The 230,686-nt window shown below is 45.9% G+C and carries 188 protein-coding genes, 2 tRNA genes, 1 other RNA gene and 2 pseudogenes (2 of these 193 running past the window's edge); 116 read left to right on the top strand and 77 right to left on the bottom strand.

Going from position 1 to position 230,686, the window contains the following annotated elements; genetic code table 11:
• Positions 1-214, bottom strand: the 5' end (the start) of a protein-coding gene (gene pcnB / locus ABK01_RS08555) for a polynucleotide adenylyltransferase PcnB (protein WP_253675333.1). The gene continues 956 nt to the left of window position 1, outside the view; the window shows 214 of its 1,170 coding nt (coding positions 1-214); it begins with the start codon at positions 212-214; the stop codon falls past the left edge of the window.
• Between the two features lie 140 nt (positions 215-354).
• Between pcnB and trxB the strand changes: the two genes are divergently transcribed.
• The 7 genes from trxB to ABK01_RS08520 all read left to right on the top strand — a co-directional run bounded on the left by trxB (position 355) and on the right by ABK01_RS08520 (position 7,272).
• On the top strand, positions 355-1,308 hold the full coding sequence (gene trxB, locus ABK01_RS08550) for a thioredoxin-disulfide reductase (RefSeq protein WP_253675332.1): 954 nt from the start codon (positions 355-357) through the stop codon (positions 1,306-1,308).
• A 59-nt stretch (positions 1,309-1,367) separates the two neighbouring features.
• A complete protein-coding gene (locus ABK01_RS08545; RefSeq protein WP_016524044.1) occupies positions 1,368-1,685 on the top strand; it encodes a thioredoxin TrxA in 318 nt (105 codons plus the stop codon).
• A gap of 119 nt (positions 1,686-1,804) precedes the next feature.
• Positions 1,805-2,278, top strand: coding sequence for a glycine/sarcosine/betaine reductase complex selenoprotein A (gene grdA, locus ABK01_RS08540; protein ID WP_253675331.1), 474 nt, complete (start codon positions 1,805-1,807; stop codon positions 2,276-2,278).
• Positions 2,279-2,411: 133 nt separating this feature from the next.
• Positions 2,412-4,832, top strand: a complete 2,421-nt coding sequence (locus ABK01_RS08535; protein WP_253675330.1) for a chemotaxis protein CheW — start codon at positions 2,412-2,414, stop codon at positions 4,830-4,832.
• Between the two features lie 17 nt (positions 4,833-4,849).
• The gene (locus ABK01_RS08530) at positions 4,850-6,187 is read left to right on the top strand and encodes a CheR family methyltransferase (RefSeq protein WP_253675329.1); all 1,338 of its coding nucleotides are present in this window, start codon (positions 4,850-4,852) and stop codon (positions 6,185-6,187) included.
• A 168-nt stretch (positions 6,188-6,355) separates the two neighbouring features.
• Positions 6,356-6,820, top strand: coding sequence for a chemotaxis protein CheX (locus ABK01_RS08525; protein WP_006188200.1), 465 nt, complete (start codon positions 6,356-6,358; stop codon positions 6,818-6,820).
• A 14-nt stretch (positions 6,821-6,834) separates the two neighbouring features.
• Positions 6,835-7,272 (top strand): response regulator, encoded by a 438-nt coding sequence (locus tag ABK01_RS08520; RefSeq protein ID WP_016524040.1) that lies wholly within the window; start codon positions 6,835-6,837, stop codon positions 7,270-7,272.
• A 98-nt stretch (positions 7,273-7,370) separates the two neighbouring features.
• Here the strand turns inward: ABK01_RS08520 and ABK01_RS08515 are convergent, their stop codons facing one another.
• On the bottom strand, positions 7,371-8,051 hold the full coding sequence (locus ABK01_RS08515; RefSeq protein ID WP_253675328.1) for a helix-turn-helix domain-containing protein: 681 nt from the start codon (positions 8,049-8,051) through the stop codon (positions 7,371-7,373).
• Between the two features lie 119 nt (positions 8,052-8,170).
• On the opposite strand from ABK01_RS08515, the gene ABK01_RS08510 reads away from it, so the two are divergent.
• From ABK01_RS08510 to ABK01_RS08430, 17 genes are all read left to right on the top strand, one after another.
• Complete coding sequence (locus ABK01_RS08510; protein ID WP_253675327.1) at positions 8,171-9,181, top strand: GerMN domain-containing protein; 1,011 nt, start codon at positions 8,171-8,173, stop codon at positions 9,179-9,181.
• Between the two features lie 87 nt (positions 9,182-9,268).
• Complete coding sequence (locus ABK01_RS08505; RefSeq protein ID WP_230974371.1) at positions 9,269-10,846, top strand: spiro-SPASM protein; 1,578 nt, start codon at positions 9,269-9,271, stop codon at positions 10,844-10,846.
• The gene (locus ABK01_RS08500; RefSeq protein WP_253675326.1) at positions 10,809-11,783 is read left to right on the top strand and encodes a glycosyltransferase family protein; all 975 of its coding nucleotides are present in this window, start codon (positions 10,809-10,811) and stop codon (positions 11,781-11,783) included. Before ABK01_RS08505 ends, ABK01_RS08500 begins: the two co-directional genes overlap by 38 nt.
• The gene (locus ABK01_RS08495; protein ID WP_253675325.1) at positions 11,780-14,515 is read left to right on the top strand and encodes a cytidylyltransferase domain-containing protein; all 2,736 of its coding nucleotides are present in this window, start codon (positions 11,780-11,782) and stop codon (positions 14,513-14,515) included. Before ABK01_RS08500 ends, ABK01_RS08495 begins: the two co-directional genes overlap by 4 nt.
• Positions 14,508-16,454 (top strand): ATP-grasp domain-containing protein, encoded by a 1,947-nt coding sequence (locus tag ABK01_RS08490; protein ID WP_253675324.1) that lies wholly within the window; start codon positions 14,508-14,510, stop codon positions 16,452-16,454. Before ABK01_RS08495 ends, ABK01_RS08490 begins: the two co-directional genes overlap by 8 nt.
• Complete coding sequence (locus tag ABK01_RS08485) at positions 16,435-17,466, top strand: N-acetylmuramoyl-L-alanine amidase (RefSeq protein WP_212565069.1); 1,032 nt, start codon at positions 16,435-16,437, stop codon at positions 17,464-17,466. The genes ABK01_RS08490 and ABK01_RS08485 overlap by 20 nt, the downstream gene beginning before the upstream one ends.
• Positions 17,467-17,720: 254 nt before the next feature.
• Complete coding sequence (locus ABK01_RS08480) at positions 17,721-18,203, top strand: GerMN domain-containing protein (RefSeq protein WP_253675323.1); 483 nt, start codon at positions 17,721-17,723, stop codon at positions 18,201-18,203.
• 67 nt (positions 18,204-18,270) lie between these two features.
• Positions 18,271-19,338, top strand: a complete 1,068-nt coding sequence (locus tag ABK01_RS08475; protein WP_253675322.1) for a flagellar filament outer layer protein FlaA — start codon at positions 18,271-18,273, stop codon at positions 19,336-19,338.
• Between the two features lie 67 nt (positions 19,339-19,405).
• Positions 19,406-20,638, top strand: a complete 1,233-nt coding sequence (locus ABK01_RS08470; protein ID WP_371922042.1) for a (p)ppGpp synthetase — start codon at positions 19,406-19,408, stop codon at positions 20,636-20,638.
• A 48-nt stretch (positions 20,639-20,686) separates the two neighbouring features.
• Positions 20,687-20,959 carry a 30S ribosomal protein S20 gene (gene rpsT / locus ABK01_RS08465; RefSeq protein WP_016524029.1) on the top strand — a complete coding sequence of 91 codons (273 nt, stop codon included), beginning with the start codon at positions 20,687-20,689 and terminating at the stop codon, positions 20,957-20,959.
• 268 nt (positions 20,960-21,227) lie between these two features.
• Positions 21,228-21,566 carry an HU family DNA-binding protein gene (locus tag ABK01_RS08460; protein ID WP_253675320.1) on the top strand — a complete coding sequence of 113 codons (339 nt, stop codon included), beginning with the start codon at positions 21,228-21,230 and terminating at the stop codon, positions 21,564-21,566.
• Positions 21,553-23,190, top strand: coding sequence for an apolipoprotein N-acyltransferase (gene lnt / locus ABK01_RS08455; RefSeq protein WP_212565064.1), 1,638 nt, complete (start codon positions 21,553-21,555; stop codon positions 23,188-23,190). The genes ABK01_RS08460 and lnt overlap by 14 nt, the downstream gene beginning before the upstream one ends.
• On the top strand, positions 23,187-23,594 hold the full coding sequence (locus ABK01_RS08450; protein WP_212565063.1) for a bactofilin family protein: 408 nt from the start codon (positions 23,187-23,189) through the stop codon (positions 23,592-23,594). Before lnt ends, ABK01_RS08450 begins: the two co-directional genes overlap by 4 nt.
• Positions 23,594-24,106, top strand: coding sequence for a CinA family protein (locus ABK01_RS08445; RefSeq protein WP_212565062.1), 513 nt, complete (start codon positions 23,594-23,596; stop codon positions 24,104-24,106). Before ABK01_RS08450 ends, ABK01_RS08445 begins: the two co-directional genes overlap by 1 nt.
• Positions 24,107-24,399: 293 nt before the next feature.
• Positions 24,400-26,031 carry a transcription termination factor Rho gene (gene rho / locus ABK01_RS08440; RefSeq protein ID WP_212565061.1) on the top strand — a complete coding sequence of 544 codons (1,632 nt, stop codon included), beginning with the start codon at positions 24,400-24,402 and terminating at the stop codon, positions 26,029-26,031.
• Between the two features lie 72 nt (positions 26,032-26,103).
• Positions 26,104-26,307 carry a 50S ribosomal protein L31 gene (gene rpmE / locus ABK01_RS08435; RefSeq protein WP_016524023.1) on the top strand — a complete coding sequence of 68 codons (204 nt, stop codon included), beginning with the start codon at positions 26,104-26,106 and terminating at the stop codon, positions 26,305-26,307.
• A 73-nt stretch (positions 26,308-26,380) separates the two neighbouring features.
• Positions 26,381-27,031: a PAQR family membrane homeostasis protein TrhA gene (locus ABK01_RS08430; RefSeq protein ID WP_212565060.1), complete on the top strand. Its 651-nt coding sequence runs from the start codon at positions 26,381-26,383 to the stop codon at positions 27,029-27,031.
• 253 nt (positions 27,032-27,284) lie between these two features.
• On the opposite strand, the gene ABK01_RS08425 is transcribed toward ABK01_RS08430, so the two are convergent.
• The 3 genes from ABK01_RS08425 to ABK01_RS08415 form a co-directional block, all read right to left on the bottom strand.
• Positions 27,285-28,358, bottom strand: a complete 1,074-nt coding sequence (locus tag ABK01_RS08425) for an NAD(P)H-dependent glycerol-3-phosphate dehydrogenase (RefSeq protein ID WP_253675319.1) — start codon at positions 28,356-28,358, stop codon at positions 27,285-27,287.
• Positions 28,359-28,450: 92 nt separating this feature from the next.
• Positions 28,451-28,966 (bottom strand): nitroreductase family protein, encoded by a 516-nt coding sequence (locus tag ABK01_RS08420; protein WP_212565058.1) that lies wholly within the window; start codon positions 28,964-28,966, stop codon positions 28,451-28,453.
• A gap of 76 nt (positions 28,967-29,042) precedes the next feature.
• On the bottom strand, positions 29,043-29,981 hold the full coding sequence (locus ABK01_RS08415) for a phosphodiester glycosidase family protein (protein ID WP_253675318.1): 939 nt from the start codon (positions 29,979-29,981) through the stop codon (positions 29,043-29,045).
• Positions 29,982-30,098: 117 nt separating this feature from the next.
• Here ABK01_RS08415 and ABK01_RS08410 point away from each other — a divergent pair, with 117 nt between their 5' ends.
• From ABK01_RS08410 to ABK01_RS08395, 4 genes are all read left to right on the top strand, one after another.
• Positions 30,099-30,269: a hypothetical protein gene (locus ABK01_RS08410; protein ID WP_006188141.1), complete on the top strand. Its 171-nt coding sequence runs from the start codon at positions 30,099-30,101 to the stop codon at positions 30,267-30,269.
• Positions 30,270-30,559: 290 nt separating this feature from the next.
• Entirely contained in the window at positions 30,560-31,162 is a 603-nt protein-coding gene (locus tag ABK01_RS08405; protein WP_212565056.1) for a phosphoribosyltransferase, read from the top strand.
• 7 nt (positions 31,163-31,169) lie between these two features.
• Positions 31,170-32,060 (top strand): hypothetical protein, encoded by an 891-nt coding sequence (locus ABK01_RS08400; protein ID WP_253675317.1) that lies wholly within the window; start codon positions 31,170-31,172, stop codon positions 32,058-32,060.
• A gap of 68 nt (positions 32,061-32,128) precedes the next feature.
• Complete coding sequence (locus ABK01_RS08395; RefSeq protein WP_253676606.1) at positions 32,129-32,755, top strand: ribonuclease HII; 627 nt, start codon at positions 32,129-32,131, stop codon at positions 32,753-32,755.
• A 63-nt stretch (positions 32,756-32,818) separates the two neighbouring features.
• Here the strand turns inward: ABK01_RS08395 and ABK01_RS08390 are convergent, their stop codons facing one another.
• Complete coding sequence (locus ABK01_RS08390) at positions 32,819-33,040, bottom strand: hypothetical protein (RefSeq protein WP_253675316.1); 222 nt, start codon at positions 33,038-33,040, stop codon at positions 32,819-32,821.
• Between the two features lie 180 nt (positions 33,041-33,220).
• Here ABK01_RS08390 and ABK01_RS08385 point away from each other — a divergent pair, with 180 nt between their 5' ends.
• Genes ABK01_RS08385 through ABK01_RS08375 form a run of 3 tightly spaced genes read left to right on the top strand, consistent with a single transcriptional unit; the run spans position 33,221 to position 35,027 of the window.
• Positions 33,221-33,697: a pyridoxamine 5'-phosphate oxidase family protein gene (locus ABK01_RS08385; RefSeq protein WP_253675315.1), complete on the top strand. Its 477-nt coding sequence runs from the start codon at positions 33,221-33,223 to the stop codon at positions 33,695-33,697.
• Positions 33,698-33,711: 14 nt separating this feature from the next.
• Positions 33,712-34,179 carry a hypothetical protein gene (locus ABK01_RS08380; RefSeq protein WP_253675314.1) on the top strand — a complete coding sequence of 156 codons (468 nt, stop codon included), beginning with the start codon at positions 33,712-33,714 and terminating at the stop codon, positions 34,177-34,179.
• Positions 34,180-34,199: 20 nt separating this feature from the next.
• Positions 34,200-35,027 carry a CPBP family intramembrane glutamic endopeptidase gene (locus tag ABK01_RS08375; RefSeq protein WP_253675313.1) on the top strand — a complete coding sequence of 276 codons (828 nt, stop codon included), beginning with the start codon at positions 34,200-34,202 and terminating at the stop codon, positions 35,025-35,027.
• Between the two features lie 812 nt (positions 35,028-35,839).
• Here ABK01_RS08375 and ABK01_RS08370 read toward each other — a convergent pair.
• The 9 genes from ABK01_RS08370 to ABK01_RS08330 form a co-directional block, all read right to left on the bottom strand.
• Entirely contained in the window at positions 35,840-36,619 is a 780-nt protein-coding gene (locus tag ABK01_RS08370; RefSeq protein ID WP_044016367.1) for an outer membrane lipoprotein-sorting protein, read from the bottom strand.
• A gap of 77 nt (positions 36,620-36,696) precedes the next feature.
• Positions 36,697-38,031, bottom strand: a complete 1,335-nt coding sequence (locus ABK01_RS08365) for an ABC transporter permease (RefSeq protein WP_253675312.1) — start codon at positions 38,029-38,031, stop codon at positions 36,697-36,699.
• A 34-nt stretch (positions 38,032-38,065) separates the two neighbouring features.
• On the bottom strand, positions 38,066-39,598 hold the full coding sequence (locus ABK01_RS08360; RefSeq protein WP_253675311.1) for an ABC transporter permease: 1,533 nt from the start codon (positions 39,596-39,598) through the stop codon (positions 38,066-38,068).
• 15 nt (positions 39,599-39,613) lie between these two features.
• Complete coding sequence (locus ABK01_RS08355; protein ID WP_253675310.1) at positions 39,614-40,072, bottom strand: hypothetical protein; 459 nt, start codon at positions 40,070-40,072, stop codon at positions 39,614-39,616.
• Positions 40,073-40,097: 25 nt separating this feature from the next.
• On the bottom strand, positions 40,098-40,337 hold the full coding sequence (locus ABK01_RS08350) for a DUF2442 domain-containing protein (RefSeq protein ID WP_253675309.1): 240 nt from the start codon (positions 40,335-40,337) through the stop codon (positions 40,098-40,100).
• Positions 40,338-40,347: 10 nt separating this feature from the next.
• On the bottom strand, positions 40,348-40,605 hold the full coding sequence (locus ABK01_RS08345; protein WP_253675308.1) for a DUF4160 domain-containing protein: 258 nt from the start codon (positions 40,603-40,605) through the stop codon (positions 40,348-40,350).
• Positions 40,606-40,616: 11 nt separating this feature from the next.
• Entirely contained in the window at positions 40,617-40,808 is a 192-nt protein-coding gene (locus ABK01_RS08340; RefSeq protein WP_253675307.1) for a hypothetical protein, read from the bottom strand.
• Positions 40,809-40,851: 43 nt separating this feature from the next.
• Entirely contained in the window at positions 40,852-41,604 is a 753-nt protein-coding gene (locus ABK01_RS08335; protein ID WP_253675306.1) for an ABC transporter ATP-binding protein, read from the bottom strand.
• A gap of 91 nt (positions 41,605-41,695) precedes the next feature.
• Positions 41,696-42,187, bottom strand: coding sequence for a hypothetical protein (locus tag ABK01_RS08330; protein ID WP_253675305.1), 492 nt, complete (start codon positions 42,185-42,187; stop codon positions 41,696-41,698).
• Between the two features lie 290 nt (positions 42,188-42,477).
• Between ABK01_RS08330 and ABK01_RS08325 the strand changes: the two genes are divergently transcribed.
• The 5 genes from ABK01_RS08325 to ABK01_RS08305 all read left to right on the top strand — a co-directional run bounded on the left by ABK01_RS08325 (position 42,478) and on the right by ABK01_RS08305 (position 51,024).
• The gene (locus ABK01_RS08325; RefSeq protein ID WP_253675304.1) at positions 42,478-43,539 is read left to right on the top strand and encodes a flagellar motor switch protein FliG; all 1,062 of its coding nucleotides are present in this window, start codon (positions 42,478-42,480) and stop codon (positions 43,537-43,539) included.
• Positions 43,527-46,583: an insulinase family protein gene (locus ABK01_RS08320; RefSeq protein ID WP_253675303.1), complete on the top strand. Its 3,057-nt coding sequence runs from the start codon at positions 43,527-43,529 to the stop codon at positions 46,581-46,583. The genes ABK01_RS08325 and ABK01_RS08320 overlap by 13 nt, the downstream gene beginning before the upstream one ends.
• Positions 46,584-46,744: 161 nt before the next feature.
• Positions 46,745-48,559 (top strand): DNA topoisomerase IV subunit B, encoded by a 1,815-nt coding sequence (locus tag ABK01_RS08315; RefSeq protein WP_253675302.1) that lies wholly within the window; start codon positions 46,745-46,747, stop codon positions 48,557-48,559.
• A gap of 163 nt (positions 48,560-48,722) precedes the next feature.
• Positions 48,723-49,958 (top strand): M20 family metallo-hydrolase, encoded by a 1,236-nt coding sequence (locus tag ABK01_RS08310; protein ID WP_016524002.1) that lies wholly within the window; start codon positions 48,723-48,725, stop codon positions 49,956-49,958.
• A gap of 13 nt (positions 49,959-49,971) precedes the next feature.
• Positions 49,972-51,024 carry a KamA family radical SAM protein gene (locus tag ABK01_RS08305; protein WP_253675301.1) on the top strand — a complete coding sequence of 351 codons (1,053 nt, stop codon included), beginning with the start codon at positions 49,972-49,974 and terminating at the stop codon, positions 51,022-51,024.
• A gap of 174 nt (positions 51,025-51,198) precedes the next feature.
• On the opposite strand, the gene ABK01_RS08300 is transcribed toward ABK01_RS08305, so the two are convergent.
• The gene (locus ABK01_RS08300; protein ID WP_212565047.1) at positions 51,199-51,783 is read right to left on the bottom strand and encodes a hypothetical protein; all 585 of its coding nucleotides are present in this window, start codon (positions 51,781-51,783) and stop codon (positions 51,199-51,201) included.
• Positions 51,784-52,053: 270 nt separating this feature from the next.
• Here ABK01_RS08300 and ABK01_RS08295 point away from each other — a divergent pair, with 270 nt between their 5' ends.
• The 8 genes and pseudogenes from ABK01_RS08295 to ABK01_RS08260 all read left to right on the top strand — a co-directional run bounded on the left by ABK01_RS08295 (position 52,054) and on the right by ABK01_RS08260 (position 62,313).
• Positions 52,054-53,073 carry a thiamine ABC transporter substrate-binding protein gene (locus tag ABK01_RS08295; protein ID WP_253675300.1) on the top strand — a complete coding sequence of 340 codons (1,020 nt, stop codon included), beginning with the start codon at positions 52,054-52,056 and terminating at the stop codon, positions 53,071-53,073.
• Positions 53,074-53,104: 31 nt separating this feature from the next.
• The gene (locus tag ABK01_RS08290) at positions 53,105-54,742 is read left to right on the top strand and encodes an ABC transporter permease (protein WP_253675299.1); all 1,638 of its coding nucleotides are present in this window, start codon (positions 53,105-53,107) and stop codon (positions 54,740-54,742) included.
• Between the two features lie 234 nt (positions 54,743-54,976).
• A complete protein-coding gene (locus ABK01_RS08285) occupies positions 54,977-55,654 on the top strand; it encodes an ABC transporter ATP-binding protein (RefSeq protein ID WP_253675298.1) in 678 nt (225 codons plus the stop codon).
• A 432-nt stretch (positions 55,655-56,086) separates the two neighbouring features.
• On the top strand, positions 56,087-57,616 hold the full coding sequence (locus ABK01_RS08280; protein ID WP_253675297.1) for an NFACT RNA binding domain-containing protein: 1,530 nt from the start codon (positions 56,087-56,089) through the stop codon (positions 57,614-57,616).
• Positions 57,617-58,239: 623 nt separating this feature from the next.
• Positions 58,240-59,046: pseudogene (locus tag ABK01_RS08275) on the top strand (Ig domain-containing protein); the annotation flags it as partial.
• Between the two features lie 153 nt (positions 59,047-59,199).
• Positions 59,200-60,357: pseudogene (locus ABK01_RS08270) on the top strand (formylglycine-generating enzyme family protein); the annotation flags it as partial.
• Between the two features lie 501 nt (positions 60,358-60,858).
• Positions 60,859-61,197 (top strand): hypothetical protein, encoded by a 339-nt coding sequence (locus ABK01_RS08265; RefSeq protein ID WP_253675296.1) that lies wholly within the window; start codon positions 60,859-60,861, stop codon positions 61,195-61,197.
• Between the two features lie 201 nt (positions 61,198-61,398).
• The gene (locus ABK01_RS08260) at positions 61,399-62,313 is read left to right on the top strand and encodes an Rpn family recombination-promoting nuclease/putative transposase (protein WP_253675295.1); all 915 of its coding nucleotides are present in this window, start codon (positions 61,399-61,401) and stop codon (positions 62,311-62,313) included.
• Between the two features lie 112 nt (positions 62,314-62,425).
• On the opposite strand, the gene polA is transcribed toward ABK01_RS08260, so the two are convergent.
• The 4 genes from polA to ABK01_RS08240 form a co-directional block, all read right to left on the bottom strand.
• Positions 62,426-65,371: a DNA polymerase I gene (gene polA, locus ABK01_RS08255; protein ID WP_253675294.1), complete on the bottom strand. Its 2,946-nt coding sequence runs from the start codon at positions 65,369-65,371 to the stop codon at positions 62,426-62,428.
• Between the two features lie 168 nt (positions 65,372-65,539).
• Positions 65,540-66,853, bottom strand: coding sequence for a sodium-dependent transporter (locus ABK01_RS08250; protein ID WP_253675293.1), 1,314 nt, complete (start codon positions 66,851-66,853; stop codon positions 65,540-65,542).
• Positions 66,854-67,055: 202 nt separating this feature from the next.
• Positions 67,056-68,516, bottom strand: coding sequence for a 3-phosphoshikimate 1-carboxyvinyltransferase (gene aroA, locus ABK01_RS08245; protein WP_253675292.1), 1,461 nt, complete (start codon positions 68,514-68,516; stop codon positions 67,056-67,058).
• 19 nt (positions 68,517-68,535) lie between these two features.
• Complete coding sequence (locus ABK01_RS08240) at positions 68,536-71,439, bottom strand: tetratricopeptide repeat protein (RefSeq protein WP_253675291.1); 2,904 nt, start codon at positions 71,437-71,439, stop codon at positions 68,536-68,538.
• Between the two features lie 98 nt (positions 71,440-71,537).
• Here ABK01_RS08240 and ABK01_RS08235 point away from each other — a divergent pair, with 98 nt between their 5' ends.
• Entirely contained in the window at positions 71,538-72,908 is a 1,371-nt protein-coding gene (locus tag ABK01_RS08235) for a PALP domain-containing protein (RefSeq protein ID WP_253675290.1), read from the top strand.
• Between the two features lie 275 nt (positions 72,909-73,183).
• On the opposite strand, the gene ABK01_RS08230 is transcribed toward ABK01_RS08235, so the two are convergent.
• Positions 73,184-73,348 (bottom strand): hypothetical protein, encoded by a 165-nt coding sequence (locus tag ABK01_RS08230; RefSeq protein WP_253675289.1) that lies wholly within the window; start codon positions 73,346-73,348, stop codon positions 73,184-73,186.
• A 201-nt stretch (positions 73,349-73,549) separates the two neighbouring features.
• On the opposite strand from ABK01_RS08230, the gene ABK01_RS08225 reads away from it, so the two are divergent.
• Positions 73,550-75,967, top strand: coding sequence for an InlB B-repeat-containing protein (locus ABK01_RS08225; protein ID WP_253675288.1), 2,418 nt, complete (start codon positions 73,550-73,552; stop codon positions 75,965-75,967).
• Between the two features lie 124 nt (positions 75,968-76,091).
• On the opposite strand, the gene ABK01_RS08220 is transcribed toward ABK01_RS08225, so the two are convergent.
• From ABK01_RS08220 to ABK01_RS08210, 3 genes are all read right to left on the bottom strand, one after another.
• Entirely contained in the window at positions 76,092-76,991 is a 900-nt protein-coding gene (locus tag ABK01_RS08220) for a TPM domain-containing protein (RefSeq protein ID WP_253675287.1), read from the bottom strand.
• Positions 76,985-78,100 (bottom strand): TFIIB-type zinc ribbon-containing protein, encoded by a 1,116-nt coding sequence (locus ABK01_RS08215; RefSeq protein WP_253675286.1) that lies wholly within the window; start codon positions 78,098-78,100, stop codon positions 76,985-76,987. The genes ABK01_RS08220 and ABK01_RS08215 overlap by 7 nt, the downstream gene beginning before the upstream one ends.
• A 338-nt stretch (positions 78,101-78,438) precedes the next feature.
• Positions 78,439-79,659: an SPFH domain-containing protein gene (locus ABK01_RS08210; RefSeq protein ID WP_253675285.1), complete on the bottom strand. Its 1,221-nt coding sequence runs from the start codon at positions 79,657-79,659 to the stop codon at positions 78,439-78,441.
• 311 nt (positions 79,660-79,970) lie between these two features.
• Here ABK01_RS08210 and glsA point away from each other — a divergent pair, with 311 nt between their 5' ends.
• Positions 79,971-80,900 carry a glutaminase A gene (gene glsA / locus ABK01_RS08205; protein WP_253675284.1) on the top strand — a complete coding sequence of 310 codons (930 nt, stop codon included), beginning with the start codon at positions 79,971-79,973 and terminating at the stop codon, positions 80,898-80,900.
• Between the two features lie 48 nt (positions 80,901-80,948).
• A complete protein-coding gene (locus tag ABK01_RS08200) occupies positions 80,949-82,361 on the top strand; it encodes an alanine/glycine:cation symporter family protein (RefSeq protein WP_212565035.1) in 1,413 nt (470 codons plus the stop codon).
• Between the two features lie 187 nt (positions 82,362-82,548).
• Here ABK01_RS08200 and ABK01_RS08195 read toward each other — a convergent pair whose 3' ends face one another.
• Together ABK01_RS08195 and ABK01_RS08190 are read right to left on the bottom strand one after the other, a co-directional pair.
• Complete coding sequence (locus tag ABK01_RS08195; RefSeq protein ID WP_253675283.1) at positions 82,549-83,040, bottom strand: hypothetical protein; 492 nt, start codon at positions 83,038-83,040, stop codon at positions 82,549-82,551.
• 124 nt (positions 83,041-83,164) lie between these two features.
• The gene (locus ABK01_RS08190) at positions 83,165-85,471 is read right to left on the bottom strand and encodes a leucine-rich repeat protein (RefSeq protein ID WP_253675282.1); all 2,307 of its coding nucleotides are present in this window, start codon (positions 85,469-85,471) and stop codon (positions 83,165-83,167) included.
• 1,112 nt (positions 85,472-86,583) lie between these two features.
• Here ABK01_RS08190 and ABK01_RS08185 point away from each other — a divergent pair.
• Positions 86,584-88,002: an ATP-binding protein gene (locus ABK01_RS08185; protein WP_253675281.1), complete on the top strand. Its 1,419-nt coding sequence runs from the start codon at positions 86,584-86,586 to the stop codon at positions 88,000-88,002.
• 58 nt (positions 88,003-88,060) lie between these two features.
• On the opposite strand, the gene ABK01_RS08180 is transcribed toward ABK01_RS08185, so the two are convergent.
• The 5 genes from ABK01_RS08180 to ABK01_RS08160 all read right to left on the bottom strand — a co-directional run bounded on the left by ABK01_RS08180 (position 88,061) and on the right by ABK01_RS08160 (position 95,110).
• On the bottom strand, positions 88,061-90,088 hold the full coding sequence (locus ABK01_RS08180; protein ID WP_253675280.1) for a hypothetical protein: 2,028 nt from the start codon (positions 90,086-90,088) through the stop codon (positions 88,061-88,063).
• Positions 90,089-90,226: 138 nt separating this feature from the next.
• Positions 90,227-90,670, bottom strand: a complete 444-nt coding sequence (locus ABK01_RS08175; protein ID WP_212564635.1) for a hypothetical protein — start codon at positions 90,668-90,670, stop codon at positions 90,227-90,229.
• On the bottom strand, positions 90,667-91,500 hold the full coding sequence (locus tag ABK01_RS08170; RefSeq protein ID WP_253675279.1) for a spore coat CotO family protein: 834 nt from the start codon (positions 91,498-91,500) through the stop codon (positions 90,667-90,669). The genes ABK01_RS08175 and ABK01_RS08170 overlap by 4 nt, the downstream gene beginning before the upstream one ends.
• Before the next feature lie 158 nt (positions 91,501-91,658).
• Entirely contained in the window at positions 91,659-92,372 is a 714-nt protein-coding gene (locus ABK01_RS08165) for a WD40 repeat domain-containing protein (protein ID WP_253675278.1), read from the bottom strand.
• A gap of 653 nt (positions 92,373-93,025) precedes the next feature.
• Positions 93,026-95,110, bottom strand: a complete 2,085-nt coding sequence (locus ABK01_RS08160; RefSeq protein ID WP_253675277.1) for a methyl-accepting chemotaxis protein — start codon at positions 95,108-95,110, stop codon at positions 93,026-93,028.
• A 735-nt stretch (positions 95,111-95,845) separates the two neighbouring features.
• Between ABK01_RS08160 and ssnA the strand changes: the two genes are divergently transcribed.
• Together ssnA and ygfK are read left to right on the top strand one after the other, a co-directional pair.
• Positions 95,846-97,171 (top strand): putative aminohydrolase SsnA, encoded by a 1,326-nt coding sequence (ssnA, locus tag ABK01_RS08155; RefSeq protein WP_212564638.1) that lies wholly within the window; start codon positions 95,846-95,848, stop codon positions 97,169-97,171.
• Positions 97,172-97,334: 163 nt separating this feature from the next.
• A complete protein-coding gene (gene ygfK / locus ABK01_RS08150) occupies positions 97,335-100,364 on the top strand; it encodes a putative selenate reductase subunit YgfK (protein ID WP_253675276.1) in 3,030 nt (1,009 codons plus the stop codon).
• Between the two features lie 108 nt (positions 100,365-100,472).
• On the opposite strand, the gene ABK01_RS08145 is transcribed toward ygfK, so the two are convergent.
• Positions 100,473-101,024, bottom strand: a complete 552-nt coding sequence (locus ABK01_RS08145) for a hypothetical protein (protein ID WP_212566557.1) — start codon at positions 101,022-101,024, stop codon at positions 100,473-100,475.
• Between the two features lie 180 nt (positions 101,025-101,204).
• Here ABK01_RS08145 and ABK01_RS08140 point away from each other — a divergent pair, with 180 nt between their 5' ends.
• Genes ABK01_RS08140 through ABK01_RS08125 form a run of 4 tightly spaced genes read left to right on the top strand, consistent with a single transcriptional unit; the run spans position 101,205 to position 105,880 of the window.
• Positions 101,205-103,910 carry a heavy metal translocating P-type ATPase gene (locus ABK01_RS08140; protein ID WP_253675275.1) on the top strand — a complete coding sequence of 902 codons (2,706 nt, stop codon included), beginning with the start codon at positions 101,205-101,207 and terminating at the stop codon, positions 103,908-103,910.
• A gap of 57 nt (positions 103,911-103,967) precedes the next feature.
• Positions 103,968-104,696, top strand: a complete 729-nt coding sequence (locus ABK01_RS08135; protein WP_253675274.1) for an LptA/OstA family protein — start codon at positions 103,968-103,970, stop codon at positions 104,694-104,696.
• Entirely contained in the window at positions 104,693-105,457 is a 765-nt protein-coding gene (lptB, locus tag ABK01_RS08130; RefSeq protein WP_212564642.1) for an LPS export ABC transporter ATP-binding protein, read from the top strand. The genes ABK01_RS08135 and lptB overlap by 4 nt, the downstream gene beginning before the upstream one ends.
• 9 nt (positions 105,458-105,466) lie before the next feature.
• Positions 105,467-105,880, top strand: coding sequence for a YbaN family protein (locus ABK01_RS08125; RefSeq protein WP_253675273.1), 414 nt, complete (start codon positions 105,467-105,469; stop codon positions 105,878-105,880).
• Here the strand turns inward: ABK01_RS08125 and ABK01_RS08120 are convergent.
• Both ABK01_RS08120 and ABK01_RS08115 read right to left on the bottom strand, forming a co-directional pair.
• Positions 105,864-106,415, bottom strand: coding sequence for a hypothetical protein (locus ABK01_RS08120; RefSeq protein ID WP_253675272.1), 552 nt, complete (start codon positions 106,413-106,415; stop codon positions 105,864-105,866). The two genes, ABK01_RS08125 and ABK01_RS08120, sit on opposite strands and share 17 nt — an antisense overlap.
• An 84-nt stretch (positions 106,416-106,499) precedes the next feature.
• Positions 106,500-107,276, bottom strand: a complete 777-nt coding sequence (locus ABK01_RS08115) for an exodeoxyribonuclease III (RefSeq protein ID WP_253676604.1) — start codon at positions 107,274-107,276, stop codon at positions 106,500-106,502.
• Positions 107,277-107,408: 132 nt separating this feature from the next.
• On the opposite strand from ABK01_RS08115, the gene ABK01_RS08110 reads away from it, so the two are divergent.
• Positions 107,409-108,398 carry a hypothetical protein gene (locus ABK01_RS08110; protein WP_253675271.1) on the top strand — a complete coding sequence of 330 codons (990 nt, stop codon included), beginning with the start codon at positions 107,409-107,411 and terminating at the stop codon, positions 108,396-108,398.
• Positions 108,399-108,470: 72 nt separating this feature from the next.
• Here ABK01_RS08110 and ABK01_RS08105 read toward each other — a convergent pair whose 3' ends face one another.
• From ABK01_RS08105 to ABK01_RS08075, 7 genes are all read right to left on the bottom strand, one after another.
• Complete coding sequence (locus tag ABK01_RS08105) at positions 108,471-108,959, bottom strand: DNA-deoxyinosine glycosylase (RefSeq protein ID WP_253675270.1); 489 nt, start codon at positions 108,957-108,959, stop codon at positions 108,471-108,473.
• A 104-nt stretch (positions 108,960-109,063) separates the two neighbouring features.
• Positions 109,064-111,313: a vWA domain-containing protein gene (locus ABK01_RS08100; protein WP_253675269.1), complete on the bottom strand. Its 2,250-nt coding sequence runs from the start codon at positions 111,311-111,313 to the stop codon at positions 109,064-109,066.
• A 167-nt stretch (positions 111,314-111,480) separates the two neighbouring features.
• The gene (gene greA / locus ABK01_RS08095; protein ID WP_212564646.1) at positions 111,481-114,159 is read right to left on the bottom strand and encodes a transcription elongation factor GreA; all 2,679 of its coding nucleotides are present in this window, start codon (positions 114,157-114,159) and stop codon (positions 111,481-111,483) included.
• A gap of 18 nt (positions 114,160-114,177) precedes the next feature.
• Positions 114,178-115,119 carry a tetratricopeptide repeat protein gene (locus ABK01_RS08090; protein WP_212564647.1) on the bottom strand — a complete coding sequence of 314 codons (942 nt, stop codon included), beginning with the start codon at positions 115,117-115,119 and terminating at the stop codon, positions 114,178-114,180.
• A gap of 88 nt (positions 115,120-115,207) precedes the next feature.
• The gene (miaA, locus tag ABK01_RS08085) at positions 115,208-116,152 is read right to left on the bottom strand and encodes a tRNA (adenosine(37)-N6)-dimethylallyltransferase MiaA (RefSeq protein WP_371922006.1); all 945 of its coding nucleotides are present in this window, start codon (positions 116,150-116,152) and stop codon (positions 115,208-115,210) included.
• Positions 116,145-117,083: a nucleoside triphosphate pyrophosphohydrolase gene (mazG, locus tag ABK01_RS08080; protein ID WP_253675268.1), complete on the bottom strand. Its 939-nt coding sequence runs from the start codon at positions 117,081-117,083 to the stop codon at positions 116,145-116,147. The genes miaA and mazG overlap by 8 nt, the downstream gene beginning before the upstream one ends.
• Positions 117,080-118,330 carry a class I SAM-dependent methyltransferase gene (locus ABK01_RS08075; RefSeq protein WP_253675267.1) on the bottom strand — a complete coding sequence of 417 codons (1,251 nt, stop codon included), beginning with the start codon at positions 118,328-118,330 and terminating at the stop codon, positions 117,080-117,082. The genes mazG and ABK01_RS08075 overlap by 4 nt, the downstream gene beginning before the upstream one ends.
• Before the next feature lie 128 nt (positions 118,331-118,458).
• Between ABK01_RS08075 and folP the strand changes: the two genes are divergently transcribed.
• From folP to ABK01_RS08030, 9 genes are all read left to right on the top strand, one after another.
• Complete coding sequence (folP, locus tag ABK01_RS08070) at positions 118,459-119,313, top strand: dihydropteroate synthase (protein WP_253675266.1); 855 nt, start codon at positions 118,459-118,461, stop codon at positions 119,311-119,313.
• Complete coding sequence (gene cdaA, locus ABK01_RS08065) at positions 119,300-120,112, top strand: diadenylate cyclase CdaA (protein WP_212564651.1); 813 nt, start codon at positions 119,300-119,302, stop codon at positions 120,110-120,112. Before folP ends, cdaA begins: the two co-directional genes overlap by 14 nt.
• Positions 120,109-121,089, top strand: a complete 981-nt coding sequence (locus ABK01_RS08060; RefSeq protein WP_253675265.1) for a CdaR family protein — start codon at positions 120,109-120,111, stop codon at positions 121,087-121,089. The genes cdaA and ABK01_RS08060 overlap by 4 nt, the downstream gene beginning before the upstream one ends.
• Complete coding sequence (acpS, locus tag ABK01_RS08055; protein WP_212564653.1) at positions 121,086-121,457, top strand: holo-ACP synthase; 372 nt, start codon at positions 121,086-121,088, stop codon at positions 121,455-121,457. The genes ABK01_RS08060 and acpS overlap by 4 nt, the downstream gene beginning before the upstream one ends.
• 62 nt (positions 121,458-121,519) lie before the next feature.
• A complete protein-coding gene (locus tag ABK01_RS08050; protein ID WP_212564654.1) occupies positions 121,520-122,401 on the top strand; it encodes a DUF2225 domain-containing protein in 882 nt (293 codons plus the stop codon).
• On the top strand, positions 122,388-123,218 hold the full coding sequence (gene truA, locus ABK01_RS08045; protein ID WP_253675264.1) for a tRNA pseudouridine(38-40) synthase TruA: 831 nt from the start codon (positions 122,388-122,390) through the stop codon (positions 123,216-123,218). The genes ABK01_RS08050 and truA overlap by 14 nt, the downstream gene beginning before the upstream one ends.
• 540 nt (positions 123,219-123,758) lie before the next feature.
• Positions 123,759-125,057, top strand: a complete 1,299-nt coding sequence (locus ABK01_RS08040; RefSeq protein WP_253675263.1) for a CobW family GTP-binding protein — start codon at positions 123,759-123,761, stop codon at positions 125,055-125,057.
• Between the two features lie 88 nt (positions 125,058-125,145).
• Complete coding sequence (locus ABK01_RS08035) at positions 125,146-126,525, top strand: MATE family efflux transporter (RefSeq protein WP_253675262.1); 1,380 nt, start codon at positions 125,146-125,148, stop codon at positions 126,523-126,525.
• A gap of 114 nt (positions 126,526-126,639) precedes the next feature.
• A complete protein-coding gene (locus ABK01_RS08030) occupies positions 126,640-130,446 on the top strand; it encodes a DEAD/DEAH box helicase (protein WP_253675261.1) in 3,807 nt (1,268 codons plus the stop codon).
• A 22-nt stretch (positions 130,447-130,468) separates the two neighbouring features.
• On the opposite strand, the gene ABK01_RS08025 is transcribed toward ABK01_RS08030, so the two are convergent.
• From ABK01_RS08025 to ABK01_RS07995, 7 genes are all read right to left on the bottom strand, one after another.
• Positions 130,469-130,948 carry a GNAT family N-acetyltransferase gene (locus ABK01_RS08025; protein ID WP_253675260.1) on the bottom strand — a complete coding sequence of 160 codons (480 nt, stop codon included), beginning with the start codon at positions 130,946-130,948 and terminating at the stop codon, positions 130,469-130,471.
• Between the two features lie 16 nt (positions 130,949-130,964).
• On the bottom strand, positions 130,965-132,530 hold the full coding sequence (locus ABK01_RS08020; RefSeq protein ID WP_212564660.1) for a glycoside hydrolase family 3 protein: 1,566 nt from the start codon (positions 132,528-132,530) through the stop codon (positions 130,965-130,967).
• A 12-nt stretch (positions 132,531-132,542) separates the two neighbouring features.
• Positions 132,543-133,700, bottom strand: a complete 1,158-nt coding sequence (locus tag ABK01_RS08015) for an exo-beta-N-acetylmuramidase NamZ family protein (protein WP_212564661.1) — start codon at positions 133,698-133,700, stop codon at positions 132,543-132,545.
• 33 nt (positions 133,701-133,733) lie between these two features.
• Complete coding sequence (locus ABK01_RS08010; RefSeq protein ID WP_212564662.1) at positions 133,734-134,147, bottom strand: tetratricopeptide repeat protein; 414 nt, start codon at positions 134,145-134,147, stop codon at positions 133,734-133,736.
• Positions 134,148-134,219: 72 nt separating this feature from the next.
• Complete coding sequence (locus ABK01_RS08005; RefSeq protein WP_253675259.1) at positions 134,220-135,530, bottom strand: OmpA family protein; 1,311 nt, start codon at positions 135,528-135,530, stop codon at positions 134,220-134,222.
• A 13-nt stretch (positions 135,531-135,543) separates the two neighbouring features.
• The gene (locus tag ABK01_RS08000; protein WP_212564664.1) at positions 135,544-136,857 is read right to left on the bottom strand and encodes a LysM peptidoglycan-binding domain-containing protein; all 1,314 of its coding nucleotides are present in this window, start codon (positions 136,855-136,857) and stop codon (positions 135,544-135,546) included.
• Between the two features lie 2 nt (positions 136,858-136,859).
• Positions 136,860-137,927, bottom strand: coding sequence for a tetratricopeptide repeat protein (locus tag ABK01_RS07995; protein WP_253675258.1), 1,068 nt, complete (start codon positions 137,925-137,927; stop codon positions 136,860-136,862).
• 77 nt (positions 137,928-138,004) lie between these two features.
• On the opposite strand from ABK01_RS07995, the gene ABK01_RS07990 reads away from it, so the two are divergent.
• Positions 138,005-138,268: a Txe/YoeB family addiction module toxin gene (locus tag ABK01_RS07990; protein WP_253675257.1), complete on the top strand. Its 264-nt coding sequence runs from the start codon at positions 138,005-138,007 to the stop codon at positions 138,266-138,268.
• 328 nt (positions 138,269-138,596) lie between these two features.
• Here the strand turns inward: ABK01_RS07990 and yihA are convergent, their stop codons facing one another.
• From yihA to ABK01_RS07970, 4 genes are all read right to left on the bottom strand, one after another.
• A complete protein-coding gene (gene yihA / locus ABK01_RS07985) occupies positions 138,597-139,211 on the bottom strand; it encodes a ribosome biogenesis GTP-binding protein YihA/YsxC (RefSeq protein ID WP_253675256.1) in 615 nt (204 codons plus the stop codon).
• 24 nt (positions 139,212-139,235) lie between these two features.
• On the bottom strand, positions 139,236-140,810 hold the full coding sequence (locus ABK01_RS07980; RefSeq protein WP_371922005.1) for a glucose-6-phosphate isomerase: 1,575 nt from the start codon (positions 140,808-140,810) through the stop codon (positions 139,236-139,238).
• A gap of 123 nt (positions 140,811-140,933) precedes the next feature.
• Positions 140,934-142,037: an MraY family glycosyltransferase gene (locus tag ABK01_RS07975; protein ID WP_253675255.1), complete on the bottom strand. Its 1,104-nt coding sequence runs from the start codon at positions 142,035-142,037 to the stop codon at positions 140,934-140,936.
• Between the two features lie 228 nt (positions 142,038-142,265).
• On the bottom strand, positions 142,266-143,018 hold the full coding sequence (locus ABK01_RS07970) for a HEAT repeat domain-containing protein (RefSeq protein WP_253675254.1): 753 nt from the start codon (positions 143,016-143,018) through the stop codon (positions 142,266-142,268).
• A gap of 189 nt (positions 143,019-143,207) precedes the next feature.
• Between ABK01_RS07970 and ABK01_RS07965 the strand changes: the two genes are divergently transcribed.
• Positions 143,208-144,278, top strand: coding sequence for a pseudouridine synthase (locus ABK01_RS07965; RefSeq protein WP_253675253.1), 1,071 nt, complete (start codon positions 143,208-143,210; stop codon positions 144,276-144,278).
• On the opposite strand, the gene ABK01_RS07960 is transcribed toward ABK01_RS07965, so the two are convergent.
• The 6 genes from ABK01_RS07960 to ABK01_RS07935 form a co-directional block, all read right to left on the bottom strand.
• Positions 144,196-145,785 carry a bifunctional folylpolyglutamate synthase/dihydrofolate synthase gene (locus tag ABK01_RS07960; RefSeq protein ID WP_253675252.1) on the bottom strand — a complete coding sequence of 530 codons (1,590 nt, stop codon included), beginning with the start codon at positions 145,783-145,785 and terminating at the stop codon, positions 144,196-144,198. The two genes, ABK01_RS07965 and ABK01_RS07960, sit on opposite strands and share 83 nt — an antisense overlap.
• On the bottom strand, positions 145,785-147,455 hold the full coding sequence (locus tag ABK01_RS07955) for a diphosphate--fructose-6-phosphate 1-phosphotransferase (protein ID WP_253675251.1): 1,671 nt from the start codon (positions 147,453-147,455) through the stop codon (positions 145,785-145,787). The genes ABK01_RS07960 and ABK01_RS07955 overlap by 1 nt, the downstream gene beginning before the upstream one ends.
• A 16-nt stretch (positions 147,456-147,471) precedes the next feature.
• Entirely contained in the window at positions 147,472-147,990 is a 519-nt protein-coding gene (locus tag ABK01_RS07950; RefSeq protein ID WP_212564669.1) for an O-acetyl-ADP-ribose deacetylase, read from the bottom strand.
• A gap of 139 nt (positions 147,991-148,129) precedes the next feature.
• Positions 148,130-148,882 (bottom strand): FecR family protein, encoded by a 753-nt coding sequence (locus ABK01_RS07945; RefSeq protein ID WP_253675250.1) that lies wholly within the window; start codon positions 148,880-148,882, stop codon positions 148,130-148,132.
• A gap of 25 nt (positions 148,883-148,907) precedes the next feature.
• A complete protein-coding gene (locus tag ABK01_RS07940) occupies positions 148,908-150,107 on the bottom strand; it encodes a hypothetical protein (protein ID WP_253675249.1) in 1,200 nt (399 codons plus the stop codon).
• Positions 150,107-150,562 (bottom strand): hypothetical protein, encoded by a 456-nt coding sequence (locus tag ABK01_RS07935; RefSeq protein ID WP_212564672.1) that lies wholly within the window; start codon positions 150,560-150,562, stop codon positions 150,107-150,109. Before ABK01_RS07935 ends, ABK01_RS07940 begins: the two co-directional genes overlap by 1 nt.
• Positions 150,563-150,657: 95 nt before the next feature.
• Between ABK01_RS07935 and ABK01_RS07930 the strand changes: the two genes are divergently transcribed.
• Complete coding sequence (locus tag ABK01_RS07930) at positions 150,658-153,366, top strand: CHASE2 domain-containing protein (RefSeq protein ID WP_253675248.1); 2,709 nt, start codon at positions 150,658-150,660, stop codon at positions 153,364-153,366.
• 62 nt (positions 153,367-153,428) lie between these two features.
• On the opposite strand, the gene ABK01_RS07925 is transcribed toward ABK01_RS07930, so the two are convergent.
• From ABK01_RS07925 to ABK01_RS07915, 3 genes are all read right to left on the bottom strand, one after another.
• Positions 153,429-155,126, bottom strand: coding sequence for an amino acid ABC transporter ATP-binding/permease protein (locus ABK01_RS07925; RefSeq protein WP_253675247.1), 1,698 nt, complete (start codon positions 155,124-155,126; stop codon positions 153,429-153,431).
• Positions 155,127-156,881: an ABC transporter ATP-binding protein/permease gene (locus ABK01_RS07920; RefSeq protein WP_253675246.1), complete on the bottom strand. Its 1,755-nt coding sequence runs from the start codon at positions 156,879-156,881 to the stop codon at positions 155,127-155,129. It abuts the gene before it with no gap.
• 181 nt (positions 156,882-157,062) lie between these two features.
• On the bottom strand, positions 157,063-158,178 hold the full coding sequence (locus tag ABK01_RS07915; RefSeq protein WP_212564676.1) for an ABC transporter ATP-binding protein: 1,116 nt from the start codon (positions 158,176-158,178) through the stop codon (positions 157,063-157,065).
• A gap of 150 nt (positions 158,179-158,328) precedes the next feature.
• On the opposite strand from ABK01_RS07915, the gene ABK01_RS07910 reads away from it, so the two are divergent.
• The 7 genes from ABK01_RS07910 to ABK01_RS07880 all read left to right on the top strand — a co-directional run bounded on the left by ABK01_RS07910 (position 158,329) and on the right by ABK01_RS07880 (position 164,525).
• Positions 158,329-158,784, top strand: coding sequence for a hypothetical protein (locus ABK01_RS07910; RefSeq protein WP_253676601.1), 456 nt, complete (start codon positions 158,329-158,331; stop codon positions 158,782-158,784).
• Positions 158,785-158,787: 3 nt separating this feature from the next.
• Positions 158,788-159,735 carry a DMT family transporter gene (locus ABK01_RS07905; protein WP_253675245.1) on the top strand — a complete coding sequence of 316 codons (948 nt, stop codon included), beginning with the start codon at positions 158,788-158,790 and terminating at the stop codon, positions 159,733-159,735.
• Between the two features lie 4 nt (positions 159,736-159,739).
• Positions 159,740-160,534 carry a hypothetical protein gene (locus ABK01_RS07900; protein ID WP_253675244.1) on the top strand — a complete coding sequence of 265 codons (795 nt, stop codon included), beginning with the start codon at positions 159,740-159,742 and terminating at the stop codon, positions 160,532-160,534.
• Between the two features lie 2 nt (positions 160,535-160,536).
• Positions 160,537-161,070: a GNAT family N-acetyltransferase gene (locus ABK01_RS07895; protein ID WP_253675243.1), complete on the top strand. Its 534-nt coding sequence runs from the start codon at positions 160,537-160,539 to the stop codon at positions 161,068-161,070.
• Between the two features lie 119 nt (positions 161,071-161,189).
• Positions 161,190-161,876 (top strand): LolA family protein, encoded by a 687-nt coding sequence (locus tag ABK01_RS07890; RefSeq protein ID WP_212564679.1) that lies wholly within the window; start codon positions 161,190-161,192, stop codon positions 161,874-161,876.
• A 17-nt stretch (positions 161,877-161,893) separates the two neighbouring features.
• The gene (locus tag ABK01_RS07885; RefSeq protein WP_253675242.1) at positions 161,894-163,012 is read left to right on the top strand and encodes a helix-turn-helix domain-containing protein; all 1,119 of its coding nucleotides are present in this window, start codon (positions 161,894-161,896) and stop codon (positions 163,010-163,012) included.
• Positions 163,005-164,525 (top strand): MiaB/RimO family radical SAM methylthiotransferase, encoded by a 1,521-nt coding sequence (locus ABK01_RS07880; RefSeq protein WP_253675241.1) that lies wholly within the window; start codon positions 163,005-163,007, stop codon positions 164,523-164,525. The genes ABK01_RS07885 and ABK01_RS07880 overlap by 8 nt, the downstream gene beginning before the upstream one ends.
• Positions 164,526-164,652: 127 nt before the next feature.
• On the opposite strand, the gene ABK01_RS07875 is transcribed toward ABK01_RS07880, so the two are convergent.
• A tRNA-Pro gene (locus tag ABK01_RS07875) sits at positions 164,653-164,725 on the bottom strand.
• 284 nt (positions 164,726-165,009) lie between these two features.
• Between ABK01_RS07875 and ABK01_RS07870 the strand changes: the two genes are divergently transcribed.
• Entirely contained in the window at positions 165,010-167,184 is a 2,175-nt protein-coding gene (locus ABK01_RS07870; protein WP_253675240.1) for a hypothetical protein, read from the top strand.
• A gap of 453 nt (positions 167,185-167,637) precedes the next feature.
• Entirely contained in the window at positions 167,638-168,945 is a 1,308-nt protein-coding gene (locus ABK01_RS07865) for an OmpA family protein (protein ID WP_212564682.1), read from the top strand.
• Positions 168,946-169,017: 72 nt separating this feature from the next.
• Here the strand turns inward: ABK01_RS07865 and ABK01_RS07860 are convergent, their stop codons facing one another.
• The 5 genes from ABK01_RS07860 to ABK01_RS07840 form a co-directional block, all read right to left on the bottom strand.
• Complete coding sequence (locus tag ABK01_RS07860) at positions 169,018-169,734, bottom strand: tRNA threonylcarbamoyladenosine dehydratase (RefSeq protein ID WP_371922041.1); 717 nt, start codon at positions 169,732-169,734, stop codon at positions 169,018-169,020.
• Positions 169,735-169,793: 59 nt separating this feature from the next.
• Positions 169,794-170,852, bottom strand: a complete 1,059-nt coding sequence (locus ABK01_RS07855; protein WP_212564683.1) for a phospho-N-acetylmuramoyl-pentapeptide-transferase — start codon at positions 170,850-170,852, stop codon at positions 169,794-169,796.
• Between the two features lie 288 nt (positions 170,853-171,140).
• Positions 171,141-171,213, bottom strand: a tRNA-Met gene (locus ABK01_RS07850).
• Between the two features lie 90 nt (positions 171,214-171,303).
• A complete protein-coding gene (locus ABK01_RS07845) occupies positions 171,304-173,574 on the bottom strand; it encodes a glycoside hydrolase family 2 protein (protein WP_253675238.1) in 2,271 nt (756 codons plus the stop codon).
• A gap of 1 nt (position 173,575) precedes the next feature.
• Complete coding sequence (locus ABK01_RS07840) at positions 173,576-174,454, bottom strand: hypothetical protein (protein ID WP_253675237.1); 879 nt, start codon at positions 174,452-174,454, stop codon at positions 173,576-173,578.
• Positions 174,455-174,614: 160 nt separating this feature from the next.
• Here ABK01_RS07840 and ABK01_RS07835 point away from each other — a divergent pair, with 160 nt between their 5' ends.
• The 14 genes from ABK01_RS07835 (at position 174,615) to rodA (ending at position 188,658) form a co-directional block, all read left to right on the top strand.
• Positions 174,615-175,091, top strand: a complete 477-nt coding sequence (locus ABK01_RS07835; RefSeq protein ID WP_253675236.1) for a YkgJ family cysteine cluster protein — start codon at positions 174,615-174,617, stop codon at positions 175,089-175,091.
• An 8-nt stretch (positions 175,092-175,099) separates the two neighbouring features.
• Positions 175,100-176,065, top strand: a complete 966-nt coding sequence (locus tag ABK01_RS07830; protein ID WP_253675235.1) for an MBL fold metallo-hydrolase — start codon at positions 175,100-175,102, stop codon at positions 176,063-176,065.
• A complete protein-coding gene (locus tag ABK01_RS07825; RefSeq protein WP_016524111.1) occupies positions 176,062-176,241 on the top strand; it encodes a hypothetical protein in 180 nt (59 codons plus the stop codon). The genes ABK01_RS07830 and ABK01_RS07825 overlap by 4 nt, the downstream gene beginning before the upstream one ends.
• A gap of 14 nt (positions 176,242-176,255) precedes the next feature.
• Complete coding sequence (gene mltG, locus ABK01_RS07820; protein ID WP_253675234.1) at positions 176,256-177,275, top strand: endolytic transglycosylase MltG; 1,020 nt, start codon at positions 176,256-176,258, stop codon at positions 177,273-177,275.
• A gap of 5 nt (positions 177,276-177,280) precedes the next feature.
• Positions 177,281-179,068 (top strand): DNA primase, encoded by a 1,788-nt coding sequence (gene dnaG, locus ABK01_RS07815; RefSeq protein ID WP_212564688.1) that lies wholly within the window; start codon positions 177,281-177,283, stop codon positions 179,066-179,068.
• The gene (gene rpoD, locus ABK01_RS07810; protein WP_212564689.1) at positions 179,069-180,892 is read left to right on the top strand and encodes an RNA polymerase sigma factor RpoD; all 1,824 of its coding nucleotides are present in this window, start codon (positions 179,069-179,071) and stop codon (positions 180,890-180,892) included.
• A gap of 26 nt (positions 180,893-180,918) precedes the next feature.
• Positions 180,919-181,743 carry a zinc ribbon domain-containing protein gene (locus ABK01_RS07805; RefSeq protein WP_212564690.1) on the top strand — a complete coding sequence of 275 codons (825 nt, stop codon included), beginning with the start codon at positions 180,919-180,921 and terminating at the stop codon, positions 181,741-181,743.
• A gap of 11 nt (positions 181,744-181,754) precedes the next feature.
• An RNA gene (rnpB, locus tag ABK01_RS07800) (RNase P RNA component class A) lies at positions 181,755-182,102 on the top strand.
• 45 nt (positions 182,103-182,147) lie between these two features.
• Positions 182,148-183,080, top strand: coding sequence for a tetratricopeptide repeat protein (locus ABK01_RS07795; RefSeq protein ID WP_253675233.1), 933 nt, complete (start codon positions 182,148-182,150; stop codon positions 183,078-183,080).
• A gap of 21 nt (positions 183,081-183,101) precedes the next feature.
• A complete protein-coding gene (locus ABK01_RS07790) occupies positions 183,102-184,136 on the top strand; it encodes a rod shape-determining protein (protein ID WP_016524105.1) in 1,035 nt (344 codons plus the stop codon).
• A gap of 4 nt (positions 184,137-184,140) precedes the next feature.
• A complete protein-coding gene (mreC, locus tag ABK01_RS07785) occupies positions 184,141-185,004 on the top strand; it encodes a rod shape-determining protein MreC (RefSeq protein ID WP_253675232.1) in 864 nt (287 codons plus the stop codon).
• A complete protein-coding gene (gene mreD / locus ABK01_RS07780) occupies positions 185,001-185,501 on the top strand; it encodes a rod shape-determining protein MreD (protein WP_253675231.1) in 501 nt (166 codons plus the stop codon). The genes mreC and mreD overlap by 4 nt, the downstream gene beginning before the upstream one ends.
• A 5-nt stretch (positions 185,502-185,506) precedes the next feature.
• Positions 185,507-187,360, top strand: a complete 1,854-nt coding sequence (gene mrdA / locus ABK01_RS07775; RefSeq protein ID WP_253675230.1) for a penicillin-binding protein 2 — start codon at positions 185,507-185,509, stop codon at positions 187,358-187,360.
• On the top strand, positions 187,357-188,658 hold the full coding sequence (gene rodA / locus ABK01_RS07770; protein ID WP_212564694.1) for a rod shape-determining protein RodA: 1,302 nt from the start codon (positions 187,357-187,359) through the stop codon (positions 188,656-188,658). The genes mrdA and rodA overlap by 4 nt, the downstream gene beginning before the upstream one ends.
• Positions 188,659-188,762: 104 nt before the next feature.
• Here rodA and ABK01_RS07765 read toward each other — a convergent pair whose 3' ends face one another.
• Positions 188,763-190,415: a nucleoside kinase gene (locus tag ABK01_RS07765; RefSeq protein WP_253675229.1), complete on the bottom strand. Its 1,653-nt coding sequence runs from the start codon at positions 190,413-190,415 to the stop codon at positions 188,763-188,765.
• Between the two features lie 520 nt (positions 190,416-190,935).
• Here ABK01_RS07765 and ABK01_RS07760 point away from each other — a divergent pair.
• The 3 genes from ABK01_RS07760 (at position 190,936) to hydA (ending at position 194,917) form a co-directional block, all read left to right on the top strand.
• Positions 190,936-192,123: a dicarboxylate/amino acid:cation symporter gene (locus ABK01_RS07760; RefSeq protein ID WP_212564695.1), complete on the top strand. Its 1,188-nt coding sequence runs from the start codon at positions 190,936-190,938 to the stop codon at positions 192,121-192,123.
• A 3-nt stretch (positions 192,124-192,126) separates the two neighbouring features.
• Entirely contained in the window at positions 192,127-193,419 is a 1,293-nt protein-coding gene (locus ABK01_RS07755) for an L-cysteine desulfidase family protein (protein WP_253675228.1), read from the top strand.
• Positions 193,420-193,513: 94 nt separating this feature from the next.
• Complete coding sequence (hydA, locus tag ABK01_RS07750; protein ID WP_253675227.1) at positions 193,514-194,917, top strand: dihydropyrimidinase; 1,404 nt, start codon at positions 193,514-193,516, stop codon at positions 194,915-194,917.
• Between the two features lie 386 nt (positions 194,918-195,303).
• Here hydA and ABK01_RS07745 read toward each other — a convergent pair whose 3' ends face one another.
• Positions 195,304-195,996 carry a TPM domain-containing protein gene (locus ABK01_RS07745; protein WP_253675226.1) on the bottom strand — a complete coding sequence of 231 codons (693 nt, stop codon included), beginning with the start codon at positions 195,994-195,996 and terminating at the stop codon, positions 195,304-195,306.
• A 27-nt stretch (positions 195,997-196,023) separates the two neighbouring features.
• A complete protein-coding gene (locus tag ABK01_RS07740; protein ID WP_253675225.1) occupies positions 196,024-196,632 on the bottom strand; it encodes a LemA family protein in 609 nt (202 codons plus the stop codon).
• A 724-nt stretch (positions 196,633-197,356) separates the two neighbouring features.
• Here ABK01_RS07740 and ABK01_RS07735 point away from each other — a divergent pair.
• From ABK01_RS07735 to ABK01_RS07705, 7 genes are all read left to right on the top strand, one after another.
• Complete coding sequence (locus ABK01_RS07735) at positions 197,357-198,010, top strand: TetR/AcrR family transcriptional regulator (RefSeq protein ID WP_371922040.1); 654 nt, start codon at positions 197,357-197,359, stop codon at positions 198,008-198,010.
• 395 nt (positions 198,011-198,405) lie between these two features.
• On the top strand, positions 198,406-200,142 hold the full coding sequence (locus ABK01_RS07730; protein WP_253675223.1) for an ABC transporter ATP-binding protein: 1,737 nt from the start codon (positions 198,406-198,408) through the stop codon (positions 200,140-200,142).
• Positions 200,143-200,306: 164 nt separating this feature from the next.
• Positions 200,307-202,025, top strand: coding sequence for an ABC transporter ATP-binding protein (locus ABK01_RS07725; RefSeq protein WP_253675222.1), 1,719 nt, complete (start codon positions 200,307-200,309; stop codon positions 202,023-202,025).
• Positions 202,026-202,313: 288 nt separating this feature from the next.
• Positions 202,314-204,053, top strand: coding sequence for a leucine-rich repeat protein (locus ABK01_RS07720; protein WP_253675221.1), 1,740 nt, complete (start codon positions 202,314-202,316; stop codon positions 204,051-204,053).
• 140 nt (positions 204,054-204,193) lie between these two features.
• Positions 204,194-204,970 (top strand): segregation and condensation protein A, encoded by a 777-nt coding sequence (locus ABK01_RS07715; protein WP_253675220.1) that lies wholly within the window; start codon positions 204,194-204,196, stop codon positions 204,968-204,970.
• Position 204,971: 1 nt separating this feature from the next.
• Entirely contained in the window at positions 204,972-205,505 is a 534-nt protein-coding gene (gene scpB, locus ABK01_RS07710; RefSeq protein WP_016523464.1) for an SMC-Scp complex subunit ScpB, read from the top strand.
• A gap of 160 nt (positions 205,506-205,665) precedes the next feature.
• Positions 205,666-206,421 (top strand): pseudouridine synthase, encoded by a 756-nt coding sequence (locus tag ABK01_RS07705; RefSeq protein WP_253676600.1) that lies wholly within the window; start codon positions 205,666-205,668, stop codon positions 206,419-206,421.
• A gap of 29 nt (positions 206,422-206,450) precedes the next feature.
• On the opposite strand, the gene ABK01_RS07700 is transcribed toward ABK01_RS07705, so the two are convergent.
• The 7 genes from ABK01_RS07700 to ABK01_RS07670 are packed head-to-tail and all read right to left on the bottom strand — an operon-like array spanning position 206,451 to position 212,923.
• Positions 206,451-206,777, bottom strand: a complete 327-nt coding sequence (locus ABK01_RS07700) for a DsrE family protein (protein ID WP_253675219.1) — start codon at positions 206,775-206,777, stop codon at positions 206,451-206,453.
• Between the two features lie 57 nt (positions 206,778-206,834).
• On the bottom strand, positions 206,835-208,028 hold the full coding sequence (locus ABK01_RS07695; protein WP_253675218.1) for an HD domain-containing protein: 1,194 nt from the start codon (positions 208,026-208,028) through the stop codon (positions 206,835-206,837).
• Between the two features lie 16 nt (positions 208,029-208,044).
• Positions 208,045-208,845 carry a hypothetical protein gene (locus ABK01_RS07690; protein WP_212564704.1) on the bottom strand — a complete coding sequence of 267 codons (801 nt, stop codon included), beginning with the start codon at positions 208,843-208,845 and terminating at the stop codon, positions 208,045-208,047.
• A gap of 6 nt (positions 208,846-208,851) precedes the next feature.
• Positions 208,852-210,543 carry a DNA repair protein RecN gene (recN, locus tag ABK01_RS07685; RefSeq protein WP_253675217.1) on the bottom strand — a complete coding sequence of 564 codons (1,692 nt, stop codon included), beginning with the start codon at positions 210,541-210,543 and terminating at the stop codon, positions 208,852-208,854.
• 21 nt (positions 210,544-210,564) lie between these two features.
• Positions 210,565-211,416, bottom strand: a complete 852-nt coding sequence (locus ABK01_RS07680; protein WP_212564706.1) for an NAD(+)/NADH kinase — start codon at positions 211,414-211,416, stop codon at positions 210,565-210,567.
• A 9-nt stretch (positions 211,417-211,425) separates the two neighbouring features.
• On the bottom strand, positions 211,426-212,448 hold the full coding sequence (locus ABK01_RS07675) for a DegT/DnrJ/EryC1/StrS family aminotransferase (protein ID WP_253675216.1): 1,023 nt from the start codon (positions 212,446-212,448) through the stop codon (positions 211,426-211,428).
• 1 nt (position 212,449) lies between these two features.
• Entirely contained in the window at positions 212,450-212,923 is a 474-nt protein-coding gene (locus tag ABK01_RS07670) for a chemotaxis protein CheW (protein WP_212564708.1), read from the bottom strand.
• A 139-nt stretch (positions 212,924-213,062) separates the two neighbouring features.
• On the opposite strand from ABK01_RS07670, the gene ABK01_RS07665 reads away from it, so the two are divergent.
• The 15 genes from ABK01_RS07665 to ABK01_RS07595 all read left to right on the top strand — a co-directional run.
• Positions 213,063-213,968, top strand: a complete 906-nt coding sequence (locus ABK01_RS07665; protein WP_212564709.1) for a patatin-like phospholipase family protein — start codon at positions 213,063-213,065, stop codon at positions 213,966-213,968.
• Complete coding sequence (locus tag ABK01_RS07660; protein WP_212564710.1) at positions 213,965-214,345, top strand: NusG domain II-containing protein; 381 nt, start codon at positions 213,965-213,967, stop codon at positions 214,343-214,345. The genes ABK01_RS07665 and ABK01_RS07660 overlap by 4 nt, the downstream gene beginning before the upstream one ends.
• 409 nt (positions 214,346-214,754) lie before the next feature.
• Positions 214,755-216,482 (top strand): proline--tRNA ligase, encoded by a 1,728-nt coding sequence (locus tag ABK01_RS07655; RefSeq protein ID WP_212564711.1) that lies wholly within the window; start codon positions 214,755-214,757, stop codon positions 216,480-216,482.
• A 291-nt stretch (positions 216,483-216,773) separates the two neighbouring features.
• On the top strand, positions 216,774-217,301 hold the full coding sequence (locus tag ABK01_RS07650) for a Maf family protein (RefSeq protein ID WP_253675215.1): 528 nt from the start codon (positions 216,774-216,776) through the stop codon (positions 217,299-217,301).
• 137 nt (positions 217,302-217,438) lie between these two features.
• A complete protein-coding gene (gene rpsB / locus ABK01_RS07645; RefSeq protein WP_212564713.1) occupies positions 217,439-218,323 on the top strand; it encodes a 30S ribosomal protein S2 in 885 nt (294 codons plus the stop codon).
• Between the two features lie 122 nt (positions 218,324-218,445).
• Entirely contained in the window at positions 218,446-219,282 is an 837-nt protein-coding gene (gene tsf, locus ABK01_RS07640) for a translation elongation factor Ts (RefSeq protein ID WP_212564714.1), read from the top strand.
• Between the two features lie 9 nt (positions 219,283-219,291).
• Positions 219,292-219,846, top strand: a complete 555-nt coding sequence (gene frr / locus ABK01_RS07635; protein ID WP_212564715.1) for a ribosome recycling factor — start codon at positions 219,292-219,294, stop codon at positions 219,844-219,846.
• Positions 219,846-220,526: a polyprenyl diphosphate synthase gene (gene uppS / locus ABK01_RS07630; protein ID WP_253675214.1), complete on the top strand. Its 681-nt coding sequence runs from the start codon at positions 219,846-219,848 to the stop codon at positions 220,524-220,526. Before frr ends, uppS begins: the two co-directional genes overlap by 1 nt.
• A complete protein-coding gene (locus ABK01_RS07625) occupies positions 220,523-221,371 on the top strand; it encodes a phosphatidate cytidylyltransferase (RefSeq protein WP_212564717.1) in 849 nt (282 codons plus the stop codon). The genes uppS and ABK01_RS07625 overlap by 4 nt, the downstream gene beginning before the upstream one ends.
• Positions 221,372-221,563: 192 nt before the next feature.
• A complete protein-coding gene (gene dxr, locus ABK01_RS07620) occupies positions 221,564-222,688 on the top strand; it encodes a 1-deoxy-D-xylulose-5-phosphate reductoisomerase (RefSeq protein WP_253675213.1) in 1,125 nt (374 codons plus the stop codon).
• A 412-nt stretch (positions 222,689-223,100) separates the two neighbouring features.
• Positions 223,101-224,732, top strand: a complete 1,632-nt coding sequence (locus ABK01_RS07615; protein ID WP_253676599.1) for a DUF262 domain-containing protein — start codon at positions 223,101-223,103, stop codon at positions 224,730-224,732.
• A complete protein-coding gene (locus ABK01_RS07610; RefSeq protein WP_212564720.1) occupies positions 224,716-227,022 on the top strand; it encodes a DUF262 domain-containing protein in 2,307 nt (768 codons plus the stop codon). Before ABK01_RS07615 ends, ABK01_RS07610 begins: the two co-directional genes overlap by 17 nt.
• A gap of 457 nt (positions 227,023-227,479) precedes the next feature.
• On the top strand, positions 227,480-228,832 hold the full coding sequence (locus ABK01_RS07605) for a site-2 protease family protein (RefSeq protein ID WP_253675212.1): 1,353 nt from the start codon (positions 227,480-227,482) through the stop codon (positions 228,830-228,832).
• Positions 228,833-228,890: 58 nt separating this feature from the next.
• Complete coding sequence (locus ABK01_RS07600) at positions 228,891-229,562, top strand: CpXC domain-containing protein (protein WP_253675211.1); 672 nt, start codon at positions 228,891-228,893, stop codon at positions 229,560-229,562.
• Positions 229,546-230,686, top strand: partial view of a hypothetical protein gene (locus tag ABK01_RS07595; RefSeq protein ID WP_253675210.1) — the beginning only. It continues 1,172 nt past the right edge of the window; 1,141 of the gene's 2,313 nt are visible here — the first part of the coding sequence; it begins with the start codon at positions 229,546-229,548; the stop codon falls past the right edge of the window. Before ABK01_RS07600 ends, ABK01_RS07595 begins: the two co-directional genes overlap by 17 nt.

The following is a 230,686-nucleotide window of genomic DNA, read 5'->3' as shown; positions in this document are numbered from 1 at the left end:
CAATATCGAAGTCTTTCGGTATTTTTCCGATCAGCAAATCCCTGACAGCGCCGCCTACAATGTAAGCCTCATAGCCTGCATTGTGCAACCCGTTGATGATGCGGATTGCCTCGCCGTCCACCTTACGGGGATCGATAGAGTGTTCCGTTGCCGTATATATAAGCGCTTTTGATAGCTTTTTATCCGTACTATTTCGAGTATACCTTACTAACATTACGAACAAATATTTTGCCGTGAATTTTCAATTCTGTCAATCTGACACATTGCACTGATTATTCCGCATTCGAATTAATCAGTGTTTCTCTAGCCAAAAGATATTTTTTGTGGTAAATTACAAAAATTATGGGGGAACCAATGAGCGAAACTTATGATTTGATAATTGTCGGCGGCGGTCCTGCGGGGATGGCTGCCGGAATTTATGCTGCGCGTTCAAAATTAAAAACTGTTATTCTGGAACAAAAACGGAATACGGGTGGGCAGTGCTATATTACCGAAGAAATTGAAAACTATCCCGGCTTTCCGGAGGCAACAGGGCCGTCTCTTAGCGAGGCTTTCCATAAGCATGCCGAAAAGTTCGGTGCCGTGTTTGTGAATACGGGGGCTGAAAAGCTTGAAAAAAGCAGCGATGGCTTTCATTATATCGTGCATGGAACCAACGGTACCGATTATGAAGGTCTCGCTGTTTTAATTGCAACCGGCGCCGGCGCTCGTACCCTTGGGTGTAAAGGCGAAAAAGAATTCAGCGGAAAAGGCGTTTCATACTGTGCTACTTGCGACGGAGCTTTCTTTGAAGAATGCGAAATTGCCGTTGTCGGCGGCGGTGATTCAGCCGTTGAGGAAGCCATGTATTTGACAAAGTTTGCCGATAAAGTAACCATTATTCACCGCCGTGATGAGCTGCGGGCTGCGAAGTCTATTCAGGAAAAAGCCTTTGCCAATCCTAAAATGGCCTTTAAATGGAATGCCGTTGTAGATGAAGTATGCGGCGACGGTCTTGTGTCTCACTTGAAACTTCGGGATACGAAAACCGGAGAAATTTCCGATTTTACAACCGAGGGGCTCTTCATATTTATAGGGCATGACCCCGAGACGGAACTGGTAAAAGATCTGGTAAAACTTGACGAGGCGGGGTATATTATTACAAACGGTCGAATGGAAACCAATGTACCGGGGATTTATGCTGCCGGTGATGTTATCCGAAAAGAGTCCCGTCAAGTTGTTACTGCAGCGGCTGACGGCGCGTTGGCAGGCATTTGGGCAGGTAACTACATCGACGATATAAAAGCGCGTCAGAAGCTTTCAAAGTAGTATAAGGAACCCCCGCTTGTTGCCATGGAGCTTGAGCGGCGGCGTATAGGAGGACTAAAATGGTTGAATTAACAAAAGATTCATTTGAACAAGAAGTACACGGATCGAAAGGTGTTACGTTGGTTGATTTCTGGTCTCAATCTTGTGTACCGTGCAAACAGCTGATGCCTGACGTTCACGCAATGGCAGAGCGCTATACGGGAAAGGTAAAGTTCTGCTCATTCGATATCGGTCTCGGACGCAGAGTTGCAATGAAAGAACAGGTGCTCGGTCTGCCCTCAATTCTTATCTATGTTGACGGCGAAAAAAAGGAGCATCTGACCGGTGAAGGTCTTAACGCCAAACAGATTGAAGATACGCTTCAAAAGTATCTGTAAAGGGTTTAGACCGATTAAATAGTGAAATATCGGGGAGAATATCTCCCTTGATAGAGGGATGTCTCTAAAGATCCGATGCGGTTTTTAGAGATTTCTATAATTTCCTTGGAGGGTATGCTATGGAATTAAAAGGCAAAAAGGTCATCATTATCGGTGATCGCGACGGCATTCCCGGGGAAGCCATAAAGCTTTGTGCTGAGTCGGCGGGCGGTGAAGTTGTTTATGCGGCAACCGAATGCTTCGTCTGAACAAGCGCAGGCGCAATGGACTTGGAAAACCAAAAGCGGGTTAAAGATTTAGCTGAAAAGTACGGCTGCGAGAACACAGTAGTGCTTCTCGGCGGTGCCGAAGCCGAATCGTCAGGTCTTGCCTGTGAAACCGTTACAAACGGTGATCCTACTTTTGCAGGTCCGTTGGCAGGAGTCTCGTTGGGACTTTTGTGTTATCATGTGGTTGAACCGGAAATCAAAAATCAAATAGATCCTAAGATCTATGAAGAACAAATCAGTATGATGGAGATGGTTCTTGATGTTCCTGCAATTATTGCAGAAGTCAAAGAATATCGTGAGAAATACTGTAAGTTTTTAAAGTAAAAAATAACATGATAAAAGCGTATCGGTTGCGATTCGGTAATCGGTACGCTTTTGCAACCTTTCCTCAATCTTAAATTGAATAAAATTCGTGTGAGACCTTGACTAATCTTGAAAAGCAATTAGAATTATTGATATGAGTGATTATCTGGATATCAATAATGAAGAGTTATTGAAAGACTTTTTTAGTGAAGCAGAGCAGCAAGTAGAGCAGTTGGAGAGTAATATCCTTGTTATCGAACAGGATCCTACCAATAAAGAAGCTATTGATGAAATTTTCCGCGCGGCTCATACTTTGAAAGGTGGTTCTGCGACCGTTGAAATGAGTGAATTATCCGGTTTCACTCATGCCGTAGAAGATTTGCTTGATGCTATCCGGTCGAATCAAGTTACAGTTACAGAAGAAACCATTGATCTATTGTTGCATTCTTTGGATATAATCAAGGATATGCTTGCGGCAAGATCTAATGGTGAGGTATATAGCCAAGATGTGTCTGAAACGGTAACGAAGTTGCGGTCGTATATCCCTGATAAGAAAGATACTAAAAAAGCTGCTGCAAAAGCTTCGCCGTCAAAGCCTGCCGCCTCTAAACCGGCAGCACAGCCGCAAGCAAAAACTGTAGCTTCCGGCGACGAAAATGCCGTCGATCCGGCGTCTTTACTTTCCGAATATGAAATCCTTGAATTACGTGAAGCGGTGCCCGCTGATAGTAAAGTGTACGCTATCCGTGTTCAATTTGATGAAGCAAGTTTAATGAACACCGTCGGCGGTATTCAAGTATTCGCAGCCTTAAAACAATCTGCGATGGTGCTTAAAACCATCCCCGATTTTGATGCGCTCTATGAAGATGAATTCCATCCTGAAGTTCTATACTATGTCGCATCGACGGCAAGTGAAAGCAGTTTGTTATCGATCGCAAATATTCCCGATGTAACGCTTAATGCAGCAATCGATGAGCTCACCTTCAGTGCCGAAGGGAGCGCCTCGAAAACAAAAGCGGCAAAACCGGAAGAACCTGCTCCGGTTGCAGAAGCACAGCCCGCTGCTGATACAGGAGCGAAAGCTGAAACATCTCAGCCCGAAGCATCCGCTCCGGCCACGCAAGGAGATGCAGGACATCCGAAAAAAGCTCCTGCTGCAGCCGCAAATGCCGCTCACTCATCGGGATCGGTACTGCGTGTTGATGCAAAACGTATTGACTACTTGCTGAACTTAGTCAGCGAGACGGTTATTACCAAAGCCTCGCTTAACCAAAGTGCGATGGAATTTAATGAGCTTTATGCGCTTTTCCAAAATGCGAACAGTGAATATAAAGACCGGATTCGTAAACTTTTGGATAAATTTCCGTCTTATCTTGAGAAACTTCAGCAAGGGGCAGATTTAAATACGATTAAGAAAGAACTTGCGGCGGATTATGCCGGAATGTTTGATCTTTTTAGCCAGTTCGAAACATCCATGAAATATTCGGTGACCAAGTTCCGTTCTTCCGCACAAAACTTGGGACGTATTTCAGGTGAGTTGCAGGAAGGGGTTATGAAAATCCGTATGGTTCCCATCAGTCAGATTTTCAGCCGTTTCCCCCGCGTTGTTCGTGATCTTTCCAAAACGTTAAATAAGAATATCCAGCTTGTAATCGAAGGTGAAGATACCGAATTGGATAAATCGGTAGTCGAAGATCTTCTTGACCCCATTATGCACTGTGTGCGTAATTCGATGGATCATGGGATTGAAACCCCTGAAGAGCGGAAAGCACTCGGAAAATCCGAACAAGGGACACTTTTACTTAAAGCGAGCAATGAAGGTAACATGATCGTTATTGAAGTTGTCGATGACGGTAAGGGTATTGATGTTGACGCTGTCAAGGCAAAGGCTGTAGAACGGGGGCTTTTGCATCCGGGTAAAAATCTCACCGATGTTGAAGCGTATCAGCTGATCTTTGCACCGGGCTTTTCAACTTCAAAAACGATTTCCAGTGTATCGGGGCGAGGCGTTGGTTTGGATGTCGTTAAGACACATATTGAAAAACTCAACGGAACCGTTACGGTTGTTTCGGAGAAAAACAGGGGGACCCGTTTTACCATCAAATTGCCGTTGACGCTTGCAATTATCCAAGGGTTGCTGATACGTGTCGGGGAAGAAGTGTACTCTATTCCGATTACTTCCGTTATCGAAAGTCATCGTGTGCGCAGTGAAGAGATTAACCGTATTGACAGCTATGAAGTATTTAATGTGCGTAATGAAGTTATCAGTTTGCTGCGCCTGAATAGGCTGTTCGGTGTTCCTTCAGCGGAAAAAGGCGATGATGGTCATCATTATATCGTTATTGTCGGAACAGCTGAAAAGAAAGTCGGATTGATGGTCGATAGCCTTATCGGTGAAGAAGACGTCGTTATTAAGCCTTTGAAAGATCAGTTTACCAATTCTCCGGGAATTGCCGGCGCTTCAATTTTAGGAGACGGTTCCGTTTCATTGATTATCGATGTTGGGCAATTACTTGATTTGGGCTTAAAACAGGAAATGCATGCCCGTGAACGGCGTGAGGCTTCCATCTGGTAAAAGGGGACTGAATAACTATGGAAAAAACCGAGTTGAATACAGTAGTGAATGAAGAACTGCAAGAAGATTATGCCGGTGAGCACGTTTCTGTTATCGATTTTAAGATGATAACCTTTTCTCTTGCAGAGAAAGATTATGCAATCGATATTATGAAAGTAAAAGAGATCGCAAAAGCGAATAATTTTACTTATGTACCGAATACGGCGCCTTTTGTACTTGGAGTATATAACCTGCGCGGTGATATTATTCCGATTATTGACTTACGTATTTTTTTCAATATTCCGATTAAACAGCGCGCAAAAGATACCATTGAAAGTATGGTTATCATTAATGTAGATGATCAGATTTTCGGTATTGTCGTTGACCGAATCGATAAAGTAGTCGGCGTTTCAAAAAATACTATTCAACCGCCGCATCCTATTTTTGGCGATATCAATATTAAATATATTTACGGTGTTGTAGAGAATTCCGGACAGCTCTACATTTTATTGGATGTCGATCGTATTTTTGCTTCCCGTACCATAACGGAAACAAAAGCGACAGTTGTTGAAGGTGAAGCGCTGACGGTTGACAATTCTGCAAAGACCGGTGTAGCTGATGTTACGCAGTCAAATGATGCGCTTGATATCCGTTTTATCGGTGATACACTTGCTGCTCTCGGTCAGTTCTATCCTTCCGCTGTCAATGCTGCATGGCTGGAAAAGCGATACTATGAATGGCGGGATATGCGCGTCGCTTCGAGCATTCAAATACAATCCGAAGATCAAGCGCGGGAGTTTTTGAGCAATTTCCTTTCACCCGATACGCACCGGTTTTGGTCCGACTCATATATGAATACGGTGTTGGCTGCCTTGCCCGATAATGATGCGAGAATTATTACCGTTTGGAATGTCGGCTGCGATGCGGGATATGAAACATACAGTCTCGCAGTGCTGTTGAAGCAAAAATATCCTCGTGCCGCAATCAGGATTTACGCCAATGATGCCGATTTATTAGCTATTTCCAATGCGCCGATGCTGACCGTTCCTGAAGATCAGGTGATCAATAGATTTAAACCGTATTTGGTCAAAGGAGTGAATGATTCATATAGCTTCAATCAAGAAATAAAAGATATGATTTTGTTTGAATACCATGATTGTGTGCATCAAAATACGGTTCCGGATGTTGATATTATCCTTGCTCGTGATGTATTATCATTTATGAAAGCAGAAAAGCAAAGTATCTTATTGGAAGAATTTAGGGATAAACTAAAAACAACCGGTATCGTTATCTTAGGTGCGAATGAAATGATGCCTAAACAGAGCGGATGGATGCGGCAAGTAATGGGGGATATAACTACTTTCTCACGAGAGTAGCTTGTAGCGGATAACTGAAAATCGACAAAGATTTTCAGTTATTGATAAAGAGAGGGCTGGTAGCCGTTTTATAACGGCTGTCATGCACAGTTTGTATAAAACTGAAAACGGACCTCGTACCGTAACGGATGTTATTGTTCGTTTAATTTTTTTCGGAAGGAGATTTTGATGCGTGTAGAGTATATCAATCCGTTTAGCGAAGCTGCCTATAATATCTTAGTGCAAGTGCTCGGCGGTGAAGTTAAACGCGGTGACTTGTATTTGAAATCTACTTGTATGCCTGTAATGGGTGTTGCGGCAATTGTAGGTTTGGCCGGTGATGTTGAAGGCCGTGTTATTTTTGATATGACACCGGAAACGGCATTAAAGATTGCATCGACGATGAATCAGGAAGAGTTCACCGAATTTGATGAATTGGGGCGTGCAACGATCACGGAACTTGCAAACCTCATTACCGCACAAGCAGTAACGAAGCTGCATGATCTTGGGTTTAAATTCGATTTAACCCCGCCAGCTCTTTTCACCGGTGATAATATGTCAATATCGAGCAGTGATATTGAAGCATTGATCGTACCGATGGAAACGGCGCAGGGTAAAGTTGAAATAAACGTTGCTATTCGCGACAGAGCATAAGAGGAGAGTAGGCTATGATTTCTAAACAAGATTTTCCGTCTATTAACGAACGTGCCCCGGGTGGCGTAAGAGCTGATGGTTCAGCTTATAAAGTCCTGGTGGTGGATGATTCTATTTTCGTTTCTAAACAGATCGGTCAGATTTTAACCAGTGAAGGCTATGAGGTTATTGCAACTGCTGTTGACGGATTTGAAGGTGTTGAAAAATACAAAGAGTTGTGTCCGAATGTCGACCTTGTTACAATGGATATCACGATGCCAAAAATGGATGGTATTACGGCTCTTGAACAGATAATGGCTTTTGATAAAAATGCAAAGGTTGTTATGATCAGCGCGCTCGGAAAAGAAGAGTTGGTAAAGAAATCCCTGCTGCTTGGAGCAAAAAACTATATTGTAAAACCGCTCGATCGCAAAAAGGTTCTTGAACGTATCGCTGCTGTTTTAGCGAAATAACGAAGATTCCATATCTTACCGTAGAAAATATATCATCTGCGGTAAGATATGATTTTTGCAGATGCCCTCGGCAGGGGGGTGGTTACTGACAACAGCTGTCATTTATGAATACAGAGCAGTTGGTATGTGTGATCTTTGTATGAAATGATGTATTCATCTCCGAGTAGGCGGTTGAGCTTATTTCTAAGCCGATAGATGTGCGTTTGCGCATAATTTTGGCTGTTTTTAACCGTTTTTGCATTTAATAATTCAATAATTTCTTCTACGCTTATTCCGTCTTTCTTTTCTAATAATCTTGTAATCAGTTGTTTTTGTTTCTTCGAGAAATGTTCCATGATTCGATTGACACTACTTGCATTGGCAGAATAGGCATTGATGGCTTGAGGTTCTGTCTGCGATACAAATTTTTCTTTTTGTTTTTTATACTTGCGAAGTTTCTTTTTAACTTTTTTAATCAATTCTTTATCTTTTTCGGTTGTAAATGGAAAGTAGTAATATTCCGATAGGTAATGAACGGTAAAATCAAAGGTTGTTTCCGTTTCAGTATAGTCAATAACGGTAAAAGTTAAGCCGAGTCGGTCGAGCAATTCTTCAATGTCGATATTGTAGTGCTGTATTCTGCTATGTTCGATGAGCAAAACTTTGAGTGACGGACTTTTGAACTTGGAAAGCAAATCCTTTAAGCAATAAGCAGCCGTAACTTGTATGTTGGCATCTTCGAGATACCGGTGGAGACTTTTATTTCTTTGCAGGTTTTGATCATATAAAAGCACTCTCATATTTTTATTTTCGGTTGAATACCCGTTATGCTCAATCGTTTATCGGAAAATTGTCAAAACTTTATCTCTTGCTTTTACCTACTTGCATACGGTCTATAAAGTATCGTATGATATACCGTATGGCAAAACGTAAAAAAAGAAAAATATCGTTCGGCTGTCTTTTTTGGATTGTATTTATTTTATTGATTGCCGTGCTTTTTTTCTTGAATAAAGACACGATTTCTTTTGTTTTAGAGAAAACGAATGCAAAGAGTATATTCTTAAAAGACAAAACTGAACAACTGCAAGAAGCTCCACAGGCACTGCCCGAAATTCAATCTAAAGAAGATAGTGTGGATGGCGTGTCGGTAACGGGTGACGGCAGTAAAGAACCTGAGCCGAATGTAAAGACCGAACCGGCTAAACCGCAGCAAAGTGCCGAGCAGCAATCTGTTGATAAGCGGCCTGCTGTACCGGCAAAGTCCGCAGCTTCCAATACGCGCACTAATGAGCAAATAAAGAAACCTCAGTCTGAAAATAATAGCAGGGTTAATCCGCAACAAAGAGACGGGCAAACAGCTGCACCGAGTCCGACAACGTCAAAACCGGCTGATGAACGGACTTCGCAGCGCAATACTGCTGCAACTGCGCAACCCGCTCCTTCATCAGCACAGAAACCTCAGGCAGCTACGTCGGCAAAACCGGATACCGCTAAAAGTCAACCGGCAGCGGTACGAAAAGCGGTTATCTATTGGGTACGGGTAGATGCGGACGGGAAACTCATTCCCAAAAGTGCGACCCGTTTACTGCCTAAATCAGATGCACCGATGAGTGATGCGCTCGAAGCTCTTTTTGCCGCTCCTACCGTGGCTGAGTTAAAACAAGGAGTACGGACGCTTATTCCGCCCGACACCAAGCTCCGTTCCGCATGGGTAAAGGACGGTGTCGCCTTTATCAATGTGAGCGAGGAATTTCAGTTTAACCAATATGGTATTGATGGCGCCTTAGCGCAGCTTTTGCAGGTAGTATTCACGGCAACGGAGTTTTCGACTGTGAAATCGGTGCAGTTCCTTATCGAAGGGCAAAAAAAGGAATATCTTGGCGCAGAGGGCGTGTGGATCGGCTCGCCGCTTTCGCGTGCTTCTTTCTAACTTGAATCCCGTGCATCTTTTAAAAACCGGAGCTTTGAGGATGCCCTGCGGTTTACCGAAGATGCTTTTATGCCGATATTGGAGAGTATGAAATCTTTTGTTGTGCTGGCTGCAAACGGTATTTCCGATTATGCTTTGCGGCCGCTTACCCAAGGCGGAGGTGCCGCCCTTGCTTCCGCACTGGAGCGTACAAGCCGTTTCCCCGATTACGCGGGTACTATTATAACCGCAGCAGCAGCGCAATGCGCTGCAATTCAAAAGTACTGCGATGATGTTCAGCCTTCCGCCCTACCGCCGGTGCAGGTTGTTCCGGTTGCAGAGAATACCGCTGCCGCCTTTTTTAAGGCGCTTACGCCTTTTGCAGCGGAAGCAGATCATATCTTTATTGCGTGGGCGGACGCTCCGTTTTTAGACAATGCGGGGGCGGCACAGCTTTATGGTCAGCATTGTACCTATAAGGCGGAATACAGCTTTGCCGATGGGTATCCTGAGGGGCTGCTTCCGCAAATCGTTGCAGCGGGGCTTGTCCCCATATTAGCGGCGCTTCCTTTTGCAGCGGAGGTACCGCTCAGCCGTTCTTTTCTGTTTGATACTATTAAAAAAGACATAAACTCTTACGACTTGGAAACGATGATTGCGCCTGATGATGTGCGGTACCTCAGGCTCGCTTTTTATACCGATACCAAGGCTTCATGGCTCTTGTGTCGGCAGTTTATCGGCATCACAGCGGAAAATTATGCCGCATATATCGCCGAGCGGCAAGAGTTCCTGCGGCCGCTGCCTGCCTATTACGGTATGGAGATAGTCGCTTATCATCCTTTACATTCTATTTATCGTCCGAATCTGTTCCCTAAAAACTTTGATGATTCTTGCTATATGGATTTTGAAGCCGCCGCTCAGCTCATCGATGCGGTTGCCTCATTTTCCGAAAGCGCAGTAATTTCGCTGTCGCTCTACGGGGAGCCGCTCCTGTATCCTCGTTTTGCAACACTTGTAGCGCTGATACTGAATCATCAAAACCTTTCGATATTGATAGAAACGAGCGGCATCGCGGACAAAACGGCATATAATTTTGAATATTTTGAGCAACTCGCTCAACTTTGCAGGGATGTGCCGCCGAGGGATGGCGGGCGCTTGCCGATTTACTGGATTATCGATATCGATGCGGCGGGGTCAAAAACATACGGTGCAGTTCATCAGCTTTCCGATGAGGATGCCGAACGTTATTTGAAGCAGGCCGTAACTTTTGCGGATCAATTAGCAAAAGTTTTTCCCAAAGCGGTGTGGGTGCAGATGACGCGTATGAATGAAAATGAAGCGGAATTGGAGTCCTTTTACCGGTTATGGGAAAAACGGGAAGCAAAGCCGCTTATCCAAAAATACGATCACCTCTGCGGGACTCTTCCCGACCGCCGCCCTGCCGACATTTCTCCGTTAAAGCGGCATCCCTGTTGGCACCTCAAGCGGGATATGTCTATTTGCACGGATGGAACCGTTCCGCTCTGTAAAGAAGATGTCAATCGGTCGGTTGTCCTCGGCAATGCCTTTACGATGCCGCTCGAAACGATTTGGGAAAACGGACAGGTGTTTTACCGTGAGCAGATACAATCCTGCTATAAGGGGGTGTGTGAACATTGTGACGAATATTATACCTACAACTTTTAACGAGCGGAAAGTTTCACATACTATTATCGGCGGTATACAGTATCGGGGGCAGAACAAGTCGGAAGATTTCTGCGTTATTGTGCTTAACCGTGGTAGAAAATATTATCGGCAGCTCTTTTTTGAGCAACTGTTAGCTGAAGGATTTACATCCGTTATTTCGATAGAGTCAAGCCCCGATGCCGGCGATATGGAAACCTTAACCGCGAAATTTCCGCACGTACGATTTTTATTCCCGCAAGAAAAACTCACTGTCGGGGAGATGATCAATATCGGTTTTGCAGAAACAGTTGCCCCGTATATTATGGTGATATGGAATGATACGCACATTCCGCCGGGGAGTTTTACCGAACGGGTACTTGAAAAGATTAAACAAGAACATTTGTTTTGCGCGGCGCCCGTGCTGGCGAATGTGCGGGGAGAAGCGGTTCCCAATCAGATGGTTCCCAGTCTGAGCGGGAACCGATTTTCGACCGAACAATTCCCCTGCATCAAAAATAAGACAGCCACTATCTATCCCTATGATTTTATGGGAATTTATAGTAGAAATAAGTGTATGCAGCTTGGCGGTTTTGATTATACCATTCAGAATCCTTATTGGCAAAATCTTGATCTCGGCTTTCGCGCTCACCTCTGGGGGGAGTCGATCCGGATATTTACTTCGTTCAGGATTCACTATGAAGGAGAACCGGCGCCTGAAAATATTTCTACCGATGCCTCGTACCGGCAGTTTTATCTCAAGAATCTTGCGCCGGAGCTGACGGGCGGCACGGCGGCTATTCCTTTTAAGTTATTCTGGAGCTATCTGCATAACTCCGGTTTAAACCCGCTGCATGCATGGCAGCATTTTTCTGCCGTACGGCGGTGGACTGAACTGAATAAAAACCGGTTTACAACCACCGCCCGTGCATTAATAGAGCATTGGGAGCCTTTTATATGAGCGTTTATTCAGGCGTTGCCGTTGTCGTACAAGCACGCCTTAATTCTTCACGGCTGCCGCGCAAGGCGCTTTTGAATCTTTGCGGTAAGCCGCTGCTTGGCTATACGCTTGCAGCAATGCGGGAGATTCCTGCGGAGCGGTACATCCTTGCCTGCGATCACGCTTCGGCTGCCGAGTTTACCTCGCTTGCAGAGCAATTTCATTATACCCTCATCAGCGGTTCGGAATCCGATGTACTCGGCCGTTTTTGTTCGGTCGTAAAGCAGTTTGAAACTTCGCTTCGTCCCATTACGACGGTTATCCGTGCAACGGGTGATAATCCTTTTTTATTTACCGAAGCCGCCGAAGCCTCCGTTAAGCGTTTTGTGGAACTGGGAGAGCCTGATTACTTTACCTATACCGGTCTTCCGCACGGCAGCGGTGTCGAAATTTTAAAGGCAAAGAGCTTGCTTACTGCAGAGCGGCTCACCGATGATGCGTATGATCATGAACACGTCGGTCCCGCCCTCTATCGGCATACCGATACTTTTATCTGTGTAAAGGAAACCGCCCCGCTGCAATGGTATGCACCGCATCTGCGGACAACGGTAGATACGCAAGAGGATTTTGACCGCGCGGAATTGATGATGCAGTATCTGCAGCGGGAAAAGACCGCAATGCCTCCGTCTTCTTCCGCAGTGATGAAGGCGTGCCGTTACGCCGGCCGAATTGCCGTTTTCGTTCCGTCGGTACGGGAAGGGCAGGGGACGGGGCATCTCCGCCGTGCCTGCACGTTGATGCAAGAACTCTCCCCTCAGCTGCGCTCCGTGTTGTATCTCAGCGATTCATTTCAGCCTCCGTTTGTGCAGGATATCATTAAGAAGGCGGGGTGTATTGAAACCGTCAATGAAATTCCCGAACAAGCGTGTGTGTTTATCCTCGATAATTTTAGAACGCAGGCGGAAGAAGTGCGCCAGCTTAAAAAAATTGCGCCGGTCGTTGCCTTGGATGAAGGCGGGGAGGGGAGAGCATACGCCGACTATCTGATCGATATTCTTCCTACATTGCCGTATTCCATTGACTTGACTGACGTATCGGCGCCGAAGTCTTCGCCGGATGCGCCGAAGACTTCAAATTCCTCGCATACTGTATCGAACCGTACTGTCGATCGCTCCGAACATACGATAGATCATGCTGCACGTGCTCCTGATCACTCCGCAGCGGGCGAAGCGCTTCGCTCAAATATTACCGAAGTGAGCTTTATTGCACTGCCGCAAAAGCGGAAGCGGGACGGCGCTTTAAAAAAATACGAAAAGAACGGGAAATATTTTTTCCCCATTGAAAATGCAAAGCTCTTGATTGTCTGCGGCGGAGAAGATGCTGCTCACATGGGGCTTCCGCTTGCTTATATGTTCGCCGAACTCGGCGCTGAAGTTTCCGTCGTTGAGCCTAATGAAAAAAAATATTCCCAGAAGAAGGTGAATCTCTATGTGTATCCCTATTTGGAAAACTTGAGGAACAGGCTCTGCGAATGGGACATCATTGTAACGCACTATGGCTTTACCGCCTTTGAAGCGCTCGCTGCAGGCTGTGCCGTTATCCTCGTTTCTCCGACTGACTATCATTATCGACTGGGACTCAATGCGGGATTCTCAACGATGCCCGTCGGCATACCGGTCGTTCAGGATATTAAAGCATTGTTCAAGGCAGGTATCGGTATTCCATCGATTGTTACACCTCAGTCAAAAGAAAAAAGCCTTGCCGATTTTATCTTGAAGCTTTCTATGGCAACCGCGCACCGCTGCCCGCTCTGCGACGAGCAGTCTCCGCTCCCACCCGAAGGTCGGGCGGAGAATAAAACCGTTTCGCGCTGTCCCGTTTGCGGGATGTACTATCCGTCGTTTATCGCCGCAGAAAAAAAAGACTACAGCGAACAATATTTTTTTGAAGAATATCAAGCTCAGTACGGTAAGACCTATCTGGAAGACTTTGAATCGATTAAACGGCAGGGCTTACGGCGGATGTCGATCATTAATGCAATCTATGCGAAGGTCTTTAATGGCGGCAAGGAAGAATCGCTTTTTGAAGGCCTACATCACGGGACGAAACGGATTCTCGATGTGGGCTGCGCTTATGGCCCCTTCCTTGCGGCTGCAAAGGAGTCCGGTTGGAATCCCGTCGGTACCGATATTTCGGCGGAGGCTGTGCACTATGTTTGTAAGATGCTCCAGCTTCCTGCTTGTCAGGCGCCTTTTCCGGTACTTCCGGCACGGTTTCCTTTTACGGTTGAAAAAACATTTACCGAACAGCATAACCAGTCGCTCAGTATTCCGCTTGAATCAGGCGGTTTTTCTGCCGTTACAATGTGGTTTGTTATTGAGCATTTTCAGGATTTGAATTCGGTGCTACAAAAGGTTTCCGATCTTTTGATTGGAGGTGGAATTTTTGCTTTTTCCACGCCTGCGTTGTCGGGCGTTACCGGTCGGTGGAACCGCCGTCTCTTTTTTGCGCAAAGCCCGACAGACCACTATACCATCTGGGATAGGCGACAGGCAAAAAAACAGCTGGAACGCTACGGTTTCACTGTAAAGAAGATTGTGTCCATCGGGCATCATCCGGAGCGGTTCCCCCATGCAGCAAAGATAAAAAAAGGCGGCTTCCGCTGGAATATATTGATGTTGGTCAGTAAGCTCTTTAAACTTGGCGACAGTATGGAGCTTTATGCGGTAAAGCAGGGAGCGTTTGATGACTAAAAAACGAGTGTTTATGCTCGGCGCAGGTTTTATGCAAGGCGTTGCGATACGCGCTGCCCGCGCGCTCGGCTGCACTGTCGTTGCAGCCGACGGAAATCCGTCCGCGGTGTGTGCAACGGAAGCCGATGAGTTCGTATGTATCGACTTAAAAGATACCGCGCGCCTTATCGACTATGCGCGGTATTTGCAGCAAAACGGCGGACTTGATGCGGTGTTTACCGCCGCGACGGATTTCTCAGCCGCAGTTGCCGCTATCGCGGCTGCCTGCGGCTTGCGCGGGCACACGCTCGAAGCGGCGCTCAATGCGACGGACAAGGTGCGGATGCGTGAATGTTTCCGTAAAGCCGGCGTACCATCCCCTGCTTTTATTGAGATGACCACCGCCGACCTTGCATCTTCGGCGGTAGTTGCTTCAAGTACTGCAGCTCCGACTGATCGTTTAGATGCAACAGATAATGTCCGGTATAGCAATGCGGGTGCAGCTACAGCCGTAACTAATGCACTTGAACGGCGGCTCGGCGAACTTGCCGGACGCTTCCCTCTGGTGGTAAAGCCCGTCGATAACATGGGCGCCCGCGGGTGTTCGCTCGTCAAAGATTTGTCCGGATTACGGGAAGCTGCGGAGACCGCATTGCGGTATTCGCGGAGCGGGCGCGTCATCGTTGAAGAATATATAGAAGGAAGCGAATTTTCGATTGAAGGGCTGGTTTTCGGCGGGCGGCTGTACATCACAGCGCTTGCCGACCGGCATATCTTTTTTCCTCCGTATTTTATCGAGATGGGGCATACCATCCCGTCGGAGTGTCCGCAAGAAATTGCCGATGAGGTTATATCGGTGTTTGAACGCGGCGTTTACGCGCTCGGCTTAACCGACGGAGCAGTGAAGGGCGACATTCTGGTGCGTGGCGGTAAGGCCTTTGTCGGAGAGATCGCCGCCCGCCTTTCCGGCGGTTACATGTCCGGCTGGACGGTTCCTTACAGCTGCGGTTTGGATATTACGGCGGCAGCGTTGACCCTTGCACTCGGCGGCTCGCCTCGGCTGCACACCTGCGGGAAGGATTCTTTCATTATCCCGCTCAAGCAAAACTGTCCGTTTGTGTCTGCGGAGCGGGCATGGATTTCCATTCCCGGGCAGGTGGCAGCCGTCAGCGGCTTGGAAGCCGCACGCGCAGCGCCCTTCATCAAAGATGTATTTCCCCGTGTTGGAGTAGGCGATACGGTGGTGTTCCCGCAGAACAATGTGGAAAAATGCGGCAATGTACTGAGCGCTGCGCTGAGCCGCCGGGAAGCGGTGCTGGCAAGCGAGACAGCCTGCCGTAAAATTGTACTGCGGCTTACTCCTCATGTTGCGGAAACCGATGCTTTCTTGGCAGAGCTGCATTCTCCTGCAGAACAGCAAATATTTCCGCCGAATTTTCTGCAATTTACGGAGCCGCTTGCTAGTGCCGCGGCAGAGGTAGCTGCGGATGCGCTTACTGCGGCTTCTGCTGTGGCAAGAATAAGCGTAGATGTGCTTACCGCGGATCCCGCTGCGGATAGAAAACTTCAACGTGTCGCAGATTGTTCTGTAGATTCGAGTGTTTTTTTCGACCGGTTACTCGCGGATTCCGTTTACCAAGAAAAAGAAGGCTTTGTACTGCCGGACTTTTTAGTTGCAGCGTTAGGTACTGCTCGCGATCTGCAAGGCAGGTCGCTCCGTGAACTGCTGTGTCAAGCGCTTGCAGAAGAGCCGGGGCTTGCTTCAATATTGTGCGCTTCCGAATCGGCGGAAAATTCTGCGGTGAGTGTTGTGTCTCCGGCGGAAGCCTATGGCTCCGCTCCGGCGTCTGGTTGTATTTCGATTTCATCGGCTATGCAGCGGAAGAACGGATATTGGAAAGCGCTTATCCGTGGCGGACTACAAGGATTACTCTATTGGTATGACTGCGAAAAGGCATAACAGCGCACTTTTTATTGCCGGTGTTTTCCTCTTATTGAGTATTGCTCCTGCTTTCGCTGCGGAGAAAACCGTATCGGCTCTTGATGTGGCAAAAACGCTCGGCGCCGACCTCACATGGGATCCGCTTTCGCAGGAAATCACGTTCACGGTCGGTGATCATACGGCGCAGTGCCGGATTGGTACGCCGCTGATGTTTTTAGATTACCGTGAAACGGTAATCGTTCAAGCTCCTCAAATGGAATCAAATGCTCAACCGCAGCTCCCCGCAGCGCTCTTTACGCAGTTGGAGACTTTTTTTAAGCAGTTTGATACCGGCTCGTTTTTCCGTGTCGGCGCCATCCTCATCGATCCCGGTCACGGCGGAAAAGATCCCGGTACGACCGGTTCTTACGTTGAAAACGGTAAAACTATCCCCGTCTACGAGAAGAAGATCGCGTTAACGGTTTCGCTTTCGTTATATGAAATGCTGCGTAAAACCTATCCCGATAAAAAAATCCTTCTTACCCGTTCGGGCGATACCTATCCTACATTGCCGGAGCGGATTGAGATGGCCAATAATGTTCCACTGAAAAAAAATGAAGCTATCCTATATATTTCAATTCATGCAAATGCGTCTCCGTTTAATAATAAACCGTACGGTTTTGAGGTTTGGTATCTGCCTCCCGACTATCGGCGTGATTTAATCGATAAAAATACTACGTCAAAAGAAATCGCCCATATTTTAAACTCTATGCTTGAAGAAGAATTTTCTACGGAAAGTATTTTAATTGCAAAGAATATTTCGGACGGACTGGAAGCTCAGATCGGGAAGGAGAGCAAAAACCGCGGTTTAAAAGAAAAGGAATGGTTTGTCGTGCGGAATGCGAAGATGCCGAGCGTACTCATCGAGCTGGGCTTCGTAACCAACCCCGAAGAAGCAAAACGCCTGAATACCCCGTCCTACTTGCAAAAATGCGCGCAAGGAATATATAATGGACTCACTGCATTTATCTCTCGATTTGAGAGACAATAGGTAAAACTAGGCAAACGCATTCAAATATTTGGAGCGGTTGCCTTCCTTTTGCACGAAATTTTTTCGAAAATTTCGTGCGGGTTATTGCTAAAAGCAGGGTAATCGCATCAGACAAATAGATAAGAATCGCAGAAAAATGAGGTTGGGCAACCATTTGAACCGCGAAGAGGTTCAACTCTGGTTGAACGGCCTCATTTTTCTGCGGGGATTCTCAAAAAATATCTGATGCGATTACCCTGATAGGTAAGGTTGAGATGAATTTTTTTACAAAGCCGAGGCTGATATGCCGGCTGCTGCTTAGCGTAATTGCCGGAATGTTGTTTTTATCGTATATGACGAGTTCTAAACAGGAGCGTACGCTTTTGTATTTTCAACAAAGTGATGGCGGCATCGGTATTGAAGAACGATATTTGCCGCCGTTGTCTGAGTCTGAGTTTGCCGTATCGTTAGTGAATGAATTGCTGCTCGGTCCTGCCGATCACCGTTTTTTACGTTTTGCCGATCCCGAATTACGCCTTCGCAGTTGTTTTGTGCGTGATAATGCATTATATATCGATTTTCCTGCACAGGTTTTAACGCCGGATATTAAGGCTCCGGACTTTCATACCGTCTATACATTGCTGCGGAAGAATATTGCGGTAAACTGTAAAAATATCGGAGCCGTTTATTTTTATATTGACGGTGTGCCGGCCTATGTAAAAAATTATCATAGTTCAACCGATAATAAAAAGAGTTGACAAGAATAAGTATCTTTCGTATACTTATCAACAACAGGGCATTCTTAACAGGAAAAGGAGCTTTTGAATGAAAAGAACAAGCATACTTGTAGCGATTGCACTTCTCTTTATTGGTGCATTTGCGGTTGCTGAAGAAGCAATTTTGGTTGACTTTGCGTTATTGAACGCAGATATCCTTGCGGATAAGAACGGTGCTATGACTCAGAACCGCAGAACGGTTATGGATTATGCGACCGTCGCAGGTTCTACCTACACCGATGAGCAGAAGGCTCTGATGAGAACATCTCTGGCTATCGGTCAGTGGGAAGTCGTTTTGAACTCATCTTCTCGCAATCCGACTGCTGTTGCGGTTTCTCATGCTACTGAAGCAAAGGTAAGCGATGAAGCGAAGAACTTTGCCGGTCAAACCATGATGGGTGTCCGCATTGAGTTCCCTCTGTGGGCGCATAACGCGAGCGCAACAATCGAGCCTACTTTCAATATTCCCAGCTATGAATCACTTGCGCAGGTTGATGATCAGGGAAATATTCAGGAAGCAACCGATGAGGAAAAAGCTTCCGGAAAAGGCCGCTTTGAAGACGGATACGGTGTTGTACGCAATACCGGTGTTATCAAGTCTATTGCGGTTAATACTTACGGTATGAATTTCCCCCATGGTCTTTACGTACTTATTCGCAACGAAAAGAATGAAGTAAAGCGCTATTTCATGGGTTATCTGCTGTTTGACGGATGGAAAGAGCTTGTATGGAATAACCCTGCATATTTAACGGACGTGCGTGCCCGCGAGACTCGGCTCTATCCGGTATATCCGAAGTCGCTTCCTTTCAGCGCTTTTGAAGGGTTCTTGGTTACTCGTGATGCAGCGCATGACGGTGGTCCTTTTGTCGGTTACTTCAAAGACGTTAAGCTTATCTATGATAAAGCTGTGTTGAACACCGTCCGCGATTTTGCTGATGAAGATATCTGGGGTATCCAGACAAAGATGAACAACGAGCGTATGCAACTTGAAATGTCTCGCTTTGGTCAAACACAAGTTCTCCGCTTCTTAGAGCAGGAGAAGATGGCGACCGAAGCAGGTTTTACTCCTTCTGAAGGTTCTGCAGCAGCAGGAAATTCAACAGAGGCTGCAAACTAATAATGCATTAGTTGCTTAATACAAATAGGCGGTATTGAATACCGCCTATTTTTTTGCTCTGAGTTTGATTATGTCATTTAATACTGTGTGGATACCTGATAAAAATCAATTAAAAAAGCAATATAACGATTATCATGCACATTTTGTTGTTCTGTTAAAACGTCTTGAAGATTATCTACGTTCAATCGTTAAGGTGTCTGCACTGCCTGCGTATAAAACGCGGGTAAAAAGTTTTGACAGCTATTATGAAAAGTTATTAAAATTTCCGCCTGCCGATCCGTCAATTAAATTTCCTGTTGTAACCGATTTGATTGGAATTCGGATTGTATGTCCCTTTTTGCAGAATCTCGGGGAAGTAGAAAATATCTTAGTAAAAAATTTTACCGTTAAAGAAGTTGAGCGAAAAGGTGCCGACCGTACTTTTCGGGAATTCGGTTATGAGTCTACTCATGTTTTAGCTGATATTCCTGAAAGTTTTACGGTAGGACTACTATTGCCTGAGAATCTGATCTTTGAAGTCCAAATTAGAACGATTTTACAGGATGCGTGGGCGGAAGTTGAACATGAGCTGATTTATAAATTTGAATTTTCTCCCTTTGATTTTCCGCTTAAACGAAAGTTTGCTTCAATTAACGCGAGCCTCAGCCTCGCGGATATACTCTTCCAAGAAATTAGAGATGCTCAAAATAGTTTGAATACGGAACTTGATAAGCGGCGTGAACAGTTTTATTCGCGTGCCGACGAATTCACAAAGGATCTACTCGGTGATTCTTCAGAGATTGAGGAAAAATCCAATGAGGGAGTGATGAATATTTCCGCTTTAGAAACAATCGATAGTATGATTTTCCATGCTATTAGAGCGCATAATCGTGGAGATTTTCCAACAGCGGAAACGTTGTACACTAAGATATTAAATCAAAAACCGAATGCATTGGTTGCATCCATTGTCTATAAACATCGCGGTATGGCTTTTTTTGCTCAAGGTGCATATAAAAATGCATATAAGGATTTTTCTGCCAGTCTTGACGAAAACCCTAAGAATTTCCGCTCGTATTATTATGCAGGTATCGTATTGATGATGATGGATAAAAATTTAGAGGCAATTACGATGTTTACAAAGTCGCTTGAAATAAACGGATATCAAGCCCACGTATATTTTAGGCGCGCACTAGCTTATTTTCAAGAAAATCAGCTTATCTTGGCTTTGCATGATCTTGATAATGCTTCCGCGCTCGGACTCCCTTTAGAAGAGGAAAAGAAATTAAGGGCGGCTATTGCAAAAAAGATCGATATGGTTTAATATCATTAGTCTGTATTGTATGCTAGCAATTTTATTGGAGGTTTTTAAATGGCTAATAATGCATCTGCTATAAAACGTCATAAACAGAGTGAAGTTCGCCGTATCCATAATAAATCGGTGAAGTCGGCAGCACGGACATGTGCTAAAAAGTATACGCTTGCTGTTGTTGAAAAAAATGCCGAATCTGCTATGAGTTTATTAAAGGAACTTGCGCATCAGCTCGATAGTGCTGCTCGGAAGGGAATTATTACAAAAAATGCCGCTGCACGAAAAAAGTCTCGTATGCAAAAGTTGTATAATGTAACTTTTTCACAAAAATAGCGTATTTATCTTTTTACATTTTCATTATCCCTTATCCTTTTTCGATTTTATCAATAGAAGTACGGAAGATGTTATTGTTTGTGTTTCTATTTGCTGGTATTTGGTGATGAATACAATTAGGATAACGGGTAATATGATATAATGGCATCTCCTTACGCTTCTGCCTTTTTAAAGCAGCAATTGGTTTCTTATATAACCGATTTTTTGTACTGTTATTTGAAAGGTTGCTTTTAAGAGAAAATTTTGTATTCCGTCTGGAAGGTTAAAGATGAGTAAACATAAACAGGTAAGCAAACAAACAAAAACAAGCATTGTTGATGCAATTTATAAAAAAACAGATCACATGTTGAAGGATATTCATTCTATAAGCGATTTGTTCTTTTCAGAAATGTTTGAAGCTTTGCAACGAGGTGAAACAATAGAAATTCGCGGTTTTGGTACGTTTTCAGTACAATTCCGTAAGGGGCGAAAGGGAATGCGAAATCCCAAAACGGGTGAATTAGTGAATACTACGGATCATTCGGTGGTCGTATTTCGGCCGGGAAAGATATTGGGCGCTGCTGTTCATCCGATTGTAGGGGAGAAAGTACCGAATGCAAAGAAGTAGAAAACTTGCCTATTGGGGTGTTAATGTCGCTCTACTTGTAAGTTCTTCTGCTCTTTTTGCTTTTTCGCAGCCCGGTTTTTTAGTTTCGACAGGGTTGCCATTCCTTGCCTATATTATTTTTATCCCACTTCTCATTTTAGTCCGTAGAATTTCGCTCCCTTCTTCTTTTTTGTGGGGCGGAGTTTACGGCGTACTTAATTATTGTATATTCAGTTATTGGTTATGGGGCTTTCATCCGCTTGCAATGTATATTGTTGCGCTGGAATATTTTTTTTATTACATGCTCACGATTCCACTGCTTAAATTGGCTGATATCTATTTTCCCCGATACGGTTTTATCGTACAATGGCTCATTTGGATTGGATATGAGTACATTAAAACACTTGGGTTCCTTGGCTTTTCTTACGGCTTGGTCGGTTATTCACAGTGGCAGTTTATACCCCTCATTCAGATTGCATCGATTTTCGGGGTATGGGGTGTCTCTGCGTTAGTCTGCTTTCCATCTGCCTGGATAGCTGCCGGAATAAAACCGCATTGCAAGGAGCCGGTGCAAAACTGGTTCCGTGAGTTTCGTACATTTGCATATCGGGAGCGTGCCTCTGCGTTGATTTGGTGTCTCTGTGTCATTGTAGCATTGATTTACGGCGTGTCCGTCCAGCGGGATTACAAAGATGCCCCGACGGCAAGTATCGCACTTATTCAGCCGAACTCCGATCCATGGGTAGGAGGAATTGAGGCGTATAAAAGAGATTTTAAAACGCTGAAAACACTGTCGGATCAGGCCATCGCCGATAATCCGAAACTTGCACTTGTCGTATGGCCGGAAACCGCTTTTATCCCCCGTATCGATTGGCATTATCGGTATCGTGAAGATCGAAATACCTTTGAGCTTGTACATGAGCTTTTAACCTATCTTGATACGAAACCGGTACCGTTTTTAATCGGAAATGACGATGCCGTAAAAGCGCCAACCGGTGCAAGTATAGAAGATCGGCTCGATTATAATGCTGCTTTACTATTCCGCCCTAAGGAGAACGTATTTCCACCGCAGCCCGAGCAATACAGAAAGATGCATTTGGTACCCTTTACGGAGCATTTTCCGTACAAAAAAACATTTCCTGCTATTTATGACGCATTGCTTGCGAATGATACTCATTTTTGGGAAAAAGGAACCGAGCCAACAGTTTTTTCGGTGAACGGATTGAACTTTTCCGTTCCAATTTGCTTTGAAGATACGTTCGGTTATATTACGAGACGTTTTGCGCGTCATGGAGCAAGGTTATTTGTCAATATGTCAAATGATGCATGGGCGAAAAGCGTTGCCTGTCAATATCAGCATTTAAGTATGAGTGTATTTCGAGCTGTAGAAACCCGCTTACCGATGGTGAGGGCAACTGCATCGGGTCAAACCGCGGCAATTAGTCCGCATGGGCATATTACTGCGATGCTTTCGCCGTTTATCGAAGGATATATATGCGTTGATATTCCTGTGTTTACAACAAACTCGAATACATGGTATGTGCTTTGGGGCGACGTTTTAGGGTTTATAGCAGCAATAGCGGCTGTCTGCCTCTTGATTATCGGCTCGGTACGGGCTATACTCAATCATAGGAAAGCTGCATGAAAAAAATCGATAAAGAAAAAAAACTAACCGTTTTAGGGAAAGAGACGGTATTTGACGGTTTTTTGAAATTTACTGAAGACCTGCATATCCAAGGTACTTTTTCGGGTGCTATAGATGCGCAAGGCTTTTTATTAATAGAAAAAGGTGCAGTTTGTAAAACTCAGTATATTAGAGCCGCTTCGATCGTTATTGAAGGTACTGTTTACGGTTCTTTAACTGCTGCCGATAAGATAGAGATGAAAGCCGGCAGCATTGTGCATGGGGATGTCCATGCAGCCCGTATTAAGATTGCAGACAATGTATCATTTGAAGGTGCCGTACAGATGATACGAGACAATGCCGGAATTGATGCGAATCTCTTTTCCATGTCTCCCGAACAACTCAAGCAAAAGCTGCGTAGCTAATGTTTCCACAAATTCATTATATATTTGACGAGCTAAAACGTAAGAATCTTTTTCTTGTAACGGCTGAATCGTTAACAGGCGGCTTAATTGCAAAATACATTACGGATGTGCCCGGCGCTTCCGAAGTTTTTTGGGGCGGATGGGTAACCTATTCGGAGCAGGCAAAGCATCATCTGTTAAATGTTCCTGCCAAAATTTTGGAAGACTTTGGCGTGGTAAGTATTGAAACCGCAGTTGCAATGGCAAAAGGAGCCTTAGCCATTGCTTCGGATTCTTCGGGCAAGAAGGGTTATGCTCTTGCAGTAACCGGACTTGCGGGACCTGACGGGGGAACTCCAAAACTGCCGGTGGGGACGGTGTGTATTGCCTGTGCGAGTAATGAAAATGCTGCTTTTGTATATTCTGAAAAGTATCTGTTTAGCGGTGTGCGCGATGCGATTCGTGAACAGACCTATACTGCTGCAATGCAAATGCTATTGCAGCAATTAAAAAGAGGTTGCCAAAACCGATAAGGTTATAGCATCCCCTTGACAAGAGAAAAAATAACAAGATAAAATAAAGGAGTTGCCGACTAACTCTAATATGAGGATAATCGGCGGTAACTTTGGCATTTCTTATTTCGCAATAGCTGATAGTATTTAAAAAAGTTTATTGCGGAATAGACGGAAACACTCATGCTTTCTAATAAAGGCTTTTTTACTTGAAACAGTGTTTTCTAAACCAACTTATCAAAGCTAATCTTTCTTAAAGAATACTCCGTATCTTCTTGATATTTTTTAATTAAAATTTACTATGGAGAAATTTTATGACAATCTTAAAAGTACGCCGTTCGCCTTTTACTGCTGACGGAGCCGCTCCGGATTTTTCAGAACAGCCTGAGTTGAATCTTGAGCAACAAGAGGCCGCGGGTACCGTGTCCTCTGAAACCGAAAGGTTTATACATGAAACAGACAATGGTGTAGAACATCCTGCGGCACCCGATGAATCGTCTGAAAAAAAATTAGTAGTACGATCTCGTATGCGTAGAAAATCAACCGGTGAGGGAAGTGTTCCTGAGGGAGAGAAAAGACCGCGCCGCCAATCTTCTATGCGGAGAACCTACAACCGAACGCCGGATTCCGCCGCTATAGATGGAAATAACGGTTCCGAAGACAATGAAAACAAACTGAAACTGGTTATCAATGACTTAACACGTATGGGTATGCATGCCTTGCGTGATTTGGCGGCGCAGTACGGTATACCGCATGAAGATATGGTTGCGATGAAGAAGCAGGAAATTATCTTTTTTATCCTGAAACATCATACCGAAAACGGCGGCATTATTTTTGCCTCAGGCGCTTTGGAAATTCTACCCGATGGTTACGGCTTTTTGCGTTCGCCGCAGAATAGCTATTTATCAGGTTCCGACGATATTTATATTTCGCCGAGCCAGATTCGCTTGTTCAACCTTAAAACGGGCGATACCGTATACGGGCAAATCCGCTCACCTAAAGAAGGAGAACGCTTTTTTGCCCTGCTACGGGTTGAGTCGGTAAACTTTGAAGATGTATCCATTGCTCAAAGCCGCATTCCTTTCGATAACCTTACCCCGCTGTATCCCCGCCAAAAACTCAATCTGGAAACAACAAGTGAACTTTACTCAACCCGCATTATGGATTTGTTTTGTCCGATCGGAAAAGGGCAGCGTTCTTTGATTGTCGCTCCTCCTCGCACCGGTAAGACAATTCTAATGCAGCAAATCGCGAATGCCATAACGCAAAATCATCCTGAAGTATATCTCATCGTTTTGCTGATTGATGAGCGTCCGGAAGAAGTTACCGATATGGAGCGGACAGTCCACGGTGAAGTTATCTCGTCAACCTTTGATGAGCAGGCGACAAGGCACGTTCAGGTTGCAGAAATGGTACTGGAAAAGGCGAAGCGGCTGGTTGAGCATAAAAAGGATGTGGTTATTTTGCTCGATTCCATCACACGCCTTGCCCGTGCGTATAACCAAACGGTGCCGACTTCCGGTAAGGTGCTGTCCGGCGGTGTCGATTCAAATGCACTGCATAAACCCAAGCGCTTTTTCGGGGCTGCCCGTAATATCGAAGAAGGCGGCAGTTTGACTATTATTGCTACCGCTCTGATAGAAACCGGCAGCCGTATGGATGAGGTTATCTTTGAGGAATTCAAAGGAACGGGTAATATGGAAATCAACTTGGATCGCCGGTTATCCGATCGCCGTATATTCCCTGCAATCAATATTAAGAAGTCAGGCACCCGTAAAGAAGAGCTTTTGATTAACGAGGCTGATTTGCAGCGAATTTGGTTGTTACGAAAGGTCATTAACCCGATGGATGATATCGAAATTATGGACTTACTTCTTGACAAAATGAAGAAAAGTAAGAATAATGAGGTGTTCTTGAAATTGATGAATTCCGGAACCATGCAATAATACGGCTCTGGCTGATTGATGCTGAAATGGTAAGTAGTGCTCCTTTTGGAGGAGTGTGTAAGAGGTGTTATAATGAAAAAAGATATTCATCCCAATTATGTAGAAACAACGATTACGTGTGCATGTGGAAATGTTATTCAGACCCGTTCTACAGAGAAAGATATTAAAGTTGAAATTTGTTCTGCTTGTCATCCTTTCTTTACGGGTAAACAGAAGTTGGTAGATACCGCCGGACGTATTGATCGCTTTAAGAAACGCTACAATATTAAAGACTAAAAATCCGTTATTCCATAGAATTAAAACACTAAAACGGATAGGTTTTAGTGTTTTGTTTTTTATAGGGGCGATGATGGCGTATATGATTACAAAACGATATACAACCGGTGAAGAAATTGTCAATGCAATAACACATGGCATTGGAACCTTGCTTTCGATTGCCGGTTTGGTGCTCCTTATTATCCGTGCCGTTCATTATGCGCCTGAGGAATATAGAGCGCGGTGCATTGTCGGGTTTACGATATTCGGTTCTTCGTTAATTATTCTCTATTTGTTTTCTACACTCTATCATGCTTTACCGCTCGGTACAAAAAAGATATTCGGCATATTCGATCACTGTTCAATTTATATCCTTATCGCCGGTACTTACACAGCTTACTGTCTTACTGCGCTGCGGGGAGCGGTCGGATGGTCTATCTTTGGCGTTATTTGGGGATTAGCCGTAGTCGGTATTGTGCTCTATGCGATATTCGGGAGCAGAGTGCGCGTGTTATCGGTTGTTACCTATATTCCGATGGGGTGGCTTATTATATTTGCTGCAAAGCCGCTTAAAGAACAGCTCCCTCTATTAAGCTTCCGTTTTTTGATTTTAGGCGGTGTACTCTATACCGTCGGCTGCATTTTTTATGCAATGAAAAAAATAAAATGGATGCATGGTGTGTGGCATCTCTTTGTACTCGCCGGAAGCATCATGCACTTTTTTTCTATTTATTACAGCATATAGTGTCTGGTGTGGTGCAAGAGTAATCGCACCAGATATTTCAAGCGGCTGCTTTCCTTTTGCGCAAAATTTTGGATAAAATTTTGCGCAGTTTATTTTTAGAAGAAAGGCAATTGCATCAGACAAATAGATAAAATCGCGGAATAAATAGGCTAGGCAACCATTTGAGCTGCATAGCAGCGAAACTCTGGTTGAACAGCCTATTTATTCCGTGGAATATTCAAGATAGTGTCTGATGCAATTGCCTTGTATGCGTTTAATTCTTTGTTCCATTTAAAAGATTTTCGATAAACTCCGTCGGGCATAATTCTTTGTTCAAAATTTTGTAGAGTCCGGTGCAGAGCGGCAGCTTTAAATCGTATTTTATGGCGATCTGACTAAGGTATGCGCATGCGACGATGCCTTCCGGTAAATAGCCGATAGTTCCGATTCGTGCAATAAGGTCATCGATGCCATTAAACGTGTCTAAGGCAGCTGCGTTGATGATTCCTCGACCGAATTTGCGGTTTCTGCCGTATTTACTTCGGCAGGTAACATCAAGGTCCCCGATCCCCGAAATCGATGTGAATGTTTCCGGATGTGTTGCGCCCATTGCTCTCCCGATAATCTGAATTTCATTTAAGCCGGCTGCCAATAAAAGAGATTCTGTATTGTCCCCGAAAAAGTCGGAGTGTTCGGTTAGTGCATCAAGCATACCGAATGCAATGGCAATTACATTCTTTGTCGCTGCGCATACCTGTACGCCTACGATATCAAGACTGGAATATACCAGAAGGCTGCGCGATTTAAGGATTTCGCGGCACCGGATGGAGCTTAAGGGATTCTTTGAAGCGGCAATGAGGCCGGTGAGTTTTCCTGCAGCGACCTCTTCTCCGTGGCTCGGGCCCGCGACATAGACGAGGTGATCCCGATAAAAATCGGGCAGTTTGTTTTCAAGGGATTCGATGATTAAGTGTGGCTCTCCGTGTTCATCAGGAATAAATCCTTTGGTAAGCACTGCGATGAGCGGATATGACTGTGTACCGGTATCGATATTGAAAGGAGAAATCGTTAAGAGCTGATTTACGGCATCCATTAAATAGAGGGAAGGACTTGCTAAAAAAAGTACCGCTGCATCTTTGCATACTTCCTGCATATCGGTATCGGCAGAGATTGTTGGCGGTAAGACGTAATTCGGTAAATGCTTTTTATTAATATGCTCGGTATTGATGCTTGAGCATACATCCTCACTCCGATTCCAGAGCATAACGCGATGTCCGTTTCGACCGAGTGCGCAGGCTATTGCCGTTCCCCATGACCCCGCACCGAGAATAGCGATTTTTTCATTCATAATACATTTTCCTGTCGAGAACTCTAAAAAATTGGACAAGGTTTTAGCAGCTCGTTGTGGGAACTCCTAAAACCTCAGTTTTTAGAGTTGATCTATTGTATAAACTCTACCGGTTCCGTTCGTTCTTTCGGCGCCGGTTTTTCTGCAGGATATCCCAACGCAACAAAGCCGCATATTACATGATTTCGCGGGATATGGAAGGAATCGAGTATCTTTCTGATTCCCGGTTCATTGCATTTATCGCGTAATTGATTTATCCAGACCGCACCTAATCCAAGAGATTCCGCTGCTAAATACGTATTTTCGATTGCGCAAGACGAATCGCATTGGCCGTATATATCATCCTCAGTAAAGCTGATCAAGAGAATGGCATCGCAGTCGTATATATGGTAATCGCTGCGGTTATGCACTTTTGCGATCGCCTGTGCAAGTTGTTGAATTTTTTCCCGATTATGTACAACCGTAAATTTTCGCGCTTGTCTGTTTTTTCCCGTTGGAGCCGCTTTTGCACAGTCGGCAATAAGTTTTAGTTTTTCATCTTCAATTCTTTGATCGGTAAATGTGCGTATGCTTACTCGCGTTAAAATTGCATTGATCACTTCATTCATACGAGCTACCTCCGTATTCTCTCTATTTTACACCGTTTATAAGATAATGGCAAACCTTAAAATTGAACCGACCTCATTATTCAATAACAATACCGATGTTACTTGCAGTACGGATATGGATATTCAAGTTACGAGTGGGAGATACAATGCGCTGTTCTCCGTTTTCCTGTAGAATCAACGAACTTGAACTGCCGCCGTCAAGTTGAAGCGCATCGTCGGATCCTAATTCCCGCATCAGGTTTGCAGTTTCTTCAAAAGAAAGCCCCTTGCTTTTCCGTTTGTTTTCCCCTTCTACCGCTACGACGAAGAGTGTTTTCCCGTTATCGGCAAGGCCGACGGCAGTTCGTGAATCGCGGCGGTGAAGTTTTTGAGGTAATACGCTGCCGTTCCGAAGGATTGTCCAAAATCCCCCCACTGCATGGCGGACACTTGCCGATAGGACATCTTCCGTTTGAGAATCGATAATACGGGCAGTTTTATCCGCATAAAAAAGCAGTGCGCCGTAGCGTTCGTTTGGCATACTCATCCGCCGGAAATCCGTAACATGAATGCCGACGATAGTGCGGTATAGGCTGAAAAGCAGCGATCGCGTTTTGAATGGAGCGGCATTAAAAGCAACGATTGTATTGTGCCTTGATGCAAAATCCCGGGTCGTTTCTCCGCGGATACGCCCTCGGTTGTTTGTAAAGAGAGCCGGTTCCGAAGTTATAACGGAGATGGACGGATTGAGTAAATCTATTTTTACAATATGGACTATGAGCGGGAGCTGAGAATCATGTATATCGGCTGCTTCAATACCCGGTGATAGAGGATGCCAGCGTATTTCTTCCCGAGTGATAGGCTGATACGGCGTATCCGTGTAGGTGGTAGGAACAGTTGTGCATCCTGAAAAACACCAAAGAGAGCACGCCAATATCAGCAGCGGGAATACCGGAAGTGTGCCTTCGGAAAGTTTTTGCTTATAGTGCACTCGTGCCTGTACAGATTGGAGAAACGCCGGATAGTTTTGTAACATAAAGCGAGTATATCATAAAAGAGAATAGATTACAAAACCTGAGTTTTCAGGGACTTGACAGCCCGTCATAAATTTTCTATATTAGGGGACGAAATTTTTCATGAGGAGGCTTGAGGTATGGCTGGTGCAAGTAAAAACTCCCGTACTGCTGTCGCTACGCAGAAGTTTAGCTGTCCGTGCGGCGGTGAAGTTGTGTTAAAAACAATGGTTGAAAACGGAAAAATAAAAAATATCGCTGAATGTGCAAAATGTCATCGTATTGAACGTCGACCTAAAGATTTTAAATAGTCTTGCAAATACACTGAGATTTAGAAAGCTGCTACCGAATATAACGGAGGCAGCTTTTTTTATGTGCTTTGCCATGCAATAATTCGGTGGATGATTTATCATACGTATTTAAATCTGATAGTTGAAACGTCTCTTGAATAAGCAGTTTGAAATCGTTATACTAAGAAAATGAGAGCTTTATTTCCTATCACTATTAATTTTCCTCAAAATTGAACAACCATGTTGACATGGCTGCGATTGATGTATTCGGATTTGGAATAAAGTCTACATTGTAAAGCAAGGAAGAGATTATGAGCAAAGAATTTTTACCCTATGATACGGTTCGTAATAACGGGTTCCGTTTGGCACGCCAAATTTGGGAGGATGGTTTTATTCCTGATGTGATATATGTTTCACTACGAGGCGGTTCATCTTTGGGGAATGCCATTCATGAATGGTTTAAGTTAGTGAATAAAGATGTGAAGCCTATTTTGTATGCCGCTGTCGTTGCTCATTCTTATTCCGATGCCAATCAACAGTCAAAGATGATGATTGACGGATGGACATATTCACCGGAACATTTGCGGAGCGGTGATAAGATATTGTTGGTCGATGATATTTTTGATAGCGGTGCTACAATCAATTATCTTGTGTCGGCTTTTTTGGAAAAAGGTATTCCACGGCGTGATATAAAGATAGCCGTACATGATTATAAGGTTTTCCATAATAGGAAGAGCAGCGAACCTATTCAGCCGGATTATTGGTGCAGAAAACATGATATCCATTCCGATAAAGACAGCCGGTGGATTCACTACATGAGCCATGAACTGACCGGTTTAACTCCAGAGGAACTTGAAAAGCACTACTATGCGCAATATCCCGAATTGCGTGAAATTTTTAAGGGTGTTTTATAAAAAAACAATGCATAGGAATAGTAAGCCGCTATTTTGCTTTTTTATTTATTTTCTCTGTTCTCTTTCCCTTTTTGCTGCGAAAAATGGTTTAGCCATTTATGTAGATGCTACTGCCAAAACAACTGCTGAAAGAGGTACGTCTGACAGTCCGTTCGGCTCTCTTGAACAAGCAGTTGCAGCAGCCTATGACCGGATAAATCGGCAAGAAGCTCCGGTAAAAAACGGTAAACCTGCACCGGTTTCTGTTTTTCTTCGTTCCAATGTGTATGTTGAAGAAGCTCTATTTCTTACCATTCCGATTAAGATAATCAGCGAGAATGCTCCGGTAATTACGTTTGGAGAAAATGCCGGTTTTGTCGTTGAGCGTACTTCGTTGGAGATAAAAGGATGTTCGGTAAAGCGATCGGAACGGTTTACGGAACCTCGTACCGTTCCTGTTGTATACGGCTCGAATGCTTCCGTTACGCTGAATAAAGTTTCGATTACCGTAAAAGAGGGCGGCGATGCAGTGATACTGCGCGATAGCCGCATAACCTGTACCGACACGTCTTTTACTTCCGAACAAAGTGCGCAGGCTGTATTGGTGCGTGCTAAAAAAAGTACCGTGTCCGCGCTACGCAGTACTTTTTCGGCATCGGGATTAATGGTGCTATGTTTTGATTTTGTAAAAACACAGTGTACGCTGACCGATACGGTTTGTAATCTTGCCGCGCATTATACCGGAAGACTGGCTGAGCTTACCGGTTCAACCGTCAAAATGCGAAAATTGCAGTGCTCGTATACCTCGCCTTTATTTGAAATGATGGATGCGGCTATCATTGCCGATAATGCGTCTAAAGCCGAGTTGCCGGAATCTGTTGAATTCACCGGATTTGAGGAAGCACTTGTTCGTAGATAACGCATCATAGAGATAAATGCGCATCGTGGCGGGGACGGTTAAAATAAACAGAACAGGAAAAATACGTGATGTTGTTTTGCGGTATTGATGAAGCGGGGAGGGGAGCGTTGGCAGGTCCTGTATACGCTGCCGCTGTTATTTTGCCCGCTTCCTTTGATGTTTCTATATTGGATGATTCAAAAAAGCTATCCCCGAAGCGACGGGAAATTGCGCGGACAGCTATTCTTGATGGTGCATTGTATTGGCAGATTGCATCGGTTCCTTCAGAACAAATAGATAAAATCAATATTTTACAAGCAACGCTTGCTGCAATGAAGGAAGCGTTTGAGGCTCTATTTGCACAGTATGGGCGAAAGACTTCAAATGCGCTTGCCGATAACGAAAAGGATTTAACGGTTATTGTTGACGGTAATCAACTGCCTGATATTGGCGGTAATTTCAAACTTATTGCGGAACCTAAGGCTGATGGGCGGTATCCGTGTGTGATGGCTGCTTCTATTCTAGCTAAAACCGAACGGGATCATCGTATGATGGAATATCATAAACAATATCCTCTCTACCGCTACGATCTGCATAAAGGCTATGGGACAAAACTGCACCGATCTCTTATCGGGTTATACGGCGCTTCACCTATCCAGCGGCAGCGTTTTAAGTTCAAAAATGTTCCAGCTAATTTTACAGCTGATCATATATAAGGTGATAGCTCTGCATTTTAAAAAGAACCTCGTATGTTAAGGTGTTTCTAAACTTTCCGATTCTTATTTTGTTTGCTCGGTGGTTGTGCCATCCTTTTTAGCTTCTGCCGACGGTTTCTGCAAATTTTTCTGGATTCTGCTTTGTAGCGAGGGAAGTCTCGGTTTTTGATACCGCACAATATAGAATACAAGATTTAAGTATAATATAAGCAGGATGGTAACGATAATCACTTCGGGAGAAATAACCACATTCTTTATCAGGGTAAAAAGTTGTGAGAAGCTCATATTAAAGGCATCGGCAAAAGCACGAATAACTTAAGATATTGATACTTGTGCAGAGAGTTTAATGTCCTGATGTGCTGCGCTGGGGTATTGATTTCTATATATAACGGATCGTAATGAGTTGGTAGATAGGTAGCGGATATGTGTGTTTACGGTTATAATATGTAACGGAGAGGTTTGTCTATGAGAAGAGCTGACAGAGAAGTAACGGATTATCAACAAATAAGGTCGATTATTGAACAGGCAAAGGTTGTGCATATCGGAATGATCGATAATGACCGTCCGTATGTAGTACCGATGCAGTATGGTTTTGTATTTGCCGACGGTACGTTGACTCTCTATGTGCACTGCGCAAAAGAAGGTCGGAAACTCGATATTCTCAAAAAGAATCCGTGTGTTTTTATTGAACTTGAAACGAATGTTGCAATTGTTTCAGGCGGCGATATTCCGTGTAAATACGGTTCGGAATATGCAAGCGTTATGGGAGACGGAGCTGCGGTCATTGTTGAAGATGTTGCGGAAAAAATTGTGGGGTTGCAGCTTATGATGAAAACTCAAAGCGGTAGAGACTTTGAAATAACCGAACAGATGGCAACATCGGTTACAGTGCTGCGTATCGATGTTCCGTGTGTGACGGCAAAGCGCAGGGCGAAAGCTTAAAAGGAAAAACAGCTATGTGTGAAGAGTGTTACGTAAACGAAAACAGAATTACCCCATTGCTTAATCCTGTAGACTGTTTGGAACATCATACGCAATATATTTGCGGGACATGCGGACGGTGTATTTGTATTGATCGTGATCCAAAACGTGGATTACAAAGATGGAATTTCCCGTTCAAGTCATTGGAAATTGCAAAGCTCTATTTACGGACAGCGGATTATACGGAAAAACAATCCTGCGGTATTTACGAAATAGAAAACAGTAATGGGAAAAAATCCTATAAAATTTTTCCTTCATATAATGATGTGCTGTTATTTTTAAAGAAAAACAAAGACAAGCAATGCAAGCACACTGTACCTCTTTTTACCATCGGAGAATATAAAGAGTATCCGCATACACAGATACGCAAGTTAACTGCTGCAGAAGTACGGCAATACATGAGTGAGCGTGAACACTCAGAAAATTGGAATGTAGAAGCATAAAAATGCGGAGAAGATAATAGATGACGAAAATCAATAAACCCTTGTTTGCCGTACTCGTGATTTATATATTGTGCTTTATATTCCGATTTATAGAGTATTTTATTATTCGTACGGATCAAACATTTTTGGGAGAGGCATTTTTACACAAACTTTTAGGGATAGTTATTTTATTCATAGCAGCTAAATTATATAACTTTAAAGCGCAAGATATCGGATTTAATAAAAATAGAGCTGTAAAATATACATTGATGGGATTGCTGTTTGGAATTTGTATATATGTATTAGCTTATACTATAGAGATTGTTATAGCTGTTTCAAATAAAAATTTTCAATCATTACAATTATATGTCAGTTCTTATTCTGTAGATAAAAATATAGGAAATCAAATTTCACTACTCTTTTTTGTAATTTGTATTATCGGGAATATCATTAATGTGATTATGGAAGAAGGGATATTCAGAGGCCTGTTTACAAAAATGCTTGAGAAAAATCATACATTTTTTGTATCTGTGCTTATTACTTCTGTTTTGTTTGGGTTATGGCATTTTATCGGACCTGTAAGAAACTATTTTGACGGCAGCAGCAGTATTGAAGGTATGTATGTAAATATTATTTTGTTGGTTACTGCTTCCGGATTTATCGGATTTAAATTTGCTTTATTAACAAAATTGACCGGCTCTATTTATATGGCAATGGGTGATCACTTTGTAAATAATACAATCATCAATATTTTTCATATTGTTTCTTCTACAGGATGTGATGAATTGATGTTTTTGAGAATTGCAATTGCCCAATCCGTGTCATTTATAATTGTTCTATTTGTCTATCTGCATAAAAAAAGATTGTAGTTAAGAACTGTGTATCCCATCATTCATTGTACAACATTGGCGGTACAGTAGCGATTCTGTTGATTAAGCAGTTGCTATTTTTTACAAAAGGCAGTGTTTCAAATGTTTGATTTTTCAGCATATTGATTAAACAACATGCCGTATCAGTTGGACGACCTGTTCCTTTTCCTCATATAGAATACTGCAAATCATTTTTTAGATATGTCCTGTTATCTATCATTGACTTTTTACACTCTTTTTCATACCATTATTATCTCGTTCTAATAGATTCTAACAGAGCTTATTCTGTTACACTGACTATCTCCGGTAGTGCTGCACAAAGATTAATCCTCAACACACACAAAGCACACTGTAGCGGGAACATATGAGGTTATGCGCCATAATGCTTATTTTGATACGACATGCACACGTGCTTTTTAATTGGGAAAAGAAATATACGGCACGCCCAAAAATGTACATCCTTGTACATTTTTGGACTACAAGTTTGCAGGAGCAAACTTGCTTCTGCTTGAAACCACTGCCCTCCTTGGCAAGTTCAAAAATTGACCTCCTTGTCAATTTTTGAACGCGAATTTTGGCAAAGCCAAAATATCGCTATTGCTGGGAACCACCGCCGTCCATGGCGGTTTTGATACGTTGAGGACACTTTTTTGCCGTGCGACGCAGTAGATACCCCGCCCCTCCAGCGCGTTTGGAAATAGTGGTACCGGATACAAGGCGCGAGCAAAAATAAAGCGGAGACGTACTTATTGTACGTTGAGCATTTATTTTTGTGTAGCAACGTAGTAGCCGGTATGCATATTTCCAAACGATCAATTGATTTTTTCGAGGTAGGCCTTCGTAAACACCACATCCGGTATGTCGGAGGTATCAAAATCGGAGAGTATTTGCGTGGTCTTTTCACCCTTATTGATTTCGTTAATATAGATGGATTGAGCAGGCCAGTTGAAATTACCGATTTTGACGTATTTAGGCAGGAGCGTGGTGCGCATCAGCCGTCCGCTTGAGCCGTAGCTTTCGATTTTTAAGATAAGCGGATCAGTTTTACGCACGTAATATTTTTCCTGCGCATACCGCGCGTCAGAAAGAAGAGTCTTGAGCGTAACTGCATATACATCAAACTTACCGAGTTTTGATGCTGCTATATCGGTAATTTCGTAAGTCTTTCTAAATTCAGACCGTTTATTAACATCCGAAACACTTGCATCGGAATCCCCGATAGCGCGCTTAAGCGAAGAGTGGGTAAATTGATGCGAGGTAGGATCATATACCCAGAGGTTATTCTTTTCCTGCATATACCCCGTTCCCTTATCCGCCTCAGGCGCAAGCTGCACAAGCGTGGTTTGATCTTTTGTATCACGCCGGAATAGTTTATACTGCTGCGCAGATTTCGGTTCGTTCGGCTTTTCGATAATGAGCGAAAGCGTGCAGGTTATATCTTTATCAAAGTTACCTGCTTCGTACTGCTTTTCCAAAATACCGTACATCTCTTCCGTGCTCGGTATTTGTGCCGAAAGCGAGAGCGGCAGCGCACATAAGATAGCCGCAAAAAACACTGTGGCATATTTTTTCGTCATCGTTTTATAATCCATTATATTCTCCTCTTAGTAAAACGCTCGAGGCATTTTCTTACTTTACTCACGAGACCCCTTCATGGGGTATATTCCCTTTACTTGCTCGATCGCAAGGCTTCCGCAGGGATCATGTTGGCTGCACGGATTGCGGGGCCGAGCGCTGCAAGGATTGCTAAGAAAGCCGTTAGCAGGAATTTTAAGCAGATAACGGTCGGCGACAGTATCCACAAGAAATGTCCGTTTGTGGTGAGCATACTGAGTACCGAGTCAATCGATATGGGGATAAGGCTGATAATCAGCATAACGAGCAGCGCAAGCACAAAGCCCGCTGCGGCACCGATAACCGAAAGAAAGCCTGCCTCCGCAAGAAATAAAAGGCTCACCTTTCCCCTGCTGACACCGCAAGAACGCATCGTACCGATTTCGCCCTTCCGCTCATGCACAACCATCCTGAATGTATTGGAAATACCGATCATCGTAACGAGCAGCAATACCAACAGCACACCGAGACTGACCCACTGTATCGTCTGAGACAGCGTTACCATCTGCGGCGCAAAATCGTAGAAGGTCATAACGGCGTATTTTGTTCCGTCCCACTTTCCTTCATTCAACTGTCGCAGCAGTTCCTGCCCGGGAGAGGTTGGGTTAAACTGCGCCGCCAGTTCACGGCTGGTAACGGGACCGTATTCGGCAAGGCGCTTTTCAAAAATGGACGCAACAGCATCTTGCTGGTTTTCATCTCTCAAGAAAATACCGAACAGAGCAACACACCCTTCGGGAATTTCGGCAATTTTATTGAGATAATCGAAGTTCGCATAAAACTGTATTTGATCAAACTGGCTTTGATCCTGATAGATACCAGCTATTTGAAATTCCGCAACCGTTGCCTGCCCGCTCAATGTTGTCGTTTCGTAGAGGATAACATCATTCAAAGCGACATTCAGCGCTTCGGCGGTTTTTTGAGGGATAAAAAGAGCGTTTTCTATTTTTACATTCTCCCATCCGCCTTCTTTAAACGCAAAACTATTGCGTAAGGCTTCTTCCTCATCGAATTTGCAGCCTGCAATTTTAGCCGTCAACTGATTTCCGGCAAAAATCAGCGTGCCGTAACGCTCTGCACGCACGGTTGTATACAATGCATCAATTTTTTCTTCTTTGATGATTCTATGCACAAGCTCAACACTTTCGGGAGGAAGGTATTCATTCGCCTTATCATCTTCTGTCTTATCCGCTGCCTTCTCTGCCCCGGTTACATAGACATGCCCGCCGATGATCTTTGCAATCTGATATTCCAAACTCTTACGTGCACCTGCCGACAGTCCGTCGATCAATGTTACAATAAGAAACGCAAATACAATCGCAATAACCAACAACATACTGCGCCGTTTTTGCCTATTTAAATTCCGAAATGCAATCTTTAATATATTCATAATCTTTCCTTAAAATGCCTTCATTAATAATGCCTTATTTGTTGATGGCTTCCAACGGGCTGATCTTTAATGCAAGTCCAACAGGATACCAATTTGCAATTACTCCGGCGGCAAGCATAGCGGCAAGTGTACTCAATACTGCAACCGGCGAGATAGCTGTCTGGATTTTATAACCGCCGAACATAACCGCCATCGTTTCATTCGGAAGTCTGATTCCCAACGCATTAAAGATGATCCCTGCGATAATCGCAAGAGCAATCCCGCACAGAACCCCAACGCACGAAAGTAAAAACGACTCCGTATAAAAGAGCCTCCTGACAAAGGAACGCTTTGCTCCGATGGCACGCATCGTACCGATTTCTGCCGTCCGCTCCATCACAGAAACGACAAGCGTATTCATAATGACGATGAGCACCACAACGGCAAGCAATACCAGCACCGCAATCATCAGCGTCCGTGTCATCTTAATCGCAGCAGCATACTGCACCACTGCTTTATCCCACGGAAGCGCTTGTGCTATAAGGCCTTCTTCTGCAAACCATTTATTCAAATCTGCAATTACCCGGGATGTTTTTGAAGGATCCTTCAGCTTAACCGTTACAAAGTGCCATGCATCGGTGTCCGCCATATTGAGCTGATTGCGCAGCTCCGTACTGCCTAAAATATTTTCCAAATCTTCCGCAGTCGCTTTTTTTTCAGTGATGCTTTCCGCCTCTTCGGTGACACCGACTGCATCATCGGAGAACAAGTCGTCTTCGCTTTTCTCTGCAAGGCTTAAATCGATTGACTGAGGAATTTCCGTAACGGTACGAGCCCCCATCGTTACGCCTGCAAGCATACGCGCACTGTTGATATCCGTATAAAGCACATCTTGAACCGCCGTATCGGGATGTGCAAAGGTAAAAAAGCCGCTCACCTTTATTTTGCGCAGCTTTGCTTTTTCTCCAAAGCTCATCACCACAACTTCATCTCCAACATGCAATTCCCGTTCATAATATTTCTCGTACTTTTCTTTTACTTTTGGCGGCAATAAGATAAATTCTGCATCATCCGAATCAGGAAATTCACCTTCATACACCTTAATTGTCTCGAATGTTTTTTTATAGGAAGAAGACTCAATACCGAGTGTCGTGGCATACGGCATATACGAAAAGTTTTCGCCCTTAGGCTCCCACGTATCAGAAAGGTCAGCCGGACGCAGCATACCATACCCGACAACCATTCCCCGCGTAAACACAGAAGCTTCCGGCATGTCATGTAACTTTGCCTCAATTTTTTCTATCTTTGATAAATACGGCATCGAAGGCAGCTTACCCGTGTTGACATTTTTATATGCACCGGCAATTGTTACAAAGACATCCTTATCAGCCGGTTTTCCGGTAATAAAAATATCGCCGCAAAAGTCGCTCTCGCATACATTCTTTGCCTGCTGTTCGGCGAAATTCAGCACACCGAGCCCCAGCACCACCAAAAAGCTGCCGAGCCCGATCAAAATCATAATAATCAGCGTCTTTGTCTTATGCGAAAAAAGATTTTTCAACGCCAACTTAAAAATCGTTTTATTCATCGTTACTATCCCTTTTTATATTTTCTCCGGGTGAATCAATGTATCATAATCCGCATCGGTAACATCCCATACTATCGAAGAAAGCAGGGGAATATCCGTTATCCGGATTTTTTGATAATTTGAATACACATACAAGTTCATCTTTTGTTCCGTTCTATTTTTGAACACATAGCGATAGAGTACCTTTGCATTCTCCGGTACATCTATAACAAGTTCCAGCGTAGCCGCCTCACTGCTTTGACCGATGCTTCCGCCGATAAGCGCGCCGATATACTCAAGCTGTTTCTTCTCTGCAAGAACAGCCACGAGGTTTTCTCCGGCGTCATAGACAAAAACCGCTTCTTTGTCTTTGTAGTCAGTCTCCGTTACAGCTGCTTTTGCTGTTCCGCCTTTCTCACCGCCACAACTCGCTGCGAACAAGCAGCTTACCGCAAAAACCGTCGTCAAACAAAACAGTATCGTTTTTCTTTTCATTGTTCAGTCCTTATCCCCCTAGCAGCTACCTTGTATATACAACGCTTTCGGCATACAGTGCTTCAGGAGCTATATCAAGCTCATCATTCCACACAACAGTCCCCCGTTCTATACGGGCACGCGCAAAGAGTGCTTTGTTTCTCAACTGAGTGAATATTCCTTGCGTTATATCATCCTGCCCATCATAAACCCTTTTTTCTCCGTTCGAAAACGTAATCAACAATTCATAATCATGTAAATACTGCACTTCTGTCGGATAAATCATAGATATACCTCTACTTTAAAGGATCAATTTTGAATAGACCTTGCTTGTCTTTTGCAAGCTGCCAGTTTGCATATAACTCATCTTGATGCAAAACAATCCACGCTTCTATTAGTTTACGTTGCTTGCTAGGGAGTTCTCCCTCAAGTATATCACCATTAAAGTCCACAATCGCCTTATATTCTGCATATTGAATATGAATATGCGGCGGGTTATGATCTTTATAGAACATACTGATAATAACCCCGTAAAACATTGACAATACTGGCATTTTATAGTCCCTCACGCGTCATCTTTTACATACTCCCAAACCGTTTTAAGACCCGCTTCACGCATTTTCTGAAAAGCATCTGCTTCGCAAAATTGTTCCCCTTGCGCAGCTTTCTCAGTTAAATAATTGAGATAGTTCACAAGCGCCTCATAGTAATCCTGCGGCAATGCTCTTATTTTCTGTTCAAGCATTTCATACGGCATCTTTCCTATTCCTCTTCACATTTTCCTAATTACCCATTACCAATTACCCATTAACCTTCGTGTCCTCGACGACATTTCCGTCTAAGATTTTAATGCGGTGGTCGGTCATATTGACGATTTTTGCATCGTGGGTAGAGAAAATAAAGGTGGTATTAAACTCGCGGCTCATGTCCTTCATCAGTGCAAGAATCTGATCGCCGGTTTTGGAATCGAGGTTTGCAGTGGGTTCGTCGGCAAGCACCAATGCAGGTTTTGTAACCAAGGCACGGGCAATAGCAACGCGCTGCCGCTGACCGCCTGAAAGCTCGTTCGATTTATGGTGCGTCCATTCGCTCAATCCGACCTTTTCAATGAGGTGCTCAATCCATTCCTTACTCTTTTCTTTGCTTTCTTTTGCCTTACCGAACAAAAGGGGAAACTCGATGTTTTCGTATACGTCCAAAACCGGAATCAGGTTAAAGGACTGGAAGATAAAACCCAGATACTCGTGGCGCAGCTGTGTGATTCTTTTATCGAGCCGCGGCGGAATTTTCAATCCCTTGTTTTTCCGTTTGGAAAGAGAGGTAAAGTCTTTTTCCTGATAAATTGTTTCTCCATTGATGATAAGCTCACCGGAGGTCGGCGTATCGATCAAGCCAATCATGTTGAGCGTAGTGGATTTCCCTGAGCCGGACGGGCCCGAGATAGAAACAAACTCCCCGCTGTCGATAGAAAAATTAATTCCTTTTACCGCTTCTACCAAAACCTTCCCTAAGGGATAGGTCTTGCGCAAATTCTTAACTTGTACAATGGTCATATATAATCTCCTCGAATTGTAATTACTAAAATAGCATAAAATGAGTGTGATAAGCTAATGCTTTCGACTGCTGATTTTGTAACCGTGTTTTTTATTGATCACCTGTATCGCTTTCCGTTTCAACAGGTATCGGCTTAAACAATTCAGATAGTTCCGCATGGTATTTTTGCACGAGTTCCAAATCGTCCTGATGGATTTCAATAGGAAGAGCCCCATATTCGGAATTCAAAACGGCATACGCAATCACCATAATTTGCAATAACCCTGTTTTTCCGTCAAGTCCGTATTTTCGGAAAAGCGTTTGTAATTTTTTCGGCGTCGGATTCTGTTTCAGGAAATCCGCCGGATTAGTGTCTTCTGCAAGTGCCTCTTGAAAGGACTCAAACCATTGCCTTTCTTTAGAATCCCCGCCGTCCAGAATGGTATTGAGGCTTTCAAGCAGCTTTTCGTGATTTTTGATAACTCCTTTTACGGCTGCTTCGGTTAAAATCGGTTCCATCTTTGGCGTTTGCTCCTGTGCATAAAGCCCGGTGAGGTTTAACACAATCAGCATTGTTCCTAGTGCGATATTGTTTTTTATCATATCATCCTCTATGAAATAACTTTTAGTCTACCGGTAGTGTGTTTAACCTGCAGACGAATAAACAATAAACCTGAGAGGGGTGAGTACCGTTACAAAAAAAATGCGCTGCATCCCCGGATGCTTGCTTTTTCTGACCATTTAGGATAATGAGTTCATAATCTGAGGTCAAGTATAATCTCGACGGTCAACGATAGCGGGTAATAACAGGCAATGTGTAGTGTTGATACTCGCCTCTCTTTGTACTATAATCGTAAGGATTAGCTTTTTATGCGTGAGCTTTGGGAGATAAGATGAGCGATCTGGAAAGTGAGATACAGCGGCGCGGCTTAATAAAGGTTCCTACTGAGGGCGGGCAGAAAGAAAGCCCGTACCGCCGCGTTGCAAAATTTTTATATTTAATCGGAGAGGCGCAGGCCGCAAAGGTTCTGCAGAAACTCACGCGCGAGCAAATCGAAAAAGTAGTAGCGGAGATGCTGACAATCCGCTATGTCGACAAAGACGAAGCCGCCTATATTTTAAGCGAATTTACCGCGCTTTATAACGAAGCAAAAAATTCCGTCGGCGGCGTGGAAACCGCTCAAGGTATCCTCACGGCGGCGTTCGGCGGGGAAAAAGCTCAAGAGATTATCGAGCGGGCGATACCGCCTGCAGCCGAGCGCCCGTTTGATTTTTTGGACGGCATCGACGGAGAAAAGCTCAAGCGGCTCTTAGCGGATGAAATGCCTGCAACGCAGGCGCTCGTACTTTCTCAGCTGGAACCGAAAATAGCGGCTGCGTATATTACCGGTTTAAACGATGCCGAAAAAAAAGACATCGTGCTCCGCCTCGCGCGGCTTAAAACGATCGACCCCGAAGTCCTGCGGACGGTCAGTACCTCTATGCGCGAAAAGTTTACCCGCATACGGACAGGCTCGGCTACCGAAGCAATCGACGGCCGCGCAGTACTTGCCGCTATTTTACGGCGCAGCGATTCCGAAACGGAAAACTTTATTTTACGGAATATCGCAGAGGCCAATCCCGAGCTTGAACAAAATATCCGTGAACGGCTTTTTACTTTTGAAGATGTGCTCATAGCCGACGACCGCTTTTTACAGAAAAAATTATCCGGCATGGAAACGGCGGATATCGCCGCGTTGATTTCCTATAAACCGGAGGCCTTTGTTAAAAAAATCCTCGATAACATTTCGAAAAACAGACAGCAGTTCATCCTCGACGATCAAGCATCCCATCCGGTTTCCGTGCGGGAATGCCGCGAAGTAACCAATCGGTTCTTACAGGAATTGCGGAAAAACTGGGAAGACGGTGATTTGCTCTTATTCGGAAAGGACGGAGACGACGTATGGATAACCTAATCCACGGGTTTAAAATTATTTCAAAAACGGCGCTTGACGAAATGCAGGCGGAAGGTGTTTTTGCGCGGCATTGCGCAACGGGACTTGAAGTTTATCACATTCATAATGACGACAACGAAAACCTCTTTGCGTTTGCTTTTATGACAGCGCCTGAAAACGGTTCGGGCGTCGCTCATATTCTGGAGCATTCGGTGCTCTGCGGTTCAAAAAACTATCCGTTAAAAGATCCTTTTTTGATACTGTCCAAGCAGAGCGTTAAGACGTTTTTAAATGCGATGACGTTTCCCGATAAGACCGTTTACCCCGCGTCGAGTATCCTCGAAAAAGATTATTTTAATTTAATGTCGGTATACGGCGATGCGGTTTTTTTTCCGCTGCTCAAGCGGGAAACCTTTGAACAAGAAGGTCATCGGCTTGAACTGGACGAAGCCGGAAAGCCGTATTTTTCCGGCGTGGTGTTAAATGAGATGCGCGGCGCGTATGCGGATTTCGATTCGGGCGTAGACCGTGAGCTGCGGTATTCCTTATTGCAGAACACCGTATATGCGCACGATTCGGGAGGCTTTCCGCCCGATATCGTCAAGCTCAGCTATGAGGACTTTTGCGCTTTCCATAAAAAATACTATCATCCGGTAAACTGCAAGGTCTTTTTGTACGGTAACATCGAAACCGAAAAACAGCTTGCCTTTTTGCAGGAACGCTTCTTGCGGTTTTTTGAACCGGCGGAAAAGCCGTCGCTCATTCCGGCTATTACGCCCTATCCCGCACCCCGCGTGTTTTCGGCAACGGCGCCCGCAGGAGAAGGAAAAAATCCCGGCAAGCTGACGGTAACGATGAATTGGCTGCTGCCCGAAAGTGCCGACATCGACCGGTTGATGGACTGTATGTTTTTGGAGGAGCTGTTGCTGGGACACGACGGAGCGCCCTTGCAAAAGAGACTGCTCGACTGCCCCTTCGCCGAGGATGTGTATCCGTACAACGGCGGACAGGCAGACCTGAAAAACATCTGCTTTACGCTCGGCCTTGCGGATATCGATAAAAGTGCGGAAGGGCAGTTTGAAGCCTTTATCCTTTCCGGCCTTGAAGAAATTGCCCGGAACGGTTTTGAACCTCAGCTGATTGAAACCGCGCTCAATTCCCTCGATTTTTATAACAGAGAAATTACCCGTTCCGGCGGCCCCTTTTCGCTGGTTTTGATGCGGCGGGCGCTCCGCGGCTGGATACACGGCTTTGCGCCGGAGGCTTCGCTCCGTTCCATACCTGCTTTTCAGCGGCTGAAACAACGGCTTTCCCAAAACCCGCATTACGCTCAAGACCTCATCCGTACATTGCTGCTTAATAATCCTCACCGGACAACCGTTTCCGTACGGCCGGATATTCACTTTTGCGAGAACATCGATGCGAGGCTTGCTCAAGAAGCGCACCAAGCGGCGCAAAGCCTCGGCAGCGTAGAACACCATTCGGGTTCCGCCGAACAGACGGCCGCAACCGTTAGCGGGCAAAAAGCGGATGCGAATACGGGGCTTGATACCAATGCAGTGACCGATGCCCAAGCGCAACATCTTATTCCGCATATTTCAAAAGAGGAGCTGCCGCCGGTTGAACCGCCGATACCCGAACGCCTCGAATATTTCGGCAAGGTTCCCGTTATCATCCATGAACAGCCGACAAACGGCATCACCTATCTCGATCTTGCAATCCCTGCCGATTCTCTTTCGGCGGAGGACTACGCGTATTTAACGCTCTATACGGCGACCATTTCCTCAATGGGTACGAAAACCCAACCGTGGGATGCCGTTGCGGCCGAATTTGCCTATTTAACGGGAGGCTTTTCCGCCGTTACCTTTTCCGCCGGTAAGCATCGGACAGCCGAAGCGCCGGTGTTCTTCGATAACGCGTTACGTGCGGAAGATGTGGTAGACAGGGACTGGATTTTAATCCGTGCCAAGATGCTGCCCGAATATATCGAACCCGCGGTAAACCGTATTTTTTCGTATCTTAACGGTATTTCGTTTGCCGACGAAAAACGGCTGAAAGACATTTTTATTCAGCTGAAAAACGATCTTGATCCGCTCCCCTCGTATTCGGGGCATACGTTGACTGCACTGTACGCGGCATCCGCCTATTCGGGTTCAAAACGGGCGGAAAATCTCTGGATGGGGATTCCTCAACTGCGTTTTCTGCGCGGGCAGTATGCGGCGCTGGAGCAAAAACCGGCAGCAATCGGTGAACTTGCCCGTAAACTTGAAGAAATACACCGGAAGCTGATGCGCTCCGGCCTTATCGTGAAGGTGTGCGGAACGAGTGCCGATGTGAGCGTTATCAAAAAAGCGCTTACTTCCCATTTATCGCAGTTTGATTTTCCGCACCGCAGTACCGGCGGCTTTAGAACCGAAGCATTTGAAAGACCGGCAGCGCTTTCGGCCTTTCCCAGTGCCGTGCAGGTAGGCTTTGCGGCGCAGCTTGTGCCCGCCGTGTTCGACGAAAACGAATACGGCGCTTCCATCGTCTATGCCCAGCGGCTTGAGACGGGGGCATTGTGGGAGGCAATCCGCGTGAAAGGCGGTGCGTACGGCGTTTCGGCATATCCCGATTCCGCAACGGCGCTGTTTACGATGACTACCTACCGCGATCCTGCGCCGCTTAAATCCTTGCGCAGTATACGGGATTGCATCGAAAAAAGCATCGCGGCTCCGCTTACCGATTCCGAACTGGAAGCCTTGATTACCGGCACGTACAGCACGGCGCTCCAGCCGAGAACCCCGGCGCAGAGAAGCGCGGCGGCGTTCTCGCGCCTCTTAAACGGGATAACCCATCAGGCGCGGATGCAAACAATCGAAAGTATCATCTCTTGTACACGGGAACGCATGAACCGGCTTGCCGAACGGCTCGCCGCAAGCGTATCGGGAAGCACCGCGCTTTCGACAACGACGGCGGGAGCTATATCCGGCGGTACCGCTGCAGTAATCTGCTCGGATGCCGTACTCCGGCAAACAGCGGACAGCGCAGGGCTTCCGCTGCTCAGCATTATGCCCTCAATTTAAAAAGTAACCCTGTTCGGAAATTTCCGTTTCGGAAAAAGTTACCTTGAAATGCGATGTTCAAAATCGTGTTATCTGTACGATTTTGAAGTCGTCGACCTGTTCGACAACAAAGTTATCGAACAGGTCTGGTTTTTATTATTATAGAAGGAATTTAAAACAAAATGGCTGCAAAGAATACGTATGATGAATCGAAAATAAAGACGCTCAGTTCATTGGAGCATATCAGGCTCCGCACCGGTATGTATATCGGTAGGCTCGGAAACGGCTCGAACCCCGATGACGGTATTTATATCCTGTTAAAAGAGGTGCTCGATAACTCTATCGACGAGTTCATCATGGGAAACGGAGACCGTATCGATGCGCTGTTAAAAGACAACAAGGTTACCGTGCGGGATTACGGCCGCGGTATTCCACTCGGCAAGGTGGTGGAATGCGTGTCGGTCATCAACACCGGTGCAAAGTACAATGATGAAGTCTTTCAGTTTTCGGTAGGCTTGAACGGCGTCGGAACCAAGGCGGTGAACGCGCTCTCCGAGTATTTCCGTGTGGTTTCAGTCCGCGACGGGAAGTACGCCGAAGCAGTGTTTGAGCGGGGTGTACTAAAACACGAAAAGCAGGGAGACGCCAAAAAAGGCATTAAAAACGGCACATTGGTGGAGTTTATCCCCGACGGGGAAATATTCGGCGACTACGCGTTCAACCTCGACTTTATCGAAAAGCGGATGTGGAACTACGCCTATTTAAACGCCGGTCTTACGCTCACCTTTAACGGCGCTTCATACATATCCGAAAACGGCTTACTCGACCTCCTCAATGCGGAAATCGGCGAAGAGACGCTCTATACGATTGCGCATTTTAAAGAAGCGAAACTTGAGTTTGCCTTTACTCACACCAACAACTACGGCGAAACCTATTTTTCGTTTGTCAACGGACAATACACCTCGGACGGCGGCACCCACCTTTCCGCCTTTAAAGAAGGTTTGCTGAAAGGGATAAATGAATACTACCGCAAAAACTATAAAAGCGAGGATGTCCGCGAAGGTACCTGCGCTGCGGTGGCGGTAAAGGTGCAAGCTCCCGTGTTTGAAAGTCAAACGAAAAACAAGCTCGGCAATACCGAGGTGCGGCCGTGGATTGTCAACGGTACAAAGGCCGCTGTCGTGGAATGGCTGCAAAAAAATGCCGAAGCCGCGCGGAAGCTGGAAGAAAAAATCCTTGCAAACGAGCGGCTGCGGACAGAGCTGAACAGCGTTAAAAAAGAAGCGAAGGCTGCCGCAAAAAAAATTGCAATGAAAATCCCGAAACTCAAAGACTGCAAGTTTCACCTTGGGGATAAGCAGTACGGCAATGAGTCGATGATTTTTATCACTGAGGGAGACTCGGCTTCGGGTTCAATGGTTTCGAGCCGCGACGTTCTTACGCAAGCGCTTTTTTCGCTGCGCGGTAAACCCGAAAATATGCACGGTAAAAAACGGGCGGCTATCTACAAAAATGCGGAGCTTTACAACATGATGATGGCTCTCGGTATCGAAAACAGCCTTGAAAGCCTCCGCTATAATAAGATCATCATCGCAACCGACGCCGATAACGACGGCTTTCATATCAGAAACCTTTTGCTCACCTTTTTCCTCACCTACTTTGAAGAGTTGGTGTTGAGCGGGCGGATTTTTATTTTGGAAACGCCGCTTTTCCGAGTGCGCACCAAAAAAGAAACCTGCTATTGTTATTCGGAAAAAGAGCGGGATGTCGAAATGAAGCGGCTCGGCGCAGCGGCGGAAGTTACCCGTTTTAAGGGATTGGGAGAAATAAGCCCGAGCGAATTCGGTCAATTTATCGGAAAGGATATCCGCCTGTTACCGGTCAGCATTCAGACCGTGAAAAAGATCCCGGGCGTGCTTGAGTTTTATATGGGAAAAAATACCCCCGAACGCAAAGCCTTTATTATGAAAAATCTTCTTGCGGAGGTCGATGCGTAGAGCGATCGTTCCTTTTATTTGCAGAATAGCCGCCAATATGGTATAGTAACAGCGCATCTCAAGGAGTGCTCATTCCTGAGCGGTGCATTTCAAAGTACCCTGTTCCGAAACGGAAGTTTCCAAACAGGTTTACTGTACATTTCATTACGTATGTGGAGGTTGTATGTCAAATTTTTTATCGGTTAAAGATTTTATCGCTCAACAAAAAGATAAGATGATTGAGCTTGAACGGCTTTTGTGCTCCATTCCAGCCATGGCTCCGGAGTCGGACGGCGACGGGGAATTGAAAAAATGCGAAGCGTTGGAAGCATATTTAAAAAAGCTCGGCTTTACTCAATTTGAACGGTTCGATGCACCCGATACGCGGGTATCTTCCGGTATCAGACCGAACCTTGTCGTTACCATTCCGGGCAAAGATGATTCAAAACGGGTTTGGATTATGGCGCATACCGATGTGGTGCCGCCCGGAGAGCTGGCAAAATGGGAAAGCGATCCGTGGGTATTGAAGCAGGACGGTGATAAAATTATCGGGCGCGGTGTAGAAGATAACCAGCAAGGACTGACCGGAGCGGTATTTGCCGCCTATGCATTTCTTGCATTAAAGATTCAGCCTGCTCACACCGTAAAATTGTTGTTTGTTGCCGACGAAGAAGTGGGTTCGAGATACGGCGTTATTTATCTTTTAAATAATCATCAGTTGTTTAAACCTCAGGATATTATCGTTGTTCCTGACGGGGGAGATCCTTCGGGCGAGACAATTGAAGTTGCGGAAAAGAACCTGTTGTGGTTAAAGGTTGTGGTGCATGGAGTGCAAACGCACGCCTCACGTCCCGATTTAGGAAAGAATGCGCACATTGCGGCGGCGGATTTGGCGCTCCGGTTGAATGCTTTGGAAAAGGTGTTTTCAAAGCAGGATAATTTATTCGAGCCGCCATATTCGACCTTGCAGCCGACAAAAAAAGAAGCGAATATCCCGAACATCAACACCATTCCGGGCGATGATGTATTTTATATGGATTGCCGTATACTCCCGTGTTACACTGTTGCGGAAGTGATGGAGAAGATAAAAGTCGAGGCAAGTGCGATAGAAGCAAAATATGGCGTACAGGTTGAGCTTATTATTGATGATTCGGCGGAATCGCCTGCAACGCCTGTCGATGCCGAGGTCGTTACGATGCTGTCAAAGGCTATCGAAAAAGTACACGGCAAAAAAACGCAAACCATCGGTATCGGCGGAGGAACCGTTGCGGCACCGCTCCGTCAGGCAGGCTTTAACGCCGTCGTATGGAGCACGCTCGACGATATGGCGCATCAGCCGAATGAATACTGCATTATGAAAAACTTAATTGACGATGCACAAGTACTGGCAGCATTGATGTACGGAGTCGATGCGCTGTAAGTGTGACGGAGGTATGAACGCCGCACCGGATGATGATTGCCGGGACGATAATCGTTGGAATGATGATTGGCGAAATGAGCGTGCTTCCGATACGGTTATCCGCTTGCCGGAACATGTTTCGCCGACATTTAAGGCCTTGATTACCTCCGCAGCACCTGCCGACGCCGCTGCGCTGCGCCGGCAGGTGCTTTCCTCCGACGACGAACAGGTCGTGTCGGAGGAAGAGCGGGGCGACCCGCTCGGCGAGGCGCGTTATTGCGTTACCCCGTATCTGGTACACCAATATCCGAACCGCGTGCTGCTATTGAGTACCGGCCGCTGCATCTCGTATTGCCGGTACTGTTTCCGGCGGGAATTTACCGCCCGCTCAAGCGGCTTTATTTCCGATGAGCAAATCGGAGCGGTAACATCATATCTTAAAACACATCCCGAAGTACAGGAAATTCTGGTTTCGGGGGGAGACCCGATGAGCGGTAGTTTTGAGCAGATAAAACATCTGTTGGAAAGCCTCCGTTCCGTCCGTCCCGATTTGCTGCTCCGCCTTTGCACCCGTGCGCCGGTTTTTGCACCGGAGCTTTTTACCGAAGATTTTATGACACTTCTCCGTTCCGTCCGTCCGCTCTGGGTGATTGCACATATAAACCATCCGGCTGAGCTCGGTAAGGAGCAGCGGCAGGCCTTAACCCGCTGTATCGATTCGGGGATTTCGGTGCAAACCCAAACCGTATTGCTGCGCGGCGTTAATGATGACCCTGCCATCCTTGCGGAGCTTTTCCATGCGCTGGTCTGTATGGGGATAAAACCAGGGTATTTGTTCCAAACGGATTTGGCACGGGGAACGGCGCATTTTCGCGTATCGCTTGAAAAAGCCGCACTTATATGGAAAGCATTACGTAAACGCCTTTCCGGTTTATCGTTACCGCAATTTGCAGTCGATTTGCCGAACGGCGGCGGAAAATTCCCGCTTTCCGCCCTGCTGCTCTATGAGGATATTGTCTCCTCGTTAAAAGACGGCCGCTTTTCAGCGCGCGGTATAGACGGAAAGACCTATACCTATCCGAGGTAGATGTATTGCCTAATGATGAGGGAGAAGCGTCATTGCCTTTTATCATCCCCGTAGCCGCTGCACTTTCAATTAATTCACAATTATGAATTAATGAAGCAACCTCTTTCTTTATCGTTCTAATTGTATGAACTGCTATAGCTGAAAAGCAAAGAACAACGACAATATGACAACCTTTTAAAAATTAGCGAGAAAATAAATGCCGAGAAAGATAGCCAGCCGAGCTTTCTCTGCCGAAAGCTTAGGCTGTGCCGTGAGGCATTCAAGATAATACCAAAAAAGTCCGAAATCGGGATCGATACGGATGGCGTATTCTAAAAAACCTTCGCCGTCGATTTGTCGACCGAAAAGCAATAATACTACATCATGCAAGACGCCGAGACATTCGGGTAATAATTCCTCATAATCGACCGGCTTTTCTGCCTGCTGCATAGATTCACAAAAACTGCGGAGCCGATAGAGGACATCCTCTTTTACATCTTCATCTGCTTTTTCAACCCACATCTTATCGACAAGCAGGCGTACGTTTTTTTCAAAGCTGCGGATGAGGTTGATTTGATAGTGCTGCGTAATCGGCTCGGTACCGGTAAACACCTGTTCAAATGTCCCCCCCGTATGAAAAGCTCTTGCAATAAGTAGAGCCTGTACGGCAAATACTTCAGCATCCTCCGCAGAGAGAAACGCCGGAAGATATTCAACTGCGGCCTTATGTATTTGTTCCGGTAGTTGTATATCGACATCGTTAAAAATAGATTGGAGCATGCCTAAAAATGGTCTTTAATTTATTTTTTGTCAAGTAGTTAGTGATTTATGTCATGCTCTAATGACATTAAGATACTGCTTGCACTTTTTTTGCGAATATACTAGGATACGCAAACTTGGGGTGCCGGAACAATGGACGGGAGCCTCTAAGAACCTCATCCGTTTTTTAGAGCCAACCGAATTTATTCGTTCCGTGCTGAGAGCATACCCGAAAAAGGCGTCCGTACGGATGCCTTACACCTGATCCGGATAATGCCGGCGGAGGGAATAATGAAGTTACGTCTTTATTTCTTTTTGTTTATCGTATGTTCAATCATACTGCCTTCAACCGCTTTTGCAGGCGGAAAACAAGATACTACAGAAAAAATCGTTGTTGTCTATACCTATGACTCTTTTGCTTCTGAATGGGGACCGGGCACCGAAATTGCCAAACGATTCAAAGAGCAAACAGGCTACACCGTCAATTATGTGATCTGCGAGGATTCCGGTTCCGTCCTATCGAAAGCGATGGCCGAAAAAAAGAATCCGCGTGCCGATGTACTGCTCGGTATCAATGCTTTTCTTGTCGATAAGACGCGCAGCGCAGGTGTTCTGGAACCGTATACCTCTCCGAATTTGGATAAAGTTGTTCCGCAACATGTTATAATGACTGATGATCAACTACTTACCCCGTATGATTGGGGCTATTTTGCGATTATGTACGACACTCAATCAAAGGTACCTGCTCCTCAGTCGCTGGAAGATTTAACAAAGCCCGAATATGCAAAATCCTTGGTTATCATGGATCCCCGTACGAGCGCTCCCGGCTTAGGTTTTGCCGCATGGACAAAGGCGGTTTACGGGAACGATTATCTTTCGTACTGGAAAAGACTGATGCCTTCCATCCTGACGATGAGCCATTCGTGGAGTGCGGGATACGGGCTGTTTACGGCGGGGGAGGCTCCGCTTGCGGTCAGCTATACCACCAGTATGGCTTATCATATCCGGTATGATAAAACCGATCGATATCAGGCATTGACGTTTACCGAGGGGAATATGATTGCGCTTGAGGGAATGGGCGTCGTTAAAAATGCGCCGCATAGAGCAGCGGCTCAAGCTTTTATCGATTTTATGCTGACTGAAAAAGCGCAGGAAGTATTGCCCGAAACGCAGTGGATGTATCCGGCAAATACCGCGGTGCAGCTTCCCGAATCATTTAAAACAATCCCGATGCCGAAAAAATCGCTGACGATTTCCGGTACCGAGGCGGAAACGGCGGTAGACGCTATTATTTCAGTATTGGAAAAATAACCGTATTTTTGCATTTTTATCGCAGAATTGTATGGATTCGGTTAATCGGAATGCTGCGAAGCGGACACTACTGCAAAATGCTTTTGTAGTAGGCGGCGGGTTGTTATTCTGTGTGGTACTGATTGCTTTTTTCGTACCGCTCGGAGCTGCCGTTTTTCCGGCCTTCGATGGAGGCGCTTCTGCAGCAGCCTTTCGGCCTTTATGGAAAGCTGCCCGTTTTACCGTGATGCAAGCGTTTCTCTCTGCGGCAGGGGCAAGCGGTATCGGTCTCTGTGCGGCGTTTTTTTGCGCCCGCCGGAGGTTTTTCGGACGAAAGTTGTTGCTCTCTCTTTCGGCGATCCCCTTGAGCGTGCCGCCGGTGGTTATCGCGCTTGCGTTTATCCTTTTTTTCGGAAAAAACGGTTTACTGAACAAACTGCTTGCGGCGCTTTCGGCTGGGGAGCTTTCAATCGGCACCTTCCTTTATTCGACGGGCGGCATTGTGCTTGTACACACCTTTTATAATTTTCCCATCACGATGCGTACCGTATCCGCCGCATGGGAACAACTCCCCGAGGAAACCGAACAAGCCGCTCTTTTGCTCGGAGCCTCGCCGCTGCGCATTTTTAGAACAGTGATCTTTCCGGCATTAAAAGCGCCGCTGTGCGTTTCGTTCGTCATTATCTTTTTATATTGCTTTTTCAGCTTTGTGATTATTTTGCTGCTGGGTGGTCTCGGCGTAACAACGCTGGAGGTTGAGCTGTATCAAACCATCCGCAGAGATATACACGCGAGTACCGCGGCGCATATTGCGCTGGTGGAAACCGGTATCGCAGCGGCTGCGGTAGGGCTGTACGCTTATTTAAGGAATAGAACACCCGATCATGCTGAAAACACCCAATACGCCCGCATTCGGTTGAACATCGGCGGCGCAGCAGAATATGTCTTTTTTGCCGCGCTTATCTGTGTTATCTGTTTTTGTTTGCTGTTTCCGCTCGCTTCTCTGGTGTGGTACTCTCTGTCGAGTCCTAAGGCGCCGCTCACGATAACTTTTGATGCGTGGCGACAGCTTTTACAGCGGCCTCACTTTTGGGGCGCGGTGCGGCAGACCATACAGACAGGGATCGGCACCGCTGTGCTTTCCGTAACGGCTGCGCTTTTTTTTGCATATGCAGCGTTTCAATCAAATCGGAAGTGGTATAAAAGCCTGCCGCTCATTCCTTTTGCAGTTTCTTCTATTGTACTGGGATCGGGGTGGTTGAAGCTTGATACTGTGCCGTCGCTGCTGTTGCTGGTTATTGTGCAAAGTTCGCTTGCGTGGCCCTTTGCGTGGATGCAAATAGAGACCTGCCTCGCAAAAATTCCCCGTTCGGTACTCGACGCCGCCCATCTTTTGTCCTCTACCCGCACGGATGCATTTTTTCGGGTATTTCTACCGTTATGCAAAACCGGTATTATATCTGCGCTGTGCTGCGTGTTTGCAATCAGCGCGGGGGACGCATCGCTGCCGCTTCTGCTCCACATTCCGAACTTTGAAAATCTCGCGCTGATGCTGTTCCGCTTTGCCGGTTCGTATCGGTTCACCGAAAGCGCCGGTATCGCGGTGATTCTTGCCGTACTGACGGGTTCGCTCTTTTATATTCAGGACACGGTGAGGGAGCGCGGACAAACGCATCAGACTGTTTTTTAACAGCCCGCAAAATAAAGAGACCGTTCAACCAGAGTTGAACCTCTTCGCGGTTCAAATGGTCTCACGGCCTCTTTATTTTGCGATTTATATCAACCTGTCTGATGCGTTTGTCCTTCTGTGGAAAAAAGCGTTCAAAATTTTATTTAAAATTTTGAACGTAAGGAAGACAACCGCTTGGAAAGATTAAAGTGCGGTTGCCCTGTGTATCAAAAGTGCGTATGGTAGGGAGCGTATATGAAAGGTGATTCGATGGGTTTTCCGATAAATAGAGAGAATGATGAAAGTGAGGCGTTTCTCCGGCTTGTCTGTTTGACGAAGCGGTTGCCGTCAAAGACTATCAGTCTTTCCTGTTCGGTGGAAAAGGCAGGGACTCTTGCGCTACTCGGTTCGTCGGGCTGCGGTAAGTCAACCGTGCTTAAAATGATCGCAGGTTTATTGCCCGCCGATTCGGGAAACGTCTTTTTAAACGGACGTGATATTACCGATGAGTCCGTCAAAAAACGCAGCATCGGTATGGTCTTTCAGGACTATGCGCTGTTTCCTCATTTAAGTGTCGAAGACAATATCGGGTACGGCCTCGTTTCGCAAGGGATATCCAAAAGGGAAAGCAGGCGGGCTGCTGCGGAATGGCTCGAACGTTTCGGTTTGACCGGTATGGAAAAAAGACGGATTGAAGGACTCTCCGGCGGGGAGCGGCAGCGTGTCGCCCTTGCGCGGACGCTTGCGGTAAACCCGCTCGTGGTCTTGTTTGACGAGCCGCTTTCCGCCCTCGATGCTCCGTTGCGGCTTAAACTCCGCGAAGAGCTCAAAAAACATCAAGCCGAAATGCAGTATACGGCAATCTACGTTACCCATGACCGCGACGAAGCCGAGTACCTCGCCGACAACATCATCGAAATGCCTTCCTCCTGACCGAAATTTTAGGTATCATTTCTTTAAGCTCAGGGCAAACGCATCAGACCGATAGATGTCATTTCGCAAGATAACGGATACTACTGCCTAGAACCAGTGCTTTTGAAAATAGATGGTGTAGCTACAAGGAGTTAGCTGAAAATAAAGCACAGGCGCGTTCAAAAATATACGTCCGTGTATATTTTTGAACATCGAGTTTGTTGTAACAAACTCGATGGCCCCCTGCATATAAGCACCGCCGTCCATGGCGGAAATGATACGTTGAGCAGCGGCACGGATGCCGCTGGTTTTATCAAAAGCGATGTTTCGCGATCCCGCGAAACTCGCAGTCAAAACTATACAAGGATGTATAGTTTTGACGATGCGACGCAGTAGATGCGCCGTATATTTTCAAAAGCATCTGATGCGTTTGCCTTGTGACCGGAGGTGTAGATGTCGCTTAATTGCGCTGAAATCGATAAGATTCTGGAAGAGCTCGATTTGGAAGGCTCATACATACAAAAGGTGGTGCAGTCCTCCTATTCAGTGATGGTGCTGCACCTCTATAAGACCCGCCCGATGAGTTTGGTCATCTGTCTTGAACCGGGGGCGTGCCGCCTGCATGAAACAACGCGGAAGATTCCTAAGTTCGACAAGCCGCTCCGTTTTATGGAGCTGCTCCGTTCCCGTCTCCGCGGCGCCAAGATTACCGAGGCAGTTCAGCTGAACAACGATCGTATTGTCAGGCTTTCGTTGGAGACCTCTTCAGGTATGCTCTACCTCTATATCCGGCTGTGGAGCGGGGCAGCGAATATGCTGCTTGTCGATAACGGCATTATCGTCGATGCCTTTTACCGCCGCCCATCCCGCCATGAAGTGAGCGGAGAGCCGTGGCAGCCCCTACCGGGAGAATCTGAAGCCACTACGACGCAAACTTTTGGAAATGAGCCGAGTGCTGCGGCAGGCAGCGAATCAAAAGCCGTTGCAGAAAGTGTATCTACCACCGTGTCGCCTATAGCCGCTGACAAACCGGTAAAAACCTACACCGTCCGCAGCTATGATGCATCCAAGACCTTTAATGAAGCGATTGACGAATGGTACGCGCGGCAGGCGCCTGTGCTTTCGCTCGAAGCGCTACGTGCGGAAGCGGAGCATTTTTACGGTCTTAAAATAGAGAAGATTTCCCGCGCGCTTGAAAAACTCGAAGCGAAAAAGCATTCGTTTTTGCAGGCGGATACGCTGAAACATCAAGGCGATTTACTTTTGGCAAATCTCTACCGGATTCCGCAGGGGGCCTCTTCCGTCGAGCTGGAAGATTATGCGGCGGACAACCGGATTATCCGCATTGCCCTCGACCCGAGAAAAACAGGGCAGGAAAATGCCGCCGGATACTATGAGCGGTATAAAAAAGCGGTTTCAGGGCTTGAGGCGCTCACCGATGATATCGAAGACTCCAAGCGGACGCTCGCCGCGCTTAACGAAGAACTTGCAAAACTGCGGGTTGAAGAAAATCCTTACCTTATCGAAAAGGTGCTGCACAAGCGGAAGATACCCGTGCAGCGAAAACAGGCGGCTCAAGAAAAAGAGCGGCCGGGACTTACGTTTTACCATGACGGGTGGATTTTGTATGTCGGCAGGACAGCTACCGAAAACGATGAGCTGCTACGGCACCACGTGCGCGGCAAGGATATGTGGCTTCATGTGCGGGACTATTCCGGCGGCTATGTCTTTATCAAAAACAAAAACGGAAAGACCGTTCCGCTGCCTGTGCTGATTGCCGCAGGGAACCTCGCCGTGTTTTATTCAAAGGCGCGCCGGAACGGACAAGCCGATCTCTACTACACCGCAGTGAAGGATTTGCGGAGGGCGAAGAACGCGCCGAAAGGAACCGTACTCCCGTCAAACGAAAAAAATCTTTCCATTAAACTTGATCCGGCAGTTTTGAAACAGCTTGAACAGTCACGGGGGGAAACGCTTAGCTGATGGGTAATTGGTAATTGGTAATGGATAATTAAAGGAGCTGTTAATTACACATTACCAATTACGAAAATTTTCAATTATTATTTTTCCCTTGCACTTTCCCCTTTTTACTCCTATACTATTTCTATGCTGAGTTTCAGAACCGGATTACCGCAGCACCAACCGCCTCTCTCAAAAGCGCAGTCGCTATTTTCAGTAGCGGCATATTTTCAAAAGATAGTTGACACACATAGTTTTGTCGGCATAATCACTCAGCAACTCAGCAAGTAGACTGTGCCCTGATAAATGGGCGTTTTTTTCATTTAAGCAACAACATCATTATATTTTCTCATCAATTTTTGCAGACGGCAAACGTACTGTTAATCTTTTCCCTATTAAACCGCAAAGAGTACCACGTATGCGGAGTCAGATAGAGGAGAACATTCCTTTCAAAACTTTAGCGTGCTCTGCGTCTCTGCGGTTAATTAAAATAAAACCACTCAGCATACAAAGATCGCAAAGAATCACCGGTAAATACCAAACCATATCCCAACCCCCTTAGCGTCTTCTGCGTACTTTGCGGTTAAAAAATTTAAGGAATAAACCGTCTGGCGGTTGAAAATATATAAGTGCTAGGAGGAACAATTATGGATAAAAATGGAAGAACGAATCGGCTGTTGAGCCGGTTAGCAGTAGGGTTGATGCTTGCTGCAATGGCCTTGTTTACCGGATGTCCGAATAAGATAACGGTTAAACCGGAAACGTTTGTGGTAACGTTTAGCGCCGGGGAACACGGTACGCTTAAAGCAAAGGCTGACGGCGTAACGGAAACGGATAAAAGCCCCATAAGCGTCGAAAAGGACAAAACCGTGGTCTTTACCGCAATGCCCGCAGAAAACTTTGTTGTAGACAAGTGGACAATTCAAGGCGGCAGCTTTGAAAGCGGTACCGGAACAGACGGCAACAGCGCCGCAAAGGTAAAAGCAACGGCAGCCGTAACGGTAAAGGTGAGCTTTAAGGCATTGCCGCCTTCTGTCGTAGCGGTAACGGGCGTAACGTTGGATAAGCCTACGGTAAGTCTTGTAGCAGGAACTAGTACAACACTGACTGCAACGGTTTTGCCTGCAAATGCAACAAACAAAACAGTAGCGTGGAGTTCCGATAAGCCTGCGATAGCGAGCGTTGATAAAAACGGTACAGTAACGGCACATAAAGCCGGAGCAGCGGTTATCACGGTAAAGAGCGAAGAGGGCGGTAAAACAGCGAGCTGTAAGGTAACGGTTACGCTGATCGAATACACTATCACCTACAACCTGAATGGCGGAACGAATGACAAGGATAATCCCGCACACTACACTGTAGAAACGGAGACGATTACCTTAAAGGCTGCAACAAAAACAGGTTATAGCTTTATGGGTTGGTATGAGAAAGCGGACTTCACCGGTGAAAAAGTAACGCAGATTGGAAAGGGCAGCACAGGCAATAAAGAGTTTTGGGCAAAGTGGAAGATAAACGAATACGCGGTAACCTTTAGCGTAGACGGCACCGGCGGTACGCTCAAGGCAAAGGCGGACGGCATAGCGGAAACAACGATCAGTCCCATAAATGTTGAGCACGACAAAATTGTAACCTTTACGGCAACGGCTGAGAGCGGCTATGTAGTAGACAAATGGACGGTTACGTCCGCCGATGCGCTGCAATCAGGCGGTACCGTCGGAAGCGATACTGCAATGGTAAAGATGAGTGCAGCGACAACGGTACAAGTAACGTTTAAACCGGAGGGAGGAACCCCGCCTACACCACCTTCCGGCGATGTAGGTAGTTTTGAAGATACAGGCGACGGCTTTATAAAAATAAGCCCACCTGCAGCGGGGATTACCGGTCAAGATCCGACACATACATTGCCGGGAATGGAAGAGTATTGGAAAGGGGTATTCCGCGCAGGGCGGAAGGTAACATTGAGCCCTTATAAGCTTGGCAAAACGGAAGTGCCGTATAAACTGTGGAAAGAGGTATGCGACTGGGCGAGACAGCCTGCGAATGGATACAAGTTTGCTTATGCAGGAGTAAAAGGTAAAGATGGAAGCGGGAGCGAAGAAGAGCCGGTAACGAGTGTAAGCTGGCGGGACTGCATAGTGTGGTGTAATGCGTATACCCAGAAAATCAAAGGGGAGGGGGAATGCGTCTACCGCAAAAGTGCTACCGATACTACAGTGTTAAAAGACGCGACTGATACAGCTGCTTGCGATGCCGCGTATGCCGATATGAGTAAGAAAGGGTATCGCCTTCCGACGGAAGCGGAATGGGAATATGCAGCTCGGTGGCAGGGAAGCGACAACACCAATGCTGAGAAATATGGAGAAGTATGGCTTACCAAACTGAACAGTGCGAGCGGAGCGAAAGCTGACTGGAATAATGCGGATGAGACAAAAGCGGTTGCGTGGTATGGTGCTAATTCAGACTATAAGACCCATCCTGTAGGAGAAAAGCGGTCAAATGCACTTGGCTTACACGATATGAGCGGGAATGTATGGGAATGGTGTTTTGATTGGCATCATAATGATCCTACAGTAAATGATGCTACTTATACATCCGGCGGATTTGTAGTTGACCCGCAGGGTGCTGCTTCCGGTAATGCCCGCGTCATGCGCGGCGGTTGCTGGAACGACGACGCGGAGTTCTGCGTCGTCGGTATTCGGAACTACGTCAACCCCGACTTCAGCCGCGACGATCTTGGTTTTCGTGTGGCTATGTCCAAGAATTGACATCCGTGTCAATTCTTGGACGCGAGTTTTGGTAGGCTCCGCCTGCCAAAACGTCGCTATTGCGTGGAACCACCGCCCTCCCTGGCGGTACTGAAAGCTCACACAAACGGTGTGAACAGTCCCTGATGAAAAATGTACACCCGTGTACATTTTTCATCGACGAGTTTGAGGCATTTCCGGCATGGAAGCCGGTCGTGTTAGTCAGAAACGACGTTTTCCAAAAGCGATGCTTTTGGAAAACTCGCAAGTCAATTTACAACACGGACGTTGTAAATTGCCGAAACGTCGCTTCTGCATAGAACCAGCGCCGTCCATGGCGCTGCTGAAACGGAGTTGTATAAAAGCTTAACGGCTCAGCTTTTTTAAGGACGAAACTTTGAAACCAAGGCGGGTTCTTAGGGTAGAACCCTAAGTCGCCGTTTTTCTTTAGATGGGGTTACAGGGGAAGACTTTTCTTTTTATCGAAAAAAAAGAAAAGTCTTCCCCTGATATGTCCGGTATATGGATGATGTGTTGCTCTTTGCCGATACCATGCAGGAAATAAAAGACATGCTGCATACTGCCAAGCGCTTTTTGGAAGAGGAGTTGCTGTTAACTTTAAAAGAAGAAACAATCGGCAAAACCGCAAGTGGCGTTCCATTTCTGGGCTTTTTGTTAAAGCCGCAAGGGATATACCTTTCACAAAAGAAGAAGAAACGCCTTAAAAAGCGTATTAAAGAATACCGCTACAAGCTTGAAAGCGGCGAATGGGACGAAGCAGAATATGCTCTGCATATAACCCCTGTGTTAGCCCATGTTGCCGTAAGCCGGTGCAGGAGGTATTGCAATAGGATTTTATAATTAAAAAACTCAAAAATTCTTCATTTCTTTAGCTGTTTTACTCCGAACGTCGCATAAAGACTGTAGGAGGCAAATATGCAAAAATTACTAAACATCCCTATGAGTTTTACAGCTCGAAACGATTACGCATTTCTTTCCATTCTTTAGCCATTTTTGCATCCGTGCTTTATAAGAGAGGTATATGCACGGAGGTAAATTACTATGAGAAAATACAATCGTCGTTATAAAGATTCGGTCTTTGTCGATCTTTTCAGTAATGATAGAACTGCAAAAGATAATTTTTTAGCGCTGTATAATGCCCTGTATAATACCCTGTATAATACGAATTATCAGTCTACAGATATATTGAAAAACATACGGCTGAAACAAACAATGTATATGTCATTCGCTAATGATGTATCGTATCTCGTTGATAATAAAATTATTGTCCTTGCGGAACATCAGTCAACCGTAAATCCGAATATGCCATTAAGATGTCTTGAATATGTTACGCGGTTGTATGAACATATCCAAAATCCCCGCGATCGCTATTCACGGACTCTTAAAAAAATCCCGGTTCCGGCATTTTACGTCTTTTACAATGGAAGAGAAAACATTCCTGCACAAAAAATACTAAGACTTTCGGATTCCTTTATTAGGCAACCTGAAACGCCAACTCTTGAGCTTGTTGTAAAACTGATAAATATCAATTATGATAAAGATAGTCGAATAGTAAAGCGTTGCGAACCGTTGGGACAATACAGCCTGTTTGTGGATGCAGTACGTCGGCATATTGCAGTTGATAAAGAGCATGGTTTCGAGAATGCTATTAAAGAATGCATCAAAAACGATATACTGAGAGAATATCTACAAAGAAAATCACGGGAGGTTATAAACATGTTAATAGCTGAATATGATTACGCTACCGATATTGCCGTACAAAGAGAGGAAGCAGGAAGAATAGCCTTTGTAAACGGCATTAAACAAGGAAAATCACTTGGTCTTATTGAAGGCAAAGTCGAAGGTTCCCGCCAAGCAAAGCTTGAAACCGCAAAATTGATGAAAGAGGAAAGGCTTTCGTTGAATTTAATTACAAAAATCACCGGACTCTCTCAAGCAGAAGTAGAAGCACTATAAGAATTATTGAAAATATTGCAAAAGCGACAGGGCTTTCCAAAGCAGAGGTGGAAGCTCTATAAGAATCAAGCTCTGGAACCAAGGCGGGTTCTTAGGGTAGAACCTTAACTTATCAATGGAAATCTCCCCAGCAGCTGCCTGCTTCGATGCTGACACGGAGCGGGACGGCGAGTTCGACGACGTGCTCCATCTCTTGTTTTAACAGTGCTTTGACAGAATCGACTTCCGCATCGGGCGCTTCGAGTATCAGTTCATCGTGTACCTGTAACAGGAGGCGCGCCTTTAACTGCTGCTGCTTCAATGCGCGATCTACACGCAGCATTGCCGTTTTGACGATATCGGCGGCGGAGCCTTGAATGGGCGTGTTGATGGCGATCCGTTCCGCTGCGGCGCGCTGTGTGTGGTTTCGGCTGTTGATAGCGCGGATGTACCGCCGTCTGCCCATCAGCGTTTCCACAAAGCCCTTTTCTGCGGCCGACTCTTTAAGCGTTTCCATAAAGGCGGACACTCCCGAATAGGTGGTAAAATAGCGGGTAATAAACTCCGCCGCCTCGGTGCGGGAGATGCGCAGTTGATTGGCGAGCCTAAATGCGCTCATACCGTACATCACCCCGAAGTTAATCACCTTTGCAATGCGGCGCATATCGGGGACAACGTTTTCAACCGGTACATTAAAGATGAGCGCCGCCGTTGCCGCGTGGACATCGGTTCCGTGCCGGAATGCCTTTACTAAATTTTCATCCTGCGAAAAATGAGCGAGGATAACCAGCTCGATCTGTGCATAGTCGGCGGAAATCAGTTTACAGCCGTCCGCTGCGTAGAACGCCTTGCGGATTTTGCGGCCTTCTTCTCCTCTGATCGGAATATTCTGCAAGTTCGGATCGCGGCTCGAAAGTCTCCCCGTCGCAGTCCCCGTCTGAATAAAACTGGTGTGTATCCGCCCGTGTGTATCGGCAAGCAGGGGTAGCGCATCGGCATAGCCTGATTTCAGTTTTGCGGAGGCGCGGTAATCGAGAATTTTTGCGGGAAGTTCATCGATGGCGGCAAGCTCCTCAAGCACGGAAATATCCGTAGAGTAGCCGGTCTTTGTTTTTTTACCGGTCGGCAGTTTCCGTTCGGTGAACAACACTTCCTGCAGCTGCTTAGGGGAGGCGATGTTAAAGGGATGGCCGAGCAGCTTGTAAATTTCCGCTTCGTCCCGTGCAAGAGTATCTGCCAATTCATCAGAAAACGCGGCTAGCTCTTCCTTTTTAAGGAAGATACCCTGTGCTTCCATATCCGCAAGGAGCGGCATCAGCGGCATTTCAAGCGTTTCAAAAAGAGCGGTGAGGTTTGCCTGTTCCAAGGCGGGCTTATATATATGATATAATTGCAAGGTGAGGTCTGCATCCTCCGCTGCATATTCGGTCGCTTGCGGAAGGGGCACCGCCGCAAAGGTACAGCCCTTGGGGACGACGTCTTTATAGTTAATGCCCTGCAAGCCGAGCTGTGCTTCGGCAAGGTTCTCCAGTCCGAAACTAAGGTTATCAGGCTCAAGCAGCCATGCCGCTATCATCGTATCGAAGAGGCGGCAGCCGGCGCGGGTAAAAATCTTTGCCGTCCGCAGCACCTGATAGTCGAATTTGCCGTTGTGCAATACAAGGGTGAGCGCTCCGTTACTCCAGAGCCGTGCGAGTAGTTCCTTTGCAGCGGCAAGGGGCATCACAGCGAAGGGCTGCTCCCCCAGTTCGGGCGCCGGCGCTTTGAGCGGTACGTAGATACCGGTTCCGGCTTTTAAGCTGAGCGAAAACCCGACAAGGGTGTCATACAGCGGGTTGAGGCCGGTGGTTTCGCAGTCAAAGGCGGCAAAGCCCTGCGCTTCGGCTTCTGCGATAACCGCTTCGAGTTCTTCCGCATCCGTCACTGTGCGGTACTCGCCGGTATTTTTACGGAGTTCTGCCGATGTTGTACCGGTACCGGCTTGCAGTGTGCCGTCAGCGCCGCCTATCGGTTTTGTACCGGTCGCCAGTTTTGTACCGGCGCCTGCCGCTTTCATGCCGGTTCCGGCAGGCGAGGCTGCTTTGCCGCGGGAAATCGCATCGCCTGTACCGGAACCGTTCTCTGCCGAACCGTTATCCGCTTTCGTGCCGGTTTCTGCAGTATTCGGCGCAGCAGCTGCACCGGCAGCGCCTGCTTCTTCGGCGGCCTTTGCATACAGTTCGCCAAGGCGCGGCAGCTCATATTCTTTCAGCAGCGCAGCCGCCTCCGTGTAGTGCAGCGCATCGCAGCGGTAATCTTCGATCGAGCCTTCGATGGGGATATCGGCGGCAAGTGTTATCAGTTTTTTTGAAAAATAGGCGCTCTCCTTTCCGGCAGCTAATTTTTTTTGTACAGCTCCTGTAATGGAATCGATATGTTCATACACAGCGTCGAGCGTACCGTAATCCTGCAAAAGCTTTACGGCTGTTTTGGGGCCGATGCCCTTTACGCCGGGGATATTGTCCGAAGCATCGCCGATGAGTGAAAGGTAATCGAGCATCTGTGCAGGTGCAACCCCCCAATGCTCCTTAACCTCTTCGATGCCGCAGTGCGCCAAGGCTTCACTCTTATCGGGTTTAAGCACCGAAACAAAATCTCCTACCAGTTGCGCTAAGTCTTTATCTCCGGAGATGATAACACAGCGGCGGCCTTCTTTTTCGGCACGGCGGGCAAGGGTTGCGATAATATCATCAGCCTCAAAACCGTCTTTGCGGAGGCAGGTGATACCGAGCGTTGTTAGTATTTTTTCGATATGCGGAATCTGCGCGTGCAAATCTTCCGGTGTCTTGTCGCGGGTTGCTTTGTATTCGGGGTACCATTCGTGCCGAAACGTCGGCGTGCGGGAATCGAAGGCTGCAAGAAAATACTGCGGCCGGTATGTTTTTAACATCATCGCAAGACTTCTAAAAAAGCCGTAAAGAGCGGAAACGTTTTCGCCCGCCTTATTGGTCAACGGATGGCTGACAAAAGCGAAGTAAGAGCGATAAATTAAGCCGTAGGAATCAAGTAGGTAGAGCGTATCTTGTGTATGCTGTGTCATGGGGATGAGTGTATCATAAAACGCCCCGCAGTCATAGCGGAGAGTATATATACAATTCAAGTGTTTCTTGAGAATCTTTTCCAAGCTTATATTGGCTTTAATGGCTTTTAAGGAACCTCTAAAAAACTAACCAATTCTTTAGAGATGTTCTATAGAAACTATAATACGCTATAGCCCCCCGAGGAAGATACCGGCAATCACTAAAATCAGGCATACGGGTACAAAGACATACTGCATATAGGGGGCGTACCAATTACCGACCTTATGTTTCGCATAAAGGTTGATATCTTCGAGTGTCTGCTTTGCTCCGTATACCCAAAAGATGACAAAGGCCGCTGTAACTGCTGCGAGCGGAAAAATGATGATGGCAACGGTGTCGGTAAAGGCGCCGAATACCCTCATGTCAAAGTTGAGCGGTACGGCGATACATGCTGCTAACGCGGTGATAATAATCGCGGCTTTTTTTCTGCTGATTCTGAATTTTGACATCAGCGACTCAACCGGCACTTCCAACATAACAATTGAAGAGGTGAGGGCTGCAAACATTGCGCAGAGAAAAAAGAGGATGCCGAAAAGGTAGCCTGCCGGCATGTGTGCGATAATGTTAGGCACGGCAATAAAGAGAAGCGCGGCTCCCGCCTGCGGATTAATTCCAAGCGAATATGCGACCGGAACGGTAAACAGGGCGCACATTATCGAAGCAAGAAAATCCAAGCCTGCCGTTTGGCGAGCGGTACGGGGAACATCGGAGTCCTCCGGCATGTAGCTTCCGTATATCAGCATTGCAGCTCCACCGAGACTGAGGGTAAAGAATGCCATTCCCAGCGCATATATCCAGATTCGGAAATGACCGAATACTTCCCACTTAGGCCTCAGCATTATGGCAACTCCGCGTAACGCGCCCGGCAGGGTGAGTGCACGGATAACCATCACGGTAACGACGATATAAAAGGTTGCCATCATCACGGTGGTAAAACGCTCGATGCCTTTTTGAATGCCAAGACTGACGATCAGTGCCGTTGCAACAAGGGCGGCGAGTGTCCACGGAATATTGGCGGGAGTACCTGCAAAGGATTCGAAAAAAGCGGGAGGCATTGACGGGAATGTATTGGTAATCGCCAATACAAGATAGCGCAGTATCCATCCGATGATAACGGTGTAGAACGATAAAATTCCGATAAGGGCTACAACCGGAAACCAACCGACGGCACGGAGTACGGGATTCGTTGTCTTTTGCGCGATAACCGATTCAAAGGCAAGTACCGGTCCTTTGCGCATCTTTCGTCCGAATGCATATTCTCCCATCAACCCAAAGGCGGAAAAGCAAAATAAAAAAATGAGGTACGGAATAAGAAACGTGATGCCGCCGAACTCCGCTAAGCGGGCGGGAAACATCCAAATATTCGCCAATCCCATTGCCGAGCCTACGCAGGCAAGGAGCATACCGATGTTTGTTTTAAAAAGTTCTCGTTTTTGTTTCATCCGTAACCTCAATATGGCAACCGCATCAGAAATATGTTAAGCGGATACCTTCTTTCTATGCGAAATTTTATCCAAAATTTCGTACATTTTTTTAGTAGATGGGTAAATGCATCAGCTAGACTAAATCAAATTCCGCAGAATAATATGGGCAGTAAGACCATTTGAATCGCGAAGCGGTTCCACTCTGGTTGAACAGCCTATATTATTCTGCGGGGATAGTCAAAGATGAGCCTGATACGTTTACCTCTTTAAAAGCGGCGCCCACTGCATTCATATCCTCGATAAACCGAGGGTAGGATATTCTTACACAATCAAAATCTTCTATACAAGAGGTTTCGGAAAAATTTTCGGTATTTTCTTTCGTTGTATCCGATTGTTCTCCGCTGTGATAACGTGCGGCAATTCCGCAGGCTGCAACGGCGAGCATCATTGCGATGCGGTGGTCGCCGCGGCTCCGTACCCGTGCGGGATGGAGTTTCTGTCCGCCGCTGCCGTTTGCAGCGCTGCTGTTCCCGCCGCTGCCGCCGATGCGGAGAAAATCGTTGCCTTGGGTGATATCCGCTCCGAATTTTGCGAGTTCTTCCGCCGAGGCAGCAAGCCGGTCGCATTCTTTAAAACGGCACACACCGGCGTTGAGCAGCAGTGTTTCTCCCGTACAAAACACGGCGGCAGCGGCGAGGATGGGAACCGCATCGGGGATATCCGCACAGTCGAAGCGTCCGCCTTTTAATTCGCCGGATATGGGAAATACCGAAACTGTGCGGCGCTCCGTGTCGCAGCGGATGTCCGCTCCCATCGCTTTAAGGATCGAAAGCGCCTGCGAATCTCCCTGCGTGTCTGCGGGGTCGAGGTTAGTCAGCGTAAGCGCCGCATTACAGATAACGGCTGCCGTCAGGGGAAAGAGGGCGGACGACCAATCGCCCTGAATCGTTTGCGTAAAGGCACGATAGCGCTGTCCGCCTTTGATTTCAAAACAGCAATCGCTGCGGTTTAGTACCTCGATACCGGCAATGCGGAGCCAAGCGCAGGTCATCCTTAGATACGGACGTTCCCCGGCATTGTTAAAGGTAATGCGGCTCATCCCGTTTAAAAGCGGCGCTGCAAGGAGGAGTCCCGTTACGGGCTGGGAAAAGGGACCGTCGAGTTGATATGATCCGGCTGGCAGCGGGCCGCAAAAACGGAGCGGCGGGACTTCCATGCTGCCTGTACCGTTCTTAATACTTGCCGTCGAGTACGGGATGCCTGCTTGCCGGTATACTGAAAGGAGCGGTTCCACGGGGCGGCTCCTAAGGGATTCATCTCCGGTGAGACACACCGGTGCATCGGCTGCGGCAAGGATCATACCTAAAAAGTAGAGGAGAGAACCCGAGTTGCCGAGGTCGAGAATGCGTTCCGCGGCACCGCGCTCTGCGGAGGCGAGGAGACCGCCGACTGGCGGCGTAACTTTGAGCACGAGCGGATTATTCGATACTTCCGTAATGGTAACGCCGAGCTGCCGCAGTACCTGTACGGCGCTTTCCATGTCTCCGCTGATAAGGGGCGCGGTAATAAACGAAGTACCGTTCGCTAAAGAAGCGCAGATGAGGGCGCGGAGCGTATGGCTTTTGGAAGAAGGCGCCGTCATCGTTCCGCAAAAAGACGGCGTACTCACGCTGAGATTCATTATGGTATAGTTCGTTCCGTTATCCAGTTGTTTTTTTTGTTCGGGGCTTTTTTACCGCCGCTTTTTCGGTTTTTATATCGGCCTTTTCTTCTGCAGCAGGCTCAGTCGCTGCTGTTCTTTTTTTGCTTACAGCGGACTTGGCTCTTGTAGGAGCCTTTGTGTCCGCAGCAGACTTAGCAGATGCAGCTTTTTTTGCCTTGGTACCGGTAGCGGGTTCTGTTGCGTCCGCTCCTTCTTTGCCTGCAGCAGACTTGGCGCTTGCCCCTTTTTTTGTCTTGGCGCTGATAACGGGTTCCTCTACATCCGCCGCAGATTTGGAAGCTCTGCTTGTTTTTTTTGCCAAAGCTGTCTTCTTGGGCTTTTGTTCGGCTTTTGGCTCTGCGGTAGGCTCAGTCGCTGCAGTTCTTTTTTTGCTTACAGCGGACTTGGTACTTGCGGTTGACTTTGTATCCGTAGCAGATGCCGCCTTTTTTTTCTTGGCGCTTGCAGCGGGTTCCGCTGTGGATGTTTCTTCCTTGTTTGTTGCGGCTTGAGCGGTCGTGCCGGTATCCTTCAAGAGGGCTTGTTCAAGCGCATCGACACGTTCCGACGTTTCATACCGTTTAAGCTGTACAATCTGTGCTTGAGCCTGCTCGAACCGTTTTGTGTTGCGGTACACACAGGCAAGGTCGTAGTGTAGGTCGGGACTTTCAGCAAAGGATTCAAGCCCTGCCCGTAACGTTACCTCCGCACGGGCATAGTCGCCTTTTTGAACGGATATGGATGCAATCAGTTGATATATCCGTACAGACGGCTGGATATCGAGCGCCTTAACCAAACCGTCATCGGCCTCGTTGAGGAGGAAGAGCGCATAATCGTTTTCAGCCTTATCGGTGAGAAGCTCAGGATTTTTCGGATCGAGTTTTAATGCCTTATAATACCACTGCTGCGCTTCTTCGCGAGCATCGTCGTCGGCAAATGCATTCGCTAAGGCGTGGAACGCAGCTGCCCGATTCCGTTCTACCGCAAGGTCGGCGGTTCCGTTTTCAATATCGAAGAGGGGGAGGCACTTTGCAAGCTGCCCCTTCCTGCGTTGTACTTCGAGGTAATTTACCAATAGGGATACTTCATCGGGCAGCAGCCTGCGCGCTTCCGCGACTGCCGCTTCCGCTTGTTCAATATCGTTTTCGCTCAATGCTGCTAATGCGCGTAAATTATGCACCCAACCGTTTTGCGGATCGGCGGCAAGCGCTTGTTCCAATACCGGTTGATATTTTCCGTTACTTAAAAAAAGCGCTTCCGCTAATCGGAACTGATATAATCCGTACTCCGGTTCAAGGGTACATGCTTTTTTAAACGCTTTGACCGCTTCTTTCGGGTCTTCGGTTTTGAGCAGCAGTCCGTACAGGTACCAGTCGGCAGAATCTTTTGACCCTTTTTTGCACGCGGTTTTTAATTTGAGCAAGGCATCATCATATCTGCCCACTGCGTAAGCATATTTTCCGGCAATCGAAAGCGTTCGGGGATCATCCGGCGCTATACGTTCCAGTATCGTGATAACTTCTGCAAGGTCGTCGTAGGCTTCCTGCTGTAAAAAGGCCCGCGCGGCTTGTACGTAGGCATCTACCGCGTCCGGCTTTTTCCCGCAATCGTAGAGTTCATTCGCCTGATGGAAGGCAAAAAGCCCCTGATCGGGGCTGATTGTAAATGCTCGCCGATATGCTTCTGCCGCTTCTTCGTGCTTTCCCAAGGCATGGAATAAATGTCCTTCAAGGTTTGAGAGGAATGAGGATTGTGTCATCATCGGCTTCGGCGCTTTTTGCAGTAAACGCTGTAAATCTTCGTACCGTTCAGCCCGATAGTAAATGCCGCCGAGTTCTGCAAAGGCTTCCTCGTTGGAGTGATTTGTTTCCAAGACCGATTGAAATTCCTGCTCGGCTTCGTCAAGCATCCGTTGCGCAAAATAAATGCGGCCTGCCAGTATCCGATCCGCTTCTTCCGGCTCCTTTAACCGCGCTGCAGCCCGGAGCTGGAGCAGGGCAGGAACATACCGCCCCATCGCATAGAGCGTTTTTGCAAGGCTGATACGGGCATCCGGCGGCACAACAGAAAATTCGTTTGCTTCCGTGTATGCCGTTTCCACCGTCATCGGGATGGAATTTAACGAAAAGCGGGAAAGCTGCGCGATAACCTGCGGGTAGGTTTCCCAGTTTTGAATTGCAAAGGCAATTTTTCCCGCTGCCTGAATGGTATCATCCTCGCAACAGGCAACCCAATGACCGTTTATCAAAATGGTGATGGTCGTATTATTCGCGATCAGTTTTATTGAATATGCACCTTGTGTATCCGTCGCTCCTTTATGATATGAATGGTCTGAATCAGGGTGATCTGAACTATGATGATCTGAATCATGATGATCGATATCGGAATGAGCGGAACCGGGGATTTTTACCCAGCCGAGGAGAGGCATCGGAGTGCTGTTGACGACCGCATCGAGCCGTACCCATCCCGCATCGGAGATCATCAGTGCGTAAAAGGTACTTTGGCTGATATAACGGAACAGGATTCCGGCAGCGAATCCTCCCGCCTTATCGGTTGGTGTGTCCTGTCCGTCCGGCTTTTTTGCAGGTTCCGGCAAACGGATATCCGCTTCGATAATCACATCCTTATAGCGGAATACCGGATTCACCGTCCACGCATAGAGATGCTTTCGCTGCGCTTCGAGCGTCAGTCCTCCCGTATTGTTTCCGGCAGGCTCAGGCGGCGTAAAGGTAGCCGTATATCCGTCACCCGTTTCCGCAGCAAACCGGCAGTTTTCAGGCTTGGAAAAATCGGCCTGCCATTGTTCTTCGACAATCTCTTCATAATCAATCGGAATTTCTTCTTTAGGCTTCCGCAGATTTTTGAGTTTACTTTTAAAATAATCGATGTAAAGTTTGAACATCCCCATACATTAAAAATAGCGAAAAAGAGAAAAAAAGTCTATCTGAATAAATATGCCTCCCCGATTGAAATCGCCGTATATCTATGCTATAAAGAAATATGCAACCGTCCATATCTTTTTATAATGTGAGAGAGCCTTCCATATATCTTCCTTTAGAAACGGTACTTAAGATAAACAGTGCGGAAGGGGGAAATTATATTCCTCGTCAGATACCGATTTTACCCGATTCGCTGATATATAAAAATCCTCCGCCGTCTTTTCGTGATGTTGCATTTGAAGTGTTTCGAGCATTTTTTCGGGATGTTATTCCCGAATCCGATTTATACACCCTTATTGCACGCGCGTTTCCTTTCAGGGTTCCGGTGTTTCCGATCGATCCTCGTACTTATATCATTGAACTTACCCATGGAGATGGCGGGTCTTATACCGATTTCGGCGCTCGGTTTACTGCACAGCTGGTCGATTATTTCTATCAGTGCAGCGGGCAGCCGGTGCATATTCTTTTTGCGGGAACAGAGCTTGAAACGCTTTCGCTTGCAAAAGCATTTTCCGAGTTTGAAGATATTCATGCAACTTTTTTATATCCTCAAGATTCGAAAGATACTTTTCAGACTATGACAAAACAGCAAATTCTGTTGCTTCCCAAAAATATTCACACCTTTTGCGTCAACGGCTCTCTGGCAGACTGTAAAACGATGGTTCAAGAAACGGCAGTAGATGCTGATATTATCGGTTCGATGGAGTTGTTTATTCCTCATGCAGCACATATCGGCTATCTATTATCGCAGGTGTGTTGCTGTATGTATGCTGCATTGGCGGTACTTTCACGAACCGGTTATGATAACAGTATTGAGCAACCTCAGCTGATTATCGGTACTTCGTTAAACCAGCCGAACACCCTCAATGCTGCCGTACTTGCAAAAAAAATGGGAGCGCCTATAAACGGTTTTATTACAACAGTCAATGCTTCTTGCCGTATTCCTGAAAGAGACTATGAAGGAGAATGTCGACGCTTTAGGATGCTTTATACGCAGAGTTCTCCTGAAAGACGTACCCCGGAAGTCGCCTTATTTCGATTTGATCAGGATTCTGTGTTAGAGGCAATGCGCGACTGTAAAGATCGGACAGGGTATATTATCAGTTCCGACGTCGCAGAAGTATGGCAGGCGTGGGGTTCGATAAAAAACGGTCAAGCGATAGCGGATGGGCATAATCCTGTCGAAAACTTTTGTATGAATACCGGTTCGCTGCCCCGTTGGGTATCTGATGAACACACTGCGCATTCATGCATCACGATTATCCCGGAAATAACGCATCCTGCATTTCATTCTGAAGCGGTGAGAACGGCAACGGGAATATACCCATCGGTACCCACTCGCTTGGAATATAATCCGCAAATAACAGATGTGCCGGTACTTGAATGTTCATCCGCAAAAGATTTAAAAGATTGGCTTTTGTCTCTTGTCTAAGGAAACGCTGATTAATTCGAATGCAAAATAATCAGCATTTCCCTAATAGCCACTTAACTTTTCTCTTGCGTTTATGGATTTTGGAGTCTATAATAATACATATGTTGAGTCGCAGAATTGGATTATCACAGTATAAAAATCTTATTTCCAAAGCGGACACCATATCGGAGCAAAATCGGTATACAGGGCTTGACACGCTCATAGTCGGTAATACAATTCTCACAGCTCACAGCTCACAGCTCACAGCTCACAGCTCACAGCTCACAGCTCACAGCTCACAGCTCACAGCGAATCTTATTTAGATAGTTTTTTATCTTCTCCCTACAAACAGCATCATCACCTTTCCGCAGTTTTAAGTCTATCGGATACGAATCAAGATACGCATATTCCTTTTTCTCATGGTGTACATAAACAGCTTTTTGCGTCCCGGAAAATGCCATGCGTTGCTGCGAAAGGCTGTAGAGTAGGATATTACAAACACTTGTGCAATACCGCTTTATATCGCTGGGGTCGGCAGTCGGTCATATCAGGGTAAGAGAATTATGAAAACCGTTTTTTGCGGTTGCAGCATACTAATTAAGGGAGGTTTTATGATGAAAATGAATCTAAATAAAACGAATATACTTAGAGGATGGGCAACAATGGCAGTACTGGCTATTGCCTCGTTGTTCATGTTTACGGCATGCCCGCGCTCGACAGACAGTGTGGTGCCCAATGAAGTGCCGACCGTGGATAAATTTACGGTAAATTTTAGTGTAGACGGCGAACACGGTACGCTTACTGCAAAGGTAAACGATGTAGCGATCGGAACCGGTACGAAGGTGGAGAAAGATAAAAAAGTAAGCTTTACGGCAACGCCTGATAAAAACTATAAAGTAAAGGAATGGAGGGTAGGTGGCTCTGCTGTTACAGGTAATACGTCAAGTTCTTATACGCACACCGTCACAAAGGCTGTAGAGGTCAAAGTCTCTTTTGAATCGCTTCCGGTAGGTCAAGCTTCTTATATAGTACAACACTATAAAGAAAAATCGGAAGGAGGCTATTCTGTAGTGCCATCGGATACTGAAAGTTTACACGACACTGCAGGAGCAACTGCTGTATACACTCCTAAAACTTTCGAAGGTTTTAACTACAATTCGTCGCTTACAAAAATAAACGATTCCGTACAGACAAGCGGGACAATAAACGCTGATGGCAGTACTGTTGTAAAACTCTATTACGAGCGCAAAACGGTAAACGTAACCTTTAAGCTTAACGGCGGAAACGTAAGCGGTAATACAGCCGATATACCCCTAACAGGTAAATTCGGAACAGCATTTACTGCTCCGGAACCCGTCAAGGCGGATGCCGAGCTTAAAGGATGGAATCCCGCGTTGCCTTCACCTACAACATTTCCTGCGGCCGATACGACATATACGGCACAATGGCAGATTACGTCAGGCGGAGGTGGAAAAATCTTCATCAAGTATAATGCTGAGAACCTCACTGTCAGATACGAAAAAAACGATCGGTATGAATTATTGCCACCGAATTCCGAAGTCTCTGAAGGTATGTTGTTACGCTTTCGAGATAAGAATATCCCTGCAGGACAGCAAGTTGATAAGTGGAAGGTAAACACAAAAGAACTCGACTACGATGACTACACGGTTAACGTTGCCGATGCAGTTAGCGAAGGTTCGAATAAAGTTATTACGGTAACGTATACCACTAAGCCCGCTGCCGCGGTTGTTGTAAAGTTTGACGAGAGCAAGGTCGAAGTGTATAAAAACGGCAGCGGTACACTCAATAACGAGGCTACTGTTTACGAGGGCGCCTTACTTTGGTTTGAACTCTTAAATCCTCCTGAAGGACAGCAAGTTGATAAGTGGAAGATAAACGCAAAAGAACTCGACGATGATGACTACACGGTTAACGCTGCCGATGCAGTTAGCGACGGTTCGAATAAAGTTATTACGGTAACGTATACCACTAAGCCCGCTGCCGCGGTTGTTGTAAAGTTTGACGAGAGCAAGGTCAAAGTGTATAAAAACGGCAGCGGTACACTCAATAACGAGGCTACTGTTTACGAGGGCGCCTTACTTTGGTTTGAACTCTTAAATCCTCCTGAAGGACAGCAAGTTGATAAGTGGAAGGTAAACACAAAAGAACTCGACTACGATGACTACACGGTTAACGTTGCCGATGCAGTTAGCGAAGGTTCGAATAAAGTTATTACGGTAACGTATACCACTAAGCCCGCTGCCGCGGTTGTTGTAAAGTTTGACGAGAGCAAGGTCGAAGTGTATAAAAACGGCAGCGGTACACTCAATAACGGGGCTACTGTTTACGAGGGCGTCTCACTTTGGTTCGGGGTTAAAAGTCTTCCTACCGGTCAGGTTTTCGACAAGTGGCTTATCAACGGTACTAAAGAGGTCAAAGAACATTATCTCTATACGGTAAACATCGCCGATGCGGTTCCCGACGGTTTGGATAAGGTTATTACGGTAACCTATACAACCAAACTGTCAGCCGGTTCTGTTGTTATTAAATTCGATCCTACGCTTGTGAAGGTAGTGGCTCCTCTTTCCGGTATGAATGACATAGCGACCGGACAAACGATCGATGCAGGTACCCAATTGCGTGTTTATCCGCAGGTACCGGGCGGCATAGACATAGATAAGATACTTTTCAACACAAGAGAGTATACGTATAAACATGACGGTATCTACACGCTTGATATAAACGATGCAGTCCAAGAGGGCGGCAACAAGGTTGTCCGCATCGGTTTTACCGTTAAACATCCGCAAGTACTGACTGCGCAATTTACCCCTGCTGCATCAATCGAGTGTAGAACCGTTACCGGAGAAGCAATCACTTCGGGCGATGAAGGCTCTGCCTATTTGTATGCGATACTGAAGGCCAAATTATCACCCGGTCAAGTGGTAAAGCATTGGGAAGTCAACGGTACAAAAATTCCCGGCTCCGAAAGACAGACAATACTTGAAGGGCAGGCAAACCCCGCTTTTGCTGTGGAAGAAGGTGGTAAAAAAGTCGTTAAAGTCAATCTTGTTTTGGAATAGCACTGTTTGAACAGACGATCTAATCCCCCGATGCGCTGTGTCGGGGGATGTTAATTGAATGATATTCATGAACCTCAAAAAACCTTGAGTTTTTTAAGATGCCCGAAAGGCACCCGCTTAAAACTTAAAACGATCTTCCGCCGCCGCCGTGAGAGCGTCCGCTTGAAGACGTATGTGTGGAGCTTCCGGAGCTGCCGCTTGAATTGTTTTTAGGCCGTACCGTACTTATCGTATTGGTGCTGATAAGCGGATCGTGTACGGAAGCAAAGCTTACCTTTGTTTGTTCGGCTCTGTTGTAGTACGGTTTCGCACCGGCGATTTTATAGCGTTTTAATAAAACCAAGAAGCTGATTAAAAACACGAAAACACCGGTACCGAGGGCAAATAAGAGGCTGCTTTTCAGTTTTGCGGCGGCCGCTTGTTCCGGTGATTGGATTATGGTGTGCAGTTTATCTATATACGCATTGATACCGGCGGCATAGTGCCCCTCCGCCGCTCCTCCATCGATGAGCGCATCGAGCAGATCATCAATACGGGAATCGGTAACGCTATTGATAGTACGCTTACCTGAGGTTGAAATATGCGCTCTTCTTCCACTGCCGTCACCGTAGCCCGTTACGATTAAAAGCAATATTCCATCGCGGTCTTCTCCATAGCCGTAACCGCCGTAATCAAAGAAATCATCTGCGAATGCTTCCGCCGTCAAATCACCCGTTTCGGGAACCAACACCACTGCCGCATCCGTTTTTGCGTTTTCGGAAAATTCCGTAAAGCGTGCCGCTATTTCCTGTTGTTCGCTGAGAGTCAGAATATCCGCCATATCGACGACCGGACTCCCGGCATATTGCTTAATTGCGGCGAAAAGTTCGTCTGCATTCCAGTCAGTTGCTTTCTCATCCCATTCGTCTGCATCACTCGGGTCTGCACAGAGCATAAAGGGGAGCAAGCAGCAGAACAAAATCGTCATAAACCGTTTTTTATAGGTATGTTTTTTTGAACATACCGGTGTCATCATCGTTACCATATAAACATCCCTCCCAAGAACATGAGCGCACCGAATACGATGCCGAGAAGCCCCGATGTCAGTGCTACTTTTGCCTTATCCAGCGGCAGTTCGCCGCAGGTTGTACCGGTTTGACCGTTTACGGCAAATACATACGGCTTACCGTGATAGATGTAGGTAAGAATCCACGAGGGGAGTAACACATACCGTTGATCGCGGACGGAATACGCGGTTGAATCTTTTTCCGATTCAAAATGAGTACACGACGTTGACTCTTTGATAAGTGCCGCTGTGGTTTGTTTTGCTTGTGTCATTAATGCAGGTTTTATTGCTTCTTTATCTTCGGTGTATTGTTCGGCAAAAAAGCCCGCTAAATACCCTGCGGAAAAAGGCTTCATCTCCGCTTCATCATAGGGAGTAATGGTATTGAGTAACGATTCGTCGATTTTTGAAAACGCAAGCTTTTGCAGGTTGTTTACGGCGATATCACCGGTGCGGTCGATTTTGTATTTATCGGTTTTTACAAAGTCACGATTTCCGCTTGACCAGCGGGTAACGTTCACACCGACCGCATGGTAGTCAACCTTTGCATCGATATCCGCCTGCCAGTAGGGGAGGTAGACGCCGGTAATTTTTTCCTGCTGCATTTCACTCGTAAAGCCTTTCGGGGTAAATTTCTTTTTGCCCGCCCATTGCAAGAATTTCTGTATGGCGATCTTTTTATCGACCTTAAACGGGATAATGCGGTCGGGTTTAAAATCGCCCTTGAGCCGGTCGGTTATAACCACCGGGCTGTGGCAGTAGTAGCAAAAAGCCGCTGTCGAGGTATCTCCCGCAACTACTTCTGCGCCGCAGTTGGCGCATTGGTATGCCTTAACGGTCTGTCCGCCTTTTTCAGTGCTGCCGGTTCCGAAAGCTGCAACCCTATCAGCATTTCCGCTGTTTATCGTGCCGGATTCTGCTGCATTGCTGTCCGCTCCGGCGGTTTTAGCTTGCAGTTTTTCAAGATAGGCGGTCAGTTCTTCTTCCGTATGCTCGGTAAAACAGTATCCGCATTTAAATTTTCCTAGCTGCGGGTTAAATTCAATGGGTGCCCCGCACGCAGGGCATTTGTAGTTTATTACACTCATCTCATTCCTCTTACAAGGTAACCACATCAGACTTTTGAAAATATGCACACCGTCTACAGCGTTACTGCACAAAAATAACTGCTCGACGTACAACAAGTACGCCTCCGCTTTATTTTTGCTCGTGCCTTGTATCCGGTGCCACTATTTTCAAAAGTATTGGTTATACACAGTCGTCTCTTATTCTGCGGAATTTGATTTATCCATCTAATGTGTTTACCCTTCTTCTGAAACATAAAGCGAAATTTTTTCAAAATTTCGCGGAACAAAGAAGCCAACTGCTTGGAATATTTTCACTGCAGTTGCCTTAAATCCGCTTAATTCTAAGATTTGCGGTCGTGCTACAGTTTAGCGCCGCACTCGGAGCAGAATTTTGTGCCCGGTTTGACTTCTGCGCCGCATGAGGGGCAATTATTTCCTGCCGGTTTCGGCGTGCCGCATTCCGCGCAGAACTTACCGGTATTCTTATGTCCGCATTCGGTGCAGAACCATTCGCCCGCCGCTTTTCCTTGAGCAGCTTGTCCCGCCGCGGCGGTTTGCTGTGCAGCATGTTGTTGAGCTGCTTGCTGCATCTGCTGCATATTGGTTTGGCTTGCCTGTCCCATAAAGTTTCCGCCTGCGTTCATGCCCATTCCCATGCCCATAAACGCCATACCGGCGCCTGCCTGATTGGAACCTGCTGCTTCCATACCCCGCGCAATAGAACCCTGCACATAGCCTTCACGGATAGAAGGATCGCCGAGCATTGCGCCTTTGTTCCTCATATTGATGAGTTCTTTGGAGCTGTCGTCATACGTGATGCTCGCGATGCCGACCGCCAGCACCTCCATACCGCGCAGGTCTTTCCACGAATCATCGAGAATTTGCGACATGTGCTTACTGAGGATCGTTCCCTTTGACGGAATAAACGAAATCCGCTCACCTTCCATCGACATCTGGCTGATTGCTGCCTGCAATGCCTCTAAAAATTCGGTTAAATACTGCTCATTGATTTCATCGATATGTACGTGTGTTGCATTTCGGGGGCAGGCTTCTTTAAAGAATTTGATAGGATCGGTTATCTTGATGGAGTAGTTTCCGAATGCCCGCAAAAAAAGCTCCGCATTATAAAAATTATCAAAATACTGGAGCGGATTGGGCGTACCGAACTTAATGCCTTTGATTTCCTGTAAATTGATATAGAATACTTCCTGCTTCATCGGTGTTGTTCCGCCGAATTTAAAGCGGCCGAATGTTTCTTTTAAGGCATCGCCGAAGCTGCCGCTGAAAAGGGAGGGCGCGGAACTGTTATCAACCTTAAAATATCCCGGCTCCGCCGTGTAGTCGATAATTTTTCCGCCGTCTACCAGCATCATAAACTGATTTTGATTAACGTGAATAATCGACCCATTGGAAATGACATCGCTTGAGCCTTTGGTATTCCTGTTGCGCTTATCCGTGCGTACCGGTACACCCTTTGCGAGTACAATGCCCTCACCCATATCATCCGCTTCGACAACTTCAAGCCACTGATCCGCTAAACCGCCGCCTACTGCGCTGACTGCCGCTGTTATCAATCCCATCGTATTACTCCTCTTTTGTTTGTATGATCTCTATTTTATAAGCTCTATATTAGTATAGAAATGAATAATCGGTAAAGGGGGGGGGGGCTGGGCATCTTCTAAAAAATATATCGAATTAAACTAATACTCCCGATGCGGAGCATAGAGGCAAAACATCATGCATTAAATCTTTTACACGAATAAATAAAAATTTATTGTTGCATTATAGATTATTCCATTGTACAATAATCATCATAACGAATACCCCCGCAGCGATTTTAGGATAACTATGGGGCAAAAGATAGACTGCGTATAACGATGTAAGGAGTGTTATGGTGGAGATACGAGATATTTTACAACGCGCGTATGAATATGGGGTGCAGTATGTTGATAATGGGGTGGTTGCGGACTATATCCCCGAACTCGCGAAAGAAGATAAAACTAAGGTCGGCGCTGCGCTCATTGACACGGATGGCTCCTTATATGAGACGGGCTCTTCGCGACACAAGTTCAGTATTCAAAGTATTGTTAAAATTATCATTTATCTCTGCGTGCTTGAACACTATGACTTTGATTATATTCAAAAGTTTATCGGCGTAAAACCCTCCGCCAAACCGTTTAACAGTATCATTGCGCTGGAGCTGAGTAATAAGAATATTCCGGTTAATCCGTTTATCAATGCCGGCGCTATTGTCGCAACGTCGCTGTTATATGAAAAATACGGCAATAATACATTCGAGATGATTCTTAACCGGACACGCGAAATTGTCGGAAATGATAAAATCGATTATAGCAGGAGCATTTTCAATTCGGAAAGCTCTTCCGCTTTTGCAAATAGGGCGCTGACCTACATGCTGTTGAATGGCAAAATCATCCCTGCAGACGTTAATGTAGAAGACTTGTTAAACGTGTATTTTAAAAGCTGTTCGATTTTAGTCGATGTGCGGGATTTGGCGCAATTGGGATTTGTGCTGTCGAGGGATGGTAAAGACGGAGAAAATAAGCAGCATTTGAGCGAGGCTCATGCGCGGATATTACGAACGATTATGGCGACCTGCGGCACCTACGATTATTCCGGAGAATTTGCAATCAGAATAGGTTTACCGGCAAAAAGCGGGGTAGGCGGGGGTATTGTTACCGCATCACGGGCGGGCTATGGCATTGGTGTCTATTGTCCCGGGTTGGATTCACACGGGAATTCTTATGTAGGGACGCGGATTCTTGAATTTATTGCGCGGGAATTAAACTTAAATATTTATTAAAGGCATACCGATAAAACATACGATAAATCGTTATTAGGAGGAAAAAGTATGTTGGAAATGTTGGGCGCCATTATTGCGCCAATTAACAGTTTACTCTATTACCCCATCTTGATCATTTTGCTGCTGGGGGTAGGGATTTATTTTACCGTCCGTTCGGGATTCTTGCAGGTGCGGTTACTCGGTGAGGCGTTTAGGGTTACCGCCGAAAAACCGATGAGGGAAGGTGATGTATCGTCGTTCCAGACATTGATGGTAACAACCGCATCAAGAGTCGGTACCGGCAATATCGTCGGTGTTGCAAGCGCTATTTGCTTAGGCGGTTACGGCGCGGTTTTTTGGATGTGGATTGTTGCGATTATCGGCGGTTCTTCTGCCTTTATCGAATCGACACTAGCACAAATTTACAAGCGCCGTGATGAAAACGGCGGCTGCTACGGAGGCCCTGCGTATTATATCGAAACGGCCTTAAAGAGCAGAGCGCTCGGTATCATTTTTGCCGTCAGTCTTATTCTTACGTATGCAATCGGCTTTAATATGCTTGCGGCGTTCAATTTACAAACCAGCTTTACCGTCTATAGTTTTTATGACCCGAAAGTAACGCCGTGGATTATCGGCGCCGTATTGGCAGTTATGACCGGCTATTGCTTACTTGGCGGCGGAAAGCGTATCTTGAAAGTAACTTCTGTCTTAGTACCGATTATGGGTGCAATTTACGTTGTTGTTTCTCTCGTGATGGTTATTATGCATATTTCAGCAATGCCCGCGATTTTCTCGCGAATCTTTGCCGATGCATTTGATTTTAAAGCGATCTTCGGCGGTGTTGCCGGTTCTTGTATGATGTACGGTATTAAGCGCGGACTTTATTCCAACGAAGCCGGTATCGGTTCGGCGCCGAATGCTGCAGCGACGGCGCTTGTCAGCCATCCTGTTAAACAGGGACTGGTACAGATGCTTTCGGTATTCCTCGACACACTTATTATCTGTAGCGCAACCGCCTTTATGTGTTTTAGCGCCGGTATCGAGCCGTCGGAGTCCTTAAGCGGTGCGCCGTATGTGCAGGCCGCCCTGTCCTCGCTGATGGGGAATTTCGGAAACCACTTTATCACGTTCTCTTTGATATTGTTTGCTTTTACAACCCTGCTCGGAAACTTATACTATGTTGATGATAACCTTTCCTATATTTACGGCAAGGTTCCCAGCAAAACCTTTATGCTGGTGTATAGAATTTTTGCGTCCCTTGTCGTGCTTTTCGGTGCAGCTCATAAACAAGCCTTGGCATGGGATATCGGCGATTTGTTGATGGGTATTATGGCCTTGATTAACTTACCGGCAATCTTCCTTTTAGGTAAGACCGCAATGAAGGCTTTGAAAGATTACGAAAAGCAACGGAAGGAAGGAAAAGACCCTGTATTCCATGCAGCCGACATCGGTATGCAGGAAAAACTGGATTTCTGGAATTAACGTTTTAAATTAAAAAAACGGATACGGACGCCTAAAGATAAGAAATTTTTAGGCGCCCGTTATATAAAAACCGTATCCCCTGATGTTCTGCGTCGGGGGATGTTGATTAGAAAAATATGCCGCACCTCATACAGTATTCCCATAAAAGGCACGGCGGGAAAATTATGCATCGCAAAAACAGTTTCTATCAAGGTGTGGAAGAATGTATAATCGCGTTGTAGTCAATAGAAATATGAGAGTTCACTTCTTTGATAGACTTTATAGCATCTTTTAATGTTTGGTTCTTAGTCCTATTCATAATCTCGTCAAAAAATACCTTATATGCACTATAAAAAGAAGCTATACCTTGAGTGGATTGATCTTCCCATGGAAATCTGTTGCTGGCATAAGGATTATTTGGGTATCCCTGTGTGACAGAACGTAGCGGGCGTAGATTATACCGGTCATGATGCTGTCGCATTCTCTGACTTAAGTCCGCTTTCAAAGTATTTTGATCGGTAGGATCTGTAGGATCTTTGATGCATTCTTTGCATATAAAAATATCTTCTTGCGAATCTTCTTTGCAAAAAAATACTTCTCCATGTATGGTTGTATCATCTTTCCATATTGCAATAATCCCTAATACATCGCCGATAGGATAGGCTTCACTCTTTAAAAAAATTTTTATGGAATCACTCATTTTTTGTCTCCTATTTTAGTTGTGGTTCAATTTTCATTGTTGTATTCCTTTTGAAATGCCGCACCTTTCAACAATACGCTCGTAAAAGGCACGGCGGAAGGTATACGATGCTTGCCGTATTCCTTTATAAATTTTCGTCAACCGTAATCTTGCTTTCTTCAATATTGCATTGAGTGTTTAGCAGCGTTTTTACCGCTTCTGTTTTAACGGTAAACTGCGCATCGGTTTTAATATCTTTAAATGTATCGTCGCTGATATCCGTTAACACAGAGGACTTAATCGTTATCGTGCCTAAACTGACGCAACCCACAAAAGCGCTTCCGATTTTGGTAACACCTGTACCGATAGTAACAGCACTTAGCGCAGAGCAGTTTGAGAAGGCAAAGTCATCGATTTCAGTAACGCTATTCGGTATGGTAATACCGGTAAGGTTTGTGCAACGAGCGAATGCCGCGAATCCGATTTTAGTAACGTTATTACTAATAGTAACAACACTCAGCGCAGAGCAGTCCCTGAAGGCACTGGCACCGATTTCAGTAACGCTATCGGGTATGGTAATACCGGTAAGGTTTGTGCAATGAATGAATGCCGCGTCTCCGATTTTAGTAACGTTATTACCGATAGTAACAGTACTCAGCGCAGAGCAGTCCGAGAAGGCACTGTTACCGATTTCAGTAACGCTATCGGGTATGGTAATACCGGTAAGGTTTGTGCAATGAGCGAATGCCAATTGTCCGATTTTAGTAACGCCTGTACCGATAGTAACAGCACTTAGCGCAGAGCAGTTCGAGAAGGCAAGGTTACCGATTTCAGTAACGCTATTCGGTATGGTAATACCGGTAAGGTTTGTGCAATGAATGAATGCCAATTGTCCGATTTTAGTAACACCAGTACCGATGGTAACAGCACTCAGCGCAGAGCAGTCCGAGAAGGCACTGTCACCGATTTCAGTAACGCTATCCGGTATGGCGATACCGGTAAGGTTTGTGCAATGCTTGAATGCCCATCGTCCGATTTTAGTAACGCCTGTACCGATGGTAACAGCACTCAGCGCAGAGCAGTTCGAGAAGGCACTGTCACCGATTTCAGTAACGCTATCCGGTATGGTAATACCGGTAAGGTTTGTGCAACGAGCGAATGTCTCGACTCCGATTTTAGTAACGTTATCGGGTATGGTAATACCGGTGAGGTTTGTGCAATGAGCGAATGCCGATTCTCCGATTTTAGTAACGTTATTACCGATAGTAACAGCACTCAGCGCAGAGCAGTTCGAGAAGGCACCGTCACCGATTTCAGTAACGCTATCGGGTATGGTAATACCGGTAAGGTTTGTGCAATGAGCGAATGCCGCGTGTCCGATTTTAGTAACGTTATTACCAATAGTAACAGCACTTAGCGCAGAGCAGTTCGAGAAGGCATTGTTACCGATTTCAGTAACGCTATCGGGTATGGTAATACCGGTAAGGTTTGTGCAATGAGCGAATGCCGCGACTCCGATTTTAGTAACAGTATTCGGTATTGCAAGGCTTCCGACCAGTGCATTCCTATCCGTTACACCAGTGAGCCTACCGGTTGAATCGATTTGCAGTAGCGAAACATCTGCGGTCTTTTCTTTAAACGTAACGCTGACGGTGGTATGTGCAGTTACCGTCAATCTTGCCTTATTTTTATCAGCGCTGTCTTGTGTCGCACCCGTCCATGCAGCTACTTCGTATCCGGTATCCGGTATTGCGGTAAAGGTAAGTACGGTGTCCTTTGCAACGATGCCGTCGGCAGGCAGCGGAGGATCAACGTTTACCGTACCGTGTTCACCTTGATTAAGCGTTATCTTATACTTTTTGATTTCCGGTGTACTATTGCCGATTTTTTTAAATACCGGTGTTACCGATGCATCTGCCGTTACCGTCAGTGTCGCCTTGTTTTTATCGGCACTGTTTGGAGCCGCTCCAGTCCATTCTACCTCGTAACCGTTTTCGGGCGTTGCAGTAAAGATGAGTGTGGTATATTGTTCTACCATACCGTCTTTCGGCAGCACAGGATCAACAGTCACCGTACCGTGTGCACCTTGATTAAGCGTTATCTTATACTTTTTTATCTCCGGTTTCTTTTTAAACGTAGCGGTTATGGTTGCATCTGCCGCTACGGTCAGCGTTGCCTTATGTATATCAGCGTTGTCAGGTGTTGCTCCAGTCCAGCCGGCCAGTTCATATCCTTCATCCGGTGTTGCAGTGAAAGTAAGTTTTGCGTATTGCGCAACCATACCGTCTTTGGGCAGCACAGGATCAACGGTCACCGTACCGTGTGCACCTTGATTAAGCGTTATCTTGTACTTTCGTATATCAGGTTTAGCACTCTGCGGACAACCTGCCATCATTACTGCACTTGTCAATAATACAAGCGCACCCAGTAGTGAAGCGAATCTTCGTTTCATAATAAAACTCCTTTATAATAATGTGGAATTAGTAATATGTAATGGCTACATACGAGATGTATTGTGAAAGCTTGGCAATAGAGAACGCATATTGAAATTGGCAAAAATGCAACCGCGAAGCACGCAGAGAACGCAGAGGGTTTTATATCTACGTTTTGTTTTTGTGTGTAAACTGAGAAAAAATGATGATGCTTATAGGGAAAAGATAAAAAATTATCTAAAGAGAGTTCACGCTGTGAGCTGTGAGCTGTGAGCTGTGAGCTGTGAGCTGTGAGCTGTGAGCTGTGAGCTGTGAAATTTTGCTGCCGAGCATTACTCTGTCAAGCCCCTTTTGCAAATATGCAGCATATCTGCGTTGTCGCATCGCCAAAACTATACATCCTTGTATAGTTTTGACTGTGAGTTTCGCATACAGACGAAACTCACTACTGGTTAATACAAGCGGCGTCCATGCCGCTACTGCAAACAGTCCCCGACGTATCAGAACCGCCACGGACGGCGGTGGTTCTATGCAGTAGCACGTTTGCATTGCAAACGTGTAGGTAAACAATGTACAAGGACGTATATTGTTTACCGTGCCTGCGGGTGTTTTTTGTGCGCTCCTAGCATCTACGCCGCCTCTTTTCAAAAGGCTTACGGTAGACTGTTGCCCTGACAAAAGTATCTGCAGTTTGGAAAGAGATTTTTTATACAGTGGTAACTCGGTTCTACAGCTCGACATAGGGATTATTATAGAAGCAAAAGCGGGGAAATGCAAGGGAAAAAACAATGGGAAAAACAATGGGGAATTTGTAATGCGTAATTAAGGCTCGTATTCATCCATTACTCATTGACCGCACTTCGTTTTGAGTAAGTCCTGTCATTAGGCAAATTTCTGCTACCGGATAAGCACGTTGGCGCATCAGTCGTGCTGTTTCGAGTGCTTTTTGATGGGAACCTTTCTCAAAACCGAACGATTTCCCTTCAGCTAGACCATCTGCAACGTCTTCGTATATACCGCACTTATTCGGTTTAATAATGCAATAAAAATACATTTATTCGGTCGAAAAAACGCAGATGTCTATTGAATATTCGGTCGAAAAACGCTATCTTTGACTGAGAGGCCTGTATTTATGGAACGTACGATATTACATCAACTAATCAACTGGAAGAATAAGAAAAACCGTAAACCCCTGCTGATGACCGGTGTCCGGCAGTGCGGTAAAACGTACCTTATCCGTGAATTCGGTAAAAGGGCATTTGAAGAAACGGCATACTTTAATTTTGATGGAAATATGGGCTTACAATCGATCTTTGAGTTCGATTTTAATGTTGAAAGAATCATCGATGAACTTGAAACCGCCGTATATGGACATAAAATTCTCCCCGAAAAAACACTGATCATCTTCGATGAGATTCAAGATTGTCCGCGGGCAATACAGGCGCTTAAATACTTTTACGAAGAAAAACCGGAGCTGCATATTATTGCAGCAGGTTCATTGTTGGGGATAGCGCTGCGTAAAGAAGGCATATCTTTTCCGGTCGGTAAGGTTGACCGGCTTGAAATGTATCCGATGAGTTTTGAAGAATTTGTCATTGCAGACGGCGGGGGGAAATATATAGACGGTATCGGAAAATTCGCTCTTGACCGTGAGCTGCCTGCGCTCTATACGGTTCCGATGGAAAAATATCTGAAGAATTACTACATCGTCGGCGGAATGCCGGAAGCCGTGCAAACGTGGATTGACACGCATGATTACCGTCAGGTAGAAGAAATGCAAGAACAAATTTTAAAAGGCTATGCGGAAGATTTCGGCAAGCATACGACCGCAGAAACGGCAACAAAAATACGGCTGATTTGGGAGGCGATTCCTTCGCAAATAGCGCGGGATAACAACAAGTTTATTTTTTCCCGCGTAAAAAAAAGCGCGCGCTCAAAAGACCTTGAAGATGCGCTTGAATGGTTGGTAAACGCAGGTATTGCCTATAAACTGAATATGACGCCAACGCCGGAACTCCCCTTATCGGGAATGGCGGATAACACCTATTTTAAGGTATATATGGCCGATGTCGGGTTGCTCCGTAAAAAATCGAACATCCATTTTAAAACCATTCTTGAAGGAGATTCCGCTTATATACGGTTTAAAGGAGCGTTGAGCGAAAACTATTGTCTTACCCAGTTGAAGTGTATGGGAATAGAAGGTTATTTTTGGCGGACAAAAGCCGATGCGGAGCTTGATTTCTTAACCGATTATGCAGGCGCCGTCGTCCCTATTGAAGTAAAGTCTGCGGATAATACGAAAGCAAAAAGCCTCCAGCTATTTTGTTCCCGCTACGAACCTAAGACAGCGATTAAAACGTCTCTTAAAAATGTGGGTAGTAATGTGATTGGCTCTACCCGTGTGTGGAGCCTTCCGCTGTATACCTTATTCCGTATCAAGGACTATCTAACGCATGAATCGCCGCCGGTACAGCCGCTGGAAACTCTGCAGAAATGTAATCAATATACTCCAACACGCAGCATCGGGATATTAACCCCTCCGCACGAATAAAAAAGGGGAACCGCCGTATTCGACAGTTCCCCGTTAACTTTTTCAGGAAAGTTTTAGATTAGTACAAGTTGATATAGAATGTTTTTCCAACAATTTGATGAGCCTTGTTAGTTGCCTTTATCTGCAAGGTAATTTTTTGCGGAATATACTCCTGTGTCGAAAAAACACAAGACTTACCATCGGCAGCGCTGAGAATATCAAATTTGTTGATATACATTCCATTTCCAAGGTACAGCGTGCACTGCATATTGCTATATTCTTCCGTTGCAGGAATGGCAGGCGTTGTAAACGAAATTTTGACCCATGTATTTTGCAGCGGAGTTCCCGTCTTTTTGGGAATCGAAACATTCAAGCTTGAATCAGGGGTTACAGGAGTCAATGGAGTCAAATTGCTATCCCCATATTCAAAGACGATATTCCCTGCATCCATCTCTGTCAATGTTTCGAGATCCACGGTGCCGTTAAACGAGTGTCCGTATGATGCTGTAGCAATTATATTCTCGTATCCGTTATACGTTGTAAGCGGTGTAGGTGTATACGGCGGAGCACTTGGAATTTTGCCCCATCCGGTGAATGCTACCGCTCCTCTTGTAAGATAATTACCTGTTGCGGTAGCGGGAAGAGGAGAAGGAGTCGAATCAATCGTCATTAACGATACCGCAGTTCCCGTATAGGAATGATACTCTGAATATGTACCCTGTATAGGTTTATTGGTCGGCTGACCGTTAAGAATAAGTTCCCCTCCGTTCAGATTATAGGTAATGCGATATCTGCTGATATGCGGACCCATCGTTCCGTCAAATAAAACACAATTCGGAGGAGTTGTACCGCCGCTTGTTCCTCTTGCTACCCATGTTGTCGCAGGAGCTTCTCCCAGATAGTTGTGTGCGCGTATTTCCACATCATATACTTTACCGAGTTCAAGTTTAAGCGTACATTCCTTACTGCCGTATATGAGGTTTCCTTCATGGTATATGTCGGATGTTACAAACTCCTGAAAGCCGGGGGCTGCCGGCGGTGTTGTATACGTTGAGCTGAATCCGTAAATTACGGGAGTTCCTGCATTAAGAGGAGGTAGAGTTCCACTATAACTATAGGGGGTTATTTGAAGCTCATAATTGGTTTCATATCTACCGGGATCCCAGGTAAGCTTTGTATAAAAATATCGCCCTTCCGTATCTTCGCTGTTGTTTACAAGATATGCCCGTAAATTACTTGGCGGTTCCGGTTTTTTATTGAGTGGATCAATTTCTCCAACATCTTCCACAAGATCATGCCCCGGATTTACAATAAGCACATCGCTCCATGAACCGATAACGGTATAATTGCCGGGTGTGCCCTTATAGAAAACCATACGATAGTCATAAACGCCGGCATTCAGCGTTACCGCAGGGGTTTTCTCATACGTGAAAGTAAAGGTAACCGGAGTACCGCCGTGGGTAATACTCGATTCTGTTTTTACAGTATCAACAGTAGTGGGGGTTGACGCTCCTACCGGGGTATATTCAGTAATCAATTTTCCCGAATATGCATTGTAAATTCCCATCTCATAATAGGTACAAAGAGAATCAGGATCTTTTACCGTCCCGCTTATTTTTACTGTTCCCGGTGTTGTAAGACCTTTGGTCGACATCTTAAAAGTTGCTGTTCCGTTAGTTGTTGTCAAATCTATTGTGCAGTGTCCTACTAATACTTTTATGTTATCGGTGGCAGGGCCTTTATACGTAGTCAGAGTTAAATCCCATACGTATGCGCCAAGCGGCTTGGTAAAGGTGTAGGGACCGCTACCGGTAAGTGTAATGGTTTCGGATAAAGAATCTCCTGCATTTGATGTTCCGGTAAGAATAAACGTAAGCCCCGATGTGCCAAGAGTGTAGGGATTATGCGGATAAATACTGCGGGAAGCAGGATTTTGTGCTTGCTGAATCATTTTAGCATAATTCGGCGGTATATCCGTAACGGAAAAAGTTACAGTGCTTTCAGCGTTGCCGTCTCCCGACATCCGTCCGACTAAATTATGCGAACATCCAACAATGAACAATGTTAAAACTGCCAGTACAGCTACATATCTGTTTTTCAATCTCATACAAACCTCCTTATCAAGATTGAAAATAGGACATCTCAGCACAATGCTATTTTGCGAGATGTTCTTTCCTTATATAGGAATCTCTAAAAACCTCAGCTTTTAGAGGTTTTCCTTAGATTTACATAATCAGACTGCCTTTCAGTCTGCTGCATACAAAACTAAAACGGCGGTATCGGAATAGACCTTTCCTTTATACATTACCGTCAGTGTTACATCATATATACGGCTTTGACCGTCTGTTTTGAGCACTGCTGCATGCAATTTAGTGTCCGGAATATACACATTCAGACGTATGCCCGACTGTGTTATATGTGACGTTTGCTTGCCGACATCGGTAATACTCCATGTATAGCTTTCGCAGCCGAGGGGTGCAGTCAGTACGAGCGTATGCTCAATATCAACTTTATAGAGTTCTTGCAGCATCAGGCGGGCATTACCGGCGTCAAGAATATCTTGCGTGACGGCAGGTGTTTTTTCAAAATGTTTGTTGTAATCGTTGAGCACATCCTGAGGTGTTTTACAAGACAGAACAAAGAGAACAATACCGAGTACTGCTGCAAGAGAAATAGACCGTTGCATCATAGATCGGCTCCTTTGGTCTTAGAACCGCTTTTAAAATCGATTCTGCCGCCTATACTGATTTCCGGAAACAACTTCCAAAGTGAATCATAATTTAACGCCACAGCAAACGTAAAAAATTTTACACTGATACCGGTTGTCAATCTTCCCCCGTATGAAAAAAACGGTTTGGAAGCGGTAACTTTCGGGCGGGCAAGCGCACTTAACCGTGCCATAAGCGCAATTTCTTCAAACAAAACGGCATAGCCGCGGCGGTCTAACACTACTTCTATTCCGACAGGAATATATAACTCCCCCATCCATAAAAACGGAGACGCAATCCTTTTACCGTTAAAATCTTCATACTGAACGGGGAAAGGCCGTTTAGGAAGCGCCATCTGAGCACGTAGCCCTACGCCGACATACACCGGTGCGGTAAAGTGCGTATTTCGATATGCAACATCAGCCCCAAAAAGGAACCGAAAATTTGTCTTTTCCGGCTGTAAAAAACCCATAAATGTAGAAATAGTAAGGAAATGACTTTTCTCATTTTTAAGCGAAGGTTTAAACGGTTTGTTCGTTTCCGGCTCTTCTTCTGCTGCAGGCTGTGACTTCTGTGCAGGCTTTTCTTGAACCGCTTGACCGTCTTGGTTTTGCGGTACTTCCGGCGCCTTAGGATCACCGGAAGCGGCGCTATGCGACTCACTTCCCTGTGTTTTATCCCCCGATTTTTGTTGTTCTTCAAGTTTCAGTTTGTATACCGCACCGCTTGCACAGCCTACAAATGCCGCGTTTTCGGTATGGCAAAAATCGAAGGCGGTGATATCGGATGTTTCCGTTTCAGGCAGCCGCATAAGTCCGACAGACTTTTGCAACCGAATACTATAGATAACGATTTCATTTTTATCATTTAAAACAGCAACGGTATCGGACTCGGATAACGGGAGAAGGGCTCGGATTGTTTTACCGGTATTGATGCTCGTAACCTTTTGTCCCTGTAAGTCGGAAATTCTTAAAGATGTGCTATCTTCCGGACTGATAACGGATAAACTGTCAGCCGTAAAATAAACCGGTATCTCCGATTTTGTATATATATTATCGTATTATCGATACGCGCTGCTTGCTTGTAATTGGAACAATTCCATATATAGGCTGTTCCGTCTTTATCAATAGAAGCAAGGTATTTTTCATCATTGCTGAATTCGAGTCCGTATATTTCCGATTGATGCCCTTCTACCGTCCTCGTAATCATATCTTGTATAAAACGTAATTTAAAATGAATTTGAATTGAAAAGTCCGTAAACGCAGCTGCACTGTAATTCGTATTTTTGCTGAAAGCATTGCAGCTGATCGTTTTTCCATCCCCGTAGTCGGTTAGCATATATTCTTCGGTTTTGCCGTATACTTTCTTATCGCCGGAGGATGGGCGGTACAGCATAAATTTTCCTGCATGGGTCATGGCGATTAAAAGCTCACCGTTTTGTTCTTGGTAAAAAAGATTCCGGTTAATATCTGCATCGTGCATGCTGGATATCAGCGTATAGCCGGATGTGTTATATGTTGAAATCGAAGCGGCATCAGATACAGCTAAAATAGTGTCATCGGTATTTACAGAAAGTGAAGTAACAGGCTGCTGCAGCGTAACGATCTGCGCCGGTAATGCCGTGTAGCAGAAAAAAAGACAGCAGAAAAATACAAAGTGGAAACGTAAAGCGGCGCATTTCATAGACAACATCGGCAATGAAAACGTGCCGCGCGGAATAACAAAAACTTTATATAATATAATTTACGCTGTGAGCTGTGAGCTGTGAGCTGTGAGCTGTGAGCTGTGAGCTGTGAGCTGTGAGCTGTGAGCTGTGAGCTGTGAGCTGTGAGCTGTGAGCTGTGAAATTTTGCTGTTGGTTATAGGCGTGTCAAGCCCCTTTTGCAAATATGCAGCATATCTGCGTTGTCGCATCGCCAAAACTATACATCCTTGTATAGTTTTGACTGTGAGTTTCGCATACAGACGAAACTCACTACTGGTTAATACAAGCGGCGTCCATGCCGCTACTGCAAACAGTCCTCGACGTATCAGAACCGCCACGGACGGCGGTGGTTCTATGCAGTAGCACGTTTGCATTGCAAACGTGTAGGTAAACAATGTACAAGGACGTATATTGTTTACCGTGCCTGCGGGTGTTTTTTGTGCGCTCCTAGCATCTATACCGTCTATTTGCAAAAGGCTTACGGAGAGTATATTTTGTGCTTTGGTGAGAGGCGGTTTTGACTGTGGATATGCGGTGTGTCGGCTCGGCATATTTATAATTATAGGGCTAAAAATGAGATAATGCAAGAGAAAAAATAATGGGTAATGCCCCTGATATCCCCTACTTGGTTTTAAACTTTGAATTTGGAAACTTCTTCCGCCAACATCTCAATACTTTTCTTATTTTTCTGGCTGATTTCATCCACTTCATGAACGGCATTATTGATTTGTTCGGTACCGGAAGCCATCTCGTTCATACTATTTGTGATAATATGCGTTAAGTTGTCGAGTTTGTGCATTTCTCGCGTAACGCTTTCTCCGCCTTTGAGCATTTCTTCGGAACCGGCCTGTACTTCCATTGTAACCATATTGATATTTTTGATAGCAGTCAGCACTTCTTTGCTGCCCTTTTCCTGTTCGCGCATTGCTTCGGTAAGCCGATTACTCATGTCCTTTACCTGATCCGCCAAATTGAAAATAGCATTAAACTTGCCCTCAACCGTTTTAGAAGAATCCGAAAGCGTTTCAATTTCACCGCTTAACATTTTAAGCGTTGCCGTTATCGTTTTTCCCTGAACGGAAGATTCTTCAGCAAGTTTTCTGATTTCATCGGCAACGACGGCAAAGCCTTTCCCCGCCTCTCCTGCATGGGCTGCCTCAATAGCCGCATTCATTGCAAGTAAATTCGTTTGTGAGGCAATATGTTGAATAACGCTGGACGCTTCCATTAACGAACCTGATTCTTCGGCAAGTTTTTGCGTTACGCCGTTCGATGTTACAATGGTTTCTTTACCGGCGTTCGTAGCTGTTACAAGGTCTTTGATGGAATCGGAAGTTTTATTTAATATCTGTGTGATAGAAGCAATATTTGCGACCATCTGTTCTATCGAAGCGGTAGATTGAGCAACGCTTCCTGCTTGCGCTTCAATACTACCATTGAGCTGTTTGATTGTTTTAACGATTTCTTCAACGGTTGTAGCGGTTTCGGTAACACTTACACTTTGTGTTAACGATTGCTGTTTAACGCCGACGATATTTGCATTGATTTCATGAATTGCACTTGCCGTTTGGGTTACGTTACCGGCAAGCTCGCTACCGACCTGTCTCATACTATCCGTATTCGCTTTTACCGTACTGATGGAAGTTCTTATCTTTTCTATCGTCCGGTTAAAATACGACGACATAGCGCTGAATTCTTTCGAGGTATGGACAGACAAACTGACGGTTAAATCACCTTCACCTTCCGCTATATTTTCCAGAGCCTTATTTATCTGTCTAAACATAGAAGCAACATACGAAAGCGAAATAAAAACAGCGATTGCACATATCAAAAAGACAACCGTACCGAACAAAAATGCTTTAAGCCGCATGGTATATATATCAGCGAAAATACTTTGTTCCGATACGGCGATACAGAATATCCAACCTGTCAGAGAATCATAGTGCGGAATAGAAAGATAATACTCCTTGCCTACGTTAATTCTGAGGAGCTTATCGGTATCGTTTTGCATATCGCCAAGAAAGGCCTTATACCTTTTATCGGTGATACTATCGACTGTGTCATTAAACGAATAGTCGGGATGTACGACAAAATGCCCCGTTTGATCAACAATGAATACGGTACTTTTTCCGCCGCTATCATGCTCCATCAGCAGCGATTGCAGTTTATCAATCTTAATATTCGTCGCAAGAACACCGACCGTAACACCTTTTCGAACAAGCGGCGTACTCATCGTGATCATCGGAATATTCCGCACACTGTCCATATAAACATCGGTAAATGAGGTTTTGTTATTTCGTATCGCAACCGTATACCATGGCCGTTTTTTGGGAATAAAATCCGCGGGCGGCTGCCAGTCGGATGAGTCGATATATACACCGTTTTCAAGCCCTGCGTATATATCGAATAAAATTTCATGAAAATTTTTGTCGATATTAGAGGCTACGTCATACATCGCCTGAGGATCGTCGAGATGCCGCTCAACTTCACGGGCGGTTGTTTCCAATATCCTTGCCCGCTCCGTTACGAACGTATTAAGAAGCGATAAGTAGTAATTTTTCTCCGCGACAAGCGTTTCCTGTGCATTTACGGTGATTATCCGTTTTGCTTGGACAAACCATACCAACGACAGCAAAAACACAATGATTGCAAAGGGAATGGTCAACATAATTAATAATTGTGCTCTTATGGAAAGAGACGAATAACTGTTTTTCATATTAGATATTATTATCTCTATAGGGGAGATAATTGTCAAGAGCAATATTTCCGCGGCACTTATCCTGAACCTATTTGCCTATAAACTAAAAAACAAACATAATTAATCATAAAAAAATTTAGACTCTCCAAAATATTTTTAGTTTTTCCTTGCGTTTTATCCAATTCTATGGGATACTAAAGTATAGTGCAAATATCTTTGTGTTGCGTATCCATGGCAACCGTAGCGGAACTATTTCAAGCGGTTGCCTTCCTTAAACTGCGCGAAATTTAAAAAAAAGAAGATTTCGCGCAGTTTATTCTGGAAGAAGGGTAAACGCATTAGATAGCTAATATCAAAATTCGCAGAATAACTGAGGCAGTGAGACCATTTGAACCATCTTCAACTGTTGTACATCCGTGTACCTCTCAACCGATGTACGTCCATGTACATCGGTTGAGGACAAGTTTTGGAACAAAACTTGTTTCTGACTTATCCCCCGCCCATCCTTGGGCGAATTGACAGCGAGTTTTGTGCGTGCACAAAACATCGCTGTACTGACAGGAAGTCAGTGGTTCCAAACAGTATCGAGTTTTTCATCAGGAAAACTCGAAGCTAAAAAATGTACAAGGATGTACATTTTTTAGCGATGCTATCCTTGGCAGTTCTGGTTGGACGAACTCACTTATTCTGCGGGGATGAAAAAACATAAATCTGATGCGTTTACCCGAACATAAAAAGTGGAGGGATCATTCTATGTTATTAGTTGGAAACGGTATGCTTATCACCCGCGATCCGAACAAGCCTTTTATCGAAAACGGCTGTGTTTGCATTGAGGGAAGTTCAATCAAAGAAGTCGGCGCCGATGCCGAATTGCGGGCAAAGTACCCCGCAGCGGAATATATCGATGCAAAAAAGCGGTGCATCATACCTGCCTTTATTAACACGCATCATCACATCTATAGCGCTTTTGCCCGCGGCGTTGCGTTAAAAAATTACAATCCGAAGAATTTCTTGGATATTTTGGAAGGGCTGTGGTGGCATCTTGATAATAACCTTCTTTTAGAGGATACGAAATACAGCGCGTATACAACGCTGATTGACTGTATTAAAAACGGCGTAACGACGGTTTTTGACCATCACGCAAGCTACGGCGAAACCACGGGGAGCCTTTTTACCCTCGCGGATGTCGCCGAAGAACTCGGTTTACGGGTGAACCTTTGTTATGAAGTTTCAGACCGGAACGGCGAGGCTGAGATGAAAAAAGCGGTTGCCGAAAATGCCGACTTTATCCGCGCCTGTCAAAAAAAGAAAAATCCCAAGCAAGCAGCGATGATGGGACTCCATGCCGCATTCACGCTGTCCGATAAAACACTCGAATACTGCGCTTCTCAGCTTCCGGCGGGAGCAGGGTACCACATCCATGTTGCGGAAGGTATGTCCGATGTATTCGATTCGGTACAAAAACACGGAAAGCGGATTGTGCAGCGCCTCTACGATTTTGATATCCTCGGTAAACATACCTTTGCCGTACACTGTATCCACATCAATCCCTTGGAAATGGATTTACTGAAAGAAACCGATACGATGGTTATACATAACCCCGAATCGAATATGGGTAATGCAGTCGGCTGTCCGCCGGTGTTGGAAATCTTTAAACGCGGCATTTTGATCGGACTCGGTACGGACGGATATACGAGCGATATGCTCGAATCGTACAAGGTTGCAAATATTCTGCACAAGCACAACACCTGCGATGCCACCGCCGCATGGACGGAAATCCCCGAAATGCTGTTTACCAATAATGTAAAGATTGCCGCGCGGTACTTTGATGGCGAACTCGGCGTCTTGAAAGCGGGAGCGAATGCGGACGTAATCGTTACCGACTATAACCCGCTGACACCTCTCCATGCCGGTAACGCGAACGGCCACATTCTGTTCGGTATGAACGGCCGCAGCGTGGTAACCACTATCGCGGCAGGCAAGGTGCTGATGAAGGATCGCGTTGTTACCGTCGCCGACGAAGAAGCCGTCTTTGCCAAAGCGCGGGAAGTCAGCGCTGCCCTGTGGAAGAGGTTGTAAACCTATGATAATTTTTAATTATGAATTATCAATTCATAATTAAAAATGCCGGTATTCACAAGAGTATGCATCTGAGGAATATCGGGATTGTTTATACAAACGGAGCAGTTATTCACACTGCATTTGTATCGAATTTATGATGATACAAGGGAGAAAATAGGGTATGAGTGATAGAATGAACCCGATACCATTCAAGAATTTGATGGAATGGATTAAAACGGAGTATCAAACCGAGGGGACGATTTTCGGTGTTAAAAAACTGTACCGCGCCGATTCCAAACGCTATCTGGAGCTATTCGGGCAGCGGTTTGAAAATCCGCTCGGGCCGGCTGCGGGGCCACACACACAGTTGGCGCAAAATATCGTTGCTGCGTATGCTGCGGGCTGCCGGTTCTTCGAGCTAAAGACTGTGCAAAAGTTAGACGGAGAAGACCTGCCGGTTGCGAAGCCGTGTATCAATGCGGCGGACGAATGTTACAATGTCGAATGGTCAACCGAGCTGCGCGTACCGCAGGCTTTTGACGAATACGTAAAGGCCTGGTTTGCGCTTAAAGTGATTTCGCAGGAATACGGTCTCGGCAGCCCCGACGGTTTTATCTTTAACATGAGCGTCGGCTACGATCTTGAAGGGATTAAGACCCCGAAAGTTGACGCCTTTATCGAAGGAATGCGAAACGCCTCGAATACGCCGGTGTGGAAGGAATGTACCGACTACCTTTTAAGCCATACCGATTTGTTCCCATCCGTGTCGGAAGCATTTCTCCGCAGCTTGCCGACGCAGGTGTGTACCTCGATTACGCTTTCCACCTTGCACGGCTGTCCGCCTGCCGAAATCGAACGCATCGCGATGTACCTCATCACGGAAAAACATCTCCATACCTATATCAAGTGTAACCCCACGCTGCTCGGCTACGAGTTTGCCCGCGACCGTATGAACAAGATGGGCTATGAGTACGTTCAGTTTGACGATCATCACTTTAAAGATGACTTACAGTTCAGCGATGCGGTACCCATGCTTGAGCGTTTGCTGCAGGAGTCTGATAAGCGCGGACTGATGTTCGGGGTTAAGATTACCAACACCTTCCCCGTAGACATTGCCCGCGGGGAGCTGCCCGGACAGGAAATGTATATGTCGGGGCGGTCGCTGTTCCCGCTGTCCATCGCCGTTGCGCTGAAGCTCTCGGAAGTCTTTAACGGAAAACTCCGTATTTCCTATTCGGGCGGTGCGGATTATTTTAATATTGCCGATATTTACGAAACGGGAATTTGCCCCATTACGATTGCAACAACGATTTTGAAGCCGGGCGGATATGCGCGTTGTCAGCAGCTGGTCGGCGAGTTGACAGCCAAGCCGTTTAACAAGGATTTCTCCATTAACGTGGAAAAACTGCGCCGTCTTTCAAATGCCGTCGTTGAAAACCCGCGCCATCGCAAATCGGTCAAGCCCGAAGCGTTCCTCAAGATTCCTGCAAAGGTGCCGCTTGCCGACTGCTTTGCCGCTCCCTGTATTTCCGGCTGTCCCATCAATCAGGATATCCCCGCCTATATCAGGCTGACCGGCGAGCAAAAATACGAAGAAGCGCTCCGTGTTATCACCGATAAAAACCCGCTGCCGTTTATCACCGGTACGATCTGTAATCATCGCTGTATGACCGGCTGTACGCGCAATTTCTATGAAGATCATGTGCATATCCGTGCCGTTAAACTCGAAGCGGCGCGCCATGCGATCGAAACTTTGAAACAAAACATAAAGGCGCAAAAACCGGCGCAGAAAAACGGAGCGAAGGTTGCCATTATCGGAGCCGGCCCGGCCGGTCTTGCAGCCGCCTATTTCTTAACTCGCGACGGAGCGGACGTTACCGTGTTTGAAAAGAAAGCGCGCGCCGGCGGTATCGTGCAGTATGTCATCCCTGAGTTCAGAATCCCTGCCGCGTCGATCGGGCAGGATGTTGAACTGGCCTCCTCCTTCGGCGCTTCCTTCATATATAACAGTGAGCAGCGTTCCGTTGAAGCACTGAAAAAACAGGGCTTTACCCATGTTGTGTTTGCCATCGGTGCGTGGAAACAGAGTGCGCTACTGTTAGAAAAAGGCGCGGCGGCAAATGTTATCGAATTCCTTGAGCAGGCGAAGCAAGCGCCCGAAACGCTCAAGCTGGGGAAAAACGTCGTGATCCTCGGTGCGGGAAACACCGCGATGGATGCAGCCCGTGTTGCAAAGCGCACGAAGGGTGTTGAACATTCCTTTATCGTATACCGCAGAACCAAGCAGTTTATGCCTGCCGATGCGGAAGAATTGGAACTCGCCTTGGAAGACGGGGTTGAATTTAAAGAACTGCTTGCGCCTGTTTCATATGAAAACGGAATTTTGCGCTGCGAAAAGATGAAGCTCGGTGAACGGGGCGCAGACGGTCGGCAAAAACCGGTACCGTCGGGCGAGTTTGTAGACATCCCCGCCGACACCGTAATCGCATCTATCGGTGAAAAAATCGACACCGATCTCTTTGCGGAATCCGGCATTGCGCTGGACGGAAAAGGAAGAGCGCAATACAATCCCGCTACGTTTGAAACGAATGTGAAAAATGTATATGTCATCGGGGATTGCGCCGCAGGGCCTGCCACGGTTGTACAAGCTATTGCCAATGCAACCAAAGCGGCAAAGGCGATTATCGACTCGGTAAAGGCGCAGGCGTGGACGGCTCAGTTTACATCGCTGAACTACAACCCCGTTACCGCATCGGCGTATTCAAAGCGGGCAATTTTAATGCCGATGAACCTTGCCGCCTCCGACGGCGTTGCAAAAGAAAGTGTCCGCTGTTTGGAATGCTCGACTGTTTGCGAATCTTGCGTCGATGTGTGCCCGAACCGTGCGAACCTTGCGCTCACGGTACCCGGTATGCGTATGAAGCAGATTATTCACGTGGACGGTATGTGTAACGAGTGCGGCAACTGCGCGACATTCTGCCCCTACGAGAGCGCCCCGTACAAAGATAAATTCACGCTGTTCCACTCGGAAAAAGATTTCCTTGACAGCACAAATGAAGGCTTCCTCTATCTTGATGATGCGCACAGCCGATGCAGAGTGCGGCTCTCCGGAGAAGTCCGCGACATCACGCTTGCAACGGAAACCGCTCTTCCCAAAGAACTCTTGCAGATTATCAATGCGGTAAAGACGCAGTACGCGTATTTACTGTAGAGTATTTTAAAAAACTGATTGGTTTTTAGAAATACCTCATCAGCACAGCTGATAACGAGGTGAAAAAAATTAAAAGGCAACCGTATCGAAAGATGCGGTTGCCTTTGTTTACGGTTCCGTTATATTCCCCTGTGCATCAAGGTAATATACAGGGATCGCAACAACCTGCTCGCGATCGTTCCGCCATTTTGATTGCAATCCTTTCTGAAGGGGGCTATAATAAAAGGCCTTGCTACTTGCCTCACAGTGAGATGTCCAAAAATCTTTGCTGGTAAATTGAGCTATTTTTTCAGCCTCATCTCGTGAGGGGAGCCAACCACCCCGCTCAATACAGTATATAACTGCAGAATTTTTTGCAGTATGCAGTTTAGAATCGTTCGATTCAAATTCGCGTTTTAAGAAAATGCTGTTTTCTTTTCCGTCTCCCATATTTGAGCCTATGTTCTTTGTGCTTATATGACGTGAGCTGTTCAAATCCCACGGCATCGGCTCGGAAGGGGTTCCCATTGCAAGAAATCGCCACGATCCTCTACCTGTATTTTCCCACACGATCGTTTTGTTGCCCACTCTATCACCTACGGAAAGAGATCTTTCAGGAACCGGTTCTGACGGTACGATCATTCCGTCAAACAAAAAACAGCCGTGCAACGTAAACAACATGACAAGAGCTGTCACTACCGGTGTTGCATAACGGAATACTAATAAACTCTTTAGCTTCAGTTTTTTCATACATAGATCTCCTTTTAGTTGTTTCCTGATTGAAAAAAGTGTACCACGAGGGTAAGAACAAGGTCAAGAATAAGCATTGCCTTTACCACCGTATTCTACTATACTAGCGGTATGCAAACGCACTATTTTACCGTTACCGGTATGAGCTGTGCCGCCTGCTCCGCAAATGTGGAAAAAGCTGTCGGCCGTCTTGTCGGCGTAGAGACGGCGCAGGTAAATCTTCTAACAAAGCGGATGGCTGTCAAGTATAATCCCGATACCGTTAATCCGCATACCATTATACAAACCATAGAAAAAATCGGCTACGGAGCCTTCCCGCTTGCCGAAGACAATACGGCGCGTCCGTCTGCTCCACAGGCTGATTCGGAAATCGCCGATGCCGAAAAAAAACAATTTGTCTTTTCGCTTTTCTTTCTGATTCCGTTGATGTATGTGTCGATGGGGCGGATGCTCAGGTTGCCGCTTCCGTCTTTTTTTGCAGGAACTGAAAATGCCCTCATCTTTGTCTTTACACAATTTCTGCTCACGCTGCCGGTTCTGGTATTAAATCGCCGCTTTTTTACCAACGGGCTTACAAGTCTATTCCACCGTGCACCTAATATGAACAGCCTTATCGCTGTCGGTTCCGGCGCTGCGGTTATCTACGGAGTTTTTGCGCTATACCGGATCGGATATGGCTTAGGGCATGGGCAATTAGATGTTGTGCAGCTCTATATGAAGGATCTCTATTTTGAATCCTCGGCGATGATTTTAACGCTGATTTCTTTGGGAAAATTTTTAGAGGCACGGGCAAAAAAGAAAACTTCAGAAGCGCTGGAAAAATTGATTCAGCTTCGACCCCGAACAGCGCAAGTATTACGGAATGGGATCGAAATTGAAATTCCGGTAGAAAATATTGCGGTTGGCGACGCAATCGTTATCCGCCCGGGACAAACGCTGCCCGTTGACGGCACTATAATAGACGGAAGTACATCGCTTGACGAATCGGCTGTTACCGGGGAAAGTATGCCGGTTGAAAAAACGGTTGGGGATTCGGTGATTAGCGCCTCGCATAATATATCGGGCAGCTTTATCTTCCGTGCCGATAAAGTAGGAAATGATACAACTTTGGCGAGGATTATTGCGCTCGTCGAAGAAGCCGCCTCGTCAAAGGCGCCGGTTGCAAAGCTTGCTGATGTTATCAGCGGTTATTTTGTACCGATTGTCATGCTGATTTCACTTACAGCCTTTATCGGCTGGCTTATCGCAGGCGCTTCTTTTGAGTTCGCTCTTTCGACCGCTATTTCCGTGCTGGTTATTTCCTGTCCCTGTGCACTCGGACTTGCAACGCCGACTGCGATTATGGCGGGTACCGGTAAGGGCGCGCAGCTCGGTATTCTCATCCGTTCAGCGGAAGGGCTGGAGCTTGCTCATCGCGTTACCGCTGTTCTGCTCGATAAGACGGGAACCATTACGGAAGGAAAGCCGACATTGCAGCACATTGAAGTGTTTTCCGACCAGTACACCGACAATGATATTTTGTGGATTGCCTATAGTCTTGAACATTTATCCGAACATCCGCTTGCTCATGCAATTATCAAAGCTGCAGAAGAAAAAAAACTGTCGCCGTTTAAAGTGAGCGGTTTTGTGGCAGTGCATGGAAAAGGAATTTACGGCACTGCTATAGTCGATGAACTTAACGGAATCTCATCGATCAGAAATGTAAGAATCGGCGCCGGAAATATGAAGCTCTGCAGCGAATTAGGCATTCCGGTATCGGAAGCGATTCAGGCGAGACTTACGGAAGCTGCCGAAAAAGGCGCTTCTCCGTTGCTGGTTACAATAGGGAATGAATGTGTCGGACTCATCGCCGTCGCCGATCCGGTGAAGCAAGGCAGTATTCGAGCCATTCACGATTTCCACGAAATGGGCATCCATACCGTTATGCTCACAGGGGATAATCAACGGACGGCAGAGGCTATCCAAAAGATTGTCGGTATCGGAGATGTCGTAGCGGAACTGTTGCCGCAGGACAAAAAAGCAAAAGTCGAATATTATCGCTCGAAAGGGTTTTCACCGGCTTTTATCGGCGACGGTATTAACGACGCGCCTGCACTGACTGCTGCGGATGTCGGTATCGCAATCGGCGGCGGCACGGATATCGCTATCGAAAGCGCGGATATCGTTCTGATGAATAACAGCCTCGAAACGGCGGTTACTGCAATTCAGCTCAGCAAGGCTGTTATGCGTACCATTAAGCAAAACCTGTTCTGGGCGCTCTTTTACAATTCGCTGTGTATTCCGCTTGCGGCAGGTCTCTTTTATACTCTGTTCGGACTCAGGCTGAGTCCCATGTTCGCCGCCGCCGCAATGAGCTTCAGTTCGGTGACGGTAGTTACCAATGCATTACGGTTGAACAGATTCCGTCCGAAATACATTGCGCAGGATGCCGGCAATATGCAATACTGCTGTGTTGCTTCTGTCGGTGAAAAGCTTGATGATGCAAAGCCTACTGTGTGCAGTGTACAAACCGATAGATTCACCTGCTCTGTAGCCGAACCGGAAGCTAAAACGGAATCTGAATTGCCGATGAAACAGGAAAATATAACTCATAAGGAGAATACCAATATGAAAAATATTACGTTAACCATTGAGGGGATGTCGTGCGGGCATTGCTCTGCTCGGGTTGAAAAAGCATTGAACGCTATCGAAGGGGCATCGGCAAAAGTCGATTTGGAAACAAAGACTGCCTCTGTTACCTATCCCGATACCGTAACAATCGATGCGCTCAAAGCTGCCGTAACCGATGCAGGCTATTCGGTAACCGGCTCACATTAAAAAAGTATAGCCGAATTATTGATAAGTACGGTGTATATCATTCCTCATCGCTTCGCTATGCATAGATTCCGACCGTTGCTGTGCGCTTTTGTCTATTTCTTCTTGATTGTTTCATTTTTGTCGGCAGCGCCGGTGAAAATTACCTTCTCTGCCGATAAAATGCAGGGATCCGGCGAAAAAGGGAAAAACGCAACCTCGCTGACCGGTAATGCAAAAGTCAGCGTAGATTCCCTCAATATTTACGGTGAGCGTATTGAGCTCTACGGTAAAGATTACCGGTATATCAAAGCGAGCGGGAGTGTAACGGGCGAAGATGCCGAAAAAGGCTTTACGTTTTCAGCCGCATCACTCTCTTATGATCGGGAAACGGAAGTTGCTGAGTTTATGGGGCAAGCAAAGGTCGAGGATACCAAAAATAAGGTTGAAACAGCCGCCGAACGTATCGAATATAATCAAAAAACCGAAATTATCCTTTTACAAATGGCTGTAAAATTAAAGAGTAAGGATATTGCCTGTGATTCGCTTTTTGCCGTTTATAACAGGAACACCTCTATGCTTGAATTAACAGGGAAGCCTACGGTTAAAAAGGGCAAAGATGAATTTAAGGCTGCTCGGATTTCAGTCAATCTTGATACTGAGGATATTAAGCTTGAGGGCAAGGTGAGCGGTTCGGTTACCGAAGAAAAAGAAGAAAAAGAAGAAACAAAAAAAACGGAAACTCCTCCAGAGGGAGATATTGCTGCAAAGGAAGAAATTCCTTCGAAGGAAGAAACAAAAACGCCATGAGTGACTTTCAGTATTCTGTGAATTCCGGCATTTCTAAAAGTATCTTGCGCGCGGAAGGTTTGAACAAATCATTTCGTAAAAAACGAGCTGTTCGTGATGTTAGTTTTTCTATGGCGCAGGGAGAAGTTGTCGGATTGCTCGGTCCGAATGGCGCGGGAAAAACGACGAGTTTTTATATGATTGTCGGTTTTTATACGCCGAATTCCGGCGGTATTTACCTTGATGACCGGTGCATTACCGATCTTCCGATGTATAAGCGCGCCCGTATCGGTATATCGTATTTGCCGCAGGAAGCTTCGGTATTCCGTAAACTTTCCGTCGAGCAAAATATCGATGCTATTTTGGAAACACGAAAAGATTTAAGCCGTGCGGAACGGAAGCAAAAACTTGATTCGTTATTAGAAGAATTCGGAATCACTGCCAATCGGAAACAACCTGCCTACACCTTGTCGGGAGGAGAGCGGCGACGTACCGAAATCGCACGGGCGCTAGCTATCGAGCCGAAGTTTTTATTGCTCGACGAACCCTTTGCCGGTATTGATCCGATTGCCGTACACGACATTAAGCTGATTATCAGACTGCTTGCCCGTCAAAATATCGGAGTGCTTATTACCGATCACAATGTCCGCGATACCTTGGAAATTACCGATCGCGCTTATATTATCAATAAGGGCGAAATTGTCGAACAAGGATCGCGTGATATCATTTTGGAATCCGAGATTGCACGAAAGGTCTATCTCGGTGAAGAATTTAGGATGTAGGGAGATACTATGAAATATATTTGGATTATAGCCGGTTTCCTTTTTTTAGGACTCGGTGTACTTGGTGTGGCTTTACCTATTTTGCCGACTACCCCCTTTGTAATTGTGTCGGTCTTTTGTTTTGCAAAAGGTTCAGAGCGTCTGCATCAATGGCTGCTTTCTACTAAGCTCTATCGAAATCATGTTCAAAGATTTAATGAAACCCGCTCGATGACGCTCAAAAGCAAAATAGTTATTTTAAGCTTCGCTTCTTCAATGCTGATTGCAGGGTTTTATTTTTCAAATAATATCTATGCTCGTATTATCATCATATTGCTGATATGCATAAAATATTATGTATTTATTTTTAAAATAAAAACCGCTTCCGACCCGACGAAAAAAAAGGCACCGGAAGGAGTAGCGGCTATTAGTTCTGAGCAGTAGAAGAATCGGATGTGTTCTCCTCATTTTGTGAGATTTTGTCTTCTTTATTGCCATTATCGGAATTATCGAACGTTTGGCCCCTTACGGAATAGAATTGCATGGAGAGCTTTTTCCCCATACCGTCTACTGCCAAAGTAAGATTGCAGCATTCGTGACTGAGTGTTCCCGTCAAGAATGCCTGAGGTTTTGACATCGCAACCTTATAAATTCCGGTAAGACCGTCAATAATGTATGCGCCGTCTGCATTTTGTATTATTTCCTCATGAGGAATAATAAATTGAAAAAATGAAGAGAACGGCATTTTTCCCAGTTTGAACTTATCGGATCGTATTTCAATGTCCCCTGACGGAAGGGCGGTTACAATCAGCATTACTCGGTTTTCAGCTGTTTCTTTGTCTATGGTGCTATAGATTGTTTTTTCTGCACCGTTGGAAAGAGCCTTAACATTGACTATTTGGCGATATAACACAGTGCTTTCACCACCGAATAGAAGAGTAGCGGCACTCAGATAAAAAAAAGTTAATAAAATTTTCATGTGTTGTATCATAATAATGACACAAAAAATGTCAAGGTATGGTTACAGTGGTTTATACGGAAAGCTTTCCCCAAAACGAGCGATTTATTCTTTATACACCAACTTAATAGGGCAATGGTCGGAACCGAGTACATCCGCTTTAATTGATGATTCGCAGATGTTCGGTAAAAAGGCGTTGTCTACACAGTGATAGTCTATTCTCCACCCGATATTTTTCTCGCGGGCATGGAAACGGTAGCTCCACCAGGTATATTGATGAGGTTCCGCACAAAAATGCCGGAAGGTGTCGGTGTATCCCGCCTGCGTAAAGGTATCCATCCATGCCCGCTCTTCGGGTAGATAGCCGGGATTTTGCTCGTTTGCTTTTGGATTGGCAAGATCTATGGGATTATGCGCAATATTGTAGTCCCCGCAGAGTACAATATGCCGACCTTCTTTTTGCAGTGCATTGCAAAACTCAAGCATCGCAGCGCAAAAATCGAGCTTATAGCCGAGCCGCGCTCCTCCTTCTTGGGAATTGGGAAAATAGGCGGAAATAACCGATACCGTCTTAAAATCGGCTACCAGCACTCGTCCCTCATCGTCAAAGGCGGGAATGTTCATCGTGCGGATATTGAGCGGTTCCTTTTTGCAGAAGACGGCGGTCCCCGAATAGCCGGGCTTTCTCGCCGCCTGCCAATATGTTTTATAGACGCCTTCTTTCCAAACAGGGTTGATCAATTCTGAAGTCAGCTGCTCTTTCCGAGCCTTTGTTTCCTGTAAACACAGTACATCAGGGTTTTCGATATAAAGCCATTCCAAAAAACCTTTTTTTTGGGCGGCGCGGATGCCGTTTACGTTCCACGAAATAATTGAAGTCATAATCGGTATATGCCATAAAATCGTAAAATATGCAATGAGGTACGTCAATTCGACATAAAGAGAATGGATTAAACTGCCGATATAAGCGTAAGAGGGCATCGTAGATATGCAATGCCGGTAAGGAAGAGGAATATGTCAGTGAAGAAAATAGTCTTAATAGTAGCCGCCGCCGTTTTATTCGGAGCATGGTGTTTTGCCGCCGAAATGGACGGTGAAAGCAAATCCTTTGATGCGGATGTTGCAATCCGATTTTATGACCGCCGCGTATATTATCCCGGAAACGATGGAACGGAGCCTATTTTTGTAAAAGTTTCCATTACCAATAAAGGCAGCCAACCGTTGCGGTTTAAACTGGCAAACGATCGTATGTTCAGCCTTGATTTTTCTGTATTGAATACCAAAAACAAGAGCCTCGCTCATACGGAACCGTGGATTCGGAAACGGAATACCAATCAGCAGATTTATTTTCGGGAAATTACGATAGAAACGGGAGAAACCTACGCCTTTGTTGAAAACGTAAAAGATTATATTACGATTGAAAGTCCGGGCGCATATATGCTCTCTGCCGATTTTTATCCCGAATTAAAACGTTTAAGCGATACCTCCGAAGCTCATGTATCTTCCAATAGGCTCGGACTTGAAATAAAGCCTTCTCCTTCGGCTGCCGCTCTCGGGTCAGTTCCCATCGCATCGGTATCACGGGAAGTACTTCAGCCTCAGCCCATTTCCCCCGACAAGGTTATCAGCTATATGCTGACTGCCCGCCAAAAATCGCAGTGGGATCAATTCTTCCTCTATCTTGATATTGAACGGATGATTGCTCGCGATCCGATACGGAGCCGTAGATATAAGGCGGAAGCTGAGGCGGGGCGTATCAGCATGATCGACACCTATAAACACGATCTTATGCAATCGCGTACCGATAAAGACATCGCGATGATTCCGGTAGAGTTTACTGTTGAGCGGACAACTTACAGCACGACTGAAGCGGAGGTTACGGTTATCGAATGGTTCGATTATACCAGCTTCCGCGAAAAGAAACGCTTTACCTATAACCTTGCTTCTCGCGATGACATTTGGACGGTGTACGATTACAGCGTAGACAACCTCGGAACCGAGTAAATTTGATAAATCTTCTGCTGCCGGTTTATGGCTGCGTGTGGCTTCCAAAACCGGCAGTCTTTGAATTACACCCTATAAGAGCTTCGGTAGTATTTGTTTCCATGCAGTCAAAAGCTCTGTAAAGCCGAACCGTGCATTTGCGGGGCTGGTAGACGGAAGCTTAATAGCCGCAATTCCAATGCGCTCAATACACACTTTGTATGCTTTCGTACCGTTTGCAAAAACTGCTTGAATCGGTGCTGCTTGGAAAATACTGCTTAAATCTGCCGGTATGATGGATTGCATACTTGAATCAGCGGAGCCGGTAATTGTGCAGGCAGTAACGGCATCGTACAACGCAATATGATGCTGCAACAGCATCTCTCTTTTTTCTTCTATCGAATGTGGTGGTTCCGCCACGCCCAGTAAAGCGGCAAGAAGCGGCCAAAATCTGTTCCGCGGATGACCGTAGTAGAACTCCTGCGCACGGGATGCGGCGGAGGGAAAAGAGCCTAAAATAAGAATACGCGATTCGGAGCTATACACCGGCGGAAAGGGATGGACAATTCTTTCAGACATCATTTTAGAAACAGATATAGGTTACTCTAAATACGGCAAGCTGTATCCGGCTTGTTCTGTGCTGTTGTATGGCTATAGACCTGATGCAGGGCTATGCGCCCCGCTTTTTAGCGCTCCTCAGTGTAGTTGATCGACGTAAGAAGCGTATTTAATCTAATCATCGGGTCTTCATAGCCTCTAAACGTGAACGTAACATGATAGCCTTTCTTAGACACAGCTGTTATATCCCGTCCGATGCAGGGATAGATCGTATTCGATGCTTCGTAGGGGAAGTATTCCGGTTTTAAAATCGAAACACGGTAATCGTTTCCATCATACTGTACCTGTGCGAGATTGGCAGGGAAGGGTACAAGGAAGATTAAAAAATCATCACTCTTGCTGCCGCCGATACTCAGGCGAGTTCCTTGTTTCATCACGTGAATATTCCGTTTTCCAATTAATGTAGTTTGGTTATAGACGAATAGCTCCGTCATGCCCGACTGCGAAGGCTTTGTACTAACGCGACCGCTATAATAGCCGTGATTCAACCCCGGTCGGCGGTTGAGATGGCTCTCTGCGCTGTTTAACAGAGCAAAACGTCCTTCGGCGGCACGGGATCGTTCTTGTGCAAGGTGATCAAATTGAGCTGCCGTTTCACTCTGGGCTGCCGAGGCGGCGGCAGCTGTTTGGGAACCGAAGGTATTCAGGGTGTCGCGCGGATCGGCTTTGTTTCCCAGCTGTTCGGGATAATATTTTGTTTGGGAAGCTGTAAGCGCTTCTCGCTGGTTTCTATTAAAATCGGTTTGCCGAGCAGTGTTGCTTTGCTGTCTTGAATCGGACTGTTGTCCGACCATCCGCGCGGCGTATTTAACCGGTTCGGAAGCCCTGCGGCGAAGCATAAAGATAATTAACAGCAGAATAAGGGTAAATACCAGCGCAGCGATCAATATCCATAGAAGATTGCCCTGCAGCAGTGATTGAACGAATGTCGGTTTAACGGTGAGCAATATGGCTGCCGCTTGGGAAAATGATTTATCTTGTTGTGCAAGGTCAAGCCGTATATCGGTACGGTGTTGCCCTTCTCTCCGTAAGCTGTCGGGCAGTGCAATCCGTATGGTAAGTTCGCTTTTTCCTTCGGGAGGAATACGGACAATGATATTTTCCATTTGCTGCTTTTGAGTTCCACTACCGGTTGTCAAAGAAACGCTTTGCAATTGTATTTCAACGGACTCTGCCACTTCATTGATAATAGTGAGCGGCAGTTCGGCGGTATTACCGGAAGTTTCTATACGTTCGGGAAAGATAATGTGCGGAAGAGGAAACGTCGTATCGTTGAATTCTACTCCGCCTTCGTCCGGCAAGTTGCTCGGCTCAATACCGAGGTTTTCCGTAAAGGCTTGAGAAACATCGGTGTACTCTTTCAGCCCTTGTCCGGAAGAATCGGCGCCTGTGCTGCTGTCCTGTCCACCGTTTGCCGATACGTCAGCATTTTCAGCCGTTTTCCCTGCCGTACTTGAACTATCCGGTGTACCCGCTCGGTTTTGAGCGATGGTATCACCGGTATTGGAACCCGCTGGTGCAAAATCGGTTATCCCTTGCCCTGTGCTTGAACCGGCAGGCTGTCCTGCGGTTCCTGTTGACGCTCTATTTTGTGCATTCGTGCGGGTATCGGATGCGTATCCTTTCTGCCCGCTCGAAGCATTACCTGTACTGCTCGACGCCGTACCCGAAGAAGCTACTGCACTATCGACGCCTGATTGATCAAGCGAACCTGCCGCATCCAGCTTACCTGCATAAAAGGCTCCGTCCAAGTCCTTAATAACCGCATCGGAAGGGAAGGGGAGTTTTACATAGTATACCTTCCAGCCTTTTGCACGGATGGAAGCGGAAACTTTTGCTAATTCAGTCTTTACCTGTTCACCGGTATAATTCCGGTACGGGCTTGATGCGGGCGGATTAAAAATACCGTCCGAAATAACAATAAGGATCTTTTCCTGCTGAGATGGTAGTTGCGTCATATATTGACCGGCAAAATTGATACCGGATAAAAAATCGGCGCTTTGACCAAGCTGATATAGAAGCATAAAACGGGAAACTACACGGGATAAATCCGCTTCAGTATTGATTTTCTGTGACATTTCATACTGGGGAACCGCATTAAATGAGATAAGATGAAAGGAGTCCCCTATGCGTACAAATTTTGAAATGATGGATTGTAGTACACGCTTATTGATAACCTCGTAATAGGGTAACACGGTACCGGAAGTATCCATAAGGACGATTACATCAGCAGTCTCTTGTCGAGTTGTCTGAGCACTCAATGTAAATGCAATTAAACAGAAGATCGCTGCAACGGCAAAAATCCTTATTTTTTTCATTATTACTCCCCTTTACAGTTATCTAAAAAGAACGCCTCCAAACACGGGCATTTCCAATTTTTGCAGAGGCTCTTTTTATATTAAACCTGTTCGAAAACGCAGTTATCGAACAGGTTTATTATCGGACATCTTTAAAAATGTGGTTAGTTTTAAGATGTCCTTTCATATCAATTAGCTGCCGCAGAAATATCAAGGATTTTGTATGTCTTTTCTTCTTCATTTACTGTAAACGAAAGTGTTTCCCCTACCTTGTGGTTTAACAGGTTCGTACCGAGCGGCGACATATATGAGATTACGCCGTTTTCAGGATCCGACTCCCACGGACCGAGGATGGTATAGGTCTCTTTTTCGCTGTTGCCGGGTTTCTCCAATACAACAATGGTGCCGAAACCGACCCGTGTTGTGGTAATGGTTGTAGGATCAAACACTTGAGCACGTTCAAGCTCTTCCTGCAAGCGGCTTACCGTATTGTTAAGTCTATTCTGCTCCTCTTTTGCAGCCTTGTATTCGGAGTTTTCACGCAAGTCGCCCAAGGAGAGTGCAAACCCGACTTCTTTCGAGTTACGCGGTATTTCAACTTCAATAAGCCGCTGGAGTTCTTTTTTCTTTTCCTCAAGCATTTTGGATGTTACGATTAAACCGCGTCCCGTAACCGTTTTTTCCACTTCGTCGAAGAACTTAAAGTTCTTGTATTTTTCAAGGATACGGTTACGCAGCTGCATTTTAATCGGCGGATCCAAGTCCTTAATATCGCTGACGAGTGTATAGAGTCTTGTAACGGCATCTTCATCGTGGTCGAGGATAAAGTTTTCGAGCAAGGCATCTTTACCAAAGAGAATCGTATGTACCTGCTTGTTGATTTTCCGATTTTCAGTTGTATTCCGTCGGCTTGCAATCTCCCGATACGTTATGTCGAGGATGTGAATAAGAACAATAATCTCGTGTTCATAGTCGATATTCAAGTCTTTAAACCATTGTTCTTCCTGAGCATTTTTGAAGAACCAAATAACCGCTTCACGGTATTCTTTATAGTCTTTGAAGCACGTCAGAACCAACTCTTTTACCTTTTCGGGGTATTCTTCAAGGAGCGGATTGAGTACTTCTGCAGAAAGTACCACGGGAAATAGGCGGACATATTGATCGCTCCAATCCGGAACAAGGTTCTTGATGTTGCGGAGATATGCACTTCGGAGTTCTTTATTTTCTATGCCGCGATATATGGCAGCAGGGTTCTCTATCTGCGCGAATAATTCCGCGAAATTATGATGTTGTGTTACGCTCAGGTGCGGCAGCGCTGCAGTGAGTTTTGACATAACTAAATAGGCTGCAATCACTTGTTCATTCACTTGACTAAAGGCTTTGAGGAAGGCATCAAAGTAATTGATCATATCCTGAAAGCTGTCTGAGTCCGTATCACCGCTTTCCATAACATTAAAGATGATTTCAACCCGCTCAAAGAAGTTTTTCTGCGCTTTAAATTCGTTCGAAAGCTTTTCTTCAAGCGAAATCGGACGAGTGTGTACAGTGTAGAAATCGATATTGGTAGGATTGATACCGAATTCGGGATTTTCTTTAACGACTTTTCGTGCCTTGGTGCTCCACGTTGTCCATTCTTTGTCGGTTAGCAGCGAGGGAACCAGCTCATGCTTAATCCGCTTAAAATCACAGTTATTATCAAAACTGCGGATAATGGTCTTTAGCGCCCATTCGGGATTTGTTTTCACCTTCGCAGCGAGTTCATTGCGCTTCATAATCGATTTTAATACCCAGATATGATCTTTATCCAGTGTTTGAAGAGCGGTGATGCCCATTTTAAGGCTCATTGTGTGTCCGCGCTTCTTTGCAAAGTCTATAACCAATTCATCGTTATTAACTTTTGCAATACGTCCGACACCCCATGTCCGGTGGAATACAAAACAGCCTTCATCAAAAGAAATATGCTTTTCAAAATCATCGATGGCTTCAAAAACATTCCGCCAACTTTGTGTCAAATTGGATACTTTTATGTATTCTTCAAGCTGACTGTGCGATGCATATTTTTCTCTAAAGCATTCGACAATTTCCTTTCGAGCCCAGTTATCTTTATCGTCGCTGGTGAGCACCAGTTTTAAAATATCGATAGCGGTATTCCAATCTTTTTCTTTTTTATAATAATCGTACAAATCCTGCATAAGCGCGGCGCCTCGTTCCGCACCGAGATGATCCGCTATTTTCCGTTGTACATGATAGAAAAAGTCGATTTCTTGCGGTACCAACTCCACCAAACGTGCCCATACTTCTTTTACGGCAGTGTATGAATGCCGGTTGATATAGCGGTACAGGGCTTTTTTATAATATTCAACGGCTTTTTCCGTATCGCCCATTTGCTGATACCGCTCGGCAAGTTGTTTCGGAATATCCGCTTCTTCATAGTCGATACGGACAAGCCGCTCCCAAATATCATAGATATCTTCATTGCCGGATTCTTTGTAGCAGTTTGCCAACGTTCGAAGCGCAAATTTTGAGTCCCCAAATTCAAGTACCCGCCGGCAAAGGTATTCAACGATCTGCATCCGATGGTTGTCGATAAAAATGGTTACCAGCGTTATGAGCGAAGAGTCATCGAGCAACTGCTTGGAAAGTGCAATAATACTCGAAATATACAATGCTGTAATACTTGTTTTGTTATGAGAGAGATGCTCATCGGATAGTTCTTTTAGTTCATCCAAATGATGATTTCGTTTTGCGTCTTCAATCAGCGTGTCAAGTTCTTTAAAATTGTTAATGGAATAATTTGTAATGGCAGCACGTGTCCATTTTTCCTCATTAAATATATCGCGGACATTCTTTTCTAATACATCTGACATATTCACCTCACTGTGTCATTACCGTATATAGCGGTCATAGATTTTCTCGTCGAGCAGTTTAATTCTTAGAAGAATCTCATCTATTTTGGTCTTTTCGACAGTGCCATTCATATAATGGTCTATAAGCCAAAAATAGTAATTAATTAAACGAGGGACTAGAAGTTTTTTGTTTTTTACGTCTTTCTGCCTCAGCTCATTTTCAAGCATATAGATAGACTGCTTCAGCTTCCCCAGTTCCAAGGCTTTCAGTTCACGTTTTACATTGAGTACGCCATCAAGCGTACCGTAAACAGGAAGCCATTCCAACAACTCCTCTCCTGTAAAACCAATGGTTGCGACTTTAGTAACGAGCGCGTTGATAATTTCAGATTCAAGAAAGCATAACTCTATTTCTGAAGCATTTTTAAAGAGTGCTTCCCGGAAAAAAATCTTCGCAAGCCGTACTTCGCCGCTTAAAGCATAAGCATCAGCAAGTTCCGCCGGAATAGCTGATGAATTGGTGTTCAGATCGGCTGCATATCGTAAACAGCTGATCGCCGTTTCATAATCTCCAAGGGCTTTATAACAAAGTCCTGTTTTCCGATATATTTCTGCCGTATTATGTACCGGTTCAGTTCCGTTTAGGAGCGAGCGGTACAACCGTAACGCAATTGTAAACACACTGCACTTGAGCGCATAGATAATCGGCTCGTTAAAGTCTCCCTTATCCTTTATGTAATCGAGAAAGGGTTTCCATTGAGAAATAATATACTCACCACGCAAGAAATCATCGGCTAATGCTTGTGAATAACGCACCCGATCAAGCCAGAAACTAACCCCTTTTAGTGTGTACATCACTTGAGGGTTTTCTAAGTCCTGTTCAAGCAGCCGTCCAAGACTGATATGCGCTTGCTCAAGGTCTCCTTGCTTAAGAAAGACAAGAGCGGGCTGCAATATGGTTTGAACAGAACGATCTATCATAGTTCCATATCATTATACTGATAACCGTGCTTTAGTCAATTGACCTGTTTTAAGAAATTTGTTATTATCTGCCTTCATTTTTGGTGATTTATAAGAAATGTCCCATTTCTGAAATAACCGCTGCTGTCAGCTGAGCCGCCTTATTGCCGTCAATCCATTCTATTTCGATGCCGTTCCGTGCCATGCGCCGGAACCATGTTTCCTGCCGCTTTGCAAATTGCCCGATTGCCCGATAGAGCTGCTCGATATAGGCTTCTTTACTTTCGATTTTTCCCTGTAGATACTGCGCGGTAAAGCGATATTCCAGTCCGAGGCTTTCGAGCCGCTCCCATGAATAGCCCTGCGCATGTATTTGTTCGGTTTCTTCTATCATACCGGCATCGATGCGGGCAATGAGGCGGCGGCGGATTCGTTCGCGTAGCACACTGCGCTCAAGCGAGATACCGTAGATTTTCGGCTTGATGGACGGCGCCGCATGCAGATGCGCGGCGGCGGATTCGGGATGCTCCTGCCGGTAACGGGCAATTTCGATAGCGCGGACAAGGCGGTCGGGCTGCTCGAGGTCGGTTTTATTGTGGATATCCGGCTTGAGCGCTATGAGTATATCTTGCAGTTCCTGCAGTGTCTTTGTTGCCAACACTTCGCGCAATGCGGGGTCTTCGGGCACGGGGATCAGCTCATAGCCGCGGAGGATAGCATCAAGGTACAGTCCGGTGCCGCCTGCGATAATCGGCAAGCTGCCTTTTTCAACAAGCTGCGGAAAGATGCGGTATACTTCCTGCTGAAAGTGAAAGACCGTAAATTCGCGGTTTAAATCGCAGACGTCGATAAGGTGATAGGGGATGCTGCCGTATTCGTGCAAATCCTTCCCCGTGCCCAAATCGAGCCCGCGGTATACTTGCCGGGAATCAGCAGAGATGATTTCGCCGCCTTTTGCTTGCGCAAGTTTTACGGCGAACGCTGTTTTTCCCGTTGCCGTAGCGCCTAATACGACGGCGCAATTATAGTGCGGCATTAGCGTTATCTTATTCATTATTACGCAGGGCGGATGAGTTTTGCGCTTCCATGCGCTTGGCTTCTTCCCAAAAGCCGTCCATCAGGGCTAGGGTGTCGTGGGAGCAGGGAATACCGGATTCCGCCATGCGTTTTTCGACAAAGCGGAAGCGGCGCTCAAACTTTGCATTGGTACGGCTGAGCGCAACTGCGGGGTCGATATGCAAATGCCGCGCGGTGTTCACCAAGCTGAAAAGGAGATCGCCGAATTCCGCTTCCGCTTCTTCATGCGTGCCGTGTGCAAGCGCGTTCGTAAATTCCGCAAGTTCTTCTTCTGTTTTTTTCTGCGGTCCGTCTGCCGTATCCCAGTCAAAGCCTTTCTTTGCCGCCCGTTTTTGTAGTTTGTACGCACGGGTGAGCGGCGGAAAGGTTTTCGGAATAGAATCCAATGCGGAGGCGCTTGCACGGCCTTCTACGGTATCTTTGATGGTATCCCATTGCGCAAGCACTTTTTCCGCCGTAACCGGCTTTTTTGCATCGTCGGGATCGGGAAAGCCTGCGGTTTGCCCGAATACGTGGGGATGCCGCCTTATCAGTTTTTCGTTCAGCTCGCCGATCATCTTTGCGACGGAAAAAGCTCCCTCCTGCTCAAACATATACGCAATCATCACAATGTTTAAAAGTACATCGCCGAGTTCTTCCGCCGCATGGACGGACTTTGAGCTGTCCGCCGAGGCTTCTTCCAGTGCTTCAATCGTTTCATACGTTTCTTCAAGGAACGTTGCCCGCAACGTCATCGGAGTTTGCTCGATATCCCACGGACAGCCGCCCGGCGCCCGTAGCCGTTTAATGGTAGTAAAAAGCGCTGCAAAAGCTTCGGCTGCTGCTGCTGTTTCCGGCTGTGCCGCTATCGCCGCAGTATGAATGGCTGAGTCTTGTTCGTTTTTGTCGGTATTGTTGTGTGAGGTCATAAGTTCTCCTGTTGTTTTGCCGGAATCATATCCTTCAATAGCTGTTCCAATGTCGGTTTGATACAAAAGCTCTCTTTGATGCGGCGGTATTGCCGGAGCGCTGTTTCTTTCAGCCGTTCCGCTTGGCCGACGCTTTGTGTTTTTTTTACCGCATGGATCAGGATATTTTTAGGGGTATGTTCCGTTTCGATAAATTCCATAATCTGCACGGTGTACCCGCAGGCTTGTAGAAGGAGCGCCCGCACGGTGTCGGTTAAAAGCGACGCAAACCGCTCGGTAATAATACCGTGCTCCATAAAGGGGAGCAGCAAGTGATCTTCCGTGCGGAAGGCTTCTTTTCGGGTTTTAAGCTGGGCATACAGTTCATGCTGGCAGCACGGAACGGCAAAGATGATCGGTACCTGTGCGCGGACAGCTTGAGCAAGCGCCAAATCGGTTGCCGTATTGCAGGCATGGAGGCATACCATCATTCCGGTACCGTCCGGCAACGGATGGTCGCCGATGTTCCCTTCGGCAAAGTCCAAATCCATGTAGCCGCACCGTTCCGCCAGCGCGGAGCAGTGTTCGATAACTTCGGTCTTTAAATCCAACCCGTGAATCCGTACCGGAAGTTCCTGCTGTTCATGCAGATAATAATAAAGCGCAAAGCTCAAATAGGCCTTACCGCAGCCGAAATCGGTAATGGAAAAAGGCTTGCCGGAACGGGTAACCGTATCCCGTATAAAGGGTTCGACCCCGGCGATAAATTCGAGGAATTTATTGATCTGCCGAAACTTATGGTATTTTTGCTTTAAGACGGCTCCCTCCGCATTCATCACCCCCTGTTCGATTAAGAATGGGAGCGGTGTTCCTTCGGGAATAAGATAGTTCTTTATTTTATCGTGTCCGCCGCAGCTGCTTTCTGCGAGCAGAGCGGAGTAAGGAAGCCGCTTGGTAAGGGCGATGATTCCCTTGTTGTTTTGCAAAAAAAAGAGCTGTTCTTTTTGCCCGCGGCATTCCACAGCCTTAAAGCGGGTAAAACATTCCGCTATTGTGCCGGATAATACATCAGGTTCAATCGTTTTTTGAAATGCTTGCTTGTTTTTGACGGTTTCCAACTGATACACGGCTTTCCCTTTTACCGTGATAAGTCGAAGCCGCGCTTTTGCCTCATCGATTCCCTTGCGCGGGCGGGAAAATGAAAGCTGTATAATAGAAGTATTCAGGCATTCTTGCGCCGCCTGATCAGATGTATAGATGGTACTCATAGATGGTGAGGCATTGTATCAAAAAATATGGAGTAAAACAACAAATCGAGCAACGGGTACACACATTGATGCGTTTACCCTGTGTGCGAAGTCTAGGACAAGAGCCGGAAAATCTGCTATAATCTGCTATGCGGTTGCAGCTTGATTGCGGAAAAGGGCAGATAATAAAAACCGATTTACCGGCTTTTATCATGGGGATTGTTAACGCAACGCCCGATTCGTTTTATGAACCGAGCCGTTCGGTAAGCGTGGAAAAAGGCTTGGAGCGGGTATTAACTTTGGAAGCGAACGGCGCTGATATTATCGACATCGGAGGGGAATCTTCGCGTCCCGGTTCTTCCTATATCAGTGAAGAAGAGGAGATTGAACGAGTTATTCCCTTAATCGAGGCTGTCCGGAGGCACAGCGCTATTCCCATATCCGTAGATACACGGAAAGCGGCGGTTATGAAGGCTGCTTTTAAGGCAGGCGCAACGCTGTGTAACGATATTTCTGCTTTAACCGACGATCCGGCTCTCGGTAGGCTGATTGCAGAAGAAGCCGGTGCCGTTGTCCTTATGCATAAACGCGGAATACCGCCGACAATGCAGCAAAATGTTCCGCAGTATGGAAATGTAGTAACGGAAGTACGGGATTACCTTGAAGAACGGGTGGCGTATGCTTTAAACTGCGGAATAGCGCAAGAGCGTATCATTATCGACTACGGTATCGGTTTTGGGAAAACAGCTGAGGATAATTACCGGCTGGTTGCGGCAAGTGCCTATTTTACCGGCTTGGGGTATCCGCTTTTAGCAGGACTTTCACGAAAGTCGTTTATCGGAGCCGTTACCGGCGGTTCTCCCGAACAACGGCTTTCCGGAACGCTTGCCGCAACGATGTATGCAGTACAGCAAGGCGCATCGATCGTACGGGTTCACGATGTTGCGGAAACGCGGGAACTATTATTGGTGTTAAAGGAATTGCAAAAATATGGAACTACTTAGGGATATGCTGTCGTTCTACCTCACCTATATCGGGCCGGTTTTGGACATACTTCTCCTTGCGTTTCTGATGTATAAATCATATCAGATACTGATTAAAACGCAGGCAGCGCAGCTTGGTAAGGGTGCATTGTTGATGCTTCTCATCTATGCGGTTGCATTCTTACTACACCTGACGACACTGCTTTGGATATTGAATACGCTTGCGACCGGGGTTGTCATCGGCGCTGCGATTATCTTTCAGCCTGAACTGCGGAGAATGTTCTTGACGATGGGGCAGAACGATTGGTTCAGACGCTCCCGCTCCCAACACAGCCATATCGATTATGTATTAACTGCTGCCGAGCGCCTTTCTGCAGAGCGCCGCGGGATGCTGGTTATCTTCTTGAGGCAGAATAACTTAAAAGAGATTATCGAAAATCCGTCCGCAACCCGAATCAATGCGGAAATCAGCTCGAATCTTCTCGTTACTATTTTTGAATTTGATACTCCACTGCATGACGGCGCGGTTGTTATCGATAACGGGCGGGTTATCGCGGCGGGCTGTTATCTACCACTCACCAAACAGGAAGATATCAACAAGAGCTTCGGGACACGGCACCGTGCAGCGCTCGGTATTGCCGAAGAAACTGATGCGGTTGTGCTTATCGTGTCCGAAGAATCGGGAGCGATCAGCCTCGCGTACGATTCAAAACTGTATTACGACCTTACAACGGACAATATTGAATCGGAGCTGACTTATCTGCTCAAGGTCAAGTCAAAAACTCAAACTACCGAGAAATCCGAAGGAAGCGCTTCATGAACATAAAACAAATACTGCTCCGGCTTACCGAAAATTGGCCGGTTAAAATTATCTGTCTTGTCTTTGCTGTTTTCCTGTCGGAGTTTTATCGCGGAGCTTTATTGGATAAGCGATACCTCATTGTACCGCTTACAGTTGAAAATAGCGGCCCCCTTACACCGGCAGAACAATATCCCGCAAAGATAAAGGTTACTGTTTGGGGGGATGCGACAGGAATCGGTTCCATCGGTGAAAATGATATTATTGCTTTTATTAATTTATCGGATTTTAAAACTGAAGGAACCTATCGAATACCGATCGAAACTCGGTTAGCAGGAACGGTAACGCCGCTCGGCAATATGGAAATTAGTACGGAACCGGCAATTTTAACGCTTCGATTGGCGACAAGTATACGTAAACAGGTTCCTGTTATGCTTTCTTTGAAAGGAATTCCCGCCGATGGATATGAGGTAACCGAAAGTTCGCTGGAACCGGCGGCTGTTGAAATTGAAGGCCCTGCCGAACTCGTTGAAAAAATCAACGAACTCGTGACTGAGCCGCTTTCGATAGAAGCGCGTACAAACGGCTTTTCGGGAACCGCTTCCATCATCAATAACAATCCTCTGATTTCTATTGTCGGCAAATCTCAAGTGCAGTCCACCGTTAAAATCAATGAAACAACTATCCAAAAAAAGTTTGATAATATTCCCATTTATTTTGAAAAGCAGCATAAGGAGCTGTCGATAACCTCCGATACAAAAACCGGCAGCTTGGAAGTACAAGGGCCAAAAAAACTGCTGGAAACATGGAGTCCTTCCGAAAATATATTAACGGTATCATGCGAAAGCATTACCGAGGGAGGGGTGTATACGCTGCCCGTTGTGCCGGTGTTATCGGCAGAGTATTCAAAGTTGCAGATACTGCAAGTGAATCCTAAATCGGTGCAGGTAACGGTGGAGTTTACAGAAGTATCGGAAGATGATGAGATGCACAGATGATTGTCGGGTTCGGAATAGATGCTGTTGATATAAGCCGGATACGGCGGTGGATGGAGTATGAGGGACTGCTTGCTCGCTTTTTTCATCCGCAAGAATTGATGGAGACCAAAAGCAGAGGCTCGGCTGCCGCATATTCTTTGGCAGCCCGCTTTGCTGCAAAAGAAGCGTATGGAAAAGCGCTTGGCAGCGGATTGAAGGGGATAACATTGAAAAATATCCTTGTTACTAATAATCCGAACGGGAAACCGGAGTTAATGCTCTTTGACGATGCAGCTATACCATTTGAGCGTATCCATGGTACTCATATTCATCTTTCGCTGACCCATGAAAGTAATATGGCTATTGCAGGTGTTATATTGGAAAGTTAATCGGATGCGGTAAAAAGTGAGGTTTTACCGGTAGCCGGTAGGGTTAAAAGGAGATCCATAGTATGAAACGTGAAGAAGATCAGCAAAGCAAAAAAGAAGTAGCTATTTCTTATTATTCCAAGGATCAGGTTGAATGCCCTGTATGCGGGGCAAAGTTTAAACGAGAAGAAATGTATTCCGGGGGTGGCCGCGTTATTGCCGGTGATTTAACGGAAGAATTACGCCGCTTATATGAACCGTCGGCAAAATACGGAGAGGTCTATCCGCTTATCTACAGCATGACTGTTTGCCCGCAGTGTTTGTACACGGGCTTTACACAAGATTTTAGAGTTATCGAAAAGCCGATTGCCGAAAAGCTGCTGGAAGCTATGAACGAACGCTATAGTGCGGTAAAAGGTCTTTTCGGGCACGTTGATTTTAATACTGCTAGAACGCTTCACGAAGGAGCCGCCTCCTATTATCTTGCTTTGCTCTGCTACGATCATTTCACTGCAAAGTATTCTCCTACTATTAAACAGGCAATATGTGCGATCCGTGCGGCATGGCTTTTTTCGACGCTCGGCGAAAAAGAACCGGAAGAGAACTACACGTATATTTCCAACCTTTTTTATCAAAAGGCATTGTTCTTGTATCGGCGTGCGCTTGAATTGGAGACCACCGGCAAAGAGATGATTGCAGGCTTAAAATCCTTCGGTCCCGATGTAGATAAAAACTACGGGTATGACGGTGTTATTTATTTGTGCGCCTTATTGGAATATCGGTACGGGCAGAGAAAAGATACCAAAACTCGGTTGAAACGGCTGGAAATGCATAAAATTGCGTTGGCAAAGATGTTCGGGCTCGGAAAATCTTCCAAAAGTAAGCCCGGCCCGATTTTGGAACATGCCCGCACCCTTTATGATACGCTGAAACGTGAATTAAACGAAACCGATGACGACGACTGATGCTGAGCCGACTGTTCTCCGGCGGAATATTCTGCTCCGTATTTCATACGACGGAACACGTTTCCATGGATGGCAAAAACAGTTGCAGCACGGAAAAGAATCATTCCGCACCGTACAGGGCGAAATTGAGCGGGCGCTGGCGCTGCTGCATAAACACCCCGTCGAGCTTTTCGGTTCGGGGAGAACCGATGCGGGAGTGCACGCCTGCGGGCAAGCTGCGCACTTTTTTACCGATATAGCGCGGATTAAACCGGATAGCTTTATTCCGGCGCTCAATTCCGCGTTGCCTAAGGATATACGGATTATGGAAGCGTTTCATGTTTCAGATAACCTGCACGCCCGTTTTAGCGCCCGATCCCGCACGTACCGGTACTTTATTCACTGCGGGAAAACAGCCTTTGCACATCAATTACCCTATTGCTGGCATATACGGCGCGAACCGGATATTAACCTACTCAATCGGATGGCAAGCGTTTTGTCGGGAGAATTGGATTGCACGACTTTTTCCGCTGCAGGGGATCAAAGTAAAAGCAAATCGCGCTATATCTATACGGCGCGGTTTTTTACCGATCGGGAATTTCTCGTGTTTGAAATTTCAGCAAATGCCTTTTTGTGGCGCATGGTACGCTCGATAACCGGAACTTTGCTGCATTATGAACAGCAGAACGGTACGAAAGAGGATTTTGAGGCTGTTCTCCGCTCAAAAGACCGCCGAAATGCAGGAGAAACCGCCCCTCCGCAGGGGCTTTTTTTATGGTCAATTGAGTATCCGCAAAATTTACTGACACCACTGGCGGAAGCCGTGATAATCGGATAAAAGCACACCTGGAGCGGCATAGTAAAGTGCCTACTGCAACCGCATCTCTATCGTACTGACCGCGCACAGCAGTTCGAGGAGCTAGCTGAAAATAAAGCGGAATCTCCTGCCATGGCAAGTTCAAAAATTGATCTCCTTGTCAATTTTTGAACGCGAGTTTTTGCTGTGCAAAAACGGCGCTACTGCGTGGAACCACGGACATCCCCGCCCACGAATGTACATCCGTGTACATTCGTGGGCTGCAAGTTTGCAAGCAAACTTGTTACTTCTTGAAACCACCGCCATCCTTGGCGGTTCTGATACGTTGAGGATTTTCAATAGCGGCACGGATGCCGCTGGTTATATCAGAAGCGATGTTTCAGCACTAGCTGAAACTCGCTGCCAACAGTGTACAAGGATGTACACTGTTGGCAAGGCAACGAAGTAGATGCCCCGTATATTTCAAAAGGTTAAAAGTCCTTCCATTTTGTGCTGTTTTGCAGTATATTCATGTTTTATCGTTTTTAGATAGGAGAAATTAATTAGATTAGGGAGAAATATATGAAAAAACCATTAGTACCTATTACATTGCTCTGCGGGTACTTAGGAGCAGGAAAAACAACATTGATGAATATGATTCTTGCGAACCAAAAGGGCTACAAGGTTGCGGTGATTGTCAACGATATCGGCGAAATCAACGTCGATGCAAGTTTGATAGAAAAAGACGCCAATATTACGGATAAAAGCAGCCTCGTGCCGCTTACCAACGGCTGTATCTGCTGTACGCTCAAAACCGATCTGGTAATGCAGATTGAAAACCTCATCGCGTCGGGAAAATACGACTATCTGTTGATCGAATCGAGCGGCGTATGCGAGCCGATGCCGATTGCGCAGGCTATCGAAACAATCGAAAACGGATACTTGGATAATGTCGTAAGCGTGGTCGATGCAAAACGGCTGGTAGATGAGTTCGCCGACGGTGCGCAGCTGTTAAAAAAGGATATGGGAGAAGAAGATATCGAGTCGCTGCTCGTCCAGCAAATTGAGTTTTGCTCCACCCTTATTATCAACAAAAAAGATTTGGTGACGGAAGATCAGATGAAAAAAGTGCGGGCGGTTGTCAATAAGCTCCAGCCCCATGTTAAAGTGATAGAAACAACGCGGTGTCAGGTGCCGCTAGAGGATTTGCTTGCAACAAAGCGGTTCGACTTTGAGAAAGTCTTTGAAAGCGCGGGTTGGGTTGCCGAATTGGAAAAGCGTGCGGAAGAAGACGATGATGAAGATGAAGAGTGCGACCACGACCATGAGCACTGCGACCACGACCATGAGCACTGCGACCACGACCATGAACACTGCGACCACGACCATGAACACTGCGACCATGATCATGATGACCACGAACATGGCCATCACGAACATGATGAGCATGGAGGGCACGGACACGGGCATCACCACCATCATCATCACGAACATAAACATGAAGGCGCGGATGAGGATGAGTACGGTATCGGCTCTTTTGTGTACTACCGCCGCCGTCCATTCAGCAGGGAAAAGCTTGAAAAATATGCAGGGGTATGGCCGCGTAATATAATCCGCTCCAAGGGCGTCGTCTGGTTCAGCGATGAGCAGGATATGGCCTACGTCTTTGAAACTTCGGGACGGCAAATTCAAGCAGGAGCTTCCGGCAGATGGCTCGCAACTGCCTCTAAGCGAGAGCAGGAAAAAGTCCTTGCCCGAGAACCTCGGATGAGGGAAGAATGGGACGAAAAAGTCGGCGACCGGATGATTAAGCTCTGCATTATCGGACAAAAGCTGGACAAAAAGAAGATTTGCGCGGACTTGGATGCCCTGCTCGATTAACAAAATACTGAACAAAAACCGTTTTTAATAGATTAAACCTGTTCGGAAACTTCCGTTTCGGAACAGGTCTGTTTTGTAAGGGATATCAATGGAAGAAGTAAAGGTAAGATCTATCGGCCCGGCTGAAAACAAGATGGGCGTTATGCCGATTATGAAGCTCATCCTCAATATGTCGCTGCCGATGATGTTTTCTATGTTCATTATGGCATTGTACAACATTGTCGACAGCATCTTTGTCGCAAAAATCAGCGAGGATGCATTAACGGCCGTATCGCTTGCCTTTCCCATTCAAAACCTGATGATTTCGTTTGCCGTAGGTACGGGCGTTGGTGTCAATGCACTGCTGTCAAAACGGCTCGGCCAGCACAATCAAGAGGATGTCAATAAAACCGCGATGAACGCCGTGTTTTTGGCGGCTTGTAATTTTATCGTCTTTTTTATTGCAGGTCTGATACTGGTGCGCCCGTATCTTGCCTCACAAGGCGTTGAGGAGAATATCGTTACCTACGGGGAAGAGTATTTGAACATTGTGCTTCGTATGTCGTTTGCGCTCTTTTTCGGCATTACGTTTGATCGCCTACTGCAATCGACGGGGCTGACACTGTATACGATGTATTCGCAGCTTTCCGGCGCGATTTTTAACGTAATATTCGACCCATTGCTGATATTCGGGATCGGGCCGTTTCCTAAAATGGGGATACGCGGGGCGGCGCTCGCAACCGTATTGGGGCAGATTCTCGGCCTTTGTGTCTCTGTTTTCTGTAACCTGACAAAAAACTGCGAAATTCAGTTTAAGCTCAAGAATATTGTACCCGAACCGCGTATCATTGCGGAAATCTATAAAGTCGGGGTACCGTCTATTCTGCTCAGTTCGATCACCTCGGTTACCACTTACTTTCTCAATATCATCCTCAGCGCCTTTTCAAGTACCGCAATTGCCGTTTATGGTGTGTATTTTAAACTGAACAGCTTTATCTTTATGCCGGTGTTCGGACTGAATAACGGTATGGTACCGATTATCGCGTATAATTACGGGGCACAAAACAGAAAGCGGATTACGGCTACAATACGGAATGGTCTCCTTCTTGCGATAGGGATTATGCTATTCGGTATGGCGCTTTTTGAACTGTTCCCTGCACAGCTATTGGGACTGTTCGACGCTTCTCCGTCGATGCTTGCAATCGGTGTTCCTGCGATCCGCATCATCGCATGCAGCTTTATCGGCGCGGCGCTCGGCATTACCTTTTCGTCGGTATTCCAAGCCTTCGGCAGCGCGGTTTACAGCATGATTGCTACGTTTGTGCGTCAAATCGTCGCGCTCCTTCCGGCGGCGTATCTGCTTTCGCTTACCGGCGATGTAAATGCCATCTGGTGGTCGTACCTCATTGCCGAAGTTGTCTCTATTATCGCCTGTCTCTTTTTTATGCACCGTATTTACAAAGAGAAGATCGAGCCGCTGCCGGTGTAAGTTCTATGTTAGTTTGTTGAGATATATCAGAGTAATTTTGAGAGATTCTCAGTTCTCTTAGATTGCGTGCAGCCGCAGCTGGTATCTTCGCTAAAAATCCGATAGAATCAATTCATGGCACGCAGTAAGTACGGAACAACGCCGTGGGGCGCATGGTTTTTACGGATGCTCGAAAATTATGACGGCGACGGGCGGGTGTCGCGGGGGAAAAGTTATGCGAATACCGGCAAGGTAGACTCCCTTGTGATTAGCGGCAATAAAGTTGCTGCCCGTGTCGCGGGGCATTACGACCCGTGGTACTATATTTCGCTCACCTTTCCCCGTATTTCCGAGCCGAATCAAAAAAAATTGGAAAAAATCTTAACGGAGCATCCCGCCGACTTCATCGCGTTGGGAAACGGTACGATGACGGAACGCCTTGTAACGCTCTTTGAGGCAAAGGATATACGGTTTATTCCCCGCCGCTGGAGCCTTATCGAAAGTGATTGTTCCTGTCCCGACTCAGCCTCTCTGTGTAAACACATCGCTGCGGTGCTGTATATACTCGCGAAAGAAATCGACCACGATCCGCGGCTCCTCTTTCAGCTTGCGGGAATCGATCTTGCCGAACTGCGGGCAAAAATACTGCCCGCCGCAGGGAATATGTCCGCCGAACCGGCTCTAACCGTCGTACCGGAGCAGGGCGCATCACCGGCGGATAATACGGCGGCGGATTCCGCAATGGATGTTACACCGGCGGCAGGTACTGCGATATTTGAAATACCAAATACTGATACGGTTGCTGCCGGTGGAACAATAGCCGGTCAAGTATCCGATACCGCGCTTGAAACACCGGTAACCGGTAATGCCTCAACTGCCGGAGCGCAAAGGAAAGCGAGGCAATCCGGCGCGGCGGCTAAAGCATCGTCTCTTTCAGTGCCGTCAGAACCCGAATACGAACATCCGGTGCCGTTATCCCTGCGCCGTGCGGATGAGCCTGCACAGGACATACCGGCGGAACTTCCCCGCTTTCCGCTTGAAGAATCGTTTTTACCGCTGATTTCCGCGCTGCTTCCGCCGCTTACACCGTTTTATGATGATGACTTGGTGGCAGCCTTTAAAGAGCTATACCATAAACTGATTGTCCGGCAGAACAAAGAATTCGAGTTGACACTTGAGCAACGGATTGCCGCTTTGATGAGATCCGGTGCGGGAAGTGCCGCGGCGGCAACGCTGTGCGGTTCAAGCCGCCTTTTATATACGCAGGTTCGGCTCGATACGGCAAAACTGCCGAAGCAAAAAACGGCAGGTGTTCCGGCTTTCCCCTTGCAGAAAGAAGCGGCGTTGCAGCTCCGCGTGCGGCTTCCGAACGGTACGGAGGCGGTGCTGACACTCGTGCAAGCGCTTCACCTCCTGTGCGGCGTTACACCCCTTACGGATTCTCCTGACGGTATGAAGGCTGCATATACGGTACTGACACTCGGAGAGCGGCTCATCGCCGAATCCGCACTGCTGCCGGCGGTGTTTCTCGATCCGGTAACGCGGAGACTGGCAATATTTTGGAAGCCGCTGACTTCGGCGCAGGCTGTTTCCGCAGCAATCGACCGCTGCGCCCTCTTTATCACCGAAGCATTTTTTCCGCAAGTTAAGAGCTGGGGCAGGCGGTACTGCGCCGAACTGCTACTGACGGCGTTCCTCACCGAATATGTACATACTGCCGGTTTTATGCCCGCCGGTATCCGCCGTGCAGAACTGGAAATTGCCTTACTCTTTTTCCGAGGCACGACTGTCAACACGAAGGCGCCGGGTATGCGCCGCCTGCCTGCATCGATTAGCCGCTGGCTTGCCGCGCTCTACTACGACAGCAACAGCCTCCGTTTTCGGCTCATTTTAGAGGAAGCAAAAAAAACCGACTTTCAGATTTCCGCCGAGGTTTGCCACAGCGAAGAAACGAACAACCGGTTCGTACCGTTTTCCCGTATCGCCGACTCCGTACAGCTGGAAAGCAAAACGGTGGAGTTCGCGATTGCGCTTTCCGCATATCTGCCGAAATTAACGGAGATGATCGGGCAAAAGTCGGTTCCGCTTACGCAGGAAGAGACGGCGGTGTTTTTACGGACGGCGGCGCCGCTCCTCTCCCGTTTTGGGATAGAGGTGGTGCTGCCTAAGACGCTGCAGCGGGCGCTGAAACCGCGGGCGGTGTTCCAGCTGAAACGACAAAAGGGAGCCGGCGCCGTACAGTCGTACCTCAGCCTTGACAACCTGATGGACTATGACCGCAGTATTATGCTCGGCGATACCGTCATCAGCGCCAAGAAATTCCGCGCATTGATGAAGCAAAGCAGCGGTTTGGTGAAATTCAACGACCGCTACATCCTTGTCGATCCCGAACACACGGCGCGCCTTCTCGAAACCATGCAGCACGAAAGACCCGACATCAACGAGGTCATTCAAGGGACGCTGACCGGAGATACCGTCATGGCGGACGGCGCGCCGTTTTCCTATTCGCTCTTTCAGGAAACAAACGCCGCAGTGCCCCGCACATTGCAGGCGAGGCTCCGGCCGTATCAGGAAAAAGGGTTTCAGTGGCTCTATTCTACCATTAAAAGCGGTTTCGGCTGTCTGTTGGGTGATGATATGGGACTCGGTAAAACGCTGCAAGTTATCGCCCTCATTCTCAAATTAAAAGAACAGGGCTTTGAGCATAGCGGCATCCTTATCACGGCTCCGGCAAGTCTTTTGCCGAACTGGGAACATGAGCTGCACACCTTTGCTCCGTCGCTTCGTTGTACAATCTTGCACGGGCAGGGGCGGCGGTTTTCCGCAAAGTCTGACATCCATATTACGACATACCAGACCCTCCAGCGGGATGTAAAAAAACTTTCCGAAAAGACCTTTGACTGCCTGATTATCGATGAAGCGCAGGCGGTTAAAAATACACAGACCAAAAACGCCCAAGCGCTCAGGCTTGTGCAGGCACAGTCCCGCATCGCGATGACCGGTACGCCGGTTGAAAACAGCCTTGAGGATATGCGCGCCTTGTTCGATTTTATCATCCCGGGCTATCTCGGCTCTGCGGAAACCTTCCGTAAAAAATGGCGCATACCCATCGAGTTGCACGGCGATGCGGATACTGCGGAATCATTCCAAAAAATTACCGCGCCGTTTTTACTCCGCCGCCTTAAAACCGACCCTGCCGTTATTTCCGACTTACCCGAAAAAGTGATTACGCCGCAATACTGTCGCCTGACACCGGAGCAAATCGCGCTGTACGAAAGCCTTGTTGAAACGCAGCTGAAAAGCGTGTTGAAGACGGAAGATGGAATTCAGCGGAATGCGTTGGTACTGAAACTGCTGACCGCCTTAAAGCAGGTGTGCAACCATCCCCATGTCTACGACGAAAGCTTCCAAACCGATACGGCGCTTTCCGGCAAGACCGCCGCGCTGATGCAGCTGCTCGGCGAAATATTGGACGCCGGCGAAAAGACACTGATTTTCAGCCAATACACGCAAACGCTCTTTTTGCTGCGGAAGCTGATACAGGAGCAATTCGGAGATGAGCCGCTCCTCTTGCACGGACAGATGCCGCTTAGCGCACGGAAGGCCGCAGTCGAATCGTTCCAAACCGATCCGGCGCAGCGTATCTTTCTTATTTCGCTCAAGGCAGGCGGCACCGGCTTGAACCTTACCGCTGCGACCCGCGTTATCCACTTTGACCTCTGGTACAACCCTGCGATAGAAGATCAGGCGACCGACCGCGCATTCCGAATAGGGCAGCACAACACCGTGTTTGTGTCCCGTTTTATCTGCGCCGGTACCTTTGAAGAAAAAATCGACGAGATGATTCAAAAGAAACGGCATATCTCACAGATGACCTTGAGCGGCGGTGAATCGTGGATCGGCAAGATGAGCAACGCAGAACTTGCCGAGTTGTTTGAGTAACTTTGAGGCAGGGGACTAAGCCCTAGAGTTTCGGTAGAAAGTCTTTGTAAATACCGGGCGTAGAGCCGTCAATTAAAACGGCGCCGACGGTTTTTTGATAGAAGGCTTCGGGGCCTACTCCTCCGATAATGGCATAGGCATACCCTTCGTTGCGTAAGGCATGGAGCGATGCGAGCAGCAGCGCTTTGCCGATACCTTTTCCCTGTTCATCTTCCAATACCTTTGTGGGACCGAAAAAGTCGGGCGCCGTTGCGTTATAGCACGCATATCCGAGTATGTTCTGCCCGCGGGTAGCGATAAAGCAGCTCACCGGTATGCGGGAAAAGCAGGTATCGCATTCGCCCGCTGCGCTTAAACTCGAATATTCTTTTACCCATTCAACGATTCGGAACTTATCAGGCGTCATCGCGCGCCGGATATGCACATCGTATTTCCGTTGCAATTCTGCGTAAAGCTCTTCTGCCGGAGGCAGCCGGAGCAAGTTTACCAACATATCAGCCATAGTTTTTACCTTTTACTTATTCAAGCACAACCTTTGGGATAGTAACGCTGAAATGCCCTTCCGGTTTGGCATTCGTTTTGAGCATCTCGGTGATACAGGATAGCACTGCGTTGCTGTATTCATAGGCAGCGAGGCCGCAGACGGTATCGGGCAGGCAGCCGAGGTCGTAGGGATTGCGTAGGGCAACGGCGATCATCGGTTTATGCAGACGTGCAAGGGCTTGGATCAATTTGAGCTGTCCCTGTTTTACGTGTCCATTGTAGCTCGCTGCGGCGATACCGGTAGCCGATTCCGCCTGCGCAACGATTCGCGCGATTTCCGCTTCGTCAGGGTCGATCGACGTATCAATACCGGTGCCGCCGAATGCGATTTGCATGGAGCGTGCAAAGCTGATTGAATTATCGACATCGTTCGACACATTGGTAACAATGAACGGCTGCGGACCGGCAAAAAACGGCTTATCCCCGAGGTTAGGAAATCCGCTTTCGGGGAGATGATAGCCCGTCAGCGTTTTGCGCCGAAGACTTGCAATGGTTTTCCGATATTCTTCCATCGTTTTTTCCGGCAGCGGCTGTGCGGGTTTGAATTGCTTTTTTAAGCCGATAATCTTTTCGGCTGCCTGTTCGATGGTCGTGAAGGAAATCTGCTTTTCTGCACAGGCGCGCGTTACCGTTTCGATGGCGGCGCAGGCAGTCGGTATGGTGTGGGAGATAAAAATCAGTTCGATACCTGCGTTGATTGCCGCCGCAGCGCTTTCCGCGGTGCCGAAGTACGTTTGCATCGCTTTCATTTCCATACAGTCGCTGATAACCAACCCGTTAAATCCGAGTTCTTCTTTTAATAAACCGGTTACGATTTTTTTTGAGATGGTCGCAGGGAATTGTTCATCGATGGCGGGAAAGAGAATATGCGAGATGGTAACTGCGGGAAGCTGCCCCGTTTTGATGACCTGCGCAAAAGGTGCTATTTCCGTTTGTTCCAGTTCAGCTCTTGATTTACGGACGGTCGGTAACGTGAGGTGCGAATCGACCGATGTATCGCCGTGCCCGGGAAAATGCTTTGCCGCACTGAGTACGCCGCCTGCGGTGAGTCCCCGTACCATCTGCAGCCCGTAGCGGCCGACAAGGGTAGGGTCATCTCCGTAGCTGCGTACCCCGATAACCGGATTATGCGGATTGGAATTGACGTCCAGCACAGGGCTTAAGTCAAAGTTTACGCCATGGGCATGGAGAATTTCCCCGGTGATTTTACCGGCGGTGTAGGCGTTCAGTTCATCGCCGGTTGCCGCCAGCGCCATTGCGCCGGGTACGTTATAGTAGTCTTCAGCAAGCCGTGAAACCGCTCCTCCTTCTTGGTCAATTGTGATAAAGGCAGGGTGTCCGGTTTCAGCGGTAATCAAGGTTTGTATGTCCGTGCAGAGCCTTTTCAGTTGTGCAAGGCTTGTAATATTATGCTTAAAGAGGATGACATTGCCGACCTTATATTTTTTTACCAATGCGATAAAGTCTTCCGGCATTTCCGTTCCCGGAAAACCGCAGGCAAACATCTGTCCGATATACTCGGTTAATATTGTGCTGTTCATAGCTGTTCTCTCCTACGAGTAGATAAAAAACGGCCTGATACGCCGGTAAAAAGCTTCCGCTTCTTTTTCAAATATGCTGCACACTTCGGCTGAGGAAGAGGCTGTCCGCAATAGGTTGTCTCCGCCGAGCCGGTCTATCGACGCTGAAATGTTCCCCTCCGCGGCGGTTGCTTCCGCAGGGGGTAAAAATCGGAAATCATCGGGATAGGCGGTTTTAACGGCAAATAAGAGCGTTACGCCCGTTTTAACCGGCTCGAAGGCTTTGTGGTCGGTGATAAAAAGCTGTATGCCGCGGCATGGCGCGCCTACATATTTGGAGGCGGAAGGGGTAAAACGGGCGGGTAAAAAATGTACGCCGCGTAACCCTGCCGCATTCATCGTATCGGCAAGTTTTTCCCCCTCTATGTACGGAGCGCCGATAAGGGTAAACGGATTTGCCGTACCTCTGCCTTCCGATACATCGGTTCCTTCAAACAGCGCGGTACCCGGATAGGCGAGCGTATTGTCAAAGTGCGGTAGGTTGGGGGATGGCGGTATCCACACGCGATCGGTTTCGGTAAAAAGCATATCGCGGCGCCAGTGTTCCATCGGCACAATGTGCAGTGAGCACCTCAGCTGTTCCTCGGTATGTACCATTCGTGCAAGTTCGGCGGCGGTTAAACCGTACCGGATACACAGCGGGTACATACCGACAAAACTTTCAAAGTCTTTTTTTACGATGTTACCTTCCGTTTTAACGCCGCCGAGCGGATTAGGCCGGTCGAGAACGATAAAATCCTTACCGTGAGCCGATGCTGCCCGTATTGCGAGTATCAATGTAGAGATGTAGGTATAAAACCGGACGCCGACATCTTGAATGTCGTACACTAAGGTATCGATATTGACCAGCATGTCGGGTTTAAAATCTTGCCCGTCTCGCCGATAGAGGCTGTAGAGCGGAATACCGGAAACAGATTTGTTCTCGCCTTCCCATACCGTGCCGGCATCTTCGCAGCCGTAAAGCCCGTGCTCCGGTGCAAAGAGGGCGCGTACCCTATACCGTTCAGCAAGTATTTTCCACGAAGGGATAAAATCTTTAGAAAGACCGGACAGCGATGTGATAACGCCGAGCTTTCTCCCCTTAAAAAGAGAATCGAAATTATGTATCCGGTCTATTCCGTTCAATACCATAAAATATTAACACAGCGCAAAAACCGGCGGATCCTACTGCTTTGTTTTAATGCCGAGTTTTTCTGCAGCGCGGGTATGGTCGATTTTTGCAAGTTTATAATAATCGGGCGGCAAATGCATCGCCATCGGTCCTTCATATTGAGCAATGATCTTTTCGAGTATGGTATATGCATCCTTCCATTGATGCCGTTTGATATGCAAGTGTGCAATTTCATATTGAGCGGCGATGCAAGCGCTTTCATCGTCGGCAAAACGTTTCAGTATAGTTTCATAATAGACACGTGCAGCGCGGTAGTTACCGGAATCGAAGGCTTCTTGCGCTTTTTGTGTTAAATCCGCTGCGCTTGCCTCTTCCGGTATTTCGGATTCTTTAGGGACAGTCATGCACGAAGCAAGACAGAGCGCCATAATCGCACAGCATAAATATATAGTATGTTTTATCTTCATATTACACACTCCTTGTATTGATAAATAATGCTTTGGGAATCTCCAAAGTATGAGTTTTTAGATGCCCGATTGTTAGTCGCGCATGATGGTAATTTCGACGCGGCGGTTTTTTGCCCTGTTTTCGGCGGTATCGCTTGGTGCAATAGGACGGGTTGCTCCGTATCCGGCAGTTTGCATTCTATTTGCTTCGATGCCCCGTTTTGCAAGTTCTTCTGCAATTTTGTCGGCTCGTTGAAGGGAAAGAATACGCTCACCTTCAGGGCGGTTAAGATCTGCCGTATGACCTTCGATTAAGAAGTGCGTATTCGGGCCGACTTTTTTAAGCGCTTCTGCAATTACATCAATACGGCCTGTTTCGTCGGGAAGAATTTCAGGCGAATCCGCCACAAACCGGATATCATACATGGTAATTTTGATAATATTTTTAGGCGCTTTGACGGCGATGTTTTCCGGTTCGCGGTCGAGGAAGAATTTTTCTATATCACGGTACATAAAATAGAACTGTTCATCGACGAGCGGATATGTCGGAGAAACCTGTAACGTGTCTTTATCACACACAATAACAATCTTTCCTTGGCGCAGCAGCTCGATATTTTCTTTTTTGGCTAGAATTCGCTCCGCATCCTCGTTGCTGATGATAGGATCAGTTCGGTTATCGCCGAAAACGCCGCGTGCAATAATTCTTAAAGGTTCCGTGCCGATCCTGTCCCGGTACTCGCTTTCATCCAATGTACCGGTATACAAAACAATGCCTTGTTTTTTTGCCTGAGCGGGATTAACGATGTTTTTCTCGTAAATCAGATTCATATTTTTATTCCAGATTTTCGGAAACAGACAAGGATTGAGTTGCTCACTGGAATACTCGCCATGTACGGGCAGCTGACCGCGGGCATCGATTAAAATGCCGGTGTATACCTTACTCGCTGTACCGAGGGGAAAAAACGAAGGGTTATACGGCGCATTGTGTTTTACAAAGAGATTGGCAAGTTCCTGTAAAGGATTTTGATGATAAACAATAGCCGTCTGTAATTCTTGAGAGAGAATAGGCGCTGTGCTTTTACCGTTGTTAATAACAGTATTTATATCGGTGAATGAAATTTTTTCTTCTGCCAGATAGTTGCCGACCCTGTGGGAAGAATCCACTAATATGGAAAGATAGGCATTCTTTAAGAGAGAAGAGCGGTTCTGCTGGATAAGCCGTATTGCCGCATTTCTATCGGTCGGCAGGTACAACCCGCTTTTATTTAAATCTAGTGTGATTTTTGAATCTACTTGAGCTGTTTCCCAGTTTTGTACTGTTTGGGATTCCATCCCCGACGGATAGCCGTAGCAGAAAACTGAAGCAAATAAAACGAAAACGGTAAGGGAAAATGAATGTTTCATAGATACGTCCTCGTTACAGTATCGGCACTTTTAGGGTATTCCCTAACTTGAGGACACTGTTTACCGTCAGATTATTCTTTTGAGCTAAAAGTTCGACTGAAACCGAATATTTTAATGCGAGCGACCACAGGGTATCGCCCTGCCGGATGGTATGCGTGCCGTCAAAATTTCCCGCCTGTGCAACACTCTTGCCCGTATACGCCCCGACTGATTTTAATGCAGGAATCAAAATAGTCTTTCCGATTTTCAGCGTTTCCGGTTTAAGGCCGGTGTTATAATTCAAGATACTTTGAACGCTGACCCCATAGTGTTTTGCGAGCGCATAGAGCGTGTCGCCCGATTTTACACGGTACTGATAGTATTTTATCAGCAACTTATCCGATTGGCTGAGCACCGTTTGCGCCGCTTCGGTATAAGCCGAAGGGAGACGCAGCTGATATTTGATACTCGGCGGTGTGATAAAGTAACGGAGCGAGGGGTTGAGTTTTCTAATCGCTTCGGATTCAAGGCCGAGTTCCTCTGCAAGTAGCCGCACATCGATTGCCCGTTTGATTTCAATTGTGGAAGTAGGTTGATGCTCTTCTGTCTTTCCCCAATCGATGTTCAGCTCATCGCTGCGGGAAAGTATTTCTGCAATGGCAAGGAATTTGGGCACATAGTAGAGTGTTTCTTTTTTTAAGTAACCGTGTTCTGCAAGGTACCAATAGTCTGCCTTGCCTCCTTTTTTGATCGCTGCTCGTATTGTTCCCACTCCGCTGTTATAGGCAGCGAGTGCAAGCGGCCAGTCATTGAATTGACTGTAATTCCACTTCAGCTTTTTGACCGCAGCGACACTCGTTTTCCATGGATCCCGCCGCTCATCAACCCAATCGTCGATATGGATGTTAAAGCCGCCGACACTGTTCCTCATAAATTGCCAAATTCCGACGGCGCCCGATTTTGAAGTTGCCGTTTCAAAAAAACCCGATTCGATGACAGGCAGGAACAAAAGTTCTGCGGGCATATTTTCGGATTCGAGCAACCCAATGATAAAATCGCGGTACGGAGCAGAACGCTTCATGATTTTTGAAAGGTAGTTGTAGCCGTCGGCACACATATACTGCTTACGGAATTTTTCGATTAACGGATGATCATGAGGAACAAGGGTACTGTGTAAAAACGTGTTGCTTTGAAAACTCTGCAAAAGGGGTTTATTTATATACGTCTCTGTGTCCGCCCCTATCGGCTTTGGTTGGATATTCGCATAGATAGGGAGAATACACAATGTCCCCGCTATGATGCCGACGCAGAAGTGTTTTATATGTAGTTTTTTACCGGTTAAATGCATCCTTAAACTTTTTCTCCATAGTAGATACCTGCCCACTCCCAGCGGCCGTGGATTGCCGGATCGGCAGGGAAGTTTATTTTCCTAAAGTAGAGGTACCATGTACGGACATATTGGTTCCAACCGGAAGTCCTTAAATAAGCTTCGTAAGGAGTGGAGGATGGATCCAGCTCGGAGGCAATACTGATCGCGCTGCCGTACATAAAATCCTTTAGATTCGTATCGGGCTGTTGTTGCGTATCGGATAACTCCTGCTTCCACGACATTGCAAAGAAGTTAACCTTTGAGCGGCATCGTTCCAATGTCGCATAGTCCCTTGCACGAATCGCCGTTTTAATAGTCTTTACAAGATCATCAAGCGTATTGAACGTCCAGCTTTTTGTCGAAGCGCTGTAGTCGACAATCTTACGTGCATAGCCGTAAGTGTCGGGAATACCCGGAATAATAACATCAAACCGGTGCAGATCTAAAAATTGCGTATAAGCTTGGATTGCAAGCTGCCATTCCCCTTGTTTTTCATAAGCCTGCGCGAGCATAAAATATGCTTGCGCAGGATCGAACTCATTATAAAAATCGGTTAAAAGCCGAGAATAATAAACAATCGATTTTCTGCCGGTTCCTGCAAGCTCTATCAGATTTTTTAGGCAGAGTAAGTGGATTGACTGTCCGTTCACCGTCATATCGGAATAATTTTGAACGGCATATTCAAAATAATACGCGGCAATAGCGTCCTCTTGGGCTTCCCGATACGCTGCCGCGAGCCGTAAAAGAAAGTAGGCATTATAGGGATTGTCCGGTTCCGCGTCAATAACGGACTGCAGGAACACTGCCAGTGATTTTATTTTATGCTCAGCTTGCAAATGAGAAGTAATTTTGTCGATAAGGGCGAACCGTATTTGAGCATCCTGCTCTTTTTCTAATAAAGCGACCAACGTTTTTTGTTCTTTGCGGTGTTCACGTAAGCCGGTATAGAGATAACCGAACCGATCGTGAGAGCAGGAACAGCATAAAGCGCCGACACAAAATGCGAACCAGCTAAGCAGGTACTTTTTAAACCGTATCACGGTGGGCATACTATCACAGCCATTGTATATTGGCAAGACTGCAGCGCAAGCACAGCATTCAATACGCGAACTTGTTCAGGCATAAAATGCATAAAGATTTTTCAGATGATGCTTGGTTGGATTATACATATTGGATAATGCAAGACAAAAAGACGCTGAAGAAAATTAATAAACTTCTTGCTGATATTGAACGAAACGGTAATGATGGGATAGGACATCATGAGCCATTAAAAGAAAATTTAAGCGGATATTGGTCAAGGACAATAGATGAGAAAAATAGGCTTGTGCATAAAATAGAGGATGGACTTATAAAAATTATTCAATGCAAAAATCATTATGATGATAAATAGAAGAAAACCTAACATAGTTTCCAAAGCCGACAAACGGCCAAGCCGTTTGCGGTTTAAAACAATGTTGAACGGACGGTGGAATATCCGTCTGTCGTCCGGCGCACAGCGCCGTTCAACACGCGAATTAAGCTGACGGCAAAGCTCACTACATATAATTTTTCCTTTTTTGGGGGATGATAATGAAAGTTAAAATTGGAAATAATGGAGCGCTTAAGTGAATTATCGGTCGATGATTCCTTGATAGTATCTTTTTTTGACGATTATATTGAAGAAACCAACATGGATACAAAATATGTGTATCTGAAGCAAAAAGAATATGCATTGAATCTTACACAAGAAGACAGGCGGAGAGATGCTGTAAGAGCTTTTCTCTGCCCGTTTTTTTTGCAGCAGAGGTTACGATTATTTCATCCTTGCTGCATTCAAAGAAAGATGCAAGGGCAAGGATCTGCTTTGCCTGTTCATTTTTACTGAGCTTATCGGCTTTGGTTACCGTCAAGACAGCGGGTATGTTGTATTCCCTGAAAAACTGCAAGGTTTGCAGTTCTATTTCAGCAGGTTCCCGCCGGATATCCATCAATAGAAATACTGTTTTAAGCGTGGAGCGGGTCGTGCAGTAATCGTAGAGCATCGTGTCAATCCGCTTTCGCTCCGCTTGGGATACTTGCGCAAAGCCGTAGCCGGGTAAGTCGGCAATGCAAAATGATTCCGCATTCGGCGGCTTTCCTGCCGGGGCATTCACCGCAAAAAAATTGATTTCACGGGTCATGCCCGGCTTTGAGCCTGTTTTTACGAGGTTTTTTCGATTAAGAAGCATATTGATGAGCGAAGACTTTCCCGCATTGGAGCGTCCGAAAAAAGCAAACTCGGGAACGCCTATCTGCGGGAATTGCTTGCTGTTGATAGCCCCTTTGATGAACTCGGCGGATACGATCTTGAGCATACCGATTGTACTAATTCCCTCAGCCTATAGTCCGAAGAGGCGGGCATAAGCGGCGAGTTGGGGCGGCATATCATGCGATAAGACTTTTTTCGCAAGCACCTTACCGAGCTGGACACCTTCTTGATCGAAGCTGTTGACATTCCAGATAAAGCCTTGGAACATAACCTTGTTTTCGTAATGAGCAAGCAGTGCGCCGAGCGCTTCCGGCGTAAGCGCCTTTCCGTGGATAAGACTCGACGGGCGCCCTCCGGCAAAGCTCTTATTCGCATTATCATCCTGTTTGCCGCATGCAAAGGCGGTAATCTGCGCGACAACATTGGCAAGCAGCTTTTGCTGGCTGGTAGAGCCTTCCACGGTAATGTCTTTCCCGTATTGACTTTCTTCAAACCCGATAAACTGGAGCGGCACGATATCGGTGCCTTGGTGCAGCAGCTGATAGAACGAGTGCTGCCCGTTGGTGCCCGGTTCCCCAAAGATAACCGGTCCTGTTTTATAGTGAACCGGTTTGCCGAAGCGGTTCACCGATTTTCCGTTGGATTCCATATCCAGCTGCTGCAGATGAGCTGGAAAGCGGGAAAGCGCTTGGCTGTAGGGCAGAATGGCGGTGCTGCCGTAGCCGAGAATATTCCGTTCATAGACACCGATGAGCGCATCCATAAGCGCGGCATTTCCGGTATGGCTCGGTTCGAGGGCTTGCTTATCCGCAGCGGCGGCTCCGGCAAGGAGGGCGTCAAAGGTATCCGCCCCGAATGCCAGCGAAAGCACCGCACCTCCGCATGCAGAGGTGGAAGAGTACCGCCCGCCGATAAAGTCATCCATATAGAAGGATGCAAGGTAGGATGGATTATTGGCAAGCGGACTGCTTTCGCTTGTTACGGCAACCATTTGCTTTGCAGGGTTTAGTCCCGCCTCCTGCAAAAATTGCCCGACGAAGCGTTCGTTGGTAAGCGTTTCGAGCGTGGTGCCGCTCTTTGAAACCAAGATAAACAGCGTCGTTGACAAGTCTAAAGCGGAAAGTACCGCCGCCGCATCGTCAGGGTCTACATTCGATATAAAGTGAGCGCGAAGCTTGAGCTTATTATGCCGCTCTCCCCATGCTTTAAGCGCAAGGTACAACGCGCGCGGCCCAAGGTCTGAACCGCCGATACCGATCTGCACGACATCGGTGAAGGGCTTGCCGGATGGAGCGGTGATGGAACCGTTCCTGACCGCTTCTGAAAACTCACGCACCTTTTCCTGCTGCTCAAGATAAAAGGTTCGCATATTTTTACCATTATAGATAACATCGCCGCCAAGCTGTCCGCGCGTAAGATGATGCAGGACTTTCCGGTGTTCTCCGGTGTTGACTTCTTCGCCTGAAAGGAGCATCTCATACTTCAACTTTACTTGCTGTTCGTTCGCAAGCACGCCAAGCATGGTGAGGATCGTTTCGTCCACTTGTTTTGCAGCATAATTGTAGTGCATACCGGCCGCCATCGGTATGGAATATTGTTCGATTCGGTATGCGCCGCTGTCTCCTTTCATCAATTGCGTGATGTTCGGTATTGCTGCTTCCTGCAAATCGCGAAACAGGGAACATGCATCTAAGTTTTTCCACATAATCGTCTCCTTTATAGCCGTTTCCTACAGGTGGTAATCTCTAAAAACTACAGCTTGTAGAGATGCCTCAATAAAACGCCGGTGCACGGAAGATTGATTTTCAGCGATATAGTAGGAAGAAATTTACTGCGTATTCTTCGGTATCGATGTACCGTCATGGGCAAGGTGCTTTTCTTTTTCAAAATGAATGAGCGTAAAGAATAATATCCCCACCAGTGAAAGTCCGATGAGCGTTACCAGCGCCATAAGTCCTTGTGAAATAACCGCAAGCGTTACGAATATATCTATAATGATCTGTAAAATCATCACAGTAACCAATGCCCCTCGCGGCGAATAACCGATAAGCATCAGCTTATGATGAAGGTGCAGCCTATCACCTTCCCGTATCGGTTTTTTATCCCGTATCCGTCGCCAAATTGCAGCGATCATATCGAAAATAGGCAGCATCATAAAAATAATTGCAAAAGGGAGTGCTGCAGTTTCATATCCGTCGTTTCTGGGTACCAGCGGGAGTATTGCAAGCACAAAGCCGAGGAATTGAGACCCCGCATCGCCCATAAATATCTTCGCTTTAGGACGGGAAAGATTAAAAAATAAAAAACCTATAATCGCAGCGGCCAATATGATGCAGGTATAAATCATAGAAAAATGGGGAGATGAGTCTTTGAAAAATAGGATAATATAGCTGATCAGCAATGAAACGCTCAAACAACCTACCTGTCCGTCGATGCCGTCCATCAAGTTTACGGCATTAGTAACCCCTGCAATCCAGAGTATCGTTATCGGATAAGCAAAAATACCGAAGGGGATGAAAAGGCCGATAGGGCCAAAACTGATGCGGGTAAAGCGGAAGCCGGCATACGCGACGATACCGGCGGCAATTAATTGAACAATAAGTTTATAGATAGCCCGCCAATTTTTTAAGTCATCCCAAAGCCCCATGAAGAAAATTAAGCAGCCCCCGACGATAATGGCCGTGAATTGGCGGGTTATAACGATATTGCTTGGAAATTTGAAGTAGACGATAAAGACGCTCAATGCAAAGGCAGAAAAGAAACCGACACCGCCTAGTCGCGGAATTTTCCCTGTGTGTATTTTTCTACCGCCGACGTCATCGTATAAATTGTGTCGTTTTGCAAAAAGAATCACAAGATATACAAAAAAGGCTGATATGGTACAGGGTATTAGCATTGTGAAAAGGATAAACTGCATATTTGTCAGTTGCATTAAAACCTCAACAGGAACATTATTAACTTTTTACCTGTGTTCAGAGAAGCTGCAAATCATTGGATACGCAAAACTCTGTAGCTGCTATGATAGCCGATTAAGCAGGAACATACAAGGTATCGGGAAAAGCTCAATCGGCTTGTGGCTTGCAGCAGGGTTTAATCTCCTTTGTTCGGTGTAAAGAACAGGGGATTAAACCCTCCAGCTGAATAAACAGCCCAACAGGAATTATTTATTCTTTTTTTGATCCGTATTGGAGTTGGAATTTGAAATGCCGCGCATTACTTCGTAGGCTCTGGTTCTTACCGGCGTTACATAGCTATAGTTATTTGCAATGCGCATTACCGTTTCAAACATATCCTTTTTGTTTATAATTGAGCCGGACATCTTTTCAAAGGTATTGAGTATTTCAAGTGCGAGAGAACTCGTCGGATTAACCGTATCGAATTTACGAGCAATCCAGTTAATCATATTGAATACTTCATCATTGTCATTTTTTCCGATTTCGCCGAGCGATTTTACTGCGGCTGTGATAACGGATGGTTCGTTGTCGGTGTACATGACAGTGACCAATGTATCCTTAGCTTTATCGGTTCCCATTTGCCCAAGCAACTCACATGCGCGGCGTCTTATATCCGGATAGTTATTTACGACTCTGCCATCTTCTCTTACAACGGTTGAAAGACCTTCGGTTGCTAACGTACTTAAAGCCACCTGAATGTCTTCCGATTGACGCCCCTGATTTAATGCATCTTCAATGTATTGTAAGGCAACACTCTTCGAATCGCGTCCTTCAGCGGCAACCATTTCCTTAATCATAACGCCTTCAATTGAATTGAGGTATGCCTGTTCGACGGTAATCATACTGTCGGGCTCACTGCCCTTATCATTTTTCTTTGCAGCGTCTTTATTTTGTGCGCAGATAAACGGAGCTGTAAGCAGTCCTAAAGCCAGTGATAGTATCAATAATTTGTGCCGCATGGTAACGACCCCCTTCCTTTGTTCAAAGTTGGTATTTACTGGAATACCGGCTTATTGTCAGTTATTTTTTTGCAAGTGTCAAGAGGTCGATAGTTTTAGATTTTTCAAAATACGTTTGACCTGATCGTAGTGTAAGCTTTGCTTGACAGGTGCATAACCGCAGGATATAGTTTTTAGAGATGCCCTGATATGTGTGCCGAGGAGTCAGCTCTGCAAAATTCTACAGATATATGTTCTATATGTTCCGTAACGGCGGCGTTCGATTATACTCGAACGGCCCCCTGTATTGTACGGGAAACCGCTCATTGGGCGATTGTGTATAAGCCGCCGCATCTTCCCACTGCGCCGCTTTGGGCGGATGAACGCAATACGCTGGTATATTGGTTTTTGCACCGCGCTAAGGCAAAGGGGAATGCCCCGTCCGATGATAACCAAACCGATGCACTCGTTAATGCTGCGCAGAACGATGTGCAGGTTCCGCTTGCCGAGGTGCAGGTACGCGGTAAAAAGGCGATCGAGGCAGGACTGCTGCACCGGCTCGACACGGATACGCGGGGTCTTGTGCTTTTTGCAAAGGATCAGGCGGTATATGATTTTCTTGCTGCCCGGCAGGAAGCGGGGCGGATGATCAAAACTTATTGCGCGTTCGTAGAGCCGACTTTATCCCCTGAAATAGATAACGGGCATGGTTTCGATGTAACGGAGTTATCTGCGCTGAAAGAGTTGTCTGTCGCACAGAGGAGAATGGCTGTACAGGAGCAGATAGCTGCGCAGGAACGGATAGCCGCAAAGTTACCGCTTACGCTGGAAAGTCAATTTAGGAATTTCGGCCCCGGCGCAAAAAGGGTTGCTCCTGTTTTTTCTGCTTCACGGCATTACAAGAAAGACGGGCGGCTGTACACGACGGTCATCGAAGCGGTTGATATGCTGCCGTCCTCGATCGGTGGAAACGATACGGTAGCTCAAATTGCCTGTGAATCTTGCCCGTCTCAAACCGGTGCAGAACGTCGCCTGATTCGCGTGCGCTGCCGCCTTTCCCGCGGATATCGGCACCAAGTGCGCGCTCATCTGGCTGCAGCAGGGCTTCCGATTGTAGGCGACCCGCTGTATGCGCCGCAGGGAGCGGAAGCTGCACACAAGGCTGAAAACACAGGTGTGAGTTTGCAGCTCTATGCGGTCAGCCTTGAGTTTCCCGATCCTGAAAACCCTCAGCGGAATATACTCGTTGCGCTTCCGCCGCCAGATAAAATGAACCCGTAATCAACAGCGGCCGGTTTTCGGCATAGCTTTGCTGAAATGCCCGCTTTAATACCGCGTTAAAATCTTCGCTCGCTTCCATTACAACATCGGTCTCGTTATTGGTTTTGTTCCCGAAAACTTTTGTAAACGCGCCGACGGTTTTTTCTAAATTGCCCTTTTTAAACGCCCCCGGTACGGTTAAGTAGAGATAAGAAATTTTATCGGCGAAAATCGGCGCAAAATCGGCGGGGTGTTTGTCTGCGGCGCAGGCAAACACCAGTATCGGCTTGGTCTTCGGTGGTGCGTCGGGTATGGACTGAGTATCAGAGTATGCGGGTATAGTGCCGGATACGGGCAGGGTACCGGAGTATGCGATTGAAGGGGCAGCATGAATTGCTGAGCGGCCGGAATGTACGGATGTACTGTCGTTATAGGGAATCGAAGCGCCGGATCCGTTGTTGAGGAGAGAAAAAAACGTGTCTGCGCAAGTCCGTATGCTGTTATGCGTATGTGCGCCATCGAGGACAATTAAAGGCTTGGTACTTAAAAGCTGGAATCGCGCGGGGAGCCATGCCTTTGAAAGCCCGCTTTCGATTAAGTCTTCCGGTGCGTCGGGAAAGCGGTATTTAAAAGCGGCGGCGGCGAGGGCAGCGTTCTCCGCCTGTACGGGCGTAAAAAGCGGGAGTATGGTGTGCAGCGGACGCTTAAAGAGCGCCCCTACCGGATGCGCGGCGGAAAAGCGGATGGTAACTTCGCGGCCATGCGGTGTGAGCCGGTGTTCAATCGTTTCGATAAAATCGGGTAGATAAAAAAACGGAGCATTGAGTGCCGCCGCCCGTTCTTTGAATACTTCAAGCGCGGAAGGTTGCTGAAGTGAGCAAAAAACGGGACACCATGCTTTAATGATGCCCGCTTTTTCCGCCGCGATGAGCGGTATGGTATGGCCGAGATATTCGCAGTGCTCAAGCTCGATCGGCGTCAGCACGGTTAGTTCCGGCTGTACGATATTGGTAGCGTCAAGCCTGCCCCCCATGCCGGTTTCAAACACCGCCCAGTCGAGTTTCTCTTGTCGGAACAGCACAAAGGCAGTCAGCGTTACCAGTTCAAACCAGCTCGGTTGCGGCTCGCTCTCTTGTCCGATATGCGGCGCGGTACCTTGCCGTATGGCACGGAACACTTCATGATAGGCTGAATCACTGAAAAAACGGCCGTTTTCCGTTATCCGCTCGCGGAAGTCGTTTACATGGGGAGACGTGTAGAGGCCTGTCCTATAACCGGCTTCGGTGAGCAAGGCTGAAAACATCGCCGCAACGGAACCCTTTCCCTTTGAACCGGCAATGTGTACAGTTTTATACGCTGTTTGCGGGTTGGAAAAAAGCGCTGCATAGTGTCTGATAACCTCGAGCGAAAAGGTCTTTTTATGCGGCCGTTTTTCAAAGTTGATAAAACCGTCAAGCCATCGGTAAAAATCGTTCAGATTTTCTTGATGGGCTATGGGTATTGAATTAGTATCATACGCTTCGTTCATTAGGATTGTTGTCGTTTTTCATGCTCCAAAAGTAAGGTTTTGGAGGGAATGTCGCATAGTTCAGACGGTCCGAAATATTGAATAGGACCGGGGAAAATATAGGCAGTTTCTACCGCCCACCGTTCCCGCTGCGCCGCAAAGGTTTTAAACGGCTTACCGTTCAAATCGATAACCGTCTTTTTGATAACCGGCTTCTTCTCTCCCGAGCGCAATTCCATATCCATCAGTTTGGTTAACGGAATGCCACAGGGTTTCCATTCGATGGGCGGCGCTGTGAGGTTGTATACCGATGCTATATAGCCGGTCAGTCCGTTCGCAATCAGCAAAAAGATTGTTCTGCCAAGGGCATAGCAATAATCCGCATCAAAGTTTGAAGGGAATTCCGCCCGCCCTTCATATCCAAAGAAATGAGCCTGTGCACTGAACTTCCCTGTATAGGTTCCTTCTTTTTTCAACTCGGCAAGCCGGTTTTTTACTAAGCCGATCAGCAGGTGCTCTGTTTCTATCCGCGACACTTGCAGATTGCCGTGCGGGTCTCGATCCGTTAAAAATTCCGCGGCAATGTCCTCCGGCATCGAGGCAAACAAGGCGGCTGATTCGGGATTAATGTGTTGCTCTACCCACGCTTTTTGTTGTTTAAAAGTTTCAAGTGTGTTAAATGCATCGGGGTATTGCGCCATCGCTGCGTTGAGTTCTTTGATGAGCTGCTTCATCTCGGGGATAAATTCGATAACTCCTTCGGGAATAAGCACGACACCGAAGTTCTCCTTACGGTTTGCACGCTTTACCACTGCATCGGCGATTATATCGGTGATCTGTTTGAGGGTCATTTTTTTTTCGGCAACTTCTTCGGAAATCAGGCAGATATTCGGCTGGGTACGGAGCGCACATTCCAGAGCGATGTGGCTGGCAAATCGACCCATCAGTTTGATAAAGTGCCAGTATTTCTTTGCCGAATTTGCGTCGCGGGCGATGTTGCCGATAAGATCGGAATATATCTTGGTTGCCGTGTCAAACCCGAAAGAAGTTTCCAGCATATCGTACTTTAAGTCGCCATCGATGGTTTTAGGAACGCCGATAATCTGCGTTGCAATGCCGTGTTGCAAAAAATATTCTGATAATATGGCTGCATTTGTGTTTGAATCATCGCCGCCGATGATAACCACTGCATCAAGCTCCATCCGCTTTACCGTTGCTATCACTCCGGCAACTTGCTCGGGTGTTTCGATTTTTGCACGCCCCGAACCGATCATATCAAAGCCGCCTGTGTTCCGGTATCGATCGACAATCTCTCCGGATATTTCGATAGCGTTTCCGATAATCAATCCTTCCGGCCCACCTAAAAAACCGAATAACTTGGAGCCGGGGTTTGCCTTTTTTAGACCGTCGTATAAGCCTGCTATGACGTTATGTCCACCCGGCGCTTGTCCACCCGATAAAATTGTTCCGACCCGGAGCGGTTTTTTGTCGATGTGCGCTGTTCCTTTGACAAAATGAATAACCGGCTTGCCATACGTGTGCGGAAACAGCGGTTTTATCTCCTCTGCATGTGCCATGGATGTTGTCGCTTGTCCTTTTTGCATTGCAATCGATTCAATCGGTTCCTCGAGAATAGCGGGGAAACGCGGCGTATATGTATACCGCGCTTTGTGTAACTGAGATACGGTCATAATAAGCCTCCCTGTCTTAGCAATTTTTATCTAATTTTGACAATAGCAGCCGATAAATGTTTTCCGCTTGCTTATTAAAACAAACATGGTAGACAGTCATATTACTTTTTGTTTCCATTAAGTAGGCATAAACGGTAGAAAGAGCAATTGCTGCTGCTTCCTCCATAGGATAGCCGTATACGCCTGCACTAATACAGGGAAACGCAATTGTTTTACAGTGAAAGTCTGCGGCTAGGATGAGCGAGTTGCGGTAGCAGCTTGCAAGCAGCTCCGGCTCCCCGTGCTTACCGTCTTGATATATCGGCCCGGGGGTATGGATAACGTATTCTGCAGGGAGCTGATACCCGCGCGTAATTTTTGCCTGTCCTGTTTTACACCCTTTGAGCGCACGGCATTCTTCCAATAATTCGGATCCGGCAGCACGGTGGATAGCTCCGTCAACGCCCCCACCGCCGAGCAGGGATGTATTTGCCGCATTGACGATTACATCTACTTTAAGTGTAGTTATATCGGCGCAGATGATTTTGATATCCATAACTTCCTATATTTTTATTTATACCATCGATTACCGAATCCGGTATATTTTTTGAATTAAAAAACCGGCAGCCTATACCTCATCGTTTGTATGATAAGAAAAGCTGAGGGGGCGGCTGCCGGTAAAATATTTTAATGAATCATTCCCATCCTATATCGACTGTTACGTCACCAGTCGGCTTAGGATCATCAGGTTTAGGATCATCAGGTTTAGGATTATCGGGCTTAGGATTATCAGGCAACGGGGTATTGCTTACCGATGTATTTGATTCACTAGTGTTCGAAGGATCCGAACCGACATTTGCTTCACTCGTACTCAAACTTGAACTTCTTGTTGCAACCGCGACAGGTACGGATACCGTACCGGTATTGCTGATTGACGTCCATTCCCCGCCTGCTACAATCTGCGGGATACCAACGCCGGATTCCGCTTCAAGCAGTACAGCGCCGTGATCTACAAGTAAGTTTTGCCCATCAAATTCAAATCCGGTACCGCGGACGGAAGCGGTCGCAGTCGGACTTTTGACCTTAAATTCCGCTTTTTCACCTTCACGCGGTGTAACCTCAGCCTTAACACGTCCTGCCATCAAAAACATCTGAGTCTTTGTTGTTCCTTCGGATTTTACCAGCTCTTCAATGGTTAAGCGGGTAACGGGCTTTACTGTTAGTGTTGCCGATTCAGTTTTAAGAATGGCGGTACTCTTAAAACCGGTAGAGATAAAAGAACCTGCGGGTAAAACATCACCTGTTTTTGCGGTTTTCCAATCTTTTCCGGGGAGTTTACATTCAACCTTCCCCGCAACTTCCGTGATTGTTGCTGTCAGAGTAGCTGCTGCCGAGAGCGAGAAAACTCCCGCTATGCAGAGTATTAAAATTCCTAAAGATTTTTTCATGGTAACCCTCCTAAAAAATTATCTTTTATAGATGAACTGTAAATGCGAATTTCGTTAACCATTGTAAATTATATCCCATAATGATCTTTTTATTGGGTACGAATATACTGCCGACGAATGATGCATCAAAATCATCATAAAACTGATAGGCGAGTTTCGCCGATAATTCGGAACCGACATAAGCCGACGTTTTCTTGATATTCGGAGAAGTCAGCGCTATGTATGATACTTCCGTTAAAAGCCCCCGAACAGGACGAACGCTTGCCGTAAGTCCTGCCGTAAGTATATCGCTGAATCGACCTACCGTCGTATCGGCAATGACGGTTTGCTTTATGTCTGTAATCGGTATAAATGATCGCATTGCTCCCGTACCGTCATAGTCGCCTGCTGCCCAGTCGAGCTTACCGGTTATCGTAAAATAGCGCCAATCGGGGTTGAAGTATTGCACGGAAAGACCTGATGCGAGAGAGTAAAATAATTGCGTATCTTCACCGAATTGAACTGCTGCCCAGTATCTCCAGCTGACATTCCGACCTATCCGTCCGTGAATATACGGTATAAAATACTGCGTATGAGTCCTTCCGGTTTGCTTGAGTAAATCGAATTGCGCCAACATATCGAAACCGAATGTATGCGAAGGAATGAGTCCTTGGAAAGCGGTTGAAAGAAGCAAGAACAACCGCTGCGGAGCAAGTGCCTTTTCCTTATTGCTCAAACGTTCAATATCATCTTTATCTATCCTTATTTTCGCATCGGTTTTATAGGTTAAGCCCGTATAGCCGAGTGCGAAAGCAATATCAGCGTTCTTGATTGTAAGACCGACTTTTGCCCCGTCAAATAAACCGCGCAGAATTTTATTTGAATACTCGTTGAATGAGGTCCGTCCGAGCGCCCATTGGATGCCAATCGTATTGAAAGCCGTATTGCCCGACCAATCCGTTCTTTTCAGTCTAAATGCTTGGGTAAGCGGAAGTAACTGAACCGCTCCCTTAGGCTTAATCGGGAAAGTACCTGAAAACCGTGCCTCGCCGGAAATATATATCGATGAAAAATCTCCCACAGGGAATTCAATGAATGCTTCCGCGGCATTTGCCTGCGATATGTTAAAAGATTTATTGGTGCCGTTTAAGTCGGTACTATTTGAAAGGTTGAATCCGAAGTTCAATGCAGCGGCATACATTGTCATACCGCCCGCGATAATGAGAAAGGTTAGTATACGTTTCATTATTCACCGCCTTGTACCATACCGACGCGGCCGAGTATTTGCAGCATTGATGCTCCTGTCATAGAAGCGTCGGGATTGTTTTTGCCTTGGATAACTGCGAGGTACCGCAGATCACGATATGCATATCGAGGGCAGGGGTAGATACGGTACATCATACCGCCTTTTACATCGAAGGCCTTCATCAATAAAAAGGCATAGGTCTTGACCGGTATCACATCTTCCGCCGTAACCGAATCCCGTATCAAATTTTGATTTTCGCTTTTGAATCGCTCAAAAGCTGTTTCAAAATCAAGCCCGTCGGAACCGTCATCCAAAGCTGTCTGTATCAGATAGGCAGCCTGTCCAAAGGTCGCGGCTTCGGTTTCTAAAATTTTATCGATCTTTTCAGCTGCTTGACCGAATGTTGCTGCCGCGATAAGTAACATCGCAACGGCAATATATAAAGTACGTTTCATGCTGTCCCCCCTTTTATAAAAAACAAAGTTTTTAACATCTTCCCATTGTATAACTCACGTACATATCATACTATAGATTTAATAGGGAGTAAAGAGTGAAGAAAAAAATATCTTGGCCTTCAATTGTTATACCGTGTATTATCGGATTACTGTGTGCGGGAGCTTATCTGTTTCCATTTTGGATAGGCGTTGAAAATCGACTGTATGATTTCTTTTTAGGCTTAAAGTCTGATGTTAAAGAAGATTCTTCTATTGTGCTGCTGGATATCGATGATGTGTCTATCGAAAAAGTCGGCTTATATCCGTGGCCTCGTAATACGATTGCAAAAGGCTTGGAAGCGTTGGCGCAACTCGGCGCCGAATTTGCGGTCTTCGATATTGAGTATATCGATAAAAGTCCGATGAGTGTAGATTTTACCTATTTAAACGGTACGTTAAAGTCCGAGTTTGCCGCTTCTTTTGAAGAGATTGGCGCAAATGTACAGGATATTTTTGCAGCGCTTGCCAATAACCAAATTACACTGCCGGAGGCGGGAATATACGGGAGCGAATTGGTAGATTTAATCGATCAATCGCGCGACACGCTCTACCGGCATACAAAGCAGGTTGCGATAGAGAACGATAGCTATTTAGGACAGGCAATGCGGCTGTTCGGTTCGTCGTTTATTACGGTTAATATGCAGGATGATCCTCCGAGCGATGGTTCAGAAGATTTATATGCCATTGCGAAAGAGCGGTTTGTCTATCCTAAGCTGAAAGTGAATGCTTCCTTATCGGACGGTCGGCACAGCGCTTTAGTACCGATACCGGAAATCAGCCGTATGGCGGCGGGTGCAGGGTTTACCAATGTGCATATCGACAGCGACGGCGTGAGGCGGCGTATCCGGTTGACAGATAATATCGGCGGTACGGTGTTTATGCAGCTTGCCTTTTCTCCGCTGTTGCGGAAACTGGGTTCTCCCGAAGTTGTCATCGATAAAAACCTCGTTACGTTGATCGGCGCCGTGTATGACGGTAAAGAAGAAAATATTTCAATACCGCTTGATTCAAGCGGTATGATGTTGATTCGATGGCCGAAAAAAAACTATCAAAACAGCTTTACTCATGTTCCTTTCTATCTGCTGATCGATTATGCCGAAAGCGGAGAAAAAACGGCAAGCAGTTTACGCCTGTTACGGGCAAATCAAGGATGGAACCTCGGCCCCGGCTACGCGCCGATCGATACATGTATGCAGCTATGGGATGAAAGCGAAGAACTACGCCGTACTGCCTTGGAATCGGGGTCTGTGCAGGATAAGGAAGCTTGGCTTACTGCTGTGCAGACCTATTGGGATACGGTAAAAAGCTTTTTTGAAACAGACTACGGTACGTCGGTAGCGCTTTTGTTCGACGAGGCAAAACAGGCAGGGAATCCTGAAGATGCGGAACTTTACGATCAGGTAAAAGCCGATTTTGGAACGCTCTATGCAAACGCCGCCACATCGTATAACCGGCATACGGAGCTTGAAACGACGCTTGCCGGTAAACTTAAAGATGCTTTTTGTATTATTGGGTGGTCAAGTACCGGTACAACCGATATCGGTGTTAACCCGTTTCACAGCGAATATGTGAATGTCGGTACGCACGCTGCGGTCGCCAATACTATTTTGCAGCGTGATTTCTTACAGCAAGCGCCGGTTTGGGTGTCGGCTCTGCTCGCGATTGCGTTTTCTTTCGGTATTATTGTGGTTATCCGCCGGTTCAGCACCCTTGTTCAGATTATTGCAGGAGTTGTGCTGTCCCTCGTCGTGCTGATGGTGAATCAACTCATATTCCACTTTACCGGTATTTATATCTTTATTATCTCACCGGTACTGGCACTCTTCGTATCGTTCTTAACCTATTCGATGGTGTCGTTCATCATCAGTGAGCGCGAAAAGAGCTTTCTCCGCAAAGCATTCGGCACATACCTTTCCGGCGATGTTATCAATGAGATGATAGAAGATCCTTCTATGCTGAAGCTCGGCGGGCAGAAAAAATGGATTACCGCAATGTTTACCGATGTTAAGGGCTTTTCTACAATAAGTGAAGCGCTCGATGCCGAACAACTGGTTAAGCTGCTGAATATCTACCTTTCCGGTATGAGTGATATTATCTTAGAGCAGCGCGGCACTATCGATAAATACGAAGGGGACGCCATTATATCGTTCTTCGGCGCTCCGGTAGATTATAAAGAACATGCCCGCCTCGCCTGTCATGCCGCAGTGCTGATGCACCGTAAAGAGGTTGAACTGAACGAGCTTTTTATGCGCGAGGGGATGAGCCCTAATCCGCTTTTAACCCGCATCGGGATTAACACCGGTGATATGGTTGTCGGGAACATGGGTACCGAACGGAAGATGGACTATACGATTATGGGTAACGCCGTCAACCTTGCCGCCCGTTTGGAAGGCGTAAATAAACAGTACGGTTCATGGCTTTTGATTTCCGATATGACGAAAAACGAAATCGGCGACGAGTTTATTACCCGCCGGTTTGACCGTGTGCGCGTTGTCGGTATCAATACACCAGTGCAGTTATGGGAGCTGGTTGAATTGAAGGGGGCTGTCGATTCGGCAACGCTCGACTTTTTACGCCGTTTTGAAGAGGCTCATTGTGTGTTTGACCGGCGGGATTGGAAAGAAGCAGCTCGCCTTTTTAAAGCGCTCCGCGAAGAGCGGCCGGATGATGGTCCCTCTGATGCCTATCTGCGTAAATGCGAGGCCTTTATCCAAAAACCTCCTGCGGACAACTGGGACGGTGTATTCAGCCTTACGCAAAAATAGGATAGAAAGGTAATCGTATCAGCGAGTAAATCAAATATCGCAGAATAAAGAGGCGGGGCTGTTTAAAAACCGTCTGATGCGGTTGCCGCGATATTAATAACCGTGTCGGCGATATTCAGCGTTGACTTACGGTGCGAAACAAGCACAACCGTCTTTCCGGCGCCGGATTCCTTCAGCGATTTAAGGATGATTCGTTCATTAAGGGCATCCAGATTGCTGGTAGGTTCGTCGAGAAGGAGTAGGGGAGCGTCGTGCAAAAATGCACGGGCAAGTCCGATACGCTGTTTTTCTCCGCCCGATAGGGTGTCGCCGAGTTCCCCGACCGGCGTATTATAGCCGTCTGGAAGGGTGATAATAAAGTCGTGGATCGATGCTTTTTGTGCCGCTGCGATAACTGCTTTCTCCGGCGCATCCAACTTGCCGATTTTGATATTGTCTGCAATGGTACCTTTGAAGAGCTGACTTTCCTGCGTAACGCAGGATTCCATCGCCCGCAATGCTCCGGTCGGGATGGTTTTTATGTCCTCGCCTGAGATGCGTATCGCACCTTTTTGCACTTCCCAAAACCGCATCAAAAGTTTAAGCAGGGTAGACTTGCCCGATCCGCTTGCGCCGTGTATGCCGGTAATGCTGTTTTTTTGAATGACGGCGCTGTAATCGTGCAATATCTCTTCGTTGCCGTAGCTGAAATCGATGTGATCTGCCGCCGCTCCTTCAAATGAGCGCGGTTTGCCGTCGGCGGGGATTTCTTCTACGAGCGGCTGTTCTTCCAACAGACTGAGAATACGGTCGCCGCTTGCGAGCGTTTGATGTAAATTGTTGGAAAGCTGCGCGAGGGCAAGCACGGGGCCGAAAGAGGCGCTCATGCCGAGTGTTATTCCTACGGCGGCGGCAAAGTCGATGCTTCCCTGCCGGAAGAGCACAATAGAAAGAAAAAGCTGTGCAAAGGTAAAAAAGAGAATAGCCGTATTCGTTGCAATACGCTGCCGTGCTTCCTGTACGCTTAAATATTCCCCGTTTTGCCCGAGATTATCCGACCGCTGCCGCAGCTCGGTTCGAATACGTTCCCCTGCCCCGTATTGGATAATTTCTTCCAAGCCGCGCAGGGACTCAAGGACAAAGCTATTCAAATTTCCGAACTCGGTCCTAAAGGCAAGTCCCTGTTCGCTTGTCCGCTTGCCGTTGCGCAGCGGAATAATCACACCGATTGTAATATATCCTGCGAGTGCGACCGGTACTGCGATGAGGCTGCGGCTGCCGAGAAAGATCAGCATACAAAGGGATGTTACTGCTGCAATAATGATGGGGGAGATGGTATGTGCATAGAACACCTCCAACAGCTCGATGTCGGTAGTAATCAGGGAAATCAAATTCCCCTTGTCTTTGCCTTCAAGTTTCGCAGGCGCGAGTTTCCGTAATACGCTGAATACCTTATGCCGGATAATGGCCAAAAGCTTAAACGCAATATAGTGATTGCAGTATTGCTCTCCGTAGCGGAGCGCTCCCCGCAGAATCGCAAGGATGATCAATATCATCACGATGTGCTTCAGATTGAGTCCCAAGAGGGGCGTTCCGGCTGATATATGGGTAGGGAGCGCCGCGATAATTGCTTCGCCGCCGAGGATCGTGATAAAGATCGCGCATAAAAATCCGAGCACTCCTGCGGTAATTGCCAGCAGCATAACGGGAAGGAGTGGACGGACAAGGGTAATCAGCGAGTCCATTATGGTAAGGGCGCTTCTGCGTTTTGATGTATTCATTTATCGCTCCTCCTGCACTGCTTGAGTATGGGCGGTGCCGCCATACCGTTCCAGCTCCGACTGGCTTTTGTACAACGCGCAATAGCGGCCGTTTAAGGACATCAATTCGCTGTGGGTACCTTTTTCTGTAATCCGCCCGTGTTCCATAAAGTAGATGCAGTCGGTGTCTACGCTGTTTGCTAACCGGTGCGAAATAAGCAGCACCGTCTTGGTCTGTTTCAGTTCATGGATAATCTGTAATATCCGCTCTTCGCTTTCGATATCGATATTGGAAGTTGCTTCGTCAAAAATATAGACGGGGCTGTCGAAAAGGAGGGCGCGTGCCAATGCAAGCCTCTGCCGTTGCCCGCCGGAAAAATTCATACCGCCTTCCTGCAGCTCGGTATCTAAGCCTTTTTGCGTATCTAAGAAATCAGCGAGGTTTACTTTTTTGAGCGCGGCAGCCATTTCTTCAGCCGAGGCGTTCGGCTTTGCAATCCGCAAATTATCCCTGACGGTTCCCTTAAAAAGATACGCATTGTGTTTTACGACTGTAATATGCTGCATGATATGGCGTTCATCGATGGTTTTCAGTTCGTCTTGGCCGAATAAGATGCGCCCCGTATAGTTTTTATGTTTACCGGAAAGGAGCGCCGCAATCGTGCTCTTGCCGCATCCGGATTCCCCTGCAAGGGCAATAAAGGAACCGTGCGGAATGGTAAGGTTGATGTCTGTAAGGATTGCCCGTTGTCCGGTATAAGAGAACGAGATGTCTTGGACGCTGATGCCGACGGCGCTGTCGATGGCGCCGTGCGCTTCCGCAGGTTCGGGTAAATCGAGAATATAAAAAAGTTTATCAGAGGCGGCCATTCCGTTCATCGCAATATGGAAAAAAGAGCCGAGCAATCTGAGGGGAATAAAAAACTCCGCCGACAAGAGGATAATGCTGAATGCCGCCGCAATCGAAATATCCCCTGCGGCAAATTGATATGCTGCGGTGATGATACCGGCAGCAGCTCCCCCGTAGGCAATTACATCCATCACGGTAATGGAGTTAAGCTGCATACTGAGCACCTTCATTGTAATGCGTCGGAAGTGTTCCGCTTCTCTGTCCATCTCCTCGGCTTTTGCCTCATCCGCCTGATATATTTTCAGCGTTGTCAGTCCCTGAAGGTTTTCCAAAAACCTGTCGCCGAGTCCTGCATAAGCGCCCCAGTATTTACTGAGCAGCCGCTTGGCGATTTTTTGTACGGCAACAATGGAAATCGGTATGAGGGGAACGCAGCCGAGGAGAATGACCACCGCCTTAAAACTGACCGGCGCCAATACCGCAAAAAGGGTGAGCGGCGCAAGGAGACTGTAAAAAAACTGAGGCAGGTATCTACCGAAATATATTTCAAGCTGTTCGATCCCGTCAGAGGCGAGCTGTACTACTTCCGAAGTAGCGATGCTATCCCGATAGGCGGCGCCGAGTTTCAGCAGTTTCGCGTAAAGGGCATCCCGCAAGGTTGTTTTAACATCTCGTCCGGCAAGAAAGGCGTAGCGGGTTGCATATTTTGTTGCAACAGCCCGCACTGCAAGCGCCGCAACAAAAACAGCGCCAGCCGTTATCATCTCTTTTGAGGTAATCGTACCATTGAATAAGGATTCCAAAAGACGCCCGATAAAAAACACCGCCGCAATCTGTGAAACAAGGGCGATCCACTGCCACAAAACATTTAAATAAATGTAGCGCTTCGAGTGTGCTAAAAACGTAATTAATCTTTTCTTTATCATAAATGGATGGGAAATATATTATCACGCTGGGGAAAAATCGGCAAGCTTCGGGTAACAACTCCGGCTTGTTGATTAAAAAAGGAGCTGTCCAAAAAGTGGCTCACTTTTCAGACATCCCCTTTATCTCAAAAAACTGTGTAAGAGTATTCAGCAAGCCGGGTAGACCGGCGGATGCGGCATTTTATTGCTTTTGAACGTCCTCGCAGATATTTGCTTCCGTTTCGTTATCGAAGAAGCGCGCTTTTTCCATATTCGGAACAAAGTGAAGCGATTCACCGATTCCCGCTTCGACCGCGTTGAATGTACGAGCGATAATCTGCTGGTTATTTGAAGCCAGATAGAGGTGTGTTTCCGCCCCGAGCGGTTCTTTAACGGTTATCTTGAGTGTCATGCTGTTTTTAGCAGTGTCACTTTCGGCAACAAGTTGTAAATCTTCCGGCCGAATACCAAAGAATACATTTTTGCCGACGTACTTCTTTAAGTATTTTTGCTGATCTTCGGTAGGTGTCAATACAAAGGTGCCTTCGTCGATAGCGATGCCGCCGTCTTTTTCTATGACTTTAACGTTTAAGAAGTTCATGGGCGGCGAGCCGATAAAGCCTGCTACGAATTTATTCACGGGATGGTTGTAGAGATAGAGCGGCGAGCCGATTTGCTGTACCTTTCCGTCTTTCATAACAACGATTTTGTCACCCATGGTCATCGCTTCAACCTGATCGTGCGTAACGTAAATCATCGTGGCTTTTAAGCGGTTATGCAAGTCGGAAATCTCGGCGCGCATCTGAACACGGAGCTTTGCATCGAGGTTGGACAACGGTTCGTCAAATAAGAATACCTTGGGGTTACGGACAATAGCGCGTCCTACTGCGACACGCTGACGCTGTCCGCCTGAAAGTGCCTTGGGTTTACGGTCGAGCAGTTTTTCAATGTCGAGAATGCGGGCGGCTTCGTGTACGCGGCGTTCAATTTCCTGTTTATCGACTTTGCGTATCTTTAATCCGAATGCCATGTTGTCATAGACAGTCATGTGCGGATACAGCGCATAGTTTTGGAAAACCATTGCGATGTTACGATCTTTCGGTGGGACGTCGTTCATGCGTTCGCCGTCTATGTACAAATCGCCTTCGCTGATTTCTTCAAGTCCGGCTACCATACGGAGTGTCGTCGATTTACCGCAGCCGGACGGTCCGACGAATACAACAAATTCCTGATCTTCGATAACGATATTGGCATTCTCTACTGCACGGACGTTTCCATCGTAAATTTTGCCGATACCTTTCAGTTCAACTTTTGCCATTACGGCCTCCTAAAAATTATCCTATAAAGAAAAGTATACCGTCAAATTCCGCATCTGTCAAACAAAAACATCAGGCTGTCAAGGACTAAAAATAGACGGTGTGCGGCATATTTTCAAAAGGAGCGGAGTATGCTATACTCCTCTAAGAGTATGCTTGAATTAAAACCGATTATCATAAAAGAAGAAGACGACAAGAATGATGTCTATTATACGCTGACATGGACGGCCTTAACACGTGCGGATAAATATAAGATAACGACGTCTGTTCCTGCAATTGCCGGTATGTACGAGTTGTATTATATGGATACTCACAAACGGCTTAATCTATTGGCGATTACGCATGCGTGGTATGGAGGCTTGCGGAGTAATTTGCGACAAGCAATCGATCCGTACCATACGCATGACCTTGCGATGCGTGCGCTGCTTGAAGAATCCCCACTGTATTACCGATATTCCTGCTCCGATTCGTTTGGAGATCTTTTGGATACCGTATGGTTTTTGCATAATGTGTATTTTCCTGATGATGTACGGGTGGAGCATTCGCAGCGGTATCGAGAAATTTTTTTACGAGAACAAGCTCCCGATAAAATATATTGGTTGGATTAACCTATGAGTAAGCTTACAAAAAAAGAGATTGGCGCACATATTGCGCTCTTTGTTGCGGCGCTGTTTTGGGGAACGACCTTTGTCGCAATCAGCAGTACGAATGACTATTTTCCTCCCGCCTTTTTGGTCTTTATGCGGTGCGCTATCGGAGTAGGAGTGTTGATGCTGGTTTTTATCAAACGATTAAAAAACTTGTCCCGTTCCTACGTTGTCGTATGCGCCGTTCTCGGTTTCCTTATGACAATCGGTTATCTGATGCAAAATCTTTCGATTGCCGTAGGATGCCCTCCGGGGCGTTGCGGTTTTTTGGTTGCGACTTATTGCGTTATCACTCCGTTTATTGCATGGTTCGTATGGAAGAGAAAGCCGAATATCTATCACGTTATTGCAGCAGTGCTCTGTTTGGTCGGCATCGGCTTTATTTCGATGCCGGATCTTTTAAAAGCTTCCAATGTCGGCTTAAATCTCGGCGATTTTCTTGCACTGATAGGCAGTGTGGTTTTTGCTGCTTATCTTGTGTACCTTGGCCGGTATGTCGACACCATGGATCCGATTTTGCTTACGATTGGAAATCTTTTTTTCGGCGCTGTGTATGCAGGTTTATATACCTATTTTTTTGAAGACAGTACTAAAATCGTCTGGAATGGGCATTCCATCTTTGCAGCTCTTTATTTAGGTATCATTTGTATGTCTCTTACTAATATATTGCAGGCGATCGGTCAACGAGAGGTTGTTGCATCGACGGCGGCGCTCATCTTCTCCCTCGAATCGGTATTCGGTATTATCCTTGCTATTGTGTTCTGGCATGAGAAGGTTACAGTCTCGCTTTTAATCGGTTGTGTTCTCATTTTTATTGCGATTGTCATTTCCGAAACAAAGCTCGGCTTCCTCAAGAAAAAATTAAGCAGTAATGTGTTCAGGAAAATTTTCTCTCAGATAAAAGCTAAGTAATCCGATGACCGATAGAGAATGGCAGGCTTTTGCCGCCTTTAGAACCGACTTTAAAGCGTCATGTCGGCAATGGCTGAATCGTTGCGGCTATGAATATGCTGCACCGGATGAAGCTGTGTCATCTGTGCAAAAATCGGCGGGACAGGGGAGACTTCACCTGTTACAGCAGGCAGCTGCGGCAGAAAATAAAACCCCTGCCTACCCGCAAGAAACACCCATCGTGTATAATCATAGCTTGGACGAAGTACAAGCGTCAGATAGGATAAAACTGATTATTATCAGCGATAATCCGGGAAAGAATGAGCAGCTGCATAAAAATCAACGCTATCTGGTGGGGCAGGCAGGGAAGGTTGCGGAAGGCTTTTTTCGCCGCAATCCCGAACTCAACATCGATTTTAGGCGAGATGTTATCATCCTCAATAAAACCCCCGTTCATACGGCAAAGACAAAGGAGCTTAATTACCTCCTCAAGCACGGCGGCGAACAATTCCGCAGCCTTTTTGAAGAAACGCAAATATGGCTTGCCGCTCATACTGCTGCCCTGCAACGTGTACTGGGGTGTCCGCTCTGGCTAGTGGGATACGGTGAATTACGAAAAAAATCTCTTTTTACCGCTTATGCGGAAGAACTGCGGCGGCAATACGGCGGCAAGCCCGATGCGCCGGTCTATGTGTTTCAGCATTTTTCAATGAATTGCTTTGCTATCGATTTTAAAAAATTGAGTGATGTGCATCGCTCTACAGAAGAAAATCTTAAGGCAATAGGTCTGCTGCACCGTAAAGAGATACTAGGTTGGTGATAATGTCGAAAGGATATGAGGTAAGAAAAGCGGAGTCGGGGGATTTGGCGGCGGTGATGCAGGTTGAACGGCAGAGCTTTGAAGAAAATATCGTTGAGGACGAAAGTGTATTTGCCGACCGCATCGTGTATGCTGTAGATTGCAATTATGTCCTTGTTAAAACCGCTACACAGTCGGTATGCGGGTACTTTACGGCTGAACTATGGGATTCGGAAAAGATTGGAACGGACGCATTTGCCTTAGGTCATTCGGTACGCGAGCGCCATCAGCCTGCAGGGACTGCGCTGTATATCTCTTCCTTTGCGTTATTGCCGGAGGTGCGCGGACAAAGCATTGCCGAAAGTTTTTTCGCAGCTTCTATAGAACGTATTGCTGCCGTTTTTCCGCAGTTGGAACGGATTATCCTGCTTGTGCATGAAGATTGGCATAAGGCTATTAGGATTTACGAAAAACAAGGCTTTATCCGTACACAGGTTTTAGACCGGTTTGCATGGTTCGGAAACAAGCTGGCTTTTATCTACGAAAAAACGATATAAGCGGATATGTCCTTTTGTAGCGTTTTGTCGCTTTTGTATTTATCGGATACTCCAAGCCGAGGTTCGAGAGAAAATTCGCAAATATTGACTTTATCGTTCATTTCTGCTTTACTAATCGGATGAAAAAAACAATCGTTTTTACTGTCGTTATATTCGGCTTTTATATAACAGCATTTTGTCAATCCATTACGACCGCGAGCGTATTTTTTGCCGGAATGTCTGAACAATACGCTGCGCTCTCCGATTACACAGCAAATCTCACCGTTTCAACCGGCTCCGGTTCAAAAGTTCAGACAATGGAAGCCACCGTCTACTTCAAACGGCCGAATCGGCTGCGCATTGATTTCACCAAACCGAACGAGCAGGTCATTCTATTCACCGGCGACACATTGACCATCTATGTTCCCTCCTATCGGATGGTTTTAAACCAGACGATAGAAAAAGATTCTTCTGCGGGTACAGCCAACCTTGCAACTCCCCAAGGCCTATCGCTGCTGAAACGCTCATACACAATTGCTTATGAAACAGGAGCAGAACCTCAGCCGTTGGAAGAAGGCTCCTCTCAGCAAGTCGTGGTACTTGCACTTAATCGCCGTTCTGCTTCGGAAACTTTTAGGAATATCCGGCTCCTTGTTTCGCCTGAAACAAAGCTGATTAGGCGAATTGAAGCATGGCCTATTTCGGGCAGCAAGATCACATTTGATTTTTCATACTATCGATTGAATACGGGCATTCCGGATTCCCGCTTTTTATATGATATACCGCCGAATGCGGATATGATGAATAATTTTTTATTTGAAGAATAACATAAGGAAAGAAATAGATGCAGGATATAGGCAATGTATTAGAAAAAGCACGCAATGAAAAACAGATAAGCCTTGAACAGGCTTCGCGGGAAACGAATATTGCCCGCCGCTATTTAGAGGCGCTTGAAACCGGTATGTATGAAGTCTTTCCCGGGGAGCCTTATGTTGTCGGGTTTTTACGGAACTATGCAGAATACTTAGGCTTAAATCCAAATGAATGTGTTACACTGTATAAACAGGCACGAATACAAGAAACAGCGGTTCCGCCTGAAACGCTGATCCCTCAAAAGTCATTCACCGTTCCACGCAGCGTATTTATCGGGATAGGAGTAGTCCTTCTTTTAATAGCAGTATTTTTTGTCGGTAGAATATTGATTACGAAAATCGATACCGCGATAAAAAACAAACCGGTACAACCGGCTAAACAAACGGAGATTATAGAAAAAAAAGAGAAGGCTTCATACACCCTTTCTCAAGAAGTCTTTGAAAAACGAGTCTTTCAAGGCGATACCATTACAGTCCCTATCAATGGAAAAGATTATCAAATACAAGTTGAGAAAACAGCGCCTGAACTGTATCTTGCAACGGATATCGGAACACAAATCATTGCATTAGGTCAGAGCCTTGTGTTGGATCTGAACGGCGATGTTACCGCCGATGTGAAAATTTCAGTTGAAGATATTGATACGTCCGATGAATCGAAAGGCGCATTGGTGGAGATACTTACCACAGGTTTTTCCGAACCGGTTTCTGCAGAAGCATCCACAATAAAAATCTCCGATCAGGCAGCTCCGCCCGAATCTGCAAAGTACAAGGTACTGTTCGACGCCGGCTCAGCATATCCGGTAACCTTAAATGCAACATTCCGAAGCTATTGCCTCTTCCGCTACGAACAGGATAAAACCAATCGAGACGAACGGTACTATCAAAAATCGGAACAGCTGACCGTTCAGGCAAATAACGGTATCCGTATCTGGGCATCAAATGGAAACGCCGTTAAAATGCAAATTATTGCAGGTGGAAAAACCATCGATATAGAAGTCAGCCGTCCGGGCGAAGTCATTGTTAAGGATTTAAAATGGATCAAGGATGATGAAGCGGGACGCTATAAATTTGTGGTAATGGAAGTTGACTAAGTGGTTCTTTCTTGATCAGCATGGATGCGCTAAAAATCAAGTAGACGGAGAGCTGCTTATCGGTATCTTAACCGATAAAGGTTGGCAAAAAACTACCGAACCGGAAAACGCCGATCTCATCATTGTCAATTCGTGCGGCTTTATCGAGCCTGCAAAGCGGGAATCGATTGAAGCTGTTATCACCGCCCGGACAGCCTACCCTCAGGCAAAAATTTTGCTGGCAGGCTGCTTGGCGGAACGGTATGGCGACATCTTTAAAACCGACTTTGAAGAAGCTGATGCCTTTTTTGGCAACGGCGACCTATCGCAGCTTCCCATACTTATCGACCGGCTTTTTCCGGATGCGCCGGTTGCTCAGCAGCAACAATCGCCGAACGAACATGATCAATCGGTTCATTCTACCGAACACAGCCGCCCATTTCTTAAACCGGCGCAAGAAGGCGTATGCTGCGGTTCGCGCCCCGAACTACTCAACTTTCCCCGCTCTGCCTTTATCAAAATTACTGAGGGATGTAATAATTGCTGCTCATTTTGCGCGATACCGCTGATACGCGGTTCAGTGAGAAGTCGGCCGATTGATAGCATCATCAACGAAATACGGGACTTTGTGCGGCAAGGATATAAAGAATTTAACCTTATCGGGCAAGATCTTGCAGTGTATGAAGCCGCACATCCCCTGGACAAACTCAGCAACCGGCTTAATAGCGGATTACCCACATTGCCGACTCAACCAAAGCAGGGGCTTTCGGGATTAGCACAGCTTTTACGCGCGATTTCCGGTATTGAAGGAACATTCAGCGTCCGGCTGCTCTACATCCACCCCGATCATTTCCCGCCGGATATCTTGCCGATTATGACTGCCGACACCCGCTTTCTCCCCTACTTTGACATACCCTTTCAGTCCGGCTCCGAGCCGATTATCCGCGCGATGAACCGTTGCGGTTCTGCCGAAATCTATCTCAAGTTGATAGAAAATATCCGCGCAGCTTTCCGCACCGCGGAAAGCCCCTACGGGGAGGCGGTTATCCGTACTACTTTTTTAACCGGCTTTCCGGGAGAAACGCAAGCCGATTTTGAGCGGACGGCAGCCTTTTTGCAGGCAGCCCAGAGCCTATGGTCGGGAGCATTCGCCTATTCACAGGAAGAAGGAACCAAGGCTGCCGATATGAAAAAACAGGTACCGGCAAAAATTGCCGAACAGCGCAAGACTGCCCTTAACGAACTGCAATTAAAGATTACCGAACAAAAACTCTCTGCTTTTTGCGGGCTGGAAACGGACGTCCTTATCGAAGAGATTATCCCGCAGGAACAAAACAGCGAAGAAGAGAACACACAGGGCTGTATTGCGCTCGGACGGGCATGGTTCCAAGCGCCGGAAGTAGACGGCGCAGTGGTCGTCAATTTTTCCGAAACGCAAAAAGACAGCGAAGGGCAGCCGATAACTGCCGGCAGTCTTGTTCGGGTACGGATTACCGCCCTGCGCGGGATTGACCTCGAAGCGGACGCACTCTAAGTTTTGACCGGCTTTTTAAAGACATGATAATCCATATATAAACTCCCGACTTGACCTTTACTTGACCCATTAAAAATCAAGCAAAATTATCAGTTTTATAAGTCTATATATAGCAAGGAATAAACTATCGGGATGGAGGGATTTGAACCCCCGATCTTCTGGTCCCAAACCAGACGCCTTAGCCCCTAGGCTACATCCCGTTATGCGCATTGCCGGTAACTGAAATACGTCACGCAGTTGCTAGTAAGAATTGTAACTTTACTTAAAATAAAGTATCCTGTCAAGCGGAATGTCGCAGGATACACGCATCAGGTAAGGCAATGATTTATCATGTGGCTGTCCAAAAACTAAAAGCCTATCGGCTTTTTCTGTAGAGAAATGATTTATCATATCCGCTAACGCGGATTGCGTAACAGTTTTTGGACAGTTTCCTTCTACATTGACATTTCAAACGGAATCATCGAAAATATCTTCACGAGGTACTATGTTACTACAAAAAAATGCTGACCAACACCGGTGGAATTTTTCACGATTCGGCGGTGTTACACAGGTTCTCTTGAAGGATGCAGACGATATTACGCATCTGCGTGAACTCGACTTGAAATTATGGACGGTGCTGGCGATGCCGACACACGGGATATTTCTCGATTCTAAGACGGTTGCATTACTTGACAGTGATACGGACGGCTTTATCCGTCCGCCTGAAATTCTGGCAGCTGCCGATTGGATCGCCGCGCAACTTTCCGATCTTTCTTTATTGCTGGAAGAAGGAGATACGGTACCGCTTGTTTCAATTAAAGATGATATGCTTCGCTCCAGTGCCCGTTGGTTACTGGATCACATCAAAAAGAATGATGCGCAGGAAATTTCGATAGCAGATATAGAAACGCAAAAAAAATTTTTTGATGCCCATACACCGGATTGCAATGCACCGATACCGGTCGATGCTTCCGATGATGACAAACTAAAACAGATCATCAATAGTGCGGTGGCCTCCTCTATTGCAAACGGTGCGCTTGAGGACGGGTTGCAGCAACGCATCCAACAAGATCTGATAACCGATGCGCAACTCTTTTTAGCATGGCAAACGTCTTTAGAAGAAGAAGGTATCTTGCCCCTCGATTTGGAGCGTACGCAAAAAGCAGCGGCAGCGCTTACCGCTATAAAAGAAAAGGCAGAGGATTATTTTCTTCGCTGTAAATTAACCGAATATGATCCCGATAAAGCAGCGGCCTTATCCGCCGATGAACAGGCATTCCAACAACTTGCAGCGGAGGTTATCCGTTGCACTAATGAAACGCTCAATTCCCTGCCGCTTGCTTCCGCTGTTGCCGATAAGCCGCTGCCGCTGTTGAAAGGTGTAAATCCCGCATGGAAGAAACAGCTTCAATCTTTTGCAGACAATGCTGTCATCCCGCTGCTCGGCCAAAAGGAATGTATTACGCAGGATGAATTCGCCCTTATCGTACAGAAACTGACACCGTATCAAGAACGCTTAAACAGCAAACCGACATCTTCGGTAGCATTGCTCGATCGTTCATTCTTGCAAGCGCTCGTAAACGGTGAAAAGCAAGGAGAGGTTTCTTCATTTATTCGGTATGCACTAACCATCGAAAAAGAACGAGGAAACTTATCCAATTTGGAAAAGCTGATACTTCTCCGCCGTGATTTTGTTACAGTGCTGAAAAACTATATCAGCTTCAGCGATTTTTATGAGGGCAAAGGCTCCGTCTTTCAAGCCGGTGCATTGTATTTTGATGCACGCGCAGCAGATTTATGCTTTGAGCTTAACAGCGATGCTCGTCATGCAACGTTGGATACGCTTTCCGGCGCCTATTTGGTATACTGCGACATAAGTCGAAAAGGAGAATCAGGCAAAAAGATTGTTGCCTTGTTTACAAACGGAGATAGCGAAAATATTGTAGTCGGAAGAAACGGTATCTTCTACGATCGCGCCGGAAAAGACTGGAATGCGGTTGTTACAAAGGTTATTGCTAACCCGATTAGTGTCAGGCAAGCATTTTTTATGCCGTACAAGCAACTCGCTGCAATGATTGAGACCCAAATTGCAGCGCGGGCTGCAGCGGGCGAAGCAAAATCTGCCGATTTACTTTCCAAGGCAGCAGCCACCGTTACGACCGCCGACAAGCAAGCTGCCGCAAGTACCTCTCCAGCACCTGTCGCACCGATAGGTGTAAAAAAACTCGACTTAGGAACCATTGCCTTGATCGGTACTGCGTTAGGCGGTATATCAGCCTTAATCGGCAGCATTCTGCAAGCCTTATTCGGCTTAGGTTTTTGGGTTCCGCTCGGTCTTATCGGAATTTTGCTCTGTATTTCCGGCCCGTCGATGATTTTAGCCTCGATGAAATTGCGAAAACGCAGTATCGCGCCGATTCTTGAAGCAAACGGATGGGCGGTAAATATCCGCACGCGAATCAACATTCCGTTCGGAACTCAACTTACCAAACTCGCTACTATTCCGTTCGGCAGCATCGTTGTTCCCGTCGATCCCTTTGCCGATAAGAAAAACGGACGGAAAGCTTTGTTTATCATACTCGGTATTCTGATCGTAGGAGGCGCAGCTTTCTGCTTTATAAAATTCGGTCTACACCTTAATTTTTCGGACATACCGACTTATTTGAAAAATCTTCACTAGGTAAACCTCTAAAAGCTGATTCGCAATCCGCGTTAGCGGATATGATAAATCATTTCCTTACAGAACAAGCCATTAGGCTTGATTCGCAATCCGCGTTAGCGGATATGATAAATCATTTCCTTACAGAACAAGCCATTAGGCTTGATTCGCAATCCGCGTTAGCGGATATGATAAACCATTTTCTTACAGAACAAGCCGTTAGGCTTGATTCGCAATCCGCGTTAGCGGATATGATAAACCATTTCCTTACAGGTTTATTCATTATCTGGAGAGGGAAGGGAAAAAAAGAAAAAACCCTGTAGGCAAAAGGAGGAAAAAATCCTACAGGGCAACTGTAAAGGAGGTACATTGAATACTCTCTTGATAGTACGTATCGCAATATACACCACTTAAACAGACGAAAAAAGAAAGGTTACATATTTACAAAAAATTATGAAAATATTAGGGTACGGTATGCTATTACTTTTTTCTTTTTCCAATACTATGATGAATATGTTAAAGAATCTCTCAAAGATGCAATTTCAGCGCTTTCTATTTTTAGGAATTTCTTTTACGTTCAGTGCATTCTCTCCGCTGCATGCCGAAATCTTCCGTTTCAACTTCAGGGATGGTGATACTTACCGGATTAATTCTACGGTTACCGAAGACGTATACTTGAATGGACGGTTTGCACATCAGGCTTATATTATCAATCGCGTTACTGTGGAAGTTTCGGATGTTCAACCGGCATCAAACGGCAAGCCTTCTTCTGCGCTTCATACCTGTACTTTTATGACGAGCGAGCAAAACAGCAACCGGACGTTCTCGTGGGGACGCGAATATCCGAGCGTATTCCGCAGAGACGAGTTTGGTATTTATGCTATTGGCGAGCAGTATTTTATGCCGGTGGTTCGAGATGTTCCGGTTTTTCCTCAGTATGATGTAAAAAAAGGTGAAAGCTGGCGGCATTCTGCAAGCGAAGCGCACGACCTGCGGGATAACTTTAACATTCAAAAACCGTTTGTCGTTCCCATCGATGTTACGTATACATACCAAGGGCCTACCCAGCGTGAAGGAAAAACCTATCAATTAATAGAAGTAAATTATGACCTTTATTATGATATTCCGATAAAAAATATCCAAAATAAAAGAAACGGAAATACAACGCTGCCGATGCTCTATCCCGTCCGTACGATGGGGTATTCAAAACAGCGGCTGTATTGGGATAATGATGCAGGAATCCTTCCCTATTATGATGAAGTATTTACCATAATGATGGAGCTAAACACCGGAGCAGTGATAGAATACCGCGGTAGTGCAAAGGCGGAAATAACCGCGTTACAACGTATGGATAAAGAAGAAATAGCAGGAATACTAGATAAAAATATCCGTGACATGGGCATTGCGAATACGACCGTAGAAAAAACCGATGAGGGCATTACCATCAGTCTTGAAAATATTCAATTTGAAGCCGATTCAGCGCGTCTCCTTCCGGCCGAAAAAGAAAAGATTAAAAAAATAGGGAAACTTTTAAGCAAGTATCCCGACTATGAACTGTTGATTTCGGGGCATACCGCGTTGGCAGGCAAAGCCGAAGACCGGCAAATCTTATCCGAGCAGCGTGCAGCAGCGGTTGCAAATTATCTGGTAGAACTCGGTGTAAGGGAGCAGCACCATATTTTTACCCGCGGCTTCGGTGCGGAAAAGCCGATTGCGCCTAACACCACGGAAGCGAACATGGCGCGGAATCGGCGTGTTGAAATCACCGTGCTGGAAAAGTAACTGATAAACCTATTCGGAAACGCAGTTATCGAACAGGCCGAATGTACCGATATTTCCCGCACCGCATGGGATTTAGTATCGGAGTATCTGATTGAGTAAATCGCCTGCAAGCAAAATACCGACAGCAGCGGGTACCCATGAAACCGAGCTTGGCGGACGGCTGCGGACAGCGGGAACTTCCTTGGAATACAGTACCCGCAGCTTTTTTACGCCCCGCTTTTTTAAAAGACCGCGCATGGTTTTACAGAGGGGGCAAACGGCGGTATCGTAAATATCAGCAAATTGAAATAAATCCGCGCGGAGCTTATTCCCGCAACCCATCGCCGCTACGATTGGGATGCTGCGATTTTCTGCTTCTGCCGCCAGTGCGACTTTAAGCGAAATCGTATCAACCGCATCGACAACACAATCGATGTCAGATAAAAAAGGTAAGAAAGAAAGGAATCCGTCCGCATCGGGGAGAATATGCTGCACAATCTGATGAACCGTACACGCTGGGTTTATGTCGGTGATACGTGCGGCAGCTGCGGCAGTTTTGTACTGTCCGATGGTGGAATGGAGTGCATAGAGTTGCCGGTTAAGGTTTGAAGGAGTTACCGTATCGCCGTCGATTAAGTACAGCGTCCCGACACCTGCGCGGGCAAGGGCTTCGACCGTGTACCCGCCAACGCCGCCGATACCGAATACCGCAATCCGCAGCTTACGGAGCAGCTCAACGCCTTCCGTTCCGATAAGCGCTTTACTCCGGATAAACAGTGGCCCATGCTCATCCTGCACAGCTGTGCCGATATTGTGCGTATCGTATGAATTGCACACAGCGCTCTTGCTATCAGGTTCAGACACAGAGATTAGCGAATTTTAAAGAGGACTGCAAATACGGCAAGCGTAATGAGCAGCTGTAAAATGAGGAATTTTATCAATACCTGCGTCGATGACCATTGAAGATTTTTCCGCATGTGGTCATGGAGCGGGAATCGGATATTCCTAAAAATACGGATATGGAAAAAGCGCAATAACGCTACTTTAACGAGACCTGTGCCGCCGTTCAGTAGAATCATCCCGCTGGTCATTAACAGCAAGAAAGGATTGCCCGAAATAATGACCAACACGCCGATAAAAAAGCCGAGGGCGCGGGAACCGGCATCTCCCATCATCACCTTACTCGGATATGCGTTATGCCACAGGTATCCCATCAGCACGCCGGAAAGGCTAAAGCAGATAAGCGCCCACTGTGCGCCGTCTATCCGATGCGGAATGAGCAGGTATTCCGAAACTTTTACGTTCCCGATAATAAAATAGAAAACCATACCGAGCGAAATAAGCGCCATCAAAATGAGCGTGCCGGAAAGACCATCCACCCCGTCGGTACAGTTCGTCGTATTGATGGAAAACCATAAAATTAAAACCGAAACGGTAAAAAACACGGCGGGATGCACGGCGATACTTTGACTCATAAACGGAATCCAGTAAAAAATGGAATCATCGAAATACCAATGAAAGAGCACCGCTGTGGTAATCAGCGACAACACTAAATCCAACGCACCTTTCCGGTATTCTCCCCACGGATTAACCGACCGATCGTCAAGGTAACCGGTAAGCATTACCAACCATGTTAAAACCAGTACGGCGATTTGCGTACCCGAAGGAATAATCAGCAGAAAAATCATCACGACAAAAATCGTAATAAACACAACGCCGCCGCCGGTCGGTTTACCCTTTGCAGCCTCAGGAGCAATACCGAATTCCTTTCCCCTGTCTTTCGGTAAACGCGCATAAAAGCGCGGTAAAATAAATACCGTTAAAAAAAAGCCTACGTAAAATGCAATCGAAATAAGTACAAGATATGACTGTAAAAGCCGCATGGGGCCGTAAAATGAAGAAAGGAGCCCCGACAAATAAAAAAGCATTGAAACAGTATATACAGCCCGTATAAAAAAAACAACCCTTCATATTATTCATGGGTAATGTGTCATGGCGTTAAGTAACATACAGAAAAAATGAACAGGAATTATCACGGTCAGAGCAGACGATACAGCACGGAACGGTGCAGGGATTAGTACGATGAAAATACACCTATTATTTTTGCTTGCGTTTAGCGTACTGTGAGAAATAAAGCGGAAATATGAACACCAATACTGTAACAGAAAGATTTATCTTGCCTTTCGGCGATACTTCGGTGTAAATGTAAAAGGAGTTAGCGGCAATAGGGCTTGAACCTATGACCTAACGGATATGAGCCGTTTGCTCTACCAACTGAGCTATACCGCCGTAAAAATACTTGAAGACTATAGCGCAAAATAAAATCTTTGTCAATTACCCTTAAAATTTTACTTTACCTAAAGATTGATACCTACAACCTCACCGGATGCGGATTGAAACGGTTTCGCTTTTAAATTCACCGGTTTGTGCGGACACCTTTACCGTACCGACTTTTCCGAGCGTTTTAATCCAAAATCCGCGGGCGCCGCCGATGAGGGCGAACTCCTTCGGGCCGATAACTTCTGCGGGGCCTTTCAGCTTAATCTGCACAACCTCGGAGCTATAGGGGAGTTCGTTCCCCGCCTGATCAAGGAGCCGCACAACGAAGCGGACGGCATCGGGTATGTCCGCCCGAAGTTTTGTCTCATCGGCGGTAAGCACGAGCTGCGTCCTAACGGGATTTGCAGTAAAGCGGCGGGTAATACACTCTTTACCGTTATGGTAGCCGATGAATACGGCATCTTCCCATTCGCCTCCCCACACGCTTGGAAGGCTCTCGATAACAACCGGCGGATGCGCAAGCCCGGGATATCGGTCAATAGCGGGATAAAACAGATCTAAATCTTTTTCGCCGATGCTCAGCCGGACTGCGGTACAGTTCGTACAGATGATAAGCGGTGCGATGCCGCCGACTGCACGGTCACCGACGGTATAGCGGGTCAACGGTTTCAATACCGGACGGACTTCCGCAGGCAGCTGGCTCGCATAAACGCTTGCGGCAAACTTAGGAATGCGGAACATATCCATCACGCCGTGGTAGCAAATGCGGTCGCCCGAACCGAAATTCGCATGGGTATTATAGTCAAAAGCGCACCAGCCGATTGCACCGCATTTTTGCGGGTCAAGGGCGGCGGCATTTTGCACCGAAAGGTGGAGTTTTGCATGCTCAACCAAGCGCTCTTCCTGATCGAACCGCTTTGTCGGATAGATGTGTCCGCCGAACTCGGTTACCAGATACGGCACCACATCGGACTGTCCCGTAACCTCACGCTGAGAACGAAGCGCTCGCGCAATTCCCGCTCCATTGCCAACAGGCAATCCTTGAGAACCATATATAAAATCGTTCATCGTATAGACATCTTCAAAAAATTCACTGTTCTCAATACAGCGGACACCGCCGGTCTGCCGGTACGGGTCAAGCTCATGGGCGATCGTATTTGTGCGCTGATAAAACGCCGCACAATCAGGCGATTCATTAATGCGTACTCCCCACAATATAATAGAAGGATGATTTCGATCTCTAATGATCATCTTCCGGACACTTTCACAGCTGATATCTTGCCACGCCGAATCGCCGATATGCTGCCAACCGGGGATTTCCTCAAAAACCAATAAGCCCATCTCATCACATCGATCCAAAAAATACGGTGACTGCGGATAATGCGAGGTACGGACGATATTAACGCCAAGTTCATATTTTAAGATATCCGCATCTTTTTGCTGCACTCGCTTCGGCATTGCATAACCGACATACGGAAAAGACTGGTGCCGGTTTAAACCGCGCAGCTTGAGCAGTTTGCCGTTTAAGAAAAAACCTTCCGGCGTAAACTCAACCGTGCGGAATCCGATACGGGTCGATACGGCATCACATACCACGCCGTCTTCCAGTAACGATACTTCGACGCGGTACAGCTCAGGTTTTTCAAGTGTCCATAGTTTTAAGCCGGTTAATTCATCCATTATCATCGATAGAGAAAGCAACGGAACGGATACGACAAGACTTCTGCTCAGCTCTGCCCGTTTCCGGTTTCTGGAATCGAAAAGCGCTACCGAAATATCAATCGATTGATTTGTTCGCTCGCTGTGTTCAATCGCAATATCAACCTGCAAACTTTTTTCCGCCGTTAAAACGGAAACAGGATGGGCATACATCGATTCAATATGGCAATGGGGTACTGCACGTAGGGTAACATCGCGGTAAATGCCCCCGTAACACAGATAATCTACCATACCGCCGAACGGAGGAATATCAGCCCGCTCCGTCGAATCGACATATACGACGAGTACGTTGCTTTCAGCTTCTCCATACTCAACGTATTGAGTAATCTCTACGGAAAACGGGACATATCCGCCTTTATGATCGCCGACGAACTGTCCGTTGACAAAGACCTTCGCATAGCACATTACGCCGTCAAAGTCGATAAAAAGACGCATCCCTTGCAACTGAGAAGGGGCAGCAAATTTTTTTCGATAACATGATTCGAATTGATATATTTTTTCATCAAAATAATGGTACGGCAATTCCTTCACCGTATGAGGAAGCTGCACTTCGGTAAAATGAGTTTCGTCGCAATCGGGTTGTATATATTGCTCCGTAAAGTTTTCCGCAAATTGCCAATTTTGCCATAAAGGAATTAATGTCCGTGCCATCTTAGTTCTCCGTTTGTACATCAATCATCTTATTCAATACGATATTAAAATCTTCGATAAAAATTCCGGAATACCGCTCGATGTTTTTTATGATAAAGTCTTTTAACGCCAATATCCTGCCCGCCAAATCGGGGCCGGCAGGCATATCGACCATCATAATAACTCTGTAACCGTTGCTTTTCGCTTGAACGGTTATTTTCTTAATATGTACCGCACTATCGTACTGCGCCGCATATTGTATCACCATTTCTTTTAATGCGGTATCGGAAACCTGTGCCGCATAGACCTTTGAGAACTCGGGACGCACAACCGATTTTTCAAATAACGTTTCTTCTTCTTTTAAGCGCCCAATATGTGCATTACGGAACAACAGCCTGATTTTATCGTAAAATATTTGCGGATAGTTCCGTTTAACTTCAACAGAGGGAACGGGAATAACGTGCTTTCCTTCAACACGGCGACTCCTGATAGCGGTTTCAATCTCTTCCCTCGTTGCAATATCTTCAATACGGATAATTTTTTGCGGCGGCGGAATTTGCAATCGTGTTGCAATTTTATTAACCATCTTATCCGACGTTCCCAAAATCAGCACCTTTTTACGGCTTAATTGATGAAGCACTTTTGCCGCTTCATCACGATGCTGTTTATCGTCAAAGACAGCTGTTTTTACTGCTGCCAAAAAGGTCTTTTCCCGTTTTGCGGAATGCCCTGCAAGTATTTTATCGCCTTTAATAACCAATCCGTCATCGATAATCAAATCAATTCCATATCTTTGCGCGACCATCCGTGCCCTAAAACTTTTTCCGGTACCGTTGCCGCCAACCAGCGCATATATTTGAGGTCTCTTTAGCCAGCGAAAAAACCTATCAAAAAACCGCATATCGTTTTAGTATAAGCCGGTTATTGCATCTTCGCAAGTACATACGTCGGAAATTCATACCAAAACACATAGTAAAAACGCAGCAAAACAAAACAAAAAAATGCTTGAAATAGCAGGATTTTTCATATATAATAATAGAATAATTGTAACGGAGTAGTTTTTGCAGCAAGGATTATTTTGGAAAGACGGCTTATGCTTTTCGTGCGACCGATGTTCGGCATGTTGTCGATATGATCCGGGGTTTGTGTATTTATCTCCTCGCGATCTTCAGAATTTGCAGACATGGGCGTCGTTGGAACGATCCGCTTTTATTCAAAAATATTGCCGGTGGGTACTCCAAGGGGATGGATACGAGTATCTTTGTTTAAAAGAGCTGCCGAATTACGATTGTATTTTATGGAATAACGGCTGTATTGCATATAACTATCGGCCTTTTCAATGTTCGTCATATCCGTTTTGGGATTATTTACTTGAAAATGAGCAGCGTTGGAATGCAAATGCCCGCAGCTGTTCGGGAATAAATCGCGGTAAACGGTATTCGGCCGAAGAGATTCAAGAGTTTCTCGATACTGCAAAACAATTTCCTGTCATTCGACGAAAAAGAACCGGTGAAAGCACGGATTTCACCGAAAAATAGAGGAGTGTATGCGGGTACATTTTTGGGGCGTTCGCGGTTCGATTGCAACTCCGTTGAGTGCAGCGCAAATTCAAGCGAAAATTTCTGCCGTCGTTCAACGGATAACCGAAAAAGACATTACCGATCAAGATGCACGGGAACGTTTTCTTGCTTCATTACCGCCATGGCTCTTTGGAACTATCGGTGGGAATACTACCTGCGTAGAGGTGGAAACCGAAGAGGGTAATCATATCATTTTTGATGCGGGTACCGGTATCCGTGAATTGGGAATCAATTTGCAAAATCGCTTTGATTATTTTGATCGTCCGCAAACCTATCATCTCTTTTTCTCTCATTTTCATTGGGATCATGTCCAAGGCCTTCCCTTTTTTGGCCCCGCGTATGATTCACGCAATACCATTATCATATATAGCACTCGCCCTAAAATGCGGGAATTTTTAGAAGAGCAGATGAAGTGGCCGTATTTCCCGATAACTATGTTCGGGAAGGGCGGCTTTACTGCAAAGTTTGAGTTCCGCTGTATTGCCCCTGACGAACCGTACATCCACATCGGTAATACCCGGATAGGTTGGCATCGTGTGCGTCATCCGGGCGGGTGTGTGGCATATTCAATTTTCGATAATCAAAAAAAGATCATCTTTTCAACGGATACGGAACTTCGTCCTCAAGACTTTGAAAAAAACGATGCCAATATCGCATTTTACAGTGATGTAGAACTGTTGATTATCGACGCTCAGTATACGATGACCGATTCCATCGAAAAAATAGGGTGGGGGCATTCTACCTTTTCCCTCGCTATTGATTTTGCAACTTCGTGGGGAATTAAAAAATTAGCGCTTTTCCATCACGAACCGACCTATAACGATAAAAAGATTCTAGCGATAGAATCAAGTGCACAGCATTACTGCAACTATATAGGCGCCGGTACGCTTGAAATATTCAGCGCTGTTGAAGGAACGGATCTGTACTTATGAGTGATGAGCTGCCGATTTATCAATTCTCAGATTCAGAACTCAAAGCGCTTATTTCTTTTTTTAGGAAAAATCTCCCGCTGCCCGATGAGCTGTATTCATTGAATGCTTTTGCTGAAAAGTATATTTATCGAAATCTTACCATCGGTGAAGCGGAACAGCTCTACGGCGGGCGGTAATGCAAGCAATATCTATGAAACAAAAACGCTTTCGCTTAATAATGTTTGTGTTGGCGTGTATCCTTCTTATCGCAGTGGGTACGGTTGCCGGTTTTTATACTCCTGCTTCTTTTGATACAAATCCTGCCGAACAGCTTTTTACCATTAAACGCGGCGCTTCCGTGCGGGCAATTGCTGCCGATTTAAAAGCGGCGGGGCTCATCCGGTTTGAGTATCCGGCATACCTGTATTTCCGGCTTGTTAATAAACCGATTAAAGCCGGAACATATAAACTTTCTCCCGCTTGGTCAGTACATACACTCTGCGCCTATTTACAAGCGGGAAAACAAGAGCTGATCAAGGTTACCGTGCCGGAGGGTCTGACCCTTTCAAAAACGGCAGCGATTCTTGAAGATCGGCAGGTTGTCGCCGCCGATGATTTCCTTGCCGCAGCAAAAAACGAGGCTTTGCTGCAATCATACAGCATTATCGGTGCTTCCGCCGAAGGGTTTTTATTTCCCGACACCTACTTTTTTTCGTACGACGAAACGGCGGAACGAGTTATCACGGTGATGCTGGATAATTTCTTCCATAAAACAGCCGATATTCCTCATTTTCCCGATGATCCTGCTCAGCGGTACGAGGCGGTTATTTTAGCAAGCATTATCGAGCGGGAATACCGCGTACCGGAAGAAGCCGTAAAAATTGCCGGTGTTTTTTCAAACCGGTTGCAAATCGGTATGGGCTTGCAATCGTGTGCAACCGTTGAATATATCTTGACGGAGATTCAGCATAAACCTCACCCTGACCGCCTGTTGAACAGGGATTTGGAAGTAGATCATCCCTATAATACCTATAAATGGCGGGGGCTTCCTCCGGGGCCGATTTCCAATCCGGGTATGACAGCCTTATACGCCGCCTGTAATCCCGAAAAAAGCGGGTACCTCTACTTCCGCTTGGAAAATGCGGAGACCGGTACGCATATTTTTACCAGAAATTTAACGGAACATGCAAAAGCAGGCGCGATTATTTTAAAACGGGCTGCGGGGCGCTGACCGCGATGGCAAAAATTACCACCGAAACAATCGACGCAGTAAACAATCATACCGACTTGGTGTCGATCGTCGAAAACTATACCCATTTGGAAAAGCGCGGGCATGATTGGTGGGGGTGCTGCCCCTTCCACAGTGAAAAAACACCGTCCTTCCATGTTATCCCCGACAAAAAAATGTATTACTGCTTCGGCTGCGGTGCGGGCGGATCTACCATTAAATTCGTTATGGAGATGGAAAAGCTGTCCTTTACCGAAGCGGTGGAAGCGCTTGCAAAGCGTGCCGGTATTCCGGTTGTGTATGCGGAAGGCAGTTACAGTCCTGCACCGGAAGATTCGTTTAAAGAAACAGTGCTCGAATTGTACAAAAGAGTGAGCGGAACCTTTCATTATTTCCTGCTGAACACTCCCGAAGGCGCCTCCGCGCTCCGGTATCTGGAGAGGAGGGCGGTAAGTCCCGAAATGATCGAGCAGTTCAACCTCGGGTATGCACCGGCTGACCGTCGGTGGCTCTTTAAGTTTTTACAGACAAAGGGATATTCCGCGGAGTTCTTGGCGAAGTCGGGACTCTTTTCCAAAAACTATCCCGAAGTTTCGTTTTTTTCTAACAGAATTATGTTTCCGATTTGTAATCGGCACGGTCAGCCGGTAGCTTTCGGCGGGCGGATTCTGGAAGGCGATGGACCGAAGTACCTTAACACCGGAGATTTACCGCAGTATAAAAAAGGCGAGACGCTTTTTGCGTTTTCGCAGGCACTCGCACAAATTAGAAAAGAAAAAACGGTTATTTTTTGCGAAGGCTATATGGATGTTATCGCCTTTCATCAAGCAGGTATTACCAATGCCGTCGCTCCGTTGGGTACTGCTTTGACGGAAGATCAGGTAAAGCTTATTCAATCCTTTGCCGACACTATCATTCTTTCTTTCGATTCCGATTTTGCAGGACAACAGGCAACATACAAGGCGATAAAGCTTTGCCGTGCCGGACATTTGCAGGTGCGGGTGCTGATGATAAAGGAAGGAAAGGATCCCGCTGAGATACTGGCGCATAAGGGTGCCGAAAGCTTGACGGAACTGGTGAAAAATGCTATTTTAGACAGTGATTATCTTATTCAAATTGCCGTTGGGCGGTTTGATGTAGTGAGTCCTGAAGGAAAGGCTCAAGCTGCTGCCTTTCTATTCCCCTATATTGAGGTGTTGGAATCCGATATTCAAAAAGAGTCAACAATACATAAGTTTTCGGCGGATTTGGGTATAAGCTCAAAAGCGTTATTTACTGATTATATACAGTATGACCAAAAACAAGAACGGGTACCGCCTACACGAAAAAGTGAAACACAAAAGCGCACTGCGCTTAAAATGACCGCGGAGCTGAGGATCGTGCTTGCAGCAGCTGCAAATCCTCATCTATTTAAAAAAATGCGGACAGAGTTGACTTCCGATGATTTTGAGGATCCTGCTGCGAAGGATTTGTTTATTGTATTAGAAGAATGTTATCGCGCCGATGCAAATACGTATGACAGCTTATTAGCGCATTGTCCTTCCGAAACGTTAAGGAATGCCGTAAGCAGTGCAATTATTAAAGGTGAATTTGCAGAAAATCCTGATAAACTGGTGTATGACGGTATCTACTATATTAAACAAAATGCTTTACAGCGGCAAAAGGAGCTCATAATCCGTAAATTGCAAGCAGTGCATGAGAGCGGTAATGTTGATGACATTCGGCATACCAATGACCTGCTGAGTGAGAAACTGCATATCGACAGAGTGCTTGCAGAATTAAAGGAAACGACGTAAATGATAGATATCTCCGAAGATCCTATTGTTATAAAGTTGATTGCCCATGCAAAAGAACGCAAGTCATTGACATGGGATGAATTGACCGATTTGTTGCCTGAAAAAATGACTTCGTCCGAAGCTGTAATGGATGAAATTCTAGATTTGCTCGAACAGGAGCAGATACAAGTAGTTGATGAGGTCGCCGAAGAAACCGATGATATGTTCGCGGATGAGCTTGATGAAGTAGAGCTTGAAAGCGAGGAACAGCTGTTTGAAGAAGCCGAGCTTGAACCTGAAAACAACGCTGAATTTTCAAAACCCGAAGAAACGCATAAAAAGCTTTTGAATAACGATAGAGAAGCGATTGTTGACGACCCTATTAAACTCTATTTACGTGATATCGGCAAAGAAAATTTGCTGACAGCCGAACAGGAAGTTATTCTGTCGAAAGCGATGGAGGACGGGGAGAATATCATCAAAAGTGCGATAAAAAACTCCGGTGTGCTGATTTCCGAAGTTCAGATGATCGCTCAAAAAGCGTTTGCCAAAATCAGTTCTTCAGAGAGCAATAAGCCGCGTAAAGAATTGAGCTATGAAGATGCCGAAAAAAAACGGCTCCGCCAATCGTACGGCGAACAATTAAAACCCATCTATTCCGATATAAAGGCTTATATCTTATTAAAAAAGAAACTATACGATAAAGAGACGCTTGCCAGTTTTCTGGATGATGCAGATCTGCAAAAAACACGAAAAAAAATCCTGAATTATTTACAGAAAATTGAATTTCAAACAGAAGAAATTGAAAAAATTTCGGATCATTTTTTGGAGGCTGCACGGAAAATACGGGAGTATCGGCGCCGACGTGAAAAGAAACAACGTCAGCTCGGTATACGGGCGTACTCTGATTTACGAAAGCTTGGAAAACGGCTCGCTATTCCGCGTGAACGGCAGAAGCTGGAAGAAGAGCTGGGTATGACGGCAAGCGATATCCGTGATATTTATACGCATATTCAAACGCTCATTCGCAAGGTTCGAAAAATCGAATATGATTTTGAAGCGCCGACGGAAGATATTATCGCACTTGCGAAAGAGATACGCCATGGTCATGCAATGCTGAAAAAGGCAAAGGATAAGCTCATTAATGCAAACCTGCGCTTGGTTGTATCGATTGCAAAGAAGTATACCAATAGAGGATTACACTTTTTCGATCTGGTTCAGGAAGGCAATATCGGCTTAATCAAAGCGGTTGAAAAATTTGAATATCGCAAAGGATATAAGTTTTCGACGTATGCGACATGGTGGATACGGCAGGCAATCACACGCTCCATCTCCGATCAGGCGCGGACTATCCGTGTGCCGGTACACATGATTGAACAAATCAACAAAGTTACCCGCGAATCGCGGCAGCTGATGCAGAAGTTCGGCAGGGAGCCGACTGATGAAGAGATCGCTGCACAGCTTGGCTGGAATGTCGAGCGGGTTAAGCAGGTCAAAAACGTAGCGCGCGAACCTATTTCACTTGAAACGCCGATAGGAGAGGAAGAAGATTCTTCGCTCGGTGACTTTATTGAAGATAAGGATGTCGAAAATCCATCCAACCTGACGGAGTATATTCTCTTGCAAGAGCAGCTGCGCGGCGTGTTATCATGTTTGCCGCTGCGGGAGCAAGAAGTGCTTAAGATGCGGTTCGGTCTTGATGAAGGTTATGCGCTGACCTTGGAAGAAGTCGGCTTGTATTTTAACGTAACCCGTGAGCGTATTCGCCAAATTGAGGCGAAGGCATTACGTAGACTGCGGCATCCTAAACAGAGCTGCAAATTAAAAGATTATTTGGATACATAGGGAATATTTGATATAGGGGAGTGACGATGGTTACAGCGGAGATTTTTGATAAACTGCGTGAATTACAGGATATTCTTGCACGGAAGAATCAGCTTGATAGTGAGATTTTAGAGGCGCCTCAACTGTTGGTAAAGCAGGAAGAGCTGTTGGCGCAGTATAAAACCAATTATATTAAGAAGAATACCGATGACGAAGCAATACGGCAAACCATCGGGGCATTAAAAGCAGAGTTGTTTGAAACCGAACAGAAGCGCGAACAGGCCGAGAAAGGAATGGATACTATTTCCACACAGCGGGAATATGATGCTCTTGATCGTGAAATTCAGGATGCCACTAAAAAAGAAGCCGAACTTCGCAAGGAAATCCTTAAAAACGAAGCCAATCACAAACGTCTTGACGAAGAGATTAAAAACGAAGAGGCGTTGATTAAACAGCAAGAGCAGGAACTCGATGAACGCAAGGCGATGATTGAAAAAGAAATTGCCGAAAAGAAAAACGAGTTGGCTGAGCTTGTTGAAGGGGAGCAGCGGATTGCTCCCGATTTGGATAGCGATACGCTGTTTAAATTCGACCGTATCATCAAAAACAAGCAAGGTATCGGTATCGTCCCCGTTCAAGGTAATGTCTGTATGGGCTGTCACATGATCCTATCGGCTCAATTTGCTATTGAAGTGCGGGAAGGAAAAAATATCATGTACTGCCCCTATTGCAGTAGAATTCTGTATTATCAAGAAAGCGAGCAGGATGCTGCTGAGGATATGATTTTTGACGATATGGATATGGGAAGCTTAGCCGATTTGGATGATTCGTCTGACTATGACGAGGCTGAATCAGACAGCAGCGAAGATTAATAGTGTAATAGGATAGAGAGCTGGTAACCGCCGTGATATACGGAGGAAAGTCCGGACTCCTTCGGAAATGATGCCGGTTAACGACCGGGCACTTGTATTGTAAAATGCAGGCGACAGACAGCGCAACAGAAAATAAACCGCCGGTAAAACGGTAAGGGTGAAAAGGCGGGGTAAGAGCCCACCGCGCTTTCCGGTAACGGGGTGGCAGTGCAAGCCTCATCAGGAGCAAAATTGAATAGTAAAGGATATCCGATCCTTTATTTACGGGTTGATTGCGGAAATTGCTGTAGTAATGCAGCAATAAGATAGATGGTTACCCTGTTCGCAGACAGAATCCGGCTTATGGCTCTCTATTTTTATTTATACGGATAGATTCCGTTATGAAGGACATTAGTTAGGAACGTATGAAAAGGCACCACGGTAAGACACAGCATTCATCGAAACCGCATATCGGAAGATATGCCGTTCTTTTTTTGTGTATTGCACTTATCGTTGCCGGAGTTCTCTTCTTTTTTACTGTTTATCGGGCGCGTTATTTCCGTGTGCCGTCGATGCGTACAGTATATACTCAGTGGGAAAATAAAGATTATGCGGGAGTGTATGCAAAAACCGCTCAAATTTTAGAGAAACGCCCGATGGATGGAACTGCGCTTGCACTGCACGGTTTTGCCGCATATTACCTTTTTGCCGAGCAGACCGATTTATCCATCGGCGCAGATTATCTTACCGCAGCTATCGTGCATTTGCGCCGCGCACTGTATCTAACTAAAGATAAAGACATCCCTAAGATCGCTTATGTACTCGGGAAGGCATATTATCAACAGGGCTATTACTATGCCGATCTTGCAGTGAAGTATTTGGATGAAGCATATACCGGCGGTATCGAGGCAAGCGATTTGTCGGAGTTCCGCGGTATGGCGGCTTCTTTATTAGGAGATACCGATAAGGCGATAGAGGCCTTTACACAGGCGCTTGCGGTAAACCCTTCCGATTTCATACTATATGCCGTAGCAGAAAATTATAAAAAGAAGGGTGATCTACAAAATGCAAAGCTCTATCTTTTTGAAACCATAAAAAAAACCGGCAATGCCGTGTTGGAAGTACGGTGTAGAAATCAACTCGGGTTGCTCTTTTTAGAGGAAAATAAACCGGAAGATGCTTTAGAGCAATTCAAGCTTGTACTTGAAAAAGATGTCAACTCTGCTGATGCTCATTACGGTATCGGACTGATACATGAGATGCAGGGTGATATGATTAAGGCGCGGTATGAGTGGCGATCTGCGATACGGCTTAATCCCATACATGCGGAAACACGTGCAAAATTGAATATAAAATAAGCTAGGAGGAACGTACGGAATATGGGCTTTTTTAAAAGATTTTCTGCCGATATCGGCATTGATTTGGGAACCTGTAATACTATTATCTATATAAAAGGAAAGGGTATTGTCGTTAATGAACCGTCAGTTGTTGCTGTAGAACGCGGAACAAAATCGGTCGTGGCGGTCGGCGCCGAAGCTAAACGGATGTTGTGGAGGACGCCGGGCAATATTATCGCTATACGACCGCTGAAAGACGGTGTTATTGCAGATAAAGATACGACGGAGAAAATGATCCGGTACTTCATTTCCAAGATTTTGCCGCGCCACAGGCTTATTAAGCCTCGTATGGTTATCGGAATCCCGAGCTGCATCACCGATGTGGAAAGCAGCGCCGTGCACGAAAGCGCCTTAAAAGCAGGTGCGGGCAGCGTCGAGGTGCTTGAAGAATCGCTTGCAGCAGCCATCGGCGCTCAAATTCCGATTACGGAACCTGCCGGTAATATGGTATGCGATATCGGCGGCGGTACGACTGAGGTATCGGTTATTTCATTGCTCGGTATGGTTGTTACCAATGCCATCCGTGTCGGCGGCGATGAATTCGATCAGGCTATCATTAAGCATATCCGCTCCGTGCATAACCTTATCATCGGAGAGCAGACTGCCGAGCGCCTTAAAATTGAAATCGGTAATGCGTTCCCCGAAAAAAATATGGAACGAGTAGAAATTAAGGGAACTGATGCAATTACCGGACTTCCCCGCCGCCTCGAAATCGATTCCGTAGAAGTGCGCGAGGCGCTGAGGGAACCGATAACCCAAATTGTAGAAGAGATAAAAACAACACTCGCACAGACGCCGCCGGAACTGGCAGCCGATATTGTAGAGCGGGGGATCGTTATGACCGGCGGAGGCGCCCTGTTGAAAGGGTTACCGAAGCTTATCTCCAAAGAAACGCATGTTCCGGTCATCCTTGCCGAAAACCCTATGAACTGCGTGGCGATCGGTGCAGGTTTATACTATGACGTATATAAGGATATGTCGGGTAACCGCAGTTTGTATGAGAGTCTAAACCGCTAATGCAATGAAAAAAAAATTTTCATTTAAAATAAAGCTTGATGTTTTTTTATTGATCTTGCTGCTTATCATATCTTCGGTGTTGCTGACATTCTCCGGCGGTCGGTTTATTGTCGATTTTAAATCGGTCGGTTTTTCGGTGGCTGCAGGGACGGAAAATGCCGTACATTCGATATCATCATTTGTGACGGATGCGGTGTCGGCTGTGCGGGAGCTTGCGGAGCTGCGTTCGAAGTATGTGGCGTTGAGCGAAAAACTCAAAGATTATGAGCTTTTGCAGCGATCAAATGCCGACATCCGCCGTGAAAACAGAGAGTTAAAGGAGCTGCTCGGTTTTGCGGACACGATTACATATAAAAATATTCCGGCGCAGGTTACCGGCTTTGATCCCGACAACCTCTATTCCGGTATTATCATTAACCGCGGAACAAAGCATGGTGTGCGTAAGAATATGCCGGTATTGGCATTTCAAGGCAGCAATGTCGGTTTGGTAGGAAAAATCGTACAAACCGGCCGCGACAGCAGTATGATTATCCCAATATATGATTATCAATGTTATGTTGCCGCCTCCGTTCAAACAACAAAGCACCGGGGTTTGATTAACGGACAGGGTACTGCCGATCTTCCGCTTATTATGAAGTATGTACAAAAACGGGCAAAAGATGAGATTGCTATCGGCGATAGAATTCTTACATCAGGGGAAAATAACCTATTCCCTAAAGATAGTCCCATCGGCATTATAACCGGTATTAAGGTGCATGATTATGAAACCTACCTTGAGCTCGCGGTACAGCCGATTATCGACTTCTCCCGGCTCGATTATGTATTCGTGTTAAACTTGTCGGGTTCTGATGGGGAGGCAGCACAGTGAGGAAAGTTATTCTGTGGACGATTGCAGCAGCCTTTTTACTCGGTGTGTTTGAAACAGCTATTCTGTCCCATATTCAATTATTGTCGGCGCTACCGGATTTAATTTTAATTCTTGTGGTGTATATTGCGCTGTATAACGGGACAGTCGTCGGTATTACGGCAGGTTTTTTTTCCGGACTCATTTTTGATTTTCTTTCCATGGCGCCGATGGGACTCCATTCATTTACGTTTACCGTACTCGGATTTCTTTATGGTATGGTGTACGGAAAATATAATGTGCGGCGCTTCTTTTTTCCGCTCGTACTCGGTCTTTCGGCGACATTTTTAAAAGCCGGAATCATATTGATATTGCATGTACTGTTTGGACAAAGTATTCAGATTTATAACCTATTTGCAGTCTCCTTTTGGATTGAAGTTGCAGAAAACGCTCTCTGTGCACCGCTGTTATTTATGTTGTTCGGTTTATTTCCGAATGCGTTTGAAATAAAGGAGCTCTGAGTTCCATGTATGAGCAGGATTTTCAACAAGTTGATAGACGGCTGAAATTTTTTAGTGTCTTTGTTTTCTGTATTTTAGTGATATATCTTTTTCGATTATTTTCGATGCAGATTGTTCAAGGCGATCAATTTAGAAAACAGTCTCAAACAATATCCCAGCGTTCAGAGCGTATACCGGCGCAACGCGGGGAAATCTTTGACCGTAATGCAAATATCCCTATGGTGCTTAACACCAATACCTTTGCCGTGTCGGTAACGCCGGGCGAAATTCCGAAAAAGGCATTTGCGACGGTTATCGCCCGCCTTGCAAATATTCTGCAAATTCCCGTTGCAGATATTGAAAAGAAATTACCGGCAAAGCGTAGTTCCTTTCAAAGTATCGAGATACGGTCTAATCTTCCTTATGAAGTCATTACCTCACTTGCAGAAAATATCGACGAACTTCCGGGCGTTTCGTGGCATTCAAAGCCGGTGCGTAATTATGTTGAAACGGGATCATTTTCCCATATTCTCGGCTATGTCGGTGATATAACAAAAGAAGAACTCAAGACTTTCTATAATAAGGGTTATACCGCGAATACTTCAATCGGTAAGGCCGGTATCGAAAAATACTATGATGAGTGGTTACGTGGAGAGGATGGCAGCGAATATCGTACGGTTGATGCAAGAGGACGTTTAATTGAAAACAATACTGCATTTACTCCCCCTAAAATGGGAAACAATCTTATCTTAACCATCGATCGGAAAATTCAAAAGCTTGCGGAAGATGCCCTCGGTCAACGTATTGGGGCTGCTGTTGTGCTGAAGCCTACAACAGGAGAAATTCTTGCGCTGGTGTCGTATCCTTCTTTTGATTCCAACCTTTTTTTGAATGATAATGGCAATGAGATGTATGCGCAGCTGTTGCATGATCCTCGTAATCCGCTCTTGAACAGAGCCGTTAATGCAAGTTATCCGCCCGCTTCGACCTTTAAAATTGCTATGTCTACCGCTATTCTTTCTGAAAAGGCGTTTCCTCCTGAAAAAAAAATACAGTGTACCGGTAAAGTAGAATACGGTAATCACTTGTTCCGTTGCCACCAGCGTTACGGGCATGGTTATTTGGATTTGCGAAATGCACTCGCACAGTCGTGCGACATTTATTATTGGACGGTATGCCGCGATAATCTCGGTATCGATAAGATGGTCGAGTATGTCCGCGATTTTGGGTATGGTAAGTCTGCTGAAATTGATTTGCCGAGTCAAGCGATCGGTCAAGTACCCAATCCGGTATGGAAGGAACGGCAATTCCATGAAAAATGGCTTGGCGGGGATACGATGAATATGGCCATCGGACAAGGATTTATGCTTGCTTCTCCGTTACAGGTTGCAAATATGGTTGCAATGGTTGTTAACGGCGGTATAATCTATAAGCCGCATTTGTTAAAAGAGGTTCGAACCCCCGGTACCAACGAACTCATTTTTGAAAAAAAGCCGGAGATATTAAAGCAAAGTGATATTTCTCCGGATGTATTCGCACAGGTACGGGCGGATATGCGGTATACCATTACGGATGGGACAGCTCAATATCCTATGCATAATAAAATCGTGCAGCTTGCAGGAAAAACAGGTACTGCAGAAGTCGGTCTTGCGGATCACTGGCATTCATGGATGGCGGCTTACGGACCTTACAATGCTTCGGCAGAAAACGCGGTGATAGTAGTAGTATTGGTTGAAGCGCAAAACAAATGGGAGTGGTGGGCGCCTTATGCCACGAATATTATCTTTCAAGGTATCTTTGCAGATCAAACGTATGAAGAAGCGGTTGAGGCTCTCGGCGGTAGGCGCTTTTTACCGGCGGTAAGGGTAAGGCAAGAATGAATTTGAGACAAGTTACTAATTTTGATTATATACTGTTTTTAGCTGTAATCGGCTTATCGGTTGTCGGTATTCTCTTTATCTATTCTTCCGGGGTTAATTCCGATGGCATATCGGTTTCGCATGAATATGTTAAACAGCTTATTTGGGTAGTGTCGGGCTTGGTTTTACTGTTTGCGGTAGCGATATACGATTATACTAAAATCGCCGATCGTGCCTTATTGATTTATATTATTACGATGCTCTTATTGGTGTACACAAGACTGTTCGGAAAAACCGTTAAAGGTGCACGGAGCTGGATCGGAATCGGAGATTTCGGCATACAAGTTTCTGAATTTACAAAAATTATTTATATTGTATTTCTTGCATGGTATCTATCAAGATCTCAGAATGAGAGCGAACTTCGCCGATTTATAAAGGCTGCGGTTATTATGTTCGTACCGATGGGTTTGATTTTATTGCAGCCCGATCTTGGAACAGCTTCCGTTTATCTTCCCATCTTTTTAATTATGTGTTTTATAGCCGGTTTTCCGCTTCGATATGTGTTCGGCTTATTGGGAACAACGATCTGTACGCTTGTTTTCACGCTTCTGCCTCTTTGGGAGCGGACTATTTTACACAAATCTTCCCTTGCGGTTAAAGTATTGGGCAATAAAAATATTATGCTGTTGATTATTTTTTCCGTTGTCGGGGCGGGGGTTATTGCTGCAATCGGATACATCCTTTTAAAGAAACGGTATTATTACTGGATTGGCTATGTGCTCGGTATTGTCGCCATCTCTTTATCCGGTGCATTGGTTGGGAGCAGAGTATTAAAAGACTACCAGATGAAACGGCTCATTATCTTTTTGGATCCTAATAGCGATCCGCTCGGTGCGGGTTGGCATATTCTCCAATCGATGACGGCAATCGGCTCAGGCGGAAAAACGGGCTTAGGTTTTCTAAAAGGAACGCAAAGCCATTACCGCTTTTTGCCGGAACAAAGTACCGATTTTATTTTCAGTATTTTATCCGAAGAGTGGGGATTTCTCGGCGGGCTTTTGGTATTTGGACTTTATGCAATTATTTTTTTACGGATGTTTTTTATCATTCAAAAGACAAGTGATTTATTCGGCAAACTCATTGTCTCCGGTGTCGTTGCGATGCTCTTTTTTCATTTTGTTGTAAATATCGGGATGGTTATGGGATTTATGCCGATTACCGGTATTCCGCTTTTATTTCTGTCGTATGGCGGCTCTTCCTTGTGGACCGCAATGATTGCTATAGGACTTGTGATAGGAATCAGCCTGAGACAGCTGTAAAAAAAGCTAGTGAAAAGGGGCAGTCCAAAAACTGTTACGCAATCCGCATTAGCAGCGGATATGATAAACCGTTTCTTTACAGAACTTCTGTCGGGAATGCCCACTTATCGGTACGAAAAGTCACTGTCGCCGATAAACTCCCGTAAAATGGACTGCCCGTGCACGAAGGACGGAGAGACCGAAAGGAAGTTATTCAGGAAGATGAGCAGTCGAGATGCTTCGCTGTATGCCGGATCGGTGGGTTTTACTGCACGGAGCAGCGGTTCCGCATAAATTTTCAGTACCGAAAGCTCATAATCGAGCGCTGTGTTAAATATAACGTCGGCGGTATTTTGATACGGGAAGATATGCTTTGCCTCTCCCGCCCGCACATCAGACCACATACCGATGGTAATCGATGCGGAGCTGCCTCTAAATTGAGCGTCGCGCACAATACGCCGCAAGAGCCGGTTATCGGAAGTCGGTATCCGGTTATGATCATCTAAGGTTAGCTGTGTTAATGCCGAAAGATATATCTTAAATTTAAGCGAAGCGTCTATCTGCGGGGTTAGGTTGTCGTTTAATCCGTGTATTCCTTCCAAGATGAGAATAGAGCGGCTGTTGAGGCGAAGTTTTTTTCCGGTATAAAACCGCTCACCTGTTTTGAAATTATAAGACGGCAGCTCAACTTCTTCACCCGCAAATAGTTTGAGCAACAGCTCATTTAAAAGCGGAACATCCAAAGATTCAAGGCATTCGAAATCAAACTTTCCGTCCTTATCACGCGGCGTCTTATCCCTGCCGACATAATAATCGTCGAGGCTGATAACATAAGGTTCATAGCCTACGACGCGCAGCTGCATTGAAAGTTTTTTTGCGGAGGTCGTTTTTCCTGAACTGGACGGCCCTGCAATCAGAATCACTTTGACGTTTCCTCTGTTTCTAATTTGCTCGGCAATATGCGCCAGCTTATTATTCTGCAACGTTTCCGTAATTTCAATGAAGTCTTTGGTTTTACGGCTTTCGATAATTTCATTTAATTGCCCGACCGAAGATACGCCGATCATCTTACCCCACATTTTATATTCTTTGTATACGGTAAAAAGCTGCGGAATATCTTTAAATTTAGGCAGTGTGTCGGTATCGGCAGTTGCAGGGAAGCGCAGCAAAAAGCCGTCTTCATACTTCATCAATTCGAATACTTTTAAATAGCCGACACGATCCATCAACGGCTGGAAGTATAAGTCGTAATAATCATCGAGTATGTTGATCGTGATTTTCGGCTTACTGTTATAGGAAAGCAGCCGGTACGCATCGGGCTGATTGGTATTTGCAAAAAGTTCCAGCGCTTCGGAGTATGCGACGGATTGCGTTTGTATCGGTAAATCCGCATCAACCATCTCATGCATTTTATCTTCGATTATTTTGAGATCGATATCGGAAGCATGGGCGCCTTCAAAGGTATAATAGTACGAGTAGCCGAAACTGTGCCCAACCAACAGTCGTAAATCGGGGTATACTTTCCGTGCGGCAGCGGCTAACAGAAAACACAGCGTGCGCCGGTAAATATTCGATCCTTCGTAAGTTCCTTTTAAGACAGGCTTTATAGTAGCGCGCACATCGATCATCTTGTTTAACGGAACTAATTCGTTATTTACTTTCATCCCGAATGCAACCGATTCCGGCTCTTTACAATATGCCAATGCAGCACGCGCGGAAATCGGTTCAACAAACTGTTTTTTTGAGCCGTCCGGAAATGTAATCTCAAAACCTTTCATAAATGCCTCCGCTATATTTTGCACAGTTTATTTTTAGGAGAAAATGCATCAGACAAATAAATCTGAGAAAGTGCTAATTCAATGCGCCCTCGCTTTAATCAGCACTTCCCTAGGTAGCCTCCAGTACATACCCTAGCAGTTTATCACAGCACCTCATTACGAATCAATAACCTCTAACTGTAAGAGTAAAAGATAGCTTATCCGCTGCCGTCGTGCTTCCTGTTCCATTTTTGCTTGTATTTCTTCTTCGCTTAATACAGGGCACTGTTACCTCATTTATAATTTGACAAATGGAAAAAAGCGGGTATATAATAGACCTATTCTGAAACTTTCGTTTTCGAATAGGTCGACGAGTTCTCAATCGCACAAATGGCACGATGCGAGAACATCGCATTTCAAGGTAACCTGTTCAGAAACGGAAGTTTCCGAACAGGTTTAATATCCTTTGTTGTGAATTGATCCGCTTCATGTTAATTGACGGACAATCACTACCTAAAAAATTTTTATGGAGGCTTCTATTATGGAAAAACAAAGCGGTAGAAAATTGGGACTGTTACCGCAACTTGCATTGGGGATTCTTGCCGGTGTGGTACTCGGGTTAGTTGTACCCGCTCCGGTGATGGGGATCATCGCGACAATTAAAAGGTTACTCGGTTCGCTGATCTTTTTTGCCGTTCCGCTCGTTATCTTCGGTTTTATTTCTCCGGCAATTTGCGACTTAAAAGCAAATGCGGGGAAAATGCTCGGCGTCTTTTTGCTGATATCGTATTTATCCGCAGTCGGTGCATCCCTGTTCTCGGCTGTAGCCGGATATATTCTGATCCCGTTCCTGCATATCCCGTCACAGGCTGCCGAATTGGTTGACATACCGGCGACGGCATTCTCGCTGAATATTCAGCCGATTATGCCGGTTATGACTGCGTTGGTATTGGCTATCTTAGCCGGTATTTCGGTTATTTGGACAAAGGCCGCTACGGTTGAAAAGCTCTTAAAAGAGATTCAGGCAATGGTGCTCGAAATCGTCAACCGCGTTATCGTACCGGTGCTGCCGTTCTTCATTGCGACAACCTTTGCCGAACTTGCGTACAGCGGCAGCTTAACCCGCCAGCTTCCCGTATTCTTAAAGGTTATTATTATCGTACTGATCGGTCATTTTATCTGGATGACGCTGCTGTATCTCATCGGCGGTGCGGTTTCCAAGCAGAATCCGCTTGAAGTGGTAAAGCATTACGGCCCTGCGTATGCCACCGCTGTCGGTACGATGTCAAGCGCTGCGACCTTGCCGGTTGCGCTACGCTGTGCACATAAATCCAGTGTTTTACCTGCCGATATCGTTGACTTTGCGATTCCGCTGGGAGCGACAACCCATTTGTGCGGTTCCGTTCTTACCGAAACATTCTTTGCAATGACGATATCTCAGATGCTGTACGGCTCGGTTCCCTCAGTCGGAACAATGATTTTGTTCTCATTTCTGTTCGGCGTATTTGCTGTCGGAGCGCCCGGCGTACCCGGCGGAACGGTTATGGCTTCGCTCGGTATCGTTATCAGCGTACTCGGCTTTGACGAAATCGGTACCGGCTTGTTGATCGCCATCTTTGCCTTGCAGGACAGCTTCGGAACGGCATGCAACGTAACCGGAGACGGCGCGCTCGCACTTATTCTGCGCGGTGTATTCTATAAACCCGATGGAACATTAAAACAGGCGTAAGGTATGGAACTCACGGACATTGACTGTAATCAATTCATTGCAATCCTTCAAGAAGAGCTGGTTCCCGCGCTCGGCTGTACCGAACCGATTGCCATAGCATATGCGGGCGCTCATGCCCGTACTTTGCTCGGGAAAATTCCCGACCGCGTGTGCATTAAAAGCAGCGGTAACATTATTAAAAATGTAAAGAGCGTTACCGTCCCCAATTCGGGCAACATGAAAGGTATTCCGGCGGCGGCGGCAATCGGTATTATCGGCGGTAATCCCGATAAGGGGCTTGAGGTCCTTGCCGACATAACCGAAGCCGATATCGCCCGTACCAAGGAATTTTTGGAAAAAGTTCCTTGCAAGGTGTCCTTGTTGGATACGGTCGCTTCTCTGCATTTTATTGTAGAAGTTTTTGCCGGCGCCGACAGCGCATCGGTTGAGATTATCCATCAGCATACGAATATCGTGCGTACAACCAAAAATGGAAAAGACGTATTATCCGTTCCATTTGATCCGGCTAGTGCAAATGCCGCACTGACCGACCGGTCGGGATTGTCGGTAAAAAAGATCCTTGAGTTTGCCGATACGATAGAGCTTGACCGCGTCCGCCCGATACTGGAACGCCAGATCGATTATAATACCCGCATCGCGCAGGAAGGATTGGAGCACCGCTACGGAATTAACGCAGGCGCGAATCTCCTAAAGGCTGCTGAAGCGGAACGGGCTGTTACCGTAAAAATCCGTGCGCAAGCCGCCGCTGCCGCGGGTTCCGATGCCCGCATGAGCGGCTGTACATTGCCGGTCGTTACCAATTCGGGCAGCGGTAATCAGGGATTGACGGCATCGCTACCGGTCATCGTGTTTGCCGAAGAAAAAAAGCTTCCGCATGATAAGCTGCTACGCGGGTTGCTGGTCAGTAACTTGATTGCGATTCATCAAAAGACGCGGATCGGACGGCTTTCCGCCTATTGCGGGGCTGTCAGCGCTGCGTGCGGAAGCGGAGCTGCCGTTACGTATCTTTCAGGCGGAAGCTATGAACAGGTATGCGAGACGATCACCAATACTCTTGCAGTTGTGTCGGGGATCGTTTGTGACGGCGCCAAGCCCTCGTGCGCTTCGAAGATTGCCTCATCGGTCGATGCGGCATTGAATGCGCATTATCTTGCAATGCAGAACCGAGTGTTTGAACCCGGAGAAGGTATCGTAAAAGGCGATATAGAAAAGACCATCGCCGGTGTAGGCGCCGTTGCTGCCGACGGTATGCGGGAAACCGATAAGGTTATATTAAAAATCATGGTGGAAGATTAGCGCTTACGCCGATTATACGCCGGGGCGTTCCGAAAGCGGCTTTCGTGAAGTTCCCGGTATTTTTACAGTCGATTTGTAAATGGAGGTTTACTGTATGAAAAAGACATTGATAACGGGCGGTACACTCGTAACCGAAAACGATACGTTTAAGGCGGATATTGCGATAACCGACAGCAAGATAACCGGAATCGGGCATTTTAATCCCGTCGATTTTGATGCCGTGTATGAAGTTCCCGGCTGTTATGTTATGCCGGGGTTAATCGATGCGCACACACATCTTGAGTTACAGCAATCCCCGCAATATCGCGCCGTCGATGACTTTTACACCGGTACCGTTGCAGCAGCTTGCGGCGGTACGACCTCCGTTATCGACCATATCGCTTTCGGCCCCGCCGGATGCAACCTGCATTATTCCATTGACCGGTACCATGAGCTTGCAAAAAAAGCGGTTATCGACTACAGCTTTCACGGCGTTATTCAGCATGTCGATGACGCTATCTTGCAGGAATTATTCGGCATCATTAAAAACGAAGGTATTACGAGCTTTAAGGCCTATACGACTTACGGATTTAAAATTGATGACACGGGTTTTTACCGCTTGCTGCAAACCGTGAAGGAAGCGGGCGGAATTTTAACCGTACACTCGGAAAACGATTCGCTTATTAACTATCTCCGCTCGAAATTCGTAAAAGAAAATAAAATGCTGCCTATCTACCATGCGCGCAGCCGCCCTAACGAAACGGAAGCCGAGGCTGTTTCTCGCCTTATCCATTTTTCGGAAATGGTGGAAGATGCCCCGCTGTACATTGTGCATCTTTCTACGGGAGAGGCGCTTATCAGCGTCATAGAGGGGCGGCAGCACGTTAATCGGCTATTCGTTGAAACCTGTACGCAGTATCTGACGCTTTCGGAAGAAAAATACGGAAACGAGAACGGCAGCCCCGATGATCCTGAAAATATCGAAGGGCTGAAATATATTATGGCGCCGCCCTTGCGCAGAAAGCAGGATATAGAAGCGCTCTGGATTGGGCTTGCAAACGGCGATATCCAAGTAGTCGCAACCGACCATTGTCCCTTCCTGTTAAAAGAAAAGATGGACACCAAGGGCGATTTTACCAAGGGACCGGGCGGCGCTCCAGGGATTGAAGAGCGGGTGCGGATTATTTTCTCCGAAGGTGTACAAAAAAAGCGGATTTCGTTGGAGCGTTTCGTACAGGTGATGGCGGCAAATCCTGCCCGCATCTTCGGTATGTATCCTCAAAAAGGATGCCTGTTGCCCGGCGCCGATGCCGACATCACGGTGATCAATCCCAATGCCGAAGAAGTGCTGACAAAGAAGAACCTGAAAAGCGCCTGCGATTACTGCACGTATGAAGGAATGAAGGTGCAGTGTGCAATCGACTCCGTATTCAGCCGCGGAGAATTAATCGCAAAGCATAACGAATTTTTAGGTGAGAAGGGCAGGGGACAATTCATCTTTAGAAAACCGCCGTTTTAAATGCGACAGCTCTCTCCATCCATGTCCGTCTAAAGCCGATATCTAGTTTCAGCAGCGGCACGGATGCCGCTGGTTATGTTTTTGCGCAGCAAAAACTCGCCATGAAAAGTGTACACGGATGTACACTTTTCATGATGCGACAACGCAGATGTGCCTCTCCAGCGCTTTTGAAATAGACTGTCCAGAAGTGTACATCCGTGTACACTTCTGGACGCGAGTTTTTGCAAGCAAAAACATCGCTGTTGCGTGAAACCACGGACATCCTTGTCCGTTCTGCAGATGCTAGGAGCGCACAAAAAACACCCGCAGGCGTACTTGTTGTACGTCGAGGACTGTTTTTTGTGAAGCGACAACGCAGATGTCCGTATATTTGTAAAAAAAGGGGTTTAATCTTCCAAAATAACCAGCCCATCAGGCAGCTCATTGAGATTTTCCGCTTTGTTGGGGAAGTGTTCTTGCAGAATCCTGCCGCATTCTTTTACAGCAGAGACAAAGGCTTGAGCGGCTTGGTGTTCTTTTAATCCGGTAGTCATAATTTTGCAAATACCGTCCCATTCGGTTTGAGCTACTTTTGCGGCAATTCCCGAATCGGCGATGACAAAAAACTTCCGTTCCAGTACGGAAGCAAAGATGAGAACGCCTGAATGTCCGGTAGTTTTATATATGCCGCTTTCCACAAAGTGTTGGAGTGCACGGGCATAGACGCGGCGGTTTTTTAAGGCATTCGGGATAATCAGCCGGTCGATTGCGGGAATATTTACCAATAAATAAACGATAAGCACAACGGTAGCTGCACTGCTGCCGATAACTGCTGTCAACTGGGCAGGAGAAGGGAACCAAACAGTGCGTTCCAACAGGTTCCAGATGGGGGCAGCGCATAAAAACAAGATGAGAAAAGAGAGAAAGGATGCGCAAAATGCAACGAATAGCTCTACAAAGGCATAGGAATCGCTTTGGTACACAACCGCAAGGGCAATTTCTCCGGTTGTCTTTTTCTCAGCCTCCGCAACCGTATCCGCAATTTCTCTCATTTGAGTAGGAGAAATATCCATCAGTTTTAACAGCCTATTCTTTTTCATTGCATCCCTTCCTTAATCGATAATCAGTTAAAATTCAACTTTAGGCGCAGTTGCAGCTTGTTCATCAGCCTTAAAATACGCCTTTTCTCTAAAGCCGAACATATTAGCGAGAAAGGCTTGCGGAAAACGCCTAATCTGTAAATTATATGTCTGTACCGCCTCATTAAAACGCTTCCGTTCTACGGCAATACGGTTTTCGGTTCCTTCAAGCTGGCTTTGTAAGTCGCGGAAGTTTTCATTTGCTTTTAATTCGGGGTAATTTTCCGCAACGGCAAGCAGTCGCTGTAGTGCACCGCCTAACTCGCTCTGTGCTTTTTGGAACTTTTCAAACGATTCGGGATTGTTGAGTACTTCGTCCGAAACATTGATAACGCCGCCCGCTTTGGAACGCATTTCCGCTATTTCGGTAAAGACTTTTTCCTCATGGCTTGCATAGCCTTTTACGGTGTTAACAAGATTGGGAATTAAATCAAAACGGCGCTGGTACACGTTTTCGACCTGACTCCATGCCGCTTTAACGTTTTCATCCGCCGCTACCATCGAATTATACGAACGGGTTACACAGCCGTATAGCGAAAAAATAATCAGCACGATAATGCCGAGAACGATAAGACCTGTTTTGAGTCCTTTGCTCATAGCTGAATGCTCCTATCAAAATTTTAAAGTATTCTTATGCATACTGATGTATGCCGAACTGACTGCAAAGTATAGACCATTTATCGAAAAAAAACAATGTGCCGAAAGTCCGTAAGCAGGGATTCAGCATGAAAGAAAAATAAAAGAAAAACATCGTTTTATGTGACAGCACGTGTGAAAAAAGAGGGCGTTCAGGCACTTTCGCTTCGCTCAAAGGCCATTCACAACCCTCTTTTTTCACGCTTTTCTGATATATTCCGGTCTTTCGTTGTTTTTTTCACAGCTGAATCCCTGTCATTATTAAAAAAGTGCGGATTTTTGAATTTCTTTGTCCTAAAAAACATTCAAAAATCCGCACTTGCTCTATTAGAAAACCTCCTGTTTCACTGTTATCTCTCAAGAATTTTTTTCATGCTGAAGCCCTGAGTCCGTAAGGTAGTTGTAATTGTTATTATGGTACAGAGGCCGAGATATTACCCTTTTCCGTACAAATAAACATTTTACAGTAGAAAAACGGATCGACGTCCTTTTGTCTATACAAAAAATAGTTTTTTTATAGACATAGTGATTTCCCTATTTTGCATTATAAAAGTAACCCACGCTTGACATTTTTAGCTTGTTTTAGTAACATTGTTACTAATTAGTAGAAAAGTTATTCATGCGGAGGGTTTTATACCTGCCGTTTTTCGGCAATGCTCTGCAGCGGGGTATGTTGATTAGAACTATGAACAACTATGCGGAAAAAATATTAGCCGATAAGGATGAACTAAACACACGGGCAAAGATTTTGCGCGCTGCAAAACAGGAGTTTTTTACCAATGGTTTTGCAGATACCAATGTGCGCCCCATCGCCGAAAAAGCAGGGGTTACGACAGGGGCGCTGTATAACCTTTTTGATAATAAGGACGGCATATTCGAAGCTCTTGTAAGCGGCGTATTCGACGAATTTTTAGCCATCGTAACGCATCACGATGTATTCGATGCTGAAAAATTCGGCATGAAAACAGGCGAGCTTTCCGCAATTACCGAGCTTTCGCAACGCCGCTTTTTAAGGATGATAGATTTTTTCTATGCTCATTGGGATGCGATGAAATTGATTGTCTGCTGTTCGAAGGGAAGCTCCTACGAGCATATTTTTGATAAAGCAATCGATGTAACTGAAAGAGAAACACTTCAATGGCTGGAACAAGACGGCGTTAAAATGTCGCGGCGCATACGATTTTTTATTCATGTCATGGTAACGTCTCACTTTGAAAATCTAAAAGAAGTTTTTTATCATAACTTAAAAAAATCGGAAGCGGTAGAATATATACTCGACTTTAACATATACCATTGTGCCGGGTGGAAACAATATTGGATGGAACAAGTAAAAGGCTAAAGGGGTATGGGAAATTCATAATTGGTAATTGGTAATAAGCGTTAGGGATTGGAGGGGCAGCGCAGCTGTTCCGAAGGAATGGAGCGTTAGCGGAACCCCGTAAAGCCCGACGGTCGGTCAAACATTGACATCCGTGTCAATGTTTGACCTGCGAGATTTATTGTATAAATCTCGCAATAGCGTATTCCACAGCCCTCCGTGGCTACTGGGATACGCGGGAACCGGAACGCCCAAAATTAATTTTATGAATAAGCCTTTTGCAAATAGACGGTACAGATGCAAGGCGCAAGCAAAAATTAACCGGAGCCGTACTTTGTGTACGGTGAGGATTAATTTTTTTGAAGCAACGCAGCAGATGTCCCGTATATTTGTAAAAGATAAGGAGGTTGTTCTAAATGGATACATATAAAAGGTTGTTTAAATATACGCCGGAGAAAATACACTGTGCGTATATTTCGGTGGTGTGCGCTACGCTGGGAGTTGCTTCTCAGATGGGGGCATTTTGGTTTTTATGGAAGTTCTTGTACGCGCTTTTGGTTACCAAAAACGTTACGGACGGCTCGATGTACGCAACGGTGATTGTTTCGCTGTTGGCAGGCTATTCGGTTGTATACTTTTGTGCTGTGTGGGCGTCGCACGTGCTTGGGTTCAGGCTTGAATCGAATTTACGCAAAACGGCAATCAACCATTTGATGAATGCATCGTTTGCCTTTTTTGATATGAACCCGTCGGGAAAAATACGGAAGCTCATTGACGACAATGCACAGGAGACGCACATGCTGGTTGCGCATTTAATTCCCGATAATATTTCCGCATTGTTTACGCCGATTTTTATGTTTATCATTGTATTTGCAGTCGATGTAAAACTCGGTCTTTTGTTGCTTGCCGTTGCGCTTATCGGCGGTGCGCAGATGATGTTTATGATGGGCAATAAAGATTTTATGCGGAAGTATCAAGCGGCGTTGGAACGGATGAATGCCGAAGCAGTTGAATATGTCCGCGGTATGCAGATTGTAAAAATCTTTAGAAGCACGGTTGAATCTTTTAAAGCGTTTTACGAAGCAATTACCGGCTATTCCGATTTAGCATATAAGTACACGCTCAGTTGCCGTACGCCGTATGTGCTGTTTCAGGTGCTGTTTAACCTGTTTGCGGTATTCACCATTCCTGCTGCTATTTATTTTATGAACAAGGGGGCGGACGCTAACCTCATCATTGCAAAGCTCGTCTTTTTTGTCTGCATCGCCGGTGTGCTTTTTTCGGCATTTATGCGCGTGATGTATGTCGGTATGTATAACTTTCAGGCAAAAAGCGTTGTAGATAAACTCGAAAATCTTTTTGCAGACATGGAAAAGGATAACCTTGAACACGGTACGGAAGAAACCTTTGAGAACTTCGGTATTGAATTTAAAAACGTATCGTTCGGTTACACGGAAGAAAAGATTTTAAATGATGTCAGTTTTACCTTGGAACCGAATAAAACCTATGCACTGGTCGGCTCATCGGGCGGAGGAAAGAGTACAATAGCAAAATTGATTTCGGGTTTTTATAAAATAAATTCAGGTGAAATTTTAATCGGCGGAAAAAATATTTCGTCATATTCACGGAATGCGCTGATGCGCAGTATCGCCTTTGTATTTCAAACCTCGAGGCTCTTTAAAACAAGTATTTTTGAAAACGTCAAAATGGGGAATAAACATGCAAGTGATGAAGAGGTGATGAATGCGCTTCGGCTTGCCCGCTGCGAAGATATTTTAGCAAAATTCCCCGAACGTGAAAAAACGGTTATCGGTTCAAAAGGTGTACACTTATCCGGCGGAGAAATTCAGCGTGTTGCGATTGCCCGCGCAATTTTGAAAAATGCAGATATCATTATTCTGGACGAGGCATCCGCCGCTGCCGACCCTGAAAACGAATACGAAATTCAGCAGGCGTTTTCCAATTTGATGAAAAACAAAACGGTTATTATGATTGCGCACCGGTTAAGCTCGATTAAAAATGTCGATGAAATTTTGGTTGTCGAAGACGGAAATATCGCTGAACGCGGCAGCGATGCGGAGTTGATGCAGAAGGGCGGAAAATACAGCCGATTGCAAGGTTTATACTCCAAAGCGAATGAATGGAGGGTCTAGCCTTTTGAGAATAGGCGGAGCAGATGCTAGGAACTTAGCCGAAATAAAGCGGAGACGTATTGTTATACGTTGAGCATTTATTTCGGCGTAGTGACAACGCAGATGCCCGTATATTCTCAAAAGAGTTGGAAGGAAAGAGATTTTTCCTAATTAGGGAGTTATATATGACTAAATTACAAAAATGGTTCGGGGTAACCGAATCGGGGGCAAAAGGGATTGTTACGGCGTCGGTATGGTCGATGCTTGCGGATGTTGCATTTATTTTACCGATGTTTTTAATGATGTTCTTTTTGCAAAGTTATTTTGACGGGACGCTGCGGTCGGCGGGATTTTATATCGGTATTATTGCTGCGCTTGCGGTTGTGATGTATGTGCTTGTGCATATCAATTACAATACGCTCTATACCGCGACATTCAAAGAATGTAAAGAACTGCGCGTGAATATTGCAGACCGGCTCAAGGCGCTGCCGCTTGCGTATTTTTCCAAACACGATGTTTCCGACTTATCACAAACGGTGATGACTGATGTTGCTGCAATCGAACATGCGCTGAGCCACGCAATTCCGCAAACAATCGGTCTTGTGTTCTATTTGACTATACTTGGCGTCGTGATGATTGCAGCCCATCCGGGATTGGGCTTATGCGTATTTGTTCCGATTATTATCAGCTTTATTCTATTGATCTTGTCGAAAAAAATTCAGATACGGGAGACAACGCGGGACTTTCATAAACAGCGTGAGCGCACGGAATTTTTTCAAGAAGCGATAGAACTGCAACAGGAAATTAAAAGCTATGGGCTGACGGAAGACACGGCTGAAAAACTAAACCGCAATGTCGATGAAGCGGAGAAATTGCACTTAACTGTGGAAGCACATCAAGCGATCCCTCTCAACATTGCACTGCTGTTTTTAAAGTTTTCCATCGGCGTTACCGTATTTTTCGGACTCAAAATGTATCTTGCAGGAACAGCCCCGCTTTTGTATCTTATCGGATATATTATTGCCGCTGCCCGTATTGTAGATGCCGTTGCAGGTGTAGAAATGAATCTTGCAGAGCTGATGTATATCGATGCACGGGTCAAGCGCATCAATGAGCTGCGCGAAACAAAAACGCAGGAAGGCGAACCTGCTTCTTTGCAGCATTATGGTATTCAATTTAAAGATGTGGAGTTTTCGTATAACGATGGACAAAAGATTATCGACGGTATTTCGTTTACGGCGGAGCAAAATAAAGTTACCGCGCTTGTCGGGCCTTCCGGCTGCGGAAAAACAACCGTACTCCGGCTTGCGTCCCGCCTCTACGATTACAACAAGGGACAAATCCTCATCGACGGCAAAGACATTGCAACGATTGATACCGACAGCCTTTTCGATAAAATTTCGATTGTCTTTCAGGATGTCGGGCTTTTTAATACCTCTATTATGGAAAATATCCGCGTCGGAAATAAAAATGCCAGCGATGATGAGGTAAAAGAAGCTGCCCGTCTTGCCAACTGCGCCGAGTTTATCGAAGCGCTGCCGGACGGCTACAATACAGTCATCGGTGAAAACGGCAGTAGGCTTTCCGGCGGAGAGCGCCAGCGTCTTTCCATTGCCCGCGCCCTTTTGAAAAACGCACCGATTATCATCCTTGATGAAATCAGCGCCTCGCTCGATGTGGAAAACGAAATGAAAATACAGGAGAGTCTTAACACGCTCATCAAAGGTAAAACGGTGATTATCATTTCGCACAGATTAAAGTCAATCGAGAACGCCGATAAAATCATCGTAATGAATCAGGGCAAAGTTGATGCGGAAGGTACGCACGCAGAGCTGTTGCAAAAATCGGCACTGTACCGAAGTATGATTGAAAAGTCTTCGGTAACGGAAAAATATACCTATTGAAAATGATTAATCTTTCACGTTAGATTGCAATATCTCTTTTGCAATCTAACGTAATACATTGTTGCAGCCCTATATGGAACCTCTAACAACCGTAAGTTTTTTAGAGGTTCCCGTATGTATTGACGTGTGTATAGCTTTTATGCTAGCTTTCGCAGTTTGATTGTAGAATAGCTACATTCTTTGGTACATACACGGTTGCCACTCCGAGCTTACAAACCGAAGGAAAATACCGTGTATAGTCAAAACACAAAATAGATACGCGGGAACCACCCTCAGTAAGGAGTCACCATGGATCAAAATCACATTTTCGCTCATTCAGCAGCCAAACGTACCTACCGGTTGCCGCAGATGAAGCATATTTTTCTCACTGTGCTTATGCTGACAGTAAGCGCAGTGATGTTTTTGAGCTGTAGAGGTCACGGTGGTAGCAACGTCATTACCATCAAAGTAAAAGGAGACCAGTATATCACCGTCAAAAAACCGGAAACAAAATCATTAACAGTTGCAAGAGGCAGCAAATGGGCTGCAATAAAGGGCAAAATTGAAATAAGCTGTCATGATGATTATGACCTAAGCGGCTGGAAGCTCAACAATGCGAGCGGAACTGCCGTAACGGACGAAACGGTATTTAACAATGATAGTGTTGTTTTTGCAGTGTCGGCAGAAAAGCCGGGAAAAAACTATTACGTGCATCATTTACTGCAAAATGTCGACAATAATGACTACACGCACAACACACAAGATGATCAAACACTGCGCGGAGATGTCGGCACAGATACAAAAGCGACTGCAAAATCCTATCCGGGTTTTACTGCACAGTCCTTTGATCAGAAGAAAATTGCGGCTGACAATATAACCGTTGTAGAGATTAAGTATAACCGGAATAATATAACACTCACCTTCGACTTGGATGGAGGTACTACTACAACGTCCCTCGAATCAGGTAATACCTTGAAGGGACGTTTTGGGGCGCCTGTTTCTATAACTGACCCGGTGAAAACAGACTATATATTTGCAGGGTGGAAACCTGCGCTGGAGAACACATTTCCTCCAGAAGATGGAACCTACACTGCACAATGGACAAAACCGAAGATTACTATACAAGGAGACGAGCGCATAAAGGCAGATACCTTGGGCACTATCGAAGTAAACAAGGATGCAACATGGGCAGACGTGGAAGCACAAGCAAAAGCAAAGGCTATCTTAAAAAATGAGTGGCTAGACGGAGACGGAGACTATGAAATCTACGAATGGCGGCTTAACAATAGAAACGGTGTAAAACTGGATGCAACACATCCCTTTACCAAAGATACAACAGTCTATGCCGTTACCAATTATAAGAGAGAAAAGTTTAGGGATGGATTCGTTTCTTCTACTCTTGATGGTTACACAGGCAGCAAACCAAAGGGAATAATTATTATTCCTGAACGATATACCACCATTGGAGCTGATGCTTTTGCGGAATGTTCAGATATCACAAACGTAACATTACCGAATGAGTTAACTGCAATCGGTGAGCATGCTTTTAGAGACTGTACAAACCTCACTGCCATAGACATTCCTGCAAAAGTTACTACGATTAATAAAACGGCGTTTGCAGGCTGCACCAAACTGGCTACATTCACAGTAAGTGCTGAAAGTACTACCTATTATGCCGAAGAGAATATCATCTATAGCAATGATAAGAAAAAACTGGTATGTACAGCCCCCGCGCTAAAAAGGGTTCATAATATTCTTGCTTCCGTTACTGAAATTGAAAAAGGGGCTTTTCTCACCTGTTCAAGCTTGGAAGCACTAGAGCTTCCTCCTAATCTCGAAACAATTGGTGAGGACGCTTTTCTAGGCTGTACTTCAAGTGTGATCACAATCGTAGGTAATAAGCTTACTACAATAAAGATGGGAGCTTTTGGATATAATGAGTACAATTGGTGCCAAAAGATAAGGATACCGCAAGGAGCGGAGTTCGATGATATCGTAACAAAGGTCAAAGATGTCAATTACCCCGAAGGGCGGATTGAACGGTATTAGCTTGTTTCTTTGCTATCTTAGATTTACAAAATCAACAACCCCGACGCAGAGCGTTCGTCAAAACTATACACGGATGTATAGGTTTGACGTAAATGCGCCGTATATTTTCAAAAGTCCCATTCTTCGATATAATAAACCCCATGATAACTGGCGAAGATGAAAAGCACGAAGAACAGAACAACGAGGCGCTAACTGCGTTTAAAGTCAATGATTTTGAAGGGCCGCTCGACCTTTTGCTCTTTTTAATTAAGAAAAATGAGATCAATATCTACGATATCCCCATCGGGGACATAACCGAACAGTACCTTGAATATCTCGATTACGCGGTAAGCCTCAATCTGGACAGCTTAACCGAGTTTTATGAACTCGCGGCGCACCTTGTCTACATTAAAAGCAAGATGCTCCTTCCCGTCGAGGTTGATCCGGACGATGAAGATATCGAAGACCCGCGTATGGAATTGGTCAATAAGCTCATTGAGTATCAAAAATTTAAAAAACTGTCGGTTTTAATGGAAGAAAAAGAAAGCGAAGCCGAATGGTTTTTTGAACGCAAGAAAATACAGCATGCCCTTCCCTTTACCGAAGAGAACCTGTGGGAGCGAGTTGATACATGGGAGCTTTTACGGACATTTTCCAAACTGATGTCTAATTATAATTCGGAACAAATTCTTGACCTGTACGAAGAGGTGTCCGTAAATGAAAAGCTGACGCTGATGAATGAATTTTTGGAAGAAAAGGGCGAATGCCTTTTTACCGATTTGATTGTACGGAAGGGAAATCTGCTGGATGTTATTTGCGCTTTCATGGCGTTGCTTGAGGCGGTCAAATTCAGGATGGCAAGCATCTGGCAAAACAGGATGTTCGGCGATATAAAAATACGCCCGTGGGAAGCTGCCCGCAATGATGATGGAGTATAAAATGGAAAAAGAAACAGCCCTCGTAGAGGCAATCCTCTATTTGGAAGGAGAGCCGCTTGACGACGCTGCAATCAGTAAAATCGCCGGCTTATCGGTCGATGTCGTAAAAGAATGTATTAAGAATTTGAAAGATTCATATTCGGAAGGTTCGAGCGGTATCGAAATTACACAGATGATGGGCGGCTGGATTATCACGCCTAAAAAAGAATTTTGGGATGCATTGAAAGACCGCTATGGTAAAAAGAACGAAAACCGGCTTTCACGTGCCGCAATGGAAACGCTGTCGATTATCGCCTATTCTCAGCCGATAACTCGTGCCGAAATCGAGGCAATCCGCGGGGTTTCCGCCGACACGATGATTAGGCTTTTGGTAGAAAAAGAGCTGATTAAAGAAGTGGGGAAAAAAGATATTCCCGGAAAGCCGGTGCAATTCGGCACGACTAAGGAATTTTTAAAAATATTCGGTTTAAACAGCATTGCGGACTTACCAAAGATGGATGAGACGGAACAGGAGCGGTTCGAACTTGCGCGGTAACAATCATTTTTCCAGATCGCCCCGAGCTTTCGACAGCAAACGGATAAAATCTTTCGATAATGGCACCCATAATGAAGGTAACGAAAACAACGGCAAGCGAACCGAATATTTCAACAACGGTACAGCTCCCGAAGATAACGGAAAAAGTGACAAGCAGGAGATGCGGCTGCAAGTGTACCTTGCCCATGCGGGGGTTGCTTCGCGGCGGGCATGCGAAAAGATTATCGCGGAGGGTCGCGTTTCCGTAAACGGAACGCTTGTTACCGACATGGGCAGCAAGGTTCGCACGGGTGATACGGTACTCCTTGACGGAAAGCCGGTGCATCCCGAAACGCGCAAATGCTACGTGCTTTTGAATAAACCGGCGGGCTTTGTCTGTACGCTCTCCGATGAGAAAGGACGCCCCACTGCCGCAGATCTTTTAAAAGAGACCTACAGCGAGCGGCTCTACAACATCGGCAGGCTCGATATGTTTTCGAGCGGCGCCATTTTGTTTACCAACGATGGAGATTTTGCCGCAAAAATAGAACATCCGTCGGCGCAAATCGAAAAGGAATATGTCATCGAAACCACGCAGGACTTTCCGCCGGAGCTGCTCACCCGCTTTAAACGCGGTATCCGCGTTGACGGCATTTTTTACAAATGCCGTTCAGCCGCTGCCGTAAACCGCCGTAAGCTGCGGATTGTACTTGTCGAAGGGAAAAATAGAGAAATCCGCCGCGTACTGGATTCTTTTAACTGCACGATAAAGCGGCTGGTGCGGGTTCGCATCGGGAACCTTGAGCTGGGCACCCTAAAAGCAGGAGAATTTCGCGACCTCACCGCAAAAGAGCGGCAGGCGCTGCTTGAACTCGCGGCGGAAAGTCAAAACGAAGGGCACAGTACACAGCATAATGGTAAAACCTTACGACCGTAACCGATCTACCGCCTAATTTTATCCAGCGTTTACTCAATCGTATACTCGATAAAGCCTTCCGCTTTCCGTTTGATGATTTCTCCGATTCCGGCGCGTACGGTTCTGATATTTTTATACTGTATGTCTTCCATCCCCTGCCCCGATAAGGCATTATGGCACAGGGCTATGTCGCAGCCGCAGTCCGTAAAATCATTTTCAAGATTCTTAAAATATTGCACAACGTCTCCGGCAAACACGATTTCAATTTCCGCCGTATCGCCTGTTTCTTTACAATAATTTCGATAATTGAATAGTTTATTTTGCAATTTAGCGATCAACCGAATCTTTTCTATTCTGAATAAAACTTTATAGTGCATAGCTATAAGGGATCCTCTAAAAATATCAAGCCTAACGGTTTGTATCATACCCTTTCTTTAACGGTACGATTCAAAAAAGCTTTCTAGGGAAAAGCCGTTGATAACGGTGTTTTTGCCGTAGTGCTGCAGGATGTTTGCCCTGCCTTCTTCCAGCTGCTCGGAGCGGATGCCGAAGTTGATGGAACTGTCGGCTTCTACGAAGGCCGCGATGTGATCCGCCGCGCGGATCAGTTTACCGTCGATCCCGCGAAACCGAGGCGCCGAGTACGTTGTGTTCAGCTCTTCGCTTGTTACGCAGCGAACAGCACCGTCCAGTTTAATGCGGTTCTCAAATTCATCTTGAATAAAATACAGTACCTCTTCGCGGTAAAAGTCGTCCATCAGCGGGAGTAATTCCTTTGCGACAATTTCATCTTCAATATGCTTAACCACTTCGGGTAGGCGATCGGTCGCTTGCTTTACCGGAGAGATAATATCGCGGGTAACCGCTTCCGGCAAGTCGTGGAAGAGCGCTGCAAAAAAGTTAATCGAAAGCCGATGTGGCGGTAGCTTAAGCGTGCGGCTCATTAAGAAAACCAGCGCGGCAACAAAGTACGAATGCCCGAGTACCGTCGTCGCCGGAACCCGCGGCGTTTGATTCCAACGGGTTTGGAAGCGCAGTTTTTCAATTTCCGTAATAAAATAGTACGGTTGTTGCCGCGTTGTCAAAAGCTGTACGCCCTTTAAGTCCATAAAATCGGCAATATCGGTCTCCAAGCATTTATCGATTTCAGTCAGCCGGAAAGGTTCGTTCACCATGCGGATCATATCTAGCTCGCGCATTGCCGAATACTTATGTGCAGCGCGCAGTACCCGAAAACTTATATCCGTAGGGTCAACCGGATCAAAAAGGTAGGCTGCAAATTCATCAAGAAACTGCGGATCGGTGATAATCGTCTTGTATTTATCGAGTACCCAGCGGTTCAGTTTTTTATATTCTTCGGGATATTCCGAGCGGATAATGCGCTGTACCGGCGACTTCATATCGCAGAGCGCAATTCGGCGTAGCAGCTCAAAGAAGGAATTATTAATGATGGGCAGCCAATTGACCGCTTTCCCATTTTTTTCTTCATATTTGCCGATGATAAAGCTGAGAAACATTTTTTCCGCTGTCTTATCCATTTCGACAATATCGAAGGGGCGGACTAAATCGTTCCACCGCTGAATGGAAAACGCTTCAAAAAGTTTACATACAATTTCTTTGCTAAACATTTTATTTCTCTTTTGTCTATACCTTTTTCCGCCGCTGTAAATCTTTTTCCATCTTCTCAGACCATATTCCGATTTGCCGTTTTACTTCTTCCGCTGCGCTTCGCTCATTGAGCAAAATGTGTATACGCCGCGTAGCTTCCAAATACTGAATAGCAATCCTGAAATCCTCTATACTGGAAGTTGCTGTTTCGTAGCGTGCGCGGTATTGATCGGCTGCCTGTAAGAGCAGTTTTTTTACTAATTTTAGATGGAACATCGTGCTTTCGTAATCAGGTGAGCGAGGATCAAACCCCGTCTCCGCAGTGTCCTTTAAATCGAGGATATTTTTAGCAACCGTTGCGTACCGCCCTTGGAGTTCCACAAATGACCATTTCCATTTGGTATTATCGCTGTATGCTCGAATGACGAGGTCTATCGCCAAGCCCAATTTTCTGATTAAATAAAACCGTTGTTTTTGAGGTACGTGTTCGATCTTTCGTACTTTCTCCTCATAGTCGGAAAAAGGAGCATCGATAAAGTTTGAAACAATCTCTTCAAGATTGATAATGACCTTATATAAGGCCTTCCGCGCTTCGTTGAGCAGGGTTTCGTTTTTCCGATTCAAAAAGGAAACCGCTATTTGATACATTGCCAAATAGAGTGTTACCATATATATCAGTTCATCGGCAAGCATGATTTTTTTATACATACTGCCTTCAGGATCTTTTGCGGTAAGCTCTGCCATCGCTTTTTCCTGTTTGAGTATTTGATTGATTTCCTCTTGATAGTAACGGAGTTGTTCTTCGTATATGTTTGTACCTTGCTGTGGATTATCCATATCGTGTTATCCTATATTTCCATACCTTGATAATAACTCTTTTGCGTGAATACGTGAAGCGGTACTGACCTCATCGCCTGCAAGCATCCGTGCAATTTCTTCAACACGAGTTTCTCCGTCTATTGTTTTGGCAGATGTGCGGCTTGTATGTTCGGATTGTATCTTCAGTATCTTAATATGAGTATCGGCAGCGGCGGCAATAACTGCAAGGTGTGTAATACAGAGTATTTGCTTATTACCGGCTAATTCTTTCAGATGCTCCGCGACGGTGCGGGCAACCTCACCGCCGATACCGGTATCTATTTCGTCAAACACAAGGGTGTCCGCTTCGTCGGCAGCGGTTAGAACGGTTTTGAGCGCCAGCATGACACGCGAGAGTTCACCTCCCGACGCTATTTTGTTGAGCGGCTTGACCGGCTCTCCCGGGTTGGTACTGATTAAAAATTCTACCGAATCGAACCCGTAAAGCCCTGCTGTCTGCTTGTTTCCGTTCGGTTCGGCTGCCATAACCTGCACGGTAAATACCACCTTGGGCATACCGAGGCGGGTGAGGGTAGTTTGGATCTTCCCTTGAAGCTCTGCCGCTGCGGCTTTCCGCTTTTGAGACAGGGTGGTGCCGGCTGCAAAAAGTTTTGCTTCAAGCGCGGGAATTTCTTTCTCCAGAGCGGTTTTATCCTGCTCGCTTTCGCCGAGGGAATCCAGCTCAGCTTGTGCAGCTTCCCGATAGGCGAGGATATCCTTGATGCTTGCGCCGTATTTTTTCTTGAGCTTATTGATAAGGGACAGCCGCTCCTGCACCTGTTCCAGCCGGTCGGGATCAAATACCAGTTTTGAAAGATAGGAGCTGAAAAATTCGCCGATGTCCTGCATTTCGTAGTAGGCGTTTTCTATCCGTTCGGCATATTCGTGAACGGCGGGGTCGATAGCGGCAACGCTATCGGAGATATGCTGCAATTTTTTAAGCTGCGGCACAATGCCTTGCTCCTGCGTACACAGGGTTTGCAGCGTCTCGACCTGCTCGTACAGTTTTTCATACTGGCAGAGCTTTGTTTCTTCCGCCTCAAGTACCTCGTCTTCATCCGGCTGTAACCGGGCATTGTCGATTTCGTCGATAACGAATGCAAGATAGTCTAACCGTTCGGTACGCTCTTTTTCTGAATGCCCTATTGTTTCCAGTTTTGCTTTTATTTCGGCGAGGCGGGTATAAAGGAGGCTGAATGTATGCACCTCATCGAGGATACCTGCATAGGAATCCAAGAAGCGGCGGTGTTCCGCTGTTTTAAAAAGGGATTGATGGTCGTGCTGACCGTGAATATCAACCAAAAAGGATGTAAAGGTTTCAAGCTCGGCGCGGGAAACTTGCGTGTCTTGAATCCAAATACCGCCGCGGCCGTTTTCTTTCAGTGTGCGCCGTAATAATATCCGGTTGTTTTCAGGCTCGATGCCTCGTTCGTCAAGCCATGCGGCGGCTTCGGGATGGGCGTTTGCAAGGTAGAACGTACCGGACACCGCCGCTTCGGCAGCGCCCGTGCGGATAATATCTGCGGTAACCTTCCCGCCGAGCAAAAAGCTGAGCGCTCCGATCAAAATGGATTTTCCCGCACCGGTTTCTCCCGATAGCACATTCAAATGAGCGTTAAAATCGAGCGAAAGCTCGTCGATAAGCGCAATATTTTTTACCGAAATGGTTTCGAGCACATCAACCTCCGCGCCGCAGTGTTATTCCTGCAACGGACTTCCCGACCACGCTAATTTTGACCGGAGCGCCGTATAAAACGCTTCCGGCGAACATCCGATAAGTTTTAACCGGTGGCGCGACATTTGAATTTCGATTTTGTCGCCTTCGCAGAGCGGAAACAACTCCTGTCCGTCTATGGATACAATAACATCTTTTTGACGATTATGCAAAACCTCAATACGCATTGTACCGGAAGCAGGCAGTACGACCGGCCGGTTTGACAGGGAAAATGCCGCGATGGGCGTAAGAACAAAGGCGGCAACCGTCGGATCCATAATAGGTCCGCCGGAGGCTGCCGAATATGCGGTAGAACCGGTCGGACTCGACACGATAACGCCGTCCGCCCGATATATGCCGAAAGAGATACCGTTAAAGGAAAGCGCGAGGTTGATCAGCTTTGCAATGCCGCCGCCTGAAACAACGACATCGTTGAGCGCATCAAAGGAGCCGACACATTCGCCGTTACGATACACGGCGGTAGAAAGCATGAGCCGCTCGTGGTGTTCCGCATTTCCTGCAAGGTATTCTCCAAGCGCTTGTTTCCAATGCGCCGGTTCAACGCCTGCGATAAAGCCGAATTCACCGAGGTTAATGGGAAATACCGGTATTTTTTTCGGTGCACAGTACCGTGCCGCAAACAACACCGTACCGTCTCCTCCGAGGCTGACGGCAAAATCATACCGCTTCCGTATCGGTTTTGCCGGTGGTAAGCCGTCATATTCGTAGATGTCCGCTTGAATCCCGTTTTCTTGCAAAAAGCCCAAGAGCTCCTTGGATATCTCCGCTGCGTGCGGTTTATAGGTTGTCAGGATGATAATGGCGTTCTTTTGCATACGTGTCCGTTACGGAAGTGTCCCCAATACCTTTGCAATTTTTGCCGCATTATTGAGTCCGAGCCGAGGATAGAGCGGAAAGAGCACGGTTCGCAGCAACAGCGACGCCGCATTGATGCTTTTATTTTCTTCTTTTAAAAAGTCCGCAATGGAATTGGTAAAGGCGAGCTCTATGTCAATATCCTTGCGGTTAACGTACTGTTTTACATCTTTAAAGCCGCTTTCCAGAATTACCGGAAAGGAATAGACGGGATTTTTTACTCTTTCAGCAAATATGAGCGGCTTATGCCTTGTCTGTAAAAGTGAGCGGAGATACAGTTCCCTCATTTCGTCGCGAAGCTGGAGATTTTTTTCCATATTTTTAAGCTGCACAAAGGCGAGGGATGCATTGATGTCGGGTAAAAAATCGGTTATCGGAATGGTTTCTGCCATGTTCTTTAACACGGAGGCATTACGCCGTTCTACGGCAATCAGGATACCGCCGCCGCCGCCCGTTAAAATATCCCGTTCTTCAAGCCCCAGTATTGCAAACGAGCCGAATGTTCCCGCCCGCTTTTCCCCATACAGGGCGCCGGCGCTTTGGGAGATATCTTCGATAATCGGAATTGAAAGAGCGGTAAACGCTTCCATATCAGGCACATTGCCGAGCGTTTCGTGCAGTACCAGCACTCTACCGCCTTGCTTGATCCCTTCTTCAATCGCTTCGAGCGTAACCAAGCCGGTCAAGGGATCGACATCCAAGACAATCGGTGTAAATCCGTTTCGCGCTACTTCGAGATACTGCCACGAAGGAGCGAGCGCCGATAATAGTACGCCCGCTTTCTCAGGAAGGTCGAACATCTTCAGCGCATAGACTAATGCCATCGCCGGACTGCGTAAAGCAATAGCACCATCGACCGCGTAGAGTTCGCGTACCAATTTAATGAGTTTTTGATTCATCTCACCCGGACCGATTTTTTCTTCAACCATGCAGGTGAGTACGGCATCCATTTCCGAGCGGCGGATGGTAGAGCTATAAACGGGTATCGACATACTAGAAGGAAGTGAGCTTCTGTAATTCTTTCGGATTAAACAATCTGCGGATATCCAAGAGGATGAGATACCCTGAGTCTTGGCGGATAACCCCGTTGATATATTCGGTACCGATACCGGTAATCATCTGAGGTGGCGGCTGAACATCTTCTTGCCGTACCATAATAACACGTGCGATGCGATCAATTACAATACCGATCTTATATTTTCCGATTTTAAGGATGATAAATCCTCCTAAATATTCATCGTCGCCGTCAAAATCCGCCTTTTTAAGATGGAACCGTTTATGCAAACTGATAATCGGTATAATTTCATTCCGCAAATGGAAAAAACCTTCGACGTAATACGGTGCATTCGGGATCTGCCGAACTTCTTGAATCTTTACTATCTCTTTTACATCCATTATATCAACACCGTAAAGCTCTTCGCCGAGCTGAAAGGTAACCAATTGAAACTGCGCGTCAGTAATCGCCATATCTATCCTCCGCTAAAATTGATAACGCCGAACGTCAATAATCAATAAATAGAAGATACTATAATTTATAACTTTCTTCAAGCAGGTGGTAAATGCGCTATAGGCGTATATCGTATTTTTTTGTATACTATCAGTTACTATGAAATGGGCACTTGTGTTATCAGGAGGCGGAGCCGCAGGGCTTGCGTATATCGGCTTTTTTAAGGCGCTTGAAGAATTGAATCTCCCTAAGCCGGACTGTATTGTCGGCTGTTCGATGGGTTCGATTATCGGCGGCTTATATGCAAGCGGAAAAACGGTACGTGAAATGGAAGCCGTTTTTGAAGAATCCTTTGATGTCAACCGATATGTCGGCGGAGGCGGTGTGCATATTCCGCTTTTTAAACACGCCCTTAATCAGATTATTCACTATGGTACGTTGATTACCCGTATGCTTTCCGGCACGGGAGCGGATTCGGGAGAAAAAGCGCATAAATTCTTTTTGGAACTCTCCGGTTGTAAATCTTTTGATGACTGTACTATTCCTTTTTTTTGCAATGCCTTTGACCTTTGCAGCGGAAAAGAAGTTGTATTCAATTCAGGACTGTTAGCGGATGCAATGAGGGCGAGTTCTTCTTATCCCGGACTCTTTACTCCTGTTAAGCGGCAGAATGAAATGTTGATAGATGCTTGTGTGATGGACAATACCCCCGTTTGGATTGCCCGTGAGCAGGGGTATAAAAATATTCTTGCGCTTACTTTCGGCTCCTTTGAACCGGTTGCCGCCTCAGAATTGGATACTTCGGTTGCGGTACTGATGAGGACGCTTACCTGTACTACTGCTCATATTGCGCTGCAGCCGAATGAATACCCTACTGCGTTTATCAATTTGACAAGCACTCGGTCTTCCCGTGATTTTTCAGACCCCAAAAAACAGATTGCGTTCGGATATCAAAAAACAATGGATAACAAAGATTTGCTGCAAGCCTTTTTTGCAGAAGGTATTAACGGCAAGATACAACGAGCGCTTTTAACTCGAAAAACAAAAAAAGAGTACAGCGTATGATTCCTATTTTCCGACGTTTGCGTGTTCTTGATTATTTTATTTTTGCTTCCATTATTACGGTTTCTTTATGGGCAGGTTTTCTTCTCTATACCGGAGAGAATCGTGCACAGCGGCTGGTGATCGAAACCCCGAGCGGTAAATGGATATATCCGCTTACCGAAACGCGCACGGTAGTTGTACCCGGTGCAATCGGCAATACGACCGTCCGTATAGAAAACAATACTGCTTTTATTTCCGATTCTCCGTGTCCCAATAAAACCTGTGTAAAGGCCGCAGCACTCAAAAATGTGGGCGACTGGAATGCTTGTATGCCAAACAGGGTTTTTTTGCATATTGAGGGGAGTGCTCCGGAGGATATAGTCCTACCGCAGAATTAAGAACTATTTCCGAATGTGGTTGGTTGATTACTGTATACCTACTCTCTTTACATAAAAAAAAAAAATCTATATGCTCTCAACTTAGTTTAAGATAGTGAGGCATCAGGGCAACCGGATCGGAAATATTTCAAGCGGTTGCCTTCCTTATTGTGCGAAAGTTTTCTAAAATTTTGCACAGTTTATTTTAGAAGAAGGGTAATCGCATCAGGCATATACATAAAAATCGCAGAATAATATAGGCTGGGCGACCATTTGAGCCATCTTCAACTGTTGTATATCCGTGTACAACAGTTGAAGGCGAGTTTTGTGTATGCACAAAACATCGCATGGCAGTTAGAGTAGAATGGTCTCCGTTATTCTGCGGGGTTGTAAAAAGAGTCTGGTGCGATTACCCTGAGTGAGGCATAGTGTGAAAAGATCTCAAACTTTTATTCCCACATTACGGGAAACGCCTGCGGAAGCAGTTGTTATCAGTCATCAATTATTATTACGCGCCGGAATGATCCGCAGATTGGGCAACGGGCTGTTTAATTATCTGCCGCTCGGTTTACGGGTATTTAGGAAGGTTGAAAATATCGTACGGGAGGAAATCGACGCTACCGGATGTTTGGAGTGTAAGGCTTCGGTTGTCGCTCCGGGGGAAATTTGGCAGGAATCCAAGCGTTGGTACACGATGGGGGACGGCCTGTTACGGATGAAGAACCGGCTCGGTCAAGACCTCGTTGTCAGCCCTACAAATGAAGAATCGTTTACCGCCCTTATGCGGTACGAGCTCGGTTCGTACAAGGATTATCCGCTTTCGGTGTATCATATCAATACTAAGTATCGTGATGAAATTCGTCCCCGTTACGGATTAATGCGTGCCCGTGAGTTTACGATGAAAGATGCGTATTCCTTCCACACGAATGCTGAATGTCTGGATAAAACCTACCGTACATTCGGCGAAGCATACGAAAAGATTTTCCGCCGCTTCGGCCTAAGCATTATTCGGGTGCGGGCGGATTCCGGTTCTATGGGCGGCAGCGGCTCCGAAGAGTTTATGGTTGAATCCGCAATCGGGGATGACACGCTCATCCTTTGTCCGCAGTGCCGCTATTCGGCAAACGAAGAAAAGGCAGCCTGTGCACCCGATCCCTACACCGAACTTCCCGAAACGTCGGAAAAATGTACTAAACTGCCGACGCCCGATGCCCGCACAATAGAGGAATTAGTTGCTTTCTTGCATACTTCACCGAAGGCCTTTATCAAAACGTTGATCTATCATGTAAAGGATTCCGAGGTTATCGACTCTGAGTTTGTCGCAGTGTGTATCCGCGGCGATTTGGAAGTGAACGAAGCAAAATTGACGGCTGCGCTTAAAGCGGCGGAGGTTGAACTTGCATCCAATGCGGATGTGGAAGATATTACGGGTACCGTAGTCGGTTTTGCCGGTCCTGTCGGTTTAACCAAGGCTCCCGTATTGGCTGACGAAAGCGTCATGATGATGCACGATGCCGTCGCAGGTGCATTGGAAAAAGATATGCACTATATTCATGTTGAACCGAAACGGGATTTTACTCCTGCTTTGGTATGTGATGTCCGCATTGTAAAAGCCGGCGATCTTTGCCCCTTGTGTAAAACGCCGTTTTACAGCAAAAAAGGCAATGAGCTTGGACACATCTTCAAACTCGGTACAAAATACACCAAGAGTATGAATATGACTTACCTTGACGAAAGCGGTCAACAGCAATATCCTTTAATGGGTTGCTACGGTATCGGCATCGACCGTGCTCTGGCATCGATTATCGAAGAGCATCACGACGATAACGGAATTATCTGGCCGATGAGCGTTGCCCCGTATCATGTCGGCATCGTACCGATACAGTATGAAGGAACAATGAAAGCCACTGCTGACCGGCTGCACGATGAACTCACAGCTCGTGGGATTGAGGTATTGCTGGATGACCGTGTAGAACGACCGGGTGTTAAGTTCAAGGATATGGATTTAATCGGCTTGCCTATCCGGCTTGTTATCAGCGATAAGAAACTGCCTAATATTGAATTTAAGTTCCGTTCGAATAAAGAGTCGATGAACATACCGCTTGAAGGCATTGTCGATTATGTTGTGCAACGTGTGCAGCGTGAATTAATGCAGTAGGCATGCGCTGTCTCTCATATCTAAACGAATTGAGATAAGAGACAGCCTCATTGGTTTATTAGGACTCGGCCTTAACGTCGGGGTAAGTTTTTACTTTCTACCTCATGTAGGGCTTTTTGCAGGCGTTACGGATAATATTTCGTTCGTACAGATGTATAATAAACAGTATTATACTAAGGGTACTGTTTCTGATCTTGCTTGTTTTTTTAAGCTTCCTCTCGTATACTGTTAGGAATGGAACCCATTATCCTTGCATCCAAATCGCCTCAACGGCAGGATATTTTAAAAAATTTGAATATACCATTTATCAGTATCCCGTCGGAGGCTGATGAAGTTGTCGCCCTTGATCTTTCTCCCGAAAAAGCGGTAGAGCAGATTGCATTGCGGAAGGCAGAGGCGCTGCTTCGCTCTCCGCTCAAAATCAATACGCCGTGGATTATCTCTGCCGACACGCTCATTTTTTCTAACGGTACGCCGATGGGAAAACCCGCCAATATTGACGATGCCCGCAAGATGCTGCAATCGTATTCCAATACTGCGCATAAGGTTATCACGGCGATTTGTTGCTACGACGAAAAATTACAGCACATTTCAACCCGAATCAGCAGTTCGAAGGTGTTTTTTAAGGCGTTGTCGGAGGCCGAAATCGATTGGTATCTCAGTACGGGAGAGTGGCAAGGCGCTGCCGGAGGCTACCGCATACAGGGAACGGCGGCGTGTTTTATTACAAAAATAGAAGGTTCGTACAGCGGAATCGTAGGCTTGCCTATTTATGAGTTATATGATATTTTGACTGAGCACGGCTATAGCTTTACTTAAAAAAATAGCAGCTGTGTAAATATCCTAAAATGCAGTGGGAAACCTCTAAAATCTTACCATATTTTTAGAAACGTTCGGAGTGCATTTTTAGAGAAATAGAGAAGGATGGGCTTAAAAAAGCTCGTGAAGGAGTAACCATGGCAGTAGTAACCATGAAAAACCTGCTTGAATCCGGTGTTCACTTCGGACATCAGGTAAAACGCTGGGATCCGCGGATGAAAAAATACATTTTTGCGGAACGGAACGGTATTCACATTATCGATTTGCAAAAAACCATCACTGCAATCCGCGAAGCTTATGAGGCGGTACGGAAGACAACCGCAGCAGGAAAATCGGTCTTATTTGTCGGAACTAAAAAACAAGTACAGCAAACCATTGCAAAAGAAGCTGAACGCTGCGGAATGTTCTATGTTAACAATCGCTGGCTCGGCGGAATGTTGACCAACTTTTCTACCATTAAGAAAAGCCTCGCTCGTCTCAAGAAAATCGAAAAAATGGAAAACGACGGCACTTTTGACAGCCTTACCAAAAAAGAGGTTGCAGTGCTGCAGAAAGAAAAAGCAAAGCTCGAAAAGAACCTCGGCGGTATCAAAGAGATGAAAGACTTGCCGGGCATCATCTTTATCATCGATACGCGGAAAGAGACTATTGCCATCAGCGAAGCGCGCCGCATGGGAATCCCCATTGTTGCAGTTGTCGACACAAACTGTAACCCCGAAGGGATCGACTATCCGATTCCCGGTAACGACGACGCCATCCGTTCGATTTCTTTGTTCACTCAGATTATTGCGAATGCCGTTATCGAAGCAGATAACGAAAGCGGTCTCAAGATTATCGAAAACTTGCAGGACGGAGACGAGGGATTCAACGATTCCGGTATCGATCCGTATCAAGATCGCGAAGATGAAGAAATTACGGATTATTCCAACTATACCCCTTCGGAAAAGAACGAAACTGAAGAAGAAGCGGATGACAGCAGCAGCTCTTTAATCGACGAAGACACGCTGTACGGCGACCGCTAAAGAATAAACCTGTTCGGAAACTTCCGTTTCTGAATAGGTTACCTTGTAAAACTTGCCGCTGAACGGTGTGTATGCTTTCGGCGGTATCTTACCATGCACAAAGATTGAGGGAGAAATTAATTATGGAAATAAAAGCATCTGATGTAAAGGCGCTGCGCGAAAAGACCGGCGCCGGTATGATGGAATGTAAAAAAGCTTTGCAGGAATGTAACGGCGACGCAAAAGAAGCGGAAAAATACTTAAAAGAAAAAGGCCTTGCCGCTGTTGAAAAGCGTGCGAGCCGCGCGACCAGCGAAGGTATCATCGTTGTTAAAACCGCCGATTCTAAAGCGGTGATGGCGGAATTAACCTGCGAGACCGACTTTGTTGCAAAAAATGCCGATTTTATCGCAGTGGGCGATAAAATTGCAGAGACTGCTCTTGCAAAAGGCTATACCGATGTTCAACAAGAATTGAGCGATATGGTACTCGACCTTGCAACCCGCGTTCGCGAGAATATGGGCCTGCGGCGCTTAACTGCCGTACAAGCGGGCAGCGACGAATACATTGCACACTACGTCCACTCCGACAAAAAAACCGGCGTTATCGTCGTATTGAAATCCGATAAGCCCGCCGTATTTGCCGAGAAAGCATTCAAGGACTTTGCGTATGACTGCTGTCTCCACGCAGCAGCATTTACCCCGCTCTATGTAAAGAAAGAAGATGTCGATGCTGCCTATATCGACGAGCAGCTTGAAGTATTCCGCGGACAGGTTGCCGAATTGCAGAAGCCCGATAACGTAAAAGAAGGCATCGTAAAAGGAAAGCTCAATAAGCATTTAGCCGAAATCTGCTTCCTTGAGCAAGCCTTTGTTAAGGATGACAAGGTATCCGTAGCGGCAAAAATGAAAGAAGTAGGAAAGCAGCTCGGAGCAAATATAAGTCTTTCAAAGCTTGTGCTGTGGCAGCTTGGTCAATAGAGGGCGGATATGAGTGATATTCATAGTGTCTATGAAGACAAAATGAAGAAGTCGATTGCGGCGTTGAAAGATGAATTTAACGGGCTTAGGACAGGCCGTGCTTCCGCTTCTTTGTTTGATAAAATACGGGTGGATAGCTACGGGCAGCCGACGCCGCTCAATCAAGTGGCGACCATTTCTATTCCGGAAGCTCGCTTAGTGGTTATTCAGCCGTGGGATAAATCGTTATTGGGAGAAATCGAAAAAGCCATCCTTAAATCGGAGCTTTCGTTAAACCCTGCCAATGACGGTAAACTTATCCGTATCGCAATTCCGCCGCTTACCGAAGAACGCCGGAAGGAGCTCGCAAAACAAGCGAAAAACTTTGCAGAACAGTGCCGCGTTGCAATCCGCAATATTCGGCGCGATGGAATTGATGATGCAAAAAAACAGCAAAAAGAGGGACTTTTAAGTGAAGATGCGTTAAAGGCAGCCGAAGAAAAGTTCCAAAAAGCAACGGACGCTCATATCAGCGATATCAATAAACTCCTTGCTGAAAAAGAAAAAGAGATTATGGAAGGTTAATGATAGTGCAGCATATTGCCGTCATCATGGACGGCAACGGGCGATGGGCCGAGCAGCGGGGATTAGCTCGTACAAAAGGACATCAAGAAGGACTGGAAGCGGCAAAGCGAATTGTCAAGGCTGTCTCAGATTTACATATACCATACATCACTCTGTATGTGTTTTCGACGGAAAACTGGAAACGCACGGAGGAAGAAGTCGGTTTTTTGATGGGTCTTATTCAACAACATCTGCGTGCGGAGCTCGCCTTTTATGCTGCGAACAATATTAAGGTACGGCATATCGGCAATGCGACAGCATTGCCGCGTGCAATTCAAGCGGATATTGCCGATATAATGAAAAAAACGGAACACTATACGGGAACAACCATGCAACTTGCCATTAACTATGGTGGTAAGGATGAAATTATTCGTGCAATAAAAAAGCTGAGCGGCGAACAGCTTGAAGTGCTTACGGAAGATACCTTTGAACAGTTGCTCGACACGGCAGGAGTTCCGCCTGTTGATCTTGTTATCCGTACCGGCGGGGAAAAGCGTTTAAGTAATTTCTTATTATGGCAAACCGCGTATGCCGAATTTTACGGTTCGGATGTCTTGTGGCCGGATTTTACACCCACTCATCTGCAGGAAGCATTAGACGCTTACGGTAAACGCACACGACGCTTCGGAAGGATCGTATGAAAAAGATTATTGAACGGATAATAATGTTTGTCGTCGGCTTGCCTCTTGTAATCAGTTCGGTATATTTTTTGCCGTATCAACATTTTTTGATATTACATCTCGAAATATTTGCTGTTACCGCTCTTTCAATCATAGAAATTCGCACCATGTTTTCCCGAAAAATTGCCGTCTATTCTACACCAATTGTCTTATTAGCCGGTATGATTATCCCAGTGGCTGTATATCTGTTTATGTTTGGACTTTTTTCTCGTGTCGAGATGGTCTTGATCGGCATCGGTGCGCTCTATTTTATCTTCTTTGTTGAAGCTTTTTATTCGTTTTCAAAACCGTTTGAAAAAAGTATCCAACGGGTTTGTTCAGCCGTATTTATGATTTTTTACCCGGGATTTTTGATCGTATTCCTTTCCGCTATGACGCGCTGGACATCAGCTTCGAATATTATCGCCGTATTTTTATTGATGGTTTTTTCTTGTGATTCGCTTGCATGGCTTTTCGGTGTGTTGTTCGGGAAGGGAAACCGCGGCTTTGTACCGGCGAGTCCGAATAAAAGCATCGTCGGCTTTATCGGTGGACTCATCGCCTCAACTGCTGTCGGCTTTCTTGCTTTTAAATTGTTCCCTGCCGACTTTGGAAAGAGTTTGAGCGGCTCTTTAATAACGGGTTTTTGTACCGGAGTAGCCGCCATCATCGGAGATCTTATCGAATCCATTTTTAAACGTTCCGCTGAGGTAAAAGATTCAGGAGCGCTCATACTCGGGCGCGGTGGTATTCTCGATAGTATTGATTCTATTCTACTTGCTGCTCCGATATTCTACCTTTGCTATCGATTTTTCGTTGGGATATAATAGACCTATTCGATAACTGCGTCTTCGAATAGGTCGACGAGTTCTAAATCGCACGAATAGCACGATGCAAGAACATCTCATTTCAAGGTATCCTGTTCGGAAACGGAAGTTTCCGAACAGGTTGAATACTCGTCGGGCATCTCGAAAAAGCAACCATCTGTTTTTAGATGTCTCATTATATAGGGTGGAATAATGAAAAAGATAATTGTGCTTGGGGCAAGCGGAACAATCGGACAAAATGCTATCGATATTATACGCAAGTTTCCGGATCGTTTTGAACTTGTCGGCGTTTCCGTACACACGAAGACCGATGTATTGGATGCCTTATGTACCGAATTTCATTTTCAAGATTTTGCGGTAACGGATTCTGCCGCAGCCGCAAACTATGATACAAAACATCAGAGCCTTGAACAGTTTCTCACTGAAACGCCCGCCGATATTGTCGTGAACGGTATTGCGGGGGCGGCGGGATTACCGGCATCCCTCATTGCGGTTCGGACTCATCGAACACTCGCGCTTGCGAATAAAGAAAGCATTGTGATGGCGGGGCGCCTTTTGCAGAAAGAAGCCGAGAAGTATCATTCCCTTATTATTCCGGTAGATTCCGAGCATTCAGCCATTTACCGCTTAATACAAGCGCACGGGCGGGAGGCTATTGAACGCTTGATCATTACCGCTTCCGGCGGCCCGTTCAGAACATGGACGAGGGAGCGTATTCAAGAAGCGACGCTGCAGGACGCGCTTAAACACCCGACGTGGGCGATGGGGGCTAAGATCACCATCGATTCCGCCTCCCTTGCCAATAAGGCTTTGGAAGTAATCGAAGCAGTGCATCTTTTTGATATGGATGCCGACCGTATTACCGTTGCGGTGCATCCGACGAGTATTGTGCATTCGCTGGTGCAGCTTACCGGCGGTGAAGTTTATGCGCAGCTTTCACCGCCCGATATGCGTAATCCTATTTTTGCTGCGCTCAGTTATCCTGAAGAGCCGCCGCCCTATCTTGCGCCGCTCGATTTTACCAAGCCTTTAGACCTGCACTTCGAGCCGCCGCGGACGGAGGATTTTCCGATGCTATCGCTCGGGTTTACCGCCGCCCGTAAAAAGGCCGGGTACCCGATCGCATTCAACGCCGCCAATGAACAGGCCGTCGCGGCGTTTTTGCGCAATCAAATCCGGTTTGTGCATTTAGCGGAGATTACCGCACAGGTGATGCAGGAAGATTGGAGCGCCGCGCCGAAGGGTATAACGGATGTTATGCGCATCGACGAATCCGCCCGCCGCCGTGCAGACGCCGTCATCAAGCACTTAATGTAAGAATACAAGGCAACCATACGGAAATAATTCAAGTGTTTACCTACATTGCATATGCCGGAGAAAAATAGTGTCGATAGGGCGCCCGTCAAACTCTATGCGGAAATAGCGAGGATAAGCATTGTTGATTTTATCATTTCCCCATTTTTCTTTTTTAACGGTAATCCCCTCGTGTTCTAAATTCCTTAATACATCAAAAGCCTTTCACCCAATGAAACAACAGTATTCGGTTTGAGTATTTTTATCGTTTCTAAAATGATGTTCCAGCCTGCTTCAAAATCAGAATTGTCGGAGCGTTCTTCGCTTGCATTATAAGATTTCCAGTGAGATCGTCTCTATTTGTTACACCGAGGATAATTTCGGTAGTGTGTTGAAAATGGAATAGCAGTGTGGTAGGATAAAGATAGGTGTGGATATGGAAAATTCAATAAAGTCATTAAACGAGTATTTAAGTCTAACTTCTACTTTCATTATTCCTTATTATCAACGCGGATATATATGGGGTAAAAAACGTGATTCTAAGAAAGATTCGGCAGCATACATGATTGACAGTATTATAGCAGCTTTTGAAAAGAAGCGAGAGCTATTTTTGCAAGGTATTATTACTACTAAACCTAAAAATAATGAAGTGATATTAATAGATGGACAACAGCGCACAACCTTTTTTTATCTCCTGTTACGCTATCTTGGTTCAGACCGTATATTCAAAATAAAATATGAAATCCGTAAAGAATCCGATTCATTTCTTCAAAATATTGCAGAAGTTGCTCAACAGTCACGTGAAGAATTGGTAAAACAAGCAAAAAAAGATGAAACCGAAAAACATCAAGATATATATTATTTTAAGAAAACAATACGGATAATACATGAAGTTTTAAAAAAGAAAACTCCTAATGAGTTGCACGATTTAGCAGTATTTTTGTATGAAAACATAAAGTTTTTATGCATATCTATACCGGACGATAAAGCGATAACCGTTTTCTCCATGATGAACGGCAATAAAGCGGTGATGACACCGGAGGAACTCATAAAAGCCGAATTATTACGTTTAGTATCGTTAGATAGCAATAGTGATGAAGATTCAGCAAAACGATGGGAACAAGTCTTATTGCGCGGAAAATATGCACGGGAGTGGGATAGATGGCTCTATTGGTGGAATAATAATAGCGTAAAAGAGTTTTACGGCATGAAAGAGCAATCAAATAACACGCTCGGTCTTTTATTAACAACATATTATGAAATACACAAAGAAAAAAATGCAGATTATTCTTTTGCAGAATTTAGAAGTCTCTTTTTAAAAGAAAATTCAGCTCAAAAAGCGCATGATCTTTTTTATGATTTACGCCGGTTACAAAAGAAATTCGAAGATGTATATAACAGCACTGGCAACACGGTGGAGTTGCATAATAAAATCGGCGCAATAATAAAAATATTTAACAAGAAGCATCGAATAAACTTTCTTGTCGATTATTTTTCCGATCATATTACACAAGATGAATTGGAAAAATGGTATAAATATGTATTTTTAAGTCTTACCTATAATGATATCAAAAAAGCATTAGCAGCTGAAAAAAATGCTGAAGATGACGAACCGATCATTGAGAATGATGTAAAGGATTTAATTAACGCAGTTTCTGATAATGATTTATACAATAATAATGATTATAAACAATATGCGTATTTGCAACTTTTTAGATTAAATATTGAAGAAGATACGAAACTCGGCAGAGCTTTTGATTTTTCCTGTTGGGATAACGGAAAGAAATCATTAGAGCATATTTTACCACAATCAAAAGCATCCGGAAAAAATGAACATTGTATCGGAAATCTTGTCCTGCTTTACAAAAATGAGAATTCTGCATTCGGCAACAAGAGTTTTGAAGATAAAAAACGAATGTATTTTGATTTTTCTGAAAATTTTAAAAGCCGTCATTTACTGCATACTATGTCCGTATTTGCAGGAAGCTGTTGGGGAAATAAAGAAATAGAGCAGAATAAAGAGAAAATAATAGCGGAGATAAAAAAGTATTATGGTTACACAAAATAAAACCTTTCAGACAGGGAAAGAATATTGCTTAGGGGATATATTCAATGGTGAGAATAAGATAATTATTCCCGATTTACAACGTGATTATTGCTGGGGAGACAAAGCCGGTCTTGTAGAAAACTTTACGGATAACCTTATTGAACTCTTTGTAAAAGATAAAAATCAGCATATCACTATGGGGCTCATATATGGATACGAGGAGCCGTCCCATTATCTGCAATTATGCGATGGACAACAGCGTCTTACAACGCTTTTTTTATTACTCGGTCTGCTCAATAAGCGAACGGAAAATTCTTTTGAGCAGTATATTACTGATAACAAAGAGCCTCGTTTACAATATGCAATACGGGAAAATACGCTCTATTTTTTATTCGATCTTGCCGGTAATTTTTTTGCCGGGGATAATACAACCCTGAATGTTGAAGATATACGAAAACAGCCGTGGTATTTTAAAGACTATGATGTGGATCCTAGTATACAAAGTATGCTGAAAGCCTTAGATATCATTGATAAACGGTTAACGTCTCAAACTATAAAAGATAACTATAAGGCTTTCGGAGAGTTTCTAATAGATAAGATATTTTTTCTGTATTATGATATGGAAAATCGTAGAAACGGCGAAGAAACCTTCGTGATTATTAATACCACCGGTGAACCGCTTACCGAAACTGAAAATCTAAAACCCCTTATGTTATCAAAGATTACGGATGACGAAAAACAAAAATCTGCTAGCAAAGACTGGGAACAATGGGAAGACTTTTTTTGGCAAAATCGAGATGAAAATGATACTGCAGATATCGGCTTAAAGGAGTTTTTTAGATGGGTTGTATTATTGCAATTTGATATAATAAACGATAATAAAACAGCTTTCCAAAATATGGTCGACTCTATGCCGAGTACCGAACTGAGAAAGCTTGATCTTAAAACGGTGAAAAAGTATTTTTCTATTATTACGTTTCTTTTCGATAAAGAACTCATTGATAAATTTGACTCATACCTAGCGCCGCAGGAGCAAAACGATCAGATTATATTATTTAAGATTTTACCGGTAATTGAATATATCTCTCGGTTTGGTCAATCGAATATAGAAAATATTAGACGGGTAATACGGTTTTTCTTTAATCTTTCGCGCGTGGAGAACGTAAGCAAGGCTATTTCCGAACAATTACCTGAAGCTCTCAGCATTATAAAGAAGTTGCCGAATGCTGAGATAACATCTCTATTGGAATTTAAAGATAAAATTTCAAAAACCTTATTAACCGATGAAGAAGCATTTAAATTAGCTTTGTATAAAACCGGAGGAAAAGAAAGACAAAACTATGAAAAGCGATTTTGGGCAGCAGAAGATCATCATCTATGGAAGGGTGAAATAAAGCCGCTATTGCAATGGAGCTGTAGAGATGGGGTACTCGATAGCAGCACCTTTGATGTAGCACGTTTTGATGAATACGATAAAACCGTTAGGCAGATATTTTATAATGGCCATAAGGATCGGAAGCTCGATATCACCAGAAGAGCGTTACTGACTATTCTACCGTCGGATAATTATCCTAAGATATTTAGAGGAAATACAAATTATTCTTTTTGTTGGGAGTATAAGGATTGGAAAACGCTGATTTATGAGAATAATAAAGGTTTTCAATCTTTTCTTGATATACTGAAAGATAAATCCAATATACAGAATGCAGAAAAAGATATGATTACCAAATGTATCGATGATATAAAAGGTGGAAAGCGTAAATTAGATTATGATTTAGATAAATTCTTGAAATATCCTGAAATTTTAGCCTATTGTAAGAAAAAGAATATACAATGGGATGATAAAAAAGATAACTGGATATTAGTTCCGAAAACAAGAGCTACCACCTTTATTGATTTGGAACTATATATCTTTTATTTAGAACTTATTCCACCTGAACAATCGCAATTTTTAACGCAAAATCTGGCAAAATATAGTGATGATAAAAGTAAAAAACATTACCGATTTACGATTAATAGTATACATTGGAAAATATGGTTTTATGCTGAATATAATGATGGAAATTGCTGCGTATTTTCAAAAGAAGATAATTCTTGCGTTATCGATTGTTTATTGGAGAAGACAGAATTGTATGAAATTAACCTACGCAATGGAAATAATCAAAATCAAACGAAATCTGAATTTGAAGAGCTCGCCGTGCGGTTGAGTATGGAATATTTAAAAAAAGAAAAACGGTATCGATTATCCCATTTAGATAAAGAAGATGCTTATCAGAAAATAAAAGAAATAATAACAGCCGTATCACACTGACAGCGGTTATATAAGTTACTATTTTCAGCGGTTCAAAGAATGTTTCGCTCCGCAAAACTTACCAGTATATGATAGAGGTGGTAAAAATTGCTTTAAGGATGTATGTTAAGAATATCTAGCTTGTCCCCATCTCTTTTTTTGCTATAATAATAAAGGAAAGACGGGAGCAAATATATTGAACAAGAATTTGACGAGTTGACTATCACCGATGATATCGCTAAGCAAAGGACTGTAATGGACGTATCTTTTGCGTGAAATTTTATCTAAAATTTCACGCAGTTTATTTTTAGAAAAGAAGGATAACCGCATCAGGTGTGCAGTTCAAATACCGCAGCAGCACAGGGATTGGGCGACCATTTGAGCCGCAAAGCGGCGAAACTCTGGTCGAACAATCCCTGTGATGCTGCGGGGTGTAAAAAAATAACCTGATGCGGTTACCCTGCGAAGGATTATATAGATGATAAAATTTTTGATCGGATTGCCGGTACTCGGTATTGTTGTATTTATCCATGAGCTGGGGCACTTCATCGCTGCTAAGCTCTGCGGAGTGTCGGTAGAAAGCTTTTCCATCGGCTGGGGACCGGTACTGCTGCATAAAAAATTCGGTACAACCGACTACCGGCTATCGGCGATTCCCCTCGGCGGCTACTGCGGCATGAAAGGCGAACACGCATTTAGAGAGGCTTATGAAAAAAAACTATCGACTGTCCCCAAGGAAGAGGGGAGCTTGTTTGCCGCACATCCCTTTAAGCGGATACTGATAGCATTTGCGGGACCCTTTGCCAACCTCTTGCTTGCCGCCGTTGCGCTTGCCATGATAAGCGGGATTGGCAGGACATACTATACCACTGATAACCGCATCGTGCCGGTATACTGTCTCGATTCGAGCGACCAATCGCCTGCGCGGACAGCCGGTTTACAAATAGGCGATCGTATTCTTAAAATTAATGATGAAAAGACCGCGAACTTCGCCGATATTCAGCAGATTATCGCACTGCATCCGGAAGAATCGCTTACAATGCTGATTGAACGGGGTGGCGAGCAGCTTAGCATAACGATACGCCCTGATTTGAATAAAAAGACCGGTGCGGGGCAGGTCGGTATTTACCGTTATGTGCCGCTCGAAGTTGCATCCGTGCGGAAAGATTCCGCTGCCGATTTAGCAGGAATAAAAATAGGCGACCGTATTACCGGTATTGACGGCACAGCGCTCGATAACCAGATGGCGCTGATATACTTTTTCTGCGACTATACGCAAAAGACCGCGCTCTTTGAGCTTATCCGTGCCGGTGAGCGGATTGAGCTACCGGTAAACCTTGTCCGCACGGAAAACGGCAGCGTCGATCTCGGTTTGAATTGGGAATATATCACTGTAAATGAAGAAGGAACCGGTTTTATTGCCAGTTTGCGCAAAGGGCTGGTGCAAACCGGAGAACTGACGGTTGTTACGCTGAAAAGCCTCGGTCTTTTGTTTAAAGGCGTGAGTATGACCGAAGCGGTTGCAGGGCCGGTACGAATCAGTTCGATGATTGGCGGTCTTGCAGCGGACGGCTTTAGTGAGAATGCTCGGGCGGGCTTTGTGAATATTGCAGAAATTGTTGCGGTAATATGCGTGTCTCTTTTTTTAATGAACCTCTTGCCCATTCCTATTCTTGACGGCGGATTGATTTTTACTGCCTTTATTGAATGCATCGTCCGTCGGCAAATCCCGCCTCGTGTGTTATATTACCTACAGTTTGTAGGAGTTGCCTTTATCGCCGTGCTTTTTTTCTTTGCACTTTGGGCGGATATCTTATATATTATGAAGTGAGATACCCTTTAGAACTATTCGCTTGTGAAGCAAGTTCAGCGTTTTTTTAGGAGGAGTTATGCAAAAAATTACCTGTAAATGTGACTGTTCGTTTGACGTGGAATATGAAAAAACAATCGATCTTGATGCCCGCCCTGCAATCAAAGAAGATATAAAGAAAGGCTCCTTTTTGTCTTTTATATGTCCGTCCTGCCATTCAAAAGTCAATATCGAGCTTGAAACAGAATTTGTGTGGAAATCAAAAAAGACGACATTGCTGTTTGTACCCGAAAAGAAGCGTATGGAATGCCTCGCTTTTTGCGCAGGCGCTGTCCGAATCGATGCGGAAAATAATAAAAAATTAAAGACTGAATTTCTGAAGAAAGGACAAACACCTGTTATCGGTTATCCTGAACTTGCGGATCGGATTGCCGTCCTTGATTCCGGCTTAGACCCTGAGATTGTGGAAGCGGTAAAATTCTTTTTGCTGGATAATGGAAAAAATATCAAGGGCAAGCAAATTCAAATTCTGTTTGAAAAACTCAATGATGACACGATTGAATTTCATGTGCATGGATTACGGGAAAAAGAGGTTGCAGTAATGCGTATCCCACTGAATCTTTATCGTTCGATTGAAGCGGATCGCAAAGCGAAAAAACAAAAAGAGGTGTTTCAAGCCTTATGGCTCGGCGCCTATCTTTCCTATAAGAATATTCATGCCGAAGGAGATGATCATGAGCCGGTGGTTTAGATGCATTTCGCTTTTGTTTTTATTTTTATGTGTGTGTGTAAGTATACAGGCACAGACCACCGGAAACACCGGCTCAACAGCTGCGTCAACCAAACCGGCAGCATCGGTGATTGAACAAACCGCTGCTGATGAACAATTGCAAACGGATACGGATACATTGGATAACGATGACGATTCGGGTGTACAGCACCAATCCCAATCAGATAATCCTACCGATGCTGGAGAGCAATCATCCGCCGCTGCACAGGATACATCGAAAAAAACGCCGGAGAAATCTGACACAACCGGTGCCGTATCTGCTTCTGATGAATCACCTCGCACGGAAGATTCTGTTCCGGAAGGAGCGGGAGAAAGTGCTGCCGGAGAGCAGAATGGCAAGGGGGTATCGGAGAATACCGATGCCAATGCAGAATCTGCACTTGATGAAAATCTTGCCGATACGGCGATGCAAAAAAATGGAGTAGGGGGGCAAGATCCTTCTGTAAAAAACAGTCTGGAACGGGCACGTATTTCTCATCAATTTGAAGGCGGGGTTACCGCTATTGCCGACTCTTCCATTACATGTTCTTTTTTTGCTGCGGGAAAAGACGGCTTTATCACTCGTTTTTCATATAGAACGATGAAGCCCGAAACGTGGCAGGTATCGACCCTGCCGATTAAGCGCATTGCCGTCCATCCAAAAAAAACGTTTATTGCCGTCTACGAAACGGACGGTTTCAGCATTCATACTATTTCCCTCTGGGATTGGCAAACAAAAAAACAGCTGTACGCAAAACGCTTTACCAGCTCTGTTCTTTCACTATCGTGGTCGGCTCAAGGGACATATCTCTTTATCGGAACCGCATCGACGGAAGGCATTACTATCCTTGATGCAAGCGGAAAGATTAAAAAAGTGTATCCGCGTCCGCCGGGAATTGTGCTGCTTGCCGCGACCGGCCCGAGCGAAAAAAGTATCGTAACTTATGGAGAAACCGGCAGGCTTGTGTATGCCGATATAGCGAAAAAATCCATTCTAACGCAGTACGAAACTGAGGATCGATTGGAAAGTCCCTGCCTGATTAAGAATTACACTCAGATTATCGGATATAAAAACGGAAATGTCGTGGTAGTAAAGGCTGCTTCGG

Source organism: Treponema sp. OMZ 305 (assembly GCF_024181325.1).
Lineage (GTDB): Bacteria > Spirochaetota > Spirochaetia > Treponematales > Treponemataceae > Treponema.
Note: the sequence above shows the minus strand (reverse complement) of the source record. Positions and strands in the feature narration are given on the sequence as shown.

Excerpts from the sequence above, each read along its gene's own strand:
- ABK01_RS08235 (WP_253675290.1), top strand. The coding sequence starts at position 71,538 with ATGCAACCGTCCATATCTTTTTATAATGTGAGAGAGCCTTCCATATAT.
- ABK01_RS07990 (WP_253675257.1), top strand. The coding sequence starts at position 138,005 with ATGCATAAAGATTTTTCAGATGATGCTTGGTTGGATTATACATATTGG.
- ABK01_RS08000 (WP_212564664.1), bottom strand. The coding sequence starts at position 136,857 with ATGCATTTAACCGGTAAAAAACTACATATAAAACACTTCTGCGTCGGC.
- ABK01_RS07690 (WP_212564704.1), bottom strand. The coding sequence starts at position 208,845 with ATGGATAATCCACAGCAAGGTACAAACATATACGAAGAACAACTCCGT.
- ABK01_RS08105 (WP_253675270.1), bottom strand. The coding sequence starts at position 108,959 with ATGATGTCTGAAAGAATTGTCCATCCCTTTCCGCCGGTGTATAGCTCC.
- ABK01_RS07970 (WP_253675254.1), bottom strand. The coding sequence starts at position 143,018 with ATGCGGCACAAATTATTGATACTATCACTGGCTTTAGGACTGCTTACA.
- ABK01_RS07845 (WP_253675238.1), bottom strand. The coding sequence starts at position 173,574 with ATGGCACGGACATTAATTCCTTTATGGCAAAATTGGCAATTTGCGGAA.
- ABK01_RS07700 (WP_253675219.1), bottom strand. The coding sequence starts at position 206,777 with ATGCACTATAAAGTTTTATTCAGAATAGAAAAGATTCGGTTGATCGCT.
- ABK01_RS07895 (WP_253675243.1), top strand. The coding sequence starts at position 160,537 with ATGTCGAAAGGATATGAGGTAAGAAAAGCGGAGTCGGGGGATTTGGCG.
- ABK01_RS08370 (WP_044016367.1), bottom strand. The coding sequence starts at position 36,619 with ATGGATTATAAAACGATGACGAAAAAATATGCCACAGTGTTTTTTGCG.
- ABK01_RS07670 (WP_212564708.1), bottom strand. The coding sequence starts at position 212,923 with ATGGCGATTACTGACGCGCAGTTTCAATTGGTTACCTTTCAGCTCGGC.
- ABK01_RS07925 (WP_253675247.1), bottom strand. The coding sequence starts at position 155,126 with ATGAATACATCAAAACGCAGAAGCGCCCTTACCATAATGGACTCGCTG.
- ABK01_RS08365 (WP_253675312.1), bottom strand. The coding sequence starts at position 38,031 with ATGAATATATTAAAGATTGCATTTCGGAATTTAAATAGGCAAAAACGG.
- trxB (WP_253675332.1), top strand. The coding sequence starts at position 355 with ATGAGCGAAACTTATGATTTGATAATTGTCGGCGGCGGTCCTGCGGGG.
- ABK01_RS07915 (WP_212564676.1), bottom strand. The coding sequence starts at position 158,178 with ATGGCAAAAGTTGAACTGAAAGGTATCGGCAAAATTTACGATGGAAAC.
- ABK01_RS08360 (WP_253675311.1), bottom strand. The coding sequence starts at position 39,598 with ATGAATAAAACGATTTTTAAGTTGGCGTTGAAAAATCTTTTTTCGCAT.
- ABK01_RS08035 (WP_253675262.1), top strand. The coding sequence starts at position 125,146 with ATGGAAGAAGTAAAGGTAAGATCTATCGGCCCGGCTGAAAACAAGATG.
- rpsT (WP_016524029.1), top strand. The coding sequence starts at position 20,687 with ATGGCTAATAATGCATCTGCTATAAAACGTCATAAACAGAGTGAAGTT.
- ABK01_RS07995 (WP_253675258.1), bottom strand. The coding sequence starts at position 137,927 with ATGCCCACCGTGATACGGTTTAAAAAGTACCTGCTTAGCTGGTTCGCA.
- rpmE (WP_016524023.1), top strand. The coding sequence starts at position 26,104 with ATGAAAAAAGATATTCATCCCAATTATGTAGAAACAACGATTACGTGT.
- ABK01_RS08015 (WP_212564661.1), bottom strand. The coding sequence starts at position 133,700 with ATGGTATTGAACGGAATAGACCGGATACATAATTTCGATTCTCTTTTT.
- ABK01_RS08185 (WP_253675281.1), top strand. The coding sequence starts at position 86,584 with ATGGAACGTACGATATTACATCAACTAATCAACTGGAAGAATAAGAAA.
- ABK01_RS08110 (WP_253675271.1), top strand. The coding sequence starts at position 107,409 with ATGTCAGTGAAGAAAATAGTCTTAATAGTAGCCGCCGCCGTTTTATTC.
- ABK01_RS08285 (WP_253675298.1), top strand. The coding sequence starts at position 54,977 with ATGAAAGGTGATTCGATGGGTTTTCCGATAAATAGAGAGAATGATGAA.
- ABK01_RS07905 (WP_253675245.1), top strand. The coding sequence starts at position 158,788 with ATGAGTAAGCTTACAAAAAAAGAGATTGGCGCACATATTGCGCTCTTT.
- ABK01_RS07610 (WP_212564720.1), top strand. The coding sequence starts at position 224,716 with ATGGTTACACAAAATAAAACCTTTCAGACAGGGAAAGAATATTGCTTA.
- ABK01_RS07660 (WP_212564710.1), top strand. The coding sequence starts at position 213,965 with ATGATTCCTATTTTCCGACGTTTGCGTGTTCTTGATTATTTTATTTTT.
- ABK01_RS07665 (WP_212564709.1), top strand. The coding sequence starts at position 213,063 with ATGAAATGGGCACTTGTGTTATCAGGAGGCGGAGCCGCAGGGCTTGCG.
- ABK01_RS08140 (WP_253675275.1), top strand. The coding sequence starts at position 101,205 with ATGCAAACGCACTATTTTACCGTTACCGGTATGAGCTGTGCCGCCTGC.
- ABK01_RS08180 (WP_253675280.1), bottom strand. The coding sequence starts at position 90,088 with ATGAGATTGAAAAACAGATATGTAGCTGTACTGGCAGTTTTAACATTG.
- ABK01_RS08385 (WP_253675315.1), top strand. The coding sequence starts at position 33,221 with ATGAGAAGAGCTGACAGAGAAGTAACGGATTATCAACAAATAAGGTCG.
- ABK01_RS07695 (WP_253675218.1), bottom strand. The coding sequence starts at position 208,028 with ATGTTTAGCAAAGAAATTGTATGTAAACTTTTTGAAGCGTTTTCCATT.
- ABK01_RS08380 (WP_253675314.1), top strand. The coding sequence starts at position 33,712 with ATGTGTGAAGAGTGTTACGTAAACGAAAACAGAATTACCCCATTGCTT.
- ABK01_RS08215 (WP_253675286.1), bottom strand. The coding sequence starts at position 78,100 with ATGAGTGTAATAAACTACAAATGCCCTGCGTGCGGGGCACCCATTGAA.
- ABK01_RS07840 (WP_253675237.1), bottom strand. The coding sequence starts at position 174,454 with ATGCGGTTTTTTGATAGGTTTTTTCGCTGGCTAAAGAGACCTCAAATA.
- ABK01_RS08350 (WP_253675309.1), bottom strand. The coding sequence starts at position 40,337 with ATGATTTATCCGACAGAAGTGCAGTATTTACATGATTATGAATTGTTG.
- ABK01_RS07735 (WP_371922040.1), top strand. The coding sequence starts at position 197,357 with ATGAACAACTATGCGGAAAAAATATTAGCCGATAAGGATGAACTAAAC.
- ABK01_RS08395 (WP_253676606.1), top strand. The coding sequence starts at position 32,129 with ATGTTGTTTTGCGGTATTGATGAAGCGGGGAGGGGAGCGTTGGCAGGT.
- ABK01_RS08100 (WP_253675269.1), bottom strand. The coding sequence starts at position 111,313 with ATGAAAAAAATAAGGATTTTTGCCGTTGCAGCGATCTTCTGTTTAATT.
- ABK01_RS08225 (WP_253675288.1), top strand. The coding sequence starts at position 73,550 with ATGGCAGTACTGGCTATTGCCTCGTTGTTCATGTTTACGGCATGCCCG.
- acpS (WP_212564653.1), top strand. The coding sequence starts at position 121,086 with ATGATTGTCGGGTTCGGAATAGATGCTGTTGATATAAGCCGGATACGG.
- folP (WP_253675266.1), top strand. The coding sequence starts at position 118,459 with ATGCGGTTGCAGCTTGATTGCGGAAAAGGGCAGATAATAAAAACCGAT.
- ABK01_RS07740 (WP_253675225.1), bottom strand. The coding sequence starts at position 196,632 with ATGAGCAAAGGACTCAAAACAGGTCTTATCGTTCTCGGCATTATCGTG.
- ABK01_RS07715 (WP_253675220.1), top strand. The coding sequence starts at position 204,194 with ATGATAACTGGCGAAGATGAAAAGCACGAAGAACAGAACAACGAGGCG.
- ABK01_RS07825 (WP_016524111.1), top strand. The coding sequence starts at position 176,062 with ATGAGTGATGAGCTGCCGATTTATCAATTCTCAGATTCAGAACTCAAA.
- ABK01_RS08025 (WP_253675260.1), bottom strand. The coding sequence starts at position 130,948 with ATGGCTGATATGTTGGTAAACTTGCTCCGGCTGCCTCCGGCAGAAGAG.
- mltG (WP_253675234.1), top strand. The coding sequence starts at position 176,256 with ATGAAACAAAAACGCTTTCGCTTAATAATGTTTGTGTTGGCGTGTATC.
- ABK01_RS08490 (WP_253675324.1), top strand. The coding sequence starts at position 14,508 with ATGACTAAAAAACGAGTGTTTATGCTCGGCGCAGGTTTTATGCAAGGC.
- ABK01_RS08010 (WP_212564662.1), bottom strand. The coding sequence starts at position 134,147 with ATGAAGATAAAACATACTATATATTTATGCTGTGCGATTATGGCGCTC.
- ABK01_RS08115 (WP_253676604.1), bottom strand. The coding sequence starts at position 107,276 with ATGACTTCAATTATTTCGTGGAACGTAAACGGCATCCGCGCCGCCCAA.
- lptB (WP_212564642.1), top strand. The coding sequence starts at position 104,693 with ATGAGTGACTTTCAGTATTCTGTGAATTCCGGCATTTCTAAAAGTATC.
- ABK01_RS08175 (WP_212564635.1), bottom strand. The coding sequence starts at position 90,670 with ATGATGCAACGGTCTATTTCTCTTGCAGCAGTACTCGGTATTGTTCTC.
- ABK01_RS07705 (WP_253676600.1), top strand. The coding sequence starts at position 205,666 with ATGCGGCTGCAAGTGTACCTTGCCCATGCGGGGGTTGCTTCGCGGCGG.
- ABK01_RS08075 (WP_253675267.1), bottom strand. The coding sequence starts at position 118,330 with ATGAGTACCATCTATACATCTGATCAGGCGGCGCAAGAATGCCTGAAT.
- ABK01_RS08125 (WP_253675273.1), top strand. The coding sequence starts at position 105,467 with ATGAAATATATTTGGATTATAGCCGGTTTCCTTTTTTTAGGACTCGGT.
- ABK01_RS08260 (WP_253675295.1), top strand. The coding sequence starts at position 61,399 with ATGAGAAAATACAATCGTCGTTATAAAGATTCGGTCTTTGTCGATCTT.
- ABK01_RS07890 (WP_212564679.1), top strand. The coding sequence starts at position 161,190 with ATGAAAAAAACAATCGTTTTTACTGTCGTTATATTCGGCTTTTATATA.
- ABK01_RS08480 (WP_253675323.1), top strand. The coding sequence starts at position 17,721 with ATGAATTTTTTTACAAAGCCGAGGCTGATATGCCGGCTGCTGCTTAGC.
- ABK01_RS07730 (WP_253675223.1), top strand. The coding sequence starts at position 198,406 with ATGGATACATATAAAAGGTTGTTTAAATATACGCCGGAGAAAATACAC.
- ABK01_RS07945 (WP_253675250.1), bottom strand. The coding sequence starts at position 148,882 with ATGAAAAAATCTTTAGGAATTTTAATACTCTGCATAGCGGGAGTTTTC.
- hydA (WP_253675227.1), top strand. The coding sequence starts at position 193,514 with ATGAAAAAGACATTGATAACGGGCGGTACACTCGTAACCGAAAACGAT.
- lnt (WP_212565064.1), top strand. The coding sequence starts at position 21,553 with ATGCAAAGAAGTAGAAAACTTGCCTATTGGGGTGTTAATGTCGCTCTA.
- mreC (WP_253675232.1), top strand. The coding sequence starts at position 184,141 with ATGAAAAAAAAATTTTCATTTAAAATAAAGCTTGATGTTTTTTTATTG.
- ABK01_RS08250 (WP_253675293.1), bottom strand. The coding sequence starts at position 66,853 with ATGAAACAAAAACGAGAACTTTTTAAAACAAACATCGGTATGCTCCTT.
- ABK01_RS07920 (WP_253675246.1), bottom strand. The coding sequence starts at position 156,881 with ATGATAAAGAAAAGATTAATTACGTTTTTAGCACACTCGAAGCGCTAC.
- ABK01_RS08315 (WP_253675302.1), top strand. The coding sequence starts at position 46,745 with ATGGCTGCAAAGAATACGTATGATGAATCGAAAATAAAGACGCTCAGT.
- ABK01_RS07950 (WP_212564669.1), bottom strand. The coding sequence starts at position 147,990 with ATGGATATCAAAATCATCTGCGCCGATATAACTACACTTAAAGTAGAT.
- ABK01_RS07870 (WP_253675240.1), top strand. The coding sequence starts at position 165,010 with ATGTTACTACAAAAAAATGCTGACCAACACCGGTGGAATTTTTCACGA.
- ABK01_RS08530 (WP_253675329.1), top strand. The coding sequence starts at position 4,850 with ATGGAAAAAACCGAGTTGAATACAGTAGTGAATGAAGAACTGCAAGAA.
- frr (WP_212564715.1), top strand. The coding sequence starts at position 219,292 with ATGAGTGATATTCATAGTGTCTATGAAGACAAAATGAAGAAGTCGATT.
- ABK01_RS08280 (WP_253675297.1), top strand. The coding sequence starts at position 56,087 with ATGTCGCTTAATTGCGCTGAAATCGATAAGATTCTGGAAGAGCTCGAT.
- aroA (WP_253675292.1), bottom strand. The coding sequence starts at position 68,516 with ATGAATCTCAGCGTGAGTACGCCGTCTTTTTGCGGAACGATGACGGCG.
- ABK01_RS08195 (WP_253675283.1), bottom strand. The coding sequence starts at position 83,040 with ATGAGTGATTCCATAAAAATTTTTTTAAAGAGTGAAGCCTATCCTATC.
- ABK01_RS07885 (WP_253675242.1), top strand. The coding sequence starts at position 161,894 with ATGCAGGATATAGGCAATGTATTAGAAAAAGCACGCAATGAAAAACAG.
- ABK01_RS08505 (WP_230974371.1), top strand. The coding sequence starts at position 9,269 with ATGAAATCTTTTGTTGTGCTGGCTGCAAACGGTATTTCCGATTATGCT.
- ABK01_RS07960 (WP_253675252.1), bottom strand. The coding sequence starts at position 145,785 with ATGAACGAAGCGTATGATACTAATTCAATACCCATAGCCCATCAAGAA.
- ABK01_RS08325 (WP_253675304.1), top strand. The coding sequence starts at position 42,478 with ATGAGCGATCTGGAAAGTGAGATACAGCGGCGCGGCTTAATAAAGGTT.
- ABK01_RS08510 (WP_253675327.1), top strand. The coding sequence starts at position 8,171 with ATGGCAAAACGTAAAAAAAGAAAAATATCGTTCGGCTGTCTTTTTTGG.
- ABK01_RS08145 (WP_212566557.1), bottom strand. The coding sequence starts at position 101,024 with ATGTTGTTTACGTTGCACGGCTGTTTTTTGTTTGACGGAATGATCGTA.
- ABK01_RS07975 (WP_253675255.1), bottom strand. The coding sequence starts at position 142,037 with ATGCAACTGACAAATATGCAGTTTATCCTTTTCACAATGCTAATACCC.
- ABK01_RS08545 (WP_016524044.1), top strand. The coding sequence starts at position 1,368 with ATGGTTGAATTAACAAAAGATTCATTTGAACAAGAAGTACACGGATCG.
- ABK01_RS07755 (WP_253675228.1), top strand. The coding sequence starts at position 192,127 with ATGGAACTCACGGACATTGACTGTAATCAATTCATTGCAATCCTTCAA.
- ABK01_RS07625 (WP_212564717.1), top strand. The coding sequence starts at position 220,523 with ATGAAAAAGATTATTGAACGGATAATAATGTTTGTCGTCGGCTTGCCT.
- tsf (WP_212564714.1), top strand. The coding sequence starts at position 218,446 with ATGGAAATAAAAGCATCTGATGTAAAGGCGCTGCGCGAAAAGACCGGC.
- ABK01_RS08340 (WP_253675307.1), bottom strand. The coding sequence starts at position 40,808 with ATGCCGTATGAAATGCTTGAACAGAAAATAAGAGCATTGCCGCAGGAT.
- ABK01_RS08355 (WP_253675310.1), bottom strand. The coding sequence starts at position 40,072 with ATGAAAAGAAAAACGATACTGTTTTGTTTGACGACGGTTTTTGCGGTA.
- ABK01_RS08300 (WP_212565047.1), bottom strand. The coding sequence starts at position 51,783 with ATGCTCCAATCTATTTTTAACGATGTCGATATACAACTACCGGAACAA.
- ABK01_RS08295 (WP_253675300.1), top strand. The coding sequence starts at position 52,054 with ATGAAGTTACGTCTTTATTTCTTTTTGTTTATCGTATGTTCAATCATA.
- rodA (WP_212564694.1), top strand. The coding sequence starts at position 187,357 with ATGAATTTGAGACAAGTTACTAATTTTGATTATATACTGTTTTTAGCT.
- glsA (WP_253675284.1), top strand. The coding sequence starts at position 79,971 with ATGGTGGAGATACGAGATATTTTACAACGCGCGTATGAATATGGGGTG.
- ABK01_RS08430 (WP_212565060.1), top strand. The coding sequence starts at position 26,381 with ATGGCGTATATGATTACAAAACGATATACAACCGGTGAAGAAATTGTC.
- ABK01_RS07795 (WP_253675233.1), top strand. The coding sequence starts at position 182,148 with ATGAAAAGGCACCACGGTAAGACACAGCATTCATCGAAACCGCATATC.
- ABK01_RS08535 (WP_253675330.1), top strand. The coding sequence starts at position 2,412 with ATGAGTGATTATCTGGATATCAATAATGAAGAGTTATTGAAAGACTTT.
- ABK01_RS08240 (WP_253675291.1), bottom strand. The coding sequence starts at position 71,439 with ATGTTCAAACTTTACATCGATTATTTTAAAAGTAAACTCAAAAATCTG.
- ABK01_RS08005 (WP_253675259.1), bottom strand. The coding sequence starts at position 135,530 with ATGAAACATTCATTTTCCCTTACCGTTTTCGTTTTATTTGCTTCAGTT.
- ABK01_RS08415 (WP_253675318.1), bottom strand. The coding sequence starts at position 29,981 with ATGTTACAAAACTATCCGGCGTTTCTCCAATCTGTACAGGCACGAGTG.
- ABK01_RS08390 (WP_253675316.1), bottom strand. The coding sequence starts at position 33,040 with ATGAGCTTCTCACAACTTTTTACCCTGATAAAGAATGTGGTTATTTCT.
- ABK01_RS08495 (WP_253675325.1), top strand. The coding sequence starts at position 11,780 with ATGAGCGTTTATTCAGGCGTTGCCGTTGTCGTACAAGCACGCCTTAAT.
- ygfK (WP_253675276.1), top strand. The coding sequence starts at position 97,335 with ATGAGTGATAGAATGAACCCGATACCATTCAAGAATTTGATGGAATGG.
- ABK01_RS08375 (WP_253675313.1), top strand. The coding sequence starts at position 34,200 with ATGACGAAAATCAATAAACCCTTGTTTGCCGTACTCGTGATTTATATA.
- ABK01_RS08330 (WP_253675305.1), bottom strand. The coding sequence starts at position 42,187 with ATGATAAAAAACAATATCGCACTAGGAACAATGCTGATTGTGTTAAAC.
- ABK01_RS07720 (WP_253675221.1), top strand. The coding sequence starts at position 202,314 with ATGGATCAAAATCACATTTTCGCTCATTCAGCAGCCAAACGTACCTAC.
- ABK01_RS08460 (WP_253675320.1), top strand. The coding sequence starts at position 21,228 with ATGAGTAAACATAAACAGGTAAGCAAACAAACAAAAACAAGCATTGTT.
- ABK01_RS08475 (WP_253675322.1), top strand. The coding sequence starts at position 18,271 with ATGAAAAGAACAAGCATACTTGTAGCGATTGCACTTCTCTTTATTGGT.
- ABK01_RS07940 (WP_253675249.1), bottom strand. The coding sequence starts at position 150,107 with ATGAAACGTATACTAACCTTTCTCATTATCGCGGGCGGTATGACAATG.
- ABK01_RS08515 (WP_253675328.1), bottom strand. The coding sequence starts at position 8,051 with ATGAGAGTGCTTTTATATGATCAAAACCTGCAAAGAAATAAAAGTCTC.
- ABK01_RS08405 (WP_212565056.1), top strand. The coding sequence starts at position 30,560 with ATGAGCAAAGAATTTTTACCCTATGATACGGTTCGTAATAACGGGTTC.
- ABK01_RS08230 (WP_253675289.1), bottom strand. The coding sequence starts at position 73,348 with ATGGCATTTTCCGGGACGCAAAAAGCTGTTTATGTACACCATGAGAAA.
- ABK01_RS07790 (WP_016524105.1), top strand. The coding sequence starts at position 183,102 with ATGGGCTTTTTTAAAAGATTTTCTGCCGATATCGGCATTGATTTGGGA.
- ABK01_RS08090 (WP_212564647.1), bottom strand. The coding sequence starts at position 115,119 with ATGATAGATCGTTCTGTTCAAACCATATTGCAGCCCGCTCTTGTCTTT.
- ABK01_RS07900 (WP_253675244.1), top strand. The coding sequence starts at position 159,740 with ATGACCGATAGAGAATGGCAGGCTTTTGCCGCCTTTAGAACCGACTTT.
- ABK01_RS08305 (WP_253675301.1), top strand. The coding sequence starts at position 49,972 with ATGAACGCCGCACCGGATGATGATTGCCGGGACGATAATCGTTGGAAT.
- ABK01_RS07865 (WP_212564682.1), top strand. The coding sequence starts at position 167,638 with ATGCTATTACTTTTTTCTTTTTCCAATACTATGATGAATATGTTAAAG.
- greA (WP_212564646.1), bottom strand. The coding sequence starts at position 114,159 with ATGTCAGATGTATTAGAAAAGAATGTCCGCGATATATTTAATGAGGAA.
- ABK01_RS07765 (WP_253675229.1), bottom strand. The coding sequence starts at position 190,415 with ATGAAAGGTTTTGAGATTACATTTCCGGACGGCTCAAAAAAACAGTTT.
- ABK01_RS07935 (WP_212564672.1), bottom strand. The coding sequence starts at position 150,562 with ATGAAACGTACTTTATATATTGCCGTTGCGATGTTACTTATCGCGGCA.
- ABK01_RS08345 (WP_253675308.1), bottom strand. The coding sequence starts at position 40,605 with ATGCCAGTATTGTCAATGTTTTACGGGGTTATTATCAGTATGTTCTAT.
- ABK01_RS07955 (WP_253675251.1), bottom strand. The coding sequence starts at position 147,455 with ATGACCGTATCTCAGTTACACAAAGCGCGGTATACATATACGCCGCGT.
- ABK01_RS08335 (WP_253675306.1), bottom strand. The coding sequence starts at position 41,604 with ATGACCATTGTACAAGTTAAGAATTTGCGCAAGACCTATCCCTTAGGG.
- ABK01_RS08135 (WP_253675274.1), top strand. The coding sequence starts at position 103,968 with ATGCATAGATTCCGACCGTTGCTGTGCGCTTTTGTCTATTTCTTCTTG.
- ABK01_RS07680 (WP_212564706.1), bottom strand. The coding sequence starts at position 211,416 with ATGCAAAAGAACGCCATTATCATCCTGACAACCTATAAACCGCACGCA.
- dnaG (WP_212564688.1), top strand. The coding sequence starts at position 177,281 with ATGGCAAAAATTACCACCGAAACAATCGACGCAGTAAACAATCATACC.
- cdaA (WP_212564651.1), top strand. The coding sequence starts at position 119,300 with ATGGAACTACTTAGGGATATGCTGTCGTTCTACCTCACCTATATCGGG.
- ABK01_RS08310 (WP_016524002.1), top strand. The coding sequence starts at position 48,723 with ATGTCAAATTTTTTATCGGTTAAAGATTTTATCGCTCAACAAAAAGAT.
- ABK01_RS08525 (WP_006188200.1), top strand. The coding sequence starts at position 6,356 with ATGCGTGTAGAGTATATCAATCCGTTTAGCGAAGCTGCCTATAATATC.
- rpsB (WP_212564713.1), top strand. The coding sequence starts at position 217,439 with ATGGCAGTAGTAACCATGAAAAACCTGCTTGAATCCGGTGTTCACTTC.
- dxr (WP_253675213.1), top strand. The coding sequence starts at position 221,564 with ATGAAAAAGATAATTGTGCTTGGGGCAAGCGGAACAATCGGACAAAAT.
- ABK01_RS08445 (WP_212565062.1), top strand. The coding sequence starts at position 23,594 with ATGTTTCCACAAATTCATTATATATTTGACGAGCTAAAACGTAAGAAT.
- ABK01_RS07760 (WP_212564695.1), top strand. The coding sequence starts at position 190,936 with ATGGAAAAACAAAGCGGTAGAAAATTGGGACTGTTACCGCAACTTGCA.
- ABK01_RS08520 (WP_016524040.1), top strand. The coding sequence starts at position 6,835 with ATGATTTCTAAACAAGATTTTCCGTCTATTAACGAACGTGCCCCGGGT.
- ABK01_RS08220 (WP_253675287.1), bottom strand. The coding sequence starts at position 76,991 with ATGGTAACGATGATGACACCGGTATGTTCAAAAAAACATACCTATAAA.
- ABK01_RS07965 (WP_253675253.1), top strand. The coding sequence starts at position 143,208 with ATGTGTGCCGAGGAGTCAGCTCTGCAAAATTCTACAGATATATGTTCT.
- ABK01_RS08200 (WP_212565035.1), top strand. The coding sequence starts at position 80,949 with ATGTTGGAAATGTTGGGCGCCATTATTGCGCCAATTAACAGTTTACTC.
- ABK01_RS08425 (WP_253675319.1), bottom strand. The coding sequence starts at position 28,358 with ATGAATGAAAAAATCGCTATTCTCGGTGCGGGGTCATGGGGAACGGCA.
- ABK01_RS08060 (WP_253675265.1), top strand. The coding sequence starts at position 120,109 with ATGAACATAAAACAAATACTGCTCCGGCTTACCGAAAATTGGCCGGTT.
- ABK01_RS08020 (WP_212564660.1), bottom strand. The coding sequence starts at position 132,530 with ATGAACAGCACAATATTAACCGAGTATATCGGACAGATGTTTGCCTGC.
- scpB (WP_016523464.1), top strand. The coding sequence starts at position 204,972 with ATGGAAAAAGAAACAGCCCTCGTAGAGGCAATCCTCTATTTGGAAGGA.
- rpoD (WP_212564689.1), top strand. The coding sequence starts at position 179,069 with ATGATAGATATCTCCGAAGATCCTATTGTTATAAAGTTGATTGCCCAT.
- ABK01_RS07980 (WP_371922005.1), bottom strand. The coding sequence starts at position 140,810 with ATGTGGAAAAACTTAGATGCATGTTCCCTGTTTCGCGATTTGCAGGAA.
- ABK01_RS07615 (WP_253676599.1), top strand. The coding sequence starts at position 223,101 with ATGGAAAATTCAATAAAGTCATTAAACGAGTATTTAAGTCTAACTTCT.
- ABK01_RS08320 (WP_253675303.1), top strand. The coding sequence starts at position 43,527 with ATGGATAACCTAATCCACGGGTTTAAAATTATTTCAAAAACGGCGCTT.
- ABK01_RS07725 (WP_253675222.1), top strand. The coding sequence starts at position 200,307 with ATGACTAAATTACAAAAATGGTTCGGGGTAACCGAATCGGGGGCAAAA.
- ABK01_RS07600 (WP_253675211.1), top strand. The coding sequence starts at position 228,891 with ATGCAAAAAATTACCTGTAAATGTGACTGTTCGTTTGACGTGGAATAT.
- ABK01_RS07830 (WP_253675235.1), top strand. The coding sequence starts at position 175,100 with ATGCGGGTACATTTTTGGGGCGTTCGCGGTTCGATTGCAACTCCGTTG.
- ABK01_RS08265 (WP_253675296.1), top strand. The coding sequence starts at position 60,859 with ATGGATGATGTGTTGCTCTTTGCCGATACCATGCAGGAAATAAAAGAC.
- uppS (WP_253675214.1), top strand. The coding sequence starts at position 219,846 with ATGATAGTGCAGCATATTGCCGTCATCATGGACGGCAACGGGCGATGG.
- ABK01_RS07805 (WP_212564690.1), top strand. The coding sequence starts at position 180,919 with ATGGTTACAGCGGAGATTTTTGATAAACTGCGTGAATTACAGGATATT.
- ABK01_RS08290 (WP_253675299.1), top strand. The coding sequence starts at position 53,105 with ATGGATTCGGTTAATCGGAATGCTGCGAAGCGGACACTACTGCAAAAT.
- miaA (WP_371922006.1), bottom strand. The coding sequence starts at position 116,152 with ATGAATAAGATAACGCTAATGCCGCACTATAATTGCGCCGTCGTATTA.
- rho (WP_212565061.1), top strand. The coding sequence starts at position 24,400 with ATGACAATCTTAAAAGTACGCCGTTCGCCTTTTACTGCTGACGGAGCC.
- truA (WP_253675264.1), top strand. The coding sequence starts at position 122,388 with ATGACGACGACTGATGCTGAGCCGACTGTTCTCCGGCGGAATATTCTG.
- ABK01_RS08420 (WP_212565058.1), bottom strand. The coding sequence starts at position 28,966 with ATGAATGAAGTGATCAATGCAATTTTAACGCGAGTAAGCATACGCACA.
- ABK01_RS07675 (WP_253675216.1), bottom strand. The coding sequence starts at position 212,448 with ATGTCGATACCCGTTTATAGCTCTACCATCCGCCGCTCGGAAATGGAT.
- ABK01_RS07910 (WP_253676601.1), top strand. The coding sequence starts at position 158,329 with ATGCTTGAATTAAAACCGATTATCATAAAAGAAGAAGACGACAAGAAT.
- ssnA (WP_212564638.1), top strand. The coding sequence starts at position 95,846 with ATGTTATTAGTTGGAAACGGTATGCTTATCACCCGCGATCCGAACAAG.
- mazG (WP_253675268.1), bottom strand. The coding sequence starts at position 117,083 with ATGACCTCACACAACAATACCGACAAAAACGAACAAGACTCAGCCATT.
- mrdA (WP_253675230.1), top strand. The coding sequence starts at position 185,507 with ATGTATGAGCAGGATTTTCAACAAGTTGATAGACGGCTGAAATTTTTT.
- ABK01_RS08030 (WP_253675261.1), top strand. The coding sequence starts at position 126,640 with ATGGCACGCAGTAAGTACGGAACAACGCCGTGGGGCGCATGGTTTTTA.
- ABK01_RS07745 (WP_253675226.1), bottom strand. The coding sequence starts at position 195,996 with ATGAAAAAGAATAGGCTGTTAAAACTGATGGATATTTCTCCTACTCAA.
- ABK01_RS08165 (WP_253675278.1), bottom strand. The coding sequence starts at position 92,372 with ATGAAATGCGCCGCTTTACGTTTCCACTTTGTATTTTTCTGCTGTCTT.
- polA (WP_253675294.1), bottom strand. The coding sequence starts at position 65,371 with ATGACACAGCATACACAAGATACGCTCTACCTACTTGATTCCTACGGC.
- ABK01_RS07605 (WP_253675212.1), top strand. The coding sequence starts at position 227,480 with ATGATAAAATTTTTGATCGGATTGCCGGTACTCGGTATTGTTGTATTT.
- ABK01_RS08190 (WP_253675282.1), bottom strand. The coding sequence starts at position 85,471 with ATGAAACGAAGATTCGCTTCACTACTGGGTGCGCTTGTATTATTGACA.
- ABK01_RS08040 (WP_253675263.1), top strand. The coding sequence starts at position 123,759 with ATGAAAAAACCATTAGTACCTATTACATTGCTCTGCGGGTACTTAGGA.
- ABK01_RS08050 (WP_212564654.1), top strand. The coding sequence starts at position 121,520 with ATGAAACGTGAAGAAGATCAGCAAAGCAAAAAAGAAGTAGCTATTTCT.
- ABK01_RS08170 (WP_253675279.1), bottom strand. The coding sequence starts at position 91,500 with ATGCGGCTGCCTGAAACGGAAACATCCGATATCACCGCCTTCGATTTT.
- ABK01_RS08120 (WP_253675272.1), bottom strand. The coding sequence starts at position 106,415 with ATGAAAATTTTATTAACTTTTTTTTATCTGAGTGCCGCTACTCTTCTA.
- ABK01_RS08410 (WP_006188141.1), top strand. The coding sequence starts at position 30,099 with ATGGCTGGTGCAAGTAAAAACTCCCGTACTGCTGTCGCTACGCAGAAG.
- yihA (WP_253675256.1), bottom strand. The coding sequence starts at position 139,211 with ATGCTCAAGATCGTATCCGCCGAGTTCATCAAAGGGGCTATCAACAGC.
- ABK01_RS08485 (WP_212565069.1), top strand. The coding sequence starts at position 16,435 with ATGACTGCGAAAAGGCATAACAGCGCACTTTTTATTGCCGGTGTTTTC.
- ABK01_RS08400 (WP_253675317.1), top strand. The coding sequence starts at position 31,170 with ATGCATAGGAATAGTAAGCCGCTATTTTGCTTTTTTATTTATTTTCTC.
- ABK01_RS08160 (WP_253675277.1), bottom strand. The coding sequence starts at position 95,110 with ATGAAAAACAGTTATTCGTCTCTTTCCATAAGAGCACAATTATTAATT.
- ABK01_RS07855 (WP_212564683.1), bottom strand. The coding sequence starts at position 170,852 with ATGCTTTTTTATTTGTCGGGGCTCCTTTCTTCATTTTACGGCCCCATG.
- ABK01_RS08450 (WP_212565063.1), top strand. The coding sequence starts at position 23,187 with ATGAAAAAAATCGATAAAGAAAAAAAACTAACCGTTTTAGGGAAAGAG.
- ABK01_RS08210 (WP_253675285.1), bottom strand. The coding sequence starts at position 79,659 with ATGGGATTGATAACAGCGGCAGTCAGCGCAGTAGGCGGCGGTTTAGCG.